Raw genomic sequence first — 222,463 nt, forward strand, 5'->3', positions numbered from 1 at the left:
ACCTTCACCTCGAAGAACGCGGGCAACGTCACCCTGACCAACGTGTCCATCGCGGATCCGCTGGCTGGTCTCTCGGCGCTGACCTACACCTGGCCAGGAGCTGCAGGAACACTGCTGCCAGGCCAAACGGTGACGGCTACGGCAACGTACGCCATCACCCAGGCGGATATCGACGCCGGTCACGTCGCCAACTCGGCGACCACCACCGGTACTCCGCCCGTTGGACCTCCTGTGACGCCTCCGCCGGGAACCACGGATACTCCGTTGACTCCGGCTCCGGCGATGGAGTTCACCAAGTCGGCTGACTCCTCGGCTGTTCATGATCCGTCCGTCGCAGGTGACCTGATCACCTACACGTTCACGGCCAAGAACACCGGCAACGTGACGCTGAAGAACGTCTCCATCAGCGATCCACTGGCGGGCCTGTCGGCACTGGCTTACGCCTGGCCGGGTACCCCCGGCGAGCTGCTGCCGGGTCAGACGGTGACGGCTACGGCAACGTACGCCATCACCCAGGCGGATATCGACGCCGGTCATGTCGCCAACTCGGCGACCACCACCGGTACTCCGCCCGTTGGTCCTCCTGTGACGCCTCCTCCGGGAACAACGGATACCCCGTTGACTCCGGCTGCGGCGATGGAGTTCACCAAGTCTGCGGACGTCTCGGCTGTTCAGAACCCCACAGTTGCAGGTGACAAGATCACCTACACCTTCACGGCCAAGAACACCGGCAATGTGACCCTGACCAACGTCTCCATCACGGATCCGCTGGCCGGCCTCTCGGCATTGACGTACACCTGGCCCGGAGCTGCAGGAGCACTGCTGCCCGGTGAAACAGTGACGGCTACGGCAACGTACGCCATCACCCAGGCCGACATCGATGCCGGTCACGTTGCCAACTCGGCAACCACCATCGGCACTCCTCCCACCGGTACTCCGGTGACGCCTCCTCCAGGTGAAACGGACACCCCGTTGACCCCGACGGCAGGTTTGGAGTTCACCAAGACGGCCGATGCCTCGGCCGTGGGCGACCCCACCCAGGTGGGCGACGTGATCACGTACACGTTCACCGCGAAGAACACCGGAAACGTCCCGTTGACGGACGTCTCCATCAACGATCCGATGCCGGGCCTCTCGGCTCTGGCTTACACCTGGCCCGGCGTAGCAGGGACCCTGCTGCCCGGCGAGACCGTGACCGCGACGGCAACGTATGGGATCACCCAGGCGGATATCAATGCCGGTGAGGTCGCCAATACGGCGACCGCAACGGGTACACCTCCGACGGGACCCCCGGTCACCACACCACCTGCAAGTGCTGTTGTGACTTTCCCGCCGGTAGTTCCGAGCCAGCCTTCAGGTCCTTTGGCCAGCACGGGAGCTGTCCTCACCGTGTTGCCCATCAGCCTGCTGGTAGTTGGCGCGGGGCTGGTCCTGTTCCTCGTTGGACGCCGCAAGCGTTCCGAGGCATAGGACAAAAAGTGCGCGGCAATCGGGGCCCCAACCCCGGTTGCCGCGCATTTTCAACGAACGTACAACCCAGAAAGAACCAGGTAGCCACACCATGAAGAAGACTGTTGCGTGCATTGCGGGGGTGCTGGTTTCGGCAGCCGCACTCGCCGGTTGTTCGTCGTCCCCGAGCAATGAGGCGGGGACGTCGCCGTCGTCAACTACAACCCAGGCCGCCACCACTGGCGAGGCGAAACCTGCCAACCCGGGCACCGGCATCATCGAGGCCACCACGATGACGTCCTGCGATACTGCCCAGGGAAAGGTGACGGCGAAGGGGACCGTGACTCCTCCTGAGGGAACCAAGGGCACAGTCAAGATCACCGTCAGTTGGGTGGACCCGAAGACCTCGGCAGTCCTGGCCCGCGGGGAGCAGACGTTCAAGGACGCCGCAGCAGGCGAGGCCCTCGATTGGGTAGCCAACGCAGAGGTGACCAAGCCTGCCACGGAGATCAAGTGCGTCCTGGGGGCCACGGTCTTGTAACCAGAAAGCTCAAGCTAGCACCACGCAAAGCGGTCGATCAGGTATCCACTACTTGGTCGGCCGCTTTTTTTGCCACTGAACTGCGTGCCAGAAGAGTAGGGCCGCAGTGATCAGCACAACGGCAAGGAGTGCGTAGGGCGCGTGGGAAAGCATGATGAAGTTCACTTGGGCTGTCTCGGCGGACTGGGCGGACGTCGAACCCATCATCGCGCCGACCGCACTGGTGAGAGCCCACAACCCACACCACGCCAGTCCGGCATCCAGCGCCCAGAGAGCGATGATGAACGGGTTGAGGGTCAGACGTTTCCGGTCCGGCTCAACAGGCTCCGGCACATGCGGGCTGACGGCCTGTACGGCGTTGCCGTGCTCGTCGATTTCCCGGAAGCCAATGCGCTCGTGGACGTGGTCTTTCATATGGTCCCCCAACCGTTGACAGCGGATAGTCCTAGCACTCTACTCCGGTGGTCGCGAAGCCCGGGGGGAACCGAGCGTGGCAACTTGACGACACTTCGTGGCCGAAAAGAGTGCCATTTTGCACCCAAAACGACGTCAAGGAAAGTCAATGACGCGCTACCCGACGGTAAAAACGCGAGAAACCGTCTTCTAAGCGAAATAGGTCACAAAAGTTTGACGGAAAGGCTTACCTAAGTAAGGCTTACCTTGCTAATAAGCACCCCAATGCAATGGAAGGAAGCTGACGTGACGTCACCTAGTGTCGAAGAGCGGATCGCTCAGGAGCAGGACTTCGGCTCCAAAGTGGAACTGGCCCTCGCTGCCACCAACCAGCTGTTCAATGCTCGAAATTCACCCAGTTACGTCGCGCAGGTCCTTCAGGGTGTCAATGCGGTCTCCACCAAGGTGCAGCGGACCTCCCAGCCGTTTACCGGCGTCGGGCATGCAGAACTGAAGGCCAAAGTTGGCGCTGTCGACCTTGAGCGCCCGCTGCCGGACACGGCTGCCGCTTTGGAGGAACTCGACGGGCTCTACCTCAAGGACGCCATCTACTTCCACGATTCCCGTTACGCGGCACACCTCAACTGCCCGGTGGTCATCCCTGCGCTGGTGGGTGAAGCTGTGCTCTCGGCCGTGAATTCCTCCATGGACACCTGGGACCAGAGCGCGGGTGCCACCATGATCGAGCGCCGTCTTATCGATTGGACGGCGGAGCGGATCGGCTTCACGGACGAAGCTGATGGCGTGTTCACGTCCGGCGGCAGCCAGTCCAACTTCCAGGCGCTGCTGATTGCCCGCAACCACGCCGTCGCCAAACTGCGCACGACGAATGGCGACGCACGCCTGCCGCACCTGCTGGACCGGCTCCGGATCTTTACGTCCGCGGACAGCCACTTCAGTATCCAGAAGTCTGCGTCCATGCTGGGACTCGGCTTTGATGCCGTCATCGCCATACCCACTACAGACGACCACCGCATGGACCCCACCGCTCTCGCGGCTGCTTTGGCCGAAGCGCACGACGCCGGGCTGGTGCCCATGGCGGTCGTGGCCACTGCCGGTACAACCGACTTCGGTTCGGTGGACCCGCTGCCCGAGCTGGCTGCGCTGGTCCGCGCCTATGATTCCTGGCTGCACGTGGATGGCGCCTACGGTGGCGGGCTGATCGTGTCCGGCCGTCACCGCCACCTCCTCGACGGCATTCACCTGGCCGACTCTGTCACCGTGGATTTCCACAAGACCTTCTTCCAGCCCGTCAGCTCCAGTGCGGTTTTGGTCCGCAACGGTGCCATGATGGCGCACGTTACCTACTACGCCGACTACCTGAACCCGCAGAGCGCCGCCAAGGCGGAGATCCCCAACCAGGTGGACAAGAGCATCCAAACGACCCGTCGCTTCGATGCCCTGAAACTGTGGCTCACGCTGCGCATCATGGGTGCAGACGCCATCGGCGCGCTGTTCGACGAAGCTATCGACCTTGCCGCACGGGTAGGAACGTTGCTGGCTGACGACTCCGAATTCGAACTTGCAGCCGAGCCCCAGCTGAGCACGCTGGTGTTCCGCTACCGCCCCATGGTCGACGGCGTCCAGCTGGACGAGGACGCGGCTGACGCCCTCAACCCCGCCATCCGCGCCGCCATCTTCGCTTCCGGCGAGGCCGTGGTTGCCGGCACCAAGGTGGCTGGCCGCCACTACCTCAAGTTCACCCTCCTCAACGCCGAGGCGAGCCTGAGGGACATCCAGGAAATCATCGAACTCATCCGTCGGACGGGCAACGGCCTGCTGGCGAACACTACGGAGGCTGCAGCGTGAGCACCCAAGACAACGCCAGGATCTACGACGTCGCCGGCATCGGCGTCGGGCCCTTCAACCTGGGCCTGGCCGCGCTGAGTGAGCCTGTCGACAACCTTGACTGTGTTTTCGTGGACCGCCGCGAATCCTTCGACTGGCACCCGGGCATGATGCTCGAGCCGGCGCACCTGCAGGTGCCGTTCATGGCGGACCTTGTAACGCTGGCTGATCCGACGTCGCCGTTCTCCTTCCTGAACTTCCTGAAGCAGACGGGCCGCCTGTATCGCTTCTATATCCGGGAGAACTTCTACCCGCTGCGGGCCGAATACAACCAGTACTGCCAGTGGGTGGCCGGCCAGCTGGACTCCGTACGTTTTAGCACGGATGTGCTGGATGTGACGTACGACGACGGCGTGTACCGCCTGTCGGTGCAGGGTCCGGACGGCGCTGAGGTGCTTCGCGCCCGCAAACTGGTCCTGGGCACCGGCACGTCACCCTACGTTCCCGATTCCTGTGCTGGGATTGTCGAGGCCGGCGGACTCGTCCTCCACAACGCAGACTACCTGTCGAGGAAGAGTGAGCTGCAGTCCAAGCGCAGCATCACCATCGTGGGCAGCGGACAGAGTGCCGCCGAGCTGTACTACGAGCTGCTGCAGGAAATCGATGTCCACGGCTACCAGCTCAACTGGGTGACGCGCTCCGGTCGCTTCTTCCCGTTGGAGTACACCAAGCTCACGCTGGAGATGACGTCGCCGGAGTACGTTGACTACTTCCATTCACTCCCGGGCGAGCAGCGCGATTCGCTGATCAAGAGCCAAAAGAACCTGTACAAGGGCATCAACTCGGACCTGATCGACGACATCTATGATCTCTTGTACGCCAAGAGCCTGTCCGGCTTGGTGGACACCCAGTTGCATACGCACTCGTCCCTCATTGCCGCAGAGTGGGACGCCGCCAGCGGCACGCACACCCTCCAGTTGCGCCATGAGGAACATGGCCGCGGTTACAGCCTGGAGTCCGAAGCCGTGGTCCTGGCCACCGGCTACACCTATCAGGAGCCCGCTTTCCTGGGCGGTATCAAGGACCGGATCCGCCGTGACGCCAAGGGGCGTTTCGACGTCGAGCGCAATTATGGGACCGGTGTTGAACCGGGCGAGATCTTCGTCCAGAACGCCGAACTGCATACGCATGGATTTGTGACGCCCGATCTTGGCATGGCTGCCTACCGCAACTCCTGCATCCTGCGGGAAGTCACCGGGCGTGAGGTCTACCCGATCGAACGCAGCATCGCTTTCCAGCAGTTTGGCGCGCCCGCTCCGGCGGCTGCCGCAGAACCTGCCGACGTCCCCGAAACCGCTGGAGCAAACGTATGAGTTTCACATTCCGGCCCGTCGATCCCGTAGCGGATGCACCTGTCCTCCACAGCTGGGTCAGCCAGGAGTACGCCCGGTTCTGGGGCATGGTTGCCTCCACTGAGCAGGACGTTGTGGAGGAATACTCAAAGATCGCCGAATCAGGTCACCACCAGGCGTTCCTGGGGCTCGACGACGGCGCTCCCGCCTTCTTGATGGAGCGGTACCGTCCCGAGTCGTCACCGCTGGCGGACGTCTACGAGGTCCAGCCCGGTGATATTGGCATGCACCTTCTGGTGTCCCCGCCCAGCGGTAACCCGCAGCAGGGCTACACCACCGCCGTCATGCAGTCCGTCATGACGGAACTGTTCGCGGACCCCGCAGCCCAGCGGATCGTCGTCGAACCTGACGCCCGCAACCACAAGATCCATGTGCTCAACGAGAAGGTGGGCTTCCGACCGCACGGTGTGGTGACCCTGCCCGCCGTCGATCCCGCCGAAGACCATAAGCAGGGCCTGCTGAGCTTCTGCACGCGCGAGGATTTCCTCGCCACCTTGACCCCGGTTATGGCCGCGCCCGTCGCGGCGACCAGAGGAGAATCCCTGTGACCACCACCGCCACCACCCCTGAAGATACCGCCAACGAGGTCGCCGCTCCGGTGTCCCACCTGACCCCTGAGCGCTGGGCCATCGCCAACCGGCACCTGGTCCGGAAAGCCATCGCCGAGTTCTCGCATGAGCGCATCCTGGTTCCGGAGCTGATCCGGGAGGAGGGCAACGGCGTCGGCCTTTACAAGGTGGTGAGCGACGACGACAGCACCGAATACCGATTCCGGGCACGGGTGCTCCAACTGGACCACTGGTCTGTCTCCGGGGACTCCATCTCGCGGCTGCGGGACGGCGAAGAGCTTCCCGTGGACGCGTTGGACTTTATCGCCGAATTTCATGAGGCGCTGGCCATCCGCCAGGAAATGCTGCCCGTATACCTGGAAGAAGTCAGCAGCACGCTGGCGGGCCATGCGTACAAGCAGGGCAAGCCGTTCAGCTCAGCACAGTTGGCTGCCGGTGTGACCGGTGGTATCGACCGGGCCGTGGACTTCCAGGCTATTGAGCACAGCATGACGGAAGGCCACCCGTGCTTCGTCGCCAACAACGGACGGCTGGGCTTCGGGATTGCGGACTACCACGCGTTCGCGCCGGAAACCGGTGCCACGGTGAAACTGCAATGGATCGCAGTGCATCGCAGCAAGGCAGTCTTCACCTCCAGCGCCGGACTGGACTACCGGACGCATTTTGAGGCCGAGCTGGGGCCGGCCACGCTTGATTGGTTCAACGCTGAGCTGTCCGCGTCGGGCCTGGACCCGGAGGACTACCTCCTCATGCCGGTGCACCCGTGGCAATGGGACAACAAGCTCACCGTGACGTTCGCGGCAGAAATCGCCCAGCGACACATTGTCCACCTCGGCGCCGGTGAGGATGCTTACCAGGCGCAGCAATCCATCCGCACGTTCTTCAACACCGACTATCCGGAGAAGGCGTACGTCAAGACGGCGATGTCCGTGCTGAACATGGGCTTCATGCGTGGTTTGTCACCGCAGTACATGAAGGCGACGCCGGCCATCAACGATTGGCTGCAGGAACTGATCAGCAAAGACCAGGAGCTCCAGAACCGGGGCCTGGCCATGATCCGCGAATCGGCAGCCATCGGGTACCACAACCACTATTACGAGGCCGCTTCGGCCAAGGGGTCGCCTTACCGCAAGATGCTCTCGGCGCTGTGGAGGGAAAGTCCACTGCCGTTGCTTAGGGACGGGCAGCAGTTGGCCACCATGGCGTCGCTGCTGCACGTGGATGCTGGGGGAAACTCCGTGGTTTCCGCCCTCATCCAGCGCTCCGGGCTGGCACCCACCGAGTGGCTGCGCCGCTACTTCGAGGCCTATCTTGTTCCGCTGGTCCACTGCCTCTACGAGTACGAGCTCGCGTTCATGCCGCACGGCGAAAACGTGATCCTGATCCTGGAGAACGGTGTTCCGGTCCGGGCCATCATGAAGGACATCGCCGAGGAAATCGTGGTCATGGGGGACCGGCTGGACCTTCCGGAAGAGGTCTCCCGCATCAAGGCCGGGATTCCCGCCGAAGAAATGGTGTTGGCCATCTTCACCGACGTGTTTGACTGCATTTTCCGTTTCCTCGGGGCGATCCTCGTGGAGGATGGAACGCTGCGCGAGGACGAGTTCTGGGGGACTGCCGCAGCCGTGCTGCGCGAATACCAGCAGCGCCACCCGGAGCTTGCGGACCAGTTCGCCATGCACGACCTCTTTGCCGCCGATTTTGAGCTGTCCTGCCTCAACCGGCTCCAGTTGCGGAACAACCAACAGATGCTGGACATTTCGGACCCCTCCGGCGGGCTCCAGATGGCAGGCCGCCTGGCCAACCCCCTGGCGAAGTTCGCCTAGGCCACCCCGCGAGGGGTTGGCTGGTGGCACTTTCAGGTTTGAAAGAGTCGGAGGCTAACCCCTCGCTGAGGAAATGAGGGCCACAATTTCCGTTTCGTAGGACTGCGAGGACTTCATCGAGCCGCGGAACCAGCAGACTGCGTGAACTGACGGATCGCCGGGCACCACCATGGGCCGCAGGTTGTCCACCGCGGAGTCCTCGGTCACTGCTTCCCACACCCAGCCGGAGCCTGCGTCGGACGTCATGCCGCAATAGATCTCGTAGCGCGCGGTGCCCACGCCCGTCCGGGGATCCACCGGCGTGGAAATATACACGCGGTTCAGGTCGTTGGGGTCCACCGCGCCCAGTCCCGTGTAGTCCTGTTCGTGCGGCAGCAGGCCAGGGCCGGCGACGGCGAGCGGATGCAGCTCCCAGCCTGCGCCATCGAAGCGCGCGTACAGCAGGCGGTGATCGTCGACGTCGAGCATTTGCTCCCGCCGCAGCGGACCGTTCACGTCGTTGGCCCGGCAGGTGACGATCGCCGCGAGTTCCGGGCCCTGCCGGCGCAGGTCAGTAGTCCAGCCGTGGGTGAGGACGTCGCCGTCGAGCGTTGTTCCGGCCTGGAAAACAGTGGTGAGCGACGCTTGGTTGATGCCTTCTGAGTCGATCACAGGGTGATTGACCACGTTGCCTTCGGCGTCGTGAAGCGCATTTTTGTGGATGTAGCCGTGGTAGATGCTGTTGTTGAAGTCGCGCGGATGGTGATCCGTGGTGATGAGGTCGATGCGGTCCGTTCCGTTGCTGACGTACCGGGTATACCCGTTGACGTAGCCGATTTTCGGGCGCGTGAAGAGCTTGCCGCCGTAGCTCCACGTGCTGCCGTCATCCGCGGAGATCATGAGCGTGGGGTCATCGTTGATGGCGCGGACAAAGTTGTAAACCCGGTCCTCGGAACTCAGGTAGTGCAGGTTGGAGTAGGTGGCGCCGCGGCCGTCGGCGAGTTCGGTCCAGTCGAACTGCTGCTCCGGTTCCCACTCTGAAGCATCATGCGGACGGGCCGAAACCCGCCATCGGGAGTAGTTGTCCGTCTTGTGCCTGGCGTACATGGCTACGTAGCGGCCATCCGGCCGGATCAGCAGGGCCGGGGCGTTGTGGTCATCGGATTCCAACCGCTGGTGCAGGACATGGACTTTTCGCTCGCCGGTAGCCAGGTCCATCACCGTCACTTCAATGTTGCCGCCGCGATCGGAGCCTCCAGGCCCCTCCGGTGCAGCCACGGAGCCGACCAGCAGCGTGTTGTTGGCGGGATCGATCAGTGCGCGTTCGTCCTGGAACCAGCACCAAGCGCCGTTGTTGTTGAGGAGCAGGGCGTCCTGCGGGGAAAGGGCGTCGTTGACCATGTGGAATCCTTTGCATCGTTTCAATCAGATTATCCCAGTGGCCGGACGCAATTCTGCGGACCCGCCTACTAGTCTTGGCGCATGACGACACGAGCCAATGAACTCACCGCCCTGGTTACCGGGGCCACCGCCGGGCTCGGCGCTGAATTTGCGCGCCAGCTCGCCGAAGCGGGCCATCACCTGGTGTTGGTGGCCCGCGACGAAGAACGGCTGAAGGAGAAAGCCGGTGAGCTCGAACGCGACTTCAGTATCTCGGCGGAGGTCCTTCCCGCCGACCTCACAACCGGCGTCGGGGTTTCAGCGGTGGCGGAGCGCCTCCGGAACGCTGCCCGACCGGTGGACGTCCTGGTCAACAACGCCGGCATTGGGCTATTGAAGTCCTTTGAACTCAACGATCTTGACGAGGAACGGCGCCATCTTCGCCTCCATGTGCAAACGCCCATGGAGCTGTGCCACGCCGCACTGGAAGTCATGCTGGCGCGCGGTAAGGGCCGGATCATCAACGTGGCAAGTGTTGCCGCGTTCGCCAACCGTGGCACCTACTCCGCGGCCAAGGCATGGCAGGTGACCTTCAGTCGGTGGGCGAACACCACCTATGCCACGTCGGGCGTCCGGGTCACCGCTGTCTGCCCGGGTTTCACGCACACGGAGTTCCACGACCGCATGGGCATGGACAAGTCCGTGGCTCCCCGGTTCCTGTGGCTCACCGCCGAACGGGTGGTCAGGGAAGGACTTGAGGACAACGCGAAGGGCAAGGGTGTTTCCATCCCGACGCGGCGCTACAAAGTGGTCAGCTTCTTCGCGCGGGTCCTGCCGGCAAAACTGACGTCGGGGCCGCCACGCAGGCCCCTGGAACCGTAACAACCCGCGGGCAGGAACTAAGCCCGGCTCCGAGGCGCCCGCACCAGCACGGCCACCGCAATGCCAACCACGGCTCCTACGAACGTCTCAATGGCCCGCTCCATCACCAGCACGCCCGGATCCATGGGGGCCGCGAGTTGCGCGATCAGCAGGATCACCGGGGTGAAGAACACCATGGCCCACCCGTAGTGCCGGGCCATGAACAGCTCAGTGGGGAACTGGCAGAGGACCACCAGCACCGCGAGGACCACGGCAGCCTGACCCGGGAAGTACTGGAGCGGCGACAGCGGACCGGGAAACAGTACGACGGCGACCACCGCCAACCCGAGGAACGTCCCCACGATGCGGTGGATGCCCCGGTGGACGCGGCTGGGGAGGTCGGCCCCGGCGAGGGGGACGGCTGCGGCGGCCATGGCCCAGTGCGGGTGACCGCTGCCGCTCAGGACGCCGATGGCTCCGGCGGCACTGACCGCGAGGGCATACCTCGCAGCATGGACCAAGGCTGCCTGCCGGAGCGGGCCGCGGAGGACCGGAATGTCACGGGCAGCGCCGGCGACCCACCGCCGGTGGCGGAACCAGCCAACAAAGCCAACCAGGAGTGAGAAGGCGGCGGACGCAGCCCCGATGAGCACCGCCGTCGTGAACGGGACGCTGGTTGGCACCGAAGCGCTTGCACCCAAAGCAAGGATGCCGAAGAACGGGCCGATGGGCTTGAGGCGTACGGCATCCGCATACAGGGATCCAGCTCCGGCGAACAGGGTGGCCACCAGCACCAGCCACCACGAGTGGATGTGGTTGACGGAAAGGAACACTCCGATGGCCAGCCCGCCCACCAGGAACAGGGCAGCCTGGGCTTGGTGTTTGAGCCTGAGCTGATGCGTTTCGTTCCGGCCGTACATCCCGGTCAGCGCACCGAACACGGCGTACATCATGAGGTCCGGGCGGCCGATGAGAATGAGGAACAAAGCCGGTACTGCGACGCTCAGGGCAACGCGGACGGCGGAGAGGCGATCGTTGTTGGCCGGGCCCAGCCGGTGGAGTTCGCGGGCATGGGCGATGATTGCGGGCACAGGGGAACACCACCAATCATCGAGGGACTCCCTTGAAAATTATCAGGATGGCCATCTGTGCCGCCATAAGCCCGGTCACAAGCCGTAGCGAGATGGGGCACACGGAGCCGGGAAGGTCTGGGAAGATCAAGGTATGCCCGTCGCTTTCGTCTGCCGCACCCGCTCCTCCATGCCGCCGCAGGAGCTCTTCGATCTTTCACGCAACATCGACGCCCACGTGGGGTCCATGACCAAGAGCCGTGAGAAGGCAGTGGATGGCGTCACCACCGGGTTGATCTCCCAAGGCGAGACCGTCACCTGGCAGGCCTGGCACCTGGGAGTCCGGTTCCGCATGACCAGCCGCATCACACGGATGGAGGCACCGGCGTCGTTCTCTGACGAACAGGTAAAGGGCCCCTTCAAGTACCTCCGCCATACGCATGAGTTCCGGCCCGACGGCAGCGGCACACTCATGGTGGACACCATCGAATTCGCTGCCCCCTTCGGACCGCTGGGCCGCTTGGTGGAGAAGCTGGTCCTGGGCCGCTACATGCAAAACTTGATCGAGAAGCGCAACGAATTCCTGGTGGCCCAGGCACCCCCGGCGCTGGACGCCCGGCAATGATCAGGCTCGCGCATGCGGACGATCTGCTGATCATGCAGGACATCGAGCGTGCCGCGGGCCAGGCTTTCCGGGCTCTGGGGATGGACTTGGTCGCGGACGACGAGCCCCTCACCGTAGATCAGCTGCACGGTTATGCCGTGGCCGGTCGCGCATGGGTTTACGTTGATGGGCTCGACTATCCGGTGGCGTACCTCCTGGCGGACATCGTTGACGGTGCAGGCCACGTTGAACAAGTCAGCGTCCATCCCGACTACGCGCGCCAAGGCCTGGGCAGGGAACTGTTGCACGCCGCCCGCGTGTGGACCAGGGGGCATGGAATGCAGCGGCAAACCCTGAGCACCTTCAGGGATGTGCCGTGGAACGCCCCGTACTATCGCCGCCTCGGCTTCGAGGTGCTCGACGCCGGAAGCTGGGGTCCGCAGTTGACCCGCCTGATGGAGCACGAGGCCGGGTTGGGCCTGACCCACTGGCCGCGGGTAGCCATGTGGCGTCCGGCGGTCCCGCCGACGTAGCTAGTCCGCGACCAGCTCCACCTCGTAGCTGTCCGTGTTGATCAGGTACGCGGCGTAGTGCTTCGGGCCGCCGGCGTGCGGATATTTGGATTCGAACATCTCATACCAGCCCGCGTCCCCGCCCAACGCCCGGATCCGGTCCACGTTCTCCCTGGACCCCGCGTGGAACGCCACATGGTTGACGCCAGGATCAGTGCGGCGATGCGCGGTCCCGGTGATGGCGTCCGAACATTCCACCACAATGTACGTACCGCCGAGTTTCCAACTGCACCCCGTGGGCCACTCCTGGAATGGCTGGTACCCGAGCTCGCCCAGCAGCCACCCCCATTCCTCACGGGCACGGTCAAGATGCGGTACCCAGATCTCAAGATGGTGGAGTGACCCACTGGGCCCGGGGGATTCCGAAGCAACCTCGCGCATGCGCCGAGTCTACGAGGTCCTTGCCTGTTCCACATCGGCCGCGCTCGCCGGGTTTCCCACGGCCCGCAGGCCGTCAATGACGCCGTCAACGTCCGCGGCGTTCCGGTTCTGGCTGAGCTTCGTCTTCGCTTCCACCCGGGTGATGACAAGTTCGACGCCGACAATCGCCTTCAGCTGCCCGGCAATGAACCGCTCGGGTGCTTCATCAACGGTCCAGGGTTTGGGCATGCCGGCCTCATGTTGGTTGGAGAGGCGTCGGACGTGCCGGCCCAACCAGCCGGCGTCGTCATGGATCACCAACTCGCCGTAAACATGGGCGGTGGAGTAGTTCCAGGTGGGCACCACCCTGCCATGTTCGGCTTTGGAGGCGTACCAGGACGGCGAGATGTAGGCGTCGTTGCCCTGCACGATCATGAGGGCCTCACTGGTTGCAGCTGAAGACCACTGGGTGTTGTTGCGGGCCATATGCGCGTGCAGGGCGCCGTGCTCCCCGATCGAGGGTTCGTAGACGAAGGGGAGCAGCGTGGCGAGCAAGCCGTCCCCGGTCATGGTGACAAGGTTGGCAGCCCCGGTGTGCCGGAGCAGCGATTCAACAGCTTCGGGGGATGGGGCAAAGTGTGCCGGCGTGTACATGGGTTCCTACTTCCTGAGCCGGACGCGGACGGCGGCGCCGGCGCAGACGATGACCGCGAGGCCACCCACTACGGTGGTCCACGTCATCGGCTCGCCCAGGAGGAGGCCGGCCCACGCGATGCTCATGACGGGTTGGACGAGTTGGATCTGGCTGACCTGCGCCATGGGCCCGATGGCCAGGCCGCGGTACCAGGCGAAGAAGCCAAGGAACATGCTGACCACCCCCAGGTAGGCAAAGGACAACCACTGGAGCGGGGTCGCATGCGGCATGCCGGAGCTGAGGGAAACCACCGTCAGCAGGATCATGACGGGGGCAGCCACCACCAACGCCCACGAGATGGTTTGCCATGAACCGAGTTCGCGGGCGAGCAAGCCGCCCTCCGCGTAGCCAATGGCTGCCGCAATCACGGCCCCGAGCAACAGCAGGTCGGCCCAGTGCAGGGAGCCAAAGCCGCCGGATTGGACCAAGGCAAAGACCAGGGCGGCAACAACGCCCACGGCCGTGAGCATCCAGAAGAGCAGCCGCGGGCGTTCACGTCCCCTGATCACGGCAGCAGTCGCCGTGGCCGCAGGCAGCAGCGCAATGACGATGGCTCCGTGGCTTGCGGAGGTACTGGTGAGCGCAAAGGTCGTCAGCAGGGGGAATCCCGCCACAATTCCGCCGGCCACCACGGCCAGGCGGATCCGCTGGGTTCCATGGGGAAGCCGCTGCCGTGTGAAGGCCAGGGCGAGTGCTGCGAGAAGGGCGGCAACAACAGCCCGGCCCGCTCCGATGAACAGGGGCGACATGCCCTCCACGGCCACCCGGGTGAGGGGAACGGTGAAGGAGAAGGCAACGACGCCGAGGAGGCCCCACCAGATGCCGGTCGATGTCCGGGTGGATACCACTGTTCGCGAAAGTGTAGTAGCGCTACTATTGTGACTCATGAATAACGATAGCAGTTCCCGAATAGTCGCGCGAGTAAAAGAGTGGATTGCGGACGCAGCTCCGGGGGCCAAGCTGCCGTCAACCCGCCACCTCGTTGCCGAGTACCAAGCCAGCCCGGTGACAGTCCAGAAGGCCCTGAGGACACTCACGGCACAAGGGCTGATTGAAAGCCGTCCGGGCGTCGGGACCTTCGTACGGGCCTACCGCACGGCAAGGCCCGCGGACTACGGCTGGCAAACAGCAGCCCTGCGGTCAGCCCAAACGGCGCGACCCCTGAACTCTGCCGCCATGCGGAGCGCTTCCAACGACGTCATTGCGTTCCACTCCGGCTACCCCGACCGCGAACTTCTCCCGGAACGGCTGGTCCGCGCGGCACTGACGCGTGCCGCAAGGGGAGACGCCGCCCTGTCCCGGCCTCCCGCACAGGGCCTTCCGGAACTGCAATCCTGGTTCGCGCAGGAGCTCAGCACCTCAACGCCGGTGGGCGTCACCCCGCCCCAGCCAAGCGACGTCGTCGTGCTTCCCGGCAGCCAGAGCGGACTGAGCTCGATATTCCGCGGGCTGGTGGGCCACGGCCAGCCGCTGCTGGTGGAATCGCCCAGCTACTGGGGTGCGCTGCTGGCCGCCGGCCAGGCCGGCGTGAACGTCATTCCCGTTCCCAGCGGCCCGGACGGCCCCGATCCCGAGGAACTGGACAGGGCGTTCGAGGAATCCGGCGCGCGGATGTTCTATGGGCAGCCCAACTTCGCCAACCCCACGGGTGCGCAATGGTCGGCCGGGCGCGGGGAGGAGGTCCTGCGGATCGTCCAGCGCCACGGAGCGTTTCTTGTGGAGGACGACTGGGCGCACGACTTCGGCATCACGGCTCCGTCCGTTCCGCTCGCAGCCAAGGACGATTCCGGCCATATTGTCTACATCCGGTCACTGACCAAGAGTGTTTCGCCGTCCGTCCGCGTCGCAGCGATCATCGCCCGGGGTCCCGCGCGCGAACGCATCATGGGCGCGCAGGCTGCCGAGTCCATGTACGTCAGCGGCCTGCTTCAGGCTGCAGCGCTCGACGTCGTCACGCAGCCCGGGTGGCAGACGCACCTTCGCGGCATCGGCCATCAGCTGCAGTCCCGCCGGGACCTGTTGGTCACCAGCCTCAGGGAGCATGTTCCGCAGGCGCACCTCAGCCACCTGCCCAAAGGCGGCCTGAACCTGTGGTTGCGCATGCCGGATGGTTTCGACGTCGAGCAACTCACCAAGGACTGCGAGGCGGCCGGGGTGCTCATCGCAGCAGGCACGGAATGGTTCCCGGCAGAACCCGAAGGACCGTACATCCGGCTCAACTACGCCGGGCCCAACCCGGGCGCGTTCCCGGAAGGTGCCCGGATCATGGGTGAGGCGGTCAAAGGCTTGCTGAGGGCCTGAGGCGGGCGGCGGCGTCGAACGCTTCTTGGTAACCCTGTTAACAGCCGTAGCCACCAACACCAAGGAGAGCGCCTTGGGGCTGGTGGCTACGGTGGGCGGCAAGGTGCCGCGAACTAGCTGAATGGCTGCGCAGAAGTTGCAGGCAATGAGTTCCTAAGCGGGGGTCAGGTCCTTGTCGCCTTTGCCAAACACGGCATCATCGATCGGCTGGCCGTCGAACGGCATTTCGTCCAGGTTGATGAGCGGGTTGGTGTCCTGAGTGGCTACGAGCTCGCGCGCTTCAGCCTGGGTGTCCACGCTGGGCATGGAGCCCGGCAGCGGACGCTGGGCGGATTCACGCAGGAAGTAGATGGCAATCGCACCGACGATGGACGTGGCCATCAGGTAGTACGCCGGCATCATGTCATCGCCGGTGCCCTCGATCAGGCCCTGCACGATGAACGGCGTGGTTCCGCCGAAAATCGCGACCGAGAAGTTGTAAGCGATGCCCATGCCGCCATAACGGCTGGACGTCGGGAACAGCGCGGGGAGGGCCGAGGCCAGGTTGGCGATGTAGAACGTCACCGGGAAAGCGATCAGTGCCAGGCCGGCCAGCGTGGACCAGATCTCACCGATGCCGATCAGCATGAAGGCCGGAACCGAGAAGACGATGGTGCTGCCTGCACCAACCCACAACACGGGGCGGCGGCCAATGCGGTCCGAGAGCTTACCGGTCAGCGGGATGCACACGGCCATGATCACCAGGACCGGAATGGTCAGCAGCGTGCCGTGGACGGGATCGTAACCCTTGGAATCCGTGAGGTATGTAGGCATGTAGGAGGTCAAGGCGTAACCAACGGTGTTGGCTGCGGCTGCGAGGATCATGGCCAGCACGATCTGGCGCCAGTAGGCCTTGACGATACCGATGGGTCCCTTGGCGACAGCAGCATCCTGCGAGGCTGCATCCTTGGCAGAGGCTTCCTGGGCGTCCAGGGTTGCCTGGAACTGCGGGGATTCCTCGATCTTGCTACGGAAGTACACCGCAATCAGGCCCAGCGGACCAGCAATCAGGAACGGAATCCTCCAACCCCAGTCCTCCATTGCTGCCTGTCCGAGCGTGAGCTGCAGGACCGAAACCAGGGCGGCGCCAAGGGCGAAGCCAATGTAGCTGCCCATGTCCAGGAAGCTGGCAAAGTAGCCACGGCGCTTGTCCGGGGCGTACTCGCTGACGAAAGTCGTGGCACCGGCGTACTCGCCACCGGTGGAGAAGCCCTGGATGAGCTTCAGGATCACCAGCAACGCGGCGGCCCAGATGCCGATCTGCGCGTAGCCGGGAAGGAGGCCGACGGCGAACGTACTTGCCGCCATCAGCATCAGTGTTGCTGCGAGGACCTTCTGGCGGCCTACCTTATCGCCGAGCCAACCGAAGACGACGCCACCGAGGGGGCGCGCGATGAATGTTGCGGCGAAGGTGCCCAGAAGGAAGAGTGTCTGGACGGACTTGTCTGCTTCCGGCAGGAAGACAGGGCCCATGGTGGTGATGAGGTATCCGAACACGCCGACGTCGTACCACTCCATGGTGTTGCCGACGATCGTGCCGCCGAGTGCTTTGCGCAGCATCGGCTTGTCCACCACGTTGACGTCGGACTCTTTGAGCCGGCGCTTCGGGCGAAGCTTCGTTTTCTTCGTTGCGTTCTTTACTGCGTTTGCGGCGCCCGTGGGGGCTGCCGGTTCCTGGTTTCCGGTGGCGTTCCTTGCGCCATCCGGAGAGACGGACTTGCTTTGGTCTATGGGCATTTGGGCTACTCCTAGGGAGGTCATTTGCTTGCGACTTCTGCTGCCCCGCTCTGGGCAGGGTTTCAATTTTACGCGTTTTGGGGCGAAAACCCGAGTTGAGATCGGATTTTTAGGCCTTTTAGGGGTGCAAATTGCCTAGCTGTGTTGCATCTCATTGCCCGGTTTTGCCCTGCAATCATGCGGATGTCCGCCCGTTTTTGCCCTGCTAAGCGCGTTGTTACCAAATTGTTTAGCGAAGCCCACGAAAGGGGGCGTAATAGGGGTCAAAAACTGATGGATCGGACCGAACCCAGCACCACCGTCGCGTCCAGCCCGTCGTCCGAAACCACCGTGGCCAGCAGTCCGGCCTCTATCAGGAGACGGGCTGTTTCAGCGGCTTGAGCTGCCGAGGTTTCGACCAGGAGGACACCGCCGGGCGCCAGCCACTGTGCCGCCCCCTGCGCTACGCGACGCTGGACAGCCAAACCGTCAGTGCCGCCGTCGAGCGCTGCCCTCGGCTCGTGGAGGCGAGCCTCCGGGGGCATCAGTCCGATGGACTCCGTAGGAACATACGGCGCATTCGCCAGCAGGACGTCAACGCGCCCCATAAGTTCATCGGGGAGGGCTGCATAAAGGTCGCCGCGGTGGACGGTTCCGCCACGGGGCTCCACGTTGCGTCGCGCGCAGCGGACCGCTGCCGGATCGATGTCCGCTGCGTGCAACGTGCAGGTGCCCAGCAGGTCGCTCACCGCGGCTCCCAGCGCGCCGGAACCACAGCAGAGGTCGACGACGACGGCACCGGGCGCGGCGATCATGGCCGCCTGGCGCACCAGGAACTCCGTGCGACGACGCGGCACGAACACTCCAGGCCCTACGGCCATGCGCTTCCCGCAGAACTCCGCCCAGCCAAGAAGATGTTCAAGGGGCCGTCCGCTGACCCGTTGTTCCACCAGATGGTTGAGCTCCTCAGCATCGCGGGCGGCCTCGATGAGGAGGTGGGCCTCGTCCTCGGCAAACACACAGCCGGCCGCGCGCAAGGTGGTGGCAACGTCGGATCCCCGGATCATGATGGACATGCTAGCCAAGGGGTTCACAAAGTTCTCTGTTTTTGGTTAGGGTATGACGCATGGGAACACTGATTTTTGAGTAGACCGGCGCCTCTTCCGTAAGAAGCACGCAGCCGCGTTTCACCAGACAAAAATCCACGCCTGTTGAGGCCATGCCTCCATGCCGTTCCTGTCGCCGAAGCCTTTTTTCCCGAACCGCAACGTCATGGGACACGTGTCTCTCCAGGACTCACACCTTGAGGAGTCCACGTATGACTGCCAACCCTTCCGACAACGCCACACCTGACAACACCACCCCTGAAACCGCTGCCCAGGCCCCGGCTTCAGGCGGCATCAAGTCGAAACTGACCGACCCGCAGAAAGCCATGCTCGCCAGCAAGTCCGGTGGGGGCGCTCCTGCCGGCTGGCAAAGCACCGGCAAAGGCCACAAGCCCACGTCGGCCAGCGGCAAGCGCGCCAAGACAGAGAAGAAGGTCCGCTGGTAGGCCCTGGGGCCAGGAAATTCCTGCAGACAAGAGTCTTCATCGCACCTAGTATTGAAATCCCTTCATTCCATCTGGAAAGGAAGAACCATGACTGCGAACCATGAAGCCGACAACATCAACCCTGAGGTAGCAAGCCACTTGGTGGAGTCCATGGATATGGCTCCGATGCCCGAACCGGCCACCATCGCGGTGGCTCTCGGTACGGACCAGCCCCGGCAATGGCCGGACGGAAACGGCAAGCACCGGCACCCGAAGGATCGCGACCAAGCCCACGGCCGGATGGGCCAGGGAGCAGCTGTCACGGCAATCCACAGGACCAGCCGCCCGCAGATGCCGCACTCCTCCTAAGCCTCCTCCTGAACCGGTATCACCCGCGCAGCCAGCCCAACTGAGTAGCAGCAAACGCCCTGTTGAACCCTCAATGCAGCGTTACCTGTCACTTAGTTGGGCTGGCTCACGTCTTCGGGGGACTTGTCCGGCCGCCACCCGCGCCACACGGGATGCCGGAGCCGGCCCGGGCCCGTCCATTCCCCGAACGTCACCTCCGCCACAAGATCGGGGCTCACCCATGTGGCGCCCGCCGCATCCTCGCGGGGGATGTCCGCGAAGGGGGAATCAGCGGCCACCCGAGGCTCCAGGTTCTCCATGATGTCGCGCAACTGCCAATCCTTGAAGCCGCTGCCCACCCTGCCCACATAGTGCAGCTTGTCGCCGTCCGGGATGCCCAACAGCAGGGAGCCGAACGTCCCGCTTCGGGCGCCCGCGCCGGGACGCCACCCACCCACCACCACTTCCTGGCTCTGTTCCAGCTTCAGCTTGAGCCAGGACCTGCTCCGGCGCCCAACTACGTAGCGGGCATCGGCCTTTTTCGCCATGACACCTTCCAGGCCCAGCTCGGCGGCGCTGGCCATCAGGTCTTCCACATCGTGGTCCAGGACGGCAGACAGATGGAGAGGGCAGCCTGGACGTAAGCGCTCCGCAAAGCCCGACAACCTCTCGCGGCGCTCGTGGAAAGGCAGCCCGCTCAGGTCCGTGCCGCCGTCGTACAGAAGGTCGAACAGCATCAGCTGCACCGGAACCGATGCCCGTGCGCGCTCGATGTCGGCGGTTTTCACCAGGTTCATCCGGAGTTGCAGCCGACCAAAATCGGGCCGGGAGCCCTTGCCGAGCGCCACGATTTCACCGTCCGCCACGAAGTCGCCCTCAGGCCAGCACCCACGGTCGGTGAGTTCCGGGTACGTGGCCGTGAGGTCGTTCCCGTTACGGCTCATGAGGCGGATCCTGCCCTCGGTTCCTGTAATGATCGCCCGGATTCCGTCCCACTTCAGTTCATACAACCAAGAGTCACCGTGGAGGTCTGCGATGTCCCCCGAGGTGGCCAGCATTGGGCTGTAGTCCGGCATGGCTTGGGGAGCGGATGGCTTGGCCGGCGCTGCTTTCGCTTCCTTGGGCGGCGTGGCAGGCCGGCCTCCCGGTTGTTCCTTCATCAGGTGGATCAGCCAGTTCTGGCCCGTATTGATGAGCGCAAACCGCTTGGTGCCATGCAAACCACCGCCCGGCTCACCGGTCAGGGTGGCAATGACCTCTTTGCCGTCGCGCCATTTCTCGCACGTGTAGTGGCCGCGGTCCCAGATGCTGACTGTTCCGGCGCCGTATTCGCCCTTGGGGATGACGCCGGCGAAGTTCGCGTAGTCCATCGGGTGGTCTTCGGTGTGAACGGCCAGGTTGTTGCGCTCCGGTGTTTCCGGAACACCCCGGGGGAGCGCCCACGAGACCAGGACGCCGTCGTGTTCCAACCGGAAATCCAGGTGGTAGCGGCGGGCATGGTGCTCCTGGATGACAAAGATGCCGCCCGGTGGCGTCGGATCGCCGGGCTTCGGTTGGTCGGACGAGGAGCCGCCGGGCCGCGGCGCCGAAGAAGCGGCCGACGACGACGGGAAGGGTTCCGGGGTTTTGTCCGGATCGCGCATCCCGACGTATTTGGCGAGGCGGTTCTCGACCGTCACCACCCGTTCCCGCGGGGTGCCCGAACTGCCTGTGCCCGAGCCTGCGGCAGGGCCGCCGTCGTCCTTCTCATCCTCCCCGTGCGGCGGCAGGTGCCGTTCGGAAATCGGCGCGAAGTGGTCTTTGCCGGTGCGGACCCGCTTCATCACCGTCGTGTAGTCGAGGTGGTCCAGCGACGGTGAGGCGAGCTCCCGCCATGTGCGCGGGGCCGCCACAGTAGGGAACGCGCGGCCACGCAAGGAGTAGGGAACAATGGTGGTTTTGTTTCCGCTGTTCTGGCTCCAGTCCACCAAAACCTTGCCTTTGCGGAGGGACTTCTTCATGTCGCTGACCACCAGCTCCGGGTGGTCGGACTCCAAGGCGCGGGCGAGTTCGTGGGCGAAGGCGGAAACCTGCTCGGACTTCAGCGTCCCGTCGAGGCCGGTGTAGAGGTGGATACCTTTGCTGCCGCTGGTGACAGGGACCGGATCCATGCCCATGTCCTGCAGGATGGAGCGGGCCAGCTTGGCCACTTCGACGCATTCCGGGAGGCCGGCGCCGGGACCGGGATCGAGGTCCAGGACAAAACGGTCGGGCCGCAGCGGATTTCCGGCGGCGTCCACCTGCCATTGCGGAACGTGGATCTCCAGCGAGGCGATCTGCGCCATCCACGTGAGCGTGGCCAGGTTGTTGACCATCGGGTAGTCGTTGGTGTGGTCCGAATGGTGGATGGTGGCGCGGGGGATCCATTTGGGCGCAGAGTCTTCAAGGTTCTTCTGGAAGAACACTTGCCCGGGGTGCTCGGCCGTTCCCACGCCGTTGACCCAACGCTTGCGTGTCACTGGCCGGTTGGCCGCAGCAGGTATGAGGAAAGGGGCGACGGCGGCGTAATACTCCAGGACTTCAGCCTTGGTGGTGCCGGTTTCCGGGTAGATGATTTTGCCCAGGTTGGTGAGGGTGAGCTCGTGGCCTTCCACGTTCACGCGCTCCTGCTGCTTGCCTGCCACCTCTTCTCCTCCGCTGTGTTGTGCTGTTGACTGGGTGCATGAGGGCCATTTGGAAGGGATCCATCGCGTTCGGTCTGGTCAACGTACCAGTGAAGCTCTACAGTGCCACGGAGGATCACGACATCGGCCTGCACCAAGTCCACAATAAGGACGGCGGGCGCATCCGGTACCAGCGTAAATGCGAAATTTGTGGCGACGTTGTGGCGTACGAGGATATCGACAAAGCCTACGAAGAAGAAGGCCGCACCGTGGTCCTGACGTCGGCCGAACTGAAGTCCCTGCCCGAGGAGAACAGCCGCGAAATTGAGGTGGTGGAGTTTATCCCCGCCGAGCAACTGGACCCCATCATGTACGAGCGCAGCTATTTCCTGGAACCGGATTCCAAATCGCCCAAGGCCTACATGCTGCTGCGGCAAACACTGGAGGACACGGACAGGATTGCGATCGTCCAATACGCGCTGCGTCAAAAGACCAGGCTGGGGGCGTTGCGCGTACGGGGCGATGTTTTGTTGCTGCAGGCATTGTTGTGGGGGGACGAAGTCCGGGAAGCCAAATTCCCCTCCCTGGAGACGGATATCAAGATTTCGGACAAGGAGCTTGAGATGTCCTCGGCCCTGGTGGAATCGATGGCCCATGACTTTGATCCCGACGAGTACACGGATGACTACCAGGTTCAGTTGAAGACGCTGATCGAGGCCAAACTGGAGAAGGGCGAGGCCTTGGATACCGAGGCCACCTTCGGCGTGGTCGAAGGCGAGGGCGAAGGCGGCGACGTCATCGACCTCATGGAGGCGCTGAAGCGCAGCCTGGACAAGAAGCGCGGCAAGGAAAAGGCGGACGACGCCGATGCTGCCGCCGGCAAAACTGCCAGCAAACCCAAGGCGCGGGCCAAGAAAAAGGCATGAACCGGCGTCGTACGTACTGGGGAACTAATGATTCCGCAGCATGGAGATGAGGTCGGATTTCTTCTTGTCTGAATAACCTTTGAGGCCGAGTTCCTTGGCACGTGACTTTAATTTGTCCACAGTCCAATCGTCGTAATCTCCGGACTTCCCGCCCTTGTGGCCCACTTCCTTGCGGCCCTGCCGGGCGGCGGCATTGGATACGCGGGCTGCTTTCTCCTTGGAAGCGCCATCCTCGCGGAGCTCTTCGTAGAGCCCGGGATCCTTCAGGCTGGAATTCTTTTTACCTGGCATGATGCAGTGTCCTTTCCTGGTATTTTCCCGACATCGTGAATCTGCTAGGCGCCGGTTTCATGGTGTGGTTCTGCCACGGGTTTGGACTCAGGGGATCCGCGTTCGCGGAGGTATACCGAGGCGCCGACAAGGACGGCCACGGCAAGGAACTCGCTTTGCCAGTTCTGGAAGGATTCGAACCAGAACTGGCTGGAGGCCATGTACTCCCACGTGGAAATTTCCGGCAGTCCATGGCTGAGCTGTTCTTCGTTGTAGGCGGCGGTTCCGCCGACGGCGTGCATGGTGAAGGAGAACAGGAAAAGCAGGCCCAGCAGGCCGGAAAGCGAATGCTCGTAGACCTTGAGGACCCAGCCGCCGCGCTTCACCGGCCATGGCGTCTTGGCGGACTTCTCCGCCGCGCGCGGGTCCTGGTCCTGCGGTGCTTCCTTATCCACAGGCTTCGACTCCGAGGAGCCACGTTGGAACAGGAACACGGTCAGGACAACGTACATGGCCATCTGGAGGAACTCGGACTCCCAGTTCTCGAAGACGGCTTCCCAGAAGCTTCCCGACGTCAGGAAATCGGAAATGCCAGTCGCCGGTTGGCCATGCGCCTGCTGTTCCTCGCTGTAGGTAGCGGCTCCGGAAATGATCATTCCTCCGAGGAACACCACGAACAAGCCGGCATTGACCAACAGCAGGCCGTGGTCCTTGACCCAATGACGGGTCGGCTTGCTGTCTTCACCCGCCGGTGGATGGTTCTTGATGGGGCGCAACATTTTCCTCACTCTTCCTTTGACTCGCCGTTTCTCCGGATGGCGTTGCGCTGCAGCCACAGGGGCGTGCCCACCACGAGGAGCAGGAGGACCAGGATGATGAATCCGCCGGCAATGAGACCAGCCGTGCGTCCCGCGGTGAAGTCGAAGACCAGCGTGGCAGAACCCACGATCAACAGCGCCACCCCGGCCAGGGCCCACTTGGTGACCACGTCAGCGCTGGAGACGAGGGTGGCCTTGAGCCCCCGGCGGAACAGCCGCCGGTGAACGCTGACGGGGATCACGATGAGGATGGTGGTCAGTGCTGCCGCCATGACGTTGAAGAGGTAAAGGTTCCTTTGCCAGTCGTCCAGTTCCTCGAAACGGGATTGGAACGGCAACGTCAGCAGGAAGCCGCCCAGGATCTGCACTCCGGTTTGGAGGACGCGCAGCTCCTGGATCAACTCCATCCAGTTGCGGTCCATCCTCTCCTCGGTGGACTCGTTCCTGCCGATTCTGGGAACCTGTTCCGGCTCAACCATCTACGCACCTCCGTGGTGGGTTGTGTGGACGCCGACCAGGCACCGGACTACGGTCGGAACTGTCAGCATTCCTCGAACTTCTTATCGGGGCCCCATCGGATTTTCAAGGAGGAACACATGAGCCAGGACGAACACCGCGTAGACCCTGACAGCGAACCCGGGGGCTATGGCACGCCTACCCCCGAACAAGAGATGCCTGGTCAAGGCGATGAGCGTGAAACTCCGGAGCGGCCTGCCCAGGGAGTCCCTGCTGTTTCGGGCGACGAGTTTCCCACGCCCAAGGATCCTGATGCAGCTCCGCCGCCCTCGGCAACCGGGGACGACGCGGAAGGTGCCTGATCCCGGGGCCGGGATGGGTGACGCCGGGGGCGGACCCCCGGCGTCAGGTTCTATACCGTATGACCCCTGCGGCCCGACATGAAGCTCAACAGCCAGCCGATGGCTGCCACGACGAGGAGGACCACGCCTACCCACAGCAACCAGTTCAAGGCTTGGGAGAAGCCGCCGACAAGGAGAAGAACAATTGCTACTACACCAGCAATGATCAGAAGCGTATTCATGGTCAGCACATTCCTTTCCGGGGAATCGTTGACTAATGTCGACGGTTCCCAACTATGCATTCCGATTACTTCGATTTAGTTATGCCGGTACTTGGAGGCGTTCCACCGCCTCAAAGTGCCTTTTCCGTTATCACAGGCCGGCCCTTCGTTGGGGAGCGAAGTTCGCCAGTCGTGAACACTAACACTCCTCATTGTACTACTAAGCACCCTTATGAAAGGGTTATTGAAGTCGTCACCTGATGATTGGGCGGTTGCCGGAGATATTCGGCGACACATTTTTTCGCTCACATGAACGTCCACGAGAGGAACCCATGAAAGCGTCACAGCAGCTTGCAGACAACCTTCAAATCGTCCTGACAGACCTGATCGAGCTACAGCTCCAGGGAAAGCAGGCGCACTGGAACATCGTGGGGCCGAACTTCCGCGATCTTCACCTCCAGCTGGATGAGCTCGTCCTCGCAACCCGCCAGTTCGCCGACGACACCGCCGAACGCATGAGGGCCCTCCACGCGCTCCCTGACGGCCGCAGCTCCACCATTGCCAAGGGCACGCGCCTCGAGGAATTCCCCGCCGGCTTGGTCAACACCAAGAACGCCGTCAAGCTGGTCACCGACCGCGTGGAACGCGCTGTCCAGACCATGCGCGACGTCCATGACGAGGTGGACGAGGAAGATCCCACGACGGCGGACCTGCTGCACGCGTTTATTGCCCGCCTTGAGCAGTTGGTCTGGATGATCAACGCGGAAATCATGAACGCCGGCGCTGCTGTGACGGACCCGGACGAGGCCTAGCCGGTACTGCGGAGCGGGACGATCGCGAACAGGGCGGATAGACCATGCCCAGGCTGAAGCGCAGTGACCTTTCCAAGCCCGGCATTGTCCGCCGCAAGGTTGGGAAGGGATTCAGCTACCGCCACCCTGACGGGAGCTTGGTCAGCAAGGAGGATCGCCAGCGCATCAATGCGCTGGCGATCCCGCCTGCATGGACCGATGTGTGGATCAGTCCCTACGAGCACGGCCACATCCTGGCCACCGGGGTTGATGCCGCCGGGCGGAGCCAATACATCTACCACCCTGGTTGGCGGGAGCGGAAGGACACCGAAAAGTTCATCCGGGCGGCCAAGCTGGGGCTGGTGCTTCCAGCGGTCCGCCGCAATGTGACCGTCCACCTCCAGGACGCCACCGACCCCCGGCAGCAGACCCTGGCTGCAGCCGTGCGGTTCATGGACCTCGGTGCCCTCCGCGTCGGGTCCGAGGTTTATATGAAGCAGAACGGCTCCTACGGGCTCACCACCCTCCGCTGCCGCCATGCGCGGGTGGAGGGGCCCGACGTCTTCCTCAAATTCCCCGGCAAGAGCGGCCAGCTCTGGGACACTTCCATCCACGATCCCGCGCTGGCGGCCTTTCTGGAGCCGCTGGCGGAGCGCCCCGGCAAGGAACGTTTGCTGGCCTACCAATCCAACGGCACGTGGGTTTCCGTGGATGCGTCCATGATCAACGGCTACCTGCGGGGGATCGCGGGGGAGGCTTATACGTCCAAGGATTTCCGGACGTGGAAGGGCACCGCGGCCGCGGCCCTGTGCCTCATCAAATCCGGCCATAAGGGAACTCCCCGCCAGGCCATTGTGCGGGCCATCAAGGAGGCCTCGGAACTCCTGGGCAACACCCCCTCGGTGGCGCGCTCATCGTATGTGGATCCGCGGATTATCGAGGGCTACCTCTCGGAGGAGCTCAAGGACGTCAAACCCACGGAAGCGTCGATCGCTGCCTACTTGAACGGCGGAACCTCGAGCTAAGCCACGTCTCCCGGGTTGTGCCCAGCCCATCGAGGCGGTCTCCGGAATTTTGTGAGTACACTCGTACTAATAAAGTTTATGCGGGATGGCGTCTGGGGGACGTAAATGATTCTGTTGGCAATCGTGGTGTGCGAAGTTGCGTTCTGGGTGGCGATCCTTGGCGGGCTCGCAGCACGGTATCTGCTGCGTCGTCCCCGGCTGGGTGGATCTCTCCTGATCCTTGCTCCGGTCATCGATGCCGTCCTGCTTGCCTTGGTCGCCGTCGATTTGCTCGGCGGTGGTACGGCCTCCTGGCACCACGGACTTGCTGCGATCTACATCGGCATCTCTGTCGCGTACGGCAAGCGCATGGTGGCCTGGGCGGATGCCCATTTCCAGCACCGGTTCGCGGGCGGACCTGCGCCGGAACGGCCCACCGGAACCCGTTACACCATCAAATGCTGGCGGGATGTGCTCCTCACTGCCTTGGCGGTTGGCATCGCAGCGGCGACACTGGGAGCGATCGTGTTCCTCGTGAATGACGCTGAACGGACCGCGGCCCTCTCGGACTTCTTCCGCATCCTGGGCATCATCTTCGCCATCGATTTCCTCTGGGCCCTGAGCTACACGATCTGGCCGAAGAAGGCCGCCCGCGCCGAGCCCGCTGCTACTCCGTCCCGCTGAAACCCATGCCCCGGAGAATCGATGCACAGGCGCGCAGTGCAGCAATTGCGGAAGCTTCTTTGCGTGTCCTCGAACGTGATGGTCTTTCGGGCCTTTCCGTGCGCGGAGTGGCAGCGGAAGCGGGCATCGCGGCCGCTTCACTGAGGCGCGCTTTTGCTACCCAACATGCCCTGCGGGAGTTCTGCCTGAAACTCATTGAGGATCGGGTCACAGCCCGAATCGCCGCACTTGATCTCACCGGCCGGGCTCTTGTTGATGGATTGCTCCTGCAGTTGCTTCCCCTCGATAAGGAACGGCACCTGGAACTCGTTGCGCAGGTCCAGCTCGGCGTCCTTTCACTGACCGACAGTGCGCTTCGTCCTGCCGCGATACGGCTCAGCGCCGGAGTCGATCGCGTATGCCACATCGCCCTCCAGGTCCTGGCCGAAGCGGGTCAGTTCAACCAGGGACGTGACTCCGGGTATGAAGCCCAGCGTTTGCGTGCGCTCCTGGACGGAATCGCGATGCATGGATTGTGGAGCGGTGAACTGCCGGAAGCGGATCCGATGCTCCAAGTGCTCTCGCGCCATCTTGACGAACTCGCCGGCCCGTAGATGGAAGTGGGCATGCAAAGAGCCTGATGACACCCCTTTCCGGGGGTCACCAGGCTCTTTGCATGGCGCTGAGGTTGTGCGGACCTACTCGGCGTCGTGGTCCGTTTCCAGGATCTTCACCAGGCTGTCCAGTGCTTCATCGGCACCTTCACCTTCAGCGCGCAGCACCACAACATCACCGTGGGAGGCTCCCAGGCTCATGAGGGACAGGATGCTCGCTGCGTCCATGGCGTCGTCGGCAGGCTCTCCCTGACGTGCGATGGTGACGTCGAGGTCCAGGTCTCCGGCAGCCTCAGCGAAGATGGCTGCGGGGCGGGCGTGGAGGCCGACGCGGCTTGCGATGGTGGCTGTACGTTCAGGCATTGGTGCTCCTTTGTGGTGATGGTTGGCTTGGTGGGAAGTCTAGACCGTGGAACGTCAGACGCTGGCGGTGGCCGGCACGGGTTCTGCCTCCACCGGCTTCTTGACGGCCCAGCGCTTGAGGGCGATGACGGCCAGGGCGCTGACTATCATGCCTGCGACAATGGCGATGACGAACATCAGCAGGTTGCCGATGGCGAAGAAGACGAACAAACCGCCGTGGGGTGCCTGGGACGTGACCCCGGTAGCCATGCAGAGTGCGCCGGTGAGGGCACCGCCCAGCATGCTGGCGGGAATGACGCGCAGCGGGTCTGCGGCGGCGAACGGGATGGCGCCCTCGGAGATGAAGGACGCACCCAGCAACCAGGCTGCCTTGCCGTTTTCACGCTCGTTGAGGGTGAAGACCTTCTTGTCCAATGCGGTGGCCAAGGCCATGGCCAGCGGCGGAACCATGCCGGCAGCCATGACGGTGCCCATGATCATCCACGGTGCCTGGTTGTCTGCGCTGCCCGCGCTCAGGCCGGCAACTGCGAAGGCGTAGGCAACCTTGTTGACCGGACCGCCCAGATCGAAGCACATCATCAGGCCGAGGATGATACCGAGGACAACGGCTGAGGCGCCGCTCATGCCGGTGAGCCACGTGTTCAGGGCTACGGTGAGGCCGGCGATGGGGCCGCCGAGGACCAGGAACATCAAGCCGGAGGCGACGATGGAGGCAAGCAGCGGGATGATGACGACGGGCATCAGGCCGCGGAGCCAGCGGGGTACCTGCCAGGTTCCGATCAGATGCGCGATGTACCCGGCCAGGAGGCCACCGACGATGCCGCCGAGGAACCCTGCACCCATGAAGCCTGATACGGCACCGGCAACGAAGCCCGGGGCGATACCGGGACGGTCCGCGATGGCGTAGGCAATGTAGCCGGCCAACGCAGGGACCAGGAAGCCCATGGACAGGGCGCCGATCTTGAAGAGGACGGCGCCGAGGTAGATCGCGAGGCCGCCTTCGGGGAGGTTGCCGAAGTTGTTTTCCAGCACCACCTTGTCCGCCACGGTAGTGATGTCATAGCCACCCAAGAGGAACCCGAGGGCAATCAGCAGGCCACCACCGGCAACGAACGGGATCATGTAGCTCACACCCGTGAGGAGTGCGCGCTTCAGCTTCTGGCCAATGTGCTCGCCCTTCTCGTCTTCAGCGCGAGCGGCTTGCTCTTCGGCACCGAAGTGCGGAACCCGGCGTGCGTGCGGGTCCTCGGCGGCAGCCAGTGCCTCATGGACCATCTTTTCCGGCTCGTCGATGCCGCGCTTGACGGGAGCGTTGATCACCGGCTTGCCGGCGAAGCGCTCCTTGCCGCGAACGTCGACGTCGACGGCGAAGATCACCGCGTCGGCCGCAGCGATCACCGCCGGGTCCAGCGGCTTGGCGCCGGAGGAACCCTGGGTCTCCACCTGCAGGTCAACACCCATTTCCTTCGCGGCGGCTACAAGGGAGTCGGCCGCCATGTAGGTGTGCGCAATGCCCGTGGGGCAAGCGGTCACTGCCACGATTCGCTTTGGTGCGGCAGTCGCCGTCGCGCTGGCGGCAGCAGTGGCGGCAGGTGCAGCGGGTGCAGGCGCAGCTGCAGGCTTGTCGGCCAGGGCGCCGTCCACCAGGTCCACGATCTCTTGCGGGGAAGAAGCAGCACGCAGCGCCGCCGTGAAATCCTTCTTGATGAGGGAGCGGGCCAGCTTGGACAGCAGCTTGAGGTGTTCCTGGTCTGCGCCGTCCGGTGCTGCGATGAAGAAGATCAGGTCCGCCGGGCCGTCCTTGGCGCCGAAGTCCACCTTGTGGGACAGCCGTGCCATGGCCAGTGCCGGTTCCGTGACGGCGGCCGAGCGGCAGTGCGGGATGGCGATCCCGCCGGGGACACCGGTCGCGGTCTTCTGCTCGCGGGCGAAGGCGTCCGTGAAGAGCCCTTCGACCTCGGAAGCACGGCCGGCGTCGGCAACTTTGCCGGCCAGGACGCGGATGACGTCGGCGGGGGAGTCGCCCAGGTTTTGGTCGAGGGTGACCAATTGGGGTGTGATCAGCTGGGTCACTGTGAGTCCTTTTGGAGGGCCGTGATGGTTACGGCGTCGGGGGTTGTTTGGTGGACTGCCGGGACAGTGGAGCCCGGCAGGGAAGCGGCAGCGGCACCGTGTGCCACGGCTTGACGAAGGCAGTCCTGCGCGGACCCGCCTTGGGTTGCAGCCAGTAAGTATCCGGCCAGTGCAGAGTCCCCGGCGCCTACCGTGCTGACGGCTTTGATGGGCGGATGCGTGGCGAGCCACGCTCCGTCCGCCGTCACCAGGATTGCCCCTTTGGACCCGAGTGTTGCGAGAACGGCGCCTACACCGCTGGCGACGACGGCGGCAGCAGCTTGGGCGGCTGCGGCCGGGTCCGCTTCCAGCTCGTCGGCTGTGGCGACCTTGGTGAAACCTGCGGCGGCGGCAAGCTCTGCGAGCTCTTCCGCGTTCGGCTTCAGGAGGTCCGGCTTCCCCAGGGCATCGCCCACCAAAGCTGCCGCGAGCGGCGCCCCGGAGGAGTCTATGGCGATGCCTGGCGCGGCCGATCCGTCCGCGGTCGACCGGAGCCGACGCGCGATGGTGGCGTAGAAATCCGCGGGAACTCCGGGTGGGAGAGAGCCTGCGAGGACCACCCAGCTGGCGCCACGGGAGCGTTCCAGCAGCAGCCCGATCAGGGCTTCCTGCTGTTCGCCGCTCAATTCCGGGCCGGGTTCGTTGATCTTGGTGGTGACGCCGTCCGGTTCGGTGAGCGTGACATTGCTGCGCAGCGCCTGTCCGATGGGGAGCGCCGCAAACGGCACGCCGCCGTCGTGCAGTCCGGAAAGCACCGGATCCGAGTCCGCGCCCGGCAGGACCGCAAGAGTGTCGAGGCCGGACGCGACGAGCGCCCGTGAAACGTTGACACCTTTTCCGCCGGATTCCTGGTGGACTGCCACGGCGCGTTGCACTTCGCCGCGGGCCAGCGCGCCGGGCAGCTCGACCGTGCGGTCCAGGCTGGGGTTGGCGGTCAACGTGACGATCATGCGATCACCACGTCGACGCCGGCGTCGGCGAGGGCTGCGGCGAGTTCCGCGGAGGGTTCGCTGTCTGTAATCAAGGTGTCAACATCCTTCAAAGTGGCGAACTGGACCAGGGTTTCGGCGTCCAGCTTGGAAGAGTCGGCCAGGGCCACCACGCGGCGCGCTGAGGTGACGAAGGCGGTCTTGACCGCGGCTTCCTCGGGATCGGGCGTGCTGAGCCCGAAGGTTGGGTGGATGCCGTTGGCACCCACGAAAGCGATATCCGGGCGAAGTCTGCGGGCGGCCTCCACAGTGGACTGCCCGACGGCGGCCTGCGTCAGTCCGCGGACACGGCCGCCGAGGATCTGGAGTGCTATGCCAGGGGTGGAGGAGAGCTTGCCGGCGATGGGAATGGCGTGGGTGATCACGACGAGTTCGTCGTTCTTGTTGGCCGACGGCGCCCGCTGGGCGAGCAGGTCCGCCAGGGTTTCCGTGGTGGAACCAGCGTCCAGCAGGATGCTGCCCGTGGTGAGCTCGGGGATGAGGGCGAGGGCTGCGTTCGCAATACGCAGTTTCTCCGCTTGCCGTTGGACGGCACGTTCAAGGATGCTTTCCTCGCGGGTGCTTAGGAGGTCGGACGGAACGGCGCCGCCGTGGACGCGCCTGAGGTTTCCGGAGACTTCGAGGGCCGCGAGGTCCCGCCGGATGGTCTCAGTGGTGATGCTGAAACGGTCGGCGAGATCAGTAACGCTCACCCGTCCGCGCTCTGCGACGAGTGCGGAGATCAGTTGCTGGCGCTCTTCTGCGAACACTTACCCTCCATTGCGGTAAAGCCAAGTTTTTCAGTGCAGCCACATCAGTGACTGCTGTCACAACGATGTGGAATTGCTTGACTCTATCTTTGTTTATGTGGGGAAGTCAATAGAATCCAACATAAACAAAGATTGGGGGGCGGTGTTGGCCCTGGACACACCAAAGGGCATGCCGCGCTCCCTGTAGCGCGACATGCCCTCGTTCGGATCCTGACTGGGGGATGTAATGCCAGGATCCGGTCTTTGGGTGCCCGGGTGTTCGGGTGTTAGGGGAATCCGGTGTTAGCGGTGCCCCTACGTCAGGGGAGCCGGCGGTTCTCCCTGTCCGGGTTCTCCCCCTCCCGGTTCTCCCCCTTCAGGGGGTGACGGCACGGTCGGTCCCGGCGTGGGTTCCGGGACGGGTGGCGGCCCCGGCTCCGGCAAGGGTACCGGCTCGGGCGTAGGTCCCGGCTCGCGGGACGGATCAGTCCCGGGAGGGTGGGTGGGGTCGGGATGTGAGGGGTCCGGAGGGAATTCGCTCACCGTCAGGCGCTCCTTCGATGGGACCGATGCCCCGGTCGCAGGCTCTCCGGTACCGAAGAGGGGTACCGGCCTGAATCCCAGTCCGAGCTTCGATAATCAATGGGCAGGTTATCCGGATCCGGTGGATCGGGGAGCTTGCGCCTGCTTGCAGGCCTCAGTTGCGACCCTGTGGTCGACGACTCTTTCCTGTGTGATTCTGCGTGCATGCTATCCCTCCCGGTAGCTTCAGGACTGTTGTGGCGCGTCATGGTCTGGTGTTGGCTGGTGCCGGCTGATCGTCACTCCGGGATCTCCATGCGAAAGCCGCAGTGGCAGCCGAGGATCCGGGTGTTGATCAGGACCTCGTACAGCCGAAGCTGTGCGCCCGGACGCAGCACCAGCGGTGCCTGGATGCGCCGCAATTCGCAGCTCTTTGTCTTCATGGGCTCGCCGCAGTGCAGATACTGGCCGCCGAATTGAAGTACGCCCTGCGAGACGCCGGGTCGGTTCAGTATCACCGCCACTCTTTGAACGGAGGCGATCTGTTGGTAAGCGTACTTGCAAACGTGGCACTCGTAGGTGACTTCGACCATGTTGGGCGCGGGTGGATAGTGCGACTGGATGGAGTTCACCAGCAGGTGCTTGTCAGTGTTGCACTGCCGGCACCACAAGGGCTCGTCAGGCGGTTGGTGGGCTTCGTCAGGAACTCTGGACGCTGGCTGGGCCGGCATGGGTCTGTACCTCTGCATCAAAAAAATGCGGGACGCCCGTCTGCATGAGCTGAAAAGCCTGGGTCCTCTGGGGACTGTTAGCTAGATTGTGCACATAGGTGCACCGCATATGCAAGGATTCTGTTGCCATTCGCTGCGAGGGTGACACGGCGAAGCCAGACGACCGTAAACTAAAGCATGGACGAAATGAACGTTGAATTAGCGCTGCCTGATGCCGCCACAGCGCCTGACGATGTTTCGGTGCCTGAGCGGCTGCAGGACCTTGTTATTGACAGCGAGGACGTGGGCGGATTCCTCGAGGATCTGGCCGTGTTCTCCGCGGCGGCCGTGTCCAAAGCCGTTGGCATCCCTGTCCATTGCGGGATCACCCTCAGCCGCCGCCGTCGCACCGCAACGGTGGCCGGAAGTACCCACGAAGCCAGGCTGATCGACGAAGTTCAGCAGGCCTATGGGGATGGGCCGTGCCTGGAAGCGATGCGAAGCCATGGCACTGTGCATGTTCCCGACACTTCAACCGAGGAACGGTGGAAAGAGTACTGCTCGGTCATTGCGGAGCGCGGTCATTTGGCGGCTCTCTGCGTGCCTGTGGAGCTGGACGAGGGGGCCACTGCCGCCCTGAACTTCTTCGCTCCGCAGGCCGGGGTCTTCGATGAAGCCACTATTCAAAACTGCGAGCTGTACGCAAGCCAGGCTGAGCGCTCGCTGCGGTTGGCCGTCCGGATAGGCGTAAAGCAGCAGCACGCTGACGATCTCCAGGAAGCGATGCAGTCCCGGACCGTCATAGACCTGGCCTGCGGCATCATCATGGGGCAGAACCGCTGCACCCAGGATGAGGCCTTCCAGTTCCTCAAGAAGGCTTCAAGCACCCGGAACCAGAAGCTGCGGGTTGTCGCGGAGTCGTTGGTCACCAGCGTGGCGAAGCAGGCCCCCGTGGCCCATTTCGAGGCTTGAGCCAAGGCGGTCAACGGCTCGTTACCAGCCCGTGACTTGTGACGCCCGCCACTGGTGAACTACATTTTAGGTGGGTTAAGCAGATAGCCCTTGGAGCCTCATGTCACCTGGTGCCATCCCGGATGGTCCAAGAACTGCACCTTTCAGCCGTGGCCGCTTTCGGCCGGTTAGCTGCGTGCGATCATGCAGGCTCCTTGGAGTAGTAAAAGGAGAATGGCAATGACGCTTGGATCCCTGCCCGTCCCGAAGCCCGCGCGAGGGACTGAATCCGCAACCGGTGACACCGGAGTGCGGCCTTGGTGCACAGTATGCGGCACTGATTCGTACATCTTCGTGGAAACGGTGGTGGAAGCAGAACCGAATCAGTCTGAAGTGGTCGAAGTCAGCTACACCTGCAGCGAATGCGATACTTTCTACGCCCACTCCGTCCGCTTGGAGGCCTTGGTGCCTGAGATCCAACGGGAATTTCTTTCAACGTCAGCAGCGGGACTCTGGTTCAGCTGCACCCATTGCGGCGATCCCATGACCCTGGGACGTCCTGCCGAGAGGGTGATCGAGGCGCCCCGGACCACTGACGATCCGGCGAGCCCCAGCCTCCTGGAGGTCTACTTGCAGACACAGGTGCTGCACTGCCGTTGCGGTTTCCAAATGGAGGTTCCACGCCACGTTGGATGACCGCCGTCTCTGAATAACCAACCGCGGGGAGGGGTGGCTATGCGTACGTTCGGTGTTGAAGAGGAACTGCTGATTGCGGATCCCGTGGACGGCTTGCCTTTGGCCTTGGCTGCCGACATCCTGGACGTTGCCGCTCCTCCAGACAGGGAGGCGCGCGGCGGGGGCGAAGGATCCGGTGAGGAATATGCCGGGGAAGCGACGCTGAAGTCGGAGTTCAAGCAGGAACAGATCGAAGTCAATTCACGTCCCTGCCGCACAGCAGCCGAACTTCGGGCCGAAATCCGCGCCGGACGGGCGTTGTCGGACAAGGCCGCGCGTGCAGTGGGTGCGCGCGTCGCGGCGTTGGCCACCCCGCCGGTGTTCCATGCGACACCCACCGTGGGTAACCAGCGGTATGCGGCAATGGGCACGGAATTTGGTCTGATTTCGCGCGAGCAGCTCACCTGCGGCTTCCACGTCCACGTGTCCATCGAATCGCCCGATGAGGGCGTCGCGGTGCTGGACCGCCTGCGGCACTGGCTGCCGGTCCTGCTGGCTTTGAGCGCCAATTCGCCATTTTGGATGGGGGCAGACACCGGCTTTGCCAGCTACCGTACGCAGATCTGGAACCGATGGCCCACAGCCGGGCCCATGGACGTCTTCGGTTCCGCGGACGGCTACCAGGAGATGTTGTCCGAGCTCTTGGGCACGGGCGTGCCGCTGGATGAGGGCATGATCTATTTCGATGCCCGCCTCTCCAGGGGGCACCCCACTGTCGAAGTGCGCATCGCCGACGTCTGCCTCTACGCTGAGGACGCCCTCACCATCGCGGTCATCGCGCGTGCCCTGGTGGAGACGTCGGCGGCCGAATGGCGGCAGGGCAAGCCGCCGTCGAGCATTTTGACCCCGGTCATCCGCATGGCGAACTGGAAAGCGAGCCGGTTCGGCATCAACCAACAGTTGCTGCACCCCCTGGAGCAGCGGCCCTATCCCGCTGCGGATGTGGCGGGCGCGCTGCTTCGGCACGTTCGCCGTGCTTTGACCGAGGCCGGCGACCTCGCCCTCGCGCGGGCGGGGGTGGCGAACATTCTCCGCCGCGGAACCGGCGAACGGTTGCAGCGCCAGGCCTACGGCCAGCGGCGCCGGCTGTCCGACGTCGTGTCCGCCGCCATAGCGTCGACGCACCAGGACGGCGAACGGTCCGACGCCGGGCTGCTGAGCCTGTGACCACGGTCGGTGTGGTGGTGGCTGGCTGAGCAGCCGTGCCGTCAGCCCTGGTTGATGCGGATCATGTTGCCGGAGGGGTCGCGGAAGGCGCAGTCGCGCGGTCCCCATGGCTGGTCGATCGGTTCCTGCAGGACCTCAGCACCGGACGCGCGGAGCTTCTCGAACGTGGAGTCGAGATCATCTGTGGTGAAGACGAGCATCGGCATGACGCCCTTGGTGAGGAGTTCCTGGATGGCGTCGCCGTCGGCCTGTGAGCGCCCGGCGTGGGGCGGGGAAAGGACCAGTTCAAGGTCGGGCTGGGCATCGCTGCCGATGGTGACCCAGCGCTGGCCGTCCGAGCCAACGTCGTTCCGAACCTCAAAGCCCAGGGCATCGCGGTAGAAGGCGAGCGACTCATCGACATCGTTGACGGTTACGTGTGCGTACTTCAATGAAATGTTCATGAATCACACGCTATTGCAGCTATGACGCGGGCGCTTCTTCAATCCTGCTCAGGTTTGGCGGTCCGTTGCGTTCCGGCCTGGTGTGTTGCTTGGCAATGCAATTGGGCATCGCCTTCACCGCATGGTGCTCGCGGGAGCGGTATTCGCTGGGGGTGATGCCCACGATCTCGGTGAAGCGCGTACTGAAGGAGCCCAGCGAGGTACAGCCGACTTCCATGCAGGCATCGGTGACGCTGGTTCCGGCCCGAAGAAGCGCCATGGCACGCTCGATCCGCCTGGTCATGAGGTAGTTGTAGGGCGATTCGCCGTATGCGGCTTTGAACTGTCGGGAAAAATGCGCGGGCGACATGAGGGCGCCGGCGGCCATGGTGGGCACATCCAAAGGACGCGCGTACTCGCGGTCGATAAAGTCGCGGGCGCGCCGCAGATGGGCCAGGTTGGCCAGTTCCTGCGGAGTCATGGCGCCAGTCTACTAGGCTCTTGCCCATGGATTCAGTGGTGTGGTCGAAGCCCGAAAACCAGCGCAAGGGCACCCCGTTGCTGGTCATGATGCACGGTTACGGAACCAGCGAACAGCGAATGGTGGATCTCTTCCCGTATCTTCCCGGCGAGTTCACCTGCGCTGCCCTGAGGGGGCCCAAAGAAATCGGCGACCACTACGGCTGGTTCCTGCTGGACTATTTCCTGACCAACGACTTCGCCGACGTCATTGCGTCGACCAACTCCGTGTTCGACTGGATCAATTCCGTCAAGGGCAACCACAGCAGCGTGAGCCTGCTGGGCTACTCGCAAGGCATGGCCATGGCGAGCACGCTGCTCCGTTTGCGGCCGCACGCCTTCAAAGCCACCGTTGGCCTGTCGGGGTTCGTCCTGGACAACGACCTTCTTGCCCTGAGCGAGTCCTTCGACACTCCACCGCCGTTCTTCTGGGGGCGGGACAAAGCCGACCCTGTGATCAACGAGGACGCGATCGCCCACACCGAAGAATGGCTGGAATCCAACGTTGCCTTGACGGCGCGAACCTATCCCGGCATGGGCCACAGGATTGAACCCCCGGAATTGGTGGATGTGAGCGCGTTCTTGAAGTACTACGTCCTGAACAGTCATGCTCTGCTGAACGGCGCCTGACCTCTCTGAAATCCGCACGATTAGAAGGCATCCCGGGTCCGGAAGCAATCCGCGGGTGAGATTCGCGTCACAATATCGCATTCGGGTGCTCTCTCTTGAATGGCGAAATTGTAAGCGCTTACACTTTTGGCTGGAGACCCCGGTGGGGTCGTACGCGGAGGCGTCAGGCGAGCAGGGAAGGGGTTGAGCCATAAATGTTCCGTGGGACAATAGAGGTATCGATGACGAGCATGCGGCCTGGCAGGCACCCCAACACCTGCCCGGGCTGGGCCATTGGGACTTGGCCGTTCTCTCGAGCACTGAACACCCCATTGTGACGATGCCGCGTTCGGGGCGTGGACAAACCTCCAACCACCTGCTCGATACCAAGCTCATCGAACGCAAAACCACGCGCCATCGGCGCTGAACGGAATACTGCACATGACTGATCTTCGTAATGCCTGGACGGGCGCTTCGGCGCTGTTGTTCGATCTCGACGGCGTGCTGACGCCTACCGCCGAGGTACACGAGCATGCGTGGCAGGAACTCTTCGACGGCTACCTGGCCGGGGCCGGCCACCCGCAGGGATACCAGGAGAGCGACTACTTCGATCACATCGACGGGAAGCCGCGCTTCGATGGTGTCCGGGACTTCCTGGCCTCCCGCGGCATCACGTTGCCCGAGGGACCTGTCCACGACGACCCGGACAACGAGACCGTGCAGGGCCTGGGCAACCGAAAGAATGCAATCTTCAACGAGATCGTGAATTCCCGCGGTGTTGAGCCGTACGAAGGGTCGGTCAAGTTCATCAATGCAGCGGTGGAGCTGGGCTTGAAGGTGGCTGTCGTGTCCTCGTCCCGGAACGCACCCGCGGTCCTGAAGGCCGCTGGCCTGGACCACCACTTCGAGGTGGTGGTGGACGGCCAGGTGGCTGCCGCCGTCGGACTTCCAGGTAAGCCGGACCCCGCTACGTATGTCTACGGCGCCAGCCGCCTGGGTGTGCCCGTGGAGGAATGCATCGTGGTGGAGGATGCCGTGTCGGGCGTGCAGGCCGGCGCGGGCGCCAACTTTTACGCGGTGATCGGCGTGGACCGCGGCGCCGGCAGGAAAACCCTGCTCGACGCCGGCGCCACGCTGGTGGTCGACGACCTCAACGATCTTCTCTAACCCTACTTTTTCGAAGGACTTCAACCGCCCATGGCACTCATCAGCTCCGATCGGCTGCGCTTTCCCTGCGAGCCTTGGAAGCTCGTGGAGAATATCCACGTTCCCGGTGACGAGGGAACGCTGGAAACGCTGTTCGCGCTTGGCAACGGCCACCTTGGCATCCGGGGCTCGCATTCAACAGCGGGTGACGGTGAACTTCCCGGCACGTTCATCAACGGTTTCCACGAGATCTGGGACATCAAGCACGCTGAGAATGCGTACGGTTTCGCCCGGACCGGCCAGCGGATCGTCTATGTGCCGGATGCCAACAACTTCACCGTGTCCATTGATGGGGAGGCCCTCAGCCTGGCCGAGTCCGCGGTGGTGGACTACCACCGCAGCGTGGACTTCTCCACAGGCGTCTACGAGGAGTCCATCACGTGGGCCTGCCGTTCGGGCGCTACCGTCACGACGGTGGAGCGACGCGCAGTGGGGTTCGATTCCCGCGGATGCCTCGGCTTTGAACTGTCCCTGACCGCTGACCGGGATGTGTCAGCGGACATTACCTCGGGCGTTGTGAACCGCCAGGACCAGCCTGTGGAGGACCACTCGGCCCACGATCCACGCCGCTCGGGCCGGCACGCTGGCCGGGTCCTGTTGCCCCTGCATCTCCAGGGTGCCGACGGTTCCCTGCGCCTGGCGTGGGAGACCTCCGAGTCGCGCCAGCGGGTGGCCATGGCCGTTGATCACTGGATTTCCGCCGAAGGTCAACCGTTCGAGACGTTGGTGGGGGAGGACGAATCGTCCGTCCGTTACGTTTTGGCAATCCACGACGGCGACACTTTCCGCCTGGAGAAGTCGGTCAGCTACGTCGTGGCCGGCTCGGGCGGCGACGCCGAGGACCGAGGAGAGAGCCTCGCTGCCGAAGCGGAATCGAACCTGGTGTCCGTTGCCGACATCATGGCCCAGAGCAAGGCTCATTACGAGCAATACTGGACCACGGCGGACATCTCCATCGGCGGTCAGCCGGAGATGCAGCAGGCTGTCCGGTGGGGCCTGTTCCAGTTGGCGCAGGCAACAGCGCGGGCCGGTGTGGCCGGTATTCCGGCCAAGGGCGTCAGTGGTTCCGGCTACGAGGGCCACTACTTCTGGGACCAGGAAATCTACCTCCTGCCTTACCTGACATACACCAATCCCTGCGGCGCCCGGAAGGTGCTCGAATCACGGCACGCCATGCTGCCGGACGCACGTGTCCGGGCCAAGGAACTCAGCGTGGATGGCGCCCTGTTCCCGTGGCGGACCATCAACGGCCTGGAGGCCAGCGCTTACTACGCCGCTGGTACAGCGCAATTCCACATTGCTGCCGCTATCGCGTTCGCGGCCAACCGTTACGAATGGGCCAGCGGGGACGCTACCTTCCGGGGCGAGCTGGGCGCCGACTTGCTCGTTGAGACAGCACGCATGTGGGCTTCCCTGGGCTTCTTCGGCAAGGACGGCATGTTCCACATCCACGGCGTCACTGGCCCGGATGAGTACACGGCTGTGGTCAACGACAACCTGTACACCAACGTCATGGCGCGCTTCAACCTCCGTGCGGCTGCCGCGCTGGAGCACGAAGGGATTGCAGATACCGAGCGCCTGGTATGGCGCCAGGCTGCAGAGCGGATGTCGCTGCCCTACGATCCGCACCTGCAGGTCCACAGCCAGGACAACGACTTCATGACGCTGGAGCCGTGGGACTGGAACACGCCCAAGTCCAAGTATCCGCTGCTGCTGAACTTCCACCCGTTGGTGATCTACCGCCACCAGGTCCTCAAGCAGGCCGATACCGTGCTGGCGATGTTCCTTCAGTGGCAGGATTTCACGGCAGAGGAGAAGCAGCGCGCCTTCGACTTCTACGATCCCATCACCACGGGTGATTCCACCCTTTCCGCGTGCGTGCAGGGCATCATGGCGGCCGAGGTGGGCTACGGGGACGTCGCACTCCAACACTTCACCGAAGCCCTGTTCATCGACCTCGACAACTCGCACGGAAACACCATCGACGGCGTCCACATCGCCTCTACCGGCGGTATCTGGAGCTCCTTGGTGTGCGGTTTCGCCGGCATGCGGGACCAAGGCGACGTGCTGCGCTTCGATCCGCGCCTGCCCGTCGAGTGGGAGGACCTGTCCTTCCGGCTCAAGGTGCAAGGCCGCCTGCTGGCTGTCGACCTGACGCAGGGTTCGATCGCGCTCACGCTCGTGTCCGGACCGGAGTACAGCGACGAACCCCTGCACGTGAACGTACGGGAACACTCCGTCGCCGTCGGCAAGGACACTGTGACCGTGCCGCTGGAAACGGTGCCGGTCCCGCCGCCGTCGATCTTCCCCAGCGTCTTCCCGACGGCGGGACTGCCCATCATCCGGTAGTCACCATCTGCGTCGCCCGCTCCTAGGTGGATGCGAGATCCATGGTGGTCAGGCGCAACCACAGCCACAGCCGCTTTTGCGGATCCGCGAGGTCGAGGTTGAAATCCTCCGCAAGGCGGGCCACGCGGTACCGGACGGTGTTGTTGTGGACATGGAGTTGGGCGGCCATGGCGGAGATGGTGCCGTTGGAGGCCAGATAGGCACGGAGGGTGTCCAGGTAGTCCGTCTGCTGCTCGGCGTCCCGTGCTTGGATGATGGCGATCTCATCAGCGCCGCCCAGCCCGTTCTCCTCAATGAATGCCCCGATTTTCAGCAGGTTCAGGGGGATGCGGAAGTCCTCGTAGAGGGCAACACCCGGTGCCTTGGCTTCGCCCGGCGTTGTCGCTTCGCGCGCCTGCAGGTTGAGCAGGTGGTTCAACGTTTGGACGGCCTCGGACCTGGACCGGGGAAGGTCCTCGATGCTGTCGGCAATGCCGCCCACTGCAGCGATGAGCGGAAACGAGCTGATGGTGTGCGCGTACGCCTGGATTTCCTGGATGATCCGCCCATGCAGTGTGCGGGGCGAAGTGCCCTTGCAGGGCAGGAGGGCGTAGACCACGGACCCGAGCAGGGCGCTGTGGCCGGTGCCGAACTGCACATTGCAGACCGTGGTCACCAGATGCAGCAACCGGTGGATGTCGCGCACTGATTCCAGGCTTCCCGTCTCAGGGCGGACGATGGAGAAGGCGGCTACGGCCAGGCCGTTGGCGGTGTCGAGGCCGAGTTGGGCTGCGGCGAACGAGGCATGCGGAGTGTCGTCCATGAGCGTCCGGATGAGGTCCGCATTGCGCCGTTCGCCGAAGTCGGAGGCGGAGCGGGCATGCAGCATGTGCAACCCGGCCAGCGGCGCCATCCGGTCCAACGCGTTCAACGCTGCCCCCCGCTTCTCCTCGCCGGGATCGATGATCCAGATGGAACCCAGCAGCTCGCCTCCGGCCCGGACGGCCAGCGCAAGGCGGGCCATGCCGTCGTCGGGCGCCGGCACGAGCACCGCTCCCGGGGCGCCGTAAACGATCTTGAAGTCCTTGTCGAACGCCGGCGGAGTAGTCTCCTCCAGGGTGAGCGTGGTGATGCGCCGGAGTTCATCGATGGGCTGGCCGGGCAGGGTGGAATAACCCAGGATGCGGCCCAGGGGATCCACGATGCTGGCGGCGCCGTTGGTGATGGAGGCGGCGGCGTTGGCGAAGGCGTACAGATCTCCCAGCCGGACGCCGGCAACCGAGTCTGCTGCCGCACCCATGACCGACGCCCGGGCCAGTGCAACCAGCCGTGTCCAGTCGGCCTCGTTCGGCGCCACCAGGACGGACAGGCTGTATCCGACCGCGGCCGATCGAAGCTGCTCCATCTTTGCGCCGTGTGCCTTGACGATCACGGCGGCGGCGTTGCTGTTCGCTGCCCTGTGGAGGAGTTGATCAAAATCCGGGGAGCCGTAGGTGCATCCGACGGCCAGAATGATGCGGTCATCCACGCTGGACCAGTTATCCAGGGGGTCGTACATCAGCACGTCCGAAACGGGGTGCCCCAGGTTCTCCGGCGTGGGATTGGCATGCACCAGATCCGCTTGCATCAGCTGGATGCAATCGGAGAGCCGCACTACTGACTGCTGGATCCCGGGCTGCTGGGCTGTGTCCATAGCTGGACGTTATCACAAGCGTCCATGGGATCTTGTGGAGGAATTTACATATAGAGCGACTGCGATCTGCGTCACTATTGGGAAAGGAGCTGGGCGGGTAACCCGGCAGGAACGCAGAGGACCACACCATGAAACTCAAGGACATCAAGGCGCTCGCCTCGGTGCAGGGACCAGCCCGATCCGTCGCGGAGCGGCTGTCCAGGAAATGCTACAGCGTGGAAGACATGCGGCAGCTGGCAGCCAAGCGCTTGCCCAAGAGCATCTTCGAATACATCGAAGGGGGAGGCGAGGACGAGGTCTCGCTCCGCCGCAACCTCTCATCGTTCGAGGACTGGTCCTTCCTGCCGAAGTGGGGGTCGGTGGACAACTTCGACCTCAGTTCAACCCTCTTGGGCGGTCCGGTTTCCATGCCGTTGACCCTCTCGCCTACCGGAGGCACCAGGCTGTTCCACCCGGAGGGTGAGTCGGCTGTCGCCCGGGCCGCGTTCGCTGAGGGTATTCCCTACGGGCTGGCCCACCTCAGCACCACCACCATGGAAGATGTCAGCGCTGCGGCGCCGGGACTTCGCCGGTGGTTCAACCTGGAACCCACGCCGGACAAAGGCCTGCTCCAGGCTGTCCTGGACCGGGTGTCCAACGCCGGCTACGAAGCCCTGCTGGTGAACGTCGACTGCCGTGCCATCGGCCACCGCGAGCGCGACTACCGGAACGGGTTCACCGCGCCGCCGTCCATCAAGCCGAAAACGGTGGTGGAGGGCATGCTGCATCCTGCGTGGGCCCTCGGATTCCTGGCCAACGATGCCATCGCCTTCCCCAACCTCGACGCCGAGATCCCCGAAGGCCCGCTCGCCAGCTCCCCGGACATGTGGCGTACCCTGCTTGCCGGTTCCTACGAGCCCACGGACTGGGACGACATCCAGGATCTGCGGGAGCGCTGGAACGGGCCGATCGTCCTGAAGGGCGTGGTGAACCCGAACGACGTCGCGCTGGCGGCTGCCCTGGGAATCGATGCCATCCAGGTCAGCAACCACGGTGGACGCCAACTGGACCACATGGCTTCTCCCTTGGACGTCCTTCCCGACATCGTGGACAGGGCCGCCGGTCAGCTGGAAATCATTGTCGACGGCGGCATCCGCCGCGGTTCCGATGTGGTCAAGGCCCTGGCACTGGGTGCCAATGCCTGTTCCATTGGGCGCCCCTACCTTTACGGGCTGGCCGCGGCCAGCGAAGCCGGAGTGGCGCACGTCCTGAAAATGTTCCGGTCCGAGATGATCCGCACCATGATGCTCCTCGGAGTATCAACCATCGAAGAACTGCGGGCGGAAGGCCGGGACTTGATCCGGCACCGCAACGACGCCTTCGCCCGTACCCAACCCACCCCTATCCCGGAGGCCACCCCCATGGGCCTTGCACAAATGAGGACTCCCTAATGAAGAATGTGTCAGCCACCCAACGCACCAAACGCGCATTACCCGCCGTCGTCGTGACGGCAGCCCTCATGCTCGCAGTGACGGCATGCAGCCCCACCGGCAACGCGTCGACGTCGACGTCCGGCGATACTGCCGGAGCAGGCACCGGGGTCCCCGCGCTGGAAGTCAACCAGGCCGCCGTCGACCTCCTCCCGGAGTCCATCAAGGCGTCCAAGGTGCTGCGCGTGGCCATCCCCACCAACGAGCAGCCGACGCAGTTTTACCGTGAAGGCACGCAGGAAATGACCGGAACCAACCCGGACGTGGCCCGTCTCATCGGCGAGGCACTGGGTGTCAAAGTGGACATCCAGGTGGCCAACTTCGACTCCATCATTCCCGGCTTGGCCGCCAACCGCTACGACATGACCGTTTCTTCCATGACCCCCACGGAGAAGCGCATGGAAGTCCTGGACTTTGTCGACTACATGCAGATCGGCAACGCGATCGCCGTGCCCAAGGGCAACCCGGCAGGCATCAAGGATGAAAACGCGCTCTGCGGTAAGAAAGTGGGGCTGCTGACTGGTTCCTACCAACTGACCGTGAACGTTCCTGAGTATGACCAAGCCTGCGCCGCCGCCGGCAAGGAGGCCATCCAGAGAAGCGAGTTCCAGGACACCCGTCAAGCGATCTCCGCGCTGACCAGCGGCCGACTGGACACGGTGCTGGCCGATTCACCCATCCTGAACTTCGCAGCTACCCAAAACCCACAGATCGAGGTTGCCCGGACGTACGAGTTCGCCCCCGTCGGTGTCGGCATGCCGAAGGAGTCCGGCTTGGTGAAGTCCGTGTCCGCGGCACTGGATGCCGTGATCAAGAGTGAGTCCTACACCAAGGTCCTCGGCAAATACGGCCTGGAGACCAGTGCCATCACCGACGCCCGCGTCAACTTCGCCCAGTAGCGGATTACCCAGTAATGAATTCCTTAAGTAAAGAGGTGGTGGCTATGCAGCAGCAACCCTCAGTTCCCGATACGAAGGAGCTGGCGGCAACGGCTTCCGGTGAATCCATTCCCGTCGTCCCGTTGAAGCATCCGGTCCGCCTGGTCCTGGCAGTGGTGCTCATCCTGGTGGCACTCAGCGCCGCATGGGACGTGGCAGTGAACGAACGCTACCGCTGGGACGTGGTGGTGTCCTACCTGTTCGCCCCGCAGATCCTTGCCGGCGCGGGACTGACCATTGTGCTGACCGTGGTGTCCATGACCGTCGGCATTGCCCTGGGCACGCTGCTGGCGATCATGAGGCTCTCCGACAACCCGATCCTGAGCACCATCAGCCGCGGTTACATCTGGTTCTTCCGGGGTACGCCCCTGCTGGTCCAGTTGATCTTCTGGTACAACATTGCAGCCCTCTACCCGGTGATCGCCTTTGGGCTTCCGTTCGGGGGACCGTCCGTGGTCCTGGGATCCGCCAACGTTCTGGTTTCCCCGCTGGGGGCGGCCCTGCTGGGACTGTCCTTGAACGAGGCAGCGTATATGGCAGAGATCATCCGCGGCGGAATCGGTTCCGTGGACAAGGGCCAATACGACGCCGCCCGCGCTTTGGGTATGAGCGGCGGGAAGCTCATGAACCGGGTGATCCTGCCCCAGGCCATGCGCGTGGTGCTGCCGCCCACCGGCAACCAGGTCATTTCGATGCTGAAGGGTACGTCCCTGGTCAGTGTCCTGGCGATCTCCGACCTGCTCTATTCAGCCCAGATCATCTACGCGAACAACTACCAGACCATACCGCTGCTGATAGTGGCCAGCCTCTGGTACCTGCTCATGACCACCGTCCTGAGCTTCTTCCAAAACAAACTCGAACGCCGGTACGGGCGCGGTTTCGACTCAGCGCCGCGACGCATCCGCAAGCCCAAGACAAGGACAGCATGATGACTACGGCCATGGTCGAAGCCCGGGGAGTCCGGAAGAACTTCGGCGTTATCGAAATCCTGAAAGGCATCGACCTCAGGGTTGAAAAAGGATCAGTGACCTGCCTGATAGGCCCGTCCGGTTCCGGCAAGACGACCTTCCTGCGGTGCATCAACCACCTCGAAAAAGTTGATGCCGGCCGGCTGTACGTGGATGAACACCTGGTGGGCTACACGGAGCGCAACGGGAAGCTCTATGAGATGAAGGAACGCCAGACGGCCCGCTCAAGGCTCAACGCCGGCATGGTATTCCAGCGCTTCAACCTTTTCCCGCACATGACCGTGCTGGAAAACATCATCGAGGCACCGGTACACGTGCTCGGACGTCCTCGGCGCGAGGTAGTGGTGGAGGCGCAGGCCTTGCTGGACCGCGTGGGCCTGGGCAACCGCGGGCACTCCTACCCGCAGGAGCTCTCCGGCGGCCAGCAGCAGCGGATCGCCATCGCCCGGGCGTTGGCCATGAAGCCCAAGCTGATGCTCTTTGACGAGCCGACATCCGCGCTTGACCCCGAATTGGTGGGCGAAGTCCTCGACGTCATGAAGTCCTTGGCCGAGGCCGGAATGACCATGGTGGTGGTCACCCACGAGCTCGGATTCGCCCGGCAAGTAGCCGATCAAGTGGTGTTCATGGACGGTGGCGTGGTGGTCGAAAGCGGCCCGCCAGAGCAGGTCCTGGGCAGTCCCCGGCACGAACGCACCAAGGCGTTCCTCTCCAAGGTTCTCTAAAGCAGCAAAGTTTCTTCAGTTCTCCAAGCACCATGAAAGGCATGACCGTCATGACCCGTCACCAGGTCGTCACCGACCTCGCTCCCAGCCCGGCCGGCCCCTACTCCCAAGCCATCACCGCCAACGGATTCCTTTACACCGCAGGCCAGACGCCGCACGATCCCATCACGGACGAGCGCGTCGGGATCACCATCGAGGAGCAGACCATCCAGGCCATGGAAAACCTGGGGAAAGTCCTGGGCGCGCATGGCCTGGACTTCTCCCACGTGGTCAAGGCGACCGTCCACCTGCACCACCCGCGGCGCGACTTTGACGGCTTCAATGCCATCTACGAAAAGTACGTTGTGGCCCCGTATCCGGCGCGGACCACGGTTGGCTCGTTCCTGGGCGACTTCCTGGTGGAGATCGACGTCGTAGCGGTCATCCCCTAACCCTCCACCCATAGTCCGGGAGGGTCCCGGCACACTCTCAAGGGGTCCCGTTCGATGCCTGGCACTGCGCATTGGACGGAGCCTTCCTTGACTGCACCCATATCCAGCCCTCCATCGCTTGAAAGGCCGTCATGTCAGCCCAGGCCATGCCCTACCCAAACCGCGGTGATCCCCTGTCCGAAGCAGCGTTGAGTGATCAGCAGTTGCTGGCGATGGTGCGGGGAGGTGACGTTGCTGCCTTCGGTGAGTTGTACATCCGGTACCGGCGCCTGGGTGGCTTCGTAGCCCGCGCAGAATCGAACAACCCCAGTGACGCTGCCGACGTCGTGGGGGAGGCGTTCGCCGCAGTATTCCAGTCGATCACCCACGGCCGGGGACCCGTGGAGTCGTTCCGGCCCTACCTCCTGACCACCATCCGCCGGATGGCCCATCGAAGGAACCAGACGGCGGCCCGGCTGGTCCTCACAGATTCCAGCACTGTCGATGCGCTCGCCGTTGCTGGTGAGGATCACGTCCTGGGTACCCACGAGTCCATCCTTTTGGTCCACGCCTTTCGGGAACTTCCCCGGCGCTGGCAGGACGTGCTCTGGTACGTCGACGTGGAAGGCCTCAAGCCTGCCCAGGCCGGGCCGTTGCTTGGGCTGACTCCGAACGCCTTGTCCGCCCTGGCTTTGCGTGCCCGCGAAGGGCTCCGCCAAGGGTACTTGCAAAAGCATGTGGGCGAGCCAATCAGTGACTCCTGCGCGGATTATCTGAGGCATCTCGGCAGGTATGTCCGCAACGGCGTGCGCGGCAATACCCAGGCCAGGATTCGGCACCATGTGGGGCACTGCACCCACTGTTCCGCTGTCCTGGCGGAACTCCGGGAGCTTCAGGTGTCCATGCGCACCAAGTCCAAGCAGTAGCCGGCCTCAGTTCCGACCGGCCTCGCTGCCTGATTTCCCGCTGGTCGCCTGACTTCCCAGTAGACGGCGGCGCTCCAGCTCGCAGTTGATCAACTCCAGCAGTGCCTGGGCGGGTTCGGACAAGTGATGTGTGTCGGGTGATCCGAGTTGGTCGCAATGAATGAGCACGTGGCGGATGCGTTCCAGTTCACGGGACGGCACCAACGGCCATCGGTGGAACAACTGCCGGACTGCTATCGCACCGAGGAGGGCATCGGGCTTGTTGGCGGCGCCGTGGCTTCCATGGTTGGCGGCTGCCCGCCGTCTGGCGATACTTGCCGCCGAGGGTGCGACCCCATGGGCAATGAGATTGTCGGCCTTGAGTGAATTCGGGGCCATGGGGGACCTCCCCGGGTAGAGCGAAGGAAGCCGTCTGCGTGACTTTGAAATTAGCTTACAGAATGTGAGTTATGTCATGTCAATCATTACGCGGGATGGCCGCCGTCGTCATTTATAGTTCCGCCTCAACGGCCTGTGGTGAGGGCGCCGCTTGCCTGTGCGGAAGCGGCGCCCGTGACTCAGCCCAGGTGGGTGTGCGGGGTGTCGCTGGTTCCGCTGAACGTCTTGCGATCGATCCTGATCAGGAGGAGCGCTATCGGGGCTATCAGAACCGCCACTCCGGCCGCCCACAGGAAGACCATGGAGTAGCCCGACGTCAGCGCCGCCAGCGTGTCGCCACCGGCGGCCGAGGCAGCTGCCGCTGCGATGGTGCTGAAGAGCGCTATGCCCAGTGATCCGCCGATCTGCTGCGAAGCGTTAACCAGCGCGCTGGCCACACCGGCGTCGTCTTTGTCCACGCCGAAGAGGGCGAGATTCTGCATGGGGACGAAGACCAGCCCGAGTCCGATGCCCATCAATACCAGCGCCGGCAACATGTTCACCGCGTATGTCCCGTCGGGCGTGACCCGGGTGAGCCACAGCATGGCTGCGGCCATGAAAACCGGGCCCAGCGCGCTGGGAACTTTGGCTCCCAGCCTGGGCAGGTTCTTCGCAACGATGCCCGCAGTGATGATCAGCACCACCGTCATGGGCAGGGATGCGATTCCGGCGGCGAACGGTGCGAAGCCAAGGACGATTTGGAGATAGAAGTTGATGAACAGGATGCCTCCGATCAAGACCGCTCCGGCAAGGAAGGACGCCAGGAATGCGGCGCCCCGGTTGCGTTCGGTTGCGACGTGCAGGGGCAGCAGCGGGTTCTTGACTTTGCGCTCGACGGCGACGAAAAGTACCAGCAACAGCGCACCTGCTGCGATGAAGCCCCAGGAGTCGACCGCACCCCAGCCGTGCTCGGCGTTGGCGAAGCCGTAGACCAGGGAGCCCAGGCCCAAGGCGGCAAGAACGACGCCGGGCCAGTCGTATTTCGTGGAGCCTGCAGCCTTGCTTTCGCGTACCAGGGACCACACGCCAAGAAGCGCGATGACCGCGATGGGGACGTTGACGAAGAAGCACCATCGCCACGACACGAATTCTGTGAGGAAGCCACCCAGTAGGACCCCCACTGCTGCGCCGACGCCACTGATGGAGCCGAAGATGGCGAACGCAGTGCCGCGGTCTTTGCCCCTTGGGAACGCGACTGTCAGGAGCGCCAGGGCTGCCGGGGCCAAGAGTGCCGCGAAGATCCCCTGTAACGCCCGGGCTCCGATCAGCTCCCAGGGCTGCTGGGCGAGCCCGCCGATCAGCGATGCTGCGGCGAAGCCGGCCGAGGCTGTGATGAACGTCCGCTTCCGCCCCCAGAAGTCGGAGATCCGACCACCGAGCAGGAGGAAGGCGCCGAAGACGAGGGCGTACGCCGTGACCACCCAGGCGCGGGTGGAGTCGCTGATGCCCATCTCCAGCTGAAGGCGGGGCAGTGCGAGGTTCACGATGGTGCCGTCCAGGACCACCATGAACTGGGCGAGGGCCAGGAAGGGCAGAGCGCGCCAGCCGGTGCCCTTAGTAGTGCGCTTGCCCTGGCGGGCTTCTGTAGTAGTTGGAGCATGGGGGCCGGGGGTCCCCAGTAGTTGCGATGTCACGCGTCACCTTTTCTTGAAAGTAGTAATACTTATAAAAGTATAAGTATTACTTGCGATGATGGTAAGCCCGGTGGATGTCCAGTGGGAATAGTCACGCTGGCATTACTAGGATGGGACAAAACCGCAGGTCAGGAAGGCTGGGCATTAGGTATGGGGGAACAGCCTGGAGAGGGCGGCAACGCCCGGAAGGCGAACCGGGCTGAACTTTGGCGGGCATTTACCTTGCCTGCCGTGATCGGCCTCGCTGTCATCGGCATCGCAGGGGTGAACTTCGCCAACGGCCTCGCAGAGCAGAAAGCTCAATCGGGAGCCAGCGTGAAAAGCTGTGAAGTCATCCCACGGGCTTCGCTCGCGCCCGATTCCGGGGCCCTCTTTGGAGTTAACCTGGACTGGCATTCCAAACCACTTCCCACTTTTGCCAAGGACCTGGGCCACAAACCGGCAGTCAGTGTCTCTTTCACCGGTTTTCCGTTGACCGCCAAGGACGAAGACGATCTGCGGCGGGCGGTTGACCAAATCCGGGCCGACGGGCACATGATGCTGCTGACCTTGGAACCACACGACGGGCTCTCCGTGGTGACTGAGGAAGCGGCCGCCGCCCTGGCCAAAGACCTCGCCGAATTCAATACCAAGGGCGTCCCCGTGGTTGTCCGCTTCGCCCACGAAATGAACGGATCCTGGTACGCCTGGTCCCAGCAGCCTCAAAAGTACAAAGATGCCTTCCAGACACTCGCCAAGGCCGTGCACGCTACCGCGCCGGGTTCAGCCATGATGTGGGCTCCCAACTACGGCGGCGGATACCCCTTTGCCGGCGGAAAGTACGAAGCCAAACCCGGCACGCCCGAATTTCTGGCCTTGGACACCGACGGGGACAACGCACTGACCATGAGTGATGATGCCTACGCCCCCTACTACCCGGGAGACGAGGCTGTGGACTGGGTTGGCATGTCGCTTTACCACTGGGGCAGCACCTACCCGTGGGGTGAGAACGAACTCCCGGAGGCCAACAAGTTCGCTGACCAGCTCACCGGTACGTACAACGGTGCCAACGGTGATGACAGCCTGCTCCCGGACTTCTACGGCGTGTACGGCACGCAACACGGCAAGCCGGTAGCAATCCCGGAAACGGCCGCACTGTTCGCTCCGGGTGCAGGCGGCGAGCCGGAGATGGCCATCAAAGAAGCCTGGTGGAGCCAGCTCTTCGCTCCCACAACGCACCAGCAATTTCCCCAACTGAAGATGATCAACTGGTTTGAATGGGACAAGGACGAAGTGGAAGTCAAAGGCCGGGTGGACTGGACCGTGACCAACACTCCCGAGCTGCGCGATGCGTTTACCGCGGCGCTGCCGGACTGGTTCCGCTACGGCCCCGAGCAGACGTGCGAGCCTCCGGCCTGACCGGCAATGGAATCTCCTCAGGTTCTGAAAGGAACGCCGCCAACTGCTGCAGCGCCGGGAGGCTGGCCGCGATCTGCTCGCGCTCTTCGGGAAGCAGGCGGGCGCTCGCCGCAATGAGTGCGTCAGCCCATGCACCCTCAAGGAGCGACTTGATCCTCCTGGATTCATCCGTGGGGTGGAGGGAAACGTAGCGCTTGTCAGAGGCATCCTTGATCCGCGTGACCAGGCCTGCCGCTACGAGCTCGCGCAATTGTGAGCTGACGTTGCTCAGTTGCCTTCCGAGTCTCGCTGCCACCTCGGCCACGGTGACGCCCGGGTGGCTTTCGATAACGCGAAGGATTTCCAGGACGCCGTTGGAAATGGGCCGGAGGCCTGTCTCGTTGAGCGACTTGCGCCGAATATCGGACGAGATATCGATCATGCAGACGGCCAAAGCCTTGTGGTCCACAGCCTCTTCTCCCATGCCTCAAGCATAGGTGGGCCGCGCCTCTCCAACGGTCCCGACCCCGACTGCAATAGTGGCAGGATGATCAACCAGCAACACCTCTGGGACGATGAGGCCGCGAAGCACTACGACACCCCCGGCGAAGGAATGTTTGCCCCGGAGGTGCTGGCACCCACGGTGGAAGTCTTGTCGGAACTGGCGGCGGGAGGACCCGCCGTCGAGTTCGCGATCGGTACTGGCCGCGTGGCCATTCCGCTCCTGGAAGCGGGCGTACCGGTCAGCGGTATCGAGCTGTCCCACGCCATGATTGCGCGCCTGCGCGAGAAAGTGGGCGAGGACCGCATACCCGTGGTGCAGGGCGACATGTCCGAGGCTTCGATTGGTGGGAACTTCACGTTGGCGTTCCTGGTGTTCAACACCATCGCCAACCTTTTGACACAGGATGAACAGGTCCGGTGCTTTCAGAACGCTGCGCGTCATCTTGGGTCCGGCGGTCGATTTGTCATCGAGCTCTGGGTGCCGCAACTGCGTTCACTGCCACCCGGGCATGGGGGAACAGTGGAGGTGAGCGAGCCCGGCTATCTTCTGGTGGACACCTATGACGTCCTTCGGCAGCATGTCGTTTCACACCATGTGCGGTTCGGCCCCGACATTTCGGAGGGGCGGGAGGCTCGGATCGGGCGCACCCCGCACCGCTACATCTGGCCGAGTGAACTCGATCTCATGGCGCGGTTGGCCGGCTTTGAACTGGAATCCAGATGGGCCAATTGGGATCGCCGCGAATTCACCGCGGACTCCCGCAGTCACGTGTCGGTATACCGGCTCACCGCCTTCCCGGGGAGCTGAGCCCAGGGCTGATCCATTATGCTCGGATGATTGCCGGTGCATGCGGTCGCGGCACGTTTTATTGGGGGATAGTGAATTTGAGACTCAAGCCTGCCTTCATGGTGGTCGTGGTTCTGACTGGCCTGGTTGCCTGCACATACCAGGAGGCGCCGCCCGTGCCGGAGCCCCCGGCCACCGCCGTCGCGTCACCTGCCGGGAACACCGGCAAGCCGGACCTTAAAGGCCCAACGGTGAACGATTCCTTCGGCAACGCGGATTTCTACACAACGGTCGACGGCGACACTCTCGCCGGAGTGGCTGCCTCCTTTGGGCTCTCTTCGGCGAAGCTGGCCCAATTCAACGGGATTCAAGCAGGTGCCGAACCTGCAGCAGGTACCAAACTCCGCCTGATCCCTGCGCCTGGCCCGATCACAGGTGCCATGGGAACCGTCACCGAAGATGCGAACGGCATCCCCACGAGCTACCGGATTGTGGACGAGGACACTCTTGACGGGATCAGCTACCGGTTCGGAGTCAGCGGCGAGCAACTGGCTGAAGCCAACAAGGTCCCCTACGTGTACGAGCGGGGGAACACGTGGTTCATCCGCTCCGGGCACCTCATCCAGTTGCAGAAGAACCCCGTGGACAGCCGGTCCGGGGCCGGTTCGACGGTCACCAATTCTTTTGGACAGGCAGCTTTCTACACCACCGTGGACGGCGACACCTTCGATAGCCTCGGTTACCAGTTCAGGTCCACCACCGAGCAATTGCTGATGTACAACCCGTCCCTTTCAGCTGGAACTCCCATTCCCGCCGGCACGAAAATTCGGTTGATACCCGGAGATCTTCCCATCAAGGGTGCCACGGGTAGCTTCACAGTCGATGCTGACGGCATCCCACTGACATATACGACGGCGGCGGGAGACACAGAGCGCCAGGTCGCCTTCCGTTTCGGCGTGGTGGATCTCAGGTCAGCCAACAGGCCGCTGACCGGCGGCGCCGGCTCCTGGTACGACCTGATCGACCTGCCGACTGGAACGCTCGCCCCGAGACAAACCATCAGCCTTGCCCTGGATAAGCCCATCAATCGGTAGGCCAACGAGATCCGGGACGAGGTCTATGGGGCGCTGCACGAAGGACCGGTGAAGGAGCTCATTGCAAGGTGAATCAGCGGGTCTTGCGGCGTCAGCCGGTACTCTCAGATCGACGAACAGAAGCCGCATGCCCCTGGCGGGGGAGTGCTGCGGCGGAGACGTTGAGGCTGCCGTTGCTAGGCTGGGTCCATGACCCGTCGCCTTGCAGCCCTGTCCGCCGTTCCTTTGTTGTTGCTGGTTGTTGGTTGCGGAGCCGTTGAAGATGCCGCTTCAAGCGCAGCCAGTGACGCCGCGTCGAAGGTGGCCACTGCCGCTGCCGACGAAGTTACCAAGCAGATCTGCGCTGTTGTCCAGGACGGCTTGGTGAACGTGGAGGACAAGCAGGCACTCGTCGGCCTGGTAGCAGCTGCGGATGCCGCAGGCGTACCGTCCGATATCACTACGCCCCTTCGTCAGATCGCTGAGGCCGGCGACCAGGTACCGGCCGAGTCCGTTCAAGCTCTCAAGGACGCTTGTCCCGCATAGCGCCAGGTGGCGCGACGCCGTTGTACCCTGGCAAGGGCGGTGCTTTCGACTGGTAAAGGTGCCCAGTGGGGGTGCGCAGTTCCAAGGTGTGCACATCGGCGGACGGCGCTTCCGCACTCCACCCGGGATTTTCCTTGGTGTGATTGCATGCCTCGCACAGTCCCGCGCCGTTGGTCAGGTTGGTGGTCCCGCCGTCGTGCCAAGGGACGATATGGTCGATATGCCTGATGGGCGCGTCGCAGTACGGGGTTCGGCAGGTGTCATCCCGAACCTCGATGAAGCGACGTAAACGTTGGGGGAAGATCCGTGATGTGGAGTCGATAGTCAACAGTTCGTTGCTGCCTGGCGCGGTGTAAAGCCGCCGCAGCATCACTCTGAACTCCTCCCGCTCAGCGGCGTCCAGATCCCGTTGGCCCCGCGCCTGTGAACCGGGCTGTGGCCCCGAACCGGCCTGCTCTTCGGAGCCGGCTCTACGTTCACGCCCGGCCGCACCGTCCGTCAAAAGAGCCCTGGCCCACTCTGCCGGGACGATCCCGTACCCCTTCAGCCTGGCGGGTTCGGCGTCGCCTTGGAAAAGGGTTCGGTCTGTCATCACCACTTGGACTTCCACACCGTTGATGCCACCGGGAGTTCCAGTGACGCGTTCAACGAGGGCGTCAGCCATGACCTGTCCTCGCAGTCGGCTGTCGCCGCTCGAGCGGGCCGAATCGGCATGCCGGGTGAGCGCCGCGTAGGCCGCAACACCTTGGGCCACGGGAAGCAGGGCGGTCAGGATGGTCATGGTGTCCGGCGCCGGGCGGAGGCTGACCCTCCGTTCGCTGGCGGCGTGGCTGGCCCGCTGGGTGACCGAGCGAGGATCGCGCCGGTACGCTGCAGCTTTCGCAGCCGCGATGATGACCCGGTCGCCGGCTCCGTTGAAAGTGCCCGAATCCGCGGCGAGTTCCTCATCCACGGCGCAACGGTCTTCCACGCTAAGGCAGGCTGTTTCCTTGACGAGGAGCGTGGCTCGCCATTCATTGAGCTGACCGGTTTCGAGCGCGGCCATGGTTCGAGGCATCTCGGTGACAAGTGCTTTGGCCAGTCCGAGAAGCCGGGAGCCGCGGTTCGGTGATTCACGGCGGGCAAGGGCTACCTGCGCCGCCACACCCCTTCCCTGCTCCGCTGCCGGCACACCGGCGTCGGCTTGTTCCCGGCGTTGAGCCAGGTCCAAAGCGACTGCGGCTTTGGCTTGCCGGGCCGAGATGGCGGATTTGAGGTCTTCCAAGGCGCGTAGTTCATTGATCAGCTCGCTGCTCTTGGTGCTGGGTGGCAGGGAACCAACGGCCGAAACAAGGTCTGCCAACGTAAAATCACGCTGGGACGATCCGGTGGGCCTGGGAGAGTCATTAGCAGGCCAAAGCGCAAACCCCCCGCTGGTGTGCCTGTCCCGAATCCGCTCCATATCCTTACTCTTGCAGTCAGGAAAGCTGGATATCAGGCCGGAGTTCGCCTATGTGGAAAACGGTCCAAGACACATGGCGGGTCAGCGTCGCGGCAAAGCCGAAGCCCCACCCCCAGCCGAACCCCCAGCCAGCGCCGTCCGGGTCCTCACGGTGATCGCGGCGCCGAGGACCAGCGCAGCAGCGACAGCCGCCGCGACCGCCGTCGGGAATGACTCCGGTGAGTCCGCGCTCCGGCCGACGGTGATCCAGGCAAGCCCCCACGCGATGGCGGCCGCCAAGGCAAGTCGGCCGTGTCCCTTGATCGCCAACGCAATGCCGACGGCAGCGACTACGACCAGCACACCGACGGACCAGATCTCGGGACGCACGCCGAAGCCCGAGAATCCGGCGGCCTTCAGTGCAGCCGCGATGTTGGCGCACACTGCCACGCTGGTCCAGCCGAGGTACAACCCGAGAGTCCCGTCGACCACCACTGCCTCAACCCACGACGCGGCGCGGCTCTGGCTGTAGCGGAGGAATGCCAGGACGAGTGTCGCCAGCAAGGCCAGGATCACGAGGACACTGACGAAGAGCCATCCGGCCTGCACGGACAGGATCCATGCCGCGTTGAGGATCATGGAGGAAGCGACGATCCAGCCGAGGGAGCGCTGCCGCGAATTGGCCCGCTGGGACGGCAGCCACTGCCATACCGTGTAGGCAACAAGTCCGGCGTACACCACCGACCAGATGGAGAACGCGGGGGTGGCCGGGGCGAGGAGGGTGGAGTCGGCGGCCAAAGCACCGCCCGCTGCCTGCGCGATGGGGGTTCCGCCGAAGACCCCGACGCCGATCATCGAACCGACGATGCAGATCACCAGGCTGATGGTGACTGCCGTCTGTCGCAGAAGACCTGAGCTTCCAACTGCCATGTGCCGAGCCTCTTTCCTTGTGTGACGTCCGGTGGATTGTGCGGGCTGATGTGCGGTGTCATGCATTCGCGGGGTAGGTGACTTACTATCAAAATGCTAGTAAGACAAGCTTTACGTTTATCAAAGGAACATCGGATGGACTCGGAAGGCCATGCAAAGGGCTATTGGTACGGGAAAGACCCGGGGCAGAAGGCCATTGCCATCGATGTCCTGAACGCCTTGCGGGACTATCGCGCCTCCGAGCAAGCCATGCGACGCCGGACCCGCTCATCCATGGGGATGGGCGAGAAGGACCTGCTGGCCCTCCGATATCTGTTCGAAGCCGAGGCCGCCGGGAAAGTGATGAAACCGAAGGACTTGGGCGACAAACTCGGGATAACGTCGGCGTCCATGACCACGTTGATTGACCGGTTGGTGGAGTCCGGCCACATTCGACGCGAACCCCATCCCACGGACCGCCGGGCACTGATCCTGAAGGCAACTCCGGGTTCGGACCAGGAAGTCCGGCACACCCTGGGTGGAATGCACCGCCGGATGCTGGATGCGGCGTCTGCGTTGAACCCGGACGAGTCGCGGATCGTGGTGAACTTCCTCCAGCACATGCGTGAAGCGCTGGACACGATCGATGAAGAACCCGGGGATCCCACCGCGTCATGACGGGAGGCTCCACTGCAGGATAAAGATGAGCGTGACCAGGAATCCTGAGCCGTAGTTGAGCCAGATAAACCGGCGCCACGCCGTATTGGTGCGTGCCGCCGTCGTATCCGTGACGTTCCAGTACGGTGCGCAGTTGACGATGTACGGGACGGCGATGATCGCCGCGAGCGGCCCGGGCCACGGCGTCGCCAGCATGGCGAGCCCGGCCACAAGCCACAGCACGACGGCGAGCCTCACCGTACGGCGGGCACCGAACACTGTTGCGATGGAACCGATGCCGGCCTGACGGTCGGGTTCGATGTCCTGCACGGCGCCGAAGGCGTGCGCGGCCATGCCCCACAGGAAGAACGCTGCGAGCAGGATGACTAGACCGGGCGTCACGCTGGCGCCGGCCAACGCCAGGCCGACGACGGCGGGACTCACGAAGTGCGTACTCGACGTCAGCGAGTCCAGGACAGGGCGCTCTTTGAAGCGGAGTCCGACGACGGAATAGGCCACCACAGCAAAGGCACTCACGGCCAGGCTGAGCCAGGCCGCAGGACCGCCCACAGAGGCGAGGAGCAGCAGGAACGGCACATTGGTGATGGCAGCAAGCCACAGCATGGGCCGGTGCAGCCGTGGCTGCAGGAGTGCACCTTCGATGCCGCCCTTGCGGGGGTTCTTCAGGTCGGACTCGTAGTCGAAGACGTCGTTGATCCCGTACATGGCCAGGTTGTAGGGGATCAGGAAGTAGAAGGTACCGACGATCAGGACCCAGTCGATTTCGCGGGTGGTCAGCAGCATGGCAGCCGCGAACGGGTAAGCGGTGTTGATCCAACTGACGGGCCGGGACGCAAGGAGGGCCTGCGGGACCAACCCCTCGAAGGGGGCCTGGCCCGCCAGGCTGGGTCCGGCGCGGCGAGCGCCGTCGCGTGGGTGTTTGCGCTTGCGCGTCAGCCACATCCATAGCCCGGGAAGCGCGACGACACCCGCCAAGGGGTAGGCAAAGTCTTCAACCGGAGCGAGGCCCACCTTGACGCCAAGGATGTGGGATGCGTCGTAGTGGAAGAGTTCCATCCCGATCATGACGCTGTCGAACACGGCAGTCAGGACGGCCAATGCCGCGAACGCGAGGCCAACGGCCTTCCAGTGCTGTCCCGTCCCGCCGGGAAGGGCGCCGTGGCGGGCGAAGACCACACCGGCGATGACGGCCGCGGCGATGAAGACGAGGGCGAGCCATAAGTACGTCACACGCTCTCCCGTTCCCGTTCGGTTCGCCTGGACGGATTCCGGTCAAGGAGCCTCCGGGCTCCCGTGTAGAGGACCATGGTGCACAGCACCAGGAACAGCAGGAACACGGGTTCCTCGATGGGCAGTTCCGGGGCGATCAGCAGGCCCGTTGCAATGGTCCCTTCGCCCCGCAGGAAAATTCCCAAACCGATTCCGGCCAGGTCCCAGGCGAGGAGGAACAAGACCCCGACGGCGGTCACGATCGCCGCTGCCCGCGCGTCGCGCCAGAAGAACAAACGGAAGCGGTGGTCGAGCAGGAGCATGCAGATGATGCCCAGCAGCAACGACACCAAGTAGAGAACACCCATCAGCCAATCCTGCTGGCTACGGGCCGCGCAGTGACAGGTCCGGCACTGTGGTCGCCACGAATACGCTTCATGACCAACTCGGCACTGATCAGGCACATGGGCACCCCGACTCCAGGGGCGGTGGTGGCACCGGCGTAGTAGAGGCCCCGCACACGCTTTGACGCGTTCTGGGCCCTGAACATGGCACTTTGCCGGAGCGTGTGCGCCGGCCCCAGCATGCCGCCGCGCCAGGAGTTGTAGTCCCTCGCGAAGTCCGCCGGGCCGGTTGTGTGGCGGACCACGATCCTTTGGCGGAGGTCCGGGATGTTGGCCCATTGGGCGATCTGGTCGATCGCGGCGTCGGCGGTCCGCTCTATGAGGGCATCGCCGCTGCCGTCGGGGCCACCGGCTCCGAGCCGCGGGTCGGCCGGCACCGGAACCAGGACAAAAAGGTTCTCGTGGTCGCGGGGTGCCACTGAGGGGTCGGTGGCGCTGGGTTTGCAGACGTAGATGGACGCGGGGTCCGGGATGCTGGTCTCTTCACCGAAGATGGCGGCGAAGTTCGCCTCCCAATCCTTCGTGAAGAACAGGGAGTGGTGGGGAAGTTCCGGCAGCGAACCCTTCACGCCCAGCATCACCAGCACGGCGCCGGGACCGCTGGTGCGGGTCTGCCAGTATTTGCTGTTGTAGCTCCGGTCCCTGACTCCCAGCAGTTGGGTTTCGGTGTGGTGCAGGTCGGCGCCGGAGACCACGAGGTCCGCAACGCTGTAGTGCTCCACGCCGGAGTTATCGCGCCACTTGACCCCGGTGACTTCGCGGCCATCCTTGCCAGACAATGCAGGCGGGAGCTTCACGGCATCGAAGCGGCCCAGCTTCCTGGTCCGGGGAGCCTCGCGGGTGGTGATCTTCAAGGCTTCGGCCCCGGTGTGGATCCTGACGCCGGCGTCCACGGCCAATGCCTCCAGCCGGCCCACGAGTTCCCAGAACCCGCCCATCGGGTACTGCACTCCATCGCCCAGGTCCAGTGCACTCATCAGGTGGTACATGGCGGGAGCGTCGGAAGGGTTGGTGCCGAGGAAGACTGCCGGGTAGCCGAGAACCTGCCGAAGAACAGGGTGCTGGAACCGTTGGGACACGTACTTATCCAGCGGGGTCAGGAGCAGTTCCGCGAGCTTGGGAAGGCTCCGCAGCACCTCCGGATGAAGCAGTCCCTGCACTTTGGTGAAGGGGTTGTAGAGGAAGAACCGTTCAGCCATCTCTGTGGTGTGCCGCGCCGAAGCCAGATAGGAAGTGAGTTTGCCGGCGCTGCCGGGCTCCACCTGTTCGAAGGTCTCCAAGACCCGATCGCTGCCCAAGGGGATGGTCAGGGGGTCCGGCCGAACGCCGTCGTTGTTCGGTTCGCTGAAGATGCGGTACGCAGGATCCAGCGTCCGCAGGTCCAGTTGTTCTGCGGCGCTGGTGCCCAGCAGCTTGAAGAAGTGGTCGAAGACGCCGGGCATCAGGTACCAGGAGGGGCCGGTGTCGAAGCGGAAGCCGTCCCGTTCGAGGCTGCCGGCACGGCCGCCGACGCGGTCGCGCTGTTCCAGGAGTTGGACCTCATGGCCTTCGTGGGCGAGGAGTGCGGCGGTGGCAAGCCCAGCGATGCCACCGCCGATCACTACGGTCCGGGTCATCGGTGCAGCTCCATCCAGGTCGAGGCCACAGCGCGGGCAGCGAGGCCGGCTTTCAGCGCATCCGGAACACGGACCCGGTGGCGGTACAACTCGTCCACTGTCGTCTCTTCGATCCGGTCCGTCAATGCGGCGAACAGGGCCAGCGCGCTGCGGACTGCGGCCCGGGCGTCGCGAGGCAAGAGGGGAATGACGGCGTTGGCGTCGGCCAGTTGGGCGCGGATGGTCCGGACCCACTCCACACGATCGCGGTCCTCCAAATGGTCCGAGGTACCGAGGTAACTGCGGCCCAGCCGGGAGGTATCGTCCGCCAGGTCCCGCAGGAAGTTGATGTTCTGGAAAGCAGCGCCCAGCCTGCCGGCGCCGTACTGCAAAGCCGCGGCGTCGCCGTCATCGATGATTTCATCGCGCATGAAGACGCGCAGGCACATCAGCCCCACCACCTCTGCGGAACCGTGAACGTAGCCCTCGTGGGCGTCGGCATCGAAGCGGAGCGGCGCCGCGGGTTGGGCTGCCGACGTCGCCGGGGTGCGCTCGCCGAGATCAGTTCGCATGGAGGCGAAGAAGGGATCGATCAGGGCCTCGTCGATTCCCGCCGCCCGGGCCGTCTGGGCAAAAGCATGGATGATGAGGTCGCTGCTGTAACCGAGCTTGACGGCGCGGTGGGTCTCATCGATGAAGTGCGCCAGGGCGTCGCACTGTTCCTGGTAGCTGAGGCCGGCCTCGGCTGTCACCCCGTCCACCAGTTCGTCCGCCACCCGCACCAGGGCATAAATGTTGCGGACGTGCTGGCGGTGTCGTGGGCCCAACAGCCTGCACGCGAGGCCGAACGAGGTGGAGTACGCCGCGATGACCTGGTTGGCGGCCCGCTCGGCGGTCCGGGTGAAGTGGGTAAAAGAGGTATCGGTGGTGACGCTCATGCTTGCCGTCCTTCCAGCTGCCCTGCGAGGTCGAGGAGGACATTGCGTGCCCCGTGGGGAATCGTGCTTGTGAGCTGATGATTGAAGGCCTCAAGCTGTTCTTCGATGAGGCCCTGGACGAAGGCTTCGGCTCCGCAATCGGTGAGGTGCCGGCGGACGTGCTCGCCGTCGTCGCCGTCCAGCCCAGGCCTGCCAAAGTAGGGCTGAATGTGAGGCCAGGTGCTGGTGGTCCGTGCGTGGGCGATGATGGCCGTTTCCTTGCCCTCCCGAAGGTCGGAAAAAGGATCCTTGCCGTGGCGGCGAGGATCCCCGAACGTGGACAGGAGGTCGTCCTGGAGTTGGAAAGCGAGCCCCAGATGGCGGCCGGCGGTTGCCAGCGCAGTCTCGACGGCGAAGTCGGCACCGGCCAGCGCGGCGGCGGCACGCAGTGGAAGCTCAAAGGTGTAGGTAGCTGTTTTGTACCCGCACATCACCAGGATGGTCTCGAGGTCCGGGGCAATGATGCCGTCGCCCAGGCCGACGTCCAGTTGTTCACCGGCCACGGTCTCGTTGATGGTGTGTTCCAGGAGGTCAAGGAGGCGCAGGCGCAGTTCATGGGGGAGATCAGCCCGGGCGAATGCCTGGTGGGTTGCGGCGAGGAGCATATCGCCCATGAGGATTCCGCCGGTTTGGGCCCAGTGGAGTCCTCCGTCGGGGCGCGCGGTTGCCCCTGCTTCAGCCAGGAGGGATCCGATGAGGTTGGGATGCCCGCGGCGGACGAGGTCGCCGTCGATCACGTCGTCGTGCAGCAGGAATGCGTAGTGGAGGAGTTCGATGGCAGCGGCGATGCTGATGGCTGTTTCGCGCCGGCCGGGTTCGCGGTTCCCAGCATCGCTGCGCTGCGGGAGGGCATCGTAGGTTTCCATGAGCAGCAGGGGGCGGACGAACTTGCCACCGAGCACGTTCTGGCCCGCCAGGCCCCACAGCCTGGCGAACTGGGGGCCATATGCCGTGGCGGCGCTTGCCCTCTTGCCGATCAGCCCGGTCAGCTCGTTTTCGATGGCGCTGCAGAGATCGGTGCGGCTGCGGACGGCTCCGGAGGTGATGGTCATGCTTTGGCTCCAGCGCCGAGGGGCAACGCCCGTGCTTCGAGGAGTTGGGGGAACTGGAGTCCAAGCCAGGGGCTGAAGGCGGAAGGTGTGTGTGCCAAAGCGTCCGCGAGCAGCGACGGTGAGATCCAGGCCCAGTCGGCCACCTCCGCTGGGTTTGGTTGCAGCGGGCCGCTGATCCTCGCGATAAAGACGGGGCAGACCTCGTTCTCGACGATGCCCGTAGGATCCACTGCCCTGTAGCGGAAGTCAGGCAGGACCAGTTCGATCCTGTTGGCGTCCACTCCAAGTTCGAACTGTGCTCGGCGCATGACCGCGTCCTCGAACTCTTCCCCCGGCGACGGGTGGCCACAGAAGCTGTTGGTCCATACCCCCGGCCAGGTCTTCTTTTCAGGTGATCGACGGGTGAGGAGGACCTCCCCGATGTCATTGAGAAGGTAGCAGGAAAAGGCGAGGTGGAGCGGAGTTTCCAACGTGTGCACCCCCGCTTTTGCGGCCTCCCCGATAGGCGTTCCGGCGTCGTCCAGGAGGACCACCATCTCTGTCGCGTTCATCCTGCGCCTTCCTCCTACACCCGGTGCCCTAGGGAAAACTTGAATATTGCTAGACAAGCTAGAAGAAAGGCTACCATGTAGGAAGTTAGGTGTAACATACTCAACATGTCCAGTCCTGAAGAGATTCCTGAAGAAGCCGGGACCCCGGTTTCTTCCGGCCTCTACCATCTGGACGCCAACGATCCCCATCAGGAGTTGGTGGATCGTTCCGGCCTTTCCGAAGAGGACGTAGAGCAGATCAGCGAGCTCATGGCCGCGCTCGGCCGGCTGCGCGAGGCCGAACAGCGACTGAGCGACGCCTCCCTGCGCTATATGAAGCTCAACCAATCGGATATGCGCGCGCTGCACTACCTGATTCTCTGCGCAAACCATGGCGTGATTGCCACCCCGGGTGCAATAGCCTCCCGCCTCCATATTTCGACGGCGTCAACCACCAAGCTGCTTGACCGGCTGGAACGCGCAGGCCACGTCACGCGAGGCCCCCACCCTTCCGACCGCAGGGCGCTCGCCATCGCCATCACCCCCGAAACACACGAGGCTGCGATGCGGACCGTCGGGCGTCAACAGGCCAAACGGTTCCTGGCTGCAGCCCGGCTGACTCCGGGGGAGCGGGAGACCGTGATGCGCTTCCTGGACGACATGGCGCAGGAGATTGAAGTCTCCGATGAGGCGTGGGCAGCCTCGGGTACCTAGCCCCGGTTTCAGTACAGGAAGATCGGCAGCCAATCCCGGTTGTGCGCGTGTACCAGCGCCAGGAACAGTACGAAGTCGAAAAGCAGGTGCACCGACACCACATAGGTGAACGATTTGGTGAGCTTGAAGGTATACCCCTGCAGCAGTGCGAAGGGGAACGTCAGCAAGGGACCCCAGGACTGGTAGCCGATCTCCCACAGGAATGATGAGAAGACCACGGCCTGCAGGAGGTTGGCCAGCCAGTCCGGGAAGTGCTGCCGCAGCAGCGTGAACGTGGTGCAGATAAAGAACAGTTCGTCCCAGATCCCCACGGCGTTGACACCCACGAAGAGCCGCCAGAAGATCTCGGGATCGGAAGCGTCGGGCCAGTTCTGGTAGACGCCGGTGCTGATCAGGTAGACCGGCAGGATGAAATAGCCCAAAGCCACGACGCCGATCAGGTACAGCTTCGCGGCCAAGGGCCACTTGCGGCCCGTGTTAACGGGAAACCTGATGATGTCCTCGCGGTACACGAAACGGGACACCAGCCACGGCACCAGGACGGCCAACGCCAGGGCGCCACCCATGAGTGCCATGTGCTGTGTGCTGAGGTCGGCGTTCAGGGGGACCAGGCTGAAGATGAACATCCCCGCAGCCACCAATGCGAGGTGCCGCATCAGCCGGTGGTCGATGAAAGCTGCACTGATCACACTCGCCAGCAGCAGGCCGTAGCCCCACAGATCATTTTCCAGTGCAAACAGCGGAATGCCGGATATGGAAAGCAGCGCCGCGGGCAACAGTTTCCAGCTAAGCGCGGTACGGGGTGCTTCCGTCGAAAGGGATGTCACCCCTCAAGCATGTCAGGGCCAGTGGCCTTGCGACACGGTTTTCCGCTGAAGCAGCTCCTGCCGCAACAACGTCGCCACGTTCTTCTGTATTATTCGTGACAGGGCCCACAGATGGGTCGGTCGGGTAGTTGTCTGGCGCAGCCAGCGGGGGACACACATAAAGGAATAGCTGATGGCTCAAGAAGAGGGCTCTCTCACACCGGAGGGCGGTGCGGACTCCGCACGTCCGGATGGCGATCACGGGCCACCGTCCGCCGATACGACCATGCGTGAGCAAGTGAAGGACATCATCGACTCCATCCTTGCGGACTCTGAACCGCGCAGCGAAGGTGCCCGATCCAGGCTCCGCGCGTTGATGGAGACACATCCAAACGATCCAGCGGGTGCCCTCCTGGAGCACCTCCTGGAAACGCGCAAAGAGCCATCATCCGCAGCCCCAGTGCCGGTTCACCTTGACTCCTCCAGCGTGCACCTTGAGTCCGTTGACGCAGCGCGGACCGTATCGATTCCCGTGAGCCACGAAGTGCGGGAAGGCATCCAGGCAATCCTGGCGGACAAGCTCCTGCTGACAGCCTTCCAGCCCGTCCATGCGTTGCCATCCGGTGAAGTGGTGGGCGTTGAAGCGCTGACCAGGTTTGTCGGTGAGGATGGCGCGGGTGCCGATGTCTGGTTCAATGAGGCTGCTGCCGCCGGCCTGGGGACCGAGTTGGAGATCGCCGCCCTCCATTGCGCCTTGACGGCGGCCCACGACGTTCCCGGCACCATGTCTGTGGCGCTCAACCTCACCCCTTCGACGTCCAGGGACCCGAGGGTCCGGAACCTTCTCGCCGCGGCTTCGCTCGCACCGGAGCGGATCATCGTTGAGCTCACCGGCAGCCTGGCGGATGTCGGCGGCCAAACGGGCAGCGACGGACTGGGGCCGTTGCGCGCACTGGGCCTGCGCCTGGCCATCAGCGCCTCCGGTGCGGCCCTGGTCTCGTTGGAACTCGTGGAACAACTCCGCCCGGACATCATCAAACTTGACCGCCACTTGATAGAAGGCATCGAAAGCAGCGAAGGCCAACGGATCCGGGCAAGGGCCATCGTTGAGCTTGCACGGGAGATCGGCGCAGAAGTCATCGCAGTGGGCATCGAAACCGCCGGTGAACTCGAGCAGGTCAGCACACTCAATATCACTGCCGCCCAGGGATACCTCCTGGGCCGGCCGTCGGTCCATCCGCTGGACTGGTCGGCGTGGAGCATCCGCGCGCAGACAGAATCCCAGCCAGCCGGCTGACAGTCTTCACACCAACGACGGCGACCCTCACCTCAACGGTGAGGGTCGCCGTCGTTGGTGACGGCTTTAAAGAAAAGTCCCGCTTCATGAAACCTTTCGTCCGTTCGCGGACAATACAGGGCATGGGGAACATCGAAGCCGACGACGGCGGACTCTGGGCGAGGAGCCTCGACGGCGAGGGAGAGGCTTTCGGGCTGCTGTACGACCGGCACCACGGCAGGGTTTACCGGCATGCGTATCGGCTCTCACCCGAACGGCACGATGCCGAAGACATCATGTCTGCCGCGTTCCTGGAACTGTGGCGGTGCCGGGCGAAGGTGCGGCTGGTGGATGGCTCCATTCTTCCCTGGCTGCTGGTGACCACCACCAACGTAGCCCGGAACAACAGACGGGCCGCCTTTCGCTACCGAAAGCTGCTTGCTTCCCTTCCCCGGACCGAAGACCTTGCCGGCACCAATGATGAGCTTTTCCTGCAGGGCGAATTGGACTCGGACACAGCTCGGGCACTCGCCACGCTCAATGCCGTGGATCAGCAGCTCGTCAGCCTGGTGGTCTTTGAGGATTACACCATCGCCGCGGCGGCCACCGTACTCAACCTCTCTCCGGCAGCTGCCAAGTCACGCATGCACCGAGCCAGGGAACGCATGAAAACAGCGCTCGCGGGGACACCGAAGCTTGCTCCCGCTTTTGAAGGAGACCAGCGATGAACGAGCTCCGTGTCGACCAAAGATTCAGCAGGGCTTTGCGTGCGGAACTGGTGTCGAGGGTGGAACAAGCCACGACCGCGCGGACCCGTAAACGCGCCAGGCTGTGGATCGGCGCCGGTGTGTTTGCCGGCGTGGGACTTCTGGGTGGCGTCGGCGCCACGGCCGCAGGATTGTTCGTGGTGCCCGGGGCGGAAGTGGTTACGCAGCTGTCCACGCCGGTAGCTGACTCGTATCAAGGGACTGCAACGGTGGACCTTGGAGAGCCGCCTGCGGGAACGACCGGCATCCAGATTGACTTCTGGTGTCTGACTGAGGGGCATTTCCAGTATCAGGACGGGTCCAGCATCGCCTGCTCAGCTGACGACGCCGGGACACCCCACGGCTGGAGCGGCTACCTGGCCAAGCTGGCTCCGGGTCAACACAGCGTCACGTACACCACGGCACCGGAGAGCCGCTGGCGGCTGTCGGCACGATACGTGAGCACGCAGTTGACCGAGTGGGCAACTAACGGCGATGGCACCACGTACGGCATGGAGAACGAGAATGGCTCACCCGACATGATCGCCGTCATGGCCACGAACGGGAAACGTGGATACGCCTACACGGCGGATTTGAACGAAGCGAACGGTCACACGGCCGCCTTGAGCTTCAAGAGCCCTGAGGAGGCAGTGGCCTGGCAGGAGAAGCGAAAAGGTCAAACCTTCCACGTGCCGGTCTATGAAGCTGACGGGAAGACGGTCATTGGCGAGTTTGAGATCTCCAACGGGAGCGATCCTTCGGCTCCGTGAGTCAGTCGGTGAGGTTCCGTGGGTCGTTGCCGACGAATGTTCCAGGGGGCATCCCGGCACCGAACACCGGGCCGGGTTCCGGTCGCTTGGGGTGCCGGCCGTCGTCGGCGTTCCGCTGCGTCAGGCGACGCACGACCCACGGGAAGAGATGCTCCCGGGCCCAGACGATGTCTCCGGCCCGGGCCTCGCGCCAGTTGCGCTCCGGCAATGGTTTGGGTGTCAACGGCTCCAGGGAGTGGGGAACGTTAAGGGTATTGAGCACCATGATGGCGATGGTGTGCTGGCCAAGCGGCGAGAAATGGAGTCGGTCCGGATCCCACATTCTGGAGTCTGTCAGCTCGCGCAACGCCCATAGATCGGCCACCACGGCATCATGGCGGGCAGCCACTACCCGAATGTTCTCGTTGTAGATGGCCACCTTGCCGCGGGCCAGGCCCAACACCGGGGTGGCACCCCAGTCCGGACCAGTAAACAGCAGGATGGTGGCGCCGGTGGAGGCCAACGCTGCCACTCCTGCATCGAGCTCCATGGCGAGTTTGTCAGGATCGCTCCTATGGAAGAGCAGGTCGTTGCCGCCGGCGTTGAGGGTGATCAGGTCCGGCTTCAGCTCGATTGCCGGGCCAACCTGCTCCGCCATGATCTCGTGCAGCAAGCGTCCACTGATGGCCAGGTTGGCGTAGGCGAAATCCTCGTGACCGGTGCTCAGTTCTTCCGCAACCCTGTCCGCCCAGCCGCGCAGGCCTCCGGGGCTTCGCGGCTCGGGGTCGCCCAGCCCCTCGGTGAACGAGTCGCCCAACGCCACATAGCGGCTCCACGGATGGAGGCCGGCCCCGAAACTGCCGGAACCACCCTGACCCCATCCATTGGCGCTCTGGGCGTTCATCTCCCCATAGTGCGCTTACTGGACCCGCTGCGCCATGGGTGGCCTGGTTAGATCCACGTGGGTGCTGCGGGCGGTGTGCCATTGCTGGCGGGTCCGGTTGCTGTGACGCCGGTGGTGCCGCGGCCGGTGGCCCATTCGACGACGGCGGGGAGGGGGCCGGTGATGATCGTCGGGTCCGGGGCGCTGGTGTCGCCGAACGTGAGGCCATCGCCGTTGCCGGCAGTGTTGTTGGCCTTGATGAGGAGCCCGGTGTCCGTGCCGCGGGTTTTCCACGCGCCGGTGATGTCTTTGAGCAGTCGTTCGAGGACCGGGGCCGGGATGTCGTTGAAGGTGGCTCCGTTGTCCAGGTCCACGGCGTGGACCCAGACTTCGCGGGTACGCATCCACACGGTTTCCGAGGCCGGGACAGTGCGGCCTTGGGCGGTGCGGACCTCGTTGGCCCAGTTCGCATCGGGCAGGTCGCGCCATTCGACGGACAGGTGCACGGCGGAGTGGTCGAACAGGTTCCGCAACGCAATCGGGGACAGGGTCGCGCCGAAGTTGATCTCATCGTTCCGCGCCTCGGTGGAGGGGTACATGGGTGTCTCCACCCCGGTGGCAGCCCATTCGACCAGCCGGGCGATCGCGCGGGCGTTGTATCCGACGTGCGCGATGACGTGGCGGCGGGTCCAGTCCGGGAGGAGGGTGCCGCCGTCGAGCTGGGCGTCGGTGAGTTCGTTGAGTTTGCGGGCGAAGAACGCGGTGCCCCGCCGGGCCTGCAGGAGGTCTTCCTGCAGGCCCGGATCGGTGGCGAGGTCGTGGCGGGCGACCATCAGGCTTCCTTGACCACGCGGTTGTTCAACTGGCCCAGGCCCTCGATGGTGGTGACCAGGAGCTGGCCTTCCTGCAGGTACCTTTTGGGGTCCTGGGCGTGGCCCACACCTCCGGGGGTGCCGGTCGCGATCACGTCCCCGGGGTTCAGGGTGATGATGGTGGAGATGTAGGAGACCAGGAACTCGGGGGTGAAGACGAGGTCGCCGGTGGGGGTGGACTGCTGGACTTCCCCGTCCACGGCCGAGGTCATGAGCGGGCCGGCGGTGAACTCGTCGCGGGTGACCAGGGCCGGGCCGAACGGGGTGGAGTTCTCCCACGTCTTGCCCTGGAGCCACTGGATGGTGCGGAATTGGTAGTCCCGCATGCTGATGTCGTTCAGGACCGCGTACCCGGCGATGTGCTCGGCGGCGTGGGCTTCGGGGATGCGGCGGCCGGTCTTGCCGATGATCACGGCGAGTTCGGCTTCCCAGTCCACGGTGTCCGATTCCTGCGGCAACGCCAGGTCATCGTTCGGGCCGATCAGCGACTCCTGGTACTTCGCGAACAAGGTGGGGTACTCAGGAATCTCCCGGCCCATTTCCTTGATGTGGTTGCGGTAATTGTGGCCCACGCAGATGATCTTCCCCGGTGCCGGCACGACGGCGGCCAGGTCCGCGCCGTCGAGCGCGTGCGTGGCGCCGTTGGCCGCCTTGGCTTTTTCTTCCCAGGCGGGGTCGGCCAGCAGCGCGCCGACGTCGGCGAACCCGGGGATCTCAGTCAGGGTCTCGCCGTCCTGGCGGACGGCTTTCGTTCCAGCGGGAGTGCGGAGGGTCAGGAGTCTCATGCGTTCTTGCGTCCTTCGGTGTAGCTGCGGTTGAAGTTCAGTCGTTCAAAGATGGGGGCGTCACTGAAACGGAACAGATCGAACCCTGGCTGGTCGTTGTCCGCGGTCAGGGACCATTCCTGCCAGGACGGGACCACGAACAGGTCACCCTTGGCCAGGGCCTTGGTTTCACCGTTCAACACGACGGTGCCGGTGCCTTCGAAGACCTGCCAGACACTGGAACCGACCTCGCGGAGCGGCTCGGTGGTGGCTCCGGTGCGGAGGCGGTGGAACTCGGCCCGGATAGTGGGCATGACGTCCCCGCCGGTGGTCGGGTTCGAGTACCGGATGGCGGCGTGGCCCTGGGACACGGTGGCCGGGTGGCCCTCGTCCTCCAGCAACAACTGTTCGCGCAGGGCAGCGTCGGTGTGTTCCCAGCGGTACGCGGCGATGGGCGAGTTGGTGGTGTCATCGAGACCGGACAGGGGCCGCAGGCCGGGGTGGGCCCAGAGCCGTTCGGAACGGGAAATGTCCGGGGTCGCTTCATCGGTGACACGTTCGGTGCCGAACTCGAAGAACCCGGCATCGGCATAATGCACGAACGGGATGTCGAGCCCGTCGATCCAGGCCATGGGCTGGTCGGTGTCGTTGTGGTGGCCGTGGAAATTCCAGCCCGGGGTCAACAGGAAATCACCGCGACGCATCGCCACCGGATCCCCGTTCACCACCGTCCACACACCCTCACCCTCCACCACGAAACGGAACGCGTTCTGCGAATGCCGGTGCTCCGGGGCGACCTCGTGCGGGCCCAGGTACTGGATCGCTGCCCACAACGTCGGGGTCGCGTACGGGGTGCCGGCCAGGCCCGGGTTCGCCAAGGCAATGGCACGGCGCTCCCCACCGCGGCCCACCGGAACCAGATCCCCTGCACGGGCGGCCAACGGGTACAAGTCATTCCACCGCCACACATGCGCCACGGCCTTCGGCGTGGGAACCATCGGCATCAAATCACCGATCTCCGTCCACAACGGCACCATGTTCCCCGCAGCGAAATCCTTGTACAACTGCTCCAACTGGGCAGCCTCTTCCGGAGTGGGCTCCGGCAGGGCGTGGCTGGCGGCCACGGTTTCGTGGCTCGTGTTCTCGGCGCTGATGGACACGTAGGCCTCCTCGATAGGTCCGAACAGTTCTTGGCGTAGTTCGACCCTACGGACGGTGGTACCGGGTGCCCGAGAAAATTCTGCTGTACAGAACTAGTTCTTGCGTTGTGAGGCCTACTCTGCACCCTTCGCCGGGTTCTTTTCGCGCAGAGCGGGCCTCGCAACGTGGGGTGGAGGCCGTGGCTCCGCTTAGTTCTCGTCCGCAGGGTTGGCGGCGATGTCGATTTCGAGTTGCCGGCATGTCTCCCGCAGCGCGGTGACCAAACCGGCGTCGAACACTTTGCGGAACCGGGTGGCAGGCGTGGCGACGCTCAATGCGCCTACTACTTGGCCGTGCCGGTTGTGGAGGGCCATGCCGAGCGCGCTCACGCCTTCTTCCGTTCCCTCGAAATTAGCGGCGAAACCGTTGCTGCGGATCGTCTCGAGTTCCCGGATAAAGGCAGGATAGCTGTCGTCCGGAATGGTGTCGCCGCCAATTCCGGCGTTCTGGCTGCGGAACAGTTGGTCAATCATGGGCGGCTCCAGTTCGGCCAGCATGACTTTGCCGCCGGAGGTTTTGTCTGCCGGCATGACCGTGCCTTGGCGGTCACCAATGCGCAGGACGTTGCTGCCCTCAACCGTTGCGAGGAAGCGGACCTTGGTGCCTACCCGAACCATCAGGTTGACCGTTTCGTCGAGCCGTGCCGAGAGGAGCTCCATGTGCGGCAGCGCCAGGTCCCGCAAAGGCCTGGTCCAGCCCAGCCCAGCTGGGCCCACACCCATCGCCGGCCCCGGGACGTACCGCCGGTTCTCATCCTGGACCGCGAACCCGCGGTAAACCAGCATGGCAAGCAGCCGGTGGGCGGTGGACGGGGCAACGCCCAACTCGGCCGCAGCGTCCTTGAGCCTGAGGGCGCCACCATCGCGGAGCAGCTGGAGGAGCTGCAAGGCGTTGTCCACTGCCTCGATGGAATAGGTAGGCCTTTTCTGTAAAGGCTTCCGTGTGGAGGATCTGGGTGGATTATTCTGCACAACAGAATTGTATGGTGCAGATTCTGCGGGCGGCAGGACAGTGGTGGGATGAATCACACACTTCCCGCTGCAGCGTCGCATGGGCCAACCTCCGGAGCCGACACCGGTGACGCTCCCGGCGCAGCGCCACGCTTTTCCAAAGGCTCAGCGCTGGCCGTCCTTGTTTGCTGGCTGCTGGTGGTCTTCGACGGCTACGACCTCATTGTTTACGGCACAGTCCAGTCTTCCCTCATCTCCGAAACAGGGTGGGGCCTCACCAAGGCGACCGCCGGGACCATCGGTTCCATGGCATTCCTCGGCATGATGATCGGCGCCATCTTCGCCGGAAGAATGGCCGACTCGTGGGGCAGGCGAAAAACCATCATTGGTTGTGCGATCGTCTTCTCGGTCTTCACCATCCTGTGTGCCCTCGCGCCCAACGCGGCCGTTTTCGGCATTCTTCGCCTCCTCGCCGGCATAGGACTAGGCGGGCTTGTCCCCTCAGCCAACGCGCTGGTCGCCGAGCTGGTACCGGCCAAATGGCGTTCCACCATCGCCACGCTCATGATGTCCGGGGTGCCGATCGGTGGCTCCATCGCAGCACTGGTGGGGATCCCCTTGATTCCCGCTTTTGGCTGGCAAGCCATGTTCCTCGTGGCAGCACTGGCCTTGGTGATCGTGGTGCCGCTGGGGCTCAAGTTCATCCCGGAGACACTGGCACCGGGCAACGGGGCAAGCACTGACGTCAGCAAGAAGTCAGGGTTCGGTTCCCTGCTCCGTGCGCCTTACCTCGGTGTCAGCGTGCTCTTCGCCTTGGCCACCATCGCAACCCTGTTCGCCTGGTACGGCCTGGGCACGTGGCTGCCCAACCTGATGCAGTTGGCCGGATACAACCTCGGATCGGCCCTGACCTTCGCCTTGGCCCTGAACCTGGGCGCCGTGGCCGGCTCGGTCCTCACCGCCTGGGCGGGCACCCGTTTCGGTCCGATTCCGACGGCGATAGCGGCCGCCGCCGTCGCCGCCGTCGGCCTTGCGGTCCTCTTGGCCGGACCGCCGGTAAGTGTTGTCTACCTGGCACTGGTGCTGGCCGGCGTCGGGACCCACGGCACGCAGTGCCTCATCATCGCCGCCGTCGCGAGCCATTACCCAGACCATCTGCGCGGAACCGCGCTGGGCTGGGCGCTCGGCACGGGCCGGATCGGCGCTGTCGTAGCACCCCAGGTCGGCGGTCTGCTGCTGGCGGCCGGGCTGGGCGTCAACTCCAACTTCCTCGCGTTCGCCGGTGCCGCCGCCATCGCAGCGGTCCTGCTGGCCGCCGTCGGACTCAAAATCACCTCCACCACCCCGCAAGGAGCAAGCAATGTCTGAGTACACCACGTCCACCGATGTCCTGGTGGTGGGAGGGGGAATGGCTGGCCTGGCTGGAGCCCTGGCCCTCCGTGAAAACGGTGCGAACGTCACGCTGGTAGAGCGGGCGCCAGAGTTCGGCGAGGTGGGTGCCGGACTGCAGATGGCCCCGAACGCGTCGCGCGTCCTGAAACGCTGGGGCCTGCTGGAAAAGGCGTTGGAGATCGGCGTCCGGCCCAAGCACCTGGTCTTCCGCGATGCCATCACCGGGGAGGAGCTCACGCGCCAATCGCTCGGCGGCGAGTTCGAAGAACGCTACGGAGCCCCGTACGTGGTGATCCATCGCAGCGACCTCCACCGCGTGCTGCTCGAAGGATGTGAAGCTGCCGGCGTGAAGCTGGTCAACGATGTCACGGTAAGCAGCATGGAAACTTTGAACGGCCGTGGCATAGTGCACACTGCCGCCGGTGAGGACTATGAAGCGGATGTGGTGATTGGCGCCGACGGACTGAAGTCGACGCTCCGCCCCTTGGTGGCGACGGACGAGCCTGTGTCCTCCGCGTATGTTGCCTACCGCGGTACGGTGCCCATCACCTCCGAAACTCCGGCGGGCGACCTCGACGATGTTGTGGTCTACCTCGGCCCGGACTGCCACCTGGTGCAGTACCCGCTCCGGAAAGGCGAACTGCTGAACACTGTCGCGGTCTTCAAATCCCCCTCCTTCGAGCGGGGAGAGGAACAGTACGGGGGAGTGGACGAGCTCCAGGCCGCCTACAAGGACTGCGTCCCCGCCGTCCAGGCCGCCCTCGAGAACCTCGGCACCAGCATCCGTTGGCCCATGTACGACCGCGATCCGATCACCAATTGGGTGGCGGGCCGCATGGTTCTGATGGGCGACGCCGCCCACCCCATGCTGCAGTATTTGGCCCAGGGGGCGTGCCAGGCACTCGAAGATGCCGCCGTGCTGCAGGATGTCACCGCCGGCACCGTCTTCACCACCGACGGCGCCAATGCTGACGCGTGGGACGACGCCATCGCGGAATTCAACAAGGTCCGGGCCGCCCGCACTGCCCGCGTCCAGCGGACGGCCCGCGTATGGGGTGAGTCCTGGCATGTTTCCGGGCTGGCGCGGACGCTTCGAAACCTGCTGTTCAAGAGCCGCAAGGACAACGACTTCCAATACAACGACTGGCTGTACGGCCAAAGTGGCGAGGGCTCACCCGCTGTCGGCGCGCCCAAGCTGGCCGCCCAACTCCCCGCCCGGCTCAGCTCCTACTGAAGATCAGGCTGACATTCTGGCCGCCAAACCCAAAGGAGTTGGACAGTGCCGCGGGAGGTGTTCCGCGGCGTTGTTCTGTGACAAGGTCCAGCCCGATCCCGGAGTCCACGTTCCCGGGGTGAAGGTTACGCGTGGGAGGGATGACTTCCTGCCCAACGCTCCGGATCGCGATGATGGCTTCGACGGCGCCGGCGGCCCCGAAGAGATGTCCCAGGGAGGCCTTGGGTGCCGTCACGGGGATGGTGTCGCCGAAGATGGCCTTGATGGCTTTCGCCTCCGCCAGATCCCCCAAGGACGTCCCAGTGGCGTGGGCGTTGACGTGGCCTACCTCTGCTGCGCTCATGCCAGCGTCGGTGAGGGCCTTGGTGATGGCGGTAATCTGGCCCTCGCCGTCCTCCGCCGGTGCCGTCATGTGGAAGGCGTCGGAGGCAATGCCGACCCCGCGCAGGACCGCATGGACGGTGGCGCCGCGGGCCATGGCATAGTCGGCGCTTTCCAGCACCACAATGCCTGCGCCCTCGCCCAGCACGAAGCCGTCACGGTCGGAGGCAAAGGGGCGTGATGCGGAGGCGGGGTCTGCTGTAAGTGTTGAGAGAGCCCTCGTTTGCAGGAAGGCGGCGACGGTGAAGGGCGTTATCGCGGCTTCGGCACCGCCGGCAATCACCACATCAGCTTCGCCGGAGCGGATCAGCCTGGCGGCCAGGGCGATTGCCTCGGCACCCGAGGAGCACGCCGAGACCGGCGTGTAGGAACCCGCTTTGGCGCCATAGCGGATGCTCACTGCAGCGGCGGGTCCGTTGGGCATCAGCATCGGTACGGCTCGGGGGGATACGCGGCGCTGGCCGCGGTTCTCCAGGGTGTCGTCCTCCCTGAGCAGGGTGCCGATCCCGCCAACACCTGTTCCTACCGCCACGGCCAGACGGGTTCCGTCAACCTCGGGCGCCCCGGCATCGGTCCAGGCCTCAGCGGCAGCAACCAGGGCGGCTTGCTGAACCCGGTCCAGCCTTTTCGCTTCGACGACGTCAAGTCCGGTGGCGGGGTCGACGGCCATGGGTGCGGCGATGGTCACGGGAAGTCCGCTGTCCTGCAGCATGTCAGGCCCGACGTCACGCACTCCTGAACTGCCCGCAAGGAGGGCCGCCCACGTGGTCTCGACGGTGCCTCCCAAAGGCGTGGTCGCGCCGATGCCTGTTACTGCAATATCTCGTGCCCTCATGGCGACTCCCTTTCTTGTATGACATACAAGATATCCAGATAGTTGTATGAAGTACAATTTTTTAATGACCGCAGAACGCAAAGGTAGACGTCAGCCGGGAGGTCCATCCCAAGCCCGTGGCCATTCGACCCGGGGGAGAATTCTGGACAGCGCGGTCAAGCTATACCTCGCCAACCCCTCCTCTGACGTCAGTGTGGCGGCGATTGCCACCGAGGCAGGGGTATTTCCCAACCAGGTGACCTACTACTTCGGTTCCAAGGACTCGCTGTTCATCCACGCAGCTTTCCTGGCCTTGCTGCACGATGCGGAGCGCGTGGAGGCGATCGGCCATAGCGCAGGAAGTCCCGAATCGTTCCGTAGGAACATGGCCCGCACTGCGCTCATGCTCCCGTCCATGCCGCTGGTGGTTCGGGCCTTGGCGGTGGGAACATCACGCCCAGCCCTTGCCGCGGTAGTGGACCAGCACCTGGATCTGCTGTTCCGCCAGTCCGGGCGCTACCTCGCCCGCCTCCTGGCGCAACGGGACTGGGAAGTAGAACGGCCCCTGCCGGTGGAAACCAGGACGTTCTGGAGCGCAGCCTTCGGAGCCACCCTCCTGTCGCAGGCCGGCGTCACAGGTTCCGGCAGCGACGTGGACCTGGCGGGTACTTTGACAGTTCGTGCGGGGAGCGCCGGGGCGGGGCGCTAGGAAGCTGGTGGAGCGCGCGTCAGGAAAAGCGCCGACGCCGGACATCTTTCCTCCGGTGGTTGGGTACGGTTTCCCTATGGCAGCATCCCGGAAGAGAACAGGCTCCAGCTCCACCCTGCTGACAGTCGTCATTGCCTTCACGGCCAACGCCTTGGTGGCAGCGGCGAAGTCGGTGGCCGCGGCCCTCACGGGATCGGCCTCCATGACGGCCGAGGCTGCGCACTCCTGGGCGGACACAGGCAACCAGGTGTTCCTCTTCATGGCAGAACGCCGTTCGCAGCGGCCCCGGGACAAAAACCATCCCATGGGGTATGGCCGTGAAGCCTATGTATGGTCGATGTTTGCCGCGTTTGGACTCTTCACTGCCGGGGCGGTGGTGTCCATCATGCATGGCATCCAGGAGATCATCGATCCGCAGCCCGCATCGGACTTCGCCGTCGCCTATGTGGTGTTGGCGGTGGCCTTTGTCCTCGAAGGAATCTCCTTCGTCCAAGCTTTCCGGCAGACCCGCAAGGCAGCCCGGGAGTTGGAACGGCACACCTTGGAGCAGGTTCTGCTCAGCTCCGATCCCACCTTGCGCGCAGTTTTTGCGGAGGATGCTGCTGCGCTGGTGGGCTTGGTGGTGGCCTTTGTGGGCGTGTTCCTTCACCAGGTCACGGGATCACCCCTGCCGGACGCCATTGGATCGATCGTTGTGGGTGTCCTGCTGGCCGTCGTCGCCGTAGTCCTGATTGATCGCAACCGCCGCTTCCTGGTTGGCCAGGGTGTCACCCCCGACATTGAACGCTCCATGGCGCGGAGGCTCCTGGAGCATCGGGATATCGCCCGGCTCACCTACCTCCACCTGGAATACGTAGGTCCCCGCAGGCTGTACGTCGTAGCGGCGGTGGACCTGCAGGGCGACCACCCCGAACATGAAGTTGCCGTGGTGCTGCGCAGGATCGAGAGCGAACTCGAAGACCATGACACCGTGGAAGAAGCCGTGCTCACGCTGGCCACCGCTGACGAAACAGCGTTGTCGCCCTAACGGGAACGCTCCTAGATCCCCATCAGCCGCTGCATCTGCTCACCGGCGTCGCTCCCGGGCGCCGGCGTGTAGACCACGATGTGCAGGTCCGGTCTATCCGAAGGCGAGACCTGGTGGTGTTCCATGTGCAGGACACCAACTGCGGGGTGATGGAACTGGCGCTCGCGGGATTCGAAGCCCAGGATGTCGTACCGGTCCCAGCTTTCCTGGAATTCCGGACTGGATTCCCTCAGCCGTTCCACTTGGTACTCCACATCGGGGTCACCCAGGCGCTGCCCGGTCTCCGCCCTGAACTCAGCCAGGAACCGTTTGCTGGTGACGTCCCAGTCAGGGAGGAGGTCGCGGACATAGGGATCGGTGAAGACCAGCCACAAAAGGTTCCTGTCGGCGGCGTCGAAAGTTCCGATGTTTGGGTACAGCGCCTCATAGGCGCGGTTCCACCCGGCCACGCCCCAGTCCGGTGACAGGGCGTAGGAGGGGTTGGGATCCAGCGCATCCAGCAGGCGCTGGACGTGGGCGGGAGCGTCGGTCGCAGCCGGGCGGCCGGGCATCGCTGACGAGTAGCCGCCCAACGACAACACATACCCCAGCCCTGTGTCTGACAGGTGCAGGGCGCGCGCTATGGATTCGAGCACTTGGCGGGACGGGCTGATGTCCCGGCCCTGCTCCAGCCAGGTGTACCAGGTAACGCTGACCCCGGAGAGGAAGGCGATCTCCTCCCGGCGGAGCCCGCGCTCGCGGGACCGGCCTACCGGTGGCAGCCCGTAGTCCGAACGCAGGGCTTGGGTGCGACGGGTCCTGAGGAAGAGTCCCAGTTCCTTGCGTCTCTCATCTTTCACGGCTCCAACACTATTACTCTGGTACTTTCACTACTAGTAGCAGCGCTGTCTTCCACCCGACGTAGAACAACAGCAGGATGGTTTCATGCCTGCACTTCGCTCTAAAACAGTCACCCACGGCCGCAACATGGCCGGCGCCCGCGCATTGCTGCGCGCCTCGGGCGTCGCCAACGAGGACATCGGCAAGCCGATCATCGCCGTGGCCAACTCCTTCACCGAATTCGTCCCCGGCCACACCCACCTCGCTCCGGTAGGCCGGATCGTCTCCGACGCCATCCTCGCCGCCGGCGCAGTGCCGCGTGAATTCAACACCATCGCAGTGGACGACGGCATCGCCATGGGCCACTCCGGCATGCTCTATTCCTTGCCGTCCCGCGACCTGATCGCCGACTCCGTTGAGTACATGGTCAACGCACACTGCGCTGACGCCCTGGTCTGCATCTCCAACTGCGACAAGATCACCCCGGGCATGCTGATGGCTGCCCTGCGCCTGAACATCCCCGTGGTGTTCGTCTCCGGCGGGCCCATGGAGGCCGGCCGGGTCACCCTGACGGACGGCTCCGTGCGCTCCTTGGACCTGGTGAACGCGATAGCCGACGCTGTGGACGAATCCATCTCCGATGAAGACATCAACCTCATCGAAGAGAACGCCTGCCCCACCTGCGGTTCCTGCTCGGGCATGTTCACTGCCAACTCCATGAACTGCCTTGCCGAGGCCATCGGGCTGGCCCTGCCGGGCAACGGTTCCGTGCTCGCCACCCACACTGCCCGCAAGGCTCTGTACGAGAAGGCCGGCGCCACCATCGTCGACCTCGTGAAGCGCTATTACGACGGCGACGACGATTCCGTGCTGCCGCGCTCCATCGCCACTGCCGAGGCTTTTGACAACGCCATGGCCCTGGACATTTCCATGGGCGGCTCCACCAACACCATCCTGCACCTGCTGGCTGCGGCGCAGGAGGCGGGCGTTGAGTATGGCCTGGCGGAGATGGATGCCAAGTCCCGCCAGGTGCCCTGCCTGGCAAAGGTGGCCCCGAACGTTGCCGGGGACAAGACCTACTACATGGAGGACGTGCACCGCGCCGGCGGTATCCCCGCACTCCTGGGTGAGCTGAACCGCGGCGGACTCCTGCACAAGAACGTCCACTCGGTGCATTCCAATGACCTGGAGGGTTGGCTGGACGACTGGGACATCCGCGGTGGCAAGGCCACGGAGGAAGCGCAGGCCCTCTGGCACGCTGCCCCCGGTGGCGTTCGCTCCTCCACGGCCTTCTCGCAGTCGAACCAGTGGACCTCCCTGGACACGGACGCTGCGGGCGGCTGCATCCGTTCCGTGGAGCACGCCTTCTCCAAGGACGGCGGCCTGGCTGTACTGCGCGGCAATGTCGCAGTTGACGGTGCTGTGGTGAAGACCGCAGGCGTGGACGAATCCATCTGGATCTTCGAAGGCCCGGCCGTTGTGTGCGAGTCCCAGGACGAAGCCGTGGAAAAGATCCTGAACAAGACCATCAAGGAAGGCGACGTGGTGGTCATCCGCTACGAAGGCCCCAGGGGTGGCCCGGGCATGCAGGAAATGCTCTACCCGACGTCGTTCCTCAAGGGCCGCGGCCTGGGCAAGAAGTGCGCCCTCATCACTGATGGCCGCTTCTCCGGCGGTACTTCGGGCCTGTCGATCGGGCACATCTCCCCGGAGGCTGCTTCGGGCGGTGCCATCGCCCTGGTGGAGAACGGCGACATCATCAGCATCGACATCACCCAGCGCTCCCTCCAGTTGCAGGTCTCCGACGAAATCCTCGCCGAACGCCGCGAAAAACTGGAAGCCAACGGCGGGTACAAGCCGAAGGACCGCGAGCGCCACGTGTCTCCCGCGCTGCGCGCTTATGCCGCCATGGCACTGTCCGCGGACAAGGGCGCCGTTCGCGACGTCTCGCTGGTGGAGAACCTCTAGCATGTAGACGCCGCGGCTACGCGGCTACGCATTAACGCAAGCGCATTAACGCAAGCGCATTAACGCAAGCGGACGACGGCGGGAGGCTCCCGCCGTCGTCCGCTTGCGTTTTTGTTTCACGCTTCAGGATCATCAGCGCAATATTTCCACCAGTGCGACCCACGAAAACACGACGGCTCCGATCAACGCAATGATCGTTCCCAGTGCCACCACCACCAGACCCGCAGGCAACGACAGAAGAATCAGTACTCCGCCCACCGCGTAGATCACCAGGGGGAAAACAAAAGATGCGATGTGCTGGGCGTCCCAGCGGTGCGGATGCCCTGGGGTGTCGTCCTCCAGGATGGCGCGGGCAGCGAGGAACGCGATTACCCCGCCGGCCAGCGTTCCCACCAGGACTTCGACGCCGAAAGCCCACAGTTCCTGCCCGGGAATGAGCGCGGCACAGGCCAGGACCACGCCCAGGATAAGGGCGGAGATAGCGGCTCCTGCCCTCGCGGCGAGGCCCCGTGACTCGGCGATCTGTTTGATGTTCACGGACAGAGCCACGATCAGCAGCCCACCGAGTGCCGCTCCGGCTCCGGCGATCGCCACGTTGAACTCTCCCCACGAGTCCAGTGCTGATTCCATGGGCCTAGGGTAGCCACCCGGAGTGGGTGGCGGAAGACGGGTTATCCCGCAGCACGTGACGGGAGGCCCAACACTTCCTACCATTAGGCCTATGGAACCCACTGGCAGTGCCGAACATATCCGAAGCCTGCACGAACTGGTGGTTGGTAGCTCTGATATCCACGCCATCCTCAACGGCGTGACTGGCTTCGCCTCCGATGCGATGAGCAAAGTAGCGGGGGAAAAAATTGATTGTGCCCTTACCCTGCGCCGCCGAAAACGCACCGCTACCGTGGCGGGCAGCAGCGAAAGGGCCGTGCAGCTGGACAAGATTGAGCAGGAACTTCGGCAGGGTCCCTGCCTGGAGGCCTTGGACGCCGGCCGTCCGGTGCTGCTGGCGGACGTTGCTACGGACACCAACTGGCCCGCATACAGCAGCGCCTTGGCCGCCGAGGGCATACACAGCGCCTTGGGCGTACCCATGGACCTGGGTGAGACATCCCAGGCTGTCATCAACTTCTTCGCTCCCAAGCCTGGCCTTTTCACGCAGGAAGTGATCGATGAAGCTGCGGCCTTCACGGAGGTCACCGGCAGTACTTTGCGCCTGGCGATCCGGATTGAAACCGTGGAGCAACTCAACGCCGACCTGAAGACGGCAATGTCCTCGAGGACCGTCATTGACCTGGCATGCGGCGTCATCATGGCCCAAAACCGTTGCAGCCAGGACGAGGCCTTCGAGTTTCTGACGAAAGCCTCCAGCCACAGAAACCAGAAGTTGCATGCCGTGGCCGCGGACATCATCGCGCACTTGAGCGGCAGTGCCGAAAGCCACCTGCGGTTCGAGGACTAAACCCTCGATACAACCCATCAACTTGTTTCACGCTTGTGGCGGGCTTTCGCCGGCTGTGTCGCATCCGCGGGAGCAGGCTGACGTCAGGCGGCCTCCTTACCGTGGGCGCGTGGCGGCGGCAGGCGCGCCGCACCGCCGTCGGGCTCCTTGCGTTGCAGGGGAGTTGCTGCGGCGGTGGTCACTTGCGCGGTCCTTTTTGACCCGGGGCAGGCCATCAGGAGGGCCGCAAAGGGCGCCAACAGCAACAGGAGTGTGACTGTACCCAGCCCAGCCAGGCCTGCCAGGAAAATCAATGCTGCCATCAGCAAGAGATGGATATCCGGGGCGTCGGTCAAGGCAAAGGCGGTCGTCGTGGGCGTTCCATAGGGTGACTTCACGTTGTGCTCCTGGGGCGCATCCGTTGGCTGTATTCCGTCTACTGATATGTGGGAGGGACGGCGGAAAAGTGATGCGATTTCAGGGGACGCTATCGTGACAGGCGGCGGAGAGGCTCATGGGCCGGGGCCGTCCGTTGTGAAATTGCACCCGGTGTCGGGCACCGTTCTTCCACCTATGGCCCGCGAAAAAATAAGTTTGGAAACTCTGCGTCACGTTTGCGCAGGTCAAAGCACATATTGAGTGCCCGTGTCGTTGAACCGCGGACTGCGCCGTTGCCCTTTTCGGCTGCCTTGCGGTTCATCGGCGGAGTTGCAGCGATGGGTGTGGCGGGTTCTGGGGCCCGCCCGGGGCGCCGTCGCTGCGTTGAACCGGGCTAGTGCGGTCGGTCGTCTGAGTCGCGACCGACCGCACGATCCGGTCGACGGCAAAATTGTGAGCGCCACCAGATGATGACCGGCGCGATGTCCAGGCTCTGGTGCAGCTGGGAACACCGAACCTAGACTGGCCGCATGGCGCAGACCCAGACCCGCATGTTCCGCGCTGTTTCCCTGGCATTCGTTGCTGCTGCTGTCCTGGCAGGCTGTGCGGGAAGCGGCACCAGTCCGTTCGTTGGGGTCTGGGGTGACACCAGCGATGCCAAGCAACCCTCCCTCGACATGAAGTCGGACGGCCAGGCCACCGGAACCGATGGCTGCAACAGGCTTGTCGGCTCCTGGAAGGAAGACGGCAAAACCATCACGTTCGGAGGTTTCTCGTCCACCCGCATGGCCTGCGAAGGCGTTGACACCTGGCTGTCGAATGCCGCGACCGCCAAGATCCAGGAGGACGGAAAGCTGGCGGTGTTCGGGCAGGACGGGACCCAGATCGGCATTCTTGCCGAAGGCAAATAGCGGCGGTTGCGTTGGCTCCCGCAACCTTGCGGTCATGGTGGCCACGCTTGCCGACGGCGGCGTCAACCCGGTCCCATCAGGAGCGTTCAGGTCCGGCGAACACCTACTTCCTGATGGCCCGCATGCTGTTGTTCCGCTTTTCGTGCGTCAGCTCTGCCAACCCGAGGGCTTCCATCAGCGGCGGCATGTACATTCCGAACCTGCCCCGGTAGCCCTTGCGCAGTCCATACCAACCGCCCACGGGGTTGGTATCGCTGCGGCCCCACGCTTCGACGGTGCCGTCAGCGGCATCCTTGCCCTCGTCAGCGGCGCCGAGTGGAACCCAGTCACCCTGTTCCAGGAGCCAGGCGTACAGGTCCTCGATGGCGCGTAATTGATAGAGCAGCTTGGTGGATCCCACCTGGCAAACAATCGCCGGAGGATCCGCGGCTTCGTCCTTATACATGGTGTAGTCGGAGGATCCAGGTGGAGTGGTGAGGTGCCACGGATCGTCTTTGGTTCCAGCGGCCATGGTTGTGTCCTTCCTAAGGTAGGGCCCACGCTACACAGCGTCTGGCTGCGTGTCTGCAATTTCCGGGTCGGAGGCATCCGGGGCAAGCGGGTTCTGGATCTCATCGGTCATCATCCGCGCAAAGAACAAAGCGACGAAGGCCATGATCGGGCAGACCAAGCCACCAACGAAGAAGATGAGCCACAGGGGAACCACCTCGGCGATCGGGCCGGCGAGAGCCATGGACACCGGCATCAGGGCCAGGGAAACAAAGAAGTCCAGGCTGGAGATGCGGCCCAGCAAGTGACGTGGAACGCGCCGTTGCAGCAACGTTCCCCAGATCACTGTTCCGACTCCCTCAGTGACCCCGAAGATGAGCATGGCCGCGCCGAGCATCCAAAAGCTGTCCATGAATCCGATCGCGGCCACGGGCAGGCTCCCCAGGCCCCACGTCAGCACCATGACCGTCAGATAGCGGCGGGGGAGGCGCAAAGAAGCTGTTGCCAGCGCGGCGATGGCACTTCCAACGCCCATGATGGCCAGAAGGAAACCGAACATCCTCGAGTCCCCGCCCAGTTGGTTCTGGACAACGAAAGGCAGCAGGACCTCGATGGGCCCGATGAGGAACAGTACGGACAGGCACGCCCATACCAGGGTCCACAGCAACCATGGAGTACGGATGGTGTAGCTGAATCCCTCCGCGAGGTCCTTGAACAGGGACGAGTCCCCGCGTGCACCAGTCGTTTCCCCGGCACCAACAGCGTCCGCCCTCAACGTCCGGCGGCCCAGGAAGTTCACGATCCCGAACGCCAGCAAATGGCAGACCGCAACCCCCGCCACAGCATGGGCAGGGGAAAGCGCCGCCACCAGGATTCCGGCGAGCGCCGGTCCTGCGGCCTGCTGCAGGACCGGCCGAACGGTGCCCTCCAGGCCGTTGGCGGCCAGGAGGTCGTCGGCGGGCAGGATGCGCGGCAGGATTGCCGAGTACGCGGGGAAGAAGAACGCCTGGCCCACGCCCAGTACGAAGGCGCCGATGGCGAGGTGCCACAGTTGGAGGACGTTGAACATCGCCAGCGCCGTAACCGTTGCGATGACGGCCAGGTTGGCGCCCTCTACCGCAATGATCAGGAGCCGTTGCGGGAGCCGGTCCGCCGCGATGCCGCCCGCGAGTACGAAGCCCACCAGGCCGATGCTGGCAGCAGTCGCCACCAGCGACAATTCAAGCGGTCCGCCGCCGAGGTGGATCACCTCGTAGACCATCGCAACGGCCCACATGCCGGATCCGAAAATGGAGATCGACAGCGCAGAGATCAGCACCCGGAAGTCCCGGTGCACAAAAGGACGCAGCGCCCTCAACGCGGCCATTTCATCAGCCTAGACCTGGGTATCGGCGCTGTGGAAGGCACCGGCCGATGGCGCGCGTGCGGGAGGAACCTCAGTTATGAAGCGCCCGACGGCGGGGCGTCGCCGTCGTCGTCGACGTCCGGACCTTCTGCCGGGTCCTGGCTGTGGATGCCGGTATCGTGCGAAACCCAGCCGTCCGTTTCACCCTCGGCCGGAGCGTCGGTGTGGTGCCGGATGACATGCTCGTTCTCGTCTTTGGCGTTCATAACGGATACTTCCTGTCCTTGCTGGACTGCTTCCGTGAGTGCCCCCAGTCTACGCCGCGGGCGGTCCGTTGTGAGGTCCGCTCTGCGCGGAATCCTGTCCACATAGGGCGCAGAACGGGCCTTGCAACGCGGGGGTGTGACATAGTCTGAAACCAAGCAGTTCCCCGTTCAACGACCAGCTGCCAAGGAGAGGTGAAGATGCCCAAGCGCCCCAACCCGGCGGTGAAAATCGCCCAGGAGACAGCACACAACGCCGTCTTCGACGCCGAAGGCAACACAAAGCCCGGCGTCCACAATGTGCTGCTGAAAGCGGTCGAAGTCCAACGGCCTTTGGTCCTGGCCAACCTGCGCAGGCTGCAACGCCGCCACCCCAACGATTCACCGGCACAGCTTGCGGCAAAGCTCGAACGCCACTACCTGCTTGCCATCTCCGGCGGGGGTGCAGCGGTGGGTGCCACCGCCGTCGTGCCTGGTATTGGAACCGCGGCCTCGCTGGGACTGTCAGCGCTTGCGACGGTGGGGTTCCTCGAGACCACCGCACTGTATGCATCGTCCCTGGCGGAGCTGCACGGCATCCGGCTCACCGATCCCGTGCGTGCGCAAACCATGGTCATGGCCATCATGCTGGGTGAAGAAGGCACGTCCATGCTGGGTGCGCTGAGCGGGCAATCGCTGGGCCGCGGCAAGGGCGTGACCAACGCGTGGGGCCGGACCCTCACCAAGAAAATTCCGGGGAGTGGCTTCGGGGTCATCCGCGACTCCATCCAGCGTGCGTTCCTCAAGAGCCTGGTGAAGCGTCAAGGAACCGCGTTCCTGGGCCGTGCCCTGCCCTTCGGGGTGGGCGCCGTGGTGGGTGGTGCAGGCAACCTGATGATGGGCCGTGCCGTCGTCTCCACCGCCAAGGAAGCATTCGGCCCGTTGCCGGACACCATCCCGGGCGAACTGCTCCCCAACGCAGCAAAGAACCTTGCCACTCCTGATGTGGCACCTGAAAACCTGACGCTGGAAGGCGGTAACAGTGGACCTGAACGCTGATCTCGGGGAGTCTTTCGGCTCCTGGACCATGGGTGACGACGCCTCGATGTTCCGCATCGTGAGCAGCGCCAACGTGGCCTGCGGGTTCCATGCGGGCGATCCGCTCACTATGCTGGACAGCTGCCGGGCGGCGTTCGAACTGGATGTCCGCGTCGGAGCCCACGTGGGCTACCGGGACCTGGCGGGCTTTGGCCGGCGTTCCCTGGACATGACCTTCGACGAACTGTTCGGCGACGTGCTCTACCAGCTTGGTGCCCTCGATGGCATGGCCCACGCGGTCGGAGCATCCGTTGATTACGTGAAACCGCACGGTGCTCTCTACAACAGGATTGTCCGTGATGCCGAGCAAGCCGAGGCCGTGGTTGCTGCCGTCCACGCGTACGATCCCGGGCTTCCCGTGCTCGGTCTGCCGGGATCGGCGTGGTTGACACTGGCCGAAGAATCCGGGCATCCCGTGTTCCGCGAAGCTTTCGTGGACCGGGCTTACCTGCCGGACGGCACACTGGTGCCCCGCACCCAGGAGGGTGCAGTGCTGCACGATCCCGCAGCCGTCGTGGCCCAGGCCGTGCGGTTGGCAACGCGCAAGGAAGTACTGGCTATCGACGGAACGATTGTCCCGGTGCAGGCTGACTCGCTCTGCATCCACGGGGACACACCCGGTGCCGTGGACATGGCCGCTGCTGTTCGGGAAGGCCTTGAGCAGGCCGGTGTGCAGATCGAGGCGTTCGCGTAGTTCAAGCTTCTCCAAGGAGGGTATGCCCGATGGGTGCGGTGGTTGTCGATCCGGGGGCCTTGACGCTTGCCCTTGAGCCCCACCAAGCCTTGGATCGCGCGTCCATGCATGTGGCCAACGCCCTGCTGGGCAACCCGGAGACTGCTCCCGGGCTTGAGGTATTGGTCGGTGGGCTCAAGCTCCGTTTCGTCACTGGCTCGGCCGTGGCAGTCACAGGCGCCGAGGGGATGGTGACGCTCAACGGCTCCGAATTTCCGCAGAACACGCCAGTCAGGGTGGCTCCCGGAGCGGTGCTGGAGCTTGGCCCGGCATTGTTTGGGATCCGTTACTACGTCGCTGTACAGGGCGGAGTGACGGCACTGGGCCCCGCGCTGGGTGCCGGGTCTGCCGTGGCGTTCGGGAAGCCGCATGGACACGGCTTCCCTGCTGTCCAGCAGAACGCCCGGCGCGCGCTGGACCCCGAACGTCCGGTGGTCGCCAGGGTTTCGCGAGGACTTCAGGCGGAACACCACGACGCCGGCACCTGGCTTCGGTTGACCAGCGAACCGTGGACGCTCTCACCGGAGTCGGACCGCGTAGGTGCGCGTTTGCACGGGCGGCCGCTTGAGGTTGGCCGGTCGGGCAGTGCGGCAGCCGCTCAAGCACCCCATCCGCAACCGTTGGCCTGGGGCTCGGTGGTGTTGCCGCCGTCGGGCCTGCCCGTGATAGCCCTGGCAGACCGCCCGGCCACGGCGAAGTCGCCCGTTATTGCGGTGGTGCGCGAGGAAGACCTGGACCTGATAGGCCAAGCAAGGCCGGGACAGATGGTGCACTTGTTGGGCTGAGAAAGCTGCCAGGCCTCAGTCGTCCATGAGTTTCTGGGCCAGCATCACCAGGATTCCGCTGGGGCCGCGGAGATAGGTGAGTTTGTAGACGTCGCCGTAGGTGGCCACACCACGCAGCGGGTGGTATCCATGCTTGGCGGCAATCGCCAGGGCTTGATCGATGTCGTCCACGGAGAAGGCCACGCGGTGCATGCCGATCTCGTTCGGCAGGGTCGGGCTGGTCTCGATCGCGTCCGGGTGGATGTACTCGAAGAGCTCCAACTGGCCGTGGCCGTCGGGGGTCTGGAGCACGGCAATCTTTGCGTGGTTGCCATCCAGCCCCACGGCAGTGTCGGCCCACTCGCCGCTGACCGTGTCACGTCCCAGGACCGTCAGGCCCAGGTCCGTGAAGAAGGCGATGGTTTCTTCGAGGTCCCGAACAGCAATACCGACGTTCTCAAGTTTGATAGGCATGCGTTGAAGGTACCAAGGCGGTCCGGATAGCTCCAGAGCTGGACTGGCCGCGGGCCCCAGCCGTACTTGCCGGGTGGGCGCCTAGCCGAACAGCAGGTGCGCCACCGTGAAGATTGCCAGCCCGGCCAGCGCACCCACCACGGTGCCGTTGATCCGGATGTACTGGAGGTCCTTGCCCACCTGCAGTTCGATCTTCTGCGACGTTTCCCGGGCATCCCAACGCGCCACAGTGTCCGAGATGACGCCCGCGATGTCCGAGCGGTACGTATTGACCAGGTAGCCCGCGGCGTCGCCGATCCAGGCATTGACCTTGCCGGCCAGTTCGTCGTCGTTGACCAGGCGCGTACCGAAGTCGCGGACGGCGCCCTTGAAACGTTGGCTCAGTTCGCTGTCGGGATCGTCGACGGCGTTGAGCAGCGCGGTCTTGACGGTTCCCCACGTGCGGGACGCCAGTTCGCGGACCTCGGGGTCGCCGAGGATCTGGGCCTTGATGGACTCGGCGCGCTCGATCATGGCGGGATCGTGCTGGAGGTCCTGGGCCAGGTCGGTGAGGTATGCGTCTATCGACTGCCGGACTTGGTGGTTCTGGTCCGCCTGGACGGCGCGGACGAATTTGGAGAGTTCCACGTAAACCCTGTCGCCCACCAGGCCGTCCACGAAGGTCGGAACCCAGAGGGGCGAGCGGTCGGAGACGAGCCTGTTGACCGTGGCATGGTTGGCATCCACCCAGTCGGCGGCACGGTCCACCAGCAGATCGACCAAGGTGTGGTGGTGGCCGTCGGCGAAGATCCGTTCCGCCATCCGGCCGACGGGCGGCCCCCACGGCGGGGTGAGCAGGTGCTTGCGGACCATGCCCTCGATGACAGCCTGCACGTCGTCGTCGTTCAGGACGGTAAACGCGCCGCGGATGATCGCGCCGCCTTCCTTGGCCACACGTTCTGCTCCGCCCGGCGCGGACAACCAGGTACCGGCCTTGCGGGCAATATCGATGCTCGCCAGTTTGTCCTGTACAACTTCCTGGGAGAGGAAGTTGCTCTCGACGAAGTCACTAAGGGATTCGCCGATCTGGTCCTTGCGGCGGGGAATGATGGCGGTGTGCGGGATTTTCAGGCCCATGGGGTACTTGAACAGGGCTGTGACGGCGAACCAGTCGGCCAGCGCACCCACCATGCCGCCTTCGGCTGCCGCGCGCACGTATTCCAGCCACGGATACTGCTTCTGGAACGCGAACGCCACGGTGAAGATCACCGCCATCGCGATCAGCAACGCCAGCGCCAAGCGCTTCATGCGGAGCAGCGCGGCTGCCTTTTCCATGTCACCCGTTGAGAGTCCGACGACGGCGGCACCCCGCCCTGTGCGTGCGGAACCTGTGGAACCTGGCCGGGTGGGCAACGATGTGGGGTTGGTGACGTCTTCGGCTGGGATTTGTTCAGAGTTCACCTGCATGAGCCCAGCGTAGCCCCCGTACATGCACGGAGGTGGGCTACCGTGTCTGCATGACTAGCGACGACTTCGCCCCTGGCCGGCCCAAGGTCTACGCCCATCGCGGTTCAAGTGCCGCCTACGCCGAGCACACCCGGGCGGCCTATCTGCAGGCAATCGCCGACGGTGCCGACGGCGTGGAGTGCGATGTCCACCTCACCAGGGACCAACACGTCGTGTTGCTGCACGACGCCAATCTGGACCGGACGTCCACTGGAACCGGGCCGGTGGCGGAGCACACCTTGGAGGAGCTCCGGTCCTTGGATTTCTCCTCGTGGAAGGGCGCACGGATCCCCGAGGCTTACGGGGGAGTGGCCGATCAGTTCCTCACGCTGCCGGAGCTGCTGGACATCCTGCGCGGGGCGGGACGGGAGATTGGGCTGGCGATTGAGCTCAAACACCCAAGCCCTTACAAACTGAAGCTTGAGGAGCGGGTACTCGCTTTGCTGGAGGAAGAGGGCTGGACCCCGGAAGAATCCCGGTTGGAGAACATTCAGATCTCCTTCATGAGTTTTGACACAGATTCCGTCCAGCGATTGTTGCAAAGCGTCCCCGGACACCACATCTGCCAACTGGTGGACGACTTCACGGTCCAGGAGATCCGGCAGGAACTCGGATTGGGCTTCCTGACCGGCGGCGCGGTGGCCAACGTCATGAAGGCAACCCAGCTTGAGGCTGAACGCGTCCTGGACGAAGGCGAGGTGGAGATCGCCGGTCCCGGAATCGATTACGTGAGGGAGCATGCACGGAACGTCCAGCGCTGGTTGGAAGCCGGCCGTATATTCCGGGTATGGACTGTTGACTCGGAAAAGGACGTCGCCCTGTGCCAAGGCCTCGGCATCCATGAGATCACTACCAACAAGCCGGCGCGGGTGCTTGCGCAGCTGATGGTCTCCAGCTGACTTTGGAGGCCACCGCGCTTGTGATTGAGTGGTCTCATGTCATTACGCTGGTCAGCACAAGCAACCCGAACTACGTCCGCAGTAGCTTTGAGCGCACTGCTCCTGGCCAGCGCCACGAAGCACTTCCGTACTCCTAAGTTCTATTACCCCGTGGTGCCGGACTACCTGTGCCGCAAAGACGAGCCGGGAAGCCGCCCCAACGGCCCCCTGGCCGTGATGTCCCGCGAGGAATGGGTTGCCTCCTCCGGCTTGATCGAGGCAGCTGCCGCCGTGGGGCTCCTGATTCCGGCCACCCGGAAGGTTGCCGCGGACGCGACCACGGCGATGTTCACTGCATTCCTTGCCGGGCATATTGACGCACTCCGCCGGGCCTATGGTCCCCGCGGCACAGCAGCCGAGAGGCGCATCCACACCCTTCGCCTTCCCCTTCAGATTCCGCTCATCCTGTGGTCGTGGAGCCTGCGGAAATGAGTGGGAGTGCTGCTCCCATGAAGCTGAGGGAGTCGCCGGCGTTCAAGATTGCCGTCTCCCTGAGCATTGCCACAGGTCTGTATGGCGTATCTTTTGGCGCCCTCGCGGTGGCATCGGGCTTCGATTTCTGGCAGACGATGGTGTTGAGCCTCCTGCTGTTCAGCGGTGGATCGCAGTTTGCCTTCATTGGCGTGGTGGCAGGTGGCGGCTCGGGGGTGGCCGCCATGACGGCCAGCGCACTCCTGGGCCTCCGCAACGGCATCTACGGCATGCAGATCAACGCCATGCTCCGCCCCGGGGGGTGGAAGCGTTATGTTTCGGCGCACATCACCATTGACGAATCGACCGCGACGGCGTCCGGGCAGACCGATCCCGACGAGCAACGCCGTGGATTCTGGACCGCCGGGGTCGGCATATTCATTTTGTGGAATATCTTCACGGCCATTGGTGCATTGGCTGGCGACGCCATGGGCGACCCCAAGCAGTGGGGCTTGGACGGAGCTGCTGTCGCGGCCTTCCTGGCGCTGCTCTGGCCGAGGTTGAAGGGCCGCGAACCCTGGGCCATCGCCGCCGCGTGCGCCCTGGCTACCATCCTGGCCGTGCCGTTCGTTCCCTCAGGCGTTCCCATTCTGGTGGCAGCGGTGGTGGCGGGTGTGATCGGCTGGTTCAGCCACGCACGCATGGACGAGGGGCTGGAGCCGGACGTGGATCCTTATGCGGAGAAACACCGACACGAATCCGGGGGCGAAAAGTGAATCTGTGGCTCTGGATCCTCATAGCGTGCGCACTGGCCTACCTCACCAAACTGGTGGGCTACTTTGTGCCGGCCAAGTTGCTGGGGAACCCCAGGATCATGCACGTGGCCGGCACCATGACCATTGGATTGCTGGCCTCCCTGACGGTGGTTAACGCCGTGGCTTCCGGCCAAGGGCTGGTCCTTGATGCCCGCATCGGCGCGTTGGTGGCTGCCGCCGTCGCGCTGTGGCTTCGCGCACCGTTCCTGGTGGTGGTCATTTCCGGCGCCGCGGCCGCGGCCCTCTTGAGATTGCTCGGCTGGGGCTAGCTGTACTGCTGACCGTTGGGCTGCTGGACCGGGGGCTGGGCGTAGCCCTGGGGATACGCCGGGGGATAACCCTGCGGGTAGGCAACAAACTGCCGCCCGGCTGCAGGTCCCAGGTACGGTGCTGAGCCGTAGGAAAGCATCGGCACGAAGATTACGGGCAGCAGGACCAGGCCCACTGTGTAACCTGCGTCCTTTCCGAAGGACTTGGACAGATCGTTAAGGGCAACGATGCTGAAGTAGATTCCGGCGAAAGGGATCAAGGAGAGCAGGAACCAGTACCAGGGCCGCCCCGCGATCTCCAGGATTTTGATGCCGTTGTAGATCGGCACGAAGGCTGCCCACGCTGGCCGGCCTGCCTTGGTGAAGATTCCCATGTAGAACACACCGACGATGGCGAAGACTACCGCGAAATAGATGACCATGAGCAGAATCACTAGGCCAACTGCGGCAGCCGATTCGGACCCGCTGGATGGGTATGAGCTCAGAGGAATATTCATACGTCCGAGCCTAGTGGTGCACGGCCTTGCCTGCGATGGGCAGGACTCACCATCAGGCCCGTCGGAAAGCTTCGCTTAGATGGCGTCGGTCAGTGTCACGCCGGGAATGCTGGACTGTTCCGGAAGCGGCCGGGACGGCCGTTCGGTCCGGATGGCATCCTCGATCAAAGCCACGGGACGCTTCCAAGCCTGCGACCCTGGTTCCATGGTGTCGACAGCCCCTATCAGCATGGCCACGAGGCGGACCATGTCCTCAATGGTGATGTCCCGGCGCAGGGAACCCTGGCCTTGGCCGCGCTCCAGCAAGGTGGCCATGGAGCCGATAATGCCGCGGGTGATGCCGATCAGGAGGCCGCGTCGGCCGGCGACGGCGTCAAGCAGGTTCGCGTCTTCGCTGGCTACCTGCATCACGGCATCGATGACGTTGATGAGGCCTTCGGCCGCGTCCATGCCGTCGAGGGCGGCCGCGGCGACGGGGTCCACATGTTGACGAAGTTGGCGTGACAACGCTGCCAGTACCAGTTGCTCTTTGTCCGAGAAGTTGCGGAACAGCGTTGCGGGGCCAACCCCGGCGGTGGCGGCAATGGTCTGCAGGGGCACCTCGGGTCCGTGTTCCCGGAAGCACTGCCGCGCAGCGGTGATGATCTTGTCCACATTGCGTGCGGCGTCTGCCCTGAGGGGCTTGCGTTCAGAGGGCTGTTCCATGCTTGTCAGGGTAGCAACGGAGGGGCGTTGGCCCGTTGTTACGCGGGAGTACGTTGTTATGTGACAAACCGGCACGTGAAACACTGGATTTCATGTTGCTCGCATTCTCAGTCGCCCCTTCGGGCCAGCCCGCATCCGCCGCCAACGGCGGACCAACCCCCGACGCCTCGGTGCACGACGCCGTCGCTGCCGCCGTCAAGATTGTCCGCGAGTCCGGTTTGCCGAACCACACGGACTCCATGTTCACCACCATTGAGGGCGAATGGGACGAGGTCTTCGACGTCGTCAAGCGCGCCACCGAGGCGGTCGGCCATTACGGCAGCCGTGTCTCCCTGGTCATCAAGGCAGACATCCGACCCGGCTACAGCGGTGAATTGACCGGCAAGGTGGAGCGGCTCGAAGACGCGATCTCCGCTTCGGAGTAGTTCCTTCCCCAGCGAAGCCGGCAGTGCCAGACTAAGGGCCATGATTGAACACGTGACCGAGCCCGGTTGGGTTGACGTCGAGCATTACCTGACTGACGTCGTCGTGCGTCCTGATCCTGCGCATCGGCGCGCCCTGACCTCCGCCGTCGAAGCGGGCATGCCCGCCATTGAAGTGGCGCCCAACGCGGGCAAGCTGCTCCGGATGCTGGTGCAGATGTCAGGAGCCCGGCGGGTCCTGGAGATCGGGACCCTGGCCGGGTTCAGCAGCATCTGGATGGCGCAGGGACTGCCCGACGACGGTCGGATCGTCACGTGCGAATTCCTCCAAAAGCATGCGGACGTCGCGCGTGCCAATGTGGATGCGGCGGGTGTGGGCCACAAGGTGGACATCCGCGTGGGTGCTGCGCTGGATAGCCTTCCGACGCTCGCAGGCCAGGAATCGTTCGACTTCGTGTTTATCGATGCCGATAAGGAGAACAACTCAAACTACCTGGACTGGGCCATCCGCCTCGGTCACCCCGGCACCGTGATCGTGGTGGACAACGTCATCTGGGACGGTGCCATCCTGGAGCCCGAACGGGACGAGGTCAATGCGCCGGGCATCGTGAAGGTGCTGGAAATGATGGGCCAGGATCCGCGCCTGGACGCCACTGCCATTCAAACGGTGGGCAGCAAAGGGTGGGACGGTTTCGCGATAGCGCGGGTGAGGTAGCGGATGGACTTCACGCTTCGCCCGGCGACGGTGGATGACGCCGAAGCCATGGCCATCATGCACGTTCAATCCTGGCGCGAAAGCTACGGACATCTGCTGCCTCCCGGGTTCTTCGCACAGCAGGAAGCGGCTTTGCCTGACCGCATCGAAAGGTACCGGGCGTACATCGCCGCCGGCCACTCCCGGATGTTGGCGCACGATCCCGACGGCCTCCTGGTTGGGTTGGGCGCAGCCGGTCCGGGGAGGGACGAGGACAGCCCCTGCGATGTGGAGCTCTTCATGCTGTACACCTTGGAGCGCATCCATGGCAGGGGAGTCGGCCAGGCGCTGGTGGATGCCCTGATCGGGGACGGCCCTGCGTATTTGTGGGTCTTGGACGACAATCCCCGCGCCCAGGCTTTTTACCGACGCAATGGCTTTGCCCCGGACGGCAAGCGGCAGTTGTGTGACCCGTCGTGGTATTCACTGCCGGAACATCGGATGGTGCGTCCCCCGATGCGCTGAGGCTGTTCCCACGGCTGACTCATATCGATATGGTGATCACGGGCGGTGTCGATGGGGATCGCCCGGTTCGATTCCCGGGAGGAAACATGTCCAATCCAGAGCAGGATCCAAGCGAGCAGGAAGGCCCGGCAGACGGCGGCGCAGCCGGCGTCCCTGGCACGCACGACGGCGGTGCTGACGGTGGTGCCGATGGCGGCGCAGATGGTGGTGCCGAAGGCCCGGCAGATGGTGGCGCGGATGGCGTCCCTGGCACGCACGACGGCGGCGCTGACGGTGGTGCCGATGGCGGCGCAGATGGTGGCGCCGCTGAACGACCAGGCGGCTAGGTTTGAGCTCTACCAGCACTGATTTCCAGGACCCCGGCGCCGTGAAGGGCGGCGGGGTCCTGGAAACACGCCTGATTGACATCAGCTATGAAAAGTTCGCCAGTGACGTCTGGGGGCGCGCCGCGCTGCTCACGCGTGGTGTCAGTGACTTCTCCGATCTCTTCTCGGCCAACGCCGTCGATGAACTGGTTTCGCGCCGCGGACTGCGGACACCTTTCCTGCGCGTCGCCAAGGGCGGCTCGACACTTCCCGAGTCTTCGTTTACCTCTCCGGCGGGCGTCGGCGCCACCATCTCCGACCAGCTCGATGACACCGAGCTGTGGCGCAAATTCGCCGACGGAGCCACGCTCGTCCTGCAGGCGCTGCATCGCACGTGGGAGCCGGTGTCCAACTTCAGCACGCAGCTGAGCACCGAGCTCGGACATCCAGTGCAGGCCAATGCTTACGTCACTCCGCCCCAGAACCGGGGATTCGACGATCACTACGACGTCCATGACGTCTTCGTTCTGCAAATCGAGGGCACCAAGCGCTGGATCATCCATGAACCGGTCCACGTGGACCCGCTGCGCAGCCAGCCGTGGACCGACCGCCGGTCCGCCGTCGCCGAAGCCGCTCAAGGCAAGGCCTACATCGATACGGTCCTGGAACCCGGCGATGTCCTCTACCTGCCCCGGGGTTGGCTGCATGCCGCCGAGGCCCAGGGCAAGGTCTCGATCCATCTCACGCTGGGAATCCACAACTGGACCCGTTACGGGTTGGCTGAACACCTCGCCCAGGCTGCGCTGGCAGCACTCAACGACGACCCCGAGATGCGCCGCTCCTTGCCCTTGGGGGTAGACGGGCCCGAGGGGGACATCGCCGCCGTCCGTGAACGTCTCGCCGCCGCTGTCCTGAAGGCCGAGACCACATCGCTTTTCCACCGCACCCGGAGGGGGCAAGGACGCCCGGCCCCGCTTGGTCCGGTAGCCCAGCTCGCGGCCGTCGAAGGTCTCGGCCCCGCGACGTTGGTGCGGCTGAGGGATGCACTGGAAGCGCGGCTTGAGGGCTTGCGTTTGACTACCCGCGTTGGTTGGCTCGACTTCGCCGAGGCGAACCTGCCCTCTGTCAGGCGCCTGCTGGACGGCGGGGCTCATCCCGCGGCCGATCTTGGCATTGACCTCGTCGAAAGGCTGTTACGCGCAGGAGTCCTCGTCCCCGTTGAATAGTGACAGGGACAGGGACAATGAACAGTGACAGTGACTTTGAACAGCGACGGTGAACGGTGACGACCCCGGCGGCCGCGGAGGAGCGATTCTTCTGCGCGGAATCCGCCCGGATGCGGGGCGACTCGATGGCAGGCACGGCGTCACCCGGCGTGGTGTGGGTCCTCATAGAGTACCGGGGAGGATGGCCGCCCGACGGCTTCGACGGCCTTGATCTGGACGCCGGGATCAAAGCCCTCGTGTCTTCCGCGGTGCGGATGGCGCGTGCACGGCTTCTCTTGGTGCGTCGGCCCGGCCCCCGTCGGCGCCAGGGTCCGGGCAGGTGGGCGGTTGTGCGCCATCATGGCTCCGGCGCTGATCACCAGCAATGGGGAACGTGGGACCGGGATACGGACCTCGCCGCAATTGTTCCAGCCCTGGTATCTCCCGGACAGCCCGGCTTGCCTCCTGTCATCCTGATCTGCGCCCATGGGCAGCATGACCCCTGTTGCGCAGTGCGGGGACGGCCCGTGGGACGTGCACTGAGTGAGCGTTGGCCAGAGCTGGTGTGGGAGTGCTCCCACGTGGGTGGGGACAGGTTCGCGGCCAGCGCCGTGCTGGTCCCCGACGGCGTGTATTACGGTGGGCTGGATGCCGCATCCTCAGTCGCCACGATTGAGGATCACCTCGCGGGGCGCATTCATGCGCAGTATCTGCGCGGATATACGGATCTCTCCTCACCACAGCAAGCGGCCGTCGCGGCCGTGCTCGGACGTTTCGGCCCTGCCGGCCGGAATGACTATCTGGTCATGGAGACCCTGCGCGAGGGCGATCATTGGCGTATCCACATCACCGGCCGCCCGCCCCACCCGGCGCAAATCGAGGTGGAATTGCGCGCCCGTCGCGAGCCGCCGCGTCAGCTGACGTGCCGGGCCCCGGCAGCAGGTTCGGCCGTAGTCTACGAACCAACGTCCATCCGAATCACCTGACGCGTGTGGACCGCAGGCATGGGATACCGGCCTTAGCGGGATTCTGACTCTTCAGGCTGGTCCATGTCGAGGGGCGAATCGAGCAGGCCGGGCGGTTTGGGCACGCGGGTCACCAGCAGGCACACGACAGTCAGCCATGCGACCACGACGGTCAACACCTCCGCCCACACCAATTCACCAAGCTCCATGAATCGATCTTATGGCCGATCCGGCCAAACTGTAAGTATCCTTACTACCAAGGGTGTCTGGCATGCTCCATTAGGCTTGAGCCATGACTGGAACAGGGCGGAAATAGTGGCGAAACGCGGTAAAAGGTCGACGGCGGGAGTCGTCGACGTGCCTGACGGCAGCCGCCCTGACGGGCCGGTTGCGGGCGTCTACTACATCGATACCGGCGACTGCGAGTTGATCCCGGACCAGGACAATTCCAACGGTTGGCTGCTCAAGATCAACGGCGTCATGAGCTCGCACATCGATCTGGCAGATCCGTTGTTCCTTGATTTCGAGTACATGCGTTGGATTGCTGCCTTGGTGGAATCGCGCTGGGCGCCGGAGCAGAAACCGAAATTGCGTGCCCTGCACCTTGGCGGGGGAGCCTGCTCCATGGCGCGCTACTTCCACGCGGCCTATCCGGAAGCCCGGCAGGTAGTGGTGGAACTCGACGGCAAGCTCGCCGACTACGTTCGGGGTTGGTTTGACCTGCCCAAGGCGCCGCTGTTGAGGCTCCGCGTGGGCGAAGCCCGGCAGGTCACCGAATCCCTCACTCCGGATACGCGCGACCTCATCATCCGCGACGTCTTTGCCGGGGCCTTCACGCCCCGGGCCCTGACCACCCGCGAATTCACGGCGCACGCCGATGCGGTGCTGGCACCCGATGGCTTGTACGTGGTCAACTCCGGGGACGCCCCTGACCTGAAGAACGCCAAGGCCGATGCCGCGACTATTGCGGATACCTTTGAGCACACCATGATCATCGCGGACCCTGCCATGCTCAAGGGCCGCCGTTACGGCAACATGATCATGGCTGGCAGCCACGCACCTTTCGGCGACGATCCCAAGCTGGCGCGCAGACTGCTCGGCGGGGGTGTGCCGGCGCACATCTGGGACGACGCCAAAGTGCGGGCGTTCGCAGCGGGAACCCCCGTCCGGCACGACCCCGCGGAGGGCTAGTTCCGGCTAAGTGAGCTGTTCCATGCCTCCCACAACGTGGCGTAGGGGCCGCCGTTTGCCAGCAGTTCCCGATGCGGGCCCTCCTCGATAATCCGTCCATGCTCCATCACCACCACGGTGTCTGCGGAGGCTGCCTGGGACAGTCGGTGGGCGATCACCACCGACGTCCGGCCTGCCAACGCGGCTTCGGCAGCCTCGTCCAGCATGGTGGCGGAGCCCGTTCCAGCCTCCGCCGTTGCTTCGTCGAGGACGGCGATGGGTGGATCCTTCAGCATGAGCCGGGCAAGGGCCAGCTGCTGGGCTTGCTCGGGAGTGAGCTGGTGGCCGCCGGCACCTACGGACGTCCCGAGACCGTCGTCGAGGGTGTCCACCCAGCTGGCCCCTACGGCTTGGAGGACGCGCGACAGTTCCTGGTCCGAAGCCCCCGGGTTGGCGAGCCGCAGGTCCTCGGCGAGGGTGCCGGAGAAGACGTGCACCTCCTGGCTGACCATGGCGATGCGTTGGTGCAGGTCTCCGGGTGCTGCGGTGGATGAGTCGAGTCCGCCCACCCGGGCGGTCCCGTTGCTGGGATGTTCCAAGCCCATGATGACTTTGGCCAGGGTTGTCTTGCCGGCACCGGATGTGCCAACGATTGCCACCCGTTCTCCGGGGTTCACCGTCAGCGAGACGCCGTGGAGCGCGGGCCGTTGTCCGGGGTAGGCGAAGGTGACGTCCTCCAGGACGATGCCGGCGTCGTCGCGCGGGGAAGCGGCAGGCGAGGCGGCCGGTGCCGCGGACATCGTCAGGCCAAACATCCTGCCCAGGCCGGCCGCCGCCTTCTGGAGTTCGTCGAACTGTCCCAGGACCAGGCCGATGGGATCGAAGAGCCGGTAGAAGTACAGCGCGGCCGCGGTGGCTGCACCGATAGTCACGGTGCCCTCGGCATGCAGCCGGAAACCGACCACCAGCACCGCTGACAGGCCGATGAGTTCGGCCAGGTTGAGGCGGTTGTAGAAGCGTGTCAGGTACCCGACGCCCTTGAGCGCATGTCCGATGTTCTCGCGTGAGGCGGCCGCCACCAGCTGGGCATGGCGCGGGCCGAGGCGCAGTGCCAGGACGGAGGGCGACCCATGGACGGTCTCGATGATCTGCTCGGTCCGGTTCGCCTCGGTGATCCGGACGGTCCGGTAGATGGGAGCCGTCCGCCGGAGGAACCACCGCAGCGTGAATACCTGCAGGGGTGCGGCGATGAGCACGGCCACGGCGAAGCGCCAGTCGATGACGCCCAGGCCCAGCAGCGTCACGGCGATGGTGAAAGCCGCGCTGGTGAAGGCGGGCAGCACACCCGAAATGGCCTCGCTGACGGCCTCGACATCGCCGGATACGCGCGCCACGACGTCACCGATACCCGCTTTTTCCAGCTGGGCCAGGGGCTTCCGCACAGCTGCCGCGAAGACCTCCTCACGGAGCCCGGCAAGGGCTTCCTCGCAAATTCTGGCCAACAGGTTCTGGCCAAGGATGCCCAGCAGGGCGCCGAGTCCACCGGCGACCAGTAAGCCGATGGCCAGCCACAGCAGGGACATGACGTCTCCGCCGCTGGCCGCGACGTTGACCATGATGCCCAGGATCGCCGGTGCTGCCAGTCCGCAGCACGCCGCGGCCAGCAGGACGACAATGGTCAAGGCGAGCCGGCCCGGCCGCTGTGCCAAGAGGCGCCACATGGCCTGCCGGGTCTCACGGGGCGTGGCGATGGGCAGAATATCCGCGCTCATGAGCCCACCACCTCGCGGTAGCCCGCCGAGCTGGCGAGCAGGTCCCGGTGTGTCCCGGTTTCGGACGCGCCCCCGACCCTGCCCACCACCACCCGATGGCAAACGGCCAGCAGCGTGGGGCTTGTGGTCACCAGTACCAGGGCCTTGTCCGGGAAATTGCGGAGGCCGTCGGCGATCACAGCTTCCGTAGCGGTGTCGACGGCGGTGGTGGGGTCGTGCAGGACCAGCACAGGTTGCTGTTGGTGCAGTGAGCGGCCCAGAACGAGCCGCTGCCGCTGGCCACCGGACAGGCTTTGGCCATGCCCGGTCAGAACAGTTTCAGTGCCTTCCGGCAGTTGCGAAACAAAGTCCCCGACGGCGGCAGCCGCCATGGCCCGCTCCTGCAGTGTGGTGTCGGCTGCTGCCACGTTTTCGCGGACGCTGCCGCGGAAAAGGACGCCGTCGTGGCTGTCGGCGAAGATGGTGGAACGGACGTGGACCGGGTCCAGGTCGGCGGCGTCCCGGCCGTGGATGGATACCAGGCCGGGGGGAGCCGGCGTGCGGAACCCGAGGGTGTCTACCAGCAGCCGCGCTTGCGAGCTATCCGGAAGCACCACGCCCACAATTTCGCCGACGGAGGCAGTGAAAGGCGGGAACGCCGCGGCTCCTTCAGAACGCCGGAGTTCGAGCAGCGGAGCAGGGCCGAACGCAGTGGCTCCGCCCGGCAGCGGCGCGGGGTCCGACGCTGGGCCGGACGCCGCCGTCGTGCTCTCTTCTGAAGGTGCGGGTACTGCCTCCGGTTCCTCGAGCAGTGCTGCGATGCGCGCCGCGGAGGCGCGTTTGCGCGCGAGTTCCACGCTCAGGAAGCCCAGTGCCGCCATAGGTCCTTGAACGAATTGGGCAACGCCGACAACCGCCACGAGTTGCCCTACGGTGATGCTGCCTTGGAGGGCGAACCAGGCGGCGTAGAAGGCGATGCCCGCCAGGAAGGCCGCGGAAAGTGCGGTGCTGGCGCCGTTGTAGGCGGACCTGGAGCGAACGGCCCTCAGCCCTGCCAGCAGGGATGTCCGGCTCGCCGCCGTGTAGCGGGTGACGGCTGCCTCTTCCGCGCCGAGACCCTTCAGGGGGCGTGATCCGGTCACGAAATCGGTAGCCAGTGCACCGGCGCGGGCTGCTGAGGATTGTTCCACATCGCTGCGGTCCTCCAGCGGTTTGGTGAGGCGGTGCATCACGATCAGCATGACCGGAGTGGCCACCAGGACCGCGATGCCCAGCGGGACGGAGACCAGCAGCAGTGTCACGGCTGACGTCACCACCCCGGCCGTGGCAGCGAGGCCGCCGCCGATGAGCCAGGACAGGCCCGCAACCCTGTCGGCATCCGAGGAAGCGATCGCGACGATCTCGCCCGGTGCGCGCCGGGTTGCCATGCCCCGCGGGTGAAGGGTCCGCTCCACGGCCAACTGCCGGAGGTCATGCGAACCGTAGAGGAAGGAACGGTTTGTGGCGAGTGTGCCAATGCGCCAGGACAGTGCCAGCACGACGAAAACGATGGCCAGGGCGCCAAGCCACCACAGGAGGGCGCCGGCGTCGTGAGGTGAAATCGCCTTGTCAACGGCCGCGCCGATGGTGGCCGGAACCAAAGCCTCGCTGACCTGATGCAGGATGAAGCCGGCGCAGCCCACCAGCAGCAGCTTCCAGCGGCCATTGGCCAACAGGGCGAAACGGAACAGGCGGGACACCGTCCAGAAGGGTGGCTTGTTACGCCCGGGCGGGCACGGAGGGAGAGCGGTACTGGAAGGCATGCTTACCATAGTAAGGCTCACCTAACTTCGAGAAGGCCACATGACCCGCCAAGCTGTATCGCAATCCGGACAGGCTGGACCTGTTGCGGAAGTGCTGCCGGAACTGCGGCAGGACGCACCTGTCGAGGGCGAGGCGATGTCGCAGGTCTATGGCGTCTACACGGGGTATTTCGACTGCGCGACGCCTGCAACCTGGACCGAACACGTCCACGAAACACATGAGTTGCTGTGGGGTGCCCGCGGGGTGCTGACCGTGGAAGCCGATGGGGGCTTCTTCGCTGTTCCGGCAACGCTGGGGTTGTGGATTCCAGCAGGGGTGGTCCATGCCGTGAAATCCACGCAAGGAACAGGGTTCTACTGCTCGCACATTGATGCGAAGGTGGCTCCGCACTTGGCTGAAAGAACGGTGGCGGTCACCGTACCCACGGCCGCGCAGGAACTGTTGCGCCATATGAGTACCTTCGACATGGATGACGCCATTCGCCGGCGGTCGGAGCAGGTGGTGGTGGGGTTGCTGGATGTCGTGGACGCCCGGCCAATGCTGTTGCCGATGCCCACCGATCCGCGGCTGGAACTCATTGCCCGCGCCCTTCTGGATGATCCCGCCTTGGACCGTTCACTGGAGGAGTGGAGCGTGGAGGTCGCCATCAGTGTCCGCAACCTGTCCCGGCTTTTCCATAAGGAAACCGGCATGACATTCGCGCAGTGGCGCATCCACGCCCGCGTGCGGGTTGCCTTGGGCTTGCTGGCCGCGGGCTACCCGGTTTCATCGGTCAGCAGGAGGGTGGGTTACAACAACCCGAGCGCCTTCGTGCAGGTGTTCCGAAAGGTGATGGGGCACACTCCGGGGTGGTACGCGTCCTCCCTTAAGGCCGGAAACCATCACTCTTTGGCCGGTTCCGAATAGAATCCAACGGTTTCCCACGGGATTGCGTTGTTAGGGTAGGTATACCTAACTTCGACGGCTATGCAGGGAACCCCTCCAAGGGTTGCGGCCGCCAATGGGAGCTTCCCCGTCTCCCCTGAGAATCAAGAGGACCACAGTGATTTCACGCTCTAAAACCATGTCCGCCGCCGTTGCGGCACTGGCCTCCACAGCCCTTCTCCTGAGTGGATGCGCCACTACCGACGCCAGCGCCAGCGCCAAATCGGAGACCCGAACCGTCACCAGTGAGGTGAAGGAAGTCAGCATCCCAGCGGAGCCCAGGAAGGCCTTGGGCATGTACACCACGGACCTGGACATGCTGATCACGCTCGGCATCCCGCTGGCAGGCCAGCAGCCGATCCGCGACAGCGGCTACTCGGGCTTCCCCTCCTTCTTTGACCAGGAAGCACTGAAGGGCATCACGCCCTTCACCAACTACCCGGAGTTCAACTTCGAGGCCATCCTCAAGGCCCAGCCGGACGTCATCCTTAACGGACTGGGCTACAAGAAGGACCTTGACGGCAAGCTCTCCGACATCGCCCCGACCTACACCTTCAATGGATTCGACGGCAGCGATTGGCGCACCAAGTTCAAGACCGTGGCTGAGGCCTTCGGCAAGACGGAGCATTACCAAGCCTGGATGGACAAGTACCAGGCAAAGGTGGACGACGTGAAGAAGCGTCTGGCCGAGGCCGGCAAGAGCGACATGGTGATTGGCCCCGTGGACTACTACGAGGACCAGGTTTCGGTCAGCTGCTACGGAACACCGTGCTTGGTGATCAAGGACCTGGGCTTGAAGGTTTCCCCCTTGGCCGATGGCGAAGGCGTCAAGCTGAGTGCCGAGCAACTCGAACAGCTCAACGGAATCGACGCGATCATCACCACCGAGGTTCCCGAAAAGGACGGCGCCAACCCGGACGCCTTTGCCCCGCTGGCCAACAACAAGCTGTGGACCTCGCTGCCGTTCGTGGCCAACAAGCAGATCCACACGTACGACCTCGAAATGATCTATGGCTCCCCGAGCGGCCAGTACGCCCTGCTGGAGAAGTTCGAAAAGGCCCTCCTGTCATGATGGGCATCTACCGTGCTGAGGTCGTTTCCACGCGGCTTCTTACCCCGGGAATGGTCCGGATTACCTTCGGTGGTCCAGGGCTGGCTGACTTCGAAAGCACCGGCGTGGGGGACGAATACCTCCGGGTGTTCCTGCCTGACCCGGGCACTCATGAAGCCCGCCTGCCCCTCTCCACCGGCGACTCATGGGACTGGTCCGAGGGCGTCGAGCCGTCCGCTATGCGGACCTACACAGTCCGCGCAGTGGACGCCGCCGCGGGGACGGTGGACATTGACTTCGTCGTTCACGACGGCGGACTGGCAGCTTCCTGGGCGCAGCGCGCCCAGGTGGGTGACGTCGTCGGGCTCAACTCGCCTACCGGACTGTATGAACCGCCGGCGGACCTGCAATGGCAGATCCTGCTGGCCGATGCCACCGGGCTCCCGGCCGTGGCCCGGCTGGTGGAGCAGACGCCGCCGGGCGTTCGGACGCGGGTCCTTATCGAAGTTGAGGAACCCTCGCATCAGCAGGAGTTGGCCCTCGGCGCCGGAACGGAAGTGGCCTGGATCCACGGCGGCAATGGTCACAGCCAGTCCCGCCTGGACGAGGCCCTCAAGAGCATGGAGCTGCCCGGCGGCGTGGGCTATATCTGGGTGGCCGGCGAAACCAAGGTGCTGCGCGGAATCCGCAAGTACCTCCGCCACGACAAGAAGCTCACGCCGGAGTCTTACAAACTGATCGGCTACTGGACCGACAAGAGCGAAGCCTGGGAAGAGCGCTGGGAAAACCTCGACGCCGAAACCCGCCGCTGGTTCGACGACCTCTGGTCCGGCGACAAGCGGGATCGCGAGGAAATCGTGGACCTGCAGGACGCCAAGTTCGAATTGCTGGGCCTCTAAATGGCGTCCGGAACCATGGCTCCGCGTTCGGCTGTGGCTGAGGTGCAGGGCGCGACGCCGCCGTCCCCGGCACCGGCGTTGTCAGCGGGACTGGTGGCCGTCAACCGGTACCGGTTGCTGGGCCTGCTGGCAGGTATTGCTGCGTTGGCCCTGGTTCTGTGGTTGAGCCTGGTAGTAGGCTCCAAGGACGTCGATGTGGCCGCACTCTGGCCCGCGATCACCGCAAACGACGGCTCGCCGGAACACGTGATCATCGGCGACCTCCGCTTGCCCCGCACCGTCACCGGCATGGTGGTGGGAGTGGCGCTGGGCCTGTCCGGGGCGCTGATCCAGGCGCTGACACGCAACCCCTTGGCGGACCCCGGGATCCTGGGCGTCAACGCGGGTGCGGGCTTCTTCGTGGTCCTGGGTGTTGCGTTGTTCGGCGTCACCAGCATCCATGAATACATCTGGTTCTCCTTTGCAGGGGCCGTGGTTGCCACGGTGGCGGTGTACTTCATCGGCTCACGGGGGAGGGGCGGGGCAACACCGCTCCGCCTTACCCTGGCCGGAGTTGCCCTGGGCGCAGTCCTCGGCGGAATTTCCTCCGGGATTACCCTGCTGCGGCCCGGCGTATTCGACAGCATGCGCAGTTGGAGCGCCGGCACGTTGAGCAACCGCACCTGGGAGATCTTCACTGCCGTCGCGCCCTTCATTATTGTTGGAACGCTCATCGCCCTCGCCCTGGCCCGGCCCCTCAACGCCGTGGCCATGGGCGACGACACCGCCAGGTCCCTCGGCGCCAACATCGTGCGCACGCGGGTCTGGACCATCGTGTCCGTCACCTTGTTGTGCGGCGCTGCGACCGCTGCAGCGGGCCCCATCGGCTTCGTGGGGCTCATGATCCCGCACGTTGCCCGGTGGATCGTCGGGCCGGACCAGCGCTGGATTTTGGCCTACACCCTGGTGCTCTCGCCCGTGCTCCTTCTCGTCTCGGACATCGCGGGCAGGCTGGTGCTCCGTCCCGCCGAAATGCAGGTGGGCATCATCACCGCCTTCATCGGCGCACCCGTGCTGATATGGCTCATTCGACGCCGGAAAGTGAGCACCCTGTGATTTCGCTTGACCGGACGTCGTCGCTTGGCCGGACCTCTTCCGTTGACCATGCGCCGTCCATCGATTTCGGCCGGCGTACCCTTGCTGTCCGCCGCTTCGGCGGGCGCCTCTCACTGCGTGTCGACGTCCGCACGGTGATTGTCACCGCCGTGCTGGCAGCCGCCGCCCTGATGCTCACCGTCGTCGCCCTGGGCCTGGGTGAGTTCAGCGTCGCGGTGCCGGACGTCGTGGCAGCCCTGCTGGGCCATTCCAGCGGTGCCGTGCACATGGTGGTGGTGGAGTGGAGATTGCCCCGCGTCCTCCTGGCCCTGTTATTGGGGGCGGCCATGGGTGTCAGCGGGGCAATCTTCCAGTCGCTGACGCGCAATGCGCTGGGCAGTCCGGACGTGATCGGCTTCAACACCGGCGCGTACACCGGCGCGCTGGTGGTCATCCTGCTCATGGGTGGAGGCTACTTTGCGGTGTCCGCGGGTGCGTTGGTGGGCGGGCTGGTGACTGCTGCCCTGGTGTACCTGTTCGCCTTCAAAAAAGGCATTCAGGGTTTTCGGCTCATCATTGCCGGCATCGCTGTGAGCGCCATGTTGGCGTCGGTGAACACCTGGATGATCCTCAAGGCCTCGCTGGAACAGGCGATGTCCGCGGCGGTCTGGGGTGCCGGCTCCCTGAACAAGGTGTCGTGGGACCAAGTGCTGCCCGTCGTGGGTGTCTTCGTGGTGCTGCTGACCGTGTTGTCTTTTTATGGCCGGCGGTTGGGACTTCTGGAGATGGGTGACGACGCCGCCAGGGCCTTGGGCGTCCGGCTGGAAGGGTCGCGCCTGGTCCTGGCAGTGGTGGGCGTGGCTCTGACGGCGATGGTCACCGCTGCGGTCGGACCGATCGCGTTTGTTTCCCTGGCCGCGCCCCAGTTGGCCCGGCGCCTCACCAGATCCGCATCCGTGGGCATGGTTCCGTCCGCGGCCATGGGTGCGTTCCTGCTGGTGGCCAGCGACATCGTGGCGCAGAACCTCTTTGCGCCGGTCCAACTGCCCGTGGGAGTGGTGACCGTGAGTATCGGCGGCTGCTACCTCGTATGGCTCCTCGCCCGCGAGGTGAAACGGCAATGAGTGAAGAAGTGAAGGAGTTTGCTGTGGCTGATGTGGTGGTTGAGCCGGTATCTGTTTCTGTTTCTACGGGGGATTCTCTGCCTGGTTCGCGGCTCCACGCCGAGGGTGTGAGCCTCGGTTACGCGGGCCGCACGGTGTCCGAGGCCCTGGACGTGCTCATCCCTGATGGCGGATTCACCGTCATTGTGGGCCCGAACGCGTGCGGGAAGTCGACGCTGTTGCGCGCGCTGTCCCGGCTGCTGGAGCCTACCTCGGGGTCGGTGCTTTTGGACGGCAAGAGCATCTCGTCCTATGGCGCCAAGGAAGTAGCCCGCCGTTTGGGCCTCCTGCCGCAGACCTCCATAGCGCCTGACGGTATTACCGTGGCCGACCTCGTGGCCCGTGGGCGCTACCCGCACCAGAAGCTGCTGCGCCAATGGTCCGAAGCTGATGAGGCCGCGGTAGTTCAGGCGTTGGAAGCTACCAACGTTGATGGATTGTCCGGCCGTTTGGTGGACGAGCTCTCCGGCGGTCAGCGGCAACGGGTCTGGGTTGCCATGGTGCTGGCCCAGCAAACCCCATTGCTCCTGCTGGACGAGCCCACCACGTTCCTGGACATCGCCCACCAGATCGAACTGCTGGAACTCTTCCGGCGTTTGAACAACGAAGGCAACACCCTGGTGGCCGTGCTGCACGACCTCAACCACGCCTGCCGCTATGCCACACACCTGATCGCCATGAAAGATGGTGCGGTGGTGGCAGAGGGCCGGCCAGCCGATGTGGTGACCGCCGAGTTGGTGGAGCACGTGTTCGGCCTGCCCTGCATCATCATCGACGACCCCGTGAGCCACACACCGTTGGTGATCCCGCTGGGCTCTTGACCCCGCTGTACGAGTCACCCAACCCCCAGCAACTCCTCGCGCCTGCTTTCGGTCTCCTCGCGCAGGGCCTGGACGACGGCGGCTACCGCGGGGCGGCGCATGGAGTCCGGGCGGAGGACCATCCAGTAGGGGAGCAGTTCCGCGAAGTCGGAGGGGAGCAGGCGCACCAGGTCCGTGTGCCGGTCCGCCATGAAGCACGGCAGGAACCCAATTCCGGCCCCGGCCCGGGTGGCTTCAACATGGACGAACACGTTGGTTGAGCTCAATCCATCGCGCATGGTCGGGACCAGCCTGCGGGGTGCATCGAGGTCGTCCACCTGGAGCATCGAATCCACGAAGTACACGAGTTGGTGCCGGGTGAGCTCTTCGATGCTGGCCGGTGTTCCGTTGTCCGCAAGGTAGGCCTGCGAGGCGTACATCCCCAGCCGGTACTCTCCCAGCCGGATCGCTTCGGCCCGGTGCACCTGCGGCGTTCCCACCACCACTTCGATGTCCAAACCGGAGCGCTGCTGCAATGCCCGCCGCGTCACCGTGACAATTTCCACGCTGAGGCCGGGGTGTTCACGCCGCAGCCGCGCCACCGCCGGTGCCGCGATATAGGCGCTGAATCCGTCGGTAGCCGTCATGCGTACGACGCCGGTGATCGGGTCGGGCGCGCGGTCGCTGGGACCCAGCACGCCCACCGCAGCTTCGATCCGCTCTGCGACCAGCACGGCTTCGGCCCCCAGCTCCGTGACTTCCCAGCCGCCGGCTGCACGCGCGAGGACCCTGCCGCCGAGCGCCTTCTCGAGCGCCGCTATCCTGCGCGAGACGGTGGTGTGGTTCAGTCCCAGGGCTTGGGCCGCCGTCGTGAATTTTCCTGAACGCGAGACGGCGAGGAAGATGAGGAGGTCATCCGGGTTCGGTTTCATATCTGCAATTTTGCACATACATAGTGCCTCTTTGGTCATTGAGGCGCAGCAAATGTGCGGCAATACTCAGTGGAGCATGTCGTGTTGTGGATCACATCACGATCAAAAGGGTCAAAGAGGACACTGAGGAGATGGATATGAGCGTAGAGCAGCGCTCCGCATCAAGAGCCGGGAAAGATGCCGGCAAAGGCTCCGGCCTGAAGAAGATCGTCGCAGCTTCCATGGTGGGTACCGTGGTGGAGTGGTACGAGTTCTTCCTGTACGCCACGGCCGCCACGTTGGTTTTCGGCAAGTACTTCTTCCCGAGCACCGGCAACGAACTGGACGGCATCATCCAGGCGTTCATCACCTACGCCGTCGGATTCGTGGCCCGGCCACTCGGCGGCATCGTGTTCGGCCAGATCGGCGACAAACTGGGCCGCAAGCCCACACTGCAGCTGACGATCGTGATCGTCGGTGTCTCCACGTTCCTGATGGGCTGCCTCCCCGGCTTCATGGACATCGGATACTGGGCGCCGGCCATGCTGGTGGCGCTCCGCTTCATCCAGGGCTTTGCGCTCGGCGGCGAATGGGGCGGCGCTGTCCTCCTGGTGGCCGAGCACAGCCCCAACAAGTCGCGCGGCTTCTGGTCCTCATGGCCCCAGGCGGCAGTGCCGGTGGGCAACCTCCTGGCAACGCTGGTCCTGTTCGTCATGTCCACCACGCTCAGCAGTGAAGCCTTCCTCGGCTGGGGCTGGCGCGTGGCATTCTGGCTCTCCGCAGTGATCGTGTTCGTCGGCTACTACATCCGCACCCACGTCACCGAAGCCCCGATCTTCCTCGAAGCCAAGGCGCAGGTGGAGGAATCCAAGGCCATCAGCTACGGCGTGGGCGAGGTCATCCGCAAGTACCCCAAGGGAATCCTCCAGGCCATGGGCCTCCGCTTCGCAGAGAACATCATGTACTACCTGGTGGTGAGCTTCGCGATCGTCTACCTCAAGAGCGTCCACAAGTACGACACCTCTTCGCTCCTGCTGGCCCTCCTGATCGCCCACGTCATCCACTTCCTGATCATTCCGCAGATCGGACGCTTGGTGGACTCGTGGGGACGCAAGCCCGTGTACCTCGTCGGAGCGATCACCGGCGCCACCTGGCCGTTCTTCGCCTTCCCCATGTTCGACACCAAGAACGCCGTGATCATTGTCCTCGCCGTGACCATCGGCCTGTGCCTGCACGCCTTCATGTACGCCGGGCAGCCGGCCATCATGTCCGAGCTTTTCCCCACCCGCATGCGCTACTCGGGTGTCTCGCTCGGCTCGCAGGTCACGTCGATCTTCGCCGGCTCCCTCGCCCCGCTGCTGGCAACCCAGTGGCTCAAGGACACCGGCTCCTGGGTTCCCACGGCCATCTACCTGGTGGTCGCCTGTGCGATTACCGTCGTCGCTGTCGTGTCCTTGAAGGAGACCAAGGGCATCGCTCTGCAGGAAGTGGACGAGGCCGACGCCATCCGCCACGGACTCACTACCGCCTCGAAAGGCTGATGAGATGGACAACTCCTTGAACGGACGCAAAGCTCTGGTGACCGGAGGCGCGAGCGGAATCGGGGCAGCCTGCGCCCGGGCGCTCGCCGCCCGCGGGGCGAAAGTAGTAGTGGCCGACGTCGATGCCTCCGGAGCTGCGGCGCTCGCCGACGAGCTGGGCGGCACAGCCTGGACGGTGGATCTGTTGGACGTCGACGCGCTGGCCGCTTTGAGCCTCGACTGCGACGTTCTGGTCAACAACGCCGGCATCCAGAAGGTTGCGCCGATCGAGGAGTTCGAACCCGCGGAGTTCCGGCGGATCCTGGCCCTGATGCTGGAGGCGCCGTTCCTCCTCATCAGGGCCGCCCTCCCGCACATGTACGCCAACGGGTTCGGCCGGATCATCAACATCTCGTCCGTTCACGGGCTCCGCGCCTCCGCCTACAAAAGTGCCTACGTCTCCGCCAAGCACGGGCTGGAAGGGCTGAGCAAAGTCACCGCTTTGGAGGGTGGCGAACGAGGGGTTACCTCCAACTGCATCAACCCGGGCTACGTCCGGACGCCGCTGGTGGAGAAGCAGATCGCGGACCAGGCCCGGCTCCACGGCATCCCCGAGGCCGAGGTCCTGGCCAAGGTGATGCTGACGGAGTCAGCGGTGAAACGGCTGGTGGAGGTGGAAGAAGTCGCGTCGTTGGCAGCCTGGATGGCCTCCGACGACGCCGGCATGGTCACCGGCGCGAGCTACACCATGGACGGCGGCTGGTCGGCCCGGTAGCGCGCCCCCCGCGGGGTGTTCCGGGCTAATTCTGGCCGTTGATGATCTCGTCAGCGTTGTCGAAGGCCCAGGTCACCAGGGGGATGAGCAGGACGGCGAGTTCACGGCCGCGGTCGGTCAGGCTGTAATCCACCCGGGGTGGGATGACAGGCTGGGCGTCGCGGCGGACGAGGCCGTCCTTTTCAAGTGTCTTGAGGGTCTGGGCCAGCATTTTCTCGCTGATCCCGTCAGCCCGGCGTCGAAGTTCGCTCCAACGCTGCTCGCCCTCTGAGAGCGACAGCAGAATGAGCACGCCCCACTTGCTGGTGATGTGGTCCAGGACGGTGCGGCTGGGGCAGCCGGCGGGAAACACGCCGTCGGCGATGCTGGCCGGAAGTGGAGCAGGTGCAGCACTTACTTTCATGTCAGTACCTTACCTTAAAGTGCGTACTCTCTTTTGGGAAGTTTTTGAAATGGTGGCTCGTTGACCAGCATGACAGAGCAAAAACCTTGGAGAGGAAAACCATGAGCATCGTTATCACCGGAGCAACCGGACAGTTGGGTCGCCATGTTGTGGAAGCACTCCTGGAACGCGGGGTGCCCGCGGACGACATCGTGGCCACGGGCCGTTCCGTAGGGAAGCTGGCTGACTTCGCCGCGCGTGGCGTTCAGGTCAAGGAGATGGACTACGAGGTTCCCTCCTCCGTTGCGGACGCGCTCAAGGGAGCCACCAAGGTCCTGCTGATCTCCAGCAGCGCTGTTGGTCAGCGGGTTGACCAGCACCGGACCGTGATCGAGGCAGCCAAAGCGGAAGGCGTGGAGCTCCTTGCGTACACCAGCATCGCCAATGCCGAAACGACGGGGATGAAGTTGGCGGCCGAGCACCAGGCCACCGAAGACATCCTCAAGGAGTCCGGCGTGCCGTTCGTCCTGCTGCGCAATGGTTGGTATTTGGAGAATTACACGGAGCAACTGCCTGGGACCCTGGCCCAGGGAAGTCTGGCAGGCAGCGCCGGTGAGGGCAAGGTCAGCGGCGCCTCACGGGCAGACTACGCACATGCTGCGGCCGCGGTCCTGGTAGCCGGGGACCAAGCGGGCAAAGTGTACGAATTGGGCGGCGATGAGGCCTTCACTATGGATGAGCTCGCCGCGGAAATCAGCGCAGCGACCGGTAAGACAGTGGTGTACAACGATCTCCCCGCGGCTGGCTACGCCGGCCTGCTCACCAGCGTGGGTGTTCCGGAAGCCTTCGCCGAGATCTTGGCCGACTCCGATCTGGGCATCGCCCGGGGCGACCTCCTGGTAACCGGCGGAGACCTCCAGAAGCTGATCGGCCGCCCGTCGACTCCGTTGTCCGAGGCCGTGCGTTCCGCCGCTGCTTCCGTCTAAGCAGCTCCGCGAGATGACAGTTGATGCCAATGTTCGGCGTGAACATTGGCATTAACTGTCACTTCGGCGCGGGGTTTCTAGGAGGTTTCGTCCACCAGCTCTGCGCGCCGCAGGCCGCCACCGCGGACCCACAGCTTGTAGGCCACGAACAGGAGGACCAGCCAGGTTCCGCCCACATACAGGGCTACCCGCGTGTCCTCGAAAACACCCAGGATCACGATGACCATCGCCATGAACGCCATGGTCAGGATGGACGCAGCGGGCCAGAGCGGAGAACCGAATTCCGACGCCGGAAGGCCCTTGCGTTTGATCTCCCGCTTCATCGCCACGTGCGAAGCAAGAATCATCACCCAGACCCACACCGTGGCGAACGTCGCGATGGAGGCGATGAGCACAAAGACATCTTCCGGAATGACGGCGTTCAATACGACGCCCACCAGCAGGATCCCGCCCATCATCACCACGGTCATCCACGGAACACCGTGCCGGGAGATCTTGCCGAAACTCTTGGGCGCGTGGCCCTGCTGGGCGAGGCCGAACAGGATGCGGCCGGCACCGAAAATGTCGCTGTTGATGGCCGAAAGAGCGGCAGTGATGACCACGGCGTTGAGTATGTGCGGGGCAGCAGGGATACCCAGGCCGTCGAAGATCTGCACGAACGGGCTGCCGCTGCTGCCGATCTCGTTCCACGGGAAGATGCTCATCAGCACGCCGAGGGTCAGTACGTAGAAGAGCAGTACGCGGACCGGCACAGTGTTGACTGCCTGCGGAATGACTTTCTTGGGGTCGGCCGCTTCGCCCGCGGTGATGCCGATCGTTTCGATGCCGCCGAAGGCAAACATCACGACGGCGAACGCGGCCAGCAGCCCCTCGAAACCATTCGGGAACAAACCGCCGTGGTTCACGAGGTTCCCCAATCCCGGTGCCACGCCACCGCCGTCGCCCGTTTGGAAACCGAACACAACGATCGCCGCACCACCGACGATCATGGCGATAATCGCCACCACCTTAATCAGCGAGAACCAGAACTCCAGCTCACCGAACACCTTCACGCTGAGCAGGTTCATGGCGCCCAGGAAAAGGATGATTGCGAGCACCCAGATCCATCTGTCCACCTGCGGAAACCAGAAGCCCATGTAAATACTGAAGGCAGTGACGTCGGCAATGGCCACGATTGCCATCTCGAACACGTAAGTCCACCCGGTCACAAAGCCCGCAAACGGTCCCAGATACCTGGACGCGTATTGGCCGAAGGAGCCGGACACGGGGTGTCGGACGGCCATTTCGCCGAGGGCGCGCATCACCATGAACACGGCAGCGCCGCCGATGATGTAGGCCAACAGGACGGCCGGGCCGGCTTTCTGGATGGCGGAGGCCGAGCCGTAGAAGAGGCCGGTGCCGATAGCGGAACCGAGTGCCATGAAGCGGATGTGGCGGACGTTCAGGCCTCGGCTGAGCGCCGTACCCGCGGCTTGGAGGACAGAGCTCTCCGCAGCCAGCTTGGTTTGTTGCATAGTAAAACCTTCTCGTCTTTGGGAGGGGATCGCTATCCAGCAGATCACTTTTGGGGCGCTTGTGATCGGACTCACGGGGGTTTGGTGTCTTTGATCGCAGACACCGCAGTTTTGCCCGGTCGGGGTGGTTGTGATGAGTGGCGAAAGTCATAGCCTCTGGTTGGATATGATGACCGCGGACAGCTCATCAAACGGTCAGGCATCCCTCGCTTTCAGCGTCGCCCCCCTTGAATGCAGCGCTGCCACCGTATCCGGATGGGGGACTTGTGATTTCCGTACTTCGAGGCGCACGACGCCGTTGGGCCGCTGCCGTTGTTGCCCTCGCGGCCGGGGCGTCCCTGCTCTTTGCTGCCCCCGCGCACGCCTACGACATTCCCGATTTTGAGGTCCCGGTCGCATCGCAGGCTCCGCTGCCCTACGTGGAGCGGGCGTCGGACGCGGCGGGCGTCCTTGAGCTGTGGAGGACGGGTGGACCCGCGACCCGCGCCGCTGCGGCGACGGCCCTTGCTGGGGGCAGCGATGCGATCCAGGCATTCGTCGACGGCGGCCAGGACGTGCCGCTGACAGCGGACCGCAAGCAGGTGGTCACCGAGCTGACGGAGCGGGGGAGCGCGCATGTTCGCTCGTCGGCCAAGAACGTCCTGGCGGCGAATGATCCCGCAATCATCGCCGGCTTCCTCTCGGTGGGATGGGCCCAGACGTGGAATGGCGATCTGCGCACTGCGGCGACGTTCTTCACTGAGGTGGAGAACCCCCGGATTAAGGCTGCTGCATCGAAGGTCCTGGAGTCCGGCGACGAAGCAGTGGAGAAGTTCGTTCTTGAAGGCTGGCGAAATATTGCTCAAGGGCAGGACCGGGAGGCCGTAACCTACCTGACCGATTCCCCCGTAGCTGCCGTTACGCTCGGAGCCCAGGCAGCCTTGGATACCAACAACCCTGATGCAATCGCGGACTTCCTCCGCTACGGCCGGTTCGTCGCCGCAGACCATCACACCGAGGCGACCGCCGTGACTTCGCTGCTCCAGCAGGTCAAAGACGACGTTAAGGCCAACGCTGTCGGCACCGCAGCAGTTGCTGATCGGGCCAAAGCGGCCGTGGAGCAAGCGCGAAACACCGCCGCGGCCGCCCGCAAAGCAGACACGACACGTCTGACTGCTGATCGCGACCTCCTGAGTGCCCGGGCCGTTCCGCGAAATGTCCTGGACAGCGCAAGCGTGGCTTCCGAGAAGCCGTTCAAGGAAGCCTTCGCAAAAGCCGCCAAGGAATTGCCCGGACTCCTGTCGACCCTCACCGCTCCCGGTGCCGATCTTGACGCGCTGATCAAGGAAGCCCGGCAGGTCGCCCTGGATCTCGCACTGGTCGGCACGCCTGAAGTGAAGAAGGCCGCCGCGACTGCCCTGGTGGGTGGGGATTCGGCCATCAAGGACTTCGTGGCCAAGGGCCACGCGGAAGCCATTGCACGGGACTCAAGCGGTGTGTCCGCGTTCGGCGCGGACCGTCAGCGGGTCTATCAACTACTGGCCCAGGGCGGCAGTCACGTCAACAAAGCCGCGGATATTGCCCTGGGCTCCACCAACCACGCAGATGTCCGCTCTTTCCTTGAGTATGGGTTCGCTACTGCGCAAGACCTGGACAACCGCATCCTTGCCTACGCCACTCTTGACAAGGGGTCGGAACGACGGGCGGCCGCCACCGTAGCGCTGGAGGGCAGCCGGGCTGATCTTCGGGCATTTGCCACCGCCGGGCAGTTTGCCGCTGCCGAGCGCGACGAAGCTACCGCCGCCCACGTTGCCTCGATTGACGCCATGATCGCCGAACTCGCCGGGCTGGCTGACAAGGCAGCGGTCGACGCCGGTGTGGTGGCTGACGCCGCCAAGGCCGCTGAAGCAGCGCGCCAGGCGGAGGCGGCGAGGGCTGCCGAAGCAGCGAAGGCCGCCGCAGAGACAGAGCAGGCGCGGGGGAAACTTCCCCTGAATGTGCCGCGGGATGACTCTTCCGGGTTGTTCGAAGCAGCCCCCAACGTGGTGCCATGGCCGCAGGCCCCAGGTTCCGCCGTCGAGCTTGACGTAACCGGCGAGGCGCCGGACGGCGGGCCCGTCGACGCTGAACGTCCCGACATCACGGATGTCGACGTTCCGACGGCTGCCACGTGGCCCAGCGAATCGGCGTCGACGGAGTCTTTGTCGCCGGAAGCGGCCGCTCCGTTGGCAGCTTCCTCCACCGGGCTGGGAGGTTGGACCATTGGCTTGATCGTGGCGCTGGTTCTGGCCGCTGCCGGCGCCATCACGTTCCTGCTGCGCCGAAAGGGTGTGGCGCCGGCTTCCGGTAAGCCTGGCGCCGCGGGTGCTGCCCCACAGCCCAAGCCGTAGCCCCCGCTCAAGTCCTGCCTGCCTCAGCCCCAGAACTGTCTGATACTCCAGACACCGAGCAAGCCCTCCGGGTTGGCTGCGCAGCCCCACAGGGTGCACGCTTGAGTACGGGATACCGGACAGTCTGGTTCGGGGGTTCCCGCTAAGACGAGCAGTGAGGAACCATGACAACGTCGCCAGTGGCACCCGGCAAGGCCACCTCAAAAGTCCCTGCCGCCGAGAACACCTTGCGGATCTTGAAACTGCTGGCATCGCGGCGCGGACCCATGGCGGCATCGAACATTGCCACAGCGCTGGGTTTGCCCCGCTCAAGCGTCTATCACCTGCTGGGCGTCATGGAAGCGAACGGTTTCGTGCTGCACCTCCACGAAGAGCAGCGCTACGGGCTGGGCATCAGCGCCTTCGAACTCAGCTCGGCATACTCGCGCCAGGAGCCATTGTCCCGGCTTGGCCGGCCCATGCTCGCGTCCCTGGTTGATGTGATCGGCGAGAGCGCACACCTCGCGGTGCTCCATGGCCGCGACGTCCTGTACATCGTGGAGGAACGCGCCAAGAACCGGCCGAGCCTGGTGACCGACGTCGGGGTCCGGCTGCCCAGCCACCTCACCGCCTCGGGCCGCGCAATCCTTGCCGCCTTGCCAAAGTCGCAGGTCCGCGCCCTCTACCCGAACGCGGCTGCCTTTACTTCGAGGCACGAAGTTGAGTTCCCCATCATGAAGTACTCTGCGCTGTCATCCCATCTGGACCAGGTGCGGCAGCGTGGCTACGCCACGGAAAACGGCGAGATCACGCCCGGGTTCGGCTCCATCGCGGCCGCTGTGACGGACCACGTTGGATGGCCGACGGCGGCAGTGGCCGTCACGTTCCTGGAGGACAAAGTGCCGGCCGAGCAGTGGCCGGTGCTCGCTTCCCGTATCCAGAAAGCGGCGGACGAGCTGTCGGTGAGGATCCACGGCCGCCCTGCCGGCTAATCCTTACCTGTGGTCCCGGGCCTCGCGCTCGACGAGGTGACGAAAGGCCTCCAGCTCGCCTTTGAAGCTGCCCCGATACGACCCCATGGCGAAAAGCCGCCCAAAGATCCCCGCAATGAACCCCCGGGTCGTAAACTCCTGGTTGATCCGCGTACCTTCGCCCTCCGGCACGAACGTGACGTCCGATTCGCCCTTCAGGATTGTGTTGCCGAAACGGGTCCGGAGGTGCCGGGGCCGCTCCACCGCAAGGATCTCAGTGGGGCTCGCCATGCGCCCAAACCACACCGTGTAGCGACTGCCGGGCGCGTCCAACGAACCTTCGAGATCGGTCACACGGGTGACTCCGCCGATCCACTCGTGAAACCGGTCCAGATCCGTCCAGGTCGCGAAGACGCGCTCTGGTGATGCTGCGACGAGGGTGGACACGCGGAACGTTCCCATGGGTCCAGCATGCTCTCGTTGCCGCGCAAATGCGAGGGCTTGCGGGCTCCCTTCCATCCTCGCGGGAGCCCCGGAGAAAGCAAGTGCACATGTCTGAAATACCGGACAGCACCACTCGAAAAGCCATTCCGGCCGCTGTGTAAAGGGGCTTTAGTAGAAGCAGAAGATCTTTCCACCACACACTTTCCCAAGACGAAGGAGTCACCATGGCACCCGCCGATTTCACCACTGGTGCCCGTCCGGTCAAGGCCGCTCGAGGTACTGAACTTACTGCCAAGTCGTGGCAGACCGAAGCGCCGTTGCGCATGCTGATGAACAACCTGGACCCCGAGGTTGCCGAGCGCCCCGATGACCTGGTGGTGTATGGCGGCACGGGCCGCGCCGTCCGCTCTTGGGCGCTTTCGATGCGATCACCCGGACCTTGGAAAGCATGGAAAAGGACGAGACGCTCCTGGTCCAGTCCGGCAAGCCGGTAGGTGTATTCCGGACCAACGAGTGGGCGCCGCGCGTACTTCTGGCCAACTCCAACCTTGTGGGCGACTGGGCAACGTGGCCTGAGTTCCGCCGCCTCGAAGCCGAGGGCCTGATGATGTACGGCCAGATGACGGCCGGTTCCTGGATCTACATTGGTACCCAGGGCATCCTGCAGGGCACGTACGAAACGTTCGCCGCCGTCGGAAATAAGCTCGCCGCCGCCAGGCAGAACACGGGCCGTCACCCGGCACCGGCGGCAGCCGGTTCCACCGAAGGTCCGCTGGCGGGCACCCTGACGTTGACCGGCGGTTGTGGCGGCATGGGCGGCGCCCAGCCGCTGGCTGTCACCCTGAACGACGGCGCGTGCCTGATTGTCGACGTCGACGAAACCCGGCTGCGCCGCCGCGCCGGCAAGCGCTACCTGGACGAGGTCGAAGCGGACCTGGACACCGCGATCGCCAAGGTCAACAAGGCCAAGGAAGAGCGCCGTGGCTGGTCCGTCGGCTACGTGGGCAACGCCGCCGAGGTGTTCCCGGAACTGTTGCGCCGCCACAAGGCCGGAGAGCTGACCATTGATGTGGTCACGGACCAGACGTCCGCGCACGATCCGCTGTCCTACCTTCCCGAGGGCATCAACGTCGATGAGTGGCACACTGAAGCTGAAGCCGACCCGGAAGGTTTCACCAAGAAGGCGCAGGCATCCATGGCTCGGCACGTACAGGCCATGGTGGAATTCCAGGACGCCGGCGCCGAAGTCTTCGATTACGGCAACTCCATCCGTGACGAGGCCCGCAAGGGCGGCTATGACCGGGCGTTCGAGTTCCCGGGCTTCGTCCCGGCATACATTCGTCCCTTGTTCTGCGAGGGGCTGGGCCCGTTCCGCTGGGTTGCCCTGTCAGGTGACCCCGAGGACATCGCCGTGACGGACAAGGCCATCAAGGAGCTCTTCCCGGAGAACACCCACCTGCACAAGTGGCTGGACGCTGCAGCGGACCGCGTGGAATTCGAAGGCCTGCCGGCCCGTATTTGCTGGCTCGGTTACGGCGAACGGGCCAAGGCCGGCCTGCTCTTCAACCAGCTCGTGAAAGAAGGCAAGGTCAAGGCTCCGATCGTGATTGGCCGTGACCACCTGGACTCGGGCTCGGTGGCATCGCCTTACCGCGAGACTGAATCCATGGCTGACGGTTCCGACGCGATTGCTGACTGGCCGCTGCTCAACGCCATGCTCAACACCTCCTCCGGTGCCACGTGGGTATCGATCCACCACGGTGGCGGCGTCGGCATCGGCCGGTCCCTCCACGCCGGGCAGGTCTCCGTCGCTGATGGCACCGACCTTGCCGCGGAGAAGCTCGAACGACTCCTGACCAACGACCCCGGCATGGGCGTCATCCGCCACGTCGACGCCGGTTACGACCGCGCCGTCGACGTCGCCAACGAACGCGGCGTCCGCATCCCCATGAACGAGAAGTAAGAACATGACTATTACCTCCAACGAGCAACTCACCGTCACCCTCGGTTCCAGTGGCGTGACCCCGGAAGACGTCGTCGCCGTCGCCCGCCACGATGCCAAGGTGACCATTTCCCAGGATGCCCTGGACAACGTTGCCAAGGTTCGTGCGCACATCGACAACCTCGCCACCAGTGACGTCCCTGCCTACGGCATCTCCACGGGCTTCGGTGCGCTGGCCAACCGCCACATCCCCAACGACCTCCGCACGCAGCTGCAGAAGTCGCTGATCCGCAGCCACGCGGCGGGCATGGGCCCGGCCGTTGAACGCGAAGTGGTCCGCGGGATCATGTTCCTCCGCGCCAAGACCCTGGCCTCCGGCCGCACGGGTGTCCGTCCGGTGGTCCTGCAGACCATGGTGGACGTCCTCAACGCGGGCATCACCCCGCTGGTCCGCGAGTTCGGTTCACTCGGCTGTTCCGGCGACCTCGCCCCGTTGTCGCACTGCGCCCTGGTCCTCATGGGCGAAGGTGAAGCGACCGGTCCCGACGGCGAACTCTACGGCGTTCCCGGCAAGCAGACAGTGGCTGAACTCCTCACCCAGCACGGCATCGAGCCGGTCACGCTGGCGGAGAAGGAGGGCCTGGCGCTCGTCAACGGCACCGAAGGCATGCTCGGCATGTTGCTGATGGCCATCGCCGACATCCGTTTGTTGCTTGCGACGGCGGATGTCACCGCCGCGCTCAGCGTCGAGGCGCTGCTGGGCACCGACCAGGTGTTCCTGCCCGAGCTCCACGCAGCACTGCGTCCGCACCCGGGCCAGGCCGCCAGCGCCGACAACATGCTGCGCGTACTGTCCAACTCGCCCATCGTCGCATCCCACCGGATCAACGACACCAAGGTGCAGGACGCTTACTCGCTGCGTTGCGCCCCGCAGGTTGCCGGCGCCGTCCGCGACACCGTGGACCACGCCGCGCTGGTCGCTTCCCGCGAGCTCGCAGCTGCGATCGATAACCCGGTGGTCCTCCCGGATGGCCGCGTCACGTCCAACGGCAACTTCCACGGCGCCCCCGTGGCCTATGTCCTGGACTTCCTGGCCATCGCCGTGGCGGACCTCAGTTCCATCGCCGAGCGTCGTACGGACCGCATGCTGGACCCGGCCCGCTCACACGGACTTCCGGCCTTCCTCGCTGGAGATCCGGGCGTTGACTCCGGCCTGATGATCGCCCAGTACACGCAGGCCGGCCTGGTTTCGGACAACAAGCGCCTTGCTGTTCCGGCGTCGGTGGACTCCATCCCGAGTTCCGCCATGCAGGAAGACCACGTGTCCATGGGCTGGCACGCCGCCCGGAAGCTGCGCAAGGCCGTGGAGAACCTCCGCCGGGTGCTCGCCGTCGAGCTTGTCACCAGCGCCCGTGCCATCGACATGCGCACGCAGATGTCCGACGGCGAGCTCACCCCGGGTCCGGCCGGTGCGGCCGTGCTCGAGGTACTTCGCGAAGTGGTCCAGGGCCCAGGCACCGATCGGTTCCTGTCCCCCGAACTGGAAGCGGCTGACCGTTTGGTTGGCTCCGGCGCGGTCCGCGCGGCCGCCGAATCCGCCGTCGGGATTTTGGCCTGACGTCGAATAAAACGCTCATTTGATGGGCAGATTTGTCACGCCCCGGACTTTGTTCGCAACGCAATCTCCGGGGCGTGGCAAATGTAGTAGAACTTATGGTGTACGTCACGTCCACGACAACGGTGTCGTGGGCTTGACGGTCAACCGTTCACACAACTCAACACACAACAGAGAACATCCACAAAGGGGTAGAAGTTCAATGAAGGCACGCGGAGCAGTCCTGTCCAGGCGAAACGCCCACTCGGCGACGGTTTACGACTGGAAGACGCTGAACGTTGGCGAGACCGTGGAAGTGGTGAAGTACGCCCATGTGATCGCCACCGGCCGGGTCGAGGAAATTTCCAGCAGCGGGAACGTGGTGTGGCTTGAGCATTCGGGGCCGGGCGTCACCGAAGAGGGCAAGGAACTGTTCATGAAGTCCGACGGCGTGACTCTCCGCCGCGCGTAGGCGTCAGTTCCTGGAGGTAAGCGTTAAACAGAAACCGGGGCTCGTTCCCTTTCCGCGGGTAGTAGTAGCGGAAGGGAACGGGCCCCGGTTTTTGGCGTCGCTGCCGTAGATACGTTGGGGGTATCAGGCGGCGAGGACTTCGTGGGTCTGACCGAAGGGAACGGATTCGTCCAGGGCCACGGTGTAGGTGCCGGGCTCGTGGCGCGTCACCAGAATTCCGCAGGCAGCGTCGGCTGCTGCGTTTTCGATCAGGGCATCCACGGCGCGGTCGAGTCCGTCGTGGATCTCGTCTGCCTTTGAAAAGGACAGGCGAATTTCGCGTTCTGCAGTCATTGCAGGGGTCATTGGGGGGCCTCCTATTACGTGCCGCATGCGAGGGCGACCCATCAATCATAGGTGGTGGCAGCAGAAGATATGTAAGATGACTGGCACGCTAGTGACCTGCGTCTCTTTGGCGGGTGGCCAGGCTGCTGCGGTGGGCGGGGCTCCAGTCTTCGAGCCCCTGAGACGTGGTGGCGGGATTCGAACCCGCGTGCGCTGCTTTGCAGGCAGCTCCCTGGCCTCTCGGGTACACCACGTGCAAACGACCCTAGGCGCCTGGATGTGGTCGGAGCAAAGTTCATTGCCCAGGCTTTCCCAGGGCTACGGAACCTTGCGCAGGGCTACGTGGTGTTGCTTTTGGTTGCCGCCCATGACAGGGTCCGGCCAGCCTGGATAAGGCGGCCTAAAGCTGCCGCGATCAGGAGGGTAAGGATCGCTGCTGCCATGTGGGTGTACAGGAGGAGATGGATGTCGCCGGCACTGGATGTGGTCCCGGCGGGCACGTCTCCCAAGACCTGGCCGCCGTGCAGGTGATCCAGCACGCCATTGCCCGGAAAGAATCCGCCCAAAGTGACGAAGCCGAAGTGAAGCAGTTGCTGGGCCAGCGCGGAAAAGAGCAGCAACAGCAACGGCCCGTGCACCCAACGGCCAATGAGCTGGGCGGCCAGCGCGCCCAGCGCAGCGAACGCCAGGAGAACAGGTATGGCCGGAGCGCTGCCACCGGCGACCATGTGGGCGGCCAGGCCCAGGCCAACTGCCACTGGGCCTACTGCCCAGGCCCACTTGTCCTGCACAGGATTTGCGCGCATCGCCGTCCTTCCCTCCCCACAGGCTAAGCGGAGGGAGGCGGTTGGAAAAGAGGGGGGGATCTATGCCAGCAGCGTGTTCACCAGCCGTGCCGCAACTTTCGCGGTCCGGGAGTCGATGTCGAACTCAGGGTTCAGTTCGGCGACGTCCAGGTGAAGCAGCTTCCCGCTCGCGGCGACCTGGCGGCAGATCGCGCTGATCACCGGCAGCGGCACGCCATACGCAGCGGGTGCGCTGACCCCGGGAGCCACCGATGCGGGCATTACGTCAAGGTCGATCGTCAGGTAAAGGACGTCGACGTCCGCGAGGAACTCCGCAACGAAGACCTCCACGGCCTCCGGGGAGCACTGCTCATCAAGGAGGTACTTCACGCCCCACCGATTGGCGGTGTCAAAAAGCGTGCGCGTGTTGTTGGGCTCTGAAATTCCGACGACGGCGTACTTCAGTGCGCGACCCGCGGCCGCCTCCGCGTGGGCCATCTGCAGGAACGGCGTGCCCGAGCTCGGAACCGGCTCATCGCGCAGGTCAAAGTGGGCGTCCAGGTTCAGCACACCCAGCCGCTTGCCGCCCGTGACCGCCTCGGAGCCTGCAACGCCGAGATAGCTGGCGAACGCGGTTTCGTGGCCGCCACCCAGCACCACGGTGAGGTTCCCGGCGTCGAGCAGTCCCGAAATGGCGCGCCCGGCGCGCTCCTGGCCCGCTTCCAGCAGGTCGTCCTCCACCACCACATCCCCGGCGTCGAAGACGTCACGGTCCAGATGGAACGCCAGCGGACCCAGCGCCGTTCGGATGGCGGCCGGAGCCGCGGCAGCACCCGCGCGGCCCTTGTTGCGAAGGACGCCGGCGTCGCTGCAGAATCCCAGCACGACGGCGGGACGCGAGGCTGCTGTGGGCGCCGGCTCAGGCAGGGGTGATACAGCCTGCCACCAGCGGCGATGTTCGGCACCGTCGCCGTCAAAACGGCCGGTCCACGGGGTGGGGCTGACATCTACGCTGAGGAGGCTTGTTTCCATTCTTAAAGCACACCCCACCCGAGCTGCTGAAACCAGCAGTTCAAAGCGGGGCGTGTCTGGGATTGTGGACTGGGCTACTTGACGCCCAACAACTCCTCCACAGTTCCGATGCCGAAGAACAGCAGGAACGCAGCGGCCACAGCCCACATCAGCGGGTGGACTTCGCGGGCACGGCCCTGGAACGTGCGGATCAGGACGTAGGAGATGAAGCCCGCACCCAGGCCGTTGGCGATGGAGTACGTGAAAGGCATGAGGGAGATGGTCAGGAACGCCGGGATGCCAACGCCCCAGTCCTGCCAGTCGATCTTGCCCACCTGGGAGACCATCATGAAGCCCACGACAACCAGCGCCGGGGCAACAGCTTCGAACGGGACAAGGTTGATCAGTGGCGTGAAGAACATGGCCACCAGGAAGAGCGCGCCGGTGACGATCGAGGCGAGGCCGGTACGGGCCCCTTCGCCGATGCCCGCGCCGGACTCAACAAAGATCTGGTTGGAGGAAACGGACGCGCCGCCACCCACGATCGCGCCGAGGGCATCGACCTGCAGGACCCGGTCAACATTGGGGATGTTGCCGTCCTTGTCTACGGTTCCGGCTTCGTTGGCCAGTCCCACCATGGTGCCCATGGCGTCGAAGAAGATGCTGAGGAGGATCACAAATGCCAACAGCGCTGCAGCGATGAAACCGAGGTGCTGGAACGCGCCGAACGGGTTGGCCTTGCCGATGAGGGACAGGTCCGGGGCGCCCCACTCGGAGAGCGTGGGAGCCACGAGCGACCAGCCGCGCGGGTTGACGTTCTTGCCGTCGAAGCTGGGGCCGATGTGGAGCGTGAATTCAAGGATGGCTGCCAGCGCCGTGGACACGACGATACCAATCAGGATGGCGCCGCGGACCTTACGGACCACCAGGGCGATGGTCAGGATGAGGCCCACTGCGAAGACGAGTGTCGGCCAGCCCATGAGCTTGCCGTCCACGCCCAAGCCAAGGGGAACGGTGGTGCCGGCAGCATCGGGGATGCGGCGCACGAATCCTGCGTTGACCAGGCCGATCAGTGCAATGAAGAGGCCGATGCCCACCACGATCGCGGTCTTCAGGGCTTCCGGAACGGCCTTGAACACGGCAGTACGGAAACCGGTCAGCACCAGGATGAGCATGGTGACGCCGGACAGCACCACGAGCCCCATCATGTCCGGCCAGGTCAGCTCCGGGTGGGACGCAACGGTGACGGCCACGAAGGCGTTGACGCCCAGTCCTGTTGCCACAGCGAAGGGGTGCTTGGCCCACGCGCCCATGAGGATGGTGAGGATGCCCGCCACGAACGCGGTGGTGGCAGCGACGGCCGTGAAGCCGAGGGAGGCTCCACTCGAATCCGGACCGGAGAGGATCAAAGGGTTCAGCACCACGATGTAGCTCATGGCAAAGAACGTCGCGAAGCCGCCACGAATTTCCCGCGAGTACGTGGATCCACGTTCAGTGATTTTGAAGTAGCGGTCGACTGCAGAACCTTGTTTAAGCATGGAGGACTCCGGGGATCGAGGGGAGTGTGCTCTCAAATCCTATGCGGTCCGGTACGGGCGTTCCGGACCATTCGCCTAGTCTGTAAGGAAGCCAACACTAGGAGAAACCGCCCCATGCGTACCATCCGCCCACTTCTGGCCGCCGTCGTCGCTGCTCTTGCCTTCGCGGCCGCCTTGCTGTTTTCTGCGGCTCCGGCGTCCGCCCACGACGTCGCCGAGTCCACGACGCCGGCCAACGGCGCCAGCGTCCCTGAAGTGCCGGCGTCGGTATCCATTACGTTCAACAACCGGCCGCTCGCCATCGGATCCGGCGTAACCGTCACGGCGGGCGGCGAAAACTGGGCCGATGGTCCCGTGGAAATCATCGACAACCAGGCCGTCCAGAAGTTGCGCGAAGGCGCCCCGGCCGGCGAGTACACGGTGGTTTGGCGCGTGGTCAGCAGCGATTCGCACCCCATCGAAGGCACCTTTACCTTTACGGCGGCCGCAGGAAGCACGACGGCGACGGGCAGCACAGCAGTCGCCTCACCGTCGGGTTCTGCGTCGTCAGGAGCAGTACCGACAGCAGCCGTGCCGACGGCGGGGACCGCAGCGCCGGGAACCGCTGTCAGCGAGCCTGCGGCGGACGCCTCCCAGCCCTTCCCGTGGAGCATCGTGGGACTGGCTGTTGTTGCTGTCGGTCTCGTTATTTTCCTGGCCGTGACAGCCCGCAAGAAGCTTGCTTCCAACGACTCAGATGGCGATACTTCCGCGGAATAACGCGGTTTTCTACGTAGCTGCGAAGATCTCGAAACGGTTACCGCGACACGCCAAAAGCCTGCTTCTCGTTACTTAAATGTGACTTCCGCGAGATCATCGCGTACGGTTGTACCTGTGCCTGTTCCACGTAGCGGGCACTTCCGGCCTGATTGCCTAGCTCTGCCGCAGTCCGGAATCCGTTCGCAGACAAACCTTACGGCAGAGACGGGGAACCCATTTTAGGTCGCTTTCGAGCGTGCCTTGGGGTGAAGTCACGAAGCTTCCGCTGAACAGCGGGAGATAGTGACCGGGTGACTCCCATCCGAATCCGACAGCTAACCTCGCAGGCATCGGGAGAGGCTCTTTCATGTCTTCACGCATTCTTCGCGGCCGTCGTAAGGCGGACAGCGTACGTCCTAATCCGTTCATCTCCATCTCCAAGGCAGTCGCCAGCAACGCTTCCGGCGCTGGCCGCCAGGCAGCTGTTATCGCAGCAGCCTCGGGACTCGTCCTGACCGGCTCCATCGCTGCCCACGCAGCCGAAGCTCCGGTTCAGCGGGACTCCAGCCCGGCCACGGTCGCCGAGACCGCCTCCGAGGCTCCCACCCAGGTTGTTACCGCTCTGGCTACGGCTACCGTGAACTTCGAGCGCCCTGCTGTTGCTTCCGTAGCAGCTCCGGTCATCGAAAAGCCTGCACCGGTTGCTCCGGCCCCCGTAGCCAAGAAGGCAGCTGTCACCACTGCTGCTGCAACGGCTCCGGTTGCCAAGGCAGCTGCTGCCGCTCCGGCCGCCGCTCCTGCAGCCCCCGCTGCTGCTGCCCCGGCCGTCGGTGGCGTCAACGCTGCCATGGTTGCCTCGGCCTACGCCCAGATCGGCATCATGCAGGACTGCACCGCCATGGTGGAGCGGGCCCTCGGTTCCGCCGGCATCCCCGTTGGCGACCTCGGCCCCATGCAGTTCATGAACTACGGCAAGGTTGTCAGCGACCCCCAGCCCGGTGACATGATCGTCCAGTCCGGCCACGTAGCCATCTACATCGGCAACGGCCAGGCGATCAGCGGCGGCATCAACGGCAACCAGACGGGCATCCACCCGATCAGCTGGTTGACCGCAACGGGTCCCCTGACCTACGTACGCGCTGGCGCATAAGCCTCACGCAACAGTTCAAAGGCCGGCGCCTCCGAAGACACTGTCTTCGGAGGCGCCGGCCTTTGACGTTAAATTCTGCTAAGCGGTGGCGATGTCCGGCCCTGCGGGCAGCGCAACCTTGGACGAGATCGCTTGGCCCACGGCCTTTGCCTGCCGCAGCACTTCTTTAGGTGTGGGCGTAATGAGCTCACCTACTCCTACAAGGTGCATCCCGACGGCCCTCATTGCGGCCACCAGGTTCTGGCCTATCGCGATACCGAGTTCCGCGAGCATTCGGCGCAACTGGCTCTGAGCGCAGCGCGTGACCACAATGTGGTCGGCAAGGAGAACGCCGTTGGCGGTGTGGACGGCCCACTGGCGGCGGGTGGATTCCAGGGGCCCGGAGGCGTGGAGCCCGGTCCTGAGCCCGGCTGTCGTCATGCTGGCGGCCAGTCCATAGCCGATGTGCTGGGAGGGGTCCGAGCCCAGGAAATCAAGGCGGACCGCGCGGGTGGTGTTGCGGACGTCCAACTGATGGCTTGCGGCGTAGTTCCGTAAGTGGCGGAGGATCTCGTTGCGTTCCTGCATTGCTGCAGGATCGCCGGCATCGCACCGTTGAAGCATGCCGGTGTGGACCGACGGGCCGGTTCCGGACAATGCACCGAAGCCATCCACCACTATGGAGCCCACGCCGTAGCGGCTGAGCTCACTGGCAACTGCCAAACCGGACAGGCCGGCTCCGATGACCACGGTGGTGGTGCGTTCCGTGGCGGAATCAGGCGTGGGTGACACTGCTTGGTTCCTCCTTGACGTGTGTGCCTTTCGGCATCGCATGGGGTCGCGTCCGAGTTCCCCAAGCGGCCGCAACTGAAGGGCCGGAGTGTGTTGTGAAACACGGTCGCCGGCCATTCAGTGACTCGAACACTACCGAACTTTTTCTGCCATGGATAGCCTCCCGCCTCCGCGTGTTTGCGTTGTTCATCCGCGGCGCAAACAGGGCCCGCGGCAACCTTGCCCGGACCGTTATACACATAGCCCCAAGCCGCCTTGATTCGGCGTTGCCGACCGAGAATAGTGGGCATTGGGAGGAGGAATTTCCGAGTTTCTTCTGCCTCGACCATTGACAATGACGCCATGAGGGAATCCGACCCGGAAAACCTCTGGCAGAATGGCCGGAACATCAAGCAGCAGGTGGAGAGGCGGGCCCCAATGGACCAGCACAGCAGGCACAGTGAAGAGCCACAGGACGGCCAGGACCAGGCAGTGGCACCCGGTGGCATCGTCGTTGGAGTCGACGGTTCCGAGCATGGTCAATGTGCGTTGGTGTGGGCGGCGCGGGAAGCCGAACGCCGTCAGTTGCCCTTGCACATCGTGACGGCCTACTCCGTCCCCATTTTTGCCGCATCAGGCCTCGACGGCGGCTACGCGACAGTGGATGATTCCGTGATCCGCGAGGGCGCCGACGCCATCGTGAAGCAGGCCATGGACAAGGTCTCCGGTTATGCCATCGACGTTGATGCTTCCGTCGAGAACGGCGACGCAGCCGGTGTCCTGCTTGACCTCTCGGCAGACGCCGCGCTCCTTGTCTTCGGAAGCCGGGGCCGCGGAGGTTTCGTGGGACGCCTTTTGGGATCGGTCAGCAGCGCCCTGCCTGCCCACGCAAAATGCCCCACCGTGACAGTCCCGCTGTACTGCGCCGACCGTCTTGGCGAAAACACCGAGGACAAGCACATCAAGGCCGAGCACGCCAAAGCCGGTCCCCGTACCGTGGAAAACGTGGTTGCCGTTGGTGTGGACGGCTCCGAGCAAGCCCGCGTGGCGGTGCTTGAAGCGGCCGAGGAAGCCCAGCGCATGGGAGCCAGGCTCCGCGTGATTTGCGCTGTACCGCAGTACAGCGGGTCTTTGGCGTGGGTGCCGGCTCCCTTGGACCGTGACGCACTGTTTGCCGATATCAGGGTCCAGCTTGACGCCGGTGTTTCCTGGCTCAGGAGCCACTTTCCCCAATTGACCATTGAGACCGATCTTCGGGACGGCTCACCGGTGGACGTGCTGGTGGAAACCAGCCGCAGCGCCGAACTGGTGGTTCTGGGAACACGTGGCCGCGGCGGATTTGCGGGCATGCTCCTGGGATCCACCTCCGATGGCGTCCTGCACCATGCCAAGGGTCCCGTGCTGGTTGTCCCGGACCGCGAGGACCCGAGACTGGCCGATCGTCCCAAGTTTGGGCCAATGCTCGGCGCAGCATAAGCCGCGGCCGTTCACCGTCCATGGACAGCCAGCAGCCTCGGGAACAGCCACACGATTCCGGCAAGAGGTTTGGTGCGCCCGCGGGGCTGTTCATTCTGGACATCGCCGACGTTCGCGCACCCATGCTTCCTGACGTGGGTGGCAAGGCTGCCAACCTGGGTGAGTTGGCCAGCGCCGGACTTCCGGTTCCACCCGGCTTCTGCCTGACGACTGATGCCTACCGGCACGCCCTTTCGGGCGGCGGGCTGCAGATGGTCCTATCCTCGTTGGTGGAAGCGGACGCCTCGGACCTGGACCAGTTGAACGGCCTCGCCGCCCAGGCGCGGTCCCTGGTCCTTGACGCGGGCATCCCGGCCGAAGTGGCCCAAGCGCTGCGGTCCGCCTACGAGCAGTTGGGGGAGAACGTCCCGGTCGCCGTCAGGTCATCAGCGACCGCGGAGGACCTGGCCTTCGCCAGTTTCGCCGGTCAACAGGACACCTACCTGAATGTGGTGGGTGTGGATTCCGTCCAGGATGCCGTGAGCCGTTGCTGGGCATCTCTCTGGACGGACCGTGCGGTGACCTACCGGACCATCAACGGGATCGATCACGCGTCGGTTGCCCTCGCTGTGGTGGTGCAGGAGATGGTGGATTCAGCGACGGCTGGGGTCATGTTCACCGCCAACCCAGTCACGGGTAACCGCTATGAGACAGTGATTGACGCCAGCCCGGGCTTGGGGGAGGCCGTGGTGTCGGGCGCCGTGAATCCGGATCAGTATGTGGTGGACGTCCGCCGTGGCGTCATCGTGAAAAAGACTGTGGGGGACAGGCTGGTGGAGATCCGCTCCACTCCCGGCGGTGGGACGGAACGAATTGAGCGATCCCCTGAAGCTTCCCGGCAACAGCCCCGCGATCCGAGCCCGCAGCCATGCCTCAGCGATTCCCGGATCCTTGCGCTCGCGAGGTTGGGCCGCAAGGTCCAGGACCATTACGGCGCTCCACAGGATACGGAGTGGGCCATCGACGACGCGGGAAAATTATGGCTCACCCAGGCTCGTCCCATCACCACCCTGTATCCGCTCACTACGCGCACTCCGTCGGCCCCCGGCGAGCACGCCTTCCTGAACTTCAGCCTCGCACAGGGGCTCACCAGGCCGTTGACGCCCATGGGGTTGGCTGGCATTCGCCTCATAGCCTCATGCGTTGCCAGGACTGCGGCGTTCGATGTGCCGGATCCCAGGTCCGGACCATCGCCGTACTACGAGGCCGGGCAGCGTATCTTCTTCGACCTCACCGCCGTGCTGCGGAGCCGCATCGGGCGGACCATTGTGCCTCGCGTTTTCGATGTCATGGAGGCGCGCTCAGCTGCCCTGATGCGGGGTCTCTTCGATGACCCCCGTTTCACTGTGACCACCAGGACACCCCTCAAGCTGTTTCGGCACGTAGCCCCGGTGGCAGCCAAGTACCGGGTTCCGGAATCACTGTTCCGGGGTCTTTTCCGCCCTGATTCGGCAATGAAGCGGGTTGGGAGGCTCTCCTCCGAACTGCACAGCACCTTTGCCGTTCCGTCTGAATCAACGGCACACCAGCGGCTCGGTCATGTCCAGCGAATCCTTGGAGAGGAAGTCTTTGCCACAGTCCCGCAGGTGCTGCCTCTTCCGGCTTTGGGTTTTGCGATGTTGGCGCTGGTCAGGCGGATTCTGGGCGAACAGGCTTCTTACGACGAACTCCAAACAGTGATCCGCGGGCTGCCCAACAACGTCACCACGGAGATGGATCTGGCGCTGTGGCAGCTTGCCTCGCAGATTCGGGAAGACCCCGACGCCGTCGCCTCCATGGCGGGCAAGCCGGCAGCCGAGCTCGTGCAACAGTATCGGGACGGCAACCTTCCGCCGGTCGCCCAGTCCGGAGTGGAATCGTTCCTCGGCGCGTTCGGGCACCGGGCCGTCGCGGAGATCGACCTCGGCATGCCCCGCTGGTCGGACGAGCCAACCCACATCCTTGGGGTCGTAGCCAACTATTTGAGGCTCGGGGCCGGTGCGGATTCTCCGGACCAGCAGTTCGAAAAGGCTGCGCGTGAAGCGGATGACCAGGTTGCGCGCTTCGTGGCCCGCGCAAGGGCGAAAAGCCCGGCACACGCGGTGGTCGTGCGCACCGCCCTGGACCGCACACGGAGGTTCGCGGGACTGCGCGAGTTGCCCAAGTACAACCTCGTTCTGGGCTTGGCTGCTGCAAGGGAGCAACTGGTGCTGGTCGGCAGCCAACTCGCGGCGTCCGGGCGGATCGCGCAAGCGGAGGACATCTTCTTCCTGGATCTCGACGAAGCTGAGACAGCCCTGGCTGGAGATGACCTGCGCGGGGTGGTCGCGGAGCGTCGTGCAAGCTATGAGCAGGAACTCCGGCGCAGGCACATCCCCCGAGTGCTGTTGTCAGATGGAACCGAGCCGGAAGCCACCCCGGGGGGCAACGGACAACAGCGCCCGGGCACTTTGTCCGGCAGTCCGGCGTCGTCCGGTCAGGTGACAGCACCTGCGCGCGTCATCATGGACCCCGTTGGTGCGCACCTTGAACCCGGTGAGATCCTGGTGGCACCCTCAACCGACCCCGGCTGGACGCCGTTGTTCCTGACGGCCGGCGGATTGGTTATGGAGATGGGCGGCCCCAACTCACACGGCGCAGTGGTTGCACGCGAATACGGCATCCCCGCCGTAGTGGGGGTTCCGGATGCCACCTCGCGCATCATCACCGGCCAACGGGTCACCGTGGATGGCGCGGCAGGGACGGTCAGTACAGAGAATGTTGGGGGAGGAATGACCTAGGCGTGCTGGTGTGATTCGTGCTCCGAGTGGCTCACGGGCTCCAGTTGGAAAGTGCAGTGCTCGGTGTCGAAATGCCGGCCCAGGCAGGATCCGAGCTGATCCAGGATGCTGTCGGCCCCGCTGGCGTTGAGGACCTCGTCCTCCACCACAACATGGGCCGAGAACACGGGAACGCCGGACGTGATGGTCCAGATATGGATGTCGTGGGCTTCCACCACGCCGTCCACCGCCAGGATGTGCTCGCGGATCATGTTCACGTCCACGCCCTTCGGGGTCGCCTCGAGGAGGACGTCCACCACGTCGCGAAGCAGGTGCCACGCGCGGGGGATGATCATCAAAGCGATCACCACTGACGCAATGGGGTCGGCGGCGCTGAACCCGGTGGTCATGATGACGATTGCCGCAATGATCACCGCGATGGAACCCAGGAGATCGCCGAGGACCTCAAGGTATGCCCCGCGGACGTTGAGGCTTTCCTTCTGGGCTCCTTGAAGGATCAAGAGCGAGACGAGGTTGGCCACAGCACCCAGAATGGCGGCCCACAACATCACGTCAGTATGGATTTCCGGGGATTCCCCAAATCTGCGGATGGCCTCAATCATGATCACCACAGCGATGACAATGAGGATCAGGGCGTTGGCCAAAGCGGCCAGCACCTCGGCCCGCTGGTATCCATACGTCCGCTGATCGCTTGCGGGCCGAGTGGCTATCCAGGCGGCCATGAGGGCGATGAAGACGCCTGCGGCGTCGGAGAGCATGTGGCCGGCATCGGCCAGCAGCGCCAGGGATCCGGATACGACGGCGCCAACCACCTGGATGCCCACCACCCCTAAGGTGATGGCCAGGACGGCGATGAGCCGCTTCCGATGCTTGCCGGTTGCCGTGACTCCGTGGGAGTGGTTGTGGTCGTGCCCCATGTCTATAAGGCTAGCCCCAGCCGAGTTCGTGCAAGCGGTCATCGTCGATCCCGAAGTGGTGCGCGATCTCGTGGACCACGGTGATGGCCACTTCGTCGATCACTTCTTCACGCGTGCTGCAGATGTTCAGGATCGGCTGCCGGAAGATGGTGATCCGGTCCGGTAACGAACCGGCCTCCCACCAGGAATCCCGTTCGGTCAGGGGGACGCCCTCGTAAAGTCCCAACAGCACAGTGCCGGGATCTTCACCCGGTTGTGGCGTGTAGTCGTCCTCAATGAAAATTGCCACGTTGTCCATCGCGCCAGCCGCTTTGGGCGGGATCAGTTGAAGGGCGTCGCTGACGGCCTCTTCGAACTCCTCGGGCGACATGTCAAAGGGCCCGGCACCGTGGGCCACCTCCGCCGGTGTGTGCTCGGCAGGACTGTGCACCGCGCTCCGTTCCCGGAGTGGCGATGAGGGGCGCTCGCCGTCCGGGACTATGGGCAAGCCGGGAGGTAGATTCGCGGGCATGATCTGACTTTAGTCCGATCAGGCAGCATCGGCGCCGTGTGTGATGAGAGATACTAAAAGTCAATCCTCTTTTCGACAGACACAGGAACCGCATGACCGGCACCTCTTCCCTCGCGCCCGAGCCACTCGACGTCGTCGTTGTAGGTGAGGCATTGATTGACATCGTGCAGTCCTCGGAAGGCCAGGTGGAGTACCCTGGCGGTTCGCCGGCCAACGTCGCCTTCGGCTTGGGACGGTTGGACGTCAAAGCCGGCCTCCTGACTGCCATTGGCCGTGATGACCGCGGCGACGCCATCGCCGCACATCTGCAGAGCGCCGGCGTGGTGCTGTTGCCGGGCTCCATGTCCGCGGGAAAGACCGCGACGGCGACGGCCCGCATAGCTGCCGACGGTTCGGCTGATTACACGTTCGATATCGATTGGGCTTTGGCTCCGCTTGCACTGCCTTACGCGCCCAGGATCCTGCACACGGGCTCCATCGCGACCTTCCTGGAGCCAGGAGCCAGCGTTGTCCGGAGCTTGCTGGAACAGGCCCAGGGTGGCTGCATGGTCACCTATGATCCCAACATCCGCGCCGATCTACTCGGAAGCCATCACGAGGCACTCTCCCTCTTCGAGGAAATCGTGCCACTGACCGACGTCGTAAAGCTCAGCGGCACTGACGCACGCTGGCTGTACCCGGGCAAAGCGCTGGAGGACACGGCGAACCACCTCCTGGCCCTGGGCACCGGGTTGGTGGTGGTGACCCAGGGGGTCAAGGGTTCGCTCATGGCCACCCGACACATACAGCTCAACGTTCCGGCGGTCCCGGCCACTGTGGCCGACACCATCGGCGCCGGTGACTCATTCATGGCAGCGCTCATCATGGGGCTGCTGCTGCGGGGCAGTGACGGACTTGCCCCCACCGTCATGGAACGGATCGGAACCATTGCCTCCATGGCAGCGTCCATCGCGGTCGGCCGGCCGGGGGCCAATCCGCCCACACACCGCGAACTCCTGGTTGGAATGGCCCGCTAACGGAGGGCTTGGCGGGTCCGGCGCCGGGTCAGGCCCACGCCGATCAGGCACACCACGCCGCCGATCAGTCCCCAGATGGTGGGGACTTCCTGCAGCACGGCCCACGAAATCAAGATCGTCGTGCCCGGAACCAGGTAGGTGGTCGCGGCCAGCTTCCCGGCTGAGATGAGGGACAACGCGTAGGCCCAGGTGGTGAAAGCGATGGCCGTGGGGAAGATGCCCAGGTACACCAGCCCCAGGGTTGCCGGGAGCGGCGCTGCCTGTACTTCGGATATCAGTTGCCCTGTCCACGGCAGGCAGCAGATGGCGCCCACCATGATGCCGAACCACGTCGCTTGTCCGGCGGTGAACTTCCGGAGGACAGGTTTCTGCAGGATCGCGCTGACGGAGGCGAGCACAGCGGCAAGCAAGCACAACAGCACACCGGCGACATCCGCCGTCGAGCGCTGCCCTGAACCCAACGCGATCATCGCGACGCCGCAGAAGGCCACGCCGCTGCCGATCAGCAGCCAGCGGGGAAAGCCCTCTTTGAGGAAGATTCCGGCAAGGATCGCGATCAGGATGGGGGAAACGTTGATCAGCATGGCGCTGGTGCCGGCGTCGAGCATGTGTTCCGCGGCGTTCAGCGCCACGTTATAGCCGCCGAACCACATCACCCCGTACGCCACGATCGGCAACCATTCCCGGCCCCTCGGCCACACCTTCAGGGTCGGCAGCACTACGATTCCAAGTACGACGGCGGCAACCGCCAACCGTCCGAGCGTCAGGGAACCGGGGGAGAAGCTGGGGCCGACCGCACGGATGCCCACGAACGCCGAAGCCCACAGGACCACGGTGACGATGACAGCGACAATGCCGAGTTTGCTGATGGCCGCAGCCGGCGCTGGGGTGGTGCGCTGGGGCAGGTCCGGAGAAGGTTGGCCGGGTTCGGCCGAGGAGGTGGTTGTCATAGACCCAAATCTAGCTGTCGGGGCGTGCGTGCGGCTGGCGGTTTTCGGACGCGTCAGGACAAGATCCTGCCAATGTTTTATCGGCGGCGCCCGGAGCGCCTGCGGGGGATGGGCTCCCGGCGCTATCAGCCCTCCAAAGTCCCGGGATGCCGCCCCTCGATGGGCTTCAGTTGGAAGTCCTGGAACGGTCTGCGGACCCCGATTTGGGAATATCGCCATCTATGCTCTAAAGTTTTAGAGTCCAGTTCGGACGAGCGAGACACGGAAAGAACGCGTAAAGCGTTCCTTTTCCTTGCGAAATCCGAATTGAGTTCAGGCCCCCATCGTCTAGCGGCCTAGGACACCGCCCTTTCACGGCGGCGGCACGGGTTCGAATCCCGTTGGGGGTACGCAAGGAAGTGGTAAATCAGATGAAAAAAGTCTGGTAAGCTAGAAGCCTTGAAAAAAACGCGGTAGAGATACTGCAAACGCAAGGCCCTGTAGCGCAGTTGGTTAGCGCGCCGCCCTGTCACGGCGGAGGTCGCGGGTTCAAGTCCCGTCAGGGTCGCTCTGAGCGCCGAAGAAATTCGGTTCTCAAGGTGACATGTCACCTAGGCTCTGTAGCTCAGTTGGTAGAGCGTTCGACTGAAAATCGAAAGGTCACCGGATCGACGCCGGTCGGAGCCACCACTGGGAAGCATCAGTTCTTCGGAACTGGTGCTTTTCTTCTTTAACGCGCTGAGCCTGACTTCACACCCTCTTCCCATCGGGCCGCCTCAAATTAGCGCCGCGACCCCGGCATGCCATGGGAAGAGCCCATGATGGTGGTAGATGCCCTGGGCCGCAGAAGGCGCACACCTTGCCGCAAGCTCCGGCTCCGGCAAGGCGAGAGCTGGAAGGGCCCGCCGGCCGCTGGGAGAGCTCGTCCGCCGCTGGGAGAGCTCGTCCGCCGCTGGGAGGGCTCCGTCCGCCCCTGGGAAGGCTCGTCCGCCGCTAGGAGCGGGTCTGGACCAGTGGGCGGCGGGTCCGGGAGTAGCCGCGCTTCCGCAAGGGGAGCATGCGCAGCCCGGCATCCCTATCAGACCGGCGCCTGCGTGTGGTGCCTTGTCCATAACCCGTCGTCGCTTCTCCAAGCGCGCCTGCCTTGCAGCCACGGCGATCTCCCTCCGCTCGAAAGGAGCGACCCAAGCCAACCTATTGACGCCCCCATTTCCCCGTGACACCATGATGACCACATCTTGATACCGGTATCAATTTGTTTCATCAATTTTAGATCGTCATACGAAAGGACCATCCGTGCTTGGCTTCAAAGAAGAGGAATTCCTCACGCAGACCCGCAGTGCACTGGCACTGCAGGGGCAGATCGAATCGGTTGTCGACTCCATCCAGCAGCGGGGACTGACCAACCTGTTCCTCATCGGGGCCGGCGGAACCTACGCTGCGATGCTTCCGTACGAGCACTTCATCCGGTCCCGCTCCACCTTGCCGGTCCGTGCATCCATCGGCAAGGAACTCATGCTCACGGATGACCCCACATTTGGTCCCGGCTCCGTAGCCGTTTTTGCCTCCGTTTCGGGCACCACGGAGGATGTCATCGAGGCCATCGAGTTTGCCAAGGCCAAGGGCGCCTACACGGTGGGTTTCACAGGCTTCGGTGATAGCCCATTCGCCAAAGCCCTCGATGTTGCTCTGGTGACTGAGCCCAAAACATGGCCGTTCGATATTCCCATGATTCTCTTGAGCACCCGCCTGCTCGCTGCGCGGGGCGAATTTGAAGGCTTTGAAGAACTCGCTGCTGAACTGCAGGCCGTCCCCGAGGGCTTGGTGGGCGTCGCGCGGCAAGCAGAATCAGTGGCTGAAGTATTTGCGGAAAAGAACAAGGACGCCGACTACCATTTCCTGGTTGGCACCGGGAACCTGTGGGGCCTTACCTACCTCTATTCCATGTGCATCCTGGAAGAGATGCAGTGGCTGCGGACCACTCGGGTGCACGGCGCCGAGTTCTTCCACGGTTCCTTGGAACTCATCGAGGAAGACACGAGCTTGATGCTCCTCGTGGGCGAGGATGAAACCCGCCCGCTGATGGATCGTGTAGCCAAGTTCGCCGGGAACTACAACAAGAACACCACTTTGCTGGACAGCAAGGATTACGAACTCCCGGGGGTAAGCCCGCGATTCCGCGCACTCCTGGCCCCGCTGATTCTGGATACCGTTCTTGACCGGTTCAGCAAGCATCTCGAGCGCGTGCGCAACCACTCCCTGGATCTGCGCCGCTACTACCGGGTGGTCGAATACTGACCGTTCGCCGTGCCCCGGATGGGGCCCGTCATCCCGCGTTGCGGGCCCGGCCATGGCCGGGCCCGCAGAATCGAGACAGGAAGAGCATGAAAGTAATCGGGTTCGGGGACAACATTGTGGACCGTTTTCTCGACCGCAAAGTGATGTACCCCGGGGGAAACTGCGTCAACTTCGCGGTCTTTGCCCACCGTATGGGCGTTGAGTCCGCATATCTCGGCGTCTTCGGCTCGGATCCGCTGGGCGCTTTTGTCCGTGATGCCATTGAGGCGGCGGGGGTCGACACCAGCAGGTGCATCATCCGCGAGGGCCTCAACGGGGTCACGGAGATCAAGGTAGTGGACGGTGACAGGGTCTTCATGGGCTGGAACGAAGGAGGCGTCACCATGAGTGACCCCTTTATGCTCCAAGAGGAGCACCTCAACTATCTGGCCTCGGCCGACCTTGTGCATTCGAGTGTCTATTCCGCATCGGAGGCCGAGTTGCCGGGAGTCAAGAGCACTGGGGTCCTGGTCAGTTTTGATTACTCGTCGGAACCGGAGCGTCGAACCGACGCCTATCTGATGAAGACGGCGCCCTACGTGGACCTCGCTCTTTTGTCGTGCGGAAACATGACCATAGCCGCCGTCGAAAATGACCTGATGCGGGTGCACACGGCAGGCGCTTCACTCGTGATCGGGACCCGCGGTCAGTCCGGCGCCATCATGTACGACGGCGAACGCTTCCTCACGCAGGAAGCGGCAACTACCGATCCACTGCTGTTCGCGGACACGATGGGGTGCGGAGACGCCTTCCTGGCGGGGGTTGTGGTCAGTCTGCTTGGCTCAGGTTGGAGCCGAAGTCATCAGCCACCCGTCGACGCTTTAAGGAAGGGCCTGGCACGGGGGGCCGAGTCGGCTGCAGCACAGTGTTATGTCGAGGGCGCCTTCGGTTACGGCCGGCCCGTCGAGGTAGCAACTAGGATCTGATGCAGAGAGAAATCCATGGACGGAACTGCAAACGCGGATTCCACAACTGAAGGGGGCCGGATGGCGACGGATCATCAGAACCACCCGGCTGCCCCGACCATTACTGAAGTCGCCGCAGCTGCAGGGGTGGGGAGGGCCACGGTTGCCCGCACCCTTGGGAACTATGGATCGGTTAGTGAAGCCACCCGTGCCAAGGTGATGCGGGCGGCCGAGAAACTGGGCTATCAGCCGAATACCTTGGCGCGAAGCATGACCACGGGAGTAACCAAGACCCTTGGGATCGTGTTGGCGGACGTGGCCAACCCCTTCTTCTCGGGGGTACTCAAAGGCATCTCAGAGACCGCGAAAACAGCGGGCTACGACGCCATAATCTTGAGCACCGACGAGAAGCTTGAGCTGGAGCGCGATGCAATCGCCGTCCTGCTGGCAAAGCAGGTCGACGGACTCGTTGTGGCTTCCGCAGCGGGACGAAGTGACGACGTCTCGCATTTGTCCAATGCCATTGATCGCGGAACTCCCGTAGTTCTTATCGACCGTCTCGTGGACAAATTGGAGACTGATTCGGTGGTGATCGACAATCGGGAGGCCGCGCGGTCCGCCGTTGCCTCGCTCATCCAAAATGGTCATCGGCGCATAGCGTTCGCGTGGGGACCAGTGACCCTGAGTCCGGCAACAGACTTAAAACAAATGCACAGCATCCTGGATGAAGCGCTCTGGAGTGATGGTGAACGGCTGAGGGGTTACCTGGACGCGCTCGAAGAGGCGGGGATTCCCTTTGATACTGCCCTCATCACCCACGTTCTCAAGAATGAGGGCCAGGCGACGCGGGCTGTCAGCGGAATGCTTGCACTTGCAGACCCGCCGACTGCTATCTTCACCACCGAGACTGAGGCAACGGTGGGCGCACTCCATTCCCTGCGAGCCAGGAATCTCCGGCTGCTGAAAGACGTCTCCCTGATCGGTTTCGACGACAGCCCGTGGGCGGCCGTCATTGAACCACCGCTGACCATGATCCAGCAGCCCATGCGCCAGATGGGGGCGGTGGCTTCCCAGCAGCTCATTGCGAGGATCGACGGCGATACGTCAGCCCCGAAGAAGCACGTCCTGCCTTCCCTGTTGGTAGCCCGCTCCTCAGATGGCCCGGTGCGAGCCGGCAGCGGCAAATAAAAACCCCTTCGTAATTTCCTCCAGTATCTTCCCCGCTGCCACAAATCATGATTCACTGTGGTACCGGTATCACAAATTCCATCCCAAGCCCCATCCCGAGAGTTACCTCCTTCAGCCCGACTCCGTGAAGCCCATCCCAACGGCGGGCATGTCTTCCCACTCCCATAGAGGAGCCCCGGCTGATCGGCCTTCGACCGAAAGAAGAAATAATGCGAAAAAGCACCCAAACACTGATGGCACTGCTGGCTGGCGCTTCTCTGGCGCTCTCTGGATGTGCCGAGGGCGGCAGCCAGCCAGCCGCTGTCCTGGATCCCAATGCTGCGCCACAGTACACGGGGACCCTCAGCATCCTCACGAAGTTCGGCGGCGACCCGCTTGAGCCTTACTTTGAGGAACTGGCCACTGAGTACAAGAAGCTGCACCCGGAAGTGTCCTTTGAACTCATCCAGGAGACAGACCAGAGCATCAAGGACAAGACAAAGACCTTGACTGCGTCCCAAGCCATGCCGGACATCTACTTCACTTGGGCCGGCAGTTGGGCAACAAACTTCATTGACGGGGGACTTGCCGCTGATCTGACGCCGGCCATTGCACCTGGCACCGAGTGGGGCAACAACTTCGGCGAGTCGGCATTGAAAGCGTTTGAGAAAGACGGCAAGTACTTCGCAGTCCCGCTCTACAACAACGGCAAGTTCATGGGCTACAACCAGCGCATCTTCAAAGAACTGGGTCTGACGCCGCCCTCGACATTCGATGAACTCATCTCATCGTGCTCCGTGCTCAAGGGAGCCGGCTATGAGCCGATCTCCTTTGGAAACAAGGACGGCTGGCCGGGGCTCCACTACCTGCAGCAACTGTTCGCCTACGAAGTGCCGGCCGAGACGCTGCACGCTGACTTCAGTCCGGAAACGGCCAAGCTCGAGGACAAGGGCTACCTCAAGGCCATGGACCAGTTCACCAGTTTGGTGAACGAGTGCACCGGCAGCGGCAAAGACTCCAACGGCGTTCTCTACACCACTGCGCAGCAGGCCCTGGCTGAGGGGAAGTCAGCAATGTATTACCAGGAGATCCTGGAATTCGACTCCACCGCCTCTGCCGATTCAAAGCTCAAGCAGGATGGACTGGGCATCTTCAAGCTGCCGACGGCTTCCGATGCCAAGGGCGATCCAAAGGCGATTGAAGGCTCTCCCGAGGGCTACATCATCAATGCGCGTTCCAAGAACGTTGCCCTTGCCGCTGATTTCATGAAGTTCGCCACCAACAGCCAGAACGCCGCGAAACTCTCGGCTCCGCCTTACGGGCAGCCCAGCGCGGTCAAAGGTGCGGTCTCTACGGAGAACTCTTCCGGACCTGTTATCGAGGGCATCAAGCAGGTAAATGAAGCATCTGCGGCGATAACCTGGTTGGACTCCGTAACTGTTCCTTCCGTGGCTGATGCCTGGCTGGCCGGTGGGGAAGCCTTGGTCGCCGGAACACAGAACCCCGAACAGGTTCTTGCCTCGGTCCGTGCAGCTTCAAGTGCAGCCAAGTAGCAGGCAACCCCATGACCGTATCCGATACTGCCTGGAAGCCCGCAGCTCCGAGTCCTGCGCCTGCTTCCGCTAAGAAGCCGAAGGGCCGGGCAGCCAAGTCCGTCCGGACCCATCGCTGGCGCAATGTTGTTTGGGTGCTGCCGGCGGTTCTGTTGCTGGGCATCTTCGCTTACTTGCCGCTGGTTCAAAATCTGGGGTTCAGCTTCCTCAAGTGGGACATCTACAGCGGCCGCCAAACGTTTGTGGGCGTGGACAACTATGTCCGAATGTTCAACGACCCCATCTTCTGGAAGTCACTCCTTAACAACACGCTGTACGCGATCATCTCCATCGCATTCCAGGTGTTCGGAGCGATGATCCTCGCTGCGATGATCGAGGGACTACGAAGCCAACGATGGAGGGGGATCCTTCGAGCCGTCTACTTTGTACCTTCCGCGATCTCCCTGACAGTTGCTGGCCTCTTGTTCTATTTCATCTACGAACCCGAGATGGGCATCTTGAACGCGGCGTTGGATTTCCTGGGCCTTGGAAACTTCACCCAAGCATGGCTGGGCCAGGAAAACACGGCTATTTTCGCCATCATCGCGATGAGTCAGTGGCAAGGCTTCGGCTACTGCACGCTGCTGTTCTCAGTGGCGCTCCAACGGATCCCCTCCGAACTTTATGAGGCCGCTTCAATCGACGGTGTCGGCCCCTTCCAGCGGTTCTTTTCGATTTCCTTGCCACTTGTCAGGGAAATGACCGGCCTCATGATGATCGTCACGGTGTCCGGAGCCTTCCAAGTGTTCAACGAAGTCATGGTGATGACCAGCGGAGGACCCAACAATTCCAGCCAAGTCCTCGGCACATGGCTGTACAGAAGCGGATTCGTCCGCAACGACTTCGGCTATGCGGCCGCCGTCGCGACTGCTGTCTTCATCATCACGCTGGTCCTGGCTGTCATCCAGCTGCGTATTTCCAAGAAAAGGAGGGTCCAATGGTGACGCGCTCTGCGGTACTGCTGGTACTCGGACGGGTCCTCGTCAAAGCGTTCCTGCTTGCCCTCGCCGTCGTCGTCATTTATCCCTTGGTTTGGATGATGCTGAACGGTGTGAAGTCCAACTCCGAACTTTTCTCCAACCCCTTCGCCCTTCCCATTGCGTGGAAATGGGACAACTACGTCACTGCGTGGAACCGCGGTGTGGGCGACTATCTCACCACCAGCGTCCTGGTCACCGTCGCTTCCACCATCGCCACAGTGTTTATTAGCGCGTGGGCAGCCTACGGCCTGACCCGGGTGAATATTCCCTTCAACAAAGTGGTGCTGATTCTTATCCTTGGCGGTCTGATGCTCGCTCCCACGGTGGCACTGATCCCGCTGGTCAAGATGTTCCAGAGTTTGGGCCTCTATAACAATCTCTGGGCGTTGTTGATTCTGTACACGGCCTTCCGTGTTCCCTTCACCACCTTCCTCATCCGGGCTTACATGATGGACTTACCCGCCGAGGTAGATGAGGCAGCGTCCGTGGACGGAGCTTCGAAGGCCCGTGCGTTCTGGCAGGTAATTTTGCCCATGTGCAAGCCAATCCTGGTTTCGACCGTCCTTTTGAACATCCTGTTTACGTGGAACGAGTACTTGTTTGCCATGGTCTTCACCAGCGGGGGAGCACTGCAAACCCTGCCTGTTGGACTGACCAATCTCATGTCCAAGCACGGCACGGACTACCCGGTGGTGTTTGCTGGTATGGCGATCGCTGCGATTCCAGTGATTGTGCTCTTCTTTGCCGGGCAGCGGTACTTTATCCGTGGACTCGCCGATGGAGTTGGAAAGTAGCCGTGCGTGTACTGGGCTTGGAGCAGGTCTGTGGCTCAAACTTCGCTTACCAGCACCACACCCTTGAGCGCTGCCTCGATGATATGGCCGAACTGGGCAGGGCCAGCGTGGAGCTGTGGGGTGTAGCCCCGCACCTGCACATTCCGCAAACTGATTCGGCACACCTGCGAAAGGTAAAAGGTCAGCTGCTGGAGCGGGAACTCGCTGTGTCCTGTCTTACTCCCGAACAGGTTGCCTATCCCGTCAATATTGCCTCGGGGGAAGAATGGCTCCGAGATCAGAGCCTGCAGTTCTTCTTTCGGGCTGCGGAGGTGTGCAGTGAACTTGAGTCCCCGCTCTTGTTCTTGACCGCGGGACGGGGCTACGAGGACGAACCAGCCGAGGTTGCTTGGGGGCGGTCCGTCGAGGGCCTTCAAGCCATTGCTCACCGAGCCTCTGAGCTGGGAGTGTCGTGCGTCCTTGAGCCTCTCCAACGTGTCGAGTCGAATCTCGTCACTGATGTCGGCTCGCTCCGTTCCATGCTCGACGACGTCGGATCCTCACCTTTGGGGATAGTGATTGACACTGTTGCCATGGCAGCAGCGGGTGAGAACATCAGCGACTATGCCAAGGCTTTTGGCGAGGACATCCGACACGTACACCTGGTTGATGGCGCTCCCACCGGACACCTGGCTTGGGGCGACGGTTATCTGGATCTCGATGAGATTCTGCACGACCTCAGTCGCTTGAATTACAGCGGAGCCCTGACCTTTGAACTCTTTGGTGACGGATCCTACTCTCTGGATCCCCGGGCTGCCGTAACCCAGTGCATCAGTGCTGTTGAGGCCAGCCTGGCACAGCTCCCTGCTTAGTCTTTTGCTCCGGGGCAGCCCCAGGAGTTGGGGTTTTGCTGGCAGGTGTCGGCGACGAGTGCTCTTTGTGTTTTCCAGACGTGGAGGGTTTTGGCTGGTGTGGTGATGTCGAGTGTTCCGTTGATGGGTAGGGGTGGGCCGTTGTTGACGGAGTAGGTGCCGGTGAAGCTGGTGGTGAGGGTGGTTTGGTAGTTGCCGGTTTCGGTGTAGCTGTGGCTGGTGCGGGTGGTGTTGCTGAGCCAGTCGCTCTCGGGGATGGGGTACCCGGCTGCTGGTGTGGGTCCGAGGTTGGTGCCGTCTCCGAAGGTGTAGGTGTAGCTGGCGGGGGTTGCGGTGAGGTGGACTGTTTGGCCGAGGATGGTGAGGTCGAAGGCTTGTTCTGTTGTGGTGGCGTAGAAGTTGGTGGGCCCGCCTTTGAGGGTGTGGGGGAACGGTTGGGCTTCGAGGGTTCCGGGGTTGACGGGTAGTTGGCGGAAGTCGTTCAGGATGCGTGCGGCGATGTCGGCCAGGACATTCTCGGGTTCGGCTTCGTAGAGGCAGGTGGGGCCACTGACGGGAATCCAGTCCGTCCATCCCGGGTTAGTAATGGCATTCGGTGCTTCCTTCCAGATCACCGGCGTGCCCTCCTGACCGTCCGGGGTGGTGGCGGGGCATTCGAGCGCATCGCAGCCCGGATCCTTGGTGTCCGGCCCGTCGGCACGGCAGTGGGTGTCGGCCATGTACTGATTTGGGTCGTCAATTGTCGGGGAAGTTCCGCGTACGCCGAGGCCAGGGGATAGCTGGCCCGTCACGGGGTCAAATACGAATCGCGCACCAATATCGATCCCCCGATCACCGGCGTTGTTTGCGGCCCACGTATCGTCCGCCGCTGCGGAAGGCGCGGCCAGCGCAGAACAGACTGAAAACCAAAGCACTATCCCATAGGCCACGACGTTGGCCCTTCCGGCGAACTTACGCGATGACGCCAAGGTCCACCACGATCCATGAATTGCCCGTGTATTTGGCGAAAAACGCGAATGCGTCATTGGATGCTGCTGAACTCGACCGCCCAACGCTGCCGTCAGCGTTGTAGTAGTCGATTTGGTCTTGTACCACCTGCACTTTCGCCGTTTGTAAAGAATCGGCGCCCCAAAGAACCTCTACCACCGGCACCGAAATCTTCCCGCCGACCAGCCACCGCCCGTCAACATATCCGTCTTCGCCGGATTCCTGGAGTCGGAGACACAGCCGGCGGTCCTCGGAAATCAATGGCTGCCATGCCGACATGTCACCGGTTTCGTCCACATAAGACAATTGCGCGTACCAATACCTAATAAACGCCTCCAGCCCCGCCTTCGAGTTCTCCTTCGCCAGCTCGGGCATCACGGGAACCGGCACGTTTTGGGCCTTCCCCTTGGCATCCGCCGGCTTGTACACGGCGGACGACGACGGGTCACCCGGATTCCCCGGAGTAGCCGCAACAGGCGGAAGCGAAACGCCCGCGGTGGGTGACGCCGTCGTCGTGCCTGTCTCGGAGGGCAGGCCGCCGGGGGCGGCGCCGCCCTGGCATCCCGTCAGGAAGAGGGCAGAACCCACGGCCAAAGCTGCAGTCCTGAAGAGCACGGAACGACATACGGTAAATCCACGGCGTGGCATGACAGGCTCCCCAGCAGCTGTGTTGGCGATGTGTCGGCCAGTCTAGGGGCGGCCATCGAGCCCATCACAGTCGTGAAACGTGCCTTGTGGATAACCTGGCTCTGTTCACGGGAGGGCGCTGGACATGGTCTCGCCTCGCCGGCTCGTCTCCCGCACGCATTCAGTGGGGAACCCGGCGACGGATGCCGCTGGCAGGACTGGATGAGCACGAACTGCACAAAGCCGCCGCCGCGCGTTCCCTTCTCTCCGAGGGTTCTCCCAAAGCGTCGGACCTAGACGCTAGGGTGGTAATCAAGAGAAGGGGAGTGCTCCATGGAAGACCAGAACGTGCAATTGGATCCTGTGCCTGGGGGCGAGGTCCTTGGTACTGGACGCACCATCATCTCCGAGGCGGCCGTGGCCAAAGTTGCGGGCATCGCTGCCCGGACGGTACCGGGCGTTTACTCGTTGGGGTCCGGGCCATCACGGGCGCTTGGCGCGATCCGCGACGCCGTCGGCAGTTCGGACCACGCAGCAGGCGTCCGTGCGGAAGTCGGCGAGACCCAGGTGGCCGTGGACATCAACCTCGTTGCCCTCTACGGGCACCCCTTGCACGGCGTTGCCAACCAAGTCAGGGCCGCTGTTTTCCGCGCCGTTGAAGAGCTTGTCGGCCTCCAGGTCATTGAGGTCAACATCGAGATCAATGACGTCTACGTGGCCCCCTTGGTCAAACCTGCCGGTGGCAAGACCGTCGTCGTGGAAAGGGAGGCACTCCAGTGAGCATGACCGTTGTTGGAATCGCGATCGGCGCCTTCGTGGCGTTCATGTCCTTCTCCTTTGGACTGTGGGGATTCCTTATCTCACTGCTGTTCATGGGCATCGGAGCACTGCTTGGCCGGGCGGCCGAGGGCAAGCTTGACCTCCGCAGCGTCCTGGACGCCATTACGGGCCGGCGCTCTTCGTCATGAGCGTGGCTGAGGCTGTGGAATCCACCACCAGCCTGGCCGGCCACAACCGGATCAGTACCCAGGCTTTGACATCCTTGGCGCGTGCCGCTGCCGCCGAGGCCCTCGGCGTTGAGGCCAGCGACATCCGCGCAGACTGGGCGGACGACGACGGCCTGCTGGCTTTGTCGATCGTGGCACCCATCAGCATCCCGGCTTTGACAGAGGTCCTCCGTGATCCGTCCCGCGTCCAAGGCTTCGGCGGCTCCATCTGGGACCGGACGGTAGCAGCCAAGGCCGCTGTCCTCGAGACGGTCACACGTCTTAGTGGCTCCCAGCTCAGCAGGGTGGACATCAGGATCAGCGGGGCACACGTCAGGGAGGGGGGCCGCGTTCAGTGACTCAGGACCAGGAAACCCAGGACCATCAAACCAAGGCAACGCAAAGCCAGGTGGCCTCGAACGCAGGAGCGACTCCTATGGCGGGCGAAGATCCCGCAATGAGCCGCATCCTGCGCCGTGAAACCCACTCCTCCCGGGCCGGAGCAGCCGTCATCGCCGCTGTGCTGGTGATCGTGCTCTGCGTGTACGCGCTTCTTGAGGCGGGGGTGCGGGCCGTTGGCCAACCCCCGTGGTTGATAGATCCGACCACAGCAGCCGAGCGAATCATCGCCCTTCCGGAAGGAATTTCCCCTCTGCTGCTGGGTGCCAGTGGCGCCGTCGTCGCGATGGTGGGTCTGTTCTTCTTCCTCCACGCAGTGCTGCCCGGCAGGCGTGCCAGGCACCTTCTCCGGGACCCGCGGACCGCCGTCGTGGTTGATGACGAAGTCCTTGCCTCGGCACTGGCGCGACGCGCCCGGACCGCTGCGAACGTTACGCAGGAACAGGTCATGGTGATCGTTTCCCGGCAGTTGGTGGTGGTCAATCTACGGCCTACGTCGGGAAGCAGGGTGAGCGAGGAAGCCGTGCTGGCAGCAGTGCAAGCTGAACTTGATGAAATGTCACCGGTGCCAATGCCCTCCGTCCGGGTCAACCTGGCGTCGACGGGGGTGATTGGCGCATGAACGGTACACCACGCACCCTCAACCGTGTCCTGTTATTCATCATCGGCGTGAAACTCCTGGCTGTCGGTCTGCTCCTCGTGCTGCTGGCCACCGTGCCGGCGGTGGCGACGTGGTGGCATGGCTGGTCCGCGGATGCCTGGGCAGGAATGGAGAATGCCTTCCGCCAGACGCGTTTTCCCGGGCGCGAAGAGAGCTGGTTATGGATTGTGGCCGGAGTGATCCTGGTGGCCATCATCATTGCCATGGTCGCCTGGCTCTCCCAGCAGGGTAAAGGCCGGGCCAACCTCTTGGTTGCCAGCGATGACGACAGCCACATCAATGGTGAAGTGCGCATCGGTGGAGGGGTGGCCGAGCAAGCGCTGAGGGCGGCCCTGGCTGAGCGGACTGACCTCGCAGGCGCCTCCGTTGCGACCTACGAGTTCAAGGGAAAACCCGGCCTGCGCATCCGGATCCAGCCGAGGCAAGGAGTGGCACCCCATATGCTCGCCGCCGATGTATCACAACTGGTTGAAGCGTTGGATCTGGTGATCGGTCAGAAAACGCCAGTATTGGTTCACATGGTTTCCGGCGCCCGGTCCCGGTTCACCAAGGCGGAACGTGTCCGTTGACATTGCGGAAATAACGCTCCAACCCATAAGTTGAACCAAAGGGGGATTTCTTCCTTTGGCACGTACTGTCACAGATCCAATCGTCACAAGGGAGAGCACCATGAGTGAAGAGACCACTGGAGCCGAAGCGGTCAACGGCGATGCGGAAAATGCCAAGAATGCAACTGGCGAAGCCCTGGAAAATGCCAAGGAATTTGCTGGCGAGGCAGTTGAAAATGTCAAAGAATTTGCGGGTGACGCTGCAGTGAACGTCAAAGAATTTGCGGGTGACGCTGCAGAGAATGTCAAAGAATTCTTCTCCGGGGACGTCGGAGAGAACGCCAAGGAATTGGCCGGCGACGTTGCGGAGAAGTCAAAGGAAATTGCTGGAGACGTAGCCGAAAACGTCAAGGGCCTGGGGTCGAAGATTGCCGGCCTGTTCAAGGGCGAAAAGTAAGAGACTCCGAACACGCGGGATGACAGTCCCACCGCCACGGCATGCGCTGGCGGAGGGACTGTCATCCCGTTGTCCATGGCTAGTAGCCTGACTTCAGGACGTTTGATGGACAGGAGACTGCAGTGGCTGGAACAACGGTCCTTGAGTCGGCAGTAGCTGACATCATGGCCGAACTGGCGGCGTTGGAAGAGCCCCGGGCCCGGGAAATCAACGAGAAACACGGTGACGACCACGGCGTGAACCTCAGCAAGTTGCGCGCCGTTGCGAAGAGACTGAAGACGCAGCAGGACTTGTCACGTCAGTTGTGGGCTACGGGCGACACCGCTGCCAGACTGTTGTCACTGCTGATCTGCCGCCCCAAGGCCTTCGGGCGGGACGAGTTGGACCGCATGCTCCGGGAAGCGCGGACCCCCAAAGTGAATGACTGGCTGGTGAACTACGTCGTCAAAAAGAGCCCCCACAGCGAGGAATTGCGGAAGGCCTGGTTCTCGGACTCCGACCCCGTGGTGGCCAGCGCCGGCTGGGCGCTGACATCGGAGCGCGTCGTGAAGAATCCCGACGGTCTCGCCCTTGATCAGCTGCTGGACGTTATCGAGGCGGGAATGAAAGACGCCCCGGACCGTCTCCAGTGGGCCATGAACCACTGCTTGGCCCAGATCGGGATTGAGTTCCCTGAACATCGCGCCAGGGCCCTGGACATTGGTGAGCGCTTGGAAGTCCTTAAGGACTACCCCACGCCGCCGAACTGCACTTCACCGTTTGCACCCATTTGGATCAACGAGATGGTGCGGCGCAAGTCCGATAAGTAGAACTGCCTAGCCCCTGTTGCGGTGCATCATCCGGTACGTGAGCTCGGCGAGGAGTTCTTCGTCGGAGAGGTGCGACGCCCGGGCGATGGGTGCGGCGGGGACTGCGATGCGGGGAGGTCCTTGCCGCGGTTCGTCTCCTGAGCGCATGTCATCCGGGGTGATCATTTCCGGGGCAAAGGTGGATTTTCCCTTGAGGACTTCGGAAACGGAGCCAGCACGCCAGCCCAGCGCGTGCTCAAGCTTCCGCTGGTTGATTTCCTGGGTGCGTCGCGTTCCCGACTCCAAGGTTCGGACGGTCTTGATGGCGGTTCCTGCCTGCTTGGCCAACTGCACCTGGCTCAAGCCTTGCGCCAGGCGTTCTTCCTTGATCAGTCGTCCGATGGTTTGCAGTGCTTCAAGTTCATCCACACTTCCTACCTTTCCATAGGCAACACTGGGCAATCAAGTCGACGGGCGCCCACGCTTGCTCTGTGGTCCGCCCATGGCGCTGCTCCGGCGACCCGGTCCGACGTCGCCGGCAAGATCGGAAGGCTGCTTGGTATCGATGCGGTTACGTTCGGTGTAAGCGCTTGCATTTAGGCGTTCATCATGGCTAGTGTGAGCGTCACCACATCAATTGCGCCGCCGAATCACTTGTACTCAGCGAGGAGTCTTTAGCATGAAGAAAACCAAGTACCTGCTACCGGTCGCAGCCGCCGGAGTTCTGGCACTTACCCTTTCCGCCTGTAGCGGAGATGGTGGCGGTGGGGGATCCACCGCAGGCTCGGATGATTGCTCCGCCTACCAAAGCTACGGAAAGCACGACGGCAAGACGGTCTCCGTCTACTCGACGATCGTCGACATCGAGGCAACCAACCTCGAGGAATCCTGGAAGCAGTTCGAGGACTGCACGGGCATCACCGTCAAATATGAAGGCAGCAAGGAATTCGAAACGCAGATCGGCGTCCGTGCCCAGTCCGGCACCGCACCGGACGTTGCGATCTTCCCGCAGCCAGGTCTTCTTGCCACCCAGGCACGGGCCGGCTACCTGAAGCCTGCTCCCAAGACGGTCTCCGATCTGGTGGACAAGAACTGGTCCCCGGACTGGAAGAAGTACGGCACGGTGGACGGCACGTACTATGCCGCGCCGATGCTCGCGAACGTCAAGGGCTTCGTCTGGTACTCGCCCAAGACCTTCAAGGACAAGGGCTGGGAAGTCCCCAAGACGTGGGATGAAATGATCACCCTGTCCAAGAAGATCGCAGCGGACGACAAGAACATGAAGCCGTGGTGCGCCGGATTCGAATCCGGTGAGGCTACCGGCTGGCCGGGCACCGACTGGATTGAAGACGTAGTCCTGCGCGCCCATGGCCCGGAGGTCTACGACCAGTGGATCACCCACCAGATTCCCTTCAACGACCCGAAGATCGTCGATTCCTTCGACAAGGCCGGCGAGATCCTGCTCAACCAGGACATGGTCAACGGTGGTTTCGGTGACGTCCGCTCGATCCTGAGCACCGGTTTCGCCCAGGCCGGCCAGCCGGTACTGGATGGCACCTGCGCCATGCACCACCAGGCCAACTTCCAGGCTGCCAACTGGCCTGCAGGAACCAACGTTGCTGAGGATGGCGACGTTTGGGCCTTCATCACCCCGCCGATTGACGAAAGCAAGGGCAAGGCAGTCACCGGTGGCGGCGAGATGGTAGGCGCCTACAAGGACACCCCTGAGGTTCAGTCCTTCCTGGCCTACCTGGCCAGTGCCGACTTCGCCAATAACCGCGTCAAGCTGGGCGGCGTCGTCAGCGCAAACAAGGGTCTTGACCCCAACAACGCACAGTCCGACCTTGACAAGCTGACCGTCCAGATCCTCCAGGATCCTGAGACTGTCTTCCGCTTCGATGGCTCCGACCTGATGCCGAGCGCCGTGGGTTCCAACTCCTTCTGGAAGGGCATTGTGCAGTGGATCAACGGCACGTCCTCACAGGATGTTGCCAACAGCATCGAATCCAGCTGGCCTAAGAGCTAACTCCCAAAGTGCTGCCTCCCCTGACTGGGTTGCCCAGGCGGGGAGGCAGCGCTTTTCCCGGAACTTAGTGATTCACTCACGCCCCGGAGGTTGGGTATGGAATTTATCGGAGAAAAACTCCTTCAAGTAGTGATAGCCCTGGCGATTTTCGCCGCGGTCATCGGCCTCATCATGTTGCTGGTGGACAGGGCACCGAAATCGGTCAAGGACAAGGTCACGGTTGCGGGCTTCCTGGCCCCTGCAGCGATCCTTATGCTGGTGGGCTTGGTTTATCCGGCTATCCGCACGTCAATGCTGGCCTTTACGGACGCCAGCGGAAACGGCAACGGATTCGACAACTTCACCTGGATGTTCACGCAGCCCGAGGCTCTGACCACGCTGCGGAACACGGTCATCTGGACAGTCCTGGTGCCCCTGCTCTCTACCAGCTTTGGCCTTGCCTACGCAGTGTTCATCGACAAGGCACGCGGTGAGCGCGTCCTCAAGTCGTTGGTCTTCATGCCGATGGCCATTTCCTTTGTCGGCGCCGGCATCATCTGGAAGCTCGTGTACGACTACCGTGGCCCCGGCATCGAACAAACCGGCGTCATCAACTTCTTCCGGGACGCTTTGGGCATGGACCCCAAGCAGTTCCTGCTGGACGCCCCGGAAAACACGATCTTCCTGATCATCGTGATGGTCTGGATCCAAACGGGCTTCGCCATGGTGATCCTCTCTGCTGCCATCAAGGGCGTTCCTGTGGAACTCATTGAGGCAGCCCGCCTGGATGGCGCCAACGCGTGGCAGCAGTTCCGCAACGTCACGGTTCCGGGGATCCGTGGAGCACTGGTGGTGGTGCTGACAACCATTACCATCGCCACGCTGAAGGTGTTCGACATCGTCCGAACCATGACCGCCGGAAACTACGACACCTCGGTAGTCGCCAACGAAATGTACACGCAGGCCTTCCGCGCCGGCGAGCCGGGACGCGGCGCCGCACTGGCCTTGGTCCTGTTCCTGATGGTTCTGCCCATCGTTGTGTACAACGCTCGAGTCCTTCGCAAGCAAAGGGAGATCCATTGACAGCCACGCCAGCCCCGAAAGAGGCCTCGAAGGCCACCCGGCAGCGTCCTGGATCCGACCCCACGGAGGATGCCCAGCCGATCATGCGGAGGGTCAAGACCAAGCTGACCTCCAAATGGGCAACAGCGGCAGCGATCATCATCGCCGTCGTCTGGTCTGTCCCGACGTTCGGCCTGTTTGTCACGTCGTTCAGGCCCGCAGCCAAACAGGTGGGTCCCCGCTCCAACGGCTGGTGGAACGCCTTCGTGGACTGGGATTTCACGTTCAAGAACTATGCGGATGTCCTCACTCCGGCGGGCTCACAGTCGGCCAACCTCTCCCAGTACTTCGTCAACTCGATCGCGATCGTCATTCCGGTCACGATCTTTGTCCTGGTGCTGGCTTCAATGGCCGCCTACGTCTTCGCCTGGGGAAAGTTCAAGGGTCGCGACGCACTGTTCATTTTCGTCTTTGCCCTGCAGATCATTCCGCTCCAGATGGCCCTGATCCCGCTCCTGCAGTTCTTCACCCAGACCCTCCACCTGCCGGCGGGCTCGTACGCCCAGTTGTGGATCGCGCACACCATGTTCGGTCTTCCGCTGGGTATCTTCCTCCTCCACAACTTCATCTCCGAGATTCCCGGTGAAGTCATCGAGGCGGCAAGGGTGGACGGTGCCGGACACAGCACCATCTTCTGGCGGATCATCCTGCCGCTCTCCGTTCCGGCCCTGGCGTCCCTGGCGATCTTCCAGTTCCTGTGGGTCTGGAACGACCTGCTGGTGGCCTTGGTGTTCTCCGGTGGAACGGCGGACGTGGCCCCGATTACGCAGCGTTTGGCGGAGATTTCCGGTACCCGCGGCGCCAGGGACTACCTGAACCCGGCGGCGGCCTTCGTCTCCATCATCATCCCGCTCCTGGTGTTCTTCGGCTTGCAGCGCTACTTCGTACGCGGCCTGCTGTCCGGCGGCCTCAAGGGATAGGAACCGCAGCCTCGGTTACGCAGTCGCATTACGTCGCTGCGTAACCGAGGGCTGCAAACCACAAGTGCACCTTTAAGGTGAAGGCGGAGCAACGGCGGCCGGAGAGGGGAGCCTGTGTCACGTACAACGGGTAGGTCCCAACGCGGCGGCCATACGGGCGTCAGTATTGAGGACGTCGCAGCAGCAGCAGGAGTCTCGACGGCGACCGTCTCGCGCGCGGTGCGGGGATTGCCGCGGGTGTCTCCCGCAACCCGCGAGAAGATCCTCGAAGTGGCCAGCTCCTTAGGTTACGTGGCGTCGTCGTCGGCCTCGGGGTTGGCGACAGGCCGCACGCGCACCATCGGCGTCCTGGCCCCTTTCGTCAGCCGGTGGTTTTTCTCCAAGGCCATCGAAGGCGCGGATCGCGAGCTGCATTCGCGCAAGTACAACCTCTCCCTGTTCAACCTCGGCGGCCATGGCAGCAACCGTGAGCGGCTCTTTAGTTCCACCATGGTCTACAAGCAGATTGATGCCCTGCTGGTGCTGTGTATGTCCCTCACCGAGGAGGAGCTGGAACACCTCCACAAGATCGACATTCCGCTGGTAGTCGTGGGAGGCCATGTAGAGGATTGCGCCTACATCGGCATCAACGACTACGACGCCGCCTCCACCGCCGTGCGGCATCTCCTGGACCTGGGCCATAAGGACATTGCACTGCTCCACGGCGACGACGAAACGGACCTCAACTTCGATGTTCCCCGCGTGCGGATCCGTGCCTTCCAGGAAGTCATGACCGACGCCGGACTGGAAGTCCGTGCCGAGTGGGACCAGTGGGGCGATTTCACCGTCGCCAGCGGCCAGCAGGCCTTCAACAGGCTGTGGAGCCAGCCCGGACGCAAGCCCACAGCAATCTTCTGCTCCTCGGACGAGATGGCGATGGGTGTCATTTTCGAGGCTGGCCGTCACGGTGTCCGGGTGCCGGAGGATCTTTCGGTGATCGGTATTGACGATCACGACTTTTCGGCCTCCATGGGCCTGACCACCGTGGGCCAGCGTCCCGACGACCAGGCCGAACTCGCCACCAAGATGCTGCTGGATGAGCTGGACGGGAATCCGGGAGCAGTTCATTCGGAGGTGGCTCCGCACGAGCTGATCGTGCGCGAGACAACAGCGCCGCCCAGCGTCTAGGGCACAGGTCAGGAAGCGCGCGCCAACTGCCGGATGGGGATCCACCGTGAGGCGAGCCGGCGGTAGGCAGCGGCCGCGCCGGTCATGTCACCCTCGGCCAAGCACTCGATGCCGAGCCGGACATCCATGGGGGACTCGTCAGGGTACACCTTGTCCGCGACTGCGCCGTAGTCCAGCTCCACCATGGACTGGATGTGGAACAACTCCAGCCATTCAGTGAGCTGCGTGAGGTCATCCAGCATGTCCAGGTCCGGCGCTGCCAAGGCCAGGTGGGCAACGGCGAAGCGGGCCCTGTCCAGGGCCTCCGTGAGGGGAGTCCACACCCGAACGGTGAGAATCCGTCCCTCGGATTCCACCACGTCCTTGCGGTCGGACTCGGCGAACAGCGAGAACCAACTGAACGGGATTCCCCAGGTTGAGGCCCGGGTATGGACGCGCTTGGCAGCCTCCCCGGCGTTGATGCGGTCGATGCGAACCTGGTGCTTGTCCCGTTGAGAAACCGGAATAAGAAGGTCCGCGAGCGGGCTATGCACGCCGTCCATCAGCGCGTTGGCCGCCAAACCGGCCCGAATCACCAGCTGGCTGGGGCAATAAAGCAGCCGCCCGGCGTCGTGCCCTTCCTGGTCAGACGCCGCAGCGTGCCGCCCGGTGGGCACCCGCGTCATCCGGACCAGGTCCGTTCGTCCGGTGGGGAAAGGATCGCCGCCGGAACGTGTGATGCGCCCCAGCGAGGCTTGCAGCTCCGCATTCTCGACGGCGGCCCGGGAACCTGCCTTGCCGCCCTCCGCCAGGAGCTCGCGCTGCTGTTCGGGCGGGAACGCTTCGAGGGGCTCGTAAATGCGCAGCGACGAAGAGAACGGCAATCCCGCCTGGCCCCGGTACAGGTTTCCAGTCATCTCCAGCCGTCCCCTTTCGTCGTGGTGGGCGTGTAGTTAGTCTGCCAGCTCCACGATGACCGGAGCGTGGTCCGAAGCGCCCTTGCCTTTGCGTTCCTCGCGGTCAATGGAGGCACCCGTGACCCGTGACGCCAGCGCGGGGGACGCGAGGCAGAAGTCGATGCGCATGCCTTCCTTCTTGGGGAAGCGCAGCTGGGTGTAGTCCCAGTAGGTGTAGACGCCGGGGCCGGGGGTGTAGGGGCGGACGACGTCGGTGAATCCGGCGGCTTCAAACGCGTGGAAGGCGGCGCGCTCGGGTTCGGAGACGTGCGTGTAGTTGTTGGTACGGAACAGCTCGATGTCCCATACATCGTCGTCGAACGGGGCAATGTTCCAGTCACCCATAAGGGCGATCTGGGCAGTGGGATCGGACTTGACCCACTCGGCGGCATGGCCCTGAAGGACATCCAGCCATTTGATCTTGTACGGCATGTGTTCGTCGTCCAACGAGCGGCCGTTGGGAACGTAGAGGCTCCAGATGCGGATGCCACCACAGGTAGCGGCGATGGCGCGTGCTTCCTGGGCGGGATCCTTGCCGGCCTTGCCGAACGCGGGCTGGTCCAGGAACGTCCGTTCGACGTCGTCCAGGCCCACGCGGGAAGCGATGGCAACACCGTTCCACTGGTTCACGCCGAAGTGCGCAACCTCGTACCCCATGCGCTCAAAGAGCTCCCATGGGAAGTTCTCGTCCTTGCATTTGGTCTCCTGGATGGCCAGGACATCGCAGTCGCTGCGCTCAAGCCAGGCTTCAACGCGGTCTGCACGGGCGCGGAGGGAGTTCACATTCCAGGTAGCTATCTTCACAGCCACTAACTTACCGAACTTGGCGCTGAGCGCATCCCCTGACGGCTTTTTACCGTGACCTGGTGACCTAGTGGCCGTACAGCGGCTCCGCATGGGCCAGCCTGCGCAGCCCGATGCCGGAGACGATGAGCAGCAGGCCCGTCACGATCGCAAAGGCCGCCAACATCCACACCAGGCCCAGGAATCCCATGCCCGGATTGACCAGCACCACGATCCCGAAGACGGTGGTGATGAGACCTGTCAGGAACCAGATACCCCAGCTCCTGACGAACGTCCTGGCGGCCAGGGACAGCACGATCTGGGAAAGCCCGAGCACCAGAGCCCACAAACCGATGAGCACCCCGACGGCCGCTGCGGTGATGCCGGGCCAGGCGATGGCCAGGATGCCGGCGGCGATGGAGATCAGGCCACCTGCAATCGTCCAGCGGGATCGGCCCGCGGGGTCGTAGTAGTAATGCGCCACGCTGGTGATGCCGTCAATGATCGCGAAGACCCCGAACATGACGATCACCACGAACGCCGTGGCGCTGGGCAAAGCAAAGATCAACAGGCCAAAGACAATGGCGAGGACTCCCCGGACCAGCAAAGCAGTTCCGGGGGATTTGAACATCTTGCGATCCGCTGCGTCCGACATAGGGTCAGAGTAACCAACAGCGTCTCTTACCGCATCCCCTCGCGCCGGATCGCCGTTGCTATGGCTGCCGCCCGCGTCTCGACACCAAGTTTGGCGTAGATATGGGCCAGGTGGGTTTTGACGGTTGCCTCTGAGATGAAGAGCCGTTTTCCGAGATCACGGTTGCTGAGGCCCTGGGTCAGCAGGCTGAGCAGTTCGGCTTCGCGCGGGGTCAGGATCTCGTCCGGGTTCCGCAACTGTTGGAATAAACGCGATGCCACCGGCGCACTCATGACACTCTTGCCCTGGACGGCCCCGCGAACCGCTGCGAAGATCTCCTCCGGTGCGGCGTCCTTGAGCAGATAACCCATGGCTCCGGCGTCCACCGCACGAACGATGTCGGCGTCCGAATCGTAGGTGGTGAACACGATGATCGCTTGTTTGGGGGTGCTTTGCCTGAGCCGCTTGATGGCTTCGATGCCGTCCATTCCGGTGCCCATGGCCAGATCCATGAGGACAACGTCCGGAGCGTGCCGCTGCGCCGCTTCCAGCGCTTCCTCACCTGAGGCGGCTTCACCGACGACGGCGATGTCGCCCTGGGTGCCAAGGAGCGCTTTGAGTCCGCTCCGGACGACGGTGTGGTCATCCACGAGCACCACGGAAATGGTGGTCACAGGGCCTCCTTCGAAGAACCGGCAGGCGGGCTGGCAGGCAGTTGCGCTGCGATGATGGTGCCTTCGCCCGGTGTGCTTTCCACGGACAATTCTCCGCCCAACTGCTCCACGCGTTGGCGCATGGCACGCAGACCGTATCCTCCCGTTTCCGACGGCGGAGGTACCGATCCGGGATCGAAGCCGCGGCCGTCGTCGAACACGTCCAGGGTGACTGCGTCCGGAAGGTAGCCAAGCGTCACGCTGGCGTGGCCGGCACGGGCGTGCAGTTTGATGTTGGCCACGGCGCTCTGGGTGACGCGCAGCAGGGCGTGCCGCACTTCGGGAGCGAGGGGTCGCGGGTCGCCGGTGACCTGCACACGGATGATGTCCAGATACTGCCGCGCCGCGTGCTCCAGGGCCTCGGGGAGTGGCGCGGTTTCCAGGCCAGGGGCGGAGAGTTCGTGCACCAGGCTGCGGGTGTCGGCGAGGTTGCGTCGCAGGAGATCGGTCGCCTTGCGCACGTCAATGGTGGCCGCGGGAGCCGGCCAGGAACGCTGGGCCGCTTCCAGGAGCAGCAGGCTGCTGGCCAGGCCTTGGGTCACGGTGTCGTGGATTTCCCGTGAAACGCGCTCACGCTCAGCGGCGATTCCAGCTTCCCTCTCGCTGGCGGCCAGCTGCTCCTGGTCGCGCTCGATCTTGTCGTAGATCAGGGTGAGCAGTGCTCCGGCGGCCAGCGGCCCGAGCAGCATGGCGACATCGGTCCAGTCGCTCACCCGGAAGAGCCCGACGGCGGTGGCAGCCGCCGTCGCTCCACCGGCCACATACGCCGGCCACCCGCGGAAAGCCGTACGGGTGAGGAAGAAGATGGCGAAGGAGCACCACGCGAAGCTGGGAGCAATCACCACCAGTGCGACCCACGCCGCCACCAAGGCGACCATCCACACCAACCACAGATGACGGCGTCGACGGCCGGACTTGCGCTGATGGGCCAGCACCGCAGTGACCGCGTACAGCGCACAGACGGTTCCGGCCAACGCCACCGTCCACAGGTTGTCGGCGGGGGAGTGCCGCATGACGTAACGCACCGCCGAAGCGACCATCAGGACGGCAAAACCAAGATGCACCACAGCATCAATGCGGCCATCGAGCCGAATGCTCGGCGCAGGCTGTGGAGGGGCAGCTGGCATGGAGGGTTCCCGTTCCCGATTCCGTTGAGGGCGTCCTTCCCATGCTAGATCCCGTGTGCCCGCTGGTCTCTCCACCTTTTGGCTGATACAGCTGGCGGAAAGGCTGAGCCCGGAGGCGGCGGGTGGCCGATGTGGCTGCGGCCCGTCCCCGGAAGCATGGAGACGTACCTGATGCCCACAACGAGGAGAACTCCGTGAAGAAGTCCAACAAGATGATTGCCGCCGCTGCTGCCGGAGCACTGTTGCTCACCGGCGGTGTCACTGCTGTAGCCAATGCCGTGTCGCCCGCCGCGCCGGCTGCCGCCCCCGTGAAAGTTGCCGCCGACGTCCAGCCCGCGCCGGAAAACGTTGTTGCCCAGAACCGCATCACCGTGGGTGCATCAAGCAAGGCCGTCAACGCTGCGCTGGCCAAATGCCAGGCGGACAAACTGCCGTTCGTCACCGTTGCCTTGGTTGATCGCTTCGGCACCGTCCAGGCGCTCCTGCGCGGCGACAACGCCGCCGAGCACACCATCGAAGCTGCCAAGCAAAAGGCCTACACGGCTGCTGCTTTCGGGGCTCCGACCAGCGAGCTGGCCAAGCGCGTGAACGGCAACGGACCGTCCATCGCCGACCTCCCCGGGACCCTGTTCCTGGCCGGCGGCGTCCCGCTGAAGGTCAACGGGGTCTCGGTTGCGGGCATCGGAGTTGGCGGAGCTCCCGACGGCGCCCTCGACGAAGCCTGCGCCACCGCCGGTGCAGACGCCTTGGCCGCTGCGAAGTAGCCTCGACCGTATGAGCTTCACCAAGGTACGTGGCCTGGCTGCGGGTTCGGTGATCGGGGCAGGTCTTCTGATCGCCGGGCTCGTGGCCGGCTGCGCGCCGTCCCCGTCCTCCAGTTCGGGATCGGCCACGTCAAGCGCGACGGCGGACGCCTCACCTTCCACCCCGGCCCCGGCTCAAGCAGCCCCCACCCCAGCCGTACCGTCGAGCGCTGGTACGGGCCCGTCGTCGTCGGCCGTCGTGCCGGCCACACTGTCACCGGAGGTCCAGATGGAAACCGATCGGCTCCTGATTCTCGCCGCGAAGGCCAACGATATTGCAAAGGTCCGTGAACTGATCGCGGCCGGTGGCAACGTCAATGCCAAGGACGACATCCAGGACTCCGCGTTCCTGTATGCCGGGGCTGAGGGTTTCAACGAGGTCCTGCAGCTGACCTTGGCCGCAGGCGCCGACGTGCGCAGTACCAACCGTTACGGCGGCACGGCCCTGATCCCGGCCAGCGAGCACGGACACACGGAGACTGTCCGGATCCTTATCGCTGCGGGGGTGCCCGTGGACCACGTCAACAACCTGGGCTGGACCGCCATGCAGGAAGCCATCCTGCTCAACAACGGTGGGCCCAACCAACAGGACGTGGTCCGGCAACTCCTCGCGGCCGGAGCCAGCCCGGACATCCGCGATCCCCAAGGCCGAAGCGCCCTGCAGAACGCAGAGCGGCTCGGGTTCGCGGAGATCGCCGCGCTGATCCGTAACCGCTAGCTACATGGCTTCCAGGACACTGACGTAGTTGGCGATGCCCACGCCACCCATGTTTTGGACGGCGCCCCGGCGGGCGTTGGGCAACTGCATGTCACCGGCCGAGCCACTGAGCTGCATGGCCGCGATGACATGCTGCGACACCCCGGTGGCGCCAACTGGGTGGCCCTTCGCCTTCAGGCCGCCCGATACGTTGATGGGCAGTTTGCCGTCCTTGGAGACCCAGCCTTCCTTCACGGCCCGGGAGCCTTCACCGCGCGGCGTCAGGCCCATGGCCTCATACATGATGAGCTCGGCGATGGTGAAACAGTCGTGCACTTCGGCGAAGTCCAAGCCGTCAATCCCGACGCCGGCCATACCCAACGCCCGCTCCCACGACGCCCGGGTGGCAGCGAACTCGGTGGGATCGCGCTTCTCCGCCGGGAAGAAGTCGTTCGCGTGCCCGAACCCGGCAAGGCGTACAGGCGCGGCAGCGCCGCCGGCCGCCGACGTGGACAGTACGACGGCGGCGGCCCCGTCGGAGACGGGCGAACAGTCGGTGCGGCGCAGGGGCTCGGCCACCATGGGGTTCTTTTCGGAGGTGGTCCGGCAGAATTCCTCACCGAAGTCGCGGTGCATCTGGGCATAGGGGTTGTCCATGCCGTTCCGGTGGTTCTTGGCGGCGATGGAGCCAAGGACATCGCCCAGGCCCGCCTCGAATCCGGGACCCGCGATGTTCGCCCCATAGCGCTTTCCGTAGTGCTTGGCCACCTCCGCGAACAGCCCCGTGAATCCGGTGCTGGAGGCCTTGCCGGCCATCTCATAGGACGCTCCCAGCAGTGCTGCTCCCACGACGTCCGCCCCGGCGTCGGTCATCTTCTCGGCGCCGATCACCAGGACATTGCGTGCAGTTCCGGCCAATACTGCCTTGACGCCCTGCTGGAACGCCGCGGATCCGGAAGCGCAGGCGTTTTCAGTGCGGGTGGCCGGGACATTGGCCAAATCCGTCGACAGTTGGAGCGCCAGCGACGACGTAAAACCCAGCGGCTGCATCCCGGAGTTGAACTGGCCGAGGTAGATCTCGTCAATGTCCTTGGGGTCCAGGCCGGAATTCCGGATGGCGTCACCGGCCACCTGGACGATCAGCGACTCCAAGGTGTCATCCGTCAGCTTGCCGAACTTGCTGTGGCCCCATCCCGTGAGCAGGATGTCTTTGCCGAACTGGTCTTTGAGGCTCATGCGTTGGCTCCTTCGAGGGTTGTTTCCTGTGCGTCTTCTTCGAGCGCCACCTCGAACCCTGCGTCCGTCTTGCTGCGCACCTCGTCCACCGTGATGCCTGGGGCGAGGCGGGTCAGCACCAGGCGGGTACCGGCGTCGTGCGTTTCCGGTTCCGGGGCGATATCGAAAACGGCGAGGTCCGTGACGATCCGGTCGACGCACTGGAGTCCCGTCAGCGGGAGGGTGCATTCGGTGACGATCTTGGCCGAGCCGTCCTTGGCGTTGTGTTCCGTGAGGACCACGACGCGCGGTGTCCCGGCCACCAGGTCCATGGCGCCGCCCATGCCCTTGACCATCTTTCCGGGGATGGTCCAGTTGGCGAGGTCGCCGGTGCCGGAGACCTGCATGGCGCCCAGGATGGCCACCTTCACATGGCCCCCGCGGATCATGCCGAACGAGGTGGCGGAGTCGAAGATGCTCCCACCGGGGGTGATCGTGACGGTCTGCTTGCCGGCGTTGATAAGGTCGGCGTCTTCCTCGCCCTCGTAGGGAAACGGGCCCATCCCGAGCAAGCCGTTCTCGCTCTGGAGGACCACCCGCACGCCGTCGGGCAGGTTGTTGGCCACCAGCGTGGGGATGCCGATGCCGAGGTTGACGTAGTCGCCGTCGTTCAATTCTTCGGCCGCGATCGCGGCCATCTGGTCTCGTGTCCATGCCATGGTGAGTGCTCCTTATTCTCTCAGCGCGTCAGACCGTGAGCGCTTCAGCACGCTGCGATTCCGGGCGGGGCCGGACCGTGCGCTGTTCGATGTCCTTGACCCGGCTGGTTGCCTGCACCAGCCGCTGGACGTAGACGCCCGGAGTGACGATGTGGTTGGGGTCCAGTTCCCCTGGTTTCACCATGACCTCGGCCTCGGCTATGGTCACCTTGCCCGCGGTGGCCACCACCGGATTGAAGTTCCGGGCCGTGTACCGGTACACCAGGTTGCCGTCCGTGTCGGCCGTGTGGGCGTGGACCAGCGCGACATCTGCGGTGATGGCGCGCTCACGGACGTACGTCACGCCGTCGAACTCTTCCAGCGGCTTGCCTTCGGCAACCAAAGTGCCCACGCCGGTCCGCGTGTAAAAGGCGGGAATGCCGGCACCTCCGGCGCGGAGACGCTCGGCCAGCGTCCCCTGCGGGGTGAACTCGACCTCCAGCCGGCCGGCCAGGTACTGCTCGGCGAAGAGCTTGTTCTCGCCTACATAGGAGGCGATGACCTTCCGGACCTGCCCGGCTTCGATGAGCACGCCGAGACCCTTGCCATCAACGCCCATGTTGTTCGAGACGATGGTGAGGTCCTTGGCTCCCGACCCGCGGACGGCGTCGATCAGGTCGGCAGGGATTCCGCTGAGGCCAAAACCCCCGACGGCGATGGTCAAGCCGTCTGCCATCAGGTCATGGAGCGCTTGTGCTGCGCTCGCGTACATGGTGGACATATCGAACTCCTCGCTGAGCATGTGGGTGGTGTGTCCACTTTGTGGACTGCCGTGATTCTAGGAGTGAGCCTAGGTTCGTTCAGGGGTGTACGCAACGGTCCACGGTGTTGGTTACTCATGGTGTGGACGCTAGGCTCAAGGTTGTCCATATTATGGATGAAATCTTCTGGAGGGTGCTGTGGCGGTACAAGGAGCGCAGGTTGTCGGCAGGGTGGCGCAGTTGCTGCGGTTGGTGGGCCGCAAGCCGGAGGGCATGTCCCTGGCGGGCCTGGTGCGCGAATCAGGGCTGACCCGGCCCACAGTTCACCGGCTGCTGACTTCGTTGGCTGCCGAGGGCCTGCTGGAGCATGATTCCGATACCGGCAAGTGGGTCATGGGGCCGGAGATCTTCCTGCTGGGCTCCGTTGCTGCGGCCCGTTTTCCCATGGAGGACATTGCCCGTCCGTCGCTGCGCCGGCTGGCAGCGGAAACGGGGGAGAGCGCGTTCTTCTCCATCCGCCGGGGGAACGAGACCATCTGTGTCCTGCGCGAAGAGGGCTCATTTCCCGTGCGGTCGTTCGTGCTGCACGAAGGCGTGCGCTTCCCCTTGGGCGTGGCTTCTGCGGGGACTGCCATCATGGCTTTCCTGCCTCCGGACGAGCAGGAATCACTGCTCAAGGACTGGGGTGCGCATGCCGGCGACTTTGCTACGGGCCACCCTGCGGAGGTGGTGCGGGACAACCTGGAAAAGACACGGCTGGCCGGCTACTCCGTCAATCCCGGGCTGATCCTGGAAGGCAGTTGGGGAATGGGAGCGGCCGTCTTCGATCAGCAGGGCCGGCCGGCGTGGGCCCTTTCCCTGACCGGCATCGAGCCCCGCTTCCGGGCTGACCGCCAGGAGTTCCTGGGAAAGCTCCTGCTTGAGGAAGCGCACAAAATGACGGCACGGCTGCAGGGCTAGCTGAGGTCCAGCCGCATCAGGACCCTCGGGAAGCCGTTGAGTACGGACGTGGTTTCTGCGATTTTCTTGAATCCGGCCTTCTCAAAAAGCCTGCGGGTGCCCACGTAGGCCATGGTCAGATCCACTTTGCCGCCCTTGTTGTCCACGGGATAGCCCTCGATGGCCGGCGCTCCGTGGCTCTTGGCGAAGTCGATGGCCCCACGCAGCAACTCATGCGAGATCCCCTTCCCGCGGTGCCCCGGTCGAACGCGGATGCACCACACGGACCACACCCCGGAGTCGTCCACGTGCGGGATTTTCCGGTTCCTGGCGAAACTGGTGTCCGCGCGCGGATGCACGGCCGCCCACCCCACTACTTCGTCGCCGTCGTACGCCAGCACTCCGGGCGGCGGGTCCTCGGCGACCAGTTTCCTGGCGTACTTGCCGCGCTCCTGTTTTTGGAGCTCCTGGTTCAGCTTCGACGGGATCCTGTAACTCAAGCACCAGCACACATTGGAGTCGGGGCTCTTGGGCCCCACCATGGTTTTCACGTCATCGAACACCGTCGCGGGCCGAACCTCGATAGCCATCCGCCTATCCTGCCACCGCCCTCCGGCAGTCCGCTAGACTTGCCGATGTGATGACCGGATCGGGCCTCAGCCCTGCACGGATCGGCTGCCCGGCCGACCTCTGACGCGCTCCGTCAGCCAAAGCGCTGGCAACCCGCGGGCACCTCCTGGTGGATCGATGAACCCTCAAACCCATCGAAATGAAACCCACCAAAGGAGTTATGCGTGCCTGCACTTTTCAACCACACCATCATCGCGTCCCTCGACCGCACTGTTTCAGCCGACTTCTACCGGTCCATCCTGGAAGCCGACGACGCTCCCGGCTGGGGGCCATTCACCAACATCTCACTGGCCGGCGGGGTGATGCTCCAGTTCGCCGAGCCGCCGGTCGAGATCCAGATGCAGCACTACGCGTTCCTGGTTGACGACGCGCACTTCGACCGCGCCTATGCGCAGTTGGTGAGTACCGGCGTCGAGCATTGGGCCGATCCGCAGATGACTAAGCCCGGCGAGACCAACAGCAACCACGGCGGGCGGGGTGTCTACTTCAAGGACCCCTCGGGCCACGCGTTGGAGCTGATCACCACGCCGTATTTCTGAGCAGGAAGGGTTCGGCCCCGAAGGGGTTTAAAAAAAACTTTTTCAATCCGCACCCATCCACCCCGTCCCACCCTCCGAATAGCTGGTGAGACACAAACCGCCGGTGACGCAAAAGCAGCATCAGCAGCCCGTGTCCCACCACCCAATGGACCCAACGCCCTGGTTCCAAAAACAAGGAGAATGACATGTTGTCCACAAAGCGCCCCGCCCTCGCCTTCGTTGGCCTCACTGCAGCCGCCCTTCTCGGTCTTACTGCCTGTGGTGGTTCAAGCACCTCCAGCACACCTTCCTCATCGTCCGCCGCCCCGGAGACGTCGTCGGCAATGCCGTCTGCTTCGCCGTCGGCCTCCGCAACGAGCAGCGCCGCCATGGATCCGGCCGCCAACCTTGTGGGCCCCGGCTGCGCCGGTTACGCCGCACAGGTTCCGGACGGTGCCGGTTCGGTCATGGGCATGGCCCAGGATCCGGTTGCCGTAGCAGCATCGAACAACCCGTTGCTCAAGACTCTGACAGCCGCTGTTTCCGGCAAGCTCAACCCCAAGGTGGACCTGGTTTCCACCCTGAACGGCAGCGAATTCACGGTGTTCGCACCGGTTGACGATGCCTTCGCCAAGATCGACCCCGCAACAATCGAGACGCTCAAGACGGACGATGCCCTGCTGAGCAAGATTCTCACCTACCACGTAGTCCCCGGTCAGCTGACCCCGGACCAGGTTGTCGGTACCCACAAGACGGTCCAGGGTGGCGAAGTGACGGTAGGCGGCACCAAGGACGCCCTCACAGTTGATGGCGCCAGCGTGATCTGCGGTGGCGTCCAGACCGCCAACGCCACGGTTTACCTGATCGACTCGGTGCTGATGCCCAAATAGGCCCTAGCGCTCAACCAGCACACACAAGAAAGCAGGCGCCGGAATCCGGCGCCTGCTTTGCTGTGTAAGGAACTGCTAGCGGCTGAAGTCGGTGTCGACGTAGGAGCCTGCCCGGTTGTGTTCGGATCCGCAGGGGCAGTGGTCAACTTCAATACGCACTGTCATTGGTTTGGACGAGTCCAAGGTAAGAGTTACATCCTTGCCTGCCTGGGCGCTGGCCGGGGTGGCGAGGCGGAGGGTGCCTTGGGTGGAAACGTTGGACATGGTGAACCTTCCTGGTGTCTGAAGAGAGGGTCAGCTAAAGCTGGACTATTTGTCGTCGGATTCCAGCTGGGGTTTGCCCACCAAGGGAATCGTTCCCGTAGGTGCTGCCCCGTTGCACTCGGAATCCGAGCACTTTTCGGCGCATTCGTGCTTGGTGACGAGGTCGAACTGAACACCGCCATGCTGTTCCACGCCAGTACGGATGGCGCGTTCCACCACCGAAGTGGCCAAGCGCTTGTGCAACTGCAGGGGATCCCGGCGAAGGTCTTTGACCAGCGCGAAGCACAGCAGCAGCATGACGATGACGAAAGGCAAGGCTGCCACGATCGTCACTCTTTGCAGGCCTGATAGGGCTTCCGATGGTTTATCGCCGCCGGCAAGCAGCATGACCGCTGCCACGGCTCCGGTGAGGCTTCCCCAGAAGATCACCACTCCCCGACGCGGGTGCTCAGCACCGTTGGAACTGAGGGATCCCATCACGATGGAAGCTGCGTCGGCACCGGTGACGAAGAAGATCGCCACCAGGACCATGGCCAGGACGATGACGGCTGATGTCAACCAGCCTGGCATGCCCAGGTTCTTGACCAAATCGAAGAGGGCGCCGTCGAAGTTGATGGAAGGTGCACCGTCCACCATGGTCACGAGCCCCGGAGTGCCGGCTTTGTCTGCTTCCTGCTGAACGTTGAAGGCGGCCCCACCGAAGATGCCGAACCAGATGACGCTCACGACGCTCGGAACCAGCAGGACGCCGGTGACGAACTGGCGGATGGTGCGTCCGCGGCTGATCCTGGCGATGAACAGCCCCACGAAGGGCGTCCAGGAGATCCACCAAGCCCAGTAGAAGATGGTCCAGCTGGTCATCCAGCTGCGCAGGGAATCGTCTCCCACAGCCTCGGTCCGTGAGGACATCTCGGCCAGGTCCCGTGCGTAGTCACCCACGGCGGAAGGGATCAGGTTAAGGATGAACAGCGTAGGCCCGGCCACGAACACGATCAGGGCCAGAACAACAGCGAGGACCATGTTGATGTTGGAGAGCCACTGGATGCCGCGGCTGATGCCCGACACGGCGGATGCCACAAAACAGAAGGTCAGAATGGCGACGATGACTACGAGCACCGGAGTGCCGACCTCACCCAGCCAACCGTTGGACGTCATGCCGCTGCCGATTTGGAGGGCGCCAAGGCCCAGCGAGGCGGCCGTTCCAAAAAGCGTGGCGAAGATGGCCAGAATGTTGATGAACTTCCCGAGTGGACCTTCCACCATGCGGATGCCAAACAGGGAAGTGAAGGCTGCGGAGACCAGTTGCTTGCGGCCCAGCCGGTAGGTGCCGTAAGCCATGGCGATACCAACGACCGCGTACATGGCCCATGGGTGCAGGGTCCAGTGGAAGATGGAGGTGGCCATGGCAGTCTGGATGGCAGCGGGCGTGCGGCCATCCACTGTTCCCGGCGGCGGCGAAATGTAGTGGTACAGGGGTTCAGCCACACCGTAGAACATGAGCCCGATGCCCATGCCGGCGGCGAACATCATGGCCACCCAGGAAACGGTGCGGAACTCGGGCTTCTCGCCGTCCTTGCCCAGCGGGATGTTGCCGAACTTGCCCAGGGCAAGCCACAGGACGAAGACGACGAACAAGGATGCGAGGACCATGAACAGCCAACCTGTGTACTCCATGACCCAGTTCAGGGCTCCCTTGGAGGTTTCAGAGAGGCTGTCCCGCCCTGCAAAGCCCCAGATCACGAAGGCGACGGCGATGGCGCCCGTGATCCCGAAGGTGACTTTGTCGAGGGTAAGTTTGCGGTTCCGGCGGGCCGAAACGGCCTGCTCGGTCTTGGCATGGCGCAACTCTTCCATGATCTGTTCGTATTCTTCAGAATCGGGAAGGGTCTCTGCGCCTCCGTCCTCTACGTTGAGGGCGGCCAAGTCGGGGTTGTCAGGGGAGACGCTGATGACTTCTTCAGGCGTTTCCGTGCGGATGTGCTGAGGTGAGGCCGGAGTATCCGCCAACGATTCGTCGGCGGGTAACTCCTCAGGTGTTAACGGTTTTGTGTCACTGTTTATAGCCATGAGCGGGTCCTTTGCTCGGCGAGTCATGGGCTTGCGTTTATACGTGGCCCTGGTGGGTGGAGCGGAGGGAAAGGTTGGGGACTTGGTCCGCTCCGGTGACCACTGCGGGCCGTGATGCCTCCCCGATAACGCGTTCACGGAGCGGGCAGGCGATAGGCATGATGCACCTCTTCTGGTTCGTGATACGGGACGGCTGATTCGTCGGTTCAGGCCCTGACGAGTGTTCCGCAGGAATCAACAACATCCGCCCTAAGCAACAGAGTGCTCCCCGTCACACCCCAAAGTCAAGACTTCTGAGCAGTTTGACGGCAGATTGATATATCAATTGGCTTGAAGTAATTCCGTTGCGTATCATGGACTGAGTTGCGTAGTGCGCTCAGACTGATGGAGGCTCGGGCGCTTATTGGCCCCTGTAGCCCATCCTGGCGCTGATGGTCAGCCCCGCCCGCCGGAGTCCGTCGATGAGTCCGGGATGGTCTTCAGGCGAAAAGCGGAAGGCCGGGCCGGAAATACTGATCGCGGCAATAACAGTTCCCGCGTGGTTATAGATGGGTGCCGCTATGGCTGTGAGGCCGATTTCAAACTCTTCATGAACGGTGGCGTAGCCGTTCCGGGCAACCTCCAGCAACTGATTTTCGAGTTCCCCTCGATTGGTTACCGTCCGCGGTGTGCGGGCCGGAAGCCCCACCGCCTTGAAGACCTGGGTCCTCTCATCAGCCGTCAAGGCCGCCAACAGCACTTTGCCGCTGGACGTGGCGTGAAGCGGCGTGAGGCTGCCCACCCAGTCGTAGGTGGCCAATGTTGAAGGGCCCATGGCCTGATCCACATTCACGGCGTAATTGGAGCGCAGCACGGCCAGGTTGACGGTTTCCTTGTACTCGGCCGCGAGGGCTTCCAGGACCTCCCTGGCCTCGTGGACAACGCTGAGCCTGCCCGGGATGGAGGACGCCAGGCGGAGGATTCCAAAGCCCAGCTGGTACTTGCCGCGTTCACTGTTTTGCCGGACCAGTTCACGGTTGACCAAGGAGCCGACCAACCGGGACACGGTGGACTTGTGCACGCCCATTTCCTCAGCGATTTCGCTGACGCCGGCATCGCCCTCGCGGGCCAGGATTTCCAGGATCTGAAGCGCGCGGTCCACGGACTGCACACCGCCGGCTTGGGCGTCAGCGTCCTTGTCGATCTCCGGGTTATTGCGGGGGGCCATCGTGCCTCGTGTCATTGTCCAGGCAGGCCTCCCTGAGCTGGTAGCCCTGTTCGGCCTGCACCCTCGTCTTTCCTTATCCTAGACGGAGTTTCGAACGGACTCTTTCACGCCATGGGACCCGCGGAATTTACCTCCACGGCAGCGGCAGGACGGGAACGGGCGCGCCCGCTGCAACGCCTTCAGGAGGCACAGCCATGTATCCGTCTGCCCAGGCAAGCCCACGCATCATTCCCGGACCTGTGTGGGCCGCCGGGAACGCGAGGCCGTGGATCACGGTGCAGGGGACGAGCCGTGTCCGCCCGGGGTCCGGCTCGATGTCCGCCCCGGACGTCGTCGGCCTGGCTTCCGGGATGGGCCTGTTCCCCAAGGCGGCCAGCAAGGGTTCGCCCAGGGTCATGAGCGCCAGCATGGCGGCCAGAGGGTTTCCCGGGAGCCCGATGACGAAGCGGCCATCAGGAAGTTCGGCCAGCACTGCCGGATGGCCAGGCCGCATGGCAATGCCATCCAGGAGGAGCCGGCCGCCGAGGGCGGCAATGGCATCGCGGAAGTGGTCCGTCCCCGATTTGCCCGTTCCGCCGGTAGTGATCGTCACGTCCGGCCGTCCACCCGAGGGGGCAGCCAGGGCCGCCATCCACTCGTCGTACGAGTCGCCGATCCTGAGCTGCCCGCCGGGCTCTCCGCCCAGCTGCGTAATAACGGCATCCAGTTGGGGGCCGAACGCGTCGCGGACCTGTCCTGGTGCCGGCTCACCCGAAGTGACCACTTCGGAGCCGGTAAGTACGACGGCGACCCTCGGTTTGCGCTGGACCTGCACGTGATCGTGGGCTGCTACAGCGGCCAGGGCAATGTGGGCGGGATTGAGGAGAAGGCCCGCCGGAAGGAGGACATCTCCTGCAGCGGCCTCCTCTCCGGCTGGACGAATGTGCTTGCCCGGGAGGGTCTCGCCTGGCTTCACATCGTGCCTGAGGGAGAGGTACCCGTCCGCGGTGATGTCACCGCTTTCCTTGCGCAGGACTGCTGTTGCTCCGGCGGGGACGAGGCCGCCGGTGGCAATGACGCTGGCTTCGTGGGCGGCGAGCGGGCGCTCCGTCGTCCTGAGTATCCACGGTCCGCTGCCGTTGATGGCCCAGCCGTCCATGGCTGAGGACGCGTAGTGGGGCAGATCCTGCCGGGCAGTGACGGGGCTGGTCAGGATGTGCCCTATCGCTTCGCCCAGGGTGACGGTGGACGCGGGGAGCGGAACGGCGCAGTGGTAGGCCACCTGCCGTGCTTCGGCCCAGGTGGGCGCTTTGGTGCGCGTTGCTTGTGCGAGCATGGATGTCCGCTTCCTGGAATGAGGTGTGGCGCAGATACCGGGGACTGCCCGGCCTTCCCGTACTTCTTGCCGTGCAGTCCCCGGTATCAGTTGATGCGTGCCGGGTCGGACGTGTATCAGGCCTTCACGTAGCCGTTGGGGTTCAGCACGAACTTTGTTGCTGCTCCGGCGTCGAATTCGGCGTAGCCGCGCGGAGCGTCTTCGAGCGGGATGGCCTTGGCGTTGACTGCCTTGGCAATCTGGACCTTGTCATGGAGGATGGCCATCATCAGCTGACGGTTGTACTTCATCACGGGGCACTGGCCGGTGGTGAAGGACAATGACTTGGCCCAGCCGGTACCGAGGGACAGTGAGAGGGAGCCGTGCTTGGCAGCCTCGTCGATTCCACCCGGATCGCCAGTGACGTAGAGCCCCGGGATACCCAGGGAGCCGCCGGCGGCAGTGATGTCCATGAGGGAGTTCAGCACAGTGGCGGGAGCCTCGTGGGAGGCATCCTTGCCGTGTCCGCGGGCTTCGAAACCGACGGCGTCCACGCCGCAATCCACTTCCGGAACGCCCAGGATCTGGGCGATCTGCTCCTTGGGATCTCCGTTGGACACGTTGACTGTTTCGCAGCCGAAGGAGCGGGCTTGCGCCAGACGGTCCTCGTTCATGTCGCCCACGATCACCACGGCGGCACCCAGCAGCTGCGCACCGACGGCGGCAGCGAGGCCCACGGGCCCGGCGCCTGCAACGTACACCGTGGAACCCACGCCGACGCCGGCAGTGACTGCGCCATGGAAGCCGGTGGGGAAAATGTCCGAGAGCATGGTCAGGTCCATGATTTTTTCCAGGGCCTGATCGCGGTCCGGGAAGCGCAGCAGGTTCCAGTCGGCGTAGGGAACCAGCACAAACTCTGCCTGTCCGCCCACCCAGCCTCCCATGTCCACGTAACCGTAGGCGCTGCCGGGACGGTCCGGGTTGACGTTGAGGCAGATGCCGGTCTTCTGTTCCTTACAGTTCCGGCAGCGGCCACAGGAGATGTTGAACGGCACCGAGACGATGTCGCCCACCTTGATGAACTCGACGTCGGGTCCCACCTCCACCACTTCGCCGGTGATTTCGTGACCGAGGACCAGGTCCTGCGGAGCTGTGGTGCGGCCGCGGACCATGTGCTGGTCAGAACCGCAGATGTTGGTGGTCACCGTCCGGAGGATCGCGCCGTGCGGCACCTTCCGTCCTACGTTGGCAGGGTTGACGCCTGGTCCGTCTTTGAGCTCAAACGTTGGGTAGTCAGTGTCGATGATCTCAACGACACCGGGTTCCTTGTAGGCGACTGCTCTGTTTCCTGACATGGTCACTCCCTATTCTTTGGCTGTTACTGAAAATTGCTGCCCAATGATCCGAAAGCGGTGCTTCGATGAGGAATACCTCCCCAGGTTTCAGGCACCGAAGCACCCTTCACGGACCACTGGACGTGGTGATACTTGGACAAATCCGGTGTGGAACTCTGTTGCCGGTTCAGGCTTTCTCCAGCCGGATGATCACCGACTTCGAGGTCGGCGTCCCGCTGGTGTCGGCCACGGAATCCAGGGGCACCAGGACGTTGGTTTCCGGGTAGTACGCGGCCGCGCAACCCTGTGGGGTTGAATAGGAAACGATCCGGAAGTCCTCGGCCCTGCGCTCAACGCCCTGGAACTCGGAGACCAGGTGGACCATGTCGCCGTCGGAGAATCCCAGGGCGGTGATGTCCCCGGCGTTGACCAGGACCACGCGGCGTCCGCCATGGATGCCGCGGTAGCGGTCGTCCTTGCCGTAGATGGTGGTGTTGTACTGGTCGTGTGAGCGCAGTGTTTGAAGGACCAGCCGGTCGGGCGGGATCTTGATGAACTCCAGCTCGTTGCCCGTGAAGTGTGCCTTCCCGGATGCGGTGTCGAACTTCCTGGCATCCCGGGGCGGGTGGGGCAGGACAAAGCCGCCCGGATGCTGGATCCGCGCTTCAAAGTCCTCGAATCCATCGAAGACGGCCTCAATATGCTTCCGGATCAGGGTGTAGTCGTCCCTCATGGCCAGCCAGGCAGCCTGGGGTGTGTTGGGCAGGCGGTGGTGGCCGTCGGTGAACAGCCTGTGGGCGAGGTTGCAGACGATCGCGACTTCGGAGTGGAGGTGTTCACTTGCCGGTTTAAGGCGTCCCCGTGAGGCATGGACCGCGCTCATGGAGTCCTCCACGGTGACCCGCTGGTCGCCCGTACGCTGGGTGTCCTTCTCGGTGCGTCCCAGGGTGGGCAGGATCAGTGCCCGGCGGCCCGTGGACAGGTGCGAGTGGTTCAGTTTCGTGGAGATTTGTACGCTCAACCGGGTGTTGGCCAAGGCCAGTTCGGTCACGTCCGAATCAGGGGCGGCGCGGACGAAATTGCCGCCCATTCCCATGAAGAAGCGAACATTCCCATCCCGCATGGCGCGGATGGCGGCCACGGTGTCGAAGCCGTGCTCGCGGGGGGAGCGGAACTCGAATTCCTGGTCCAGCCGGTCGTGGAATGTCTCGGGCATCTTTTCGAAGATGCCCATGGTGCGGTCACCCTGGACGTTGGAGTGTCCGCGCACCGGGCAGACTCCGGCGCCGGGCTTGCCGATATTGCCCTGAAGCAGCAGGACATTGACGACGTCGCGGAGGGTGGGAACGGAATGTTTGTGCTGGGTCAGGCCCATGGCCCAACAAACGATGGTGGCGCTGGAAGCGAGCATCCGCTCTCCGGTTGCATGGATCTGCTCCAGAGTCAGGCCCGATGCCTCCACAATGTCGTCCCACTCCACCTTTTCCAGGTGCCGCAGGTAGTCGTTGATGCCCACGGTGTGCTTGGTGATGAAGTCATGGTCCAACACCGTTTGCAGGCCCGGGGTGTTCCGTCCGGCAGCTTCGGCTTCAAGCAGGTATTTGCCCAGGCCTTGGAACAACGCCTGGTCCCCGCCGGCCCGGATCTGCAGGAAGTCATCCGTCAGCTGGGTCCCCTGGATCATGCCGGCCACGTGCTGCGGGTTTTCGAAGTGCAGCAGCCCGGCTTCGGGAAGGGGATTGACGGAGACGATGACCGCACCGTTCTTCTTCGCCTTTTCCAGGGCACTGAGCATGCGAGGGTGGTTGGTGCCGGGGTTCTGGCCTGCCACGAAGATCAGCGACGCCGTTTCCAGGTCCGTCAGGCTGACGGAACCCTTGCCGATGCCGATGGTTTCCACCAGTGCGGATCCGGAGGATTCGTGGCACATATTGGAGCAGTCCGGGAGGTTGTTGGTCCCCAGGCCGCGAACCAGAAGCTGATACACGAATGCTGCTTCATTGGACGTGCGGCCGGAGGTGTAGAACACCGCTTGATCGGGGTGTTCCATCCCCCGCAGTTCCTCGGCCATGAGGTCATAGGCTTCCTCCCAGTCGATGGCCCTGTAGTGGGTAGCACCCTCGTCCAGGAACATCGGATGGGTGAGCCGGCCTTGCTGTCCCAGCCAGAAGTCGTCGCGGGTCTTGAGCTCGGCGATGGAGTGCTGGGCAAAAAACTCCGGCGTGACGCGGCGGCGCGTGGCTTCCTCGGCCACTGCCTTGGCACCGTTCTCGCAGAATTCTGCAGCGTTGCGCTTTTCATGCTCGGGCCAGGCGCATCCCATGCAGTCGAACCCGTCCAGCTGGTTCACGGCCAGCAGGGTCTGGACGCTGCGCAGCGGTCCCATCTGTTCCAGTGAAATCTTCAGGGCGTTGGCAACAGCGGGGATGCCCACAGCCTTGGTTTTGGGTTTGGTGACGGTCAGCTTTGACTCATCGATGTTCTCGCGGGGAGCTTTGGCGTGCATGGAAAACCCTTCAGGTCCGGGAAATGTAAGCAGTCAGCAGCTCGATTCGGGAAGACTGCCGGGCGGCTTCCACCGTGTGCAGCAGCAGGAGCGCGGTGGTCACGGACCCGACGCCGCCGGGAACCGGACTCAAGCCGCCCGCGACGCCGGTGACGCTGGCTTCGTCAACGTCTCCCACCAGGGAACCGTCGGGCAGAACGTTCGTGCCGACGTCGATCACTACCGCCTCGGGCGAAACGTGGCTGCCTTTCAGCAGTCCGGTCCGCCCGGCGGCTACCACCACGATGTCGGCGGACCGGGTATGGCGTTCCAGCGGGCCCGACTTCGAATGGCAGATGGTGACGGTCGCGTCCCTTTCGAGAAGGAGAAGGGACAGCGGCTTGCCCACCACGGCGGAACGCCCGACGACGGCCACGTTCCGTCCCGCCACCGGGACCTGGAAGTGGTCCAGCAACTCCACCACGGCTCTCGCGGTCGCGGGTGCGAAAGCGGGTTGCCCCACCGCCAAGCGGCCGAGGCTGAGGGGGTTGGCGCCGTCGATGTCCTTTTCCGGAGCGATGAGGCCCACCAACCGGTCAGCCCGGACGGCGGCCGGCAGGGGAGTCTGGAGGATAATGCCATGCACTGTTGGTTCCGCGCTGAGGTCCGCCAGGACACCCGCCAGAACCTCTTCCGTGGCGTCGGGGCCAAGATCGAGAACCCTGCAACCCATGCCCGCACGTCCCGCGGCACGCTCAATGGACCGGACATACCAGTGCGTGGCTTCGTCGTCCGTTGCAACAACAACAGCCAGGACCGGCCGGAGGCCCTCCTCATCCAGGCGGGCCGTCCCGTCGTGGGCACGCTGCTGGATAAGGGCCGCGAGCGGCTTGCCCGAAAGCACTTCGGTGTTCACGCGCACGCCACTCATGACAGGATCCTTTGGCGGACGCGCTTCACCAGGGCATCGGCGGCGAGGACAATCTTGTCCTCAATCCCATCCGTCTGTTCCGCCAGGCGGGAACGGGCTTCGCCGTGCTTGATGGCGACGACGTTGATGTCTATATTGACCCGGGCCGTGGTGGCGGCTGCGCGCGCTGCGTCTGCGGCAGCGGCGACGTCGCTGATGACATTGGGGTTGGCCACATCAAAGAGCTCGGTGGCAAGGTCCACCACTTCGCCGGCAACGTTGATGAGCTGCGCCGGCGTCCGGGCGGCCTGCACCAGGGCCTCCTGGATGGCTGCCGTTTTGACGACCTTGAGTTCGTCCGTATCCGAAGGGAGCTTGTACGAATCGATGACTGACTGGAAGGCATGCTCGTCCGCGTCGGCCAGCCGCAACGCCTCAGCTGCCAAGTGATCGGCGGCGCTGGTGATCCGGGTGACCAGCGCCGCATGTTCCTCATACTTGGCGCCGGTGGTGTACCTGGCCACCATGGCTACCAGGGCAGCACCCTGGGCCGCATGCAGGGCTGCCGCCGCACCCCCGCCAGGGGTGGGCTGGCGTGAAGCAAGCCTGGAGAGGTACTCATTGATGGTTTCTGAACTGATCATGGGTCGTCCTGGCCACTAGCCCCGGAGCCGGCTCATGGTGGGGTCGTACAGCGGATCCTCGGTGACGGTCGCCTGGATGCGGCGTCCGAAGTACTCGATTTCCACGGAGTCTCCCAGTGAGACAGCTGAGGGAAGGTAGGCGTAGGCAATCGGCTTCCGGACCGAGTAACCGTAGGCGGCGCTGGTGACGTAACCCACCGCTTGGTCCTTGTAGAACACCGGTTCCTTGCCGAGCACCAGGCTCCTGCCGTCGTCGACGGTCAAGCAGCGCAGGCGACGGGCCGAGCCTTCCTCGGTGCGTCCTTCCAAAGCAGCTTTGCCCACGAAGTTTTCCTTGGTCATTTTCACGGCGAACCCGAGGCCGGCCTCGTAGGGATCGTGTTCCGTGGTCATGTCCGTGCCCCAGGAGCGGTAGCCCTTTTCCAGCCGCAGCGAGCTGAATGCGGCACGGCCTGCGGCGATGACGCCGAACGGCTGGCCAGCCTTCCACAAAGTGTCCCAGAGACGTTGCCCGTTGTCTGCACTGGTGTAGAGCTCCCAGCCGAGTTCACCCACGTAGGACAGGCGCATCGCGGTGACGGTGACGCCGCCGATGGTGACCTTCTTGGAACGGAAGTACTTCAGGCCGTCGTTGCTGAAATCATCGGTGCTGACCGTGCTGATGAGGTCGCGGGCCAGGGGGCCCCAGAGGCCGATGCAGCAGGTACCGCCGGTGGTGTCACGGACCTGGACCCAGTCGCCGGCGTCACCGTTGTCGGTCTGGTGGCGGGCTGCGCGCTCAAAGTAGGCGGTGTCGATGTTGCCGTTGGCGCCGAGCTGGAAGGTGTCTTCGCTCAAGCGGGCCACGGTGATGTCGCTTCGGATGCCGCCGGCTTCGTCCAGGAGCAGGGTGTAGGTCACTGCGCCGGGCTTCTTGGCCAAGTCTCCGGTGGTCAGTTCCTGAAGCAACTTCAAAGCACCCGGACCGGACACTTCAAGGCGCTTCAACGGCGTCATGTCGTACATGGCAACTGCTGTGCGGGTCTTCCAGGCTTCAGCTGCGGCGATCGGCGAGCTGAACATGCCTGACCAGGCGTCACGGGCCGGCGGCTGCCACTCGTCCGGCATCTCCTTGAGGAGTTCGGCGTTGGCTTCGAACCAGTACGGGCGTTCCCAGCCGGCACCTTCCAGGAAGTAACCGCCCAGCTGCTTGTGGCGGGCATGGAAGGGGCTGACGCGAAGGTTGCGGGGGGAGAGCTTGGGCTGGAGCGGGTGCATCACATCGTAGATTTCCACGAAGTTCTGCTGGGAGGTTTCGCTGACGTATTCGGGGGTCAGCTGGACCTCTTCGAAGCGGTGGATGTCGCAGTCACCGAGGTCGATCCGGGACTTGCCGGTGGTCAACAGTTCGGCCACGGCGCGGGCAATGCCGGCGGAGTGCGTCACCCACACGGCCTCAGCCACGAAGAAGCCGTCCACTTCCTTGGATTCGCCTACCAGCGAGCCGCCGTCCGGGGTGAAGGAGAAGATGCCGTTGAAGCCATCCTCGATTTCGCTTTCGCGGAGGGCGGGCAGGATCTGCTTGCTTGCTTCCCACGCGGGGAGGAAGTCTTCCAGCGTGAAGTCCAGTCGCGAGGGCATGTTGTGTTCGGTGATGCTGCTGGGCTCGTAGCTGCCAAGCTCATCGAGGTCCACAGGCATGGGCCGGTGCGCGTAGGAGCCGATGCCGTAACGGTCACCGTGCTCGCGGTAGTAGAGGTCCTGGTCCTGGTGGCGCAGGATGGGCAGCTGGGCGCCGTTCGGCAGTTCGTTCTTGCCCTTCTGGGCGGGAACCGGTGTCGTTTTTACGTACTGGTGTGCCAGCGGCAGGAGCGGAACGGACATCCCGATCAACTCGCCCACCTTGGCGCCCCAGAAACCGGCGCAGGAAACGACGATGTCCGCGGGGATGACGCCTTCGGCGGTCTCGACGCCGGTCACGCGGCGGTTCGACTGCTCAATGCCGGTTACCTCGGTGTTGCCGATGTACTTCACGCCGGCGGCTTCAGTGCGCTTGATCAACAACTGCACGGCGCGGGCTGCGAGGGCCAGGCCATCGGTGGGGACATGGAGGCCACCGAGGATGTCTTCCTCATTGATCAGCGGGTAGAGCTCTTTGCATTCCTCGCGGGTGAGGATCTTGCCATCGATGCCCCACGATTGTGCGTAGCCGAGCTTGCGCTTGAGGTCGGCCAGGCGGGTCTCAGTGGTGGCTACTTCCAGTCCGCCCACCTGGTTGAAGCAGCTCTGGCCGTCCTCTGTGAGAGACAGGAGTTTTTCCACCGTGTACTTGGCGAAGAGCGCCATGGACTTGGAGGGGTTGGTCTGGAAAACCAGGCCCGGCGCGTGGGACGTAGAGCCGCCGGGCATGTTCAAGGGTCCTTGGTCCAGGACGGTGATGTTGTTCCAACCGCGGGTGACGAGTTCGTCGGCGAGGTTGGTGCCAACGATCCCAGCTCCGATGATGACAATGCGAGGCGTGGATGCCATGGGGGGTTCTCCTGCTGAAGTTAAGAGGGGTAGGTCTGCTGGTGTGCGAATGCTTGGTTAGCGGAAAACCACTGTGCTGGTCTGGTCCAGCAGCACGCGGTGCTCGCAGTGCCACCTGACGGCTCGGGACAACGCGAGGGCTTCGGCGTCCTGGCCCACGGTTGAAAGCGTGGTGGGGCCGTAGCTGTGATCGACGCGGATGACTTCCTGCTCGATGATCGGTCCTTCGTCCAGGTCCGCGGTCACGTAGTGGGCGGTGGCGCCGACAAGCTTCACGCCGCGGTCATAGGCCTGGTGGTAGGGGCGGGCACCCTTGAATCCCGGCAGGAAGGAGTGGTGGATATTGATGGCGCGTCCCTCAAGGGCGCGGCACAAATCGTCCGAGAGTACCTGCATGTACCGTGCCAGTACGACGAGGTCTACGTTGTACTCTTCCACCAGATCCAGCAGTTTTTGCTCTGCCTCGGCCTTGGTTTCCGGGGTAACGGGAATGTAGATGAAGGGAAGGCCGGCCGCTTCAGCCATGGCGCGGTGGGTCTCATGGTTCGAAGCCACCACTACGAGGTCGCCACCGAGGCTGCCGCCGCGCCAGCGGAAAATGAGGTCGTTCAGGCAGTGCCCGAATTTCGAGACCATCACCAGCACGCGCTTCTTGGTCTGGTCATGGAAGCTGAACTTCATCTCGAAGCGGTCAGCAATCGCGCTGAATTCTTCTTCCAGCCGCTCAGGTGAGTAGGACAATGGGCCGGAGAACGCCGTCCGCAGGTGCAGCGTCTGGCGGAGGCCGTCGTCGAACTGCTGGTGCTCTTCGATGTTGAAGCCGCGCTCGAACAGGAAGGTGGTGACTGCCTGAACGATCCCGGCGCGTTCGACGCACGACAATGTGAGTACGAACTTCTGTGCTTGCTCTTCATTGAGCAATTCGGGCTTCGGCAGTGTGCTTACCGGTGAGTCTGTCGCCACGAGGGTCATGTCTCCTCCTTTAGATATATTCCTGGGTCCTGAACTGATATATTAGGATTGGGAATCAGCGTATACTGGTCACCAGGGCAGGTCAATAGATTTTTCAGGAATCAGGGAAAGGGTCGGCACTGTGGCATTCGAGACTCTGGCAGCCGCGGACGGCGTTGGCAGGAAATCACTGGCCGATACCGCCTATGAACGCCTGCGCGACCGCTTGGTGATGCTGGACATCAAGCCCGGCGACCTCCTTAATGATGACCAGCTCGCCAAGGAACTCGACGTCGGGCGGACCCCGGTGCGTGAAGCCCTGAAGCGGCTGGAACTGGACCGGCTGGTGATCACTTACCCACGGCGGGGGACATTCGCTACCCGCGTCGAAGTCACTGACTTGGCTTTCATCTCCGAGATCCGGGCCCAACTGGAACCCCTTGCCGCGGCGCGGGCAGCGCGGATGGCTTCGGCCTCCACCAAGGCTCATCTCCGGGAGGTCATGACGGCCGTGGAAGCCTTCGATGTCAACAGGGCGTCAGTCGTTGAAACCCTGCGGCTCGACGCCAGCGTCCACCAGGGAATCTACGCCGCAGCGGCAAACCCCCACCTCGAAGACGTCCTGATCCGCTACGACAATCTGGCCACCCGCATTTGGTGCATGGTCCTGGACCGGCTGCCCGACCTTGAGCACCACGTCCGCGAGCACCTCGACCTGCTGAGGGCTGTCATTGAAGGCGATGAGGACAAGGCGGCCGAGTTGGCCCGTGTGCATGTCAGCGGGTTTGAGCAAGCGGTGCGCCAGGCACTTTTCGCGGCCTAGCCAAGCGTTGGAGGACTGTTGACTCCGCGCTTCGGTGATTGCATACTGAACACTCCAACTAATATATCACCCGGATATCACGCGGTGGATGCTTCTTGTCCGTAGCTGCATCCGGGCGCTGGTGATGCAGTCACAGCCTTGAGCCCTTGGAGTATCCCATGCCTACAAGACCCCTCCTTTTCGAACACATCCCGCTGACGGGCAGCAGCCGCGTCAAGCGGGGCATGGCTGAGATGCTCAAGGGCGGCGTCATCATGGACGTCGTTAACGTCGAGCAGGCCCGCATCGCCGAGGACGCCGGTGCCGTCGCCGTCATGGCGCTCGAGCGCGTCCCGGCCGATATCCGCGCCCAGGGTGGCGTGTCCCGGATGTCGGATCCGGACATGATCGATGCGATCATCGCTGCCGTGTCCATCCCGGTGATGGCCAAGGCTAGGATCGGCCACTTTGTCGAGGCCCAGGTCCTGCAGTCCCTCGGTGTTGACTACATCGACGAGTCCGAGGTCCTGACCCCGGCGGACTACATCAACCACATCGATAAGTGGAACTTCACTGTTCCCTTCGTCTGTGGCGCCACCAACCTGGGTGAGGCGTTGCGCCGCATCAACGAGGGCGCGGCGATGATCCGTTCCAAGGGTGAAGCCGGCACCGGCGATGTTTCCAACGCCACCGGCCACATGCGCAAGATCCGTGCCGAGATCGCCAAGCTCGCGGCCCTTCCCGAGGACGAGCTGTACGTTGCGGCCAAGGAGTTGCAGGCCCCTTACGAGCTGGTCAAGGAAGTCGCCGCCACGGGTAAGCTCCCGGTGGTGCTGTTCACAGCCGGCGGCATTGCGACCCCGGCTGATGCTGCCATGATGATGCAGCTCGGCGCGGACGGCGTGTTCGTGGGTTCGGGGATCTTCACGTCCGGCAACCCCGCAGAGCGCGCGGCCGCCGTCGTAAACGCTACTGCCTACTACGACGATCCTGACGTGATCGCCAAGGTCTCCCGTGGCCTGGGCGAAGCGATGGTCGGCATCAACGTCGACGACATCCCGCAGCCCCACCGCCTCGCAGAACGCGGCTGGTAAAGCGAATGTCAGAACTTGGTCTCGTCAAGACCGCCCACGGACGTGGTCTTCGGAAGGATTGGGCCCAGCTGACGGGTCACACGGTCGAGGTGTGGCTTTCGGGCGACCACGTCGTGACCGGCGTGGTGGAGCAGGCTGCCGACGATGACTCCGTGCTGTGGATCGCGGCAGCAGGGCCCTTTACCAGGAGGCTGTTCGACAAGTCGACGGGCTACCAGGTCTGGGCCTGATCGCTTAACACTGCACTGCCCGGCCGTGCGAGGGCGCCGCCTCAGCGCTCGTCTTCCGGGCGGGTGGTAAGGATCCGTTGGGCATTGGCCTGGAGGATCCCGAGCGATTCCTGGATGAGGGGCGATCCGATGCTGCCCCGGCGCACTGCGGCGACTATGCGCCGGGCCGGCTTCCCTTTGCCTGTGATGCGCAGCCGAACAACGTTTTCGGCATGATGCAAGGGTGCGAGACGCGGCAACAGACCCACGCCGAGCCCCGCCCCGACGAAGGCGATTTGGGTTTCCCATTCGACAGCCTCATGGGCAATGCGCGGCGTCACGCCGACGGCCGTGAACGCCGCAGTGAAGAGGGAGTGGTACGTGGAGCCGGCGGACTCGGTGATCCACGGTTCCGATGCCAACTCGTCCAGCGTCACTGATTCCCGTGCGGCCAGAGGGTGGTCCGCGGGAATGATGACGTCCAGGGGATCATCCAGCAGGACAGTCTGCTCGAAGCGCGGATCGTCTTCAACGTAGGCGTCGGACTGCATGGCGACGATCACGGCGAGGTCGATTCGCTCTGCGACCAAGAGGTCGAAGCAGCGCGCCGGGTTGGCCTCAAGTACCTGAACCTCCAGCAGGGGACGGGTAGAGCGCAACGTGGCGGCCAGTGGCGCAAGCAACTGTGCGGCCGCCGTCGAAAATCCCCCCAGGCCGAAGCGGGACTGAACCTGGTCGCCGGCCTCCATGGCCGCTGCCCGCAGGCTTTCCCACTCCGCAATCAAGGTGTCCGAACCTTCCACCAGGAAGCGGCCCGTGGCGGTCAGGCGCACCCCCCGGCCGTCCTTGGTCAGTAGCTGCATTCCAAGCATCCGTTGGAGCTCGCGCAATTGCGCGGAGACGGCAGAAGGGGAGTATCCGGTGAGCTCTGCGGTAGCTCCGACGGTGCCGCAACGGGCAAACACCCGGAGCGTTATCAGCCTTGGATCGATCATGCACCAATCATGCACCGAATGTGCACGGTTATCTCCTAAATGTTGCGCTTTTGTTGCAGGGCATTCGTCCCTAATCTCGTACTACGAAGACTTCGATAACGCAGGGTGCGACGATGCGCCTGCGATTCCCCTGTATCCCATACTTACCCAGCCTCCCGGGAGGAAACCCATGACTGCTCCAGTGAACGTGCCCCTCACATCACGCGGAAAACTCGCTTCATCATTGCCTGCTGAGCAGCTGGCGGAAATTGCCGGGTTGTTCGAATTCCGGCGGACGGGTTACTCCCTTGACGCCCCCTTCTACACGGACCCGACGATTTTCAAGATCGACATGGAAGCAATCTTCGGCGAGCACTGGATCTTTGCCGGCAGCGTCGCCGAGCTGCCGGAGCCGGGAGACTATGTCACCGTCGATTACGGGCCCTACTCCCTGATCGTGCTGCGCAACGACGACGGCGGAGTCAACGTCCTGCACAACGTCTGCCGCCACCGCGGCGCCCGCGTCCTCACTGAAGCCGCAGGGTCAACCGGAAACCTGGTCTGCGGCTACCACTCCTGGACGTACTCTCCCGAAGGCAACCTGATCCATGCTTCAGCCCCGGGGGAAACCAAGTTCGACAAGGGGTGCTTTGGACTCAAGCGCGCCCACAGCCGCGTGGTCGCCGGACTCATCTTCGTCTGCATTGCCGATGAGCCGCCAACAGACTTCGACGAAACCTCAAAGATCTTCGAGCCCTACCTCGCGCCCCACGATCTGTCGAAGACGAAAGTCGCCTACCAGCAGAACATCATCGAAGAGGGCAACTGGAAGCTCGTCATGGAGAACAACCGTGAGTGCTACCACTGCGACGGACACCCCGAACTGGCTTGTTCCCTCTTTCCCACCTGGGGTCTGACGGAGGGCCTGATCCCGGCCCACCTCGAAGAAGTATGGGACCGGAACAAGGAAGCCCAGTCCTCGCTCGAGGAGCGTTGCCGCCGCTACGGCCTTCCCTACGAGGTGGTGGAGGAGCTCGATACGCGCATCGCCGGAATCCGTATCTCCCGTGAATCACTCGACGGAGAGGGTGAATCATTCTCGGCCGATGGGCGCAGGCTCTCCAAGAAGCTGCTCGGCGATTTGCCGGACTTCCGCCTTGGCCGCTGCTCGATGCACCTGCAGCCCAACAGCTGGTTCCACTTTCAGAGCGACCATGTCATCACGTTCGGCGTCTTCCCCGTCAACGAGCACCAGACCCTGGTACGCACCACCTGGCTGGTAGCTGACGACGCCGTGGAAGGCGTTGACTACGATCTGGACAAGCTCACCTACACCTGGAAGCAGACAAACCTGCAGGACAAGGCTTTCGTGGAGCTGTGCCAGACGGGCGCCGGCAGCCCCGCTTACGAGCCCGGTCCGTACATGAAGAGCGAGTACCAGGTAGAGGCGTTCATCAACTGGTACGTGCAGCGCGTGCAGGAGCACTTGGCATGATTGAACTCCTCACTGAGACGGCAGTCCAGGAGCCTCAGCGCATCCGCGGTCTTGAAATGCCGTGGAACAGGGTCATGGGCAGCACCGAGGCGCCCGCCCGTGCCGCCCGTGCTCTGGGTCCCTGGCACCCACAGGAGTTCACGGCCGAATGCGTGGAGACCGTTCCCGAGGCGGGCGGCCTCATGACCTTCGTGTTCCGCCGTTCCGACGGTGCGCCCCTGGCGTTCCGTGCGGGGCAGTATGTGAACGTCGCCTTCCCGGTAAACGGAGACGACCAGGATCCGGTGGACCGCAGCTATTCCCTGTCCAGTTCCCCGACGGAGCCTTGGACCTTCAGCATCAGCGTCAAACGCGACCCCGCGGGACTGGTTTCGCCGTGGGTGCACGAGAACGTTAAACCCGGCACTGTGCTGGAGATGCTCGGACCTGTCGGTGCGTTCCACTTGCCCGATGCCGACCGGCGGGCACGGTATCTGTTGCTGGCCGCCGGCGCAGGCATCACTCCCATCATGTCCATGGTGCGGACCATCCACTCCCTGCCCGGACATGCAGATGTCGTGGTGCTCTACCACGGAGCGGAGGCCGGAGGCTTTGCCTTCCACAAGGAGCTGGCCTACATCGCCTCCGTGGACTCGCGCATCAAGGTCTTCTACTCCCTGGGCGACCGCAACAAACCCGAGGGGTGGGAAGGGCTCAGCGGAAGGCTGACGGCAGCCATGCTGGATGAGGTGGCCCCCGATGCCAACGGACGCCAGGTCTATGCCTGTGGCCCCGAAGGTTACTTGAATACCGCCACCGAGCTCTTGGGGAAGGTTGGCGTCGACGACACCTCCATCTACATGGAGTTCTTCTCCGGAGATCGTCAGACGCTCCTTGAATACCAGGCCGAGCTCGCGCTCGCCGTGGACATTGCCGAAGAAATCGCCGAGGAAATTGCCGATTCCGCCGAGGACTATTACGAAAGCCAGCCAGCGGCCTTCGGACTCTACGAGCCCGGCTACGACGCGGAAGGTCCCCTTAAGGCCACCGGGTTGCCGCTGGAAGCCATGGACCCGGACTCACCTGATTCCGGGGACTCCGACGGCGGTTCGGCTGGGGGAGTGGAGGCCACGCCCCCTGATGCTTCGAGCTTCGAAACAGTCGGAACGGGAAGCCTCACCCTGTCCTTCATGCGGACCGGCATTAACTTGCGGATCGACCCCAGCGAGCACATTCTGGGTCCGGCCCAGCGTGCGGGCGTCAGGATCGGTGCCAACTGCAAGGAAGGCATGTGCGGTTCCTGCAAGGTCGTCAAGCTTTCCGGGGATGTCGACATGAACCACCAAGGCGGGATCCGCGCACGGGAAATCGACGCCGGCAAGTTCCTGCCGTGCTGCTCCACAGCGCTGACCGATATGGTGATCGACGCCTAGCCGGACTCCCGCCCGGGTCCGTTCTCCGCACGCCGCAGCTCGGCCCGTTCCACCAGCTCCGTGATCCACGGCCGCTGCGCGTGATGGAGGGTCAGGCCTTCCGGTAGTCCCTGGACCTGTGAGGATGAACCGACGACGTCGATGGTGATGCGCCCGCTTCCCATGGGGGCATTGCTGATGTGCAGGTCGCCGTAGGACTCCGGCAGGACCGGATCCAGCCAGACGCCTCCGAGGGAAATGTGGGCGTCGTACCGCATGAGCCCGGTCATCAGCTGGATGGGAGTAGTGGCAGCCCAGGCCTGGGGGGAACAGGCGGTGGGGTACGGCACAGGCTCCCTGAACTGATCGCGGTCAAAACCGCAGAAGAGTTCAGGGAGCCTTCCACCCGAATACTCGGCCGCTTCAAGGAGGGCCGTCGCAATGCGCTGGGCTTCTGCCACGAATCCGTAGCGCAGCAGCCCCGCCGATATCAGGGCGTTGTCGTGGGGCCAGACTGATCCGTTGTGGTAGCTGGCCGGATTGTAGGCGCCCATGTCACTGGCCAGTGTCCGGACGCCCCATCCGCTGAACATTTCGGGTGACATCAGCCGCTCCACCACCTGGGGAGCTTTGTCCTCATCCACCAGGCCGAACCACAGGCAGTGCCCCATGTTGGAAGCACACGCGTCCACCGGTCGCTTGTCCTTGTCCAGGGCCACCGCGTAGTAACCCTTCTCCGGCAACCAAAACTCTTCGTTGAACTTCTTTTTCAGGCGATCCGCGCGTTCGCGGAGTTCGGCCGCCAAGGTGAGGTCGCCGTCGTCGTACGCCATCCAGGCCCGTGCCATGTAGGCGCCGTGGACGTAGGCCTGGACCTCGCACAGCGCCAGAGGCGGCTCGGCGATGGTGCCATCGGCAAAGTTGATGCCGTCCCAGGAATCCTTCCAGCCCTGGTTGATCAGCCCGTGGTCGTTGGGGCGCCCGTACTCCACGAAGCCGTCGCCGTCCCGGTCGCCGTAGTTCATGATCCAGTCGAGCGCGCGATCGGCGTTGGGGAGCAGTTCCGCAATGACGTCCTTGGCAAAGCCCCATCGGCTGACGGAACCCAGCACAATGACAAACAGCGGTGTGGCATCGACGCTGCCGTAATAAGCGGACTTGCCGCCCAGGGCCAAGCCGCTGGAGACGTCGAGCCGCACTTCATGCAGGATCTTGCCAGGCTCTTCCTCGCTGGCAGTGTCCACCACGGTTCCCTGGCGATCAGCGAGCGTACGGAGGGTCCCCAGGGCAAGGGAAGGGTCAACGGGCAACGCCATTTCTGACGCCCACAGGGAGTCCCGGCCAAACAGCGTCATGAACCACGGTGCGCCGGCAGCCACCACCACCCTGTCCGGATGGTCCGGATCCTGGATCCGCAGTGCCCCGAGGTCTTCATAGCTGCGCCTGAGGGTTCGTTCCATGGAGCGGTTTCCCACCTGCAGGCGGGGTATTTTGGCCACCCATTCCTGCCGGCGCCGATCGCTGGGAGACAACTCGCCGCGGGACGGGTGGGTGAAACGCGTGCCGGCTCCGTCCGGAGCGGGAACAACGCTGGCGCGGGTGCTCCAACTCCCCGCCGGTGGAATCTTTACGGTGAAACCCAAAGCCCTGGCCCCTGCTCCGGCGTTCTCAGCCCGGATCACCACGCGTTGACGGATTCCCTCCCACGTTCCACGGATCTCCAAGGAATCGCCCTCCGGGACGCGGGTTTCCTTCCACTGACGGGTGATGCGGGCTTCTTTTACTTCGAAAAGGTCCGCGAAATCCGACTCGGCGGTCAGGAGGATCCTGCATTCGGCCGGTTGCTTGGAGTAGTTCCGGACCGTGATTTCCTCAAAGATGCCGGTCCCGACTTCCCTCAGCCGTTCAACCAGCAAAGGGCTGTCCGCATATCCATCGGAGCGCGGAACCCGGCCGATGAACAGCGCACGGTAGGGTTCCCGGGTTTCCGCGGCCAGCGGTTCGATCGCCTGGCCGTTGACGGTCAACTCCCAGCGGGAAAGGATGCGGGTATCCAGGTGGAAAACGCCCTGGGGCAATCCAGGATTAATGTCTCCGTTCGAGGAGGAGATGCAGAAGGATGAACCTTCCACCAGGGTGACCGTTCCCGCCCCCAGCGGCCCGGCTGCGGTGTCCGCATTCCAACCAACCACGTGATGCTCCTTACCGCCGGCCTTGCGGATCGTGTGAGCTGCCACGGCAGAGGGTCGCGGCCCCCCTGCATGACAAAGATGACGCTACGCCTGAGATGATGCCGGCACCAGAGCCGGCCGTACCTTCGGCCCTGGCGGGAGGGAACATTACCTGGCTGCAATCCAGAGTTAATCTGTTTTCCGGTTACTCCACGGTATGAGGGGTCTATAGTGGGAACAGGACATTCGCTGATGCAGCCCGGCGGCCCGCTTTTTCTTCCGACGCCGGAGGCCCGTAATGACCGACACCCAAATTTCCAGCTTTATCCAGGACTGTGTGGTGTTTGAGGACGACACTGAGAACGGCTTGGACTTTGACACTTTCTATGGCCTGTACATCAGCTGGTGCGTTCTTGGACGCAAAATCCCCATCCCCGACTCTGCCTTCAAGACGGCCTTGGAACTTGAGGGTCTCAGGCCCATCAAGGAAAATGGCCGCAAAATCTACGCCGGGATGAGCATGGTGGGCCCGGCCGCCAGGGACTACGTGATTAACAGCCTTCCCCTGTGGGCCGAGTCGGAGACCAATGCTCCGGTTCTTTCCGAGATCGAGGAAGCCGTTCCCTCCATCGCCTGACTTTTATTCAGCAACAGCGTTCAGCCTGTGCCCCTAGGATTTCCTCAGGGGGCACGGGCTGTTCCTGTTTCCCGGGTATCCGCTGAAAGGAATTAATGAAACCGTCCATCGTTTGGTTTCGCGACGACCTGCGGGTCGCCGACAATCCGGCCTTGCGGGCCGCGGTCGACGACGGTGAAGCCGTCGCGCTGTATGTCCTCGATGAAGAATCGCCGGGGATCCGCGCCCATGGTGGCGCTGCGCGTTGGTGGCTCCACCATTCTTTGACGGCGCTCGGTGAGGAGCTGGACAAACTCGGCATCCCGCTGCTGCTCCGTCGCGGACCAGCCGGTGAGGTGGTGCAGAAAACCGCGACGGCGGTGGGTGCCGGTGCGCTGTACTGGAACCGGCGGTACGGTGCCGTCGAGCGGACCATCGACGCCGGCATCAAGGCCTGGGCGGGCGAGGCCGGACTGCACGCGTCAAGTTTTCAGGCCTCCCTGCTTCATGAGCCGTGGAATGTGACCACGAAAACGGGTGGGCAGTACAAGGTCTTCACGCCATTCTGGCGGACCGTGTCAGCGCAGGATTTCCGGGAGCCACTGGCCGTGCCGGCCCCGGGCCATGGGTACACCGGCAAACTGCCGGCGTACGACGAGCTGGACGACTGGCACCTGCTGCCCACCACACCGGACTGGGCCGGGGGTTTGGCCGGGATGTGGACGCCGGGAGCAGCTGCCGGACACCAACGGCTTGCAGCATTCGTGGCCGATGGCCTGTCCAATTACAGCGAAGGCCGCAACCGTCCGGATACTGATGGCAGCAGTTGCCTCTCGCCTTACCTTCGCTGGGGCGAGCTCAGCCCGTTCGAGGTGTGGCACGCGCTGGGTTCCAAGCGTTCGGAAAGCTCCAGTATTTTCGCGTCCGAGCTGGGTTGGCGTGAATTCTGCTGGCACCAGTACTTCCATAACCCGGAGCTCGCCACCGCCAACCTTCGTTCCGAGTTTGACCGGTTCCCCTGGGCTTGGCCCGGCAGCAGCGGCGGCGACGGAAAGCATCCCGGCCACGAAAGTGCGCCGGAGGAGTTCCTCGCGTGGCAAAAGGGACGCACTGGTTTCCCGATGGTGGACGCCGGTCAACGCCAACTGTGGCACACGGGGTGGATGCACAACCGGGTCCGCATGGTGGCGGCGAGCTTCCTGGTGAAGAACCTGGGCATCCACTGGCAACTGGGCGAGCAGTGGTTCTGGGACACTCTGGTGGATGCCGATCCGGCGTCGAATCCCGCGAACTGGCAGTGGGTTGCCGGCTCCGGGGCAGACGCCTCACCCTTCTTCAGGATCTTCAATCCGGAGTCACAGCGCACCAAGTTCGATCCGCAGGGAAAGTACATCGCCCGGTGGCTTCCGGACTTCGGTACGCCCGACTATCCGGAAGAGATCGTGGATCTGAAGACCACCCGGGCCGAAGCGCTGGAGGCGTACAAGGGGATGAAGGAAGTCCACTAGCCCTCGAAAGTGCCCTCTGGAAATTAGTAGGAAGTCCGAGTATATTCGGGTTCAGAGATGACCTGGATCACAGTTGGTCACGTGTTCCCCGCAGTGGTCCCAGCACCCAGCGGCACGGCAGTCATTCACGATGCAAAGGAGCATTCCACCATGGTGCGCGAGCTTTCACACTACGTAGACGGCCAGAGGATCGACGGCACGTCCGGCCGGTTCAGCGATGTCTACGACCCCTGCACGGGCGAAGTCCAGGCCCGGCTTCCGCTGGCCAGCGCCGAGGAGGTCCGCAACGCCGTCGCAAATGCCGAAAAGGGCCAGCTTGAATGGGCAGCCATGAACCCGCAACGGCGGGGACGCATCCTGCTCAAGTTCGTGGACCTGGTCAACGAGAACATGGACGAGCTCGCCACGTTGCTGTCCTCCGAACATGGCAAGACGTTCGCGGATGCCAAGGGAGACATCCAGCGCGGCATCGAGGTGGTGGAGTTCTCCGCAGGGGCCCCGCATCTCCTCAAGGGCGAGTTCTCGGACAACGCCGGGCAGGGAATTGACGTCCACTCGCTGCGGCAGCCGCTGGGCGTCGTCGCCGGCATCACCCCCTTCAACTTCCCGGCCATGATTCCGCTGTGGAAGTCCGGCCCGGCGCTCGCAGCCGGCAACGCGTTCATCCTCAAGCCCTCGGAACGGGACCCGTCCGTTCCCTTGCGCCTTGCCGAGCTGTACAGCGAAGCCGGAGTGCCGAACGGCGTCTTCAATGTCATCAACGGTGACAAGGAGGCTGTCGACGCACTGCTCGAAGACCCGCGGGTGAAGGCCATCGGCTTTGTGGGGTCCACGCCCATTGCCCAGTACATCTACGCCACTGCCGCCGCCCACGGCAAGCGCGCACAGTGCTTTGGCGGGGCGAAGAACCACATGGTGATCATGCCCGACGCCGACCTGGACATGGCTGCCGACGCCCTCATTGGTGCCGGCTACGGTTCCGCGGGCGAACGCTGCATGGCGATATCCGTGGCCGTGCCCGTGGGCCAGGAAACCGCCGATGCCTTGGTGGCCAAGCTGACCGAGCGCGTCAAGGACCTGAAGGTGGGCCACAGCCTGGACAAGGACTCGGATTTCGGCCCCGTGGTGGCTGCTTCTGCGAAGGAGCGGATTGAGGGCTACATCCAGTCCGGCGTGGACGAAGGCGCAACCCTGGTGACCGACGGCCGTGGCCTTACCGTGGACGGTTACGACGGCGGATTCTGGGTGGGCCCGACCCTCTTCGACAACGTCACCAAGGACATGAAGATCTACAAGGAAGAGATCTTCGGCCCTGTCCTCAGTGTGCTCCGCGCAGCCGACTACGACGAAGCGCTCAGGCTCTGCAGCGAGCACGAGTTCGGCAACGGCGTCGCAATTTTCACCCGCGACGGCGACTCCGCCCGGGACTTCGCCAGCCGCGTTGAGGTGGGGATGGTGGGCATCAACGTGCCGATTCCCGTGCCCATCGCCTATTACACGTTCGGCGGCTGGAAGGCCTCCGGCTTCGGCGACCTGAACCAGCACGGCGCCGATGCCTTCCGGTTCTACACGAAGACCAAGACCGTGACCTCGCGGTGGCCCTCCGGCATCCGCCAAGGAGCAAGCTTCATTATGCCGGCAGGCAGCTGATGGGGGCCGTGGAGACCGAAGACGAGGTTATTTTTGAGCGCCGGGGCCACCTTGGCGTCGTCACGCTCAACCGCCCCAAGGCAGTCAACGCACTGAACGCCGGAATGGTGAAGGCCATGCTCCAGCAGCTGACCGACTGGGCTGACGACGACGCCGTTGCCACAGTTCTGGTCCGCGGCGCAGGAGACCGCGGGTTGTGCGCAGGCGGGGACATCGTGGCCATTTACAAGGACATGCTGCACAGCGGGACCGAAACGGCCGACTTCTGGGCTGACGAATACCGGCTCAACTCTCTGATTGCCCACTATCCCAAACCGTACGTGGCATTCATGGATGGGCTGGTTTTGGGCGGCGGAGTGGGCGTCTCGGCGCATGGCTCAGTGCGTGTGGTCACCGAGCGGACACGCACCGGTATGCCGGAAACCACCATTGGTTTCGTGCCCGACGTCGGCGGTACGTTCCTGCTGTCGCGCTCGCCAGGTGAGGCGGGAACCCACGCAGCGCTGACAGGGGCGCACCTGTCCGGTCCAGACGCTTTGTTCCTGGGGCTCGCGGACCACTTTGTGCCGTCCGAACACCTGCCCGCGCTGGCAGAAGCGCTGGAAAGCTCGACGGCGGAGGCCGCCGTCGAGCGCTTTGCCCGAGCCGCGCCGGAGTCGGCTTTGGCAGCCCAACTCCGGTGGATCGACACCGCCTATGCGCAGGACGACGCCGAGGAAATCGTCCGGAGCCTGCGCTCTGCGGGGGACGAGGCCGCTGCCGCGGCGGACACCATTGAGGCGAAGTCGCCGACATCCGTGAAGGTCGCCTTGGAATCGCTGCGCAGGGTCCGGGGGCTCACTCTCGAGGAAGCGCTGGACCAGGAGTACCGCGTGGGACTCCGCTGCCTTGCCGGACCTGATTTCCGTGAAGGCATCCGGGCGCAGGTGGTGGACAAGGACAGGAACCCGCAATGGAAGCCGCCCACCCTGGCTGACGTCCACGCGTCCGACGTCGAGAGCTATTTTGCTCCGCTGGGCGACCGGGAACTGGGGCTCGCCGGGTTGGGTTCGGACGCCACATGACCGCCATCGAGCAGCCAGCAATGAACAGCCAGTCGAAGGAGACGACGTGACAGAGAACGCAACACCGGCAACGGGACCCATTGCTTTCCTCGGGCTCGGGCACATGGGCGGGCCGATGGCAGCCAACCTGATCAAGGCCGGACATGACGTCATAGGTTACGACCCCGTCCCGGCGGCCGTTGAGGCAGCGGTGGCACACGGGATTCCCATGGCCTCCACGGCGCATGAGGCCGCGGTGGAAGCGGCCGTGGTGCTGACCATGCTGCCCAGCGGCAAGCACGTGCTGGACGCCTACCGCGGCGTGGACGGACCAGGGCTCCTTTCGGTTGCGAAGCCGAACACCTTGTTCCTGGACTGCTCCACCATCAACGTGGACGAGGCCCGGGAAGCCGCGGCGATTGCGGTGGACGCCGGACACCGTTCAGTGGACGCACCGGTTTCCGGCGGGGTGGTGGGTGCCGAAGCGGGCACGTTGACGTTCATGGTCGGCGCGCTTCCCGAGGACTTCGAGACTGTGCGGCCGATCCTTGAGCTCATGGGCAAAAGGATTGTCCACTGCGGGGACCACGGCGCCGGGCAGGCTGCAAAAGTCTGCAACAACATGATCCTGGGGGTCTCCATGATTGCCGTGGCGGAGGCGTTCGTGCTCGGTGAGAAGCTGGGACTCACCCACCAGGCGTTGTTCGATGTAGCGTCCAACGCCTCCGGGCAATGCTGGGCCCTGACCACCAACTGTCCGGTTCCGGGACCGGTTCCCACCAGCCCGGCGAACCGCGACTATCAGCCCGGCTTCGCCGGAGCGTTGATGGCCAAGGACCTGCGCCTGGCCTTGAATGCGTTGGAGAGCACCGGTGTCGCGGCGGAGATGGGGCCGCTGGCTTCGCGTATCTACGATGCATTTGCTGCCGGCGAGGGGGCGGGCAGGGACTTCTCCGGCATCATTACGGAGATCCGCGACAAGTCCGTGTGAGAGGTTTGACCTGAACGTATGACCAGCTTGGCGGAGAGGGAGAGCATGACGGAGCAGTACCAGAACATTGTGGTGGAACAGCGGGGCCGGGTTGGCTTGGTGACCCTGAACCGGCCGGAAGCGTTGAATGCGCTCAACACTGCGCTCATGAATGAGCTCGTGGACGCTGTCACGGCCATGGACACCGACGCGGAGGTGGGGGCCGTGGTGATCACGGGCTCAGCCAAGGCGTTCGCGGCAGGCGCCGACATCAAGGAGATGTCCTCCAACAGCTACATGGAGATGTACGCGGCAGACTGGTTCCGGCGGTGGGAGGACCTCACCCGCCTCAGGATTCCCGTTATTGCTGCTGTCTCCGGCTTCGCTTTGGGCGGTGGCTGCGAGCTGGCCATGATGGCCGACTTCATCATCGCCGGGGACAACGCCAAGTTCGGCCAACCCGAGATCAACCTGGGAGTCATTCCGGGGATGGGTGGATCGCAGCGGTTGACCCGGGCCGTAGGCAAGGCCAAGGCGATGGATATGGTCCTGACGGGCCGGTTCATGGACGCCGATGAAGCCGAGCGCTCCGGCCTGGTTTCCAGGGTGGTTCCCGCCGCCGAGGTAATTGATGAAGCGGTCAAGGCGGCGGAAGTCATCGCGTCCAAGTCCAAGCCCGCAGCGATGGTGGCCAAGGAAGCCGTGAATGCAGCCTTCGAGATGGGGCTGTCCCAAGGGGTTGTGTTCGAGCGCCGGGTGTTCCATTCCCTGTTTGCTACCGAGGACCAGAAGGAAGGCATGGCCGCGTTCAGCGAGAAGCGCCAACCGGAGTTCAAACACCGGTAATGCGCGCGTGTTTTGGGGTGCGGCGGGGATAGACTCGGGGCACTTACAAATGGGGAGAGAACATGTCAACGGAGATCGTTCAGGCTAACCACACTGAAGCGTCCACCCAGCCGATCAACCGGCAGGCCCTCGTGGCAGCCGCGATGGCCGTCGTCGCACTGGTGGGGCTGTTCTTCGCGGGTATGGCGGTCATCGCTGTGTTCGTCGTGGGGGCAGGGCATGTTGCCTTGAACCAGATCCAGCAGCGCGGCGAACGCGGACGCGCCTTCGCCATTGGCTCTTTGGTGGTCGGCTACGGCATCGGACTCCTGTCACTGGGGTCGGCGCTGATCTTCGCGTTTACCTCCGCAGGTTAACTAGGACGCAGCTCACGGTCCTACTTTCGTCATATCCGGGAACCGGAAGCCGCTTAGCGAATAGTTGCGGGGACGAGGGCGGCGTCGAAGAACGCCCGCTCCAGCCGTACCGCCTCAGCGAAGACAGCGGCAACCCGCTGACGCTCCTGCGGCTCTGAAGGCTCGACGGCGTCGAACTCGTCCCGCAGCCAGCTCACCCACGCGTTGTACCCGGGGTTGTTGTGGAGACGGATCCATTCGGCGTGCTTGGATTCGACAGGCCAGGTGGCAGGGTCTCCCGCGCGTGCGGCCCAGTCCCCGTAGAGCCACTCAGCAACCAACAGCACAGCCAGCACCTGGGGGTAGGAGCGGGTGCCCAGCGTGTCCCGCATGAGGGCATCGAAGTTGCGGGTGGCTTGTCCCGGAGTGGGTGCTGTCCTCTCCGCTTCGGGAACGTCCAGTTCGTTGAAGCAGTCCTGGAAGTACGTATTCTCGTCCGACGCGAACGCCCCGAGGACCGCCGCAAACACCAAACGGGAAGGCAGTGAAGGTGCCGAGGCCACGGCCTGGCCGAGGAGGGCTGTGAACGGGTCGCAGAACTGGTAATCCTGCACGAGATAGTGGCGCAGCTGCTCATCGGGGAGGGACCCGTCCAGCAGTTGGTCAACGAACGGATGGTTGACGGCGGCGTCCCAATCCTCGGCGGACCGGTTCCTGAGTTCTTCGGAAAATCCCACGGTGTTTCCTCCTGGAGTGTCAGCATCGGAGCCTAGCAGCGTACTGGGTTTTGGCGGCGGTCATGACGCCCTGATGCGGCTCCCGGTACTCTGGTGCGGCCCCCGGGGCCAGCGTAGGCTCGGGCCATGACGGAAACCCGCACGATCGTGGTCGGCTATGACGGATCCGAAGAAGCCAAGCGAGCCGTCCAATGGGCGGCCCGGCACGCGGCGCTGCGGGACTGTTCACTGCACGTTGTTCATTGTTCATTGTGGGTTCTGCTGTCCCATAACAGGGGACCGGTCCCCGGGGTGGCTGATAGTGGCCTCGAACGTGCGGCCCAGAAAGTCCTGGAGGAGGGACTGGCGCTCGCCAAAGAGACCGTCCCCGAATTATCTGTTCGCACCACCTTGCTGCACGGAATGCCGCGTGATCACCTCGCCCACGCTTCCCTTGGGGCAGAGATGCTGGTGCTCGGAAGCCGCGGTCTTGGTGGGTTCATGGGCCTGCTGGTGGGGTCCGTGAGTTTGGAATTGGCGGCCACCGCAGAATGCCCGGTGGCAGTCATCCGCGCAGATGACCACCCTGAGGGTCCGGTACTGCTGGCGGTGGATGACTCGGGATCACCGGCAGCACTTGAAGATGCCTGCCTTTTCGCTGCGGCAACGGGGGCTGAGCTCAGGATTGTGCACGTACTCCACGAACCTGCCGGGTACCGTTTGCTGCGCGAACCTGTGGAAGCGTACCCGGAGGCTGAAGCGCTCCTGGATTCCGTCATGAGCCAGGCCAGGCACAAAGCACCTGGAATCACTGTGAGCGGTGAGTTGCTGGTGGACGCATCCTTCTCCCGTGCTGTGGTCAAGGCTTCCCACAGTGCACGCATCACGGTGGTCGGCACCAAAGGCCATGGAGTTATCAAGGGCACCATCGGGTCCACGGCGCACGCTGTGCTCCACCACGCCCACAGCCCTGTGCTGGTGTCCCGCCGGAGTCCTCAACCATAGGTGGTCCTGGGAGGGACTCCCTCGGCGGCCGGTCCGGACCTAGGGTGAAGTCATGGACAATCGGGCAGAAGTACGTGAATTCCTGATCTCCCGGCGAGCACATGTGACGCCGGAGCAGGTTGGACTGCCAACCGGCTCCAACAGGCGGGTCAAGGGATTGCGGCGCAGTGAGGTGGCCACTCTTGCTGGACTGAGCGTTGAGTATTACACCCGTTTGGAGCGCGGTGCCATCAGTGGTGCATCGCCCCAAGTGCTTGAGAGCCTGGCGCGGGCGTTGTGCTTGGACGACGCGGAACGGGCCCACCTGTTTGACCTGGCCCACGCGGCGAGCCCAGTCGCCCGACCACCCCGGCGCCGGAACGCAAAGTCCTACGTGCCGCACCGTAGCCTGCAGTGGGCGCTCGACGCGATGACGGCCGGCCCCGCCTTCGTCCGCAATGGCCGCATGGATCTGCTGGCCGTCAACCGGTTGGCCCGGGCTTTCTACAAAGACTGCTACGACATGCCGGGCCAGCCGCCCAACATTGCACGATTCACGTTCCTGGATGAACGGGCCTACGAGTTTTACCCCGACTGGGATGCCTTCGCCGAGGTCACTGTTTCCATTCTGCGCACCGAAGCCGGCAGGGACCCGCACAATAAAGAGCTTCACGACCTCATTGGCGAACTCAGCACCCGCAGCCATGACTTCCGCACACGCTGGGGCGCGCACAACGTCCGCCACCACGGCACGGGGTTCAAGACGTTCAACCACCCGGTCGTCGGTGAGATGACGCTCGCCTATGAGGGCTTGGAAATGGCGGCCGAGCCTGGGCTCACCCTGACGATCTACGCGGCCGAGCCCGGGTCGCCGTCGGCGGAGCGCCTGCAACTGCTGGCGTCGTGGGCTGCCAGCGAATACGGTGTTCAGTCCGCCTCTGAAAAGACCCGCGCGGACAGCTGATAGCCCTCAATGGATGACTCCAGGCGAGCCAGCCCATCGAGGAAATCCTTGATGTCCTCGGTCTCAGCGCGCAGGTCAGCCAACCGTTCAACGTCGTCCGGTACGTCCGTCGCCGCATTTCCACGTTCTCGTCAAGCCTGTGGTCAACTGGACTGGCCGAGGCTGACGACGAGGTTGATTGCCACTGCGACCACGAAAGTGCCAAAGAAGTAGGAGAGCAAAGCGTGCCCCAGGGCGATCCTTCGGGAGGGAGTGGATGACTCGTTCACATTGCTCGCGTTGTATGCCATGCCGATAGAGAATGCTGCGTAGGCGAAGTCGCTGTACGACGGGTCCTCGTCCTGATTGAAGGTGAAGCGATGGCGGTCGTCGTGGTAGTACATGCGAGCGTACTTGAACGCGTAGACCGTATTGACGAGAGCCCACGCGAGCACCACGCCGAGCGCAGCCAGGAGCGCCGCGGCCACGCCGATAAGGTCCTTCTGCTGGCTGCGGATCAATGCGAAGACGACCGCCACGAGACTGATAAAGGTCGCGACTATGATGAGGGAGTCAACGAGCCGTCGGGACTGACCCTCCTGGCGGGCGAGTTCACCCGTGGCGTCCGGGCCAGCGGGCCACGCCTTGGTCCACGCCCACACCAGGAAGATGCAGCCGGAGACAGCCCATCCAATCAAGGGCGCGAGTTCGGGAACACCGAGCAACACCGTAATGAGCGCGATAACGAGACCGATGACGGCCGAGACCAGAGCCTTGAGATCTATGTGCGACATTGAAGAAGTTGCCCTCCAGCCTTGATTGACCGTGAAGGGATCCGATGGCCTGCCGCCTCGGTCGGAGCGAACCTCAACATCACGGAATATCTCAGGACCTATTGATTCCTTTGTTCTCAGAAGGAACCGGGCGGCTCAGTGCCCCCGATTGTACGCGGCGTGCTATCCGCTTTGAAGGTCGGATCGAAACCTTGCCCGGTGACAGGTCGGGGCTAAGCGCCATGGTCGATGTCGCCACCGGCGTGGCCACAACCTTCCTCCCCTGGGGGGGATCCCTCCTTCCGATCCCTTAGCAACAGCAAGGTGAGCGGCAGGAAGTAGAGCGCAGCGACGCCTGCGCCCACCAAAACCGGTCCGCTGGCCCCCAGCGCCGATTCCAGGGCGAAGCCTGCGACCCACGAACCCATGGCCGTGCCCAGGTTAAATGCGGACGTGCTGAGCGCCGAGGCCAGCGTGGGCGCATGGCCCGCATATCCAACGGCTTTGCCGATAAGGATCGGATTGGTGGCCATGCCGAAGAGGCCCAACAGGAAGATCAGCACCACAGTAACCAGGGCGTAGCCGGAGAACATGAACAGGGAGCCGAGGATCAGGAAGGTCATAGCTGCTGAGATGAAGAGCGCCGGATAGGGGTGGTGGGCACCGAAGCGGCCACCCAGAGTTGAACCGATAAACGCCCCGACGCCGTAAGCCATCAACACCAGCGGAACCGCGGCTGCGGCAAGTCCGGTGTTCTCCGTGAGCAACGGGGAGATGAAGGTGTAGGCAGCCAAGGATGATCCGCAGACGATCGCACAGCCCGCAAGAACAAGCCACACCCTCGAATCGCGCATACTTGCCAGCTCTGCACGCACCGACGGCGTGGACCCCGACCCAGAATCCGCGGCAACCAATCGATGGACCGCAACCGCCCCCACCAGCGCCAAGGCTGCGAGAACCCAAAACGGTCCCTGCCAGCCAATGACCTGGCCGGCAAACGCACCGAGGGGAACACCCACAACGTTGGCGAGCATGCCGCCGCCCAAAACAACGCCCAACGCACGGGACGCGGCCGCAGCGCCCGCGGCTTTTGCACCCACGACGGCGGCTACCGCCCAGAAAGCGCCCGTCGCCAACGCCGTGAGGAAACGCGCGCCAAGAATGATCGTGAAGTCCGAGGACAGCGCCACCATCACGTGGCCCACCGCGAAGACCACCAGTGCGAGGCTGAGCGTCAGGCGGCGTGACAGCCTAAGCGTCAGGATCGCCATCGTGGGAGTGCCGACGATCATGCCGACGGCAAAGATGGTGATCATGAGACCGGCGTCAGCTACGGAGATACCCAGATCGCCGGCGATCTCCGGCAGGATGCCCGCAACGATGAACTCTGTGGTTCCCATCAGGAACACACCCGCAGCCAAAATATAGGTCACCAATGGCAACCGGCGGCTCGTGGTGGTGGAAAGGGTGGTGGTGGTCATTCACCCAGCACATCAGGTTGACGGAGCGCCAGGGAGTCCCGCTTAAAGGAGGTCCTCCGGGGGACTCCCTTAATCGGACGTTATATTGTCGGTGCCTGCTGCAAGAGTAGGGGCATGGAGCGGATTGGGGAGACTCAGGCGGGCTCCGTCCCGGCTAACACTGTGGGCGGGGACCTGATCGAGCAGTTGCGGGTGCTGGAGGAGATGAAGTCGGCCATCTCCGCTCTACAGGCGCGTGTTGCTGTGGCTTTTGATCTTGTCCAGCGCGCCGGGCAGGCCGAGGCAGGCGTCCCTGCGTCCGAGCGTGGCCACGGGGTGGGAGCGCAGGTTGCATTGGCCCGGCGTGAGTCCCCGAACCGTGGGTCACGTCTCCTGGGTTTGGCGAAAGCCCTCGTCGCGGAGATGCCGCATACCTTGGCGGCCCTGAAGTCGGGGCAGTTGAACGAGTGGCGTGCCACGCTGCTGGTCAAGGAAACGGCGTGCCTGTCTGTTGAGGACCGGTGCGCGGTGGACGAGGAACTCGCCCCCGACGCCGGGACCTTTGCCGGGAAGGGCGACAAAGCGATCATTGCCGCTGCGAAAGCTGCCGCGTCTCGTCGGGATCCGCGCTCGGTGGCCGGGCGGGCCAGCCGTGCCGCCGCTGAACGGACCGTCAGCCTGCGCCCGGCGCCGGACACCATGACGTATTTGACGGCGCTGTTGCCGGTGGCTCAGGGCGTGGCTGTTTATGCGGCGTTGAGCCGGGCCGCTGACTCGGCCCGTTCCAGCGGCGGCTCTGGCGGGGTTGTCCCGACCCGCGGCCAGGTCATGGCCGACGCCCTCGTGGAACGCATCACGGGGACCCCGGGAGGGTTTTCGGGGATCAACCTGGATCTGGTCATGACCGACCGGACCCTTTTTCAGGGAGACAGTGAACCGGCCCGCCTGAGGGGTTACGGAATCGTCCCGGCCGAGTGGGGGAGGGAGCTCCTGGGGTTGGAGCAGGCCACGGGCTCAAGGCCAGTGAAATCCTGCCCGGCCAACTCCGGACAGGCAAACACCGGCCCAGGGCAGGCAACCCCGGATCAGGAGCTCACAGTCCGGCTTCGCCGGCTCTACACCGCGCCGGGCACAGGAGAACTCCTCGGCACGGACTCCAAGGCCCGGCTCTTTACCGGCCGGCTGAGGCGATTCATTGAGACCCGGGACCGAGACCTGCCGCACGCCGTACTGCGACGCGCCCATCCGGCACATTGACCATGTGGTTCCCTGGCAGTCCGGCGGAAAAACGAACTTCAGCAACGGCGCAGGACTATGCGAAGCCTGCAACCACACCAAAGAACACCCCGGTTGGACCACCACAACGTTCCACGGGGCCCGCACGGCGTGCACACCCTGGAAATCAGCACTCCCACAGGCCACACGTACCAATCCAAAGCCCCACCCCTGCCAGGGCACAGCCCCTCTAGAACGTAGGAACCTTCTATTCTTCCGTGAAGTCCCCGGCATCCCTGCGGAAAGTGCCCAAAACGCGGATGAGGTGATCGACGTCGTCGGGCCCGAACCCTGACTGGCCGAATACCTCGGCGTTGAGTGCCGCCGTCGCCTTCTTGGCGAGGGTGCGGCCTTCCGCCGTGAGTTCGATCAGCGTGGTGCGCCCATCGGTGGGGTGCGGAGAGCGGGCCACCAGGGCGGCCTTTTCCAAGCGGTCGACGGCGTTGGTCACCGACGTTGGATGCACCTGCAGGAGCGCGCTGGCTTTGTTCATGGGCAGGGCCCCGCTGCGGGCGAAACTCAGGAGCGCGAGGAGTTCGTAGCGGGCGAAAGTGAGCCCGAACGGTTTGAGGACGGTCTCGATGCGCGCGAGCAGGATCTGCTGCGTGCGCATGATCGCGGTGATGGCGGCCATGGGCGCGGCAACATCGCCCCAGCCATGCCGTTCCCAGTTGCGCTGGGCATCGGCAATGGGGTCGCGGGGGAGTGGGGTGCCCATGGGCCTCCTTCGGTTGCTTGGTTGGCCTGGTCTTCCGGGTGGCTAGTCTTTCAGATTCGGGAACTCTTCCTCGGTGTATTCGACGCCCAAACCCGAAGGCAGCGGACCGTCTCCGTGCCGCGCAACCTCCGTGCCGCGCAGTTCCACGCGCCGGATCTTGCCCGAGATGGTCTTGGGCAGCTCTTTGAACTCGAGCCGGCGGATGCGCTTGAAGGGGGCCAGATGCTCGCGGCAGTACTTCAAAATGTCCTCCGCGACCGCCGGTCCGGCTTCATAGCCTGCGGCCAGCACCACGAACGCTTTCGGCACCGACAGCTTTACCGCATCAGGCGAAGGCACGACGGCGGCCTCCGCCACTGCGGGGTGTTCGATCAGGACGCTTTCAAGTTCGAAAGGCGACAAACGGTAGTCGGAGGACTTGAACACGTCGTCGTCCCGGCCAACGTAGGTGATGACGCCGTCAGCATCCCGGCTGGCCATATCGCCGGTGTGATAGTAGCCATCGCGGAACGCGTCGGCCGTTTTCGCTTCGTCGCCGAAGTAGCTCTTCATGAGCCCCACGGGCCGGGGGTCCAAGCGCAAGCAGAGTTCGCCGTCGTCCGCTTCCTGGCCGGTGACCGGGTCAACCAGGACGACGTCGTACCCGGGGAGCGGCCTTCCCATGGATCCGATTTTCACCGGCTGCGCGGGGGTGTTGGCGATCTGGACAGTGGATTCTGTTTGGCCGAAGCCGTCGCGGATCGTCACGCCCCAGGCTTCCTCGACCTGTCCGATAACCTCGGCGTTGAGTGGTTCGCCAGCGGAGACCACCTTCAATGGTGGCGTGGTCAGCTGCGTGAGGTCGGCCTGGATGAGCATGCGCCACACGGTAGGGGGTGCGCAGAAACTGGTGACGCCTTCGCGGCCCATTTGGTCCATGAGGGCAGCGGCGTCGAAGCGTTCGTAGTTGTAGATGAACACGCAGGCTTCGGCGATCCAGGGTGTGAACACGTTGGACCATGCATGTTTGGCCCAGCCGGGCGAGGCGACGTTGAGGTGGACGTCGCCGGGTTCAAGGCCGATCCAATACATTGTGGACAGGTGGCCTACGGGGTATGACGTATGGGTGTGCTCCACCAGTTTGGCCCGTGATGTGGTGCCGGACGTGAAGTAGAGCAGGAGGGTCTCGTCCGCCTTGGTGGGGGCATCGGGCGTGAAGTCCGTGCCGGCGTCGTACGCATCTGCGTACTGTTTGGCGTCCGCGTTGGCGCGATCCGCACCGACCTCGATCAGCGTGTAATCGCCGTCAACCGCCGCGAACTTGCCGATGTTGGCACTTCCGACGGCCACCCAGCGGGCCCCGCCGCGCTCCACACGGTCCTGGAGATCGCGGGCACCCATCAGCGTGGTGGTGGGAATCATGACGATACCCAGCTTGATGCCCGCCAGCATAAGTTCCCAGAGTTCCACCTGGTTGCCGAGCATGATGATCATGTGGTCGCCGCGTCGAACGCCTTGGCTCCGCAGCCAGTTGGCTACCTGGGACGACCTTAGCGAGAGGTCCTTGAACGTGCGGCGCGTGGAACTGCCGTCCTGTTCCACGATGACCAGTGCCGGCTTGCCACCCTTGTCCTCGTCCGCTGCGATCCGGTCGAACCAATCGAGTGCGAAGTTGAACTCCTCGAAGCGGGGCCACTGGAATTCGCCGTGCGCCTGCTTGTAGTCCTCGCGCAGTTCCAGCAGCCGGTCGCGGGCCGCACGGAAGTCGTCTGTGACTGTCATAGTCCGCCTTTCGCTTTCGGGATTCACCGGCATCTTTGCCGGACACCCCGCCTAGTGATCCACATCACCTTGCAATATACTAGGACATCCAAGGGTTTGGAAGAGCCCGTATGGGAGATGACGAAGGGGTCTGATGCTCGACGACAAAGCGGCCGGCACCGTTACCAGCGGGGCGGCACCGGAACACGTCCTCCCTCCTTACCCGGAGGCGGACCTGATGCACGTACTGGACCTGCTCCCGGCGGGGGAGCGCTTGCGATATCTGGAGATCAGGGAGTTCCTGCAAACACGCATCCGCTCTGCCAGCATCGACTACTGGAACCGGGAGGAATTCCCGTTCGGGCTCCTCGCTGACATGGCCAAGTTCGGGCTCGGCGGACTGCAAACAGACGGCTCCACCAAGCTCTTCAAGGGCCTCATGTATACCGAGATCGCCCGGGCTGATGTGTCACTTTCGGCGCTGGTGGGCATCCACAACGAGCTCATCGTGGGCATGATTGACGAGCTCGGTTCTCCAGAACAAAAGAGTCGCTGGCTGCCGGGGCTGGAAGCCTTCACCCAGCTGGGCGCCTTCGCGCTCACCGAACCGGACCACGGCTCGGACATCGCCGGGGGACTGTCGACGACGGCGCGGCGCGACGGCGGCGAGTGGGTCATCAACGGTGCCAAGCGCTGGATCGGGGCCGGCACCATCGCGGACTTCGCCTTGGTATGGGCCCGCGATGTGTCCGACGGCCAGATCAAGGGTTTCATCGTGGAGACCGACCGCCCCGGCTACTCAGCCACCAAGATCTCCAACAAGATCGGACTCCGCATCATGCAGAATGCGGACATCGTCATGGACGATGTCCGCATACCTGCGGAGAATCTCCTGCCAGGGGCTACGGAGTTCTCGCGGGCCAACGATCTCTTGCGTGATTCCCGGGCCTGGGTGGGATGGCAGGCTGCGGGAATACAGTTGGCAGCCTTTGATATCGCCCGTACTTACGCGTTGGAGCGTCATCAGTTCGGCAAGGAGTTGGCCCGGTTCCAGCTTGTCCAGCAGCAGCTCGCCGACATCCTGGGCAATGCCAACGCCTCGCTGTCCATGATGGTGGAGCTGGCGCGGATCCAGCAGGCGGGGAAGCTTGAGATGGTCCAGGCGGCCATGTGCAAGGCCACCACCACCCGCCTGGCCCGGTCATCCGTCGCCATGGGCCGTTCTTTGCTGGGCGGGAACGGAATCACCACGGACTATGAGATGGGCAAGCTGTTTGGCGACGCCGAAATCCTGTACACCTACGAGGGCAGCTACGAGATCAACTCGATGATCGTTGCCCGCGCGGTGACAGGGAAGTCGGCGTTCGTCTAAGCCTTCACCGTTTGGGCTGGGTCCGCCTGTGCCGGCTTCGCCTGGGCAAGGTCCGCCTGTGCCGGCTTCGCCTGTGCCGGTTCCGGATCCGAAGGAGCAGCGGCCGCCGCGTGCTCGGCCAGGACTCCGGTGTGGTGCCGGATGCGGAGCCGGTACAGGAGCGTGCCGCCGATGATGACCGCGCCAACGAAGATCACTCCGCCCCATTGCAAGTACCACTCGAACGGCGGTACCGAGTTGTAAATCTCCGGCCGCGGCCACACAAGGTTCAGCGTCATGGCGCCGCCCCACAGTACGGCGAGGATGTTCACCGGGAGGCCCCATTTGCCGAGGCTGAATCCCGGTTCCGAACCGTCGTCCTGCAGGGGCCATTTCTTCAGGAACCGGCGTCGCAACATGGGCACCGTCACCAACAGGTATGACAGGTAGATCAGGACGATGCTGATGCTGGACAGGATAGTGAAGATGGCCGGCTGGGAGATGTTGACGATCAACGGAATCACCGCCACTACGCCGATAACGATCGCAGCCACCGTGGGGGTCTTCCGCGTGGGGTGCACCTTGCTGAGCTGGCGGCTGAAGGGAAGGTTGTTGTCCCTGGCCATGGCAAACATCATCCGGATGGCTGCTGCATGGACGGCCAGCGTGCAGACCACCACGGCTACGACGATGCACGCCAGGAAGGCCTTGCCGAACGGCCCGCCCAGCACCGACAACACGATGTACTGCAGCCCGCCATCGGCCGCTCCCAGCTTGGGATCGGACAGATCGGGTGCGGCCAGGATGCCGCCCAGGAGGAGCAGCCCTCCCAGGAGGAATGATGCGGTGACGGCGCGCAGGATCGCCCTGGGAGCCGTGCGCTTGGGGTCTTTGGTTTCCTCGCCCAAGGAGCTGGCGGTGTCGAATCCGTACATGACGTAACCGGAAGCCATGGCCGCAATGAGGAACACCCCGAAGAAGCCCAAGGGATGTTCTTCACCGAATCCAGCGGTATCCAGGAGGACTTCCGGTCCCCGCACCGAGTGCCAGATGAGCGCCGCAATGAGCAGGACGGCAGCAACCAGCTCCACGAACACGCCCACGCTGTTGATCATGGTCATGAGTTTCACGCCGAACGCGTTGATGAGGGTGGAGATGCCGATCATGATGCTGGCCAGGATGACCCCGTTGACGGCAAAGTCGTACGGGCCTGTTCCGTCGCCTACCATCTGGAAGCCGCTCCAAATCTGCGGCAGGGTGATTTGCAGCGCCAATGCTACGGAGCCCAGGGCCATGATGGAGGAGAGCAACAGCAACCAGCCGGCCAGCCACGCCCATGTTCCGGTGGAGAGCCTTTTTGCCCAGTTGTACACCGAACCGGCCACCGGGTAGCGGCCGGCCAATTCCGCAAAACACAGCGCGACCATGAGCTGGCCGACGAAGACGATGGGCCACGACCAGGCATAGGCGGGCCCCGCCGTCGAAAATCCGAAGTAAAAAAGTTGAAAAACGCCGGTGAGAATCGAGATGTAACTGACGCCGGCGGCAAAGCTGGCAAACTTACCGATGCTGCGGTCGAGGGTCTGGGCATAGCCAAACTCGTCCATGCCGCTTGCATCGCTCTTGCAGGGTCCTGTTTTGCTGGGTTCTAACATTCGAACTCCTAATTCAGACATGCATGAATGGTGATAGCCCGCGGCCGCCATTGGACGCAGTCGATATCAAAAAGCCGGGCACCACGGTGTGCCTGCGGCTGTTTCCCCCATTGTTTGTTGCGTGGGTCTAAAAGCAGGGTGCATTTCAGGCGAGGGACAAGCTGAAGCCGGCTTCCGCCGTCGTGGTTTCCTCCGTTCGGCTGGCGCTGTGGTCGGCCTTGATGAAGTCGGCGCAACGCTCGCCGATCATCATGACAGTGATGTTGGGGTTCACGGTGACGTGTTCCGGCATGACGGACGCATCGGCCACGCGCAGTCCGGTCACGCCCTTGACCCGAAGTTCGGGGTCCAACGGGGACATGTCGTCGTCCACCGCGCCCATGCGGACTGTGCCAACCGGGTGGTAGACGGTGTTGTGCGTCTTGCGGATGTAGTCCTGCAGTTCCTCGTCGGTTTGTGCCTCAAGACCAGGGGAGAGTTCCCTGCCGGTCCATTCGGCCATGGCCGGTTGGGCAGCAATTTCCCGGGCCTTGCGGATGCCGGCCACCATGACGCGCATGTCGTGGCCCTCGGGATCGGTGAAGTACCGAGGGTCAACCATGGGCTTGTCGCGGAAGTCCCGGCTCCGCAGCCGCACGGTCCCGCGCGAACGTGCATGGGTGACATTGGGAGTCAGGCTGAAGCCGTTCTCCGTGGTGGGGTAGCCGTACCGCAGGGTGTTCATGTCGAAGGGGACCGAACCGTAGTGCATCATCAGGTCCGGGCGGTCAAGGCCCTCTTGGGTGGGAGTGAAGATGCCGATCTCCCACCACTGGGTGGAGGTCTGCACCATGGGCTGCTTGGCCTCGAACTGCACCACGCCTTCCGGGTGGTCCTGCAAGTGCTCGCCCACGCCCGGGGAATCCACCAGGACCTCGATGCCATGCTGCGCGAGGTGTTCGGCCGGGCCGATCCCGGAGAGCATCAGCAGCTTGGGGGAGTCGATGGCGCCGGTGGACAGGATGACCTCGCGATGCGCCGAGAGCCTGTGCGTCCGACCGAATGCCGAGTCCACCACGTCGACGCCGGTGCAGCGCTTGTCCGCGTCGAACACCAGTTGGCGGGCCCGCAGGCCGGTCAGCAGCGTGAAGTTTTCGCGGTCGATGATCGGATGGATGTAGGAGACCGAGCTGGAGGAACGTGTCCCGTCCGAGCGGCGGTTGATCTGGAAGAAATTGGCGCCGGTGACCACGGTGGTGCCGTCATTGAACTTTGCGCGGGGAATACCGGCCTGCTCACAGGCATTGAGGAGGGCGACTCCCGCGGGATCGTTCGGGGGAACGTTCATCAGGTGCACTGGACCGGAGTCGCCGTGGTGGGGAGCATCCGGGCCGGCGTCCTCGTTCGTTTCCAGGCGCTGGTACAAAGGCCAGGCGGCGGCAGCGTTCCAACCGGTGGCGCCGTACTTCGACTCCCACTCGTCCAGGTCTTCGCGGGGAGCCCAGAAAGCGATGCAGGAGTTGTGGCTGGAACAGCCACCCATGACCTTGGCGCGGGCATGGCGCATGAAGGAGTTGCCATTTTCCTGCGGTTCTACCGGGTAGTCCCAGTCGTAGCCGGATTCCAGCAGTTCCATCCAACGATCCAGTTGCAGGATCTCCGGCAGGTTGCGGTCATCCGGGCCGGCCTCCACCAGGGCCACGGTGACGGCAGGGTCCTCGCTCAGCCGGGCGGCCACGGCAGCTCCGGCAGATCCTCCGCCAATGACGACGTAATCGAACCCGCGCTCGCTGAGGTTGTCGATGGTGTCGACGTGCATCTATTTCTCCTTGCCGTGGTCTGCGAACCAGCCGGTCACCTGCGGGCTGGTGTTCTGGTAGATGTGCTTGGCTTCCTGGTACTCACCCAGGCCGGTGGGGCCGAGTTCGCGGCCGACGCCGGACTGGCCAAAGCCGCCCCACTCAGCCTGCGGAAGGTAGGGGTGGTAGTCGTTGATCCAGATGGTGCCATGCCGCAAACGGCCCGCTACGCGCTGGGCCTTGCCGGCATCCTGGGTCCAGACCGCACCGGCCAACCCGTAGATGGTGTCGTTGGCGGTCGTGACGGCTTCGTCTTCCGTGCGGAAAGTTTCCACCGTTACCACCGGGCCAAAGGCTTCGTCGATGACAACCGACATTCCCCTGTGGACGCGGTCCAGGACGGTCGGCTGGTAGTAGAAACCGGCGTCGAACTTTTCTCCCTGGGGGGCCGCACCGCCACACCTCAGCCGTGCGCCTTCCTCGATACCGCGCTGGACGTAGGCGTCCACTTTCTCCCGGTGGGCCGCGGAAATCAGTGGACCGGTTTCGGCGGACTCATCGAACGGGCCGCCGATACGGATGCCCTGTGCCTTGCGGACCAGCTCGTCGACGAAGCGCTCGGCGATGGATTCCTCCACCACCAGCCGCGCGCCGGCCGAGCAGACCTGGCCCGAGTGCACAAATGCGCCGTTCAGGGCATTATCGACGGCGGCATCGAAGTCAGCGTCGGCAAACACGACGTTGGGGTTCTTGCCGCCGAGCTCCAGCGCCACCTTTTTCACGGTGCCGGCGGCAGCCGCGGCGATGCGCTTGCCGGTTTCCAGTCCACCGGTGAAGGAGACCAGGTCAATGTCGGGGTGCTCCGAAAGCGGCGCGCCCGCTTTTGCTCCGGGGCCGGTCAGCAGGTTGGCGACGCCGTCCGGCAGGCCCAGGTCCTGAAGCAACTGCATGGCAAGGATGGCGGTGGAAGGGGTGAGCTCGGCAGGCTTCAGGATGAAAGTGCAACCGGCGGCCAGTGCGGGGGCGATCTTCCACGCGGCCTGGAGCAGCGGGTAGTTCCACGGTGTGATCAGGCCGCAGACGCCCACGGGTTCGTAAACGATTCTGCTGACGACGGCGGGGTCCCCTGCGTCGACTACCCGGCCCGCCGACTGCCCGGCGAGTCTTCCGAAATATTCGAAGCAGGCAGCGATGTCATCGATGTCGATGCGGCTTTCGACGATCCGCTTGCCGGTATCAAGCGATTCGGCACGGGCGAACTTCTCGCGGCGTTCGCGGAGTTCAGCGGCGACCTTGAGCAGGAAGGCGCCGCGCTCGGGAGCGGGGACCGAGGACCAGACGCCGGAGTCGAAGGCTGCGCGGGCTGCGGAAATGGCGCGCTCGGCATCCTCGCGTCCAGCTTCGGACACGGTGGCGACCAGTTCGCCGTCGGCCGGGTTGTGGATTTCGCGTACCGCGCCGGACGCGGCCGGCTCCCAGCGGCCGTTGATGAAAAGGGTGGAGGCGGAGTCGGAAAATGTGGCTTGGGTCATACGAAGGAGGTTAGTGCATCTTGAACATCTGTTCAAGGAAAATTATGAACAGATGTTCAAACGTCTCGTTAGCGTGCATTGATGCTGATGTTGTTGCCAATTTCATCGAGGGTTGTTTTGAGCGTCTCGACGTTAGGGCAGAGCGCCTCCACTTTGACTGTGACCGCCGGCTTGCTGAAGGTTCTTACCGCGGTGTACCCATAGGAGTCGCCCGATGTGTAGGTGAGAGACAACATGTCCACTCCGCGATTACCCGCCATGCCGTAGCCCAAGGTCGCGTCCTTAACGTTCGCGGCGAGATCCGGCTTTCCGGGGATGAGGATGGCGAGGACCTTCAATGTTGACTCCCGGTCGTCACCGGGTACCAGTTCGGAGGGTTGGTTGCGCACCTGGATTGTTCGGACCTTGCATTGCGTGCTATCCGAGGTGAAGGTCATCATCCCGTCCGTTGCCATGCGGCTGTAGTCGGCCTGCCATCCGGCGTTGGGATCGGTCAAAGAGCTGGCAATGTCAGGGGTGTGTCCACCCTTTTCATCACCCAGGATCCTCTTGCCGTTCTCCCACGTGAGGGATTCAGTGGCGGGGTCGAGCTTTCCCTCGGCGCTGGAGTTGCCGGCGGTTGACTCAGCCTGAGGTGAGGTTGCTGTGCCACTTCTTTCAGTGCTCGATGGCGGCGTGGAGCTTGCAGCGGCCGTGCCTGGATTCTCGGCAGGGGCTGCTGTGCCGGCGGAGCATCCGCCCAGGGTCGAGATGACAAGAATGGATGCGGCCACCGCGAGCAACGGCTTTCGGGATGAGGTCTGCATGAGGGCTCCTAGGGTTATATCTATCAATTGGATTAATCTACCACTCGGCCGACCCATCCCCGGTCCCGCCCGCTACGAACTCCCTACATGAAAAAGCTCGGACTCCGGACCAAAGGTCCCGAAACCATGGCAGCGCTGGCAGGCGTGGTGTCGGCCGCCGTCGTGCTCGCCGTTGCGGAACTGATCGGCGCGTTCTTCACGGCAAGGGCAACCCCGGTGTTTGCGCTGGGCTCCACCTTCATCGACTTCACGCCACCGTGGATGAAGGACTTTGCCATAGCCACGTTCGGTACCAACGACAAGGCTGCGCTGTTCGTAGGCATGGGCCTCACCATCGCTGTGCTGGCCTGCGTTCTGGGTGTGGTGGCCTACCGGAAGTGGGCGCTGGGCGTCCTGGGCGTGCTGTTCATGGGCGCCGTGATTGTTGCCGCCGTCCTGACCCGCGCCGGGGTGGGACCCGCTGACGCCATCCCCTCCGTCCTGGGAACCATCGCCGGCCTCGTTGTCCTGCGCCGCCTCATCATGCCGCTATGGCGGTTGAAAGCGTGGCCGGAAGCCCCTGCTGACATAGCAGCCGACGCCGATGCCCAGGTCGGCGGCGCCGGCACCAGCCGCCGTCGCTTCTTTGCTGCCGCCGGTATCACCGCGGTGGCCGCCGGAATCGCGGCAACCGGCGGGCGGCTGCTGGGTGCCGCGCGCAACAACATAGCCCAGGCCCGGGAGGCGCTCCGGCTGCCTGCCCCTGTTAAGCCGGCGCCTCCTGTACCGGCCGGTGTCCAGTCTCCGGTGCCTGGAGTCTTCCCCTGGCTGACGCCGAACAGCGAGTTTTACCGCATCGATACAGCCCTGAGCGTCCCGGAAATCAATGTCAAGGATTGGGTGCTGCGGGTGCACGGAATGGTTGAGGAAGAGGTCACCCTCACCTTCCAGGACCTGCTCGACGCCGACCTGATCGAATCGCATGTCACCCTCACCTGCGTATCCAACCCGGTGGGCGGAAAGCTGGCCGGAAACGCCAAATGGCTTGGCCTGCCGATCCGAGACGTCCTGGCCAGGGCAAAGCCGAAGGAAGGCGCGGACATGGTGCTCTCACGTTCCATTGACGGCTTCAGTGCCTCTACTCCACTGGAAGTCCTGCAGGATGACCGTGATGCCATGCTGGCCATCGGCATGAATGGAGAACCACTTCCGCTGGAGCACGGATACCCCGTGCGAATGGTGGTTCCGGGGTTGTACGGGTTCGTCTCGGCCACCAAATGGGTGGTGGAACTCGAAGTCACGCGCTTCGCGGACAGCAAGGCTTACTGGACTGAGCGCGGCTGGTCCGAGCGTGGTCCCATCAAGACCATGGCACGCGTGGACGTGCCCAAGTCCTTTGCGAAGTTCCCGCCAGGGAAGGTCGCCGTGGGCGGCACCGCATGGGCCCAGACCCGGGGAATCACCAAGGTGGAAGTGCAGATCGACGACGGTGAATGGATGGAAGCAACCCTTTCCGACGAAGCCTCCACCATCACCTGGCGCCAGTGGTCCTATGAATGGGACGCCACGCCCGGCCTCCACTACGTCAAGGCCCGCGCCACCGACGGCACGGGCGAAGTCCAGACGGACAAGCGTGCAGATCCGGTGCCCGACGGGGCCTCAGGCTGGCCGTCGGTGATGGTCACTGTGGAGTAGGTGCGGGCGGGGGTGAGGGCGGGCGTTGGACCCCTTGACGTCGCACTTGCATTTTGCAAGTATGAGCCTCATGAACCTTTTCATCACTTGCCCGGTTGAGAACGTCGAGCGCGCGACTGCCTTCTATACCGCCCTCGGCTGGACCCTCAACGCCGAGATGTCCGATCACAACGTGTCCTGCTTTGCGATCGCGCCCGAGCAGTACATCATGCTCGGCAGCCGCGAGATGTACGCGAGCGTCGGGGGGTCCGAGGAGCTGGTCGGCGGACCCGAAACCCCGTCGAAGGTCACGGTCTCATTCGACCTCGGCAGCCGGGAGGCGGTCGACGAGCTCATCGAACGCGCCGGTGCCGCCGGAGGGCGGATCGGCGATACTGACGACTACCCCTTCATGTATCAGCGCCAATTCGACGACCCCGACGGCTACCACTACTCGCCGTTTTGGATGAAGCCGGACGCCGCTCCGACCACGTGAGCAACCTCGCCGCGGCCCTGGACGTCGTCGGATCACGGTGGGCCCTTCTCATCGTGGAGCGGCTGCTTGAGGGGCCACAGCGTTACGGCGATCTGCAGCGCGACCTCGGGGTCCCGACCAACATGCTCGCGACCCGCCTGCGTGAGCTCGAGGCCGCCGGCGTATTATCCCGCCTGCCCCTGCGCCACAACACCCGGGCTTACGCGCTGACCGATAAAGGGCTCGCCTTGCGCGAGGCGATCGACGCGCTGGCACGCTGGGGCGAGGAGTAGCGTCGACTTACCGCGTCGGTGCGAAAGCAATCTGCTCCGTGCGGGCAATGCCCCTTTCGATCGCCGCCTTGTCTATGCCCAGCAACGTGGTGAGCCACATACCGTTTTGCACCACGACGATGTCGGCCGCCCGATCCTTGCACTCATCAAGGGAAAGCCCGGGGACAGCATTGCCGATCAGGGCCGCAAGCCCTTGGAGATATCTGTCAAAGGCTGCAGCGTTGATCTGCGCGAAGTCCTCATCCGCCTGGGCGAGGGCCCACAGGTGGAGGCGGAGGGACAGGTAGCTTGTGGTCAGGAGTTCGGGGTCCGCAACGCGGCGCAGGGACTCCCGGAGTTGCTCGTCCGGGGTTGACGTAGGCGCTGGCTCCACCAAGAGGAGGTCGTGCTCTTCAATCTGGTGGAGCACCGCGCGGATCAAACTCGGTTTGTCTTCGTAGTAGTAATTCACGAGTCCAAGTGCGACGCCGGCTTCACGGGCCACAGCGCGCATGTTGATGCCCGAAATGCCGTGGCGGGACAGCAGTTCCAGTGCCGCATCGAGAATTCGCTTCTGTCTGTCAACCTGTTCGCCGGACTTTACGGTGCTTGTACCCATTCGGCCAGACTATTGTGAAAACCCTGATCGGCGCATCCCGGCCGTCTACAGGTTCTGCTCTGCGTAAGTCCGCAGCGCATCCCGGACGAAGGCCGCCCCGGTTTCCCCGCCGTAGTTGGCAGCAAACCTGGGGTCAGCGACATACATTTCGCCGAGGCCCGTGACGTAACCCTTGACGTCTCCGCCAGGTGCCGCCGTCGGGGTTCCCGGAATTCCCCGGAGCCATTCGACGTGGCGCCGCGCCAGATCCTGCGCGTCGGCGCTATCCGGTGAGACCCCGGATTCGGCAGCCGAGATCCAGTCCGTGCCCAGTTTCCGGACGCGGTCCTTCCACTGCTGCTTTTCTTCGGCGCTCATTCCGCGCCACCAGGAATCACTGGCGGCGTAGGCGTCCTTGCCCCAGCGCTCTTCCACCTCTTCTTTGTATTGAGTGTGGTCGAAGCCGTCAAACATATCCTGTGCCATGTACTGTCCATCCCCTTTCATTGTGTCGATGGTTTGCCGAACGGAGGCGATCTGCCGGGCCAGCCTGTCCTGCTCCTGGGCGAGCCATTCGAGATGGCTGCTCAGCGCTTTGACGGTGTCCGTCTCGCGGTCGAGGATCCCGGCGATGGCCGGAAGGCCGAGCCCCAATTCCCGGAGCAGGAGGATGCGCTGGAGCTGAACCAAGGCCGGACCGTCATAGTGGCGGTAGCCGTTATGGCCGGTCCGGCTTGGCTTCAGGAGCCCGATGTCGTCGTAGTGACGCAGCGTGCGGCTGGTGGTGCCTGCGATCTTGGCGATTTCCTGGATTGACCAGTCCATACGTCCTCCGTCCTGTGCTTGTTCTTCGACAGTAGAGGTTGACGTTACGTCAAGGTCAAGGGGATGGTGGCAAGCATTTAATCGGCCAGGATCAGGTAGAGCGCCCGGCGCGTTTCGTCCAGTTTCTCGATGGCGGCCTGGCGCTGTTCGTCAGTGGCTGCTGCGCGGAACTGGTGGATGACGCCCATGAGCTTGCCGACGCTTTGGTGGAAGGCCGCTCCGGTGCCGTCGGCCTCGGTGTTCCAGGCGTTGGCGAGCTCTTCTTCATGCTCGGCCACGTAGGCCTTGCCATCGTCGGTGAGCGTGAACTCGGTGCGACGACCCTCGCCAACAGCGATGATCAATTCCTCATCGACCAGTTGCTGCAGCGTCGGGTAGACAGAGCCGGGGCTTGGACGCCATGCGCCCGACGTCTTCTCGGCAATGGTCTTGATCAGGCCGTAGCCGTTGGACGGAGCCTCCGCCAGCAGCGAGAGAATCGCTGCGCGGACATCACCGCGGCTGGCCCTGCGTGAGCCGCCGGGACCAAATCCCCTGGGTCCGAATCCGGGTCCGAATCCCGGCCCAAAACCACCTGGGCCGAAGCTCGGGCCGAATCCGCCGCCGCCGTGTCCGCCCGGTCCGCGTCGCCCCTTGCCTCGATTGAAGCGACCCCGGCCGTGCTCGTGTTCGGGATGGCCGTGGCCGTGGTCCGGGAAGTTGTTGTCGTGTTCGTTGATGCCTTTCATAGCAGCATCGTCCTTTCGGTCGGTGTTACGCCGAAGGAGTATCGGCGATAGTTTACGATATATCGGTGACTATCGTGACGTCAAGAGTTGCAGGAAGAGAAATGCGGGGTCACCTACGGCTGCCGGACCGGCCGTAGGTGACCCCGCGTCGCTGTGGAGCGGCTTAGGAGAGAGGCGTGACGTACGCTCCCGAAATTCCGCCATCCACCAGGAATGTTGATGCCGTAATGAAGGATGCGTCGTCGCTGGCGAGGAATGCGACGGCGGCAGCCAGCTCTTCCGGTTCTGCGAAGCGTCCCAACGGCACGTGGACCAATCGGCGCGCCGCTTTCTCTGGATCTTTGGCAAAGAGTTCCTTCAACAGCGGCGTGTTCACCGGTCCAGGACAAAGGGCATTGATACGGATGCCCTGGCGCGCGAATTCGACGCCGAGTTCCCGGCTCATGGAAAGCACTCCACCCTTGGAAGCGCTGTAGGAGATTTGGGAAGTAGCGGCACCCATGACTGCAACGAATGATGCTGTGTTGATGATGGAACCCTTGCCTTGTTCCTGCATGTACGGGATGGCGTACTTGCAGCAGTAGTAGACCGAGGTCAGGTTTACTTCTTGAACCCTCCGCCAGGCGTCGATGCCCGTGTCCAGGATCGAGGCGTCATCCGCGGGGGAGATGCCGGCGTTGTTGAACGCAATGTCGACCCTGCCGTAGGTCTCTTTGGTCTGTGCGTAAAGATTGCGTACTTCTTCCTCACTGGTCACGTCCACCTTTACGAAAAGGCCCCCAACTTCGTTGGCCGCGGCAATACCGGAGGTCGGCTCAATGTCCGCGATCACTACGTTGGCGCCCTCGGCGGCCATCCGGCGTGCGGTGGCCAAGCCGATGCCGCTGGCGCCGCCCGTGATAACTGCGCTGCGGCCTGCGAGGCGGTTGGAAACTACTGCTTGCATGGGTTGCTCCTTTGGGAATGGTGGAAAAGATTAGGCGGGTTGGGTCGAGATGAAAACGTTCTTGACTTCGGTGAAGGCGTCCAAAGCGTCCGGGCCGAGCTCGCGCCCCAGACCTGATTGCTTGAAACCGCCGAAAGGTGTGGAGTAACGGACGGACGAATGCGAATTGACGGACAAGTTGCCGGACTCGACGCCGCGCGCCACGCGAAGTGCGCGGTCTACCTTGGAAGTCCAGATGGAACCGGACAGGCCGTACTCGGTGTTGTTGGCGATCCTTATAGCGTCGGCTTCGTCGTCGAACGGAACGACGGCGACAATCGGGCCGAAGATCTCGTCAGTGAAGGACGGCGCGTCCACGTCCGGCGTCAGCACGGTGGGCGGGAACCAGAAGCCCGGACCTTCCGGCGCCTTGCCCTGGAAGGCGACCGGGGCGCCTTCGGGCACGAACGCTGAAACTGTACTGAGCTGCTGCGCGGAGATGAGCGGACCCATCGTAGTGGCTGCATCGGCGGGATCGCCGACGCGCATGCCCAGGACTTCGGGTTCCAGCAGTTCGAGGAAGCGATCATAGACACTTCGTTGAACCAGGATTCGGGATCGTGCACAGCAATCCTGGCCGGCGTTGTCGAAAGCGCCACCCGGTGCGGCGGCCGCCGCGAGTTCAAGGTCGGCGTCGTCGAAAACGATGTTGGCGCTTTTACCGCCAAGTTCCAACGTCACCCGCTTCACCTGGTCAGCGCAGCCCGCCATGATCTGCTTCCCCACTCCGGTGGAGCCGGTAAAAACCACCTTGCGCACGGCAGGATGGGTGACGAAGCGCTGACCTACAACCGAGCCCTTCCCTGGAATCACCTGGAATACACCCTCGGGAATTCCTGACTCGAGGGCCAGCTCCCCAAGGCGGATCGCCGTCAGCGGTGTCACCTCTGCGGGCTTGAGTACAACTGTGTTTCCCGCCGCCAGGGCCGGCGCGAAACCCCATCCGGCAATTGGCATGGGAAAGTTCCACGGGACGATCACGCCCACTACGCCCAGCGGCTCATGGAACGTCACGTTGACGCCACCTGCTACCGGTATCTGCCTGCCGAAATGCCGTTCCGGGGCAGCGGAGTAGTAGTTCAGTACGTCCCGGACGTTCCCTGCTTCCCACCGGGCATTTCCGATGGTGTGCCCTGCGTTGCGGACCTCCAGTTGGGCGAGGTTCTCCAGATCGTCGTCGACGGCGGCAGCGAACCGTCGGAGCAGCAGCGCACGGTCCGCGGGCGCCACGGCCCGCCACGACTCGTACGCGGCAGCGGCCTTCTCGATGGCAGCGTCCGTTTCTGCCAGGCCTGCGAGTGGAACCGACTGGATGACCTCCTCGGTGGCTGGATTGATTACGTCAAAGACTGATGCAGTCATGCGGTGTACATCGCTTTCATGGTTGCGGTGTGGTCGGAACGGTAGTTCGCGGCTGCTTCCACGAAGCCGCGGAAGAGCCGGAGATCGTCGGGGTTCTGCTCCGGATGGAATTGGACTCCCAACACCCAGCCGCCTTCCGTTGTTTCCAGTGCTTGGACCATTCCGTCTGCGGACCGGGCTGTCACTCGCAGGGTCTGGGGCACAGAGTCCATGGCCTGGTGGTGGTAGCAGGGCGACTCAGCGGTGTCGCCGAGCAAATCATTGATCAGGCTGCCAGGGGTGGTGCTGAAGGCCGCCTCCCCGTAAACCCCGGGCGCTGGCTGGCACCTGGCGTCCGGGTTGACGTCAGGGATGTGCTGGATCAGGGTGCCGCCCAACACGACGTTCAGGAGTTGCGCGCCCCGGCAGATCGCGAACAGGGGTAGCTCGCGTTCCAGCGCGGTGTGGAGAAGCACGGAATCGTGGCTGTCCCGCAACGGTTGCGGCCGTGTCGTAGGGTGGGGCGCCTGGCCGTAAAGGGAAGGATCGACGTCCGGCCCTCCCACCACAATCAGCCCGTCCACCACGTCCAGGATCGAAGGGTCGGTACCCCGGGGTGGTAGCAGTATGGGTGTCCCACCGGCGGCGACTACAGCCTCGACGTATGTCGAAGGGAGGATTGCCGCCGTCGTATTCCACACTCCCCAAGAGGCCTCTTGAAGGTAACTCGTGAGTGCGATTCTGGGCCTGTACGTTGGCCCGTGCGTTTCAGAGTCGTTCGAAGCCACGGGTCCGCTCCCAGTCTGTGATGGCGCTGTTGTACGCGGTGAGTTCCACCGTGGCGGCGTGGACGTAGTGGTCTACCACGTCGTCGCCGAAGGCCTTTCGGGCGATGCTGCTTTCGGCGAGCAGATCGCGGGCGTCCCGCAGGGTTGTGGGTAGGCGGTCCGCATCGGATTCGTACGCGTTGCCCTTGGTGATGGCCTGCAACGGGAGATCATTCTCGATGCCGTGGATGACCGCCGCGATCATGGCTGCGACGGCGAGGTAGGGGTTGACGTCGCCGCCACCCACGCGGTTTTCGGTGCGGAGGCCCGGGCCATGTCCCACGACGCGCAGTGCACAGCTGCGGTTATCGAGGCCCCAGGCGATAGCCGTCGGCGCAAAGCTGCCCTCCACGAAACGCTTGTAGGAGTTGATGTTTGGCGCCAGGAAGTAGGTCAGTTCGCGCAGTGCTGCCAACTGTCCCGCCACGAAACGTTCCATCACGGGACTGAAGCCGTGTTCGCCGTCGCCTGCCAACACGGGATTGCCTTCCAGATCGGTGAGGCTGAAGTGGATGTGACAGGAGTTGCCTTCGCGCTCGTTGAATTTGGACATGAAGGTAATGCTTTTCCCGTGTCGGTCCGCGATCTCCTTGGCACCGTTTTTGTAGAACGAGTGTTTGTCACACGCCGCCAAGGCTTCATCAAAGCGGAACGTGATTTCCTGCTGTCCCAGGTTGCATTCACCCTTGGACGATTCCACCACCAGTCCGGCGGCCTCCATGTTGGTGCGGATGGAGCGGATCACCGGTTCCAGGCGCGCGGTGGCCAGCAGCGAATAGTCCACGTTGTACTGCGTAGCGGGCGTGAGGCTGGTGTAGTTCTTCTCCCAGGCTTGGCTGTAGGAGTCGTCGAACATGATGAACTCAAGCTCGGTTCCGGCGTAGGCACGGTAGCCAAGCTTTTCGAGTCGCTCGATCTGGGCCTTCAGGATCTGGCGCGGCGAGGCAGCGACCGGAGTGTGGTTCGTCCAGAGCACATCGCACTGCACGATCGCTGTTCCTTCCAGCCAAGGAACACGGCGCAGGGTGGAGATGTCGGGCATCATCACCATGTCTCCGTAGCCTGTTTCCCACGAGGACATGGCATAACCGTCTACCGTTTCCATCTCGACATCGACGGCGAGAAGGTAGTTGCAGCCCTCGGCTCCATGGTCCAGGACGTCCTCCATGAAGGACCGCGCCCCACAGCGCTTGCCCTGCAGGCGTCCCAGGGCATCCGTGATGGCGACAATGACGGTGTCGATATCGCCGCTGTCAATTAGCCCCCGAAGTTCGTCGAGGGTCAGTTGCTGGTTCCGGGCTGACTGTTTGTTCTGCTCATTCATGGTGTCTCCGCGGTTCTTGAGAGTGGACATTGTTGTTACTTCAGTTCGGCTTCCGCCATGGCCAGTTGGGCGAACTCTTCTTCGGGTGCGCCCGCCACGATCCGGTGCCGGCTGTAGAGCCAGTAGTAGAGAAGGGCGGCGGCAAAGATTGCCGCTGTGATGGAAGCTGCCAACACGTCGACGACGAACGTCGCCACCACCGCCACGGCAGAAAGGATCAGGGCAACCGACGTTGTGGCGATCCCGCCAGGGGTTCTGTAGCCACGCTCCAGGTTGGGTTCCTTCTTGCGCAAAACGATGTGGGAGAGGTTGAGCAGGACGTAGGAAACCGTGGCTCCAAAGACTGCGATGTTGATCAGCAGGGCGCCGTCCTGCGTCACTGCTGCGAGCAGGAAACCTATGGTGCCGGGAATGATGAGGGCCCAGTATGGGGTGCGACGCGCCCCGGTAAGGGAGAGCCAGCGCGGCAGATAGCCCGCCCGGGATAGTGCGAAGAGCTGCCGGGAGTAGGCGTAGATGATGGAGAAGAAGCTGGCAACCAACCCCGCCAGACCGGCGTAATTGATGAAGTCGGCCAAGAATGTGTCGCCGCCGTAGGCGATGCGCAATGCTTCGGGTAGCGGGTTATCTGATCCGCTCATGGCTTGGGAGCCGGCAGCCCCAGGGACCAGGACCAGCATCAACGATCCGAAGACCACCAGGATGATGACGGCCACGATGATGCCTCGCGGCATGTCCCGCTTCGGGTTGGACGTTTCTTCGGCTGCCAGGGGAACGCCCTCCACTGCCAGGAAGAACCAGATGCCGTAGACGAGTGCTGCGAGAATGCCGCTCACACCCATGGGGAGGAAGGCGCTGGAGCCTGCGGAGCCGTTCGGGACGATGTCGAAGAGCCTGGCAGCGTCGAACTTGGGAAGGAGGCCTATCACCGCGGCGATCAACGCAACCGTGGCGACTGCCGTGATGCCAAACATGATCTTCAGTGCCTCACCTACGCCACGGATGTGGATACCAATGAAGATCAGGTAGGTGACGAGGTAGACCGGCCAGGAGTTGGTGAGCCCGAAGAGCCCCAGTGCTTCCACGTAGCCGCCGATGAACGTAGCAATGGCTGCCGGCGCTACCGCATACTCAATCAGGACCGCCATGCCCGTGGCGTATCCGCCGAGTGGACCTAAAGCCCTGCGGGCGAACGCATAGCCGGCCCCCGCCGTCGGGAGCGTTGATGAAAGTTCGGCGAGGCCGAAGACCATGCAGGTATACATGACTGCCATCAGCACAAAGGCAATGAGCAGTCCGCCCCAGCCTCCTTGGGCGAGGCCCAGGTTCCAGCCGGCGAAGTCGCCGGAGATAACGTACGCAACCCCCAGACCGGCCAGTAGGATCCAGCCGGCTGCGCCTCTTTTGAGGCGCCGATGCTCTAAATACTCTTCCTCGCCACCGGGTGGCTGGTGCGCTGTTTCCATGCGTGTTCCTAACGTCTGAGGAATGCTTGTGGGAGAGTTCAATGTGTGGATCGATCGAGGATCCTAAAGGACTGTTTTCAGTCCAAAGTATGCTTCAAAGTGTGGAGTGTGATCTCCGCCTCGTCAAGGGTTCTCGAAAAATCC

At 63.7% G+C, this 222,463-nt stretch carries 224 protein-coding genes, 4 tRNA genes, 2 pseudogenes and 1 riboswitch; of the genes and pseudogenes, 124 read left to right on the top strand and 106 right to left on the bottom strand.

Annotated elements, in window-relative coordinates; translation table 11 throughout:
• Both QF015_RS14595 and QF015_RS14600 read left to right on the top strand, forming a co-directional pair.
• Positions 1–1,470 (top strand): DUF7507 domain-containing protein (locus tag QF015_RS14595; RefSeq protein ID WP_429389862.1); only part of this gene is annotated, 1,470 nt, incomplete at its 5' end.
• A gap of 91 nt (positions 1,471–1,561) precedes the next feature.
• Positions 1,562–1,990, top strand: a complete 429-nt coding sequence (locus QF015_RS14600; RefSeq protein WP_429389864.1) for a hypothetical protein — start codon at positions 1,562–1,564, stop codon at positions 1,988–1,990.
• A 48-nt stretch (positions 1,991–2,038) separates the two neighbouring features.
• On the opposite strand, the gene QF015_RS14605 is transcribed toward QF015_RS14600, so the two are convergent.
• A complete protein-coding gene (locus QF015_RS14605) occupies positions 2,039–2,404 on the bottom strand; it encodes a hypothetical protein (protein ID WP_429389866.1) in 366 nt (121 codons plus the stop codon).
• A 285-nt stretch (positions 2,405–2,689) separates the two neighbouring features.
• Here QF015_RS14605 and QF015_RS14610 point away from each other — a divergent pair, with 285 nt between their 5' ends.
• Genes QF015_RS14610 through QF015_RS14625 form a run of 4 tightly spaced genes read left to right on the top strand, consistent with a single transcriptional unit; the run spans position 2,690 to position 8,038 of the window.
• Positions 2,690–4,252, top strand: coding sequence for a pyridoxal phosphate-dependent decarboxylase family protein (locus QF015_RS14610; RefSeq protein ID WP_429389868.1), 1,563 nt, complete (start codon positions 2,690–2,692; stop codon positions 4,250–4,252).
• Positions 4,249–5,604 (top strand): lysine N(6)-hydroxylase/L-ornithine N(5)-oxygenase family protein, encoded by a 1,356-nt coding sequence (locus tag QF015_RS14615; RefSeq protein ID WP_429389870.1) that lies wholly within the window; start codon positions 4,249–4,251, stop codon positions 5,602–5,604. Before QF015_RS14610 ends, QF015_RS14615 begins: the two co-directional genes overlap by 4 nt.
• Positions 5,601–6,191 (top strand): GNAT family N-acetyltransferase, encoded by a 591-nt coding sequence (locus QF015_RS14620; RefSeq protein ID WP_310203638.1) that lies wholly within the window; start codon positions 5,601–5,603, stop codon positions 6,189–6,191. Before QF015_RS14615 ends, QF015_RS14620 begins: the two co-directional genes overlap by 4 nt.
• Positions 6,188–8,038 carry an IucA/IucC family protein gene (locus tag QF015_RS14625; protein ID WP_429389873.1) on the top strand — a complete coding sequence of 617 codons (1,851 nt, stop codon included), beginning with the start codon at positions 6,188–6,190 and terminating at the stop codon, positions 8,036–8,038. Before QF015_RS14620 ends, QF015_RS14625 begins: the two co-directional genes overlap by 4 nt.
• A 54-nt stretch (positions 8,039–8,092) precedes the next feature.
• Here the strand turns inward: QF015_RS14625 and QF015_RS14630 are convergent, their stop codons facing one another.
• Positions 8,093–9,418, bottom strand: coding sequence for a BNR-4 repeat-containing protein (locus QF015_RS14630; protein WP_429389875.1), 1,326 nt, complete (start codon positions 9,416–9,418; stop codon positions 8,093–8,095).
• Between the two features lie 81 nt (positions 9,419–9,499).
• Here QF015_RS14630 and QF015_RS14635 point away from each other — a divergent pair, with 81 nt between their 5' ends.
• Entirely contained in the window at positions 9,500–10,279 is a 780-nt protein-coding gene (locus QF015_RS14635) for an SDR family NAD(P)-dependent oxidoreductase (RefSeq protein ID WP_429389878.1), read from the top strand.
• A 17-nt stretch (positions 10,280–10,296) separates the two neighbouring features.
• On the opposite strand, the gene QF015_RS14640 is transcribed toward QF015_RS14635, so the two are convergent.
• Positions 10,297–11,349: an FUSC family protein gene (locus tag QF015_RS14640; RefSeq protein ID WP_310203626.1), complete on the bottom strand. Its 1,053-nt coding sequence runs from the start codon at positions 11,347–11,349 to the stop codon at positions 10,297–10,299.
• Positions 11,350–11,482: 133 nt separating this feature from the next.
• Here QF015_RS14640 and QF015_RS14645 point away from each other — a divergent pair, with 133 nt between their 5' ends.
• Both QF015_RS14645 and QF015_RS14650 read left to right on the top strand, forming a co-directional pair.
• The gene (locus QF015_RS14645; RefSeq protein ID WP_310203623.1) at positions 11,483–11,953 is read left to right on the top strand and encodes an SRPBCC family protein; all 471 of its coding nucleotides are present in this window, start codon (positions 11,483–11,485) and stop codon (positions 11,951–11,953) included.
• Positions 11,950–12,465 (top strand): GNAT family N-acetyltransferase, encoded by a 516-nt coding sequence (locus QF015_RS14650; RefSeq protein ID WP_429389881.1) that lies wholly within the window; start codon positions 11,950–11,952, stop codon positions 12,463–12,465. Before QF015_RS14645 ends, QF015_RS14650 begins: the two co-directional genes overlap by 4 nt.
• On the opposite strand, the gene QF015_RS14655 is transcribed toward QF015_RS14650, so the two are convergent.
• Genes QF015_RS14655 through QF015_RS14665 form a run of 3 tightly spaced genes read right to left on the bottom strand, consistent with a single transcriptional unit; the run spans position 12,466 to position 14,445 of the window.
• Complete coding sequence (locus QF015_RS14655) at positions 12,466–12,885, bottom strand: VOC family protein (RefSeq protein WP_429389883.1); 420 nt, start codon at positions 12,883–12,885, stop codon at positions 12,466–12,468.
• Positions 12,886–12,894: 9 nt separating this feature from the next.
• A complete protein-coding gene (locus tag QF015_RS14660; RefSeq protein WP_429389885.1) occupies positions 12,895–13,518 on the bottom strand; it encodes an FMN-binding negative transcriptional regulator in 624 nt (207 codons plus the stop codon).
• 6 nt (positions 13,519–13,524) lie between these two features.
• The gene (locus QF015_RS14665) at positions 13,525–14,445 is read right to left on the bottom strand and encodes a DMT family transporter (RefSeq protein WP_429389887.1); all 921 of its coding nucleotides are present in this window, start codon (positions 14,443–14,445) and stop codon (positions 13,525–13,527) included.
• Between QF015_RS14665 and QF015_RS14670 the strand changes: the two genes are divergently transcribed.
• Entirely contained in the window at positions 14,444–15,859 is a 1,416-nt protein-coding gene (locus tag QF015_RS14670; protein ID WP_310203608.1) for a PLP-dependent aminotransferase family protein, read from the top strand. The two genes, QF015_RS14665 and QF015_RS14670, sit on opposite strands and share 2 nt — an antisense overlap.
• 153 nt (positions 15,860–16,012) lie before the next feature.
• Here the strand turns inward: QF015_RS14670 and QF015_RS14675 are convergent, their stop codons facing one another.
• The gene (locus tag QF015_RS14675) at positions 16,013–17,635 is read right to left on the bottom strand and encodes an MFS transporter (RefSeq protein ID WP_310203605.1); all 1,623 of its coding nucleotides are present in this window, start codon (positions 17,633–17,635) and stop codon (positions 16,013–16,015) included.
• A gap of 263 nt (positions 17,636–17,898) precedes the next feature.
• Positions 17,899–18,681, bottom strand: coding sequence for a putative protein N(5)-glutamine methyltransferase (locus QF015_RS14680; RefSeq protein ID WP_429389890.1), 783 nt, complete (start codon positions 18,679–18,681; stop codon positions 17,899–17,901).
• Positions 18,682–18,932: 251 nt separating this feature from the next.
• Here QF015_RS14680 and QF015_RS14685 point away from each other — a divergent pair, with 251 nt between their 5' ends.
• The gene (locus QF015_RS14685; RefSeq protein WP_429389892.1) at positions 18,933–19,166 is read left to right on the top strand and encodes a hypothetical protein; all 234 of its coding nucleotides are present in this window, start codon (positions 18,933–18,935) and stop codon (positions 19,164–19,166) included.
• Between the two features lie 87 nt (positions 19,167–19,253).
• Complete coding sequence (locus QF015_RS14690) at positions 19,254–19,514, top strand: hypothetical protein (RefSeq protein WP_310203596.1); 261 nt, start codon at positions 19,254–19,256, stop codon at positions 19,512–19,514.
• 92 nt (positions 19,515–19,606) lie between these two features.
• Here QF015_RS14690 and QF015_RS14695 read toward each other — a convergent pair whose 3' ends face one another.
• Positions 19,607–22,156 (bottom strand): ATP-dependent DNA ligase, encoded by a 2,550-nt coding sequence (locus QF015_RS14695; protein WP_429389895.1) that lies wholly within the window; start codon positions 22,154–22,156, stop codon positions 19,607–19,609.
• A gap of 38 nt (positions 22,157–22,194) precedes the next feature.
• Here QF015_RS14695 and QF015_RS14700 point away from each other — a divergent pair, with 38 nt between their 5' ends.
• Positions 22,195–23,061 carry a Ku protein gene (locus tag QF015_RS14700; protein ID WP_310203589.1) on the top strand — a complete coding sequence of 289 codons (867 nt, stop codon included), beginning with the start codon at positions 22,195–22,197 and terminating at the stop codon, positions 23,059–23,061.
• Positions 23,062–23,085: 24 nt separating this feature from the next.
• Here QF015_RS14700 and QF015_RS14705 read toward each other — a convergent pair whose 3' ends face one another.
• The 3 genes from QF015_RS14705 to QF015_RS14715 are packed head-to-tail and all read right to left on the bottom strand — an operon-like array spanning position 23,086 to position 24,628.
• The gene (locus QF015_RS14705; RefSeq protein ID WP_310203586.1) at positions 23,086–23,352 is read right to left on the bottom strand and encodes a DUF7218 family protein; all 267 of its coding nucleotides are present in this window, start codon (positions 23,350–23,352) and stop codon (positions 23,086–23,088) included.
• Between the two features lie 44 nt (positions 23,353–23,396).
• Positions 23,397–24,110, bottom strand: coding sequence for a DUF6766 family protein (locus tag QF015_RS14710; RefSeq protein WP_429389897.1), 714 nt, complete (start codon positions 24,108–24,110; stop codon positions 23,397–23,399).
• A 5-nt stretch (positions 24,111–24,115) separates the two neighbouring features.
• A complete protein-coding gene (locus QF015_RS14715) occupies positions 24,116–24,628 on the bottom strand; it encodes a DUF6328 family protein (RefSeq protein ID WP_310203580.1) in 513 nt (170 codons plus the stop codon).
• A gap of 117 nt (positions 24,629–24,745) precedes the next feature.
• On the opposite strand from QF015_RS14715, the gene QF015_RS14720 reads away from it, so the two are divergent.
• Positions 24,746–24,967, top strand: coding sequence for a hypothetical protein (locus tag QF015_RS14720; RefSeq protein WP_429389900.1), 222 nt, complete (start codon positions 24,746–24,748; stop codon positions 24,965–24,967).
• Positions 24,968–25,017: 50 nt separating this feature from the next.
• Here QF015_RS14720 and QF015_RS14725 read toward each other — a convergent pair whose 3' ends face one another.
• The gene (locus QF015_RS14725; protein ID WP_167332885.1) at positions 25,018–25,188 is read right to left on the bottom strand and encodes a hypothetical protein; all 171 of its coding nucleotides are present in this window, start codon (positions 25,186–25,188) and stop codon (positions 25,018–25,020) included.
• A gap of 311 nt (positions 25,189–25,499) precedes the next feature.
• Between QF015_RS14725 and QF015_RS14730 the strand changes: the two genes are divergently transcribed.
• The 4 genes from QF015_RS14730 to QF015_RS14745 all read left to right on the top strand — a co-directional run bounded on the left by QF015_RS14730 (position 25,500) and on the right by QF015_RS14745 (position 28,239).
• Positions 25,500–25,979, top strand: coding sequence for a Dps family protein (locus QF015_RS14730; RefSeq protein ID WP_189021203.1), 480 nt, complete (start codon positions 25,500–25,502; stop codon positions 25,977–25,979).
• 44 nt (positions 25,980–26,023) lie between these two features.
• Positions 26,024–26,983, top strand: a complete 960-nt coding sequence (locus QF015_RS14735; protein ID WP_429389903.1) for a DNA topoisomerase IB — start codon at positions 26,024–26,026, stop codon at positions 26,981–26,983.
• A 105-nt stretch (positions 26,984–27,088) separates the two neighbouring features.
• Positions 27,089–27,646: a hypothetical protein gene (locus QF015_RS14740; protein ID WP_310203566.1), complete on the top strand. Its 558-nt coding sequence runs from the start codon at positions 27,089–27,091 to the stop codon at positions 27,644–27,646.
• Between the two features lie 5 nt (positions 27,647–27,651).
• Positions 27,652–28,239: a TetR/AcrR family transcriptional regulator gene (locus QF015_RS14745; RefSeq protein ID WP_310203563.1), complete on the top strand. Its 588-nt coding sequence runs from the start codon at positions 27,652–27,654 to the stop codon at positions 28,237–28,239.
• 84 nt (positions 28,240–28,323) lie between these two features.
• On the opposite strand, the gene QF015_RS14750 is transcribed toward QF015_RS14745, so the two are convergent.
• The 5 genes from QF015_RS14750 to QF015_RS14770 all read right to left on the bottom strand — a co-directional run bounded on the left by QF015_RS14750 (position 28,324) and on the right by QF015_RS14770 (position 33,684).
• Complete coding sequence (locus QF015_RS14750; protein ID WP_310203560.1) at positions 28,324–28,602, bottom strand: HPr family phosphocarrier protein; 279 nt, start codon at positions 28,600–28,602, stop codon at positions 28,324–28,326.
• Between the two features lie 54 nt (positions 28,603–28,656).
• Complete coding sequence (locus tag QF015_RS14755; protein WP_429389906.1) at positions 28,657–30,675, bottom strand: PTS fructose transporter subunit IIABC; 2,019 nt, start codon at positions 30,673–30,675, stop codon at positions 28,657–28,659.
• A complete protein-coding gene (locus tag QF015_RS14760; protein ID WP_310203554.1) occupies positions 30,672–31,664 on the bottom strand; it encodes a 1-phosphofructokinase family hexose kinase in 993 nt (330 codons plus the stop codon). The genes QF015_RS14755 and QF015_RS14760 overlap by 4 nt, the downstream gene beginning before the upstream one ends.
• Complete coding sequence (locus QF015_RS14765; RefSeq protein ID WP_310203551.1) at positions 31,661–32,452, bottom strand: DeoR/GlpR family DNA-binding transcription regulator; 792 nt, start codon at positions 32,450–32,452, stop codon at positions 31,661–31,663. Before QF015_RS14765 ends, QF015_RS14760 begins: the two co-directional genes overlap by 4 nt.
• An 800-nt stretch (positions 32,453–33,252) precedes the next feature.
• Positions 33,253–33,684: a hypothetical protein gene (locus QF015_RS14770; RefSeq protein WP_310203546.1), complete on the bottom strand. Its 432-nt coding sequence runs from the start codon at positions 33,682–33,684 to the stop codon at positions 33,253–33,255.
• Between the two features lie 177 nt (positions 33,685–33,861).
• On the opposite strand from QF015_RS14770, the gene QF015_RS14775 reads away from it, so the two are divergent.
• From QF015_RS14775 to QF015_RS14785, 3 genes are all read left to right on the top strand, one after another.
• Positions 33,862–34,635 carry a GAF and ANTAR domain-containing protein gene (locus tag QF015_RS14775; RefSeq protein WP_310203543.1) on the top strand — a complete coding sequence of 258 codons (774 nt, stop codon included), beginning with the start codon at positions 33,862–33,864 and terminating at the stop codon, positions 34,633–34,635.
• A 219-nt stretch (positions 34,636–34,854) separates the two neighbouring features.
• On the top strand, positions 34,855–35,310 hold the full coding sequence (locus QF015_RS14780) for a hypothetical protein (protein ID WP_310203540.1): 456 nt from the start codon (positions 34,855–34,857) through the stop codon (positions 35,308–35,310).
• 39 nt (positions 35,311–35,349) lie between these two features.
• A complete protein-coding gene (locus tag QF015_RS14785; protein ID WP_429389910.1) occupies positions 35,350–36,516 on the top strand; it encodes a glutamate--cysteine ligase 2 in 1,167 nt (388 codons plus the stop codon).
• A 41-nt stretch (positions 36,517–36,557) separates the two neighbouring features.
• Here the strand turns inward: QF015_RS14785 and QF015_RS14790 are convergent, their stop codons facing one another.
• Both QF015_RS14790 and QF015_RS14795 read right to left on the bottom strand, forming a co-directional pair.
• Positions 36,558–36,959 (bottom strand): VOC family protein, encoded by a 402-nt coding sequence (locus QF015_RS14790; RefSeq protein WP_310203534.1) that lies wholly within the window; start codon positions 36,957–36,959, stop codon positions 36,558–36,560.
• Between the two features lie 19 nt (positions 36,960–36,978).
• Positions 36,979–37,419, bottom strand: coding sequence for a helix-turn-helix transcriptional regulator (locus tag QF015_RS14795; RefSeq protein WP_310203530.1), 441 nt, complete (start codon positions 37,417–37,419; stop codon positions 36,979–36,981).
• A 26-nt stretch (positions 37,420–37,445) separates the two neighbouring features.
• On the opposite strand from QF015_RS14795, the gene QF015_RS14800 reads away from it, so the two are divergent.
• From QF015_RS14800 to QF015_RS14810, 3 genes are all read left to right on the top strand, one after another.
• A complete protein-coding gene (locus QF015_RS14800; protein WP_310203527.1) occupies positions 37,446–38,087 on the top strand; it encodes an alpha/beta hydrolase in 642 nt (213 codons plus the stop codon).
• Between the two features lie 420 nt (positions 38,088–38,507).
• A complete protein-coding gene (locus QF015_RS14805; protein ID WP_310203521.1) occupies positions 38,508–39,233 on the top strand; it encodes an HAD family hydrolase in 726 nt (241 codons plus the stop codon).
• A gap of 30 nt (positions 39,234–39,263) precedes the next feature.
• Positions 39,264–41,621, top strand: coding sequence for a glycoside hydrolase family 65 protein (locus QF015_RS14810; RefSeq protein WP_429389913.1), 2,358 nt, complete (start codon positions 39,264–39,266; stop codon positions 41,619–41,621).
• A 22-nt stretch (positions 41,622–41,643) separates the two neighbouring features.
• Here QF015_RS14810 and QF015_RS14815 read toward each other — a convergent pair whose 3' ends face one another.
• Positions 41,644–43,293: a PucR family transcriptional regulator gene (locus tag QF015_RS14815; RefSeq protein ID WP_429389915.1), complete on the bottom strand. Its 1,650-nt coding sequence runs from the start codon at positions 43,291–43,293 to the stop codon at positions 41,644–41,646.
• Positions 43,294–43,421: 128 nt separating this feature from the next.
• Here QF015_RS14815 and QF015_RS14820 point away from each other — a divergent pair, with 128 nt between their 5' ends.
• The 6 genes from QF015_RS14820 (at position 43,422) to QF015_RS14845 (ending at position 48,729) form a co-directional block, all read left to right on the top strand.
• On the top strand, positions 43,422–44,723 hold the full coding sequence (locus tag QF015_RS14820; RefSeq protein ID WP_310203512.1) for an alpha-hydroxy acid oxidase: 1,302 nt from the start codon (positions 43,422–43,424) through the stop codon (positions 44,721–44,723).
• The gene (locus tag QF015_RS14825) at positions 44,723–45,661 is read left to right on the top strand and encodes an ABC transporter substrate-binding protein (RefSeq protein ID WP_429389917.1); all 939 of its coding nucleotides are present in this window, start codon (positions 44,723–44,725) and stop codon (positions 45,659–45,661) included. The genes QF015_RS14820 and QF015_RS14825 overlap by 1 nt, the downstream gene beginning before the upstream one ends.
• Before the next feature lie 44 nt (positions 45,662–45,705).
• Complete coding sequence (locus tag QF015_RS14830; protein ID WP_429389919.1) at positions 45,706–46,629, top strand: amino acid ABC transporter permease; 924 nt, start codon at positions 45,706–45,708, stop codon at positions 46,627–46,629.
• Positions 46,629–47,393 carry an amino acid ABC transporter ATP-binding protein gene (locus tag QF015_RS14835; RefSeq protein ID WP_089593337.1) on the top strand — a complete coding sequence of 255 codons (765 nt, stop codon included), beginning with the start codon at positions 46,629–46,631 and terminating at the stop codon, positions 47,391–47,393. The genes QF015_RS14830 and QF015_RS14835 overlap by 1 nt, the downstream gene beginning before the upstream one ends.
• A gap of 50 nt (positions 47,394–47,443) precedes the next feature.
• Entirely contained in the window at positions 47,444–47,824 is a 381-nt protein-coding gene (locus QF015_RS14840; RefSeq protein ID WP_310203501.1) for a RidA family protein, read from the top strand.
• Positions 47,825–47,955: 131 nt separating this feature from the next.
• Complete coding sequence (locus tag QF015_RS14845; RefSeq protein ID WP_310203498.1) at positions 47,956–48,729, top strand: sigma-70 family RNA polymerase sigma factor; 774 nt, start codon at positions 47,956–47,958, stop codon at positions 48,727–48,729.
• Between the two features lie 6 nt (positions 48,730–48,735).
• Here QF015_RS14845 and QF015_RS14850 read toward each other — a convergent pair whose 3' ends face one another.
• Positions 48,736–49,107 carry a hypothetical protein gene (locus QF015_RS14850; protein ID WP_310203495.1) on the bottom strand — a complete coding sequence of 124 codons (372 nt, stop codon included), beginning with the start codon at positions 49,105–49,107 and terminating at the stop codon, positions 48,736–48,738.
• A 179-nt stretch (positions 49,108–49,286) separates the two neighbouring features.
• Positions 49,287–50,780: an MFS transporter gene (locus QF015_RS14855; RefSeq protein WP_429389923.1), complete on the bottom strand. Its 1,494-nt coding sequence runs from the start codon at positions 50,778–50,780 to the stop codon at positions 49,287–49,289.
• 150 nt (positions 50,781–50,930) lie between these two features.
• Between QF015_RS14855 and QF015_RS14860 the strand changes: the two genes are divergently transcribed.
• A complete protein-coding gene (locus tag QF015_RS14860; protein WP_429389925.1) occupies positions 50,931–52,178 on the top strand; it encodes a glycoside hydrolase family 26 protein in 1,248 nt (415 codons plus the stop codon).
• Here the strand turns inward: QF015_RS14860 and QF015_RS14865 are convergent.
• Positions 52,114–52,641 (bottom strand): MarR family winged helix-turn-helix transcriptional regulator, encoded by a 528-nt coding sequence (locus QF015_RS14865; protein ID WP_429389927.1) that lies wholly within the window; start codon positions 52,639–52,641, stop codon positions 52,114–52,116. The two genes, QF015_RS14860 and QF015_RS14865, sit on opposite strands and share 65 nt — an antisense overlap.
• Positions 52,642–52,704: 63 nt before the next feature.
• On the opposite strand from QF015_RS14865, the gene QF015_RS14870 reads away from it, so the two are divergent.
• The 3 genes from QF015_RS14870 (at position 52,705) to QF015_RS14880 (ending at position 55,067) form a co-directional block, all read left to right on the top strand.
• Positions 52,705–53,469, top strand: a complete 765-nt coding sequence (locus tag QF015_RS14870) for a class I SAM-dependent DNA methyltransferase (RefSeq protein ID WP_429389928.1) — start codon at positions 52,705–52,707, stop codon at positions 53,467–53,469.
• Positions 53,470–53,567: 98 nt separating this feature from the next.
• Entirely contained in the window at positions 53,568–54,542 is a 975-nt protein-coding gene (locus QF015_RS14875) for a LysM peptidoglycan-binding domain-containing protein (RefSeq protein ID WP_429389929.1), read from the top strand.
• Positions 54,543–54,731: 189 nt separating this feature from the next.
• Positions 54,732–55,067 (top strand): hypothetical protein, encoded by a 336-nt coding sequence (locus tag QF015_RS14880; protein ID WP_310203474.1) that lies wholly within the window; start codon positions 54,732–54,734, stop codon positions 55,065–55,067.
• Here the strand turns inward: QF015_RS14880 and QF015_RS14885 are convergent.
• Both QF015_RS14885 and QF015_RS14890 read right to left on the bottom strand, forming a co-directional pair.
• On the bottom strand, positions 55,045–56,508 hold the full coding sequence (locus QF015_RS14885) for an HNH endonuclease (protein WP_429389931.1): 1,464 nt from the start codon (positions 56,506–56,508) through the stop codon (positions 55,045–55,047). The genes QF015_RS14880 and QF015_RS14885 overlap by 23 nt on opposite strands.
• An 81-nt stretch (positions 56,509–56,589) precedes the next feature.
• Positions 56,590–57,417, bottom strand: coding sequence for a tryptophan-rich sensory protein (locus tag QF015_RS14890; RefSeq protein ID WP_429389932.1), 828 nt, complete (start codon positions 57,415–57,417; stop codon positions 56,590–56,592).
• 135 nt (positions 57,418–57,552) lie between these two features.
• Between QF015_RS14890 and QF015_RS14895 the strand changes: the two genes are divergently transcribed.
• Positions 57,553–58,074, top strand: a complete 522-nt coding sequence (locus tag QF015_RS14895) for a MarR family winged helix-turn-helix transcriptional regulator (protein WP_429389934.1) — start codon at positions 57,553–57,555, stop codon at positions 58,072–58,074.
• Here QF015_RS14895 and QF015_RS14900 read toward each other — a convergent pair.
• From QF015_RS14900 to idi, 6 genes are read right to left on the bottom strand one after another with little or no spacing between them, the layout of a single operon-like run.
• Positions 58,069–59,304, bottom strand: coding sequence for a prenyltransferase (locus tag QF015_RS14900; protein WP_429389936.1), 1,236 nt, complete (start codon positions 59,302–59,304; stop codon positions 58,069–58,071). The two genes, QF015_RS14895 and QF015_RS14900, sit on opposite strands and share 6 nt — an antisense overlap.
• Entirely contained in the window at positions 59,301–59,651 is a 351-nt protein-coding gene (locus tag QF015_RS14905; RefSeq protein ID WP_310203461.1) for a lycopene cyclase domain-containing protein, read from the bottom strand. Before QF015_RS14905 ends, QF015_RS14900 begins: the two co-directional genes overlap by 4 nt.
• Positions 59,651–61,303, bottom strand: a complete 1,653-nt coding sequence (gene crtI, locus QF015_RS14910) for a phytoene desaturase family protein (protein WP_429389938.1) — start codon at positions 61,301–61,303, stop codon at positions 59,651–59,653. Before crtI ends, QF015_RS14905 begins: the two co-directional genes overlap by 1 nt.
• Positions 61,300–62,220: a phytoene/squalene synthase family protein gene (locus QF015_RS14915; protein ID WP_429389940.1), complete on the bottom strand. Its 921-nt coding sequence runs from the start codon at positions 62,218–62,220 to the stop codon at positions 61,300–61,302. The genes crtI and QF015_RS14915 overlap by 4 nt, the downstream gene beginning before the upstream one ends.
• Positions 62,217–63,311 carry a polyprenyl synthetase family protein gene (locus QF015_RS14920; RefSeq protein ID WP_429389942.1) on the bottom strand — a complete coding sequence of 365 codons (1,095 nt, stop codon included), beginning with the start codon at positions 63,309–63,311 and terminating at the stop codon, positions 62,217–62,219. Before QF015_RS14920 ends, QF015_RS14915 begins: the two co-directional genes overlap by 4 nt.
• Complete coding sequence (idi, locus tag QF015_RS14925) at positions 63,308–63,862, bottom strand: isopentenyl-diphosphate Delta-isomerase (RefSeq protein ID WP_310203450.1); 555 nt, start codon at positions 63,860–63,862, stop codon at positions 63,308–63,310. Before idi ends, QF015_RS14920 begins: the two co-directional genes overlap by 4 nt.
• Before the next feature lie 105 nt (positions 63,863–63,967).
• Between idi and QF015_RS14930 the strand changes: the two genes are divergently transcribed.
• Positions 63,968–64,555, top strand: coding sequence for a MarR family winged helix-turn-helix transcriptional regulator (locus QF015_RS14930; RefSeq protein WP_310203447.1), 588 nt, complete (start codon positions 63,968–63,970; stop codon positions 64,553–64,555).
• A gap of 8 nt (positions 64,556–64,563) precedes the next feature.
• Here the strand turns inward: QF015_RS14930 and QF015_RS14935 are convergent, their stop codons facing one another.
• On the bottom strand, positions 64,564–65,382 hold the full coding sequence (locus tag QF015_RS14935) for a CPBP family intramembrane glutamic endopeptidase (protein ID WP_310203445.1): 819 nt from the start codon (positions 65,380–65,382) through the stop codon (positions 64,564–64,566).
• A 172-nt stretch (positions 65,383–65,554) separates the two neighbouring features.
• Between QF015_RS14935 and QF015_RS14940 the strand changes: the two genes are divergently transcribed.
• The 3 genes from QF015_RS14940 to QF015_RS14950 all read left to right on the top strand — a co-directional run bounded on the left by QF015_RS14940 (position 65,555) and on the right by QF015_RS14950 (position 68,153).
• The gene (locus tag QF015_RS14940; RefSeq protein WP_429389945.1) at positions 65,555–66,658 is read left to right on the top strand and encodes an EAL domain-containing protein; all 1,104 of its coding nucleotides are present in this window, start codon (positions 65,555–65,557) and stop codon (positions 66,656–66,658) included.
• A 122-nt stretch (positions 66,659–66,780) separates the two neighbouring features.
• Positions 66,781–67,365 (top strand): RNA polymerase sigma factor, encoded by a 585-nt coding sequence (locus QF015_RS14945; RefSeq protein WP_310203440.1) that lies wholly within the window; start codon positions 66,781–66,783, stop codon positions 67,363–67,365.
• Complete coding sequence (locus QF015_RS14950) at positions 67,362–68,153, top strand: peptidase M56 family protein (protein WP_310203439.1); 792 nt, start codon at positions 67,362–67,364, stop codon at positions 68,151–68,153. The genes QF015_RS14945 and QF015_RS14950 overlap by 4 nt, the downstream gene beginning before the upstream one ends.
• Before the next feature lies 1 nt (position 68,154).
• Here the strand turns inward: QF015_RS14950 and QF015_RS14955 are convergent, their stop codons facing one another.
• The 5 genes from QF015_RS14955 to QF015_RS14975 form a co-directional block, all read right to left on the bottom strand.
• Positions 68,155–69,036, bottom strand: a complete 882-nt coding sequence (locus QF015_RS14955; RefSeq protein ID WP_429389948.1) for a GDSL-type esterase/lipase family protein — start codon at positions 69,034–69,036, stop codon at positions 68,155–68,157.
• A gap of 47 nt (positions 69,037–69,083) precedes the next feature.
• Positions 69,084–69,848, bottom strand: a complete 765-nt coding sequence (locus QF015_RS14960; RefSeq protein ID WP_429389950.1) for a maleylpyruvate isomerase family mycothiol-dependent enzyme — start codon at positions 69,846–69,848, stop codon at positions 69,084–69,086.
• The gene (locus tag QF015_RS14965; protein ID WP_429389952.1) at positions 69,848–70,672 is read right to left on the bottom strand and encodes a fumarylacetoacetate hydrolase family protein; all 825 of its coding nucleotides are present in this window, start codon (positions 70,670–70,672) and stop codon (positions 69,848–69,850) included. The genes QF015_RS14960 and QF015_RS14965 overlap by 1 nt, the downstream gene beginning before the upstream one ends.
• A complete protein-coding gene (locus tag QF015_RS14970; protein WP_429389954.1) occupies positions 70,669–71,811 on the bottom strand; it encodes a cupin domain-containing protein in 1,143 nt (380 codons plus the stop codon). Before QF015_RS14970 ends, QF015_RS14965 begins: the two co-directional genes overlap by 4 nt.
• A 189-nt stretch (positions 71,812–72,000) precedes the next feature.
• Positions 72,001–72,822: an IclR family transcriptional regulator gene (locus tag QF015_RS14975; protein WP_429389956.1), complete on the bottom strand. Its 822-nt coding sequence runs from the start codon at positions 72,820–72,822 to the stop codon at positions 72,001–72,003.
• A 48-nt stretch (positions 72,823–72,870) separates the two neighbouring features.
• Here QF015_RS14975 and QF015_RS14980 point away from each other — a divergent pair, with 48 nt between their 5' ends.
• Both QF015_RS14980 and QF015_RS14985 read left to right on the top strand, forming a co-directional pair.
• Complete coding sequence (locus tag QF015_RS14980) at positions 72,871–74,169, top strand: MFS transporter (protein WP_429389958.1); 1,299 nt, start codon at positions 72,871–72,873, stop codon at positions 74,167–74,169.
• The gene (locus QF015_RS14985; protein ID WP_429389960.1) at positions 74,162–75,427 is read left to right on the top strand and encodes an FAD-dependent oxidoreductase; all 1,266 of its coding nucleotides are present in this window, start codon (positions 74,162–74,164) and stop codon (positions 75,425–75,427) included. The genes QF015_RS14980 and QF015_RS14985 overlap by 8 nt, the downstream gene beginning before the upstream one ends.
• Here the strand turns inward: QF015_RS14985 and QF015_RS14990 are convergent.
• On the bottom strand, positions 75,414–76,643 hold the full coding sequence (locus tag QF015_RS14990; RefSeq protein WP_429389962.1) for a beta-ketoacyl-[acyl-carrier-protein] synthase family protein: 1,230 nt from the start codon (positions 76,641–76,643) through the stop codon (positions 75,414–75,416). The genes QF015_RS14985 and QF015_RS14990 overlap by 14 nt on opposite strands.
• A gap of 64 nt (positions 76,644–76,707) precedes the next feature.
• Between QF015_RS14990 and QF015_RS14995 the strand changes: the two genes are divergently transcribed.
• Both QF015_RS14995 and QF015_RS15000 read left to right on the top strand, forming a co-directional pair.
• Positions 76,708–77,331 carry a TetR/AcrR family transcriptional regulator C-terminal domain-containing protein gene (locus QF015_RS14995; RefSeq protein ID WP_429389964.1) on the top strand — a complete coding sequence of 208 codons (624 nt, stop codon included), beginning with the start codon at positions 76,708–76,710 and terminating at the stop codon, positions 77,329–77,331.
• 76 nt (positions 77,332–77,407) lie between these two features.
• Positions 77,408–78,358 carry a cation diffusion facilitator family transporter gene (locus QF015_RS15000; protein WP_429389966.1) on the top strand — a complete coding sequence of 317 codons (951 nt, stop codon included), beginning with the start codon at positions 77,408–77,410 and terminating at the stop codon, positions 78,356–78,358.
• A gap of 11 nt (positions 78,359–78,369) precedes the next feature.
• On the opposite strand, the gene QF015_RS15005 is transcribed toward QF015_RS15000, so the two are convergent.
• Positions 78,370–79,197, bottom strand: a complete 828-nt coding sequence (locus tag QF015_RS15005) for a helix-turn-helix transcriptional regulator (protein WP_429389967.1) — start codon at positions 79,195–79,197, stop codon at positions 78,370–78,372.
• An 85-nt stretch (positions 79,198–79,282) separates the two neighbouring features.
• Here QF015_RS15005 and ilvD point away from each other — a divergent pair, with 85 nt between their 5' ends.
• Positions 79,283–81,145, top strand: coding sequence for a dihydroxy-acid dehydratase (gene ilvD / locus QF015_RS15010; protein ID WP_429389969.1), 1,863 nt, complete (start codon positions 79,283–79,285; stop codon positions 81,143–81,145).
• A 132-nt stretch (positions 81,146–81,277) separates the two neighbouring features.
• On the opposite strand, the gene QF015_RS15015 is transcribed toward ilvD, so the two are convergent.
• A complete protein-coding gene (locus QF015_RS15015) occupies positions 81,278–81,775 on the bottom strand; it encodes a hypothetical protein (protein WP_310203406.1) in 498 nt (165 codons plus the stop codon).
• A 91-nt stretch (positions 81,776–81,866) separates the two neighbouring features.
• On the opposite strand from QF015_RS15015, the gene QF015_RS15020 reads away from it, so the two are divergent.
• Positions 81,867–82,604 (top strand): GAF and ANTAR domain-containing protein, encoded by a 738-nt coding sequence (locus QF015_RS15020; RefSeq protein ID WP_310203404.1) that lies wholly within the window; start codon positions 81,867–81,869, stop codon positions 82,602–82,604.
• A gap of 83 nt (positions 82,605–82,687) precedes the next feature.
• Here QF015_RS15020 and QF015_RS15025 read toward each other — a convergent pair whose 3' ends face one another.
• Entirely contained in the window at positions 82,688–82,981 is a 294-nt protein-coding gene (locus tag QF015_RS15025; RefSeq protein ID WP_429389971.1) for a hypothetical protein, read from the bottom strand.
• Between the two features lie 510 nt (positions 82,982–83,491).
• On the opposite strand from QF015_RS15025, the gene QF015_RS15030 reads away from it, so the two are divergent.
• Positions 83,492–83,872 (top strand): META domain-containing protein, encoded by a 381-nt coding sequence (locus QF015_RS15030; RefSeq protein ID WP_429389973.1) that lies wholly within the window; start codon positions 83,492–83,494, stop codon positions 83,870–83,872.
• A 103-nt stretch (positions 83,873–83,975) separates the two neighbouring features.
• Here the strand turns inward: QF015_RS15030 and QF015_RS15035 are convergent, their stop codons facing one another.
• The 3 genes from QF015_RS15035 to QF015_RS15045 form a co-directional block, all read right to left on the bottom strand.
• Positions 83,976–84,383: a DUF6855 family protein gene (locus tag QF015_RS15035; RefSeq protein WP_429389975.1), complete on the bottom strand. Its 408-nt coding sequence runs from the start codon at positions 84,381–84,383 to the stop codon at positions 83,976–83,978.
• A 30-nt stretch (positions 84,384–84,413) separates the two neighbouring features.
• Positions 84,414–85,727, bottom strand: a complete 1,314-nt coding sequence (locus QF015_RS15040; RefSeq protein ID WP_429389977.1) for an MFS transporter — start codon at positions 85,725–85,727, stop codon at positions 84,414–84,416.
• A 74-nt stretch (positions 85,728–85,801) separates the two neighbouring features.
• Positions 85,802–85,972, bottom strand: a complete 171-nt coding sequence (locus QF015_RS15045) for a hypothetical protein (protein WP_310203396.1) — start codon at positions 85,970–85,972, stop codon at positions 85,802–85,804.
• Between the two features lie 198 nt (positions 85,973–86,170).
• Between QF015_RS15045 and QF015_RS15050 the strand changes: the two genes are divergently transcribed.
• Genes QF015_RS15050 through QF015_RS15060 form a run of 3 tightly spaced genes read left to right on the top strand, consistent with a single transcriptional unit; the run spans position 86,171 to position 88,564 of the window.
• Positions 86,171–87,007, top strand: coding sequence for a hypothetical protein (locus QF015_RS15050; RefSeq protein WP_310203394.1), 837 nt, complete (start codon positions 86,171–86,173; stop codon positions 87,005–87,007).
• On the top strand, positions 86,991–87,740 hold the full coding sequence (locus QF015_RS15055) for a LamB/YcsF family protein (RefSeq protein WP_429389979.1): 750 nt from the start codon (positions 86,991–86,993) through the stop codon (positions 87,738–87,740). The genes QF015_RS15050 and QF015_RS15055 overlap by 17 nt, the downstream gene beginning before the upstream one ends.
• A gap of 29 nt (positions 87,741–87,769) precedes the next feature.
• Entirely contained in the window at positions 87,770–88,564 is a 795-nt protein-coding gene (locus QF015_RS15060) for a biotin-dependent carboxyltransferase family protein (protein WP_429389981.1), read from the top strand.
• Between the two features lie 15 nt (positions 88,565–88,579).
• Here QF015_RS15060 and QF015_RS15065 read toward each other — a convergent pair whose 3' ends face one another.
• Together QF015_RS15065 and QF015_RS15070 are read right to left on the bottom strand one after the other, a co-directional pair.
• Positions 88,580–89,017, bottom strand: a complete 438-nt coding sequence (locus QF015_RS15065) for a VOC family protein (RefSeq protein ID WP_310203388.1) — start codon at positions 89,015–89,017, stop codon at positions 88,580–88,582.
• 81 nt (positions 89,018–89,098) lie between these two features.
• Positions 89,099–90,463 carry a DUF445 domain-containing protein gene (locus tag QF015_RS15070; RefSeq protein WP_429389982.1) on the bottom strand — a complete coding sequence of 455 codons (1,365 nt, stop codon included), beginning with the start codon at positions 90,461–90,463 and terminating at the stop codon, positions 89,099–89,101.
• A 50-nt stretch (positions 90,464–90,513) separates the two neighbouring features.
• On the opposite strand from QF015_RS15070, the gene QF015_RS15075 reads away from it, so the two are divergent.
• From QF015_RS15075 to QF015_RS15090, 4 genes are read left to right on the top strand one after another with little or no spacing between them, the layout of a single operon-like run.
• On the top strand, positions 90,514–91,401 hold the full coding sequence (locus QF015_RS15075; protein WP_429389984.1) for a glycerophosphodiester phosphodiesterase: 888 nt from the start codon (positions 90,514–90,516) through the stop codon (positions 91,399–91,401).
• 36 nt (positions 91,402–91,437) lie between these two features.
• Positions 91,438–91,872, top strand: coding sequence for a DoxX family protein (locus QF015_RS15080; protein ID WP_429389986.1), 435 nt, complete (start codon positions 91,438–91,440; stop codon positions 91,870–91,872).
• Positions 91,869–92,627, top strand: a complete 759-nt coding sequence (locus QF015_RS15085; protein WP_310203380.1) for an AzlC family ABC transporter permease — start codon at positions 91,869–91,871, stop codon at positions 92,625–92,627. The genes QF015_RS15080 and QF015_RS15085 overlap by 4 nt, the downstream gene beginning before the upstream one ends.
• On the top strand, positions 92,624–92,935 hold the full coding sequence (locus QF015_RS15090; RefSeq protein ID WP_429389989.1) for an AzlD domain-containing protein: 312 nt from the start codon (positions 92,624–92,626) through the stop codon (positions 92,933–92,935). Before QF015_RS15085 ends, QF015_RS15090 begins: the two co-directional genes overlap by 4 nt.
• Here QF015_RS15090 and QF015_RS15095 read toward each other — a convergent pair.
• On the bottom strand, positions 92,932–93,432 hold the full coding sequence (locus QF015_RS15095; protein WP_429389990.1) for a DUF5684 domain-containing protein: 501 nt from the start codon (positions 93,430–93,432) through the stop codon (positions 92,932–92,934). The two genes, QF015_RS15090 and QF015_RS15095, sit on opposite strands and share 4 nt — an antisense overlap.
• 75 nt (positions 93,433–93,507) lie before the next feature.
• Complete coding sequence (locus tag QF015_RS15100) at positions 93,508–94,137, bottom strand: TetR/AcrR family transcriptional regulator (protein WP_310203375.1); 630 nt, start codon at positions 94,135–94,137, stop codon at positions 93,508–93,510.
• A 92-nt stretch (positions 94,138–94,229) separates the two neighbouring features.
• Here QF015_RS15100 and QF015_RS15105 point away from each other — a divergent pair, with 92 nt between their 5' ends.
• The 6 genes from QF015_RS15105 to QF015_RS15130 all read left to right on the top strand — a co-directional run bounded on the left by QF015_RS15105 (position 94,230) and on the right by QF015_RS15130 (position 98,274).
• Complete coding sequence (locus tag QF015_RS15105; RefSeq protein WP_429389992.1) at positions 94,230–94,562, top strand: thiamine-binding protein; 333 nt, start codon at positions 94,230–94,232, stop codon at positions 94,560–94,562.
• Positions 94,563–94,602: 40 nt separating this feature from the next.
• Positions 94,603–95,274, top strand: a complete 672-nt coding sequence (locus QF015_RS15110; protein ID WP_429389994.1) for an O-methyltransferase — start codon at positions 94,603–94,605, stop codon at positions 95,272–95,274.
• Between the two features lie 3 nt (positions 95,275–95,277).
• Positions 95,278–95,778 carry an N-acetyltransferase family protein gene (locus QF015_RS15115; protein WP_429389996.1) on the top strand — a complete coding sequence of 167 codons (501 nt, stop codon included), beginning with the start codon at positions 95,278–95,280 and terminating at the stop codon, positions 95,776–95,778.
• A gap of 86 nt (positions 95,779–95,864) precedes the next feature.
• Complete coding sequence (locus QF015_RS15120) at positions 95,865–96,104, top strand: hypothetical protein (RefSeq protein WP_310203368.1); 240 nt, start codon at positions 95,865–95,867, stop codon at positions 96,102–96,104.
• A gap of 2 nt (positions 96,105–96,106) precedes the next feature.
• Positions 96,107–97,309, top strand: coding sequence for a cupin domain-containing protein (locus QF015_RS15125; RefSeq protein ID WP_310203367.1), 1,203 nt, complete (start codon positions 96,107–96,109; stop codon positions 97,307–97,309).
• A 125-nt stretch (positions 97,310–97,434) separates the two neighbouring features.
• The gene (locus QF015_RS15130; protein WP_310204061.1) at positions 97,435–98,274 is read left to right on the top strand and encodes a sucrase ferredoxin; all 840 of its coding nucleotides are present in this window, start codon (positions 97,435–97,437) and stop codon (positions 98,272–98,274) included.
• 32 nt (positions 98,275–98,306) lie between these two features.
• Here QF015_RS15130 and QF015_RS15135 read toward each other — a convergent pair whose 3' ends face one another.
• Positions 98,307–98,462 (bottom strand): hypothetical protein, encoded by a 156-nt coding sequence (locus QF015_RS15135; protein ID WP_310203365.1) that lies wholly within the window; start codon positions 98,460–98,462, stop codon positions 98,307–98,309.
• Positions 98,463–98,568: 106 nt separating this feature from the next.
• On the opposite strand from QF015_RS15135, the gene QF015_RS15140 reads away from it, so the two are divergent.
• Positions 98,569–99,444, top strand: a complete 876-nt coding sequence (locus tag QF015_RS15140; RefSeq protein WP_310203363.1) for a spermidine synthase — start codon at positions 98,569–98,571, stop codon at positions 99,442–99,444.
• Here the strand turns inward: QF015_RS15140 and QF015_RS15145 are convergent.
• On the bottom strand, positions 99,441–101,195 hold the full coding sequence (locus QF015_RS15145; protein ID WP_429389999.1) for an ABC transporter ATP-binding protein: 1,755 nt from the start codon (positions 101,193–101,195) through the stop codon (positions 99,441–99,443). The genes QF015_RS15140 and QF015_RS15145 overlap by 4 nt on opposite strands.
• Positions 101,192–102,976 (bottom strand): ABC transporter ATP-binding protein, encoded by a 1,785-nt coding sequence (locus QF015_RS15150; RefSeq protein ID WP_429390001.1) that lies wholly within the window; start codon positions 102,974–102,976, stop codon positions 101,192–101,194. The genes QF015_RS15145 and QF015_RS15150 overlap by 4 nt, the downstream gene beginning before the upstream one ends.
• A gap of 40 nt (positions 102,977–103,016) precedes the next feature.
• On the opposite strand from QF015_RS15150, the gene QF015_RS15155 reads away from it, so the two are divergent.
• The 6 genes from QF015_RS15155 (at position 103,017) to QF015_RS15180 (ending at position 108,909) form a co-directional block, all read left to right on the top strand.
• Complete coding sequence (locus tag QF015_RS15155; protein ID WP_429390004.1) at positions 103,017–103,883, top strand: helix-turn-helix domain-containing protein; 867 nt, start codon at positions 103,017–103,019, stop codon at positions 103,881–103,883.
• Between the two features lie 136 nt (positions 103,884–104,019).
• A complete protein-coding gene (locus tag QF015_RS15160; RefSeq protein ID WP_429390006.1) occupies positions 104,020–104,973 on the top strand; it encodes an ABC transporter substrate-binding protein in 954 nt (317 codons plus the stop codon).
• Positions 104,970–105,851, top strand: a complete 882-nt coding sequence (locus QF015_RS15165; RefSeq protein WP_429390008.1) for a siderophore-interacting protein — start codon at positions 104,970–104,972, stop codon at positions 105,849–105,851. The genes QF015_RS15160 and QF015_RS15165 overlap by 4 nt, the downstream gene beginning before the upstream one ends.
• Positions 105,852–106,946: a Fe(3+)-siderophore ABC transporter permease gene (locus QF015_RS15170; protein ID WP_429390009.1), complete on the top strand. Its 1,095-nt coding sequence runs from the start codon at positions 105,852–105,854 to the stop codon at positions 106,944–106,946.
• Positions 106,946–108,049 carry a FecCD family ABC transporter permease gene (locus QF015_RS15175; RefSeq protein WP_429390150.1) on the top strand — a complete coding sequence of 368 codons (1,104 nt, stop codon included), beginning with the start codon at positions 106,946–106,948 and terminating at the stop codon, positions 108,047–108,049. Before QF015_RS15170 ends, QF015_RS15175 begins: the two co-directional genes overlap by 1 nt.
• Complete coding sequence (locus QF015_RS15180; protein ID WP_429390011.1) at positions 108,046–108,909, top strand: ABC transporter ATP-binding protein; 864 nt, start codon at positions 108,046–108,048, stop codon at positions 108,907–108,909. The genes QF015_RS15175 and QF015_RS15180 overlap by 4 nt, the downstream gene beginning before the upstream one ends.
• A gap of 14 nt (positions 108,910–108,923) precedes the next feature.
• Here QF015_RS15180 and QF015_RS15185 read toward each other — a convergent pair whose 3' ends face one another.
• Positions 108,924–109,820 (bottom strand): LysR family transcriptional regulator, encoded by an 897-nt coding sequence (locus QF015_RS15185; RefSeq protein WP_429390012.1) that lies wholly within the window; start codon positions 109,818–109,820, stop codon positions 108,924–108,926.
• A gap of 137 nt (positions 109,821–109,957) precedes the next feature.
• Between QF015_RS15185 and QF015_RS15190 the strand changes: the two genes are divergently transcribed.
• Together QF015_RS15190 and QF015_RS15195 are read left to right on the top strand one after the other, a co-directional pair.
• Positions 109,958–111,340, top strand: coding sequence for an MFS transporter (locus tag QF015_RS15190; protein WP_310203345.1), 1,383 nt, complete (start codon positions 109,958–109,960; stop codon positions 111,338–111,340).
• A gap of 4 nt (positions 111,341–111,344) precedes the next feature.
• Complete coding sequence (locus tag QF015_RS15195; RefSeq protein WP_310203343.1) at positions 111,345–112,094, top strand: 3-hydroxybutyrate dehydrogenase; 750 nt, start codon at positions 111,345–111,347, stop codon at positions 112,092–112,094.
• Between the two features lie 25 nt (positions 112,095–112,119).
• On the opposite strand, the gene QF015_RS15200 is transcribed toward QF015_RS15195, so the two are convergent.
• Positions 112,120–112,497, bottom strand: coding sequence for a winged helix-turn-helix transcriptional regulator (locus tag QF015_RS15200; RefSeq protein ID WP_310203341.1), 378 nt, complete (start codon positions 112,495–112,497; stop codon positions 112,120–112,122).
• Between the two features lie 101 nt (positions 112,498–112,598).
• Here QF015_RS15200 and QF015_RS15205 point away from each other — a divergent pair, with 101 nt between their 5' ends.
• Entirely contained in the window at positions 112,599–113,462 is an 864-nt protein-coding gene (locus QF015_RS15205) for an SDR family oxidoreductase (RefSeq protein ID WP_310203339.1), read from the top strand.
• A 77-nt stretch (positions 113,463–113,539) separates the two neighbouring features.
• Here QF015_RS15205 and QF015_RS15210 read toward each other — a convergent pair whose 3' ends face one another.
• Positions 113,540–114,976, bottom strand: coding sequence for an amino acid permease (locus tag QF015_RS15210; RefSeq protein WP_310203337.1), 1,437 nt, complete (start codon positions 114,974–114,976; stop codon positions 113,540–113,542).
• 266 nt (positions 114,977–115,242) lie between these two features.
• On the opposite strand from QF015_RS15210, the gene QF015_RS15215 reads away from it, so the two are divergent.
• Both QF015_RS15215 and QF015_RS15220 read left to right on the top strand, forming a co-directional pair.
• Positions 115,243–117,345 carry an ALF repeat-containing protein gene (locus tag QF015_RS15215; protein WP_429390016.1) on the top strand — a complete coding sequence of 701 codons (2,103 nt, stop codon included), beginning with the start codon at positions 115,243–115,245 and terminating at the stop codon, positions 117,343–117,345.
• A 164-nt stretch (positions 117,346–117,509) separates the two neighbouring features.
• Complete coding sequence (locus QF015_RS15220) at positions 117,510–118,316, top strand: IclR family transcriptional regulator (RefSeq protein ID WP_310203333.1); 807 nt, start codon at positions 117,510–117,512, stop codon at positions 118,314–118,316.
• A gap of 3 nt (positions 118,317–118,319) precedes the next feature.
• On the opposite strand, the gene QF015_RS15225 is transcribed toward QF015_RS15220, so the two are convergent.
• Complete coding sequence (locus tag QF015_RS15225; RefSeq protein WP_310203332.1) at positions 118,320–118,757, bottom strand: SRPBCC family protein; 438 nt, start codon at positions 118,755–118,757, stop codon at positions 118,320–118,322.
• A gap of 206 nt (positions 118,758–118,963) precedes the next feature.
• Here QF015_RS15225 and QF015_RS15230 point away from each other — a divergent pair.
• The 3 genes and pseudogenes from QF015_RS15230 (at position 118,964) to QF015_RS15240 (ending at position 122,747) form a co-directional block, all read left to right on the top strand.
• A pseudogene (locus QF015_RS15230) lies at positions 118,964–120,702 on the top strand (urocanate hydratase).
• A 4-nt stretch (positions 120,703–120,706) separates the two neighbouring features.
• Positions 120,707–122,299: a histidine ammonia-lyase gene (gene hutH / locus QF015_RS15235; RefSeq protein WP_429390018.1), complete on the top strand. Its 1,593-nt coding sequence runs from the start codon at positions 120,707–120,709 to the stop codon at positions 122,297–122,299.
• A gap of 199 nt (positions 122,300–122,498) precedes the next feature.
• Positions 122,499–122,747, top strand: coding sequence for a hypothetical protein (locus QF015_RS15240; protein WP_310203326.1), 249 nt, complete (start codon positions 122,499–122,501; stop codon positions 122,745–122,747).
• Positions 122,748–122,870: 123 nt separating this feature from the next.
• Here QF015_RS15240 and QF015_RS15245 read toward each other — a convergent pair whose 3' ends face one another.
• The 5 genes from QF015_RS15245 to QF015_RS15265 all read right to left on the bottom strand — a co-directional run bounded on the left by QF015_RS15245 (position 122,871) and on the right by QF015_RS15265 (position 126,405).
• Positions 122,871–123,092 carry a hypothetical protein gene (locus QF015_RS15245; protein ID WP_090823628.1) on the bottom strand — a complete coding sequence of 74 codons (222 nt, stop codon included), beginning with the start codon at positions 123,090–123,092 and terminating at the stop codon, positions 122,871–122,873.
• Between the two features lie 162 nt (positions 123,093–123,254).
• Positions 123,255–123,325: transfer RNA gene (locus QF015_RS15250), tRNA-Cys, on the bottom strand.
• Positions 123,326–123,409: 84 nt separating this feature from the next.
• Positions 123,410–123,877 (bottom strand): hypothetical protein, encoded by a 468-nt coding sequence (locus tag QF015_RS15255; protein WP_429390021.1) that lies wholly within the window; start codon positions 123,875–123,877, stop codon positions 123,410–123,412.
• Between the two features lie 60 nt (positions 123,878–123,937).
• Complete coding sequence (gene hutG, locus QF015_RS15260) at positions 123,938–124,888, bottom strand: formimidoylglutamase (RefSeq protein ID WP_429390023.1); 951 nt, start codon at positions 124,886–124,888, stop codon at positions 123,938–123,940.
• Positions 124,889–124,962: 74 nt separating this feature from the next.
• Positions 124,963–126,405, bottom strand: a complete 1,443-nt coding sequence (locus QF015_RS15265) for an NCS2 family permease (protein WP_310203321.1) — start codon at positions 126,403–126,405, stop codon at positions 124,963–124,965.
• A gap of 114 nt (positions 126,406–126,519) precedes the next feature.
• Between QF015_RS15265 and QF015_RS15270 the strand changes: the two genes are divergently transcribed.
• Both QF015_RS15270 and QF015_RS15275 read left to right on the top strand, forming a co-directional pair.
• Positions 126,520–127,164, top strand: coding sequence for a copper resistance CopC family protein (locus QF015_RS15270; protein ID WP_310203319.1), 645 nt, complete (start codon positions 126,520–126,522; stop codon positions 127,162–127,164).
• 174 nt (positions 127,165–127,338) lie between these two features.
• A riboswitch (cyclic di-AMP (ydaO/yuaA leader) is annotated at positions 127,339–127,507 on the top strand.
• Between the two features lie 3 nt (positions 127,508–127,510).
• Positions 127,511–128,293 carry an NlpC/P60 family protein gene (locus QF015_RS15275; RefSeq protein ID WP_429390026.1) on the top strand — a complete coding sequence of 261 codons (783 nt, stop codon included), beginning with the start codon at positions 127,511–127,513 and terminating at the stop codon, positions 128,291–128,293.
• Positions 128,294–128,371: 78 nt separating this feature from the next.
• Here the strand turns inward: QF015_RS15275 and QF015_RS15280 are convergent, their stop codons facing one another.
• Positions 128,372–129,064 carry an NAD(P)-binding protein gene (locus tag QF015_RS15280; protein WP_310203316.1) on the bottom strand — a complete coding sequence of 231 codons (693 nt, stop codon included), beginning with the start codon at positions 129,062–129,064 and terminating at the stop codon, positions 128,372–128,374.
• Positions 129,065–129,481: 417 nt separating this feature from the next.
• On the opposite strand from QF015_RS15280, the gene QF015_RS15285 reads away from it, so the two are divergent.
• Positions 129,482–130,519 carry a universal stress protein gene (locus QF015_RS15285; RefSeq protein ID WP_310204057.1) on the top strand — a complete coding sequence of 346 codons (1,038 nt, stop codon included), beginning with the start codon at positions 129,482–129,484 and terminating at the stop codon, positions 130,517–130,519.
• Between the two features lie 20 nt (positions 130,520–130,539).
• Positions 130,540–133,317 carry a PEP/pyruvate-binding domain-containing protein gene (locus tag QF015_RS15290; protein ID WP_429390028.1) on the top strand — a complete coding sequence of 926 codons (2,778 nt, stop codon included), beginning with the start codon at positions 130,540–130,542 and terminating at the stop codon, positions 133,315–133,317.
• Here the strand turns inward: QF015_RS15290 and QF015_RS15295 are convergent.
• Positions 133,314–134,234, bottom strand: coding sequence for a cation diffusion facilitator family transporter (locus QF015_RS15295; protein ID WP_310203315.1), 921 nt, complete (start codon positions 134,232–134,234; stop codon positions 133,314–133,316). The genes QF015_RS15290 and QF015_RS15295 overlap by 4 nt on opposite strands.
• A gap of 10 nt (positions 134,235–134,244) precedes the next feature.
• The gene (locus QF015_RS15300) at positions 134,245–134,745 is read right to left on the bottom strand and encodes a metallopeptidase family protein (protein ID WP_310203313.1); all 501 of its coding nucleotides are present in this window, start codon (positions 134,743–134,745) and stop codon (positions 134,245–134,247) included.
• A gap of 92 nt (positions 134,746–134,837) precedes the next feature.
• On the opposite strand from QF015_RS15300, the gene QF015_RS15305 reads away from it, so the two are divergent.
• The gene (locus tag QF015_RS15305) at positions 134,838–135,761 is read left to right on the top strand and encodes a carbohydrate kinase family protein (protein ID WP_310203311.1); all 924 of its coding nucleotides are present in this window, start codon (positions 134,838–134,840) and stop codon (positions 135,759–135,761) included.
• Here QF015_RS15305 and QF015_RS15310 read toward each other — a convergent pair.
• Positions 135,758–136,711 (bottom strand): DMT family transporter, encoded by a 954-nt coding sequence (locus tag QF015_RS15310; protein ID WP_429390031.1) that lies wholly within the window; start codon positions 136,709–136,711, stop codon positions 135,758–135,760. The genes QF015_RS15305 and QF015_RS15310 overlap by 4 nt on opposite strands.
• Before the next feature lie 316 nt (positions 136,712–137,027).
• On the opposite strand from QF015_RS15310, the gene QF015_RS15315 reads away from it, so the two are divergent.
• The 10 genes from QF015_RS15315 to QF015_RS15360 all read left to right on the top strand — a co-directional run bounded on the left by QF015_RS15315 (position 137,028) and on the right by QF015_RS15360 (position 145,316).
• Positions 137,028–137,100: transfer RNA gene (locus QF015_RS15315), tRNA-Glu, on the top strand.
• An 84-nt stretch (positions 137,101–137,184) separates the two neighbouring features.
• Positions 137,185–137,258 (top strand) — tRNA-Asp (locus tag QF015_RS15320).
• Between the two features lie 46 nt (positions 137,259–137,304).
• Positions 137,305–137,380: transfer RNA gene (locus tag QF015_RS15325), tRNA-Phe, on the top strand.
• Between the two features lie 606 nt (positions 137,381–137,986).
• The gene (locus QF015_RS15330) at positions 137,987–138,988 is read left to right on the top strand and encodes an SIS domain-containing protein (RefSeq protein ID WP_310203307.1); all 1,002 of its coding nucleotides are present in this window, start codon (positions 137,987–137,989) and stop codon (positions 138,986–138,988) included.
• Positions 138,989–139,074: 86 nt separating this feature from the next.
• Positions 139,075–139,953, top strand: a complete 879-nt coding sequence (locus QF015_RS15335) for a PfkB family carbohydrate kinase (RefSeq protein ID WP_310203305.1) — start codon at positions 139,075–139,077, stop codon at positions 139,951–139,953.
• Between the two features lie 60 nt (positions 139,954–140,013).
• Positions 140,014–141,120, top strand: coding sequence for a LacI family DNA-binding transcriptional regulator (locus QF015_RS15340; RefSeq protein ID WP_310203303.1), 1,107 nt, complete (start codon positions 140,014–140,016; stop codon positions 141,118–141,120).
• A gap of 209 nt (positions 141,121–141,329) precedes the next feature.
• Positions 141,330–142,652, top strand: a complete 1,323-nt coding sequence (locus tag QF015_RS15345; protein WP_429390033.1) for an ABC transporter substrate-binding protein — start codon at positions 141,330–141,332, stop codon at positions 142,650–142,652.
• An 11-nt stretch (positions 142,653–142,663) separates the two neighbouring features.
• Entirely contained in the window at positions 142,664–143,635 is a 972-nt protein-coding gene (locus QF015_RS15350) for a carbohydrate ABC transporter permease (protein ID WP_429390035.1), read from the top strand.
• Complete coding sequence (locus tag QF015_RS15355; RefSeq protein ID WP_310203296.1) at positions 143,629–144,465, top strand: carbohydrate ABC transporter permease; 837 nt, start codon at positions 143,629–143,631, stop codon at positions 144,463–144,465. Before QF015_RS15350 ends, QF015_RS15355 begins: the two co-directional genes overlap by 7 nt.
• A gap of 2 nt (positions 144,466–144,467) precedes the next feature.
• A complete protein-coding gene (locus QF015_RS15360) occupies positions 144,468–145,316 on the top strand; it encodes a sugar phosphate isomerase/epimerase family protein (RefSeq protein ID WP_429390037.1) in 849 nt (282 codons plus the stop codon).
• Here the strand turns inward: QF015_RS15360 and QF015_RS15365 are convergent.
• Positions 145,313–146,035 carry a hypothetical protein gene (locus QF015_RS15365; protein ID WP_429390039.1) on the bottom strand — a complete coding sequence of 241 codons (723 nt, stop codon included), beginning with the start codon at positions 146,033–146,035 and terminating at the stop codon, positions 145,313–145,315. The genes QF015_RS15360 and QF015_RS15365 overlap by 4 nt on opposite strands.
• 232 nt (positions 146,036–146,267) lie before the next feature.
• Complete coding sequence (locus QF015_RS15370) at positions 146,268–146,918, bottom strand: DUF6318 family protein (RefSeq protein ID WP_429390041.1); 651 nt, start codon at positions 146,916–146,918, stop codon at positions 146,268–146,270.
• 345 nt (positions 146,919–147,263) lie between these two features.
• On the opposite strand from QF015_RS15370, the gene QF015_RS15375 reads away from it, so the two are divergent.
• The 7 genes from QF015_RS15375 to QF015_RS15405 all read left to right on the top strand — a co-directional run bounded on the left by QF015_RS15375 (position 147,264) and on the right by QF015_RS15405 (position 150,790).
• Positions 147,264–147,710: an Asp23/Gls24 family envelope stress response protein gene (locus tag QF015_RS15375; protein WP_310203287.1), complete on the top strand. Its 447-nt coding sequence runs from the start codon at positions 147,264–147,266 to the stop codon at positions 147,708–147,710.
• On the top strand, positions 147,707–147,898 hold the full coding sequence (locus QF015_RS15380; protein WP_018779541.1) for a DUF2273 domain-containing protein: 192 nt from the start codon (positions 147,707–147,709) through the stop codon (positions 147,896–147,898). Before QF015_RS15375 ends, QF015_RS15380 begins: the two co-directional genes overlap by 4 nt.
• A complete protein-coding gene (locus tag QF015_RS15385) occupies positions 147,895–148,275 on the top strand; it encodes a hypothetical protein (protein WP_310203279.1) in 381 nt (126 codons plus the stop codon). Before QF015_RS15380 ends, QF015_RS15385 begins: the two co-directional genes overlap by 4 nt.
• Positions 148,272–148,937 carry a DUF6286 domain-containing protein gene (locus QF015_RS15390; protein ID WP_429390044.1) on the top strand — a complete coding sequence of 222 codons (666 nt, stop codon included), beginning with the start codon at positions 148,272–148,274 and terminating at the stop codon, positions 148,935–148,937. Before QF015_RS15385 ends, QF015_RS15390 begins: the two co-directional genes overlap by 4 nt.
• On the top strand, positions 148,934–149,545 hold the full coding sequence (locus tag QF015_RS15395; RefSeq protein WP_310203275.1) for a hypothetical protein: 612 nt from the start codon (positions 148,934–148,936) through the stop codon (positions 149,543–149,545). The genes QF015_RS15390 and QF015_RS15395 overlap by 4 nt, the downstream gene beginning before the upstream one ends.
• A 100-nt stretch (positions 149,546–149,645) precedes the next feature.
• Positions 149,646–149,981, top strand: coding sequence for a hypothetical protein (locus QF015_RS15400; RefSeq protein ID WP_310203274.1), 336 nt, complete (start codon positions 149,646–149,648; stop codon positions 149,979–149,981).
• 122 nt (positions 149,982–150,103) lie between these two features.
• Positions 150,104–150,790, top strand: coding sequence for a DNA alkylation repair protein (locus tag QF015_RS15405; protein ID WP_397336654.1), 687 nt, complete (start codon positions 150,104–150,106; stop codon positions 150,788–150,790).
• Between the two features lie 6 nt (positions 150,791–150,796).
• Here QF015_RS15405 and QF015_RS15410 read toward each other — a convergent pair whose 3' ends face one another.
• Positions 150,797–151,198 (bottom strand): helix-turn-helix domain-containing protein, encoded by a 402-nt coding sequence (locus tag QF015_RS15410; protein ID WP_026542619.1) that lies wholly within the window; start codon positions 151,196–151,198, stop codon positions 150,797–150,799.
• Positions 151,199–151,448: 250 nt separating this feature from the next.
• On the opposite strand from QF015_RS15410, the gene QF015_RS15415 reads away from it, so the two are divergent.
• The 4 genes from QF015_RS15415 (at position 151,449) to QF015_RS15430 (ending at position 155,983) form a co-directional block, all read left to right on the top strand.
• Complete coding sequence (locus QF015_RS15415) at positions 151,449–152,795, top strand: ABC transporter substrate-binding protein (RefSeq protein ID WP_310203272.1); 1,347 nt, start codon at positions 151,449–151,451, stop codon at positions 152,793–152,795.
• A 96-nt stretch (positions 152,796–152,891) separates the two neighbouring features.
• Complete coding sequence (locus QF015_RS15420) at positions 152,892–153,857, top strand: carbohydrate ABC transporter permease (RefSeq protein WP_310203270.1); 966 nt, start codon at positions 152,892–152,894, stop codon at positions 153,855–153,857.
• Positions 153,854–154,816: a carbohydrate ABC transporter permease gene (locus QF015_RS15425; RefSeq protein WP_310203268.1), complete on the top strand. Its 963-nt coding sequence runs from the start codon at positions 153,854–153,856 to the stop codon at positions 154,814–154,816. The genes QF015_RS15420 and QF015_RS15425 overlap by 4 nt, the downstream gene beginning before the upstream one ends.
• A 114-nt stretch (positions 154,817–154,930) precedes the next feature.
• The gene (locus tag QF015_RS15430; protein WP_310203266.1) at positions 154,931–155,983 is read left to right on the top strand and encodes a LacI family DNA-binding transcriptional regulator; all 1,053 of its coding nucleotides are present in this window, start codon (positions 154,931–154,933) and stop codon (positions 155,981–155,983) included.
• Between the two features lie 8 nt (positions 155,984–155,991).
• Here QF015_RS15430 and QF015_RS15435 read toward each other — a convergent pair whose 3' ends face one another.
• The 5 genes from QF015_RS15435 to QF015_RS15455 form a co-directional block, all read right to left on the bottom strand.
• Positions 155,992–156,879, bottom strand: a complete 888-nt coding sequence (locus QF015_RS15435) for a hypothetical protein (RefSeq protein WP_310203265.1) — start codon at positions 156,877–156,879, stop codon at positions 155,992–155,994.
• A 36-nt stretch (positions 156,880–156,915) separates the two neighbouring features.
• Positions 156,916–157,722, bottom strand: a complete 807-nt coding sequence (locus QF015_RS15440) for an exodeoxyribonuclease III (protein ID WP_310203263.1) — start codon at positions 157,720–157,722, stop codon at positions 156,916–156,918.
• A gap of 67 nt (positions 157,723–157,789) precedes the next feature.
• Entirely contained in the window at positions 157,790–158,356 is a 567-nt protein-coding gene (locus tag QF015_RS15445; protein WP_310203260.1) for an HdeD family acid-resistance protein, read from the bottom strand.
• A gap of 26 nt (positions 158,357–158,382) precedes the next feature.
• Positions 158,383–159,009, bottom strand: coding sequence for a response regulator transcription factor (locus QF015_RS15450; protein ID WP_310203258.1), 627 nt, complete (start codon positions 159,007–159,009; stop codon positions 158,383–158,385).
• Positions 159,006–160,175, bottom strand: a complete 1,170-nt coding sequence (locus QF015_RS15455) for a sensor histidine kinase (RefSeq protein ID WP_429390050.1) — start codon at positions 160,173–160,175, stop codon at positions 159,006–159,008. The genes QF015_RS15450 and QF015_RS15455 overlap by 4 nt, the downstream gene beginning before the upstream one ends.
• A 194-nt stretch (positions 160,176–160,369) precedes the next feature.
• Between QF015_RS15455 and QF015_RS15460 the strand changes: the two genes are divergently transcribed.
• Entirely contained in the window at positions 160,370–160,939 is a 570-nt protein-coding gene (locus QF015_RS15460) for a GlcG/HbpS family heme-binding protein (RefSeq protein ID WP_310203254.1), read from the top strand.
• Between the two features lie 10 nt (positions 160,940–160,949).
• Positions 160,950–161,696 carry an ankyrin repeat domain-containing protein gene (locus tag QF015_RS15465; protein ID WP_310203252.1) on the top strand — a complete coding sequence of 249 codons (747 nt, stop codon included), beginning with the start codon at positions 160,950–160,952 and terminating at the stop codon, positions 161,694–161,696.
• On the opposite strand, the gene QF015_RS15470 is transcribed toward QF015_RS15465, so the two are convergent.
• From QF015_RS15470 to QF015_RS15480, 3 genes are read right to left on the bottom strand one after another with little or no spacing between them, the layout of a single operon-like run.
• Positions 161,697–162,911 (bottom strand): acetyl-CoA acetyltransferase, encoded by a 1,215-nt coding sequence (locus tag QF015_RS15470; protein ID WP_429390053.1) that lies wholly within the window; start codon positions 162,909–162,911, stop codon positions 161,697–161,699.
• The gene (locus QF015_RS15475; protein WP_429390054.1) at positions 162,908–163,609 is read right to left on the bottom strand and encodes a CoA transferase subunit B; all 702 of its coding nucleotides are present in this window, start codon (positions 163,607–163,609) and stop codon (positions 162,908–162,910) included. Before QF015_RS15475 ends, QF015_RS15470 begins: the two co-directional genes overlap by 4 nt.
• A gap of 28 nt (positions 163,610–163,637) precedes the next feature.
• Complete coding sequence (locus QF015_RS15480; RefSeq protein ID WP_310203246.1) at positions 163,638–164,369, bottom strand: CoA transferase subunit A; 732 nt, start codon at positions 164,367–164,369, stop codon at positions 163,638–163,640.
• A 178-nt stretch (positions 164,370–164,547) separates the two neighbouring features.
• Here QF015_RS15480 and QF015_RS15485 point away from each other — a divergent pair, with 178 nt between their 5' ends.
• Positions 164,548–165,309, top strand: coding sequence for an IclR family transcriptional regulator (locus QF015_RS15485; RefSeq protein WP_429390055.1), 762 nt, complete (start codon positions 164,548–164,550; stop codon positions 165,307–165,309).
• On the opposite strand, the gene QF015_RS15490 is transcribed toward QF015_RS15485, so the two are convergent.
• Positions 165,306–165,878 carry a GNAT family N-acetyltransferase gene (locus QF015_RS15490; protein WP_310203243.1) on the bottom strand — a complete coding sequence of 191 codons (573 nt, stop codon included), beginning with the start codon at positions 165,876–165,878 and terminating at the stop codon, positions 165,306–165,308. The two genes, QF015_RS15485 and QF015_RS15490, sit on opposite strands and share 4 nt — an antisense overlap.
• 204 nt (positions 165,879–166,082) lie before the next feature.
• Between QF015_RS15490 and QF015_RS15495 the strand changes: the two genes are divergently transcribed.
• Together QF015_RS15495 and QF015_RS15500 are read left to right on the top strand one after the other, a co-directional pair.
• On the top strand, positions 166,083–166,457 hold the full coding sequence (locus QF015_RS15495; RefSeq protein WP_310203241.1) for a VOC family protein: 375 nt from the start codon (positions 166,083–166,085) through the stop codon (positions 166,455–166,457).
• A 185-nt stretch (positions 166,458–166,642) separates the two neighbouring features.
• Entirely contained in the window at positions 166,643–167,326 is a 684-nt protein-coding gene (locus QF015_RS15500) for a fasciclin domain-containing protein (protein WP_310203239.1), read from the top strand.
• Between the two features lie 75 nt (positions 167,327–167,401).
• Here QF015_RS15500 and QF015_RS15505 read toward each other — a convergent pair whose 3' ends face one another.
• The 10 genes from QF015_RS15505 to purU form a co-directional block, all read right to left on the bottom strand.
• Positions 167,402–167,590, bottom strand: a complete 189-nt coding sequence (locus QF015_RS15505; protein WP_310203237.1) for a hypothetical protein — start codon at positions 167,588–167,590, stop codon at positions 167,402–167,404.
• A gap of 45 nt (positions 167,591–167,635) precedes the next feature.
• Complete coding sequence (locus QF015_RS15510; RefSeq protein WP_310203235.1) at positions 167,636–169,657, bottom strand: BCCT family transporter; 2,022 nt, start codon at positions 169,655–169,657, stop codon at positions 167,636–167,638.
• 400 nt (positions 169,658–170,057) lie between these two features.
• Positions 170,058–170,864, bottom strand: coding sequence for an IclR family transcriptional regulator (locus QF015_RS15515; RefSeq protein ID WP_429390056.1), 807 nt, complete (start codon positions 170,862–170,864; stop codon positions 170,058–170,060).
• Between the two features lie 127 nt (positions 170,865–170,991).
• Positions 170,992–172,179: a molybdopterin molybdotransferase MoeA gene (locus QF015_RS15520; protein ID WP_310203231.1), complete on the bottom strand. Its 1,188-nt coding sequence runs from the start codon at positions 172,177–172,179 to the stop codon at positions 170,992–170,994.
• Between the two features lie 116 nt (positions 172,180–172,295).
• Positions 172,296–173,513, bottom strand: coding sequence for a formaldehyde dehydrogenase, glutathione-independent (gene fdhA / locus QF015_RS15525; protein ID WP_310203229.1), 1,218 nt, complete (start codon positions 173,511–173,513; stop codon positions 172,296–172,298).
• Between the two features lie 166 nt (positions 173,514–173,679).
• Complete coding sequence (locus tag QF015_RS15530) at positions 173,680–175,998, bottom strand: FdhF/YdeP family oxidoreductase (RefSeq protein WP_429390057.1); 2,319 nt, start codon at positions 175,996–175,998, stop codon at positions 173,680–173,682.
• A gap of 10 nt (positions 175,999–176,008) precedes the next feature.
• Positions 176,009–176,893, bottom strand: coding sequence for a bifunctional 5,10-methylenetetrahydrofolate dehydrogenase/5,10-methenyltetrahydrofolate cyclohydrolase (locus QF015_RS15535; RefSeq protein WP_429390151.1), 885 nt, complete (start codon positions 176,891–176,893; stop codon positions 176,009–176,011).
• Positions 176,894–176,904: 11 nt separating this feature from the next.
• Positions 176,905–177,531, bottom strand: a complete 627-nt coding sequence (locus QF015_RS15540; protein WP_429390058.1) for a cyclodeaminase/cyclohydrolase family protein — start codon at positions 177,529–177,531, stop codon at positions 176,905–176,907.
• A gap of 15 nt (positions 177,532–177,546) precedes the next feature.
• Entirely contained in the window at positions 177,547–180,039 is a 2,493-nt protein-coding gene (locus tag QF015_RS15545; RefSeq protein ID WP_429390059.1) for a GcvT family protein, read from the bottom strand.
• 57 nt (positions 180,040–180,096) lie between these two features.
• Entirely contained in the window at positions 180,097–181,011 is a 915-nt protein-coding gene (gene purU / locus QF015_RS15550; RefSeq protein WP_429390060.1) for a formyltetrahydrofolate deformylase, read from the bottom strand.
• Positions 181,012–181,132: 121 nt separating this feature from the next.
• Here purU and QF015_RS15555 point away from each other — a divergent pair, with 121 nt between their 5' ends.
• The 3 genes from QF015_RS15555 (at position 181,133) to QF015_RS15565 (ending at position 183,116) form a co-directional block, all read left to right on the top strand.
• A complete protein-coding gene (locus QF015_RS15555; RefSeq protein ID WP_429390061.1) occupies positions 181,133–181,813 on the top strand; it encodes a GntR family transcriptional regulator in 681 nt (226 codons plus the stop codon).
• A 158-nt stretch (positions 181,814–181,971) separates the two neighbouring features.
• Complete coding sequence (gene pdxS / locus QF015_RS15560; RefSeq protein WP_429390062.1) at positions 181,972–182,886, top strand: pyridoxal 5'-phosphate synthase lyase subunit PdxS; 915 nt, start codon at positions 181,972–181,974, stop codon at positions 182,884–182,886.
• 5 nt (positions 182,887–182,891) lie between these two features.
• Positions 182,892–183,116, top strand: a complete 225-nt coding sequence (locus tag QF015_RS15565) for a hypothetical protein (RefSeq protein ID WP_310203215.1) — start codon at positions 182,892–182,894, stop codon at positions 183,114–183,116.
• A gap of 41 nt (positions 183,117–183,157) precedes the next feature.
• Here QF015_RS15565 and QF015_RS15570 read toward each other — a convergent pair whose 3' ends face one another.
• Positions 183,158–184,090 carry a LysR family transcriptional regulator gene (locus QF015_RS15570; RefSeq protein ID WP_429390063.1) on the bottom strand — a complete coding sequence of 311 codons (933 nt, stop codon included), beginning with the start codon at positions 184,088–184,090 and terminating at the stop codon, positions 183,158–183,160.
• 169 nt (positions 184,091–184,259) lie between these two features.
• Here QF015_RS15570 and QF015_RS15575 point away from each other — a divergent pair, with 169 nt between their 5' ends.
• Positions 184,260–185,564, top strand: a complete 1,305-nt coding sequence (locus QF015_RS15575; RefSeq protein ID WP_310203211.1) for an aromatic ring-hydroxylating oxygenase subunit alpha — start codon at positions 184,260–184,262, stop codon at positions 185,562–185,564.
• Positions 185,561–186,976, top strand: coding sequence for a ferredoxin reductase (locus QF015_RS15580; RefSeq protein ID WP_429390064.1), 1,416 nt, complete (start codon positions 185,561–185,563; stop codon positions 186,974–186,976). The genes QF015_RS15575 and QF015_RS15580 overlap by 4 nt, the downstream gene beginning before the upstream one ends.
• On the opposite strand, the gene QF015_RS15585 is transcribed toward QF015_RS15580, so the two are convergent.
• Positions 186,973–189,147, bottom strand: coding sequence for an amylo-alpha-1,6-glucosidase (locus QF015_RS15585; protein WP_429390065.1), 2,175 nt, complete (start codon positions 189,145–189,147; stop codon positions 186,973–186,975). The genes QF015_RS15580 and QF015_RS15585 overlap by 4 nt on opposite strands.
• A 277-nt stretch (positions 189,148–189,424) precedes the next feature.
• Between QF015_RS15585 and QF015_RS15590 the strand changes: the two genes are divergently transcribed.
• From QF015_RS15590 to QF015_RS15620, 7 genes are all read left to right on the top strand, one after another.
• Positions 189,425–189,763 carry a hypothetical protein gene (locus tag QF015_RS15590; protein ID WP_310203205.1) on the top strand — a complete coding sequence of 113 codons (339 nt, stop codon included), beginning with the start codon at positions 189,425–189,427 and terminating at the stop codon, positions 189,761–189,763.
• A 95-nt stretch (positions 189,764–189,858) separates the two neighbouring features.
• Entirely contained in the window at positions 189,859–191,250 is a 1,392-nt protein-coding gene (locus QF015_RS15595; RefSeq protein WP_429390066.1) for a cryptochrome/photolyase family protein, read from the top strand.
• A gap of 150 nt (positions 191,251–191,400) precedes the next feature.
• Positions 191,401–192,900, top strand: coding sequence for a CoA-acylating methylmalonate-semialdehyde dehydrogenase (locus tag QF015_RS15600; RefSeq protein ID WP_310204047.1), 1,500 nt, complete (start codon positions 191,401–191,403; stop codon positions 192,898–192,900).
• The gene (locus QF015_RS15605; RefSeq protein ID WP_429390067.1) at positions 192,900–193,964 is read left to right on the top strand and encodes an enoyl-CoA hydratase/isomerase family protein; all 1,065 of its coding nucleotides are present in this window, start codon (positions 192,900–192,902) and stop codon (positions 193,962–193,964) included. Before QF015_RS15600 ends, QF015_RS15605 begins: the two co-directional genes overlap by 1 nt.
• A 46-nt stretch (positions 193,965–194,010) precedes the next feature.
• A complete protein-coding gene (mmsB, locus tag QF015_RS15610; RefSeq protein WP_429390068.1) occupies positions 194,011–194,934 on the top strand; it encodes a 3-hydroxyisobutyrate dehydrogenase in 924 nt (307 codons plus the stop codon).
• A gap of 45 nt (positions 194,935–194,979) precedes the next feature.
• The gene (locus tag QF015_RS15615) at positions 194,980–195,759 is read left to right on the top strand and encodes an enoyl-CoA hydratase (protein ID WP_429390069.1); all 780 of its coding nucleotides are present in this window, start codon (positions 194,980–194,982) and stop codon (positions 195,757–195,759) included.
• Between the two features lie 62 nt (positions 195,760–195,821).
• Positions 195,822–196,115, top strand: coding sequence for a DUF4190 domain-containing protein (locus QF015_RS15620; protein ID WP_429390070.1), 294 nt, complete (start codon positions 195,822–195,824; stop codon positions 196,113–196,115).
• Between the two features lie 53 nt (positions 196,116–196,168).
• Here the strand turns inward: QF015_RS15620 and QF015_RS15625 are convergent, their stop codons facing one another.
• Positions 196,169–196,831 carry a TenA family protein gene (locus QF015_RS15625; RefSeq protein ID WP_429390071.1) on the bottom strand — a complete coding sequence of 221 codons (663 nt, stop codon included), beginning with the start codon at positions 196,829–196,831 and terminating at the stop codon, positions 196,169–196,171.
• A gap of 126 nt (positions 196,832–196,957) precedes the next feature.
• Between QF015_RS15625 and QF015_RS15630 the strand changes: the two genes are divergently transcribed.
• Together QF015_RS15630 and QF015_RS15635 are read left to right on the top strand one after the other, a co-directional pair.
• The gene (locus QF015_RS15630) at positions 196,958–197,815 is read left to right on the top strand and encodes a universal stress protein (protein WP_429390072.1); all 858 of its coding nucleotides are present in this window, start codon (positions 196,958–196,960) and stop codon (positions 197,813–197,815) included.
• Positions 197,816–197,867: 52 nt separating this feature from the next.
• Positions 197,868–198,758: a helix-turn-helix transcriptional regulator gene (locus tag QF015_RS15635; protein ID WP_429390074.1), complete on the top strand. Its 891-nt coding sequence runs from the start codon at positions 197,868–197,870 to the stop codon at positions 198,756–198,758.
• Between the two features lie 143 nt (positions 198,759–198,901).
• On the opposite strand, the gene QF015_RS15640 is transcribed toward QF015_RS15635, so the two are convergent.
• Both QF015_RS15640 and QF015_RS15645 read right to left on the bottom strand, forming a co-directional pair.
• Positions 198,902–199,531, bottom strand: coding sequence for a DUF1345 domain-containing protein (locus QF015_RS15640; RefSeq protein WP_429390075.1), 630 nt, complete (start codon positions 199,529–199,531; stop codon positions 198,902–198,904).
• Between the two features lie 212 nt (positions 199,532–199,743).
• On the bottom strand, positions 199,744–200,991 hold the full coding sequence (locus QF015_RS15645; RefSeq protein ID WP_429390076.1) for an MFS transporter: 1,248 nt from the start codon (positions 200,989–200,991) through the stop codon (positions 199,744–199,746).
• A 114-nt stretch (positions 200,992–201,105) separates the two neighbouring features.
• Between QF015_RS15645 and QF015_RS15650 the strand changes: the two are divergent.
• Positions 201,106–202,446: pseudogene (locus QF015_RS15650) on the top strand (HNH endonuclease).
• Between the two features lie 7 nt (positions 202,447–202,453).
• Here the strand turns inward: QF015_RS15650 and QF015_RS15655 are convergent.
• Both QF015_RS15655 and QF015_RS15660 read right to left on the bottom strand, forming a co-directional pair.
• Positions 202,454–202,963 carry a MarR family winged helix-turn-helix transcriptional regulator gene (locus tag QF015_RS15655; protein WP_089593472.1) on the bottom strand — a complete coding sequence of 170 codons (510 nt, stop codon included), beginning with the start codon at positions 202,961–202,963 and terminating at the stop codon, positions 202,454–202,456.
• Positions 202,964–203,005: 42 nt separating this feature from the next.
• The gene (locus QF015_RS15660) at positions 203,006–204,724 is read right to left on the bottom strand and encodes an AMP-binding protein (protein WP_429390077.1); all 1,719 of its coding nucleotides are present in this window, start codon (positions 204,722–204,724) and stop codon (positions 203,006–203,008) included.
• A 133-nt stretch (positions 204,725–204,857) separates the two neighbouring features.
• On the opposite strand from QF015_RS15660, the gene QF015_RS15665 reads away from it, so the two are divergent.
• Positions 204,858–206,075 (top strand): acyl-CoA dehydrogenase family protein, encoded by a 1,218-nt coding sequence (locus QF015_RS15665; protein WP_310203178.1) that lies wholly within the window; start codon positions 204,858–204,860, stop codon positions 206,073–206,075.
• Here the strand turns inward: QF015_RS15665 and QF015_RS15670 are convergent.
• From QF015_RS15670 to QF015_RS15685, 4 genes are all read right to left on the bottom strand, one after another.
• A complete protein-coding gene (locus QF015_RS15670) occupies positions 206,072–207,709 on the bottom strand; it encodes an APC family permease (RefSeq protein WP_429390079.1) in 1,638 nt (545 codons plus the stop codon). The two genes, QF015_RS15665 and QF015_RS15670, sit on opposite strands and share 4 nt — an antisense overlap.
• A gap of 145 nt (positions 207,710–207,854) precedes the next feature.
• A complete protein-coding gene (locus QF015_RS15675) occupies positions 207,855–209,507 on the bottom strand; it encodes a GMC family oxidoreductase (RefSeq protein WP_429390080.1) in 1,653 nt (550 codons plus the stop codon).
• Positions 209,508–211,019, bottom strand: coding sequence for an aldehyde dehydrogenase family protein (locus QF015_RS15680; RefSeq protein WP_429390081.1), 1,512 nt, complete (start codon positions 211,017–211,019; stop codon positions 209,508–209,510).
• Between the two features lie 68 nt (positions 211,020–211,087).
• Positions 211,088–211,825: a hypothetical protein gene (locus tag QF015_RS15685; protein ID WP_429390082.1), complete on the bottom strand. Its 738-nt coding sequence runs from the start codon at positions 211,823–211,825 to the stop codon at positions 211,088–211,090.
• Between the two features lie 87 nt (positions 211,826–211,912).
• On the opposite strand from QF015_RS15685, the gene QF015_RS15690 reads away from it, so the two are divergent.
• From QF015_RS15690 to QF015_RS15700, 3 genes are all read left to right on the top strand, one after another.
• A complete protein-coding gene (locus tag QF015_RS15690; protein WP_429390083.1) occupies positions 211,913–213,499 on the top strand; it encodes a molybdopterin-dependent oxidoreductase in 1,587 nt (528 codons plus the stop codon).
• 70 nt (positions 213,500–213,569) lie between these two features.
• Entirely contained in the window at positions 213,570–213,974 is a 405-nt protein-coding gene (locus QF015_RS15695) for a VOC family protein (protein WP_310203167.1), read from the top strand.
• The gene (locus QF015_RS15700) at positions 213,971–214,246 is read left to right on the top strand and encodes a winged helix-turn-helix transcriptional regulator (RefSeq protein ID WP_310203165.1); all 276 of its coding nucleotides are present in this window, start codon (positions 213,971–213,973) and stop codon (positions 214,244–214,246) included. Before QF015_RS15695 ends, QF015_RS15700 begins: the two co-directional genes overlap by 4 nt.
• 7 nt (positions 214,247–214,253) lie before the next feature.
• Here QF015_RS15700 and QF015_RS15705 read toward each other — a convergent pair whose 3' ends face one another.
• The 8 genes from QF015_RS15705 to eat form a co-directional block, all read right to left on the bottom strand.
• Positions 214,254–214,844 carry a TetR/AcrR family transcriptional regulator gene (locus QF015_RS15705; protein WP_429390084.1) on the bottom strand — a complete coding sequence of 197 codons (591 nt, stop codon included), beginning with the start codon at positions 214,842–214,844 and terminating at the stop codon, positions 214,254–214,256.
• Positions 214,845–214,889: 45 nt separating this feature from the next.
• On the bottom strand, positions 214,890–215,648 hold the full coding sequence (locus QF015_RS15710) for a MerR family transcriptional regulator (protein ID WP_429390085.1): 759 nt from the start codon (positions 215,646–215,648) through the stop codon (positions 214,890–214,892).
• Between the two features lie 77 nt (positions 215,649–215,725).
• The gene (locus tag QF015_RS15715) at positions 215,726–216,376 is read right to left on the bottom strand and encodes a PadR family transcriptional regulator (protein WP_429390086.1); all 651 of its coding nucleotides are present in this window, start codon (positions 216,374–216,376) and stop codon (positions 215,726–215,728) included.
• A gap of 163 nt (positions 216,377–216,539) precedes the next feature.
• Entirely contained in the window at positions 216,540–217,322 is a 783-nt protein-coding gene (locus QF015_RS15720) for a 3-oxoacyl-ACP reductase (RefSeq protein WP_429390087.1), read from the bottom strand.
• A gap of 30 nt (positions 217,323–217,352) precedes the next feature.
• The gene (locus tag QF015_RS15725) at positions 217,353–218,723 is read right to left on the bottom strand and encodes an aldehyde dehydrogenase family protein (RefSeq protein WP_429390088.1); all 1,371 of its coding nucleotides are present in this window, start codon (positions 218,721–218,723) and stop codon (positions 217,353–217,355) included.
• The gene (locus QF015_RS15730; RefSeq protein WP_429390089.1) at positions 218,720–219,490 is read right to left on the bottom strand and encodes a gamma-glutamyl-gamma-aminobutyrate hydrolase family protein; all 771 of its coding nucleotides are present in this window, start codon (positions 219,488–219,490) and stop codon (positions 218,720–218,722) included. The genes QF015_RS15725 and QF015_RS15730 overlap by 4 nt, the downstream gene beginning before the upstream one ends.
• Positions 219,471–220,853 carry a glutamine synthetase family protein gene (locus QF015_RS15735; RefSeq protein ID WP_429390152.1) on the bottom strand — a complete coding sequence of 461 codons (1,383 nt, stop codon included), beginning with the start codon at positions 220,851–220,853 and terminating at the stop codon, positions 219,471–219,473. The genes QF015_RS15730 and QF015_RS15735 overlap by 20 nt, the downstream gene beginning before the upstream one ends.
• Before the next feature lie 35 nt (positions 220,854–220,888).
• A complete protein-coding gene (gene eat / locus QF015_RS15740) occupies positions 220,889–222,319 on the bottom strand; it encodes an ethanolamine permease (protein WP_429390090.1) in 1,431 nt (476 codons plus the stop codon).
• Positions 222,320–222,463: the final 144 nt, after the last annotated feature.

The organism is Paenarthrobacter sp. TE4293 (assembly GCF_050435325.1).
Classification (GTDB): Bacteria; Actinomycetota; Actinomycetes; order Actinomycetales; family Micrococcaceae; genus Arthrobacter; species Arthrobacter nitroguajacolicus_C.

Excerpts from the sequence above, each read along its gene's own strand:
- QF015_RS14600 (WP_429389864.1), top strand. The coding sequence starts at position 1,562 with ATGAAGAAGACTGTTGCGTGCATTGCGGGGGTGCTGGTTTCGGCAGCC.
- QF015_RS14605 (WP_429389866.1), bottom strand. The coding sequence starts at position 2,404 with ATGAAAGACCACGTCCACGAGCGCATTGGCTTCCGGGAAATCGACGAG.
- QF015_RS14620 (WP_310203638.1), top strand. The coding sequence starts at position 5,601 with ATGAGTTTCACATTCCGGCCCGTCGATCCCGTAGCGGATGCACCTGTC.
- QF015_RS14630 (WP_429389875.1), bottom strand. The coding sequence starts at position 9,418 with ATGGTCAACGACGCCCTTTCCCCGCAGGACGCCCTGCTCCTCAACAAC.
- QF015_RS14635 (WP_429389878.1), top strand. The coding sequence starts at position 9,500 with ATGACGACACGAGCCAATGAACTCACCGCCCTGGTTACCGGGGCCACC.
- QF015_RS14645 (WP_310203623.1), top strand. The coding sequence starts at position 11,483 with ATGCCCGTCGCTTTCGTCTGCCGCACCCGCTCCTCCATGCCGCCGCAG.
- QF015_RS14650 (WP_429389881.1), top strand. The coding sequence starts at position 11,950 with ATGATCAGGCTCGCGCATGCGGACGATCTGCTGATCATGCAGGACATC.
- QF015_RS14655 (WP_429389883.1), bottom strand. The coding sequence starts at position 12,885 with ATGCGCGAGGTTGCTTCGGAATCCCCCGGGCCCAGTGGGTCACTCCAC.
- QF015_RS14660 (WP_429389885.1), bottom strand. The coding sequence starts at position 13,518 with ATGTACACGCCGGCACACTTTGCCCCATCCCCCGAAGCTGTTGAATCG.
- QF015_RS14670 (WP_310203608.1), top strand. The coding sequence starts at position 14,444 with ATGAATAACGATAGCAGTTCCCGAATAGTCGCGCGAGTAAAAGAGTGG.
- QF015_RS14665 (WP_429389887.1), bottom strand. The coding sequence starts at position 14,445 with ATGAGTCACAATAGTAGCGCTACTACACTTTCGCGAACAGTGGTATCC.
- QF015_RS14675 (WP_310203605.1), bottom strand. The coding sequence starts at position 17,635 with ATGCCCATAGACCAAAGCAAGTCCGTCTCTCCGGATGGCGCAAGGAAC.
- QF015_RS14680 (WP_429389890.1), bottom strand. The coding sequence starts at position 18,681 with ATGATCCGGGGATCCGACGTTGCCACCACCTTGCGCGCGGCCGGCTGT.
- QF015_RS14685 (WP_429389892.1), top strand. The coding sequence starts at position 18,933 with ATGACTGCCAACCCTTCCGACAACGCCACACCTGACAACACCACCCCT.
- QF015_RS14690 (WP_310203596.1), top strand. The coding sequence starts at position 19,254 with ATGACTGCGAACCATGAAGCCGACAACATCAACCCTGAGGTAGCAAGC.
- QF015_RS14700 (WP_310203589.1), top strand. The coding sequence starts at position 22,195 with ATGAGGGCCATTTGGAAGGGATCCATCGCGTTCGGTCTGGTCAACGTA.
- QF015_RS14705 (WP_310203586.1), bottom strand. The coding sequence starts at position 23,352 with ATGCCAGGTAAAAAGAATTCCAGCCTGAAGGATCCCGGGCTCTACGAA.
- QF015_RS14710 (WP_429389897.1), bottom strand. The coding sequence starts at position 24,110 with ATGTTGCGCCCCATCAAGAACCATCCACCGGCGGGTGAAGACAGCAAG.
- QF015_RS14715 (WP_310203580.1), bottom strand. The coding sequence starts at position 24,628 with ATGGTTGAGCCGGAACAGGTTCCCAGAATCGGCAGGAACGAGTCCACC.
- QF015_RS14720 (WP_429389900.1), top strand. The coding sequence starts at position 24,746 with ATGAGCCAGGACGAACACCGCGTAGACCCTGACAGCGAACCCGGGGGC.
- QF015_RS14725 (WP_167332885.1), bottom strand. The coding sequence starts at position 25,188 with ATGAATACGCTTCTGATCATTGCTGGTGTAGTAGCAATTGTTCTTCTC.
- QF015_RS14730 (WP_189021203.1), top strand. The coding sequence starts at position 25,500 with ATGAAAGCGTCACAGCAGCTTGCAGACAACCTTCAAATCGTCCTGACA.
- QF015_RS14735 (WP_429389903.1), top strand. The coding sequence starts at position 26,024 with ATGCCCAGGCTGAAGCGCAGTGACCTTTCCAAGCCCGGCATTGTCCGC.
- QF015_RS14740 (WP_310203566.1), top strand. The coding sequence starts at position 27,089 with ATGATTCTGTTGGCAATCGTGGTGTGCGAAGTTGCGTTCTGGGTGGCG.
- QF015_RS14745 (WP_310203563.1), top strand. The coding sequence starts at position 27,652 with ATGCCCCGGAGAATCGATGCACAGGCGCGCAGTGCAGCAATTGCGGAA.
- QF015_RS14750 (WP_310203560.1), bottom strand. The coding sequence starts at position 28,602 with ATGCCTGAACGTACAGCCACCATCGCAAGCCGCGTCGGCCTCCACGCC.
- QF015_RS14760 (WP_310203554.1), bottom strand. The coding sequence starts at position 31,664 with ATGATCGTCACGTTGACCGCCAACCCCAGCCTGGACCGCACGGTCGAG.
- QF015_RS14770 (WP_310203546.1), bottom strand. The coding sequence starts at position 33,684 with ATGCCGGCCCAGCCAGCGTCCAGAGTTCCTGACGAAGCCCACCAACCG.
- QF015_RS14775 (WP_310203543.1), top strand. The coding sequence starts at position 33,862 with ATGGACGAAATGAACGTTGAATTAGCGCTGCCTGATGCCGCCACAGCG.
- QF015_RS14780 (WP_310203540.1), top strand. The coding sequence starts at position 34,855 with ATGACGCTTGGATCCCTGCCCGTCCCGAAGCCCGCGCGAGGGACTGAA.
- QF015_RS14785 (WP_429389910.1), top strand. The coding sequence starts at position 35,350 with ATGCGTACGTTCGGTGTTGAAGAGGAACTGCTGATTGCGGATCCCGTG.
- QF015_RS14790 (WP_310203534.1), bottom strand. The coding sequence starts at position 36,959 with ATGAACATTTCATTGAAGTACGCACACGTAACCGTCAACGATGTCGAT.
- QF015_RS14795 (WP_310203530.1), bottom strand. The coding sequence starts at position 37,419 with ATGACTCCGCAGGAACTGGCCAACCTGGCCCATCTGCGGCGCGCCCGC.
- QF015_RS14800 (WP_310203527.1), top strand. The coding sequence starts at position 37,446 with ATGGATTCAGTGGTGTGGTCGAAGCCCGAAAACCAGCGCAAGGGCACC.
- QF015_RS14805 (WP_310203521.1), top strand. The coding sequence starts at position 38,508 with ATGACTGATCTTCGTAATGCCTGGACGGGCGCTTCGGCGCTGTTGTTC.
- QF015_RS14810 (WP_429389913.1), top strand. The coding sequence starts at position 39,264 with ATGGCACTCATCAGCTCCGATCGGCTGCGCTTTCCCTGCGAGCCTTGG.
- QF015_RS14815 (WP_429389915.1), bottom strand. The coding sequence starts at position 43,293 with ATGGACACAGCCCAGCAGCCCGGGATCCAGCAGTCAGTAGTGCGGCTC.
- QF015_RS14820 (WP_310203512.1), top strand. The coding sequence starts at position 43,422 with ATGAAACTCAAGGACATCAAGGCGCTCGCCTCGGTGCAGGGACCAGCC.
- QF015_RS14825 (WP_429389917.1), top strand. The coding sequence starts at position 44,723 with ATGAAGAATGTGTCAGCCACCCAACGCACCAAACGCGCATTACCCGCC.
- QF015_RS14830 (WP_429389919.1), top strand. The coding sequence starts at position 45,706 with ATGCAGCAGCAACCCTCAGTTCCCGATACGAAGGAGCTGGCGGCAACG.
- QF015_RS14835 (WP_089593337.1), top strand. The coding sequence starts at position 46,629 with ATGACTACGGCCATGGTCGAAGCCCGGGGAGTCCGGAAGAACTTCGGC.
- QF015_RS14840 (WP_310203501.1), top strand. The coding sequence starts at position 47,444 with ATGACCCGTCACCAGGTCGTCACCGACCTCGCTCCCAGCCCGGCCGGC.
- QF015_RS14845 (WP_310203498.1), top strand. The coding sequence starts at position 47,956 with ATGTCAGCCCAGGCCATGCCCTACCCAAACCGCGGTGATCCCCTGTCC.
- QF015_RS14850 (WP_310203495.1), bottom strand. The coding sequence starts at position 49,107 with ATGGCCCCGAATTCACTCAAGGCCGACAATCTCATTGCCCATGGGGTC.
- QF015_RS14860 (WP_429389925.1), top strand. The coding sequence starts at position 50,931 with ATGGGGGAACAGCCTGGAGAGGGCGGCAACGCCCGGAAGGCGAACCGG.
- QF015_RS14865 (WP_429389927.1), bottom strand. The coding sequence starts at position 52,641 with ATGGGAGAAGAGGCTGTGGACCACAAGGCTTTGGCCGTCTGCATGATC.
- QF015_RS14870 (WP_429389928.1), top strand. The coding sequence starts at position 52,705 with ATGATCAACCAGCAACACCTCTGGGACGATGAGGCCGCGAAGCACTAC.
- QF015_RS14875 (WP_429389929.1), top strand. The coding sequence starts at position 53,568 with ATGGTGGTCGTGGTTCTGACTGGCCTGGTTGCCTGCACATACCAGGAG.
- QF015_RS14880 (WP_310203474.1), top strand. The coding sequence starts at position 54,732 with ATGACCCGTCGCCTTGCAGCCCTGTCCGCCGTTCCTTTGTTGTTGCTG.
- QF015_RS14885 (WP_429389931.1), bottom strand. The coding sequence starts at position 56,508 with ATGGAGCGGATTCGGGACAGGCACACCAGCGGGGGGTTTGCGCTTTGG.
- QF015_RS14890 (WP_429389932.1), bottom strand. The coding sequence starts at position 57,417 with ATGGCAGTTGGAAGCTCAGGTCTTCTGCGACAGACGGCAGTCACCATC.
- QF015_RS14895 (WP_429389934.1), top strand. The coding sequence starts at position 57,553 with ATGGACTCGGAAGGCCATGCAAAGGGCTATTGGTACGGGAAAGACCCG.
- QF015_RS14905 (WP_310203461.1), bottom strand. The coding sequence starts at position 59,651 with ATGGGTGTTCTCTACTTGGTGTCGTTGCTGCTGGGCATCATCTGCATG.
- crtI (WP_429389938.1), bottom strand. The coding sequence starts at position 61,303 with ATGACCCGGACCGTAGTGATCGGCGGTGGCATCGCTGGGCTTGCCACC.
- QF015_RS14915 (WP_429389940.1), bottom strand. The coding sequence starts at position 62,220 with ATGAGCGTCACCACCGATACCTCTTTTACCCACTTCACCCGGACCGCC.
- QF015_RS14920 (WP_429389942.1), bottom strand. The coding sequence starts at position 63,311 with ATGACCATCACCTCCGGAGCCGTCCGCAGCCGCACCGATCTCTGCAGC.
- idi (WP_310203450.1), bottom strand. The coding sequence starts at position 63,862 with ATGAACGCGACAGAGATGGTGGTCCTCCTGGACGACGCCGGAACGCCT.
- QF015_RS14930 (WP_310203447.1), top strand. The coding sequence starts at position 63,968 with ATGTCCAGTCCTGAAGAGATTCCTGAAGAAGCCGGGACCCCGGTTTCT.
- QF015_RS14940 (WP_429389945.1), top strand. The coding sequence starts at position 65,555 with ATGGCTCAAGAAGAGGGCTCTCTCACACCGGAGGGCGGTGCGGACTCC.
- QF015_RS14945 (WP_310203440.1), top strand. The coding sequence starts at position 66,781 with ATGGGGAACATCGAAGCCGACGACGGCGGACTCTGGGCGAGGAGCCTC.
- QF015_RS14950 (WP_310203439.1), top strand. The coding sequence starts at position 67,362 with ATGAACGAGCTCCGTGTCGACCAAAGATTCAGCAGGGCTTTGCGTGCG.
- QF015_RS14955 (WP_429389948.1), bottom strand. The coding sequence starts at position 69,036 with ATGAACGCCCAGAGCGCCAATGGATGGGGTCAGGGTGGTTCCGGCAGT.
- QF015_RS14960 (WP_429389950.1), bottom strand. The coding sequence starts at position 69,848 with ATGGTCGCCCGCCACGACCTCGCCACCGATCCGGGCCTGCAGGAAGAC.
- QF015_RS14965 (WP_429389952.1), bottom strand. The coding sequence starts at position 70,672 with ATGAGACTCCTGACCCTCCGCACTCCCGCTGGAACGAAAGCCGTCCGC.
- QF015_RS14980 (WP_429389958.1), top strand. The coding sequence starts at position 72,871 with ATGAATCACACACTTCCCGCTGCAGCGTCGCATGGGCCAACCTCCGGA.
- QF015_RS14985 (WP_429389960.1), top strand. The coding sequence starts at position 74,162 with ATGTCTGAGTACACCACGTCCACCGATGTCCTGGTGGTGGGAGGGGGA.
- QF015_RS14990 (WP_429389962.1), bottom strand. The coding sequence starts at position 76,643 with ATGAGGGCACGAGATATTGCAGTAACAGGCATCGGCGCGACCACGCCT.
- QF015_RS14995 (WP_429389964.1), top strand. The coding sequence starts at position 76,708 with ATGACCGCAGAACGCAAAGGTAGACGTCAGCCGGGAGGTCCATCCCAA.
- QF015_RS15000 (WP_429389966.1), top strand. The coding sequence starts at position 77,408 with ATGGCAGCATCCCGGAAGAGAACAGGCTCCAGCTCCACCCTGCTGACA.
- ilvD (WP_429389969.1), top strand. The coding sequence starts at position 79,283 with ATGCCTGCACTTCGCTCTAAAACAGTCACCCACGGCCGCAACATGGCC.
- QF015_RS15015 (WP_310203406.1), bottom strand. The coding sequence starts at position 81,775 with ATGGAATCAGCACTGGACTCGTGGGGAGAGTTCAACGTGGCGATCGCC.
- QF015_RS15020 (WP_310203404.1), top strand. The coding sequence starts at position 81,867 with ATGGAACCCACTGGCAGTGCCGAACATATCCGAAGCCTGCACGAACTG.
- QF015_RS15030 (WP_429389973.1), top strand. The coding sequence starts at position 83,492 with ATGGCGCAGACCCAGACCCGCATGTTCCGCGCTGTTTCCCTGGCATTC.
- QF015_RS15035 (WP_429389975.1), bottom strand. The coding sequence starts at position 84,383 with ATGGCCGCTGGAACCAAAGACGATCCGTGGCACCTCACCACTCCACCT.
- QF015_RS15040 (WP_429389977.1), bottom strand. The coding sequence starts at position 85,727 with ATGGCCGCGTTGAGGGCGCTGCGTCCTTTTGTGCACCGGGACTTCCGG.
- QF015_RS15045 (WP_310203396.1), bottom strand. The coding sequence starts at position 85,972 with ATGAACGCCAAAGACGAGAACGAGCATGTCATCCGGCACCACACCGAC.
- QF015_RS15050 (WP_310203394.1), top strand. The coding sequence starts at position 86,171 with ATGCCCAAGCGCCCCAACCCGGCGGTGAAAATCGCCCAGGAGACAGCA.
- QF015_RS15060 (WP_429389981.1), top strand. The coding sequence starts at position 87,770 with ATGGGTGCGGTGGTTGTCGATCCGGGGGCCTTGACGCTTGCCCTTGAG.
- QF015_RS15065 (WP_310203388.1), bottom strand. The coding sequence starts at position 89,017 with ATGCCTATCAAACTTGAGAACGTCGGTATTGCTGTTCGGGACCTCGAA.
- QF015_RS15070 (WP_429389982.1), bottom strand. The coding sequence starts at position 90,463 with ATGCAGGTGAACTCTGAACAAATCCCAGCCGAAGACGTCACCAACCCC.
- QF015_RS15075 (WP_429389984.1), top strand. The coding sequence starts at position 90,514 with ATGACTAGCGACGACTTCGCCCCTGGCCGGCCCAAGGTCTACGCCCAT.
- QF015_RS15080 (WP_429389986.1), top strand. The coding sequence starts at position 91,438 with ATGTCATTACGCTGGTCAGCACAAGCAACCCGAACTACGTCCGCAGTA.
- QF015_RS15085 (WP_310203380.1), top strand. The coding sequence starts at position 91,869 with ATGAGTGGGAGTGCTGCTCCCATGAAGCTGAGGGAGTCGCCGGCGTTC.
- QF015_RS15095 (WP_429389990.1), bottom strand. The coding sequence starts at position 93,432 with ATGAATATTCCTCTGAGCTCATACCCATCCAGCGGGTCCGAATCGGCT.
- QF015_RS15100 (WP_310203375.1), bottom strand. The coding sequence starts at position 94,137 with ATGGAACAGCCCTCTGAACGCAAGCCCCTCAGGGCAGACGCCGCACGC.
- QF015_RS15105 (WP_429389992.1), top strand. The coding sequence starts at position 94,230 with ATGTTGCTCGCATTCTCAGTCGCCCCTTCGGGCCAGCCCGCATCCGCC.
- QF015_RS15110 (WP_429389994.1), top strand. The coding sequence starts at position 94,603 with ATGATTGAACACGTGACCGAGCCCGGTTGGGTTGACGTCGAGCATTAC.
- QF015_RS15115 (WP_429389996.1), top strand. The coding sequence starts at position 95,278 with ATGGACTTCACGCTTCGCCCGGCGACGGTGGATGACGCCGAAGCCATG.
- QF015_RS15120 (WP_310203368.1), top strand. The coding sequence starts at position 95,865 with ATGTCCAATCCAGAGCAGGATCCAAGCGAGCAGGAAGGCCCGGCAGAC.
- QF015_RS15130 (WP_310204061.1), top strand. The coding sequence starts at position 97,435 with ATGGCAGGCACGGCGTCACCCGGCGTGGTGTGGGTCCTCATAGAGTAC.
- QF015_RS15135 (WP_310203365.1), bottom strand. The coding sequence starts at position 98,462 with ATGGAGCTTGGTGAATTGGTGTGGGCGGAGGTGTTGACCGTCGTGGTC.
- QF015_RS15145 (WP_429389999.1), bottom strand. The coding sequence starts at position 101,195 with ATGAGCGCGGATATTCTGCCCATCGCCACGCCCCGTGAGACCCGGCAG.
- QF015_RS15150 (WP_429390001.1), bottom strand. The coding sequence starts at position 102,976 with ATGCCTTCCAGTACCGCTCTCCCTCCGTGCCCGCCCGGGCGTAACAAG.
- QF015_RS15155 (WP_429390004.1), top strand. The coding sequence starts at position 103,017 with ATGACCCGCCAAGCTGTATCGCAATCCGGACAGGCTGGACCTGTTGCG.
- QF015_RS15165 (WP_429390008.1), top strand. The coding sequence starts at position 104,970 with ATGATGGGCATCTACCGTGCTGAGGTCGTTTCCACGCGGCTTCTTACC.
- QF015_RS15170 (WP_429390009.1), top strand. The coding sequence starts at position 105,852 with ATGGCGTCCGGAACCATGGCTCCGCGTTCGGCTGTGGCTGAGGTGCAG.
- QF015_RS15180 (WP_429390011.1), top strand. The coding sequence starts at position 108,046 with ATGAGTGAAGAAGTGAAGGAGTTTGCTGTGGCTGATGTGGTGGTTGAG.
- QF015_RS15185 (WP_429390012.1), bottom strand. The coding sequence starts at position 109,820 with ATGAAACCGAACCCGGATGACCTCCTCATCTTCCTCGCCGTCTCGCGT.
- QF015_RS15190 (WP_310203345.1), top strand. The coding sequence starts at position 109,958 with ATGAGCGTAGAGCAGCGCTCCGCATCAAGAGCCGGGAAAGATGCCGGC.
- QF015_RS15195 (WP_310203343.1), top strand. The coding sequence starts at position 111,345 with ATGGACAACTCCTTGAACGGACGCAAAGCTCTGGTGACCGGAGGCGCG.
- QF015_RS15200 (WP_310203341.1), bottom strand. The coding sequence starts at position 112,497 with ATGAAAGTAAGTGCTGCACCTGCTCCACTTCCGGCCAGCATCGCCGAC.
- QF015_RS15205 (WP_310203339.1), top strand. The coding sequence starts at position 112,599 with ATGAGCATCGTTATCACCGGAGCAACCGGACAGTTGGGTCGCCATGTT.
- QF015_RS15210 (WP_310203337.1), bottom strand. The coding sequence starts at position 114,976 with ATGCAACAAACCAAGCTGGCTGCGGAGAGCTCTGTCCTCCAAGCCGCG.
- QF015_RS15220 (WP_310203333.1), top strand. The coding sequence starts at position 117,510 with ATGACAACGTCGCCAGTGGCACCCGGCAAGGCCACCTCAAAAGTCCCT.
- QF015_RS15225 (WP_310203332.1), bottom strand. The coding sequence starts at position 118,757 with ATGGGAACGTTCCGCGTGTCCACCCTCGTCGCAGCATCACCAGAGCGC.
- hutH (WP_429390018.1), top strand. The coding sequence starts at position 120,707 with ATGACTATTACCTCCAACGAGCAACTCACCGTCACCCTCGGTTCCAGT.
- QF015_RS15240 (WP_310203326.1), top strand. The coding sequence starts at position 122,499 with ATGAAGGCACGCGGAGCAGTCCTGTCCAGGCGAAACGCCCACTCGGCG.
- QF015_RS15245 (WP_090823628.1), bottom strand. The coding sequence starts at position 123,092 with ATGACCCCTGCAATGACTGCAGAACGCGAAATTCGCCTGTCCTTTTCA.
- QF015_RS15255 (WP_429390021.1), bottom strand. The coding sequence starts at position 123,877 with ATGCGCGCAAATCCTGTGCAGGACAAGTGGGCCTGGGCAGTAGGCCCA.
- hutG (WP_429390023.1), bottom strand. The coding sequence starts at position 124,888 with ATGGAAACAAGCCTCCTCAGCGTAGATGTCAGCCCCACCCCGTGGACC.
- QF015_RS15265 (WP_310203321.1), bottom strand. The coding sequence starts at position 126,405 with ATGCTTAAACAAGGTTCTGCAGTCGACCGCTACTTCAAAATCACTGAA.
- QF015_RS15270 (WP_310203319.1), top strand. The coding sequence starts at position 126,520 with ATGCGTACCATCCGCCCACTTCTGGCCGCCGTCGTCGCTGCTCTTGCC.
- QF015_RS15275 (WP_429390026.1), top strand. The coding sequence starts at position 127,511 with ATGTCTTCACGCATTCTTCGCGGCCGTCGTAAGGCGGACAGCGTACGT.
- QF015_RS15285 (WP_310204057.1), top strand. The coding sequence starts at position 129,482 with ATGGACCAGCACAGCAGGCACAGTGAAGAGCCACAGGACGGCCAGGAC.
- QF015_RS15290 (WP_429390028.1), top strand. The coding sequence starts at position 130,540 with ATGGACAGCCAGCAGCCTCGGGAACAGCCACACGATTCCGGCAAGAGG.
- QF015_RS15295 (WP_310203315.1), bottom strand. The coding sequence starts at position 134,234 with ATGGGGCACGACCACAACCACTCCCACGGAGTCACGGCAACCGGCAAG.
- QF015_RS15300 (WP_310203313.1), bottom strand. The coding sequence starts at position 134,745 with ATGCCCGCGAATCTACCTCCCGGCTTGCCCATAGTCCCGGACGGCGAG.
- QF015_RS15305 (WP_310203311.1), top strand. The coding sequence starts at position 134,838 with ATGACCGGCACCTCTTCCCTCGCGCCCGAGCCACTCGACGTCGTCGTT.
- QF015_RS15310 (WP_429390031.1), bottom strand. The coding sequence starts at position 136,711 with ATGACAACCACCTCCTCGGCCGAACCCGGCCAACCTTCTCCGGACCTG.
- QF015_RS15335 (WP_310203305.1), top strand. The coding sequence starts at position 139,075 with ATGAAAGTAATCGGGTTCGGGGACAACATTGTGGACCGTTTTCTCGAC.
- QF015_RS15340 (WP_310203303.1), top strand. The coding sequence starts at position 140,014 with ATGGCGACGGATCATCAGAACCACCCGGCTGCCCCGACCATTACTGAA.
- QF015_RS15345 (WP_429390033.1), top strand. The coding sequence starts at position 141,330 with ATGCGAAAAAGCACCCAAACACTGATGGCACTGCTGGCTGGCGCTTCT.
- QF015_RS15350 (WP_429390035.1), top strand. The coding sequence starts at position 142,664 with ATGACCGTATCCGATACTGCCTGGAAGCCCGCAGCTCCGAGTCCTGCG.
- QF015_RS15355 (WP_310203296.1), top strand. The coding sequence starts at position 143,629 with ATGGTGACGCGCTCTGCGGTACTGCTGGTACTCGGACGGGTCCTCGTC.
- QF015_RS15365 (WP_429390039.1), bottom strand. The coding sequence starts at position 146,035 with ATGGCCGACACCCACTGCCGTGCCGACGGGCCGGACACCAAGGATCCG.
- QF015_RS15375 (WP_310203287.1), top strand. The coding sequence starts at position 147,264 with ATGGAAGACCAGAACGTGCAATTGGATCCTGTGCCTGGGGGCGAGGTC.
- QF015_RS15385 (WP_310203279.1), top strand. The coding sequence starts at position 147,895 with ATGAGCGTGGCTGAGGCTGTGGAATCCACCACCAGCCTGGCCGGCCAC.
- QF015_RS15395 (WP_310203275.1), top strand. The coding sequence starts at position 148,934 with ATGAACGGTACACCACGCACCCTCAACCGTGTCCTGTTATTCATCATC.
- QF015_RS15400 (WP_310203274.1), top strand. The coding sequence starts at position 149,646 with ATGAGTGAAGAGACCACTGGAGCCGAAGCGGTCAACGGCGATGCGGAA.
- QF015_RS15415 (WP_310203272.1), top strand. The coding sequence starts at position 151,449 with ATGAAGAAAACCAAGTACCTGCTACCGGTCGCAGCCGCCGGAGTTCTG.
- QF015_RS15420 (WP_310203270.1), top strand. The coding sequence starts at position 152,892 with ATGGAATTTATCGGAGAAAAACTCCTTCAAGTAGTGATAGCCCTGGCG.
- QF015_RS15435 (WP_310203265.1), bottom strand. The coding sequence starts at position 156,879 with ATGACTGGAAACCTGTACCGGGGCCAGGCGGGATTGCCGTTCTCTTCG.
- QF015_RS15445 (WP_310203260.1), bottom strand. The coding sequence starts at position 158,356 with ATGTCGGACGCAGCGGATCGCAAGATGTTCAAATCCCCCGGAACTGCT.
- QF015_RS15455 (WP_429390050.1), bottom strand. The coding sequence starts at position 160,175 with ATGCCAGCTGCCCCTCCACAGCCTGCGCCGAGCATTCGGCTCGATGGC.
- QF015_RS15465 (WP_310203252.1), top strand. The coding sequence starts at position 160,950 with ATGAGCTTCACCAAGGTACGTGGCCTGGCTGCGGGTTCGGTGATCGGG.
- QF015_RS15470 (WP_429390053.1), bottom strand. The coding sequence starts at position 162,911 with ATGAGCCTCAAAGACCAGTTCGGCAAAGACATCCTGCTCACGGGATGG.
- QF015_RS15475 (WP_429390054.1), bottom strand. The coding sequence starts at position 163,609 with ATGGCATGGACACGAGACCAGATGGCCGCGATCGCGGCCGAAGAATTG.
- QF015_RS15480 (WP_310203246.1), bottom strand. The coding sequence starts at position 164,369 with ATGTCCACCATGTACGCGAGCGCAGCACAAGCGCTCCATGACCTGATG.
- QF015_RS15490 (WP_310203243.1), bottom strand. The coding sequence starts at position 165,878 with ATGGCTATCGAGGTTCGGCCCGCGACGGTGTTCGATGACGTGAAAACC.
- QF015_RS15500 (WP_310203239.1), top strand. The coding sequence starts at position 166,643 with ATGTTGTCCACAAAGCGCCCCGCCCTCGCCTTCGTTGGCCTCACTGCA.
- QF015_RS15505 (WP_310203237.1), bottom strand. The coding sequence starts at position 167,590 with ATGTCCAACGTTTCCACCCAAGGCACCCTCCGCCTCGCCACCCCGGCC.
- QF015_RS15510 (WP_310203235.1), bottom strand. The coding sequence starts at position 169,657 with ATGGCTATAAACAGTGACACAAAACCGTTAACACCTGAGGAGTTACCC.
- QF015_RS15515 (WP_429390056.1), bottom strand. The coding sequence starts at position 170,864 with ATGGCCCCCCGCAATAACCCGGAGATCGACAAGGACGCTGACGCCCAA.
- QF015_RS15520 (WP_310203231.1), bottom strand. The coding sequence starts at position 172,179 with ATGCTCGCACAAGCAACGCGCACCAAAGCGCCCACCTGGGCCGAAGCA.
- fdhA (WP_310203229.1), bottom strand. The coding sequence starts at position 173,513 with ATGTCAGGAAACAGAGCAGTCGCCTACAAGGAACCCGGTGTCGTTGAG.
- QF015_RS15530 (WP_429390057.1), bottom strand. The coding sequence starts at position 175,998 with ATGCACGCCAAAGCTCCCCGCGAGAACATCGATGAGTCAAAGCTGACC.
- QF015_RS15540 (WP_429390058.1), bottom strand. The coding sequence starts at position 177,531 with ATGATCAGTTCAGAAACCATCAATGAGTACCTCTCCAGGCTTGCTTCA.
- QF015_RS15545 (WP_429390059.1), bottom strand. The coding sequence starts at position 180,039 with ATGGCATCCACGCCTCGCATTGTCATCATCGGAGCTGGGATCGTTGGC.
- purU (WP_429390060.1), bottom strand. The coding sequence starts at position 181,011 with ATGACCCTCGTGGCGACAGACTCACCGGTAAGCACACTGCCGAAGCCC.
- pdxS (WP_429390062.1), top strand. The coding sequence starts at position 181,972 with ATGCCTACAAGACCCCTCCTTTTCGAACACATCCCGCTGACGGGCAGC.
- QF015_RS15565 (WP_310203215.1), top strand. The coding sequence starts at position 182,892 with ATGTCAGAACTTGGTCTCGTCAAGACCGCCCACGGACGTGGTCTTCGG.
- QF015_RS15570 (WP_429390063.1), bottom strand. The coding sequence starts at position 184,090 with ATGATCGATCCAAGGCTGATAACGCTCCGGGTGTTTGCCCGTTGCGGC.
- QF015_RS15575 (WP_310203211.1), top strand. The coding sequence starts at position 184,260 with ATGACTGCTCCAGTGAACGTGCCCCTCACATCACGCGGAAAACTCGCT.
- QF015_RS15580 (WP_429390064.1), top strand. The coding sequence starts at position 185,561 with ATGATTGAACTCCTCACTGAGACGGCAGTCCAGGAGCCTCAGCGCATC.
- QF015_RS15590 (WP_310203205.1), top strand. The coding sequence starts at position 189,425 with ATGACCGACACCCAAATTTCCAGCTTTATCCAGGACTGTGTGGTGTTT.
- QF015_RS15595 (WP_429390066.1), top strand. The coding sequence starts at position 189,859 with ATGAAACCGTCCATCGTTTGGTTTCGCGACGACCTGCGGGTCGCCGAC.
- QF015_RS15600 (WP_310204047.1), top strand. The coding sequence starts at position 191,401 with ATGGTGCGCGAGCTTTCACACTACGTAGACGGCCAGAGGATCGACGGC.
- QF015_RS15605 (WP_429390067.1), top strand. The coding sequence starts at position 192,900 with ATGGGGGCCGTGGAGACCGAAGACGAGGTTATTTTTGAGCGCCGGGGC.
- QF015_RS15615 (WP_429390069.1), top strand. The coding sequence starts at position 194,980 with ATGACGGAGCAGTACCAGAACATTGTGGTGGAACAGCGGGGCCGGGTT.
- QF015_RS15620 (WP_429390070.1), top strand. The coding sequence starts at position 195,822 with ATGTCAACGGAGATCGTTCAGGCTAACCACACTGAAGCGTCCACCCAG.
- QF015_RS15630 (WP_429390072.1), top strand. The coding sequence starts at position 196,958 with ATGACGGAAACCCGCACGATCGTGGTCGGCTATGACGGATCCGAAGAA.
- QF015_RS15635 (WP_429390074.1), top strand. The coding sequence starts at position 197,868 with ATGGACAATCGGGCAGAAGTACGTGAATTCCTGATCTCCCGGCGAGCA.
- QF015_RS15640 (WP_429390075.1), bottom strand. The coding sequence starts at position 199,531 with ATGTCGCACATAGATCTCAAGGCTCTGGTCTCGGCCGTCATCGGTCTC.
- QF015_RS15645 (WP_429390076.1), bottom strand. The coding sequence starts at position 200,991 with ATGACCACCACCACCCTTTCCACCACCACGAGCCGCCGGTTGCCATTG.
- QF015_RS15655 (WP_089593472.1), bottom strand. The coding sequence starts at position 202,963 with ATGGGCACCCCACTCCCCCGCGACCCCATTGCCGATGCCCAGCGCAAC.
- QF015_RS15660 (WP_429390077.1), bottom strand. The coding sequence starts at position 204,724 with ATGACAGTCACAGACGACTTCCGTGCGGCCCGCGACCGGCTGCTGGAA.
- QF015_RS15665 (WP_310203178.1), top strand. The coding sequence starts at position 204,858 with ATGCTCGACGACAAAGCGGCCGGCACCGTTACCAGCGGGGCGGCACCG.
- QF015_RS15670 (WP_429390079.1), bottom strand. The coding sequence starts at position 207,709 with ATGTTAGAACCCAGCAAAACAGGACCCTGCAAGAGCGATGCAAGCGGC.
- QF015_RS15675 (WP_429390080.1), bottom strand. The coding sequence starts at position 209,507 with ATGCACGTCGACACCATCGACAACCTCAGCGAGCGCGGGTTCGATTAC.
- QF015_RS15680 (WP_429390081.1), bottom strand. The coding sequence starts at position 211,019 with ATGACCCAAGCCACATTTTCCGACTCCGCCTCCACCCTTTTCATCAAC.
- QF015_RS15685 (WP_429390082.1), bottom strand. The coding sequence starts at position 211,825 with ATGCAGACCTCATCCCGAAAGCCGTTGCTCGCGGTGGCCGCATCCATT.
- QF015_RS15690 (WP_429390083.1), top strand. The coding sequence starts at position 211,913 with ATGAAAAAGCTCGGACTCCGGACCAAAGGTCCCGAAACCATGGCAGCG.
- QF015_RS15695 (WP_310203167.1), top strand. The coding sequence starts at position 213,570 with ATGAACCTTTTCATCACTTGCCCGGTTGAGAACGTCGAGCGCGCGACT.
- QF015_RS15705 (WP_429390084.1), bottom strand. The coding sequence starts at position 214,844 with ATGGGTACAAGCACCGTAAAGTCCGGCGAACAGGTTGACAGACAGAAG.
- QF015_RS15710 (WP_429390085.1), bottom strand. The coding sequence starts at position 215,648 with ATGGACTGGTCAATCCAGGAAATCGCCAAGATCGCAGGCACCACCAGC.
- QF015_RS15715 (WP_429390086.1), bottom strand. The coding sequence starts at position 216,376 with ATGAAAGGCATCAACGAACACGACAACAACTTCCCGGACCACGGCCAC.
- QF015_RS15720 (WP_429390087.1), bottom strand. The coding sequence starts at position 217,322 with ATGCAAGCAGTAGTTTCCAACCGCCTCGCAGGCCGCAGCGCAGTTATC.
- QF015_RS15725 (WP_429390088.1), bottom strand. The coding sequence starts at position 218,723 with ATGACTGCATCAGTCTTTGACGTAATCAATCCAGCCACCGAGGAGGTC.
- QF015_RS15735 (WP_429390152.1), bottom strand. The coding sequence starts at position 220,853 with ATGAATGAGCAGAACAAACAGTCAGCCCGGAACCAGCAACTGACCCTC.
- eat (WP_429390090.1), bottom strand. The coding sequence starts at position 222,319 with ATGGAAACAGCGCACCAGCCACCCGGTGGCGAGGAAGAGTATTTAGAG.